This is a genomic window from Myroides profundi, from assembly GCF_000833025.1.
Lineage (GTDB): Bacteria > Bacteroidota > Bacteroidia > Flavobacteriales > Flavobacteriaceae > Flavobacterium > Flavobacterium profundi_A.
In genome coordinates this window covers 2768226-2998911 of the sequence record NZ_CP010817.1, presented here as the reverse complement: position 1 = coordinate 2998911, position 230686 = coordinate 2768226, and the positions used below count along the sequence as shown (strand labels likewise).

Sequence of the window (230686 nt, the reverse complement as noted above, 5' to 3'; positions counted from 1 at the left end):
ATAACCGCAATTTCATAGGTTACAATAGCTTGTTCATATTTTTTAGTTTGGTCTAATCTTAATTTGGCTAGCATTAATAATTTTTTAAAATATAATTGTTAAAAATAATACAATAACAAAGATAATTAATTATTTATCCATCTACTTTAAATTCTAAGTTTATAATAATGTATTTAAAAACATAATAATCAAAAATATGTTATATTTACTTTTAGAATCAAACGATTCCAATCATAGTTCAAAACTTTCCGAATAAGGTGCTCACTCCAATCCGAAAAAGTGAACATCCCTATTTATAAAGCATACGGCATAAAAGAGGCTAACCCTCTTTCTCCGCAAAGAAAACCGATAACGAGAGTTATCGGTTTTTTTATTTTGTAAAAGGAACGGAAAGCTCGCTTTGTGGATACTTTTTGGAAATAAAAAAAGCACAATGCCTTTATTACTTTATAATCTACTTTAAGAGTATTTGAGCATAACCATAATACTGTTTCACATTATTAGCAGATCGTTGTGCCTTTAATAGGTTTTATAAGACTTATAGAGTTGTTTTGCTATTCGTAGTAATATAATTTGGCAAGTAATTTATTTATAAAAAATAATTATATTAGTAGCAAATTAAACGAAATGCACATATAGGTGCTATTTTGCGAAACTACATCGTGTTTTGTTTCGTGAAAAAACAATGTTGTAGTCAATTTCGAGAGAATAACAACTCGACTAATTATACAGATTGTTTAAAGAATTTTAAAAAAAATAAGTAATGGATATTGAATTAACTTCTACCCCAAAAAAAGAAGACTTAGAAGCTATTAGTGAGGGGATTAAAAGCTATAATCAAAATTATCTTCCAGATAATGTAGTATTTGAAAATGATATAAGATTTGCAGTTTTTGCAAAAGATAAAAAAGGAAAAGTTGTAGGAGGTATCAGAGCTTGTGCTTTTTGGAATTACTGTATCATTGAACTCCTATGGCTTTCTGAAGAAACTCGAGGATTAGGAATCGGTAGAAAGCTAATGAAAGCTGCTGAAGAATTCGCTTTAGATAAGGGATTTAGATATATGAGAACCGAAACATTAAGCTTTCAAGCTCGCCCATTTTATGAAAAACTTGGATACAGAGTTTTTGGTGAATTGGCTGATTATCCAAAAGGCCATACTACTTACTGTTTAGTAAAGGAACTTAAATAGTTGGGTTAACGATAGAAACTGCCCACAACAAACATATTAGCGTCAGGCGGGGCGAAGTACTTCGTTTGACGTTTTTTGATATATTTGAACTTTCAGCTTCGTATTAAGTTTAGTGCTAAAAATCCCGCCCGAACGGCAATATGCAAACCGTTAGTAAATTTTTTAAAATAACTTTGAATAACATTCTATAATTTTATTGCTTATTACTCCACGCTTTGAAAAACTTAACTGTTTTAGGATTTTCAACAAAAAACTAATTTACATTTTCTAATTGATTTGTTAATTGGTCTTTTTTATTATTTAAAATCTCATATTCCGTTTTTCAATAGTATTCTTAACAGCCATATACATCGAAAAGCCTGTTGTCAAAACTAAGAAGATATTCAATACTATCAAGTACAACAATCCTTTAGAGCTAGCCGCTTTATGAGCCCTTAAAAGCCCTCATTTCTAATCTCTATCTAACCTTATTCTTATACCCATTTTCTTATAAGCACACTCCTCCCTTTTACGTTAAAATTTAAACATAGATACTTAACAAACTACATTATCTTTTCCATTTTAGAAGTTATCGTTCTAAAACACTTGCAGTCTTAAAATGATAACACAATATTGATTAATAATTAACAACCAAAGCTTCGCAGGAAACGAATATTCTCTGGTTTTCTCAGTATATTTGAGTGAAACATAAAAAAGAATATTATCATGAGCACAATGAAAGCAGCACGCTGGTATGCAGCCAAAGATATTAGAGTAGAACAAACAGAAATCCCTACTCCAGCTAAAGGACAGGTAAAAGTAGCAGTTCAATATGCAGGTATCTGTGGATCAGACTTACACGAATATGTACACGGGCCTCAATTAATTCCATTAGACAAACCTTATCCATTAAATGGTCATCAAGGTGTAACTACTTTAGGACATGAGTTCTCAGGTATCGTTGAAGAATTAGGAGAAGGTGTAAAAAATATTAAAGTAGGGGATCGTGTAGTAATTGAGCCTATCTATAAAAACTTCGATAGCCCATTCGTAGCTTCTGGAGAATACAACTTAGGAGAACACTTAGGTTTCATCGGATTAGCAGGTAATGGAGGATTTGCTAAATACGTAGTGGTAGAAGATTATATGATTCACAAAATTCCTGATACGATGTCTTTTGAACAAGGTGCTTTAGTAGAGCCTGCTGCAGTAGCTGTATACTCAGTACTACAGAGTGGTCTAAAAGTAGGACAGACAGTATTAGTATCTGGTGCAGGACCTATCGGGCTACTATGTGCTCAAGCAGCTTTAGCAGCTGGTGCGTCTACTGTGATCGTTACAGATGTGGCAGAGAAACGCTTAGAGAAAGCAAAAGAAATCGGAGCTACTCATGTATTCAATGCTATGGAAGCTGATCTTCCTGCTAAGATTAAAGCCTTGACTGGTGGTCTAGGAGTTAATGTATTCTTAGACTGTGCTGGTGTACAAGCTTCTTATAATACAGGTATTGCTTCTACTCGTAATGGAGGTACTGCTGTATTAGTTGCTTTATTCGGAAAACCAGTTCAACACGATGCTTTAGATCAAGTATTAAGAGAGATTACTGTAAAAGGGGTTATCGCTTATAGAAATATCTTCCCAGAAGTAATTAACTTAATCGACTCTGGTCGTATGGAGGTAGAAAAACTAGTGACAAATAAAATTGGTTTAGATGAGATTGTAACAAATGGTTTTGAAGCCTTAGTAAGCAATCCAGAACAAGTTAAAATTCTTATTGATATCAATAGATAGTTTTTAGTTTACAGTGAACAGTTTACAGTCTTGTCTACGGTATGAGGTGATATGTACTATGGTTACTGTATTATTAAATAGATTCCTTTATCCCTATAATTGTAGATAATTCTTTAATAAAAACAAAAGCCATTACTTAAAAACAAGTAATGGCTTTTATTTTGGTTTATAGTGGACAGTGTGACATCCATAATAATACGTCTATATTTTGATGTAGACGGGGCACATAGCATGCATAAAATGTCATAGTAAACCTCATAATCCAAAATTCGTAATTAATGAGTGTTGCAAGCAACATTTTTATTTCTTTTATTAATGCCTGAAAGGCAAGCCTCGTAATTCGTAATTCAAAATTCGTAATTTCTTAGTGGCTTATTTCACTTTCTTAATCACCTCTCCTAGCATATGTCTGATCTCTTGGAACATTGCCTTAGTATCTGGTTCTCCTAGGTCTTCTGGTTTAAATTCTTCTGTAGCGATACTACTCGCATATTCCCATATTTCTAATACATCATATGCTTTAATGCGATAAGGCTCATAAAAGGTATTGTCTGAGTGTAGTTCTAACGTCTCATCATCTATGCGATACACGCGTTTATACACCACTCCTTCATTCGCTGTAATGATGATATATGTATGTCCGTTTCGGATATAATCTAGACGCTCGATATAACTACCAATGATAAAAGAACCTTCCTGATGTGGAGGCATAGAGTCCCCTTCTATAGGAAAGGCTCTATACTTCCCTTCTTTTAGGAATGGAAGAGAGATCTGATCTAGGTTCTGAATAAACTCTGGATCTGCATACCCTGTCAAATATCCTGCTCTTGCTTTATGAGGAATAATCTCAATAAAGTTATTGCCATGAGGATCTACCATAATAGGCAATAGAATACGGTTGTCCTCAAGCTTTAGTAAATCTTGCATAGGAACCTTGCGCAAATCAACAGAAATCATCAAGTCTACACTGACATGAAAGAAACGAGAAATACGCAATAATACTTCTAAAGGTGGCTCAGAGGCTCCCTCTTCATACTTTGAATAACGTGCACGAGTTATCATTAACTCATCTGCTACTTTCTGCTGAGACATGATCTTCTGAGCACGTAGATACCTTATATTATCTGATAAAAACGACATTTGCTATTATTTATAGCATCAAATATACATATTATTGCTAATATAGATAGTAATTTCGTGAAAGATTTTTTAATTATTTCTATTATGGAAAGGGCGATTGCACATTTAGATTTAGATACTTTCTTTGTGTCTTGTGAGCGTTTAGTAGATTCTTCTCTAAATGGGCTACCTGTCATTATCGGTGGAGGAGATCGCGGAGTCGTCTCTAGTTGTTCTTATGAAGCAAGGCAATTCGGGGTGAGGTCTGCCATGCCTATTCGTATGGCTACTCGTCTATGTCCACAAGCCATCGTCCGAAAAGGAGATATGCAGTTATACTCTAAGATGTCTCATCTCGTTACGGATATTATTACAGAGAAGGCCCCCGTTATGGAAAAGGCGAGTATAGATGAGTTCTACCTAGATCTAACAGGAATGGACAAATTCTTTGGGTCAGCACTTTGGATTAAAGAATTGACACAAACGATACAACACGAATCTGGATTACCTCTAAGTTATGCTTTATCTATTAATAAAACGGTCTCTAAAATAGGGACAGGAGAGGCTAAGCCTAAAGGGGCTCTCAATATTACAGCGCCTGAGGTACAGCCCTTTCTCAATCCGTTGTCTATTCGCAAAATCCCTATGTTAGGAGAAGTTAGCTATACGCTACTTTCTCGCATTGGTATTCGGAATATACAGACATTATCTGAAATGCCACATCAAATACTCCATAAGTTATTGGGTAAAAATGGTATAGACTTATGGAAAAAAGCTAATGGTATTGACCTTACTCCTGTAGAACCCTATAGAGAGCGAAAGTCTATTTCGTCTGAACACACTTTTGACCAAGATACCATAGACATCCCTATGCTCAAATCTATCTTTACAGGTATGGTGGAGAAGCTGGCTTATCAGTTGCGTTCTGAAGAATGGCTTACTTCTATCATTACTGTCAAAATACGCTATACGAACTTTGATACAGAAACTAAACAAACTCGGATAGCTTATACATCAGCAGATCATACACTTATTAAACTAGTACATGAGTTATTTGATAAAGTATTTCAAAGAAGAATGCGCCTTCGCCTTATAGGTGTTCAGTTTAGCGGATTGGTACGAGGGACATATCAAATGAACTTATTCGAAGATACAGAAGAGATGATGGCGCTCTATCAGGCAATGGATAGAATGAAGAAACGCTATGGTGTAGATGCTGTAGTAAGGTGTTCTGGTGCTTTCTTGAAAATGAAGAAAGAGTGAAGCCCCTTTTGGGAATTAAGAATTAGAAATTAGGAATTAAGAATTAGGAATTTTTGGCTACGCCATTTAGTATGCATATCACATTCTGGACAACGTAACCGTAATGTATATCACGTTCTGTCGACATCCAACCGTAGGGACGTATTACATACGTCTGACAACGTAACCACAATATATATCACGTTCTATCAGCACACAATCGTAGGGACGTATATTAAGAATTAGGAATTTTTGGCTACGTCATTTAGTATGTATATCACGTTCTATCAGCACACAACCGTAGGGACGATTATTAGGAATTAGGAATGTTGGCTTCGCTATAATGTATTTAGATGATATGATAGACTAAACGGTTTCACGACATCCCAAAATCACAACATCCCAAAATCACAAAAAAACAAAAATGCTCTTAAACTGTCATTCATATTATAGCTTGCGTTATGGGACTATTCCTATACAGCGTCTTGTACAACTAGGTAAGCAATATCATATTAGTACAATGGCGCTGACTGATATCAATAATCTAAGTGGTGTATATGAGTTTATTACAGCTTGTAAAGAGGCAGCTATCAAACCAATAGTAGGGACTGAAATCAGAACTGAGGATGTATTACACTATATTCTCATTGCTAAAAACCAAGAAGGCTTTAGTGAAATAGGTCAGTTCTTGACGGATATAAATGAAGGGATTATTACAGTATCGTCTATTGCTCCAGACTTTCAAAACTGTTTTGTGATTTATCCATTCTCAACTGTGGTTCCTACTCTAAAAGAATGGGAATATATCGGAGTACAAAATAATCAACTTTCTCTACTCTATGCAGAGAAGTGGAGATCATTAATGGATAAGCTAGTTGTTCTTCATACAGTCAATCACTTGAATGAAGAAGAATATAAACTACACTGTATCCTACGTGCAATAGATAAGAATACTCTACTCTCTAAATTAACGGAGAAAGACTGCGCTTCTCCTCAAGATAGTTTTAAATCTGAAGAACAAATCATAGCAGATTTTAAAGACTATCCTGAGCTGATAGAGAACACTCAAAGACTAATGAGTGAGTGCAATTATTCTTTTTCTTTTAAAGTTCCTAGAAATAAAAAACACTATACTGAAGATAAGGTTAGTGACTTGAATTTATTAAAACAACTAGCCTATGAAGGGATGGTCAAAATATATGGAGAAGATCATACTTTTGCCCAAGAACGATTAGCTAAAGAACTCAGTGTAATAGACCAACTTAACTTTGAGGGGTATTTTCTGATTACCTGGGACATTATTCAGTATAGCAATAGTCAAGGCTATATGCATATCGGGCGGGGTAGTGGTGCCAATAGTATAGTGGGCTATTGTCTTGGCATTACTAATGTATGTCCTTTAGAGTTAGACTTGTACTTCGAGCGCTTTTTAAATCAGAATAGAAAGTCTCCTCCTGATTTTGATATTGATTGGTCTTGGAATCAACGGGATGATATCCTTCAATACATCTTTACGCGATATGGAAAAGAGCACGTGGCGTTCTGTGGTGCAGTATCTACTTTTAAATATCGCTCTATTATTAGAGAAATAGGGAAAGTGTACGGGCTATCTAAGAGCGAATTAGACACGCTAACGCGTAATCCTATAGAAGATCATGAAGCGAACAGTATCGTGCTTCTAATCCATCAATATGGTCAACTGTTAGAAGGTTTTCCTAATCAGCGTACAATGCATGCTTGTGGTATTTTGATTTCGGAGGATCCTATTACTCGCTATACTGCATTAGACTTTCCACCTAAGGGATTTCCTGTGGTACAGTTTGATATGCATACTGCTGAAGATATTGGTTTTGATAAATTTGATATCCTTAGCCAACGAGGCATAGGTCATATAGATGAAGCTACTAAACTCATTCTTCAGAATCAAGGAATAGAAGTTGATATTCGAAATATTGCTTTATCTAAAGATGAAGAGCTGTGTAACCAACAGTTAAAAATAGGTAATACGATTGGCTGTTTTTATATAGAAAGCCCTGCTATGCGTGGATTATTAAGAAGATTACAATGTGATAATTACAAAATACTAGTAGCAGCTTCTTCTATTATACGCCCTGGGGTAGCACAGAGTGGGATGATGCAAGAATATATCTATCGCCATAACCACCCTAATCAATTTGAATACTTTCATCCTGTATTTAAAGAACAATTAGGCGAAACCTATGGCATCATGGTCTATCAAGAAGATGTGATCAAAATAGCGTTACACTACGGCGGACTACCTGCGGCTGATGGAGATATTCTGCGCAGGGCGATGAGTGGTAAAAGCCGTTCTCTAGCAGGGTTACAGGCTGTGAAAGATAGGTTCTTCGAGCATTGTGATCTTAAAGGACATCCTAGAGCACTTAGTGAAGAAATATACAGGCAGATAGAGTCATTCGCAGGGTATTCTTTTTGTAAAGCCCACTCTGCTTCTTATGCCATAGAGAGTTATCAAAGTCTATATCTTAAAACCTATTACCCATTAGAATTTATCACTGCGGTTATCAATAATGAAGGAGGGTTCTATCGCACAGAAGTTTATATACACGAAGCAGCGATGTCAGGTGCTCATGTATTGCCTCCTTGTATTAACTCTAGTGAATTACAAACTACTTTAATAGGTAAAGAGCTATTCTTAGGGTTAAAACTTATAGAGGGATTAAATATAGAGTTGCTTAAAGCTATTTTAAAAGAGAGAAAAGTCAGTGGTAGATATGAATCTCTCTATGACTTTATACAGCGTATTTCTATAGCGATGGACTCTTTACAGAAGTTAATATTCATCGGTGCTTTTCAATCCTTTGGCAAACAAAAGAATGAGTTATTGATTCAGGCAAAACTACTGTTGAGTAAAAAGGAGCCAACTCCTACACTTACTTTATTACAAGAACCTATACAGGAATACACCTTTCCGACCTTAACGCGCTCTGTATATGAAGACGCATTTGATGAGTTAGAGTTGTTGGGCTTTCCTATTTCTTGTATGCCTTTTGATTTATTAAAAACGAAGTTTAGAGGAGATGTAATGGTCTGTGACTTACTACACCATCATAAGAAAACAGTAAGAATGCTCGGTTACTTAATTGCTCGTAAGCACGTACCTACTTCTAAAGGGAGTATGTACTTCGGTACTTGGATAGACGCAAATGGACATTATTTTGACACTGTACACTTCCCTGATAGTTTAGAGGAATATCCTTTCGTAGGGGGTGGTTGTTATTTGTTATTAGGAACGGTGGAGGTAGAATATCACTTTCCCAATGTACAGATTCTAAAAATGGCAAGATTGCCTTTTATGACTGACCCTCGTTATCACTATGAGGATGAACACCATCAGACTACAGCATCAAAGGTAAAAGAAGATGTGAGTCTTACTCATCGCCAGCCTTATCCTAAAGCGTCTGAAATTAATCTACCGCGTCATAGAATGAAGTTTAAATAAGAAAAGCCTTGATACAAGATATATACCAAGGCTTTCATTGTATATATTAGCTAAATTAGTCTCTAGCTATCTCTATCTTTACTCTCTTATTTTTAAGTCTTGTATCTACTAGTGCAGTCAGTAGAGCCTTAACTTTCTTTGTATTCACTGCTACGAAAGCCTGTGTATCTCGTACATCTATCACTCCTATATCCTCTTTGGTCAAGCCTCCTGTCTTGATTAAATAACCTACTATATCCCCTTTGTTGATTTTATCTTTTTTACCAGCACTGATATAGATTGTTTTAAAATCTGTTTTATTGTCGATAGTATAGCTTCCATCAAGGTCTTCTATCGGCATATCAGGGTTGATGAATTCAATATTTTCCTCTTTGGTGATCATCACATAAGCTTTACCTGACGCCTTCATACGTGCAGTACGTCCATTTCTATGAATAAAAGCATCTTCTTTCTGTGGTATCTGGTAGTGAATCACATGACCAATCTCAGGAATATCAAGTCCTCTAGCAGCTAAGTCTGTTGCGATAAGGATATGTGCACTCTTATTTCTAAACTTCATGATAGCACGTTCTCTATCTTCTTGTAACATTCCTCCGTGAAAAGCACTGTTAGCAACTCCTTTTTTAGTCAATGTCTCACTAATACGAGCTACAGCATCACGGTGATTACAGAAGATAAGAATAGTGTCCTTACCTATCTTACCGATAAGCTTAATCACAGTCTCTAACTTCTCTTCTGCAGTAGAAATAACTTGACTAAAAGTTAGGTCTGGTATTACTTCTGTTTTCTTTAAGAAATGAATACGCTCAGGATCTACTATACCAGTAAACTCAGGAATCTTCTTTAAAGCAGTAGCTGATGTAAGCATTCTGAAAGAGATATTATCAAACGAATTGATGATATAATCCATATCAGTCTGGAAGCCCATCTCTAGAGCTTTATCAAACTCATCTACTACATAGCTAGTCACGGTCTCTGTGTTAAAAGAAAACTCTTCTATGTGAAAAGCCACTCGACCTGGTGTACCTACTAATACTGCTGGTGGTGTGCTAAAATTCTTTATTTCTGTTTTAGTAGAATGCCCTCCATAACAAGAGTTAATCTTAAAAGGTGTTCCCATCTTCTTAAATACAGTCTCTATCTGTAGAGCAAGTTCTCTAGTCGGCACTAGTATAACTGCCTGTACTCCTCTGATAGCAGGGTCTAATCGTTCTAACAAAGGCATTAAGAATGCAACGGTCTTACCTGATCCTGTAGGGGAAAGAAGGATAATATTTGGGTTCTTCTGAGCTGCACTAAATGCTTTGGTTTGCATTTCATTTAATGCCTCAATATTTAAGTTTTTAAGTATCTCTGCTTTATTCATGGAGCAAAGGTAGTTTTAAAAATTTTAGAATCCACTACACCACTAAAGAGAAAAACATAAACTATATAAAGAACTTTAGCAATGACTTCAGCATTACTACTGTTTCGACAAACTTGTAAAGCAAGCTACCTCTACTGATTATAGATTTAGGTTATAGTAATATGCTTATTTATATTCATAAAAAAGCCCCAAAAAGTTAAACACTTTTTTGGGGCATATATTTATTTGAAAAAGGTTAACTATTTAGAATTTAAATAATTAATTGCTTCATTTAAAACTCTATCTACAAAAGTAGGTGAAGTCATTTGTGCTACTTCACTATCTGTTGGAGGAGTTACATAAATATTTGGTTTTACACCGACTCCTTCTACTACCACACCTTCAGCATCTTTCATAGCTAATAATGGCATATAGAATGTTAATTTACCTCCTGCAATCTCGTCTCTAGTACCTCCATTGAAATCATCTACAGCACCTAATCCTGCTGTTGCTCCAGCGCTATAGTCTCCTATACTCACTACATGATTTCCTTGTGACTTCAGCATTAGTGTAGTAATCTCAGACATACTTGCACTACCTTTATCTGTTAAAACAGCAATAGGAATATTAGCTGGAATTCCAAAATTATGTGGTTTAGTCTTAGCCTCTACCCATGGAGTATAATTAAATCTACCATTCCCTTCTCTTGTTCTTTGGTAAGCAAATACAGCATTTTTAGTAATAAAACGATCTGAAATGAAACGTGCATCTACAACAGCTCCACCACCATTAGAACGTAAATCTATTATTATTTTCTTAATTTCTCCAGTATGTAATGGGTTTAAGAACTTCTGATAAAACTCTCCTCTAGTTAAAACTTGAGTTAAAGCACCTGTTAATTCAGGGAAATTATATCCATATTTAACGTGGTTATCAAAAAGGCCAACAAATAAATTTATATAGTCTGCTGTCTCTGCATTATACAAAGCTCCGTATGGAGTGATTGTAGTATATTTAGGTAAAGCATTATATGCTCTTAACGCATTCTGAGCTGATAACATAAATTCATTACTCACGACTTCAGTCTGATTAAACTTAGTCACTTCTTCCATGAATGCTTTATACGCTTTAGAATCAGAATATGTATTATAATCTTTTAATATATTAAAAGTTACATTTTTAATAGCATTACGCATATTAGCATTTTTAATACCCTTTAATTCTTTAGAAGCTTCTAAGATACTTTCTGTCAATAACAATGCATTTCCTTTTCCAGGATTTAAATAATTATTCGCTAATGTAATCTTCAAATTATTAGTTACTGCAAATTGACTAAAAGACAAATAATAGATATCTGGATTAGTATTTAGATTACCTGCAAGGATACCAAATGTACCTGCAATAGATTTAAAAGCATCACTATTCACTCTATCTTCCATATAGCCATACTTCTGTGCAAATGGATATACATTAGGAATTTCTTCATCTAGCATTCCTCCATAAAAGGTAGCGGTTCTAATAATATTTTTACTAGTGGCAGGAAATTGAATCTTTACAGAAAAATGGCGATCAATTAATGGGTGCATAATCTCTTTGAAGTACTGAGAAGCAGTTAAGTAATCCTCATGTATTTGGCCATCATCCTCATTAGGTCTACCATAAGTTTGTAGAGCGGCGAATTTAGGATAATATGTCTTATATATCCCATCCCAGTCTAAACCTCCTTGTTCCTTTTGCTCATAGAAATAATTATACTGCTGATCCATTGTTTTCCAAAAAACTTCAAATAAATCGGCATAAGATTTTACATCCTCTGCAGTAAATCTTCTCGGATCAGTAATTGTGATATCATCAGCAGAACAAGAGTTCAAAACTGTTAGAGAAGATAGTGATAATATAGATAAACCAAGTATTGTTATTTTATGTTTTACTCTTTTCATCGTGTGTAATTTTATTAAAATTTATAAGCAGCTCCTATAGAAATCATGTGCGAATCTCTAGTATTCTTTTTGTTCCCTGGACTATCGTATTTATAAGTCTCTGTAAGACCATAAAGATAATTATAGCCTAGGTAGACGTCTATTTTATCTATCGCATAACCAACTTGAACCTGCCCTTGTAATCCCATTGATAACCTGCGTAACTGATTTTCATTCTTCTTAAAATCATAGTTTTCAGAAACTGTTGTATAATTAAATGAACCATCAGGCTGTAACTCAGAAAAAACAGGATACTGTCCTTTAGTTTTCATTTTTGCCCAATATTCGGTATAGATACCTCCTGCAGCTTTAACCCAAACCCCATTCGTATTATATGGATTGTTAATTAAGTATCCACCAACTAATAAGGGGACTGATATAAAATCATTACTATACTTAGAATACCATCCTTCGCGACTACCTGTTCTTTCAAATTCGTAATTTCTTTGCAAATATGAAACTCCTGTAGAGACAAATATATTCTTCCATACGGCCATTTCTGCAGAAATATTAACCCCAAAACCTCCACGAGAATTATACTTAGAGTCTACTAGATTCGAAATATTAGCATTTAATGAAGTGTTAGTATACCCTAAATCAACTCCTACTTTGAATCGGTTTTCTTTTTGTTCAGTTTGCGCATGGAGACTCATGCTAAACATTGAGAGAAAGATAGCTGTTAGGCTACCTAATTTTGTTGAAATCATAATTTATTATTTATTTAGTTGCTCTAAAATAGATAAAAATAGCAGGTATTTAAAATAATTTTAACTTAATGAAAAATGTCTAAAAAGAATATAATTATAAAAAGTAAAATAATAATTATAAAAATGGTAATTTTATAACATATTATATGAGTTATATAAATATAATGTCTATTCGTATTATATATTGTAAAAATTATATTTTTAGTAAAATCTTTGAATTGTTATATAAAAAATAATATTATGCTAATATTAGTAAAGCAAAGAATCACGTCCTATTGCTTTACGTGTGAGATCCTTCCTTCATCAGGATGATATAGTTAATGGTTAGTATTTCCCGTCAATATGTTATTCTGAGCCTGTGAAGAATCTCATTTTGTTTTTTTTGTAGGTAATAATCGTATGTAATTTATTGATGTTGTATTATTTAATTCTTTAAAAGAAAATGTTAAAGGTTATAATAGGAGTAGTATTAATGGATATCATACTTATTAATCTGAATTTGATTAATAACTAGTTGTTTACAATTACTTAAAAAATAAAAATAAACAATTGAATATCAGAATATAAAAACAATATACTAATTCATAAACTAAGGCTAGTTTTGTATTGATTTGCTAGGGGATTGCTTGAGGGTTTCTTGCACCTTTCTTCGACAAAGACACCTCCTGGGCAAGAAAAGCCCTAGAAATCTCCTAGGAATCCCCTAAGAAGTGCAAGCTAAGTGTTTTGTTTCTTATTTCGTATATTCATAATATCAGTCTAAGATAGTATCAAGATGGGCTAATGTATACAGTTTTTTTAATTGCACGGAGGTCATAAATAAGAGGATATATTCTCATTACAGATGCTATTAACAGTTAGTATTTCCGCTCTCTATGTCCTTCTGAGCTTGCGAAGAATCTCATTCTATGCGTTTGTGGAACTACTAGTGAGATGCTTCCTATCGTCAGCATGACATACTTTATGGGCAATCGATGGGATGTATGTACTCACTGTCCTACCAATAAGTATATGAGGATAGTACCTCGAATAGTAAATCGCGCTAACAAAATAACAAAATATTATATCTATAGGTTATTATAAATGCAGTACTTTGTACCCTTGTTAATAATTAAACTAAATAGATGAGTTTAGCTGCTGTGCTATGGGATGCCAATCCCGAAATGATTAAAATAGGTGCTGTACCTGTGCGTTATTATGGAGTTCTTTTTGCCTTGGGGATTATCCTAGGGTATAAGATAGTGAGTTGTGTCTTTCAGAAAGAGCGAATCCCACAGGCATATCTAGACAAGCTGTTACTATATATTATCGTAGGGACAGTACTAGGAGCTAGATTAGGACACTGTTTGTTTTATGAGTTTGACTACTATATGCAGCACCCCTTAGAGATCATTATCCCTTTTGCTAAGGTCGATGGAGTGTATGATTATGTAGGGTTTATGGGGTTAGCCAGTCATGGAGGAGCTATCGGAGTACTGCTAGCGATCTATCTATACTGTCGTAAGTATAAGATAGGAGCATTCTGGATTTTGGATAGAATAGCCTTAGGAGTACCGATAGCAGGAGCATTTATTCGCTTTGGAAACTTTATGAATTCAGAGATCTATGGCAAGCCGACGAGTGGGAGCTGGGGAGTTATCTTTGCTCATGATGATATGATTCCACGTCACCCTACTCAGCTATACGAAGCCTTTGGGTATATATTGACAGGAGTGATCTTGTGGTTTTTATACCGCAGTCAGAAGGCAAGGAATAATGGAGTGATCTTTTCTTATTTTTTAATTCTGATGTTCCTGACTAGATTTGTGTTAGAGTTCTTTAAAGAGAATCAGGTAGCCTTCGAACAAGATATGATGTTGAATATGGGGCAGTGGTTAAGTGTTCCGTTTATATTAATAGGAGTATTGATGTTAGTGTTTCAGGATAAGCTGAGAGGGATAAGTCATTATGACGCTCGTGCTCTGATAGGGACAACGATAAAATAATAAGGAATAAGAAGTATATAGATCATGGGCGAATTTGTAGAAGAAGTACATGCTTACTGGAGATCTCAGATGGTACAGGGAAGTATTATTCATCTAGATGAGGTGTTTACATTAGTGTCTAATCCAGCCTTAGATGAGCTGTATAAAGTCATGATTTTAGAAATGACGAATAAGCATACCATGGCTGTAGTCACTCCGATGGTAGCAGAAGCATTAAAGCTAAGAGAATTAGAGGAGTACTCTATCCATACTCTTAGAGAGGCGATCTCTACCTGTAAGTTAGAATTGCACTCACCAGATTATATTTATTATCTATTAGATAATAAAGTCCCACAGCTTAGTGATATCAAAGATGGTATAGTGATCAGAGCCTTGTCTATAGAAACGGATAAAGAGGCGTTTAGACAATTCGAATCTGTGTGTTCAGAAGAAGATCTCGATGGAGCTTATGTTTCTTTAAAGCATTGGATCGTATATGGCGCCTTCGATGGAGATCGGCTAGTAGGCGCTGTGAGTGTGTATCCATGGGAAGAGACTAAGCTAGCAGATATAGGAGTGATAACGGATGATGCCTATAGAGGTAGGGGGATCGCGACATGTTTAGTTCAGGCTATTTGTCTAGAGGTGATCGATAGAGGGCATGTACCTCAGTATAGATGCCAGACAGATAATGATACTTCTATAGCTTTAGCTAAGGCAATAGGTTTCACCCTATTCGGACAATGGGAAGCCATAGTCGCAGATGAAGAATAAGTAGATAATATATAGGAGAATAAGAATCCCTCAGTAGCGTGTGTTATTGAGGGATTTTTTTGTGGTATAGTGATTCGAATTAGTTGGTTTTTAGCAGGAGGAAGTAATTTATTTATTATTAGGAATATCTGGTATTTTATTGCATTAAAATAGTAGTTCTTTTTTGATTACTGAGATAATTTTGGTTTGAAGGAGAATGTAGGTGTGTTTTTTTAGAGTAAAAGATTATGAGGTATTAATTATTTTGTCTTTTATTGTTAAATGTGTTAATATTTTTATTAGTTTTATTATTTGTTAAGATAATTTATAGTTGTTATTAGTTGTTTTTAACTATTTTTGTTTGTGAAAATATTGTGAAATAAAAAGAATACTATGAAAAAGAAATTACTATTTGTAGGTGTAGCATTTATGGCACTGAGTACAATGCAAGCTCAAGAGGGCATAGGTATTGGTAAATCTATCATACCAGATGGGGCAGCAGTGTTAGATGTAGGATCAGATACTAAAGGTGTTTTAATCCCACGTGTTTTTCTAACAGGTGAGAAAGATATTACTACTATTAAAGGGGGGATATATCCTGAGAGTTTATTAGTGTACCACAAGGCAAAACTTCCAACAGATGTATTGAAATCTGGATTCTATTTTTGGGATGGAACACTTTGGAGAGCTTTGATGTCTAAATCGAGTGAGCATTTATCTGAAACATTAACAAAATTAGCCGTTAAACAAGAGGCAGGAGAAACTGTTTTAGTGTATAAAGCAGAGGATGGAAAAGATACTGAAATAAAAATATCTAAAGAATTACAGTCAAGTACAAATTTTGAGACTTGGGTTAAAGACTTAGTTACTAGTGCAGCAACTAAAGTTAAGGTTGAAGGAGGAACAGGAATTAAAGTTGATGAGGCACCTCCAGTAAATGGACTAATTACATATACAATTAATGCTGACCCTTCAGGTATTACTTTAGGAGGAGATGTGTCAGGAAAGGCGGATAGTACAAGTGTAGATAAGATTAAAGGAGTAGAAGTAACTAAAGCAAATCCTGCAACAGATAAAGACCTTGCACTTGTTTATGATGGAATTAAATGGGCTCCAGGAAAACCTAAAGTAGATGGAGATGATATCACTGATAAGAAAGAACTGAAGGTATTAGATGGTATTAGTATTACTAATGGGACAGCTTCTGTGTTGAATGATGTTACTATTGGTATAGGTAATAATAGTGTTATGCCTATTAAAATATCAACTGAAGATAAAGCTAATCAAGTTTTAGTTACAAGCGATGATGGAAAAAAAGTAGAATGGGTACCTCAAAGTAAGATCACGCCAACAAAAGCTGATTTAATTACTGATGGTATTATCGTGGTAGGGGATGCTACAACAGGAACTCAGCTAGCCACAGGAGCACTTCTTGAAGGAGTAAATTTGTCGATTAAAAAAGAATCTATTGATAATGATAAGATAGCACCTAGTACTCTTACAATAGATAAATTAGCTACTGTTATTGAGAAAAAGAATATGCATTTAGTAACAGATATAAATGGTAAACCACAATGGGAAACTTTGAAAAGTAACGATATAAAAATTACTACTAAACCAATAGCGACCAATGAAACTGTTGAGGGGCAAAGAGTTTATACTGTTAGAATTATAAATGGAGAAGTAGAAACTCCTCCAGGGACAAGCTTAACGTATAATTCAGAAATAAAGGCTATTCCATTGAGTAATATAGATTATTTATTAACAGCTCATATTTATGATAGTAGTAATAAATTATTAATTAATGGTGTAACTGATGTAACTAATAGTAAAAATACATCTGTTAAATTCCGTTTTGGTAGTGGTAATTTTTATAACACTTTGCCAGTGGCTAAAAATTATATTGTTGTACTAAAATATGTATCTACAGAAATAGTTACTCCTTAAATATATAAGTAAGAGAAATAAAAAAAAGCAATAAGAAGAATTCTTCTTATTGCTTTTTTTATTTAGAAACAAATAGCAGGTAAGGGTTTAAAACAAATAATAGGATTTCATTTATCTCTATATGCATACCATTTATGGTATGATTTTTGGCTTTTTAATAGTAGATCTTTTTAAGATTTGATTAATCGTTAATATACCTAATCTGTGCTGTATCTATATTGATATTTGCTAAAATTAATACGATATGGGTATAAAAGTTTTAAAAATCAAATATTTTTAAAACTAAAAATTAGAAGTAGCTAAACGAAAGTTGATAGTTAAATTTTAATATTTAATAAATTAATAAAAGAAGTATTCTATAAACAGTGTAATTGTTGTTAATTATTAAAATTGAATCTTGTAACGATTGTGAAAACGACATTTAATTGCTGTAAAAATTGTTAATAATTGAGTACTTTTAGGCTAGTATATAATAAAGAGATATGAAAAAAAGGGTAATTACTATTGGAGTTTTAATGATGAGTGGATTAGCTTTTTCACAAGTTGGTATTGGAATTAGAGCACCACACAAATCAGCATTATTAGAGTTAAAAGCAGATGCAGGAGAATATAGAGGAGTATTGATTCCGCGTATTCCTTTAAAAGACTTAACCGATAAATCACTTATAAACAAAGGAGATGTAGCGACTAGCTTATTGGTGTTTAATACAACAGAGAATAATGTTGTTACCCCAGGGTTTTACTATTGGAAAGGAAAAGAATGGGTTAGATTAGTAAATAATCAGGACGTTATTGATAATATAGACAATTTTCCTCGAAATAAAGTATTAGGTGTTAAAGGAGATGACTTAGTATTAGAAGATACTAAAGGACATGAGGTAAAGACTCCTATCAAAGAATTGAATATCATTACCACTATTAAGGAAGGTGCAAATGGTATATATACGTATACGAATGAGGCAGGTGTAGCACAGGTTATCAACGTTACAGGTAGTGTTATTAATAATATTACAGAGATACTGAAAGACGAACAAGTCGTTAATGAGATATATAATAGTGTCGCAACTAAGGGAAAATTAGTTAAAGGAGATGAGGCTATTACTATTGTTGGTGGTGAGAAAGCGGCTTTGACGGAAATGAGTGTATCTCTAAGGGATAAAGGTGTTTCTTCTGCTAAGATTAGACCAGGAATAGATAAGCAAATTTTAGTGACTAAGAATGGAGAAGCTAAATGGGTCTCTGTGACAGACGAGATTATTCAAGATCTTATCAATAAGAAAGAAAAGGTTACTATACTTGAGAATCATCACAATGGTACATTTACCTATTACAACGAAAAAGGAGTTGATGAACAAGGTAATGTGATTAAGGATAAAGGAATTTACTTTGATGCAAATACCTTAAGAATAGAAGAGAGAAAAGATGTAAAAGAAAAAGGAATTTATGACTTCTATGATGGATTAACTTCTGTTAAGGCTCCTTTAATGACGATTAGTACACGTGCTAATGCTATTATTTTTGATAATACAACTAATATCGTAGAGGGAGATAATCTACAAGAGGTAATTGATAATATTTTACATAAAATAGAAGTTGCTCAAGGAAAACCTGCTTCTGTAAAAGGAAGTGGAATCTTGATTAACAATCAGGCAGAATTAGCTGGAGCAGTATTAAAAGAAATGCTGTTAACTATAGCAGATGGTGCTATCAGTACAGATAAGTTGGTAGACGGTGCAGTAACTTCGTATAAACTAAGAGATGGAGCCGTTATTACTGAGAAATTAGGTAATAAAGCAGTGACAACAGCTAAAATAGCTCCAGGTGCTGAAAAACAGATCTTGGTAACTAAAAGCGGGAAAGCGGAGTGGGTAACTGCAACAGATGAAGTGATTAAAGATATAGTGTCTACACATGAGGCGATAACAGTTGTCGTAAATAATGATAATGGTACTTATAGTTATTACAATGAAAAAGGAGTAGATGTTAACGGACAGCCTATTGAAGGAAAAGGGATGTTAATCGATGCGAATACTTTAACTATTAAGGACAATGGCAAGGGAGAATATATATTCAATGATGGAGAGAAACATTTAGCAACTATTGATATTCAAAAGACTGTAATTAACAATATTACGGGTATTCTGAATGATGGTGATGTACAGAATGAAATCTATAATACAGTAGCTGCGAAAGGACAAAAATTAGAAGCAGAGGATATGTCTATCCATATCGATGGTGGAGATAAAGCTGTTCTTACTAATGCGAAAATATCTGTAGCGAATCAAGGAATCACAACAGCGAAGATAAAGCCAGGAGCAGATAAGTATTTGTTAGTTACTAAAGGAGATGAAGTACAGTGGGTTCCAGCTTCAGATTCAATTATTGGAGAGGTAATAGATAGTAAGGAGACGGTTACATTACTAACGGTTAATCCTAATGGAACGTTTACGTATCAAAATGAGAAGAATATCAAAGAGGGAACAGCAGGTGTTGAATTTGATGCAAACACGCTAAAATAGAAGAGAAAAAGGGAGAAAAAGGAGTTTATATCTTTTATGATGGAAAAACAACTGTATCGGCACCTTTAATGACTATTGATGTAGTAGGTACTGTGATTGAGAATATCAAAGAAATATTAAATGATACTACAGTTCAAAACGATATTTATGCTACAGTAGCAGCACAAGGAAAAGCAGTGACTTCTCCTAAAGGATCTATTGAATTAGTAGGGGGTGATAAAGCAGTATTACATGCAATGCAATTAGATATTGCTAAAGATGGAGTGAGTACTGAAATGATTCAGAACAAGGCTGTAACACCTGCTAAATTAGCTCCAGGGGCTAAAGTAGGACAGCTATTAGTGACGAATGTAAATAAGGAGGCACAGTGGGTAGATGCAACAGATGAAGTGATTAAAGATTTCTTAAAAGGGAATCAGGCAATAACTGAATTAGTAGATTTAAAGAATGGTAAGTTTACGTACTTTAATGAAGGTGATTATGACACTAATGGTGTGCGTAAACCTGAAGCTAAGGGGATTACATTTGATGCCAATACATTGACAATAGTTGAAGTTATAGGTGCTAATGGCAAAGGTAGTGGTGTATATAACTTCTTTGATAAAACAAGTGATGCTAAACCAATAGGTACTATAAATGTAGCAGCTAATGTAATAGATAATATTACAGAGATATTAAGTAGAGAAGAGGTTAAGACTGAAATCTTTAATACAGTAGCTTCAAAAGGTAAAAAGGTAGAGAGTACGGATGGCTCTATGTCCATTACAGGAGGAGAACGAGCTGCATTAAGTCACTTGACTATTAATATTAAAGAAGGTGGAGTGACTACTTCTAAGATTAGTTCTGGAGAAGCTGCTCAAGGAACTGTGTTAACTGCTGATGGTGATGGGAAAGTTGACTTCAAAACACCAACAGAATCTGTAGCGCCTGCTATGCAAGGAAACTTGGTAGGAGAGGATACAGTAATTAATATTGATGGAGGAACAGATGTTCTTTTTGGGGCAGATGGCAAAGAAACGAAGATATCTATTAATACAGGAGGAATTACAAGTAAGCATATCCAGAATGAGACGATCATCAATGATGATATTGCTAATAAAACAATTCAAGCAGGTAAACTTGATGCAACAGGAGCAACGCCTGGAGCAGTGGCGACTGTGAATGTAGATGGCTCAGTTGCATACCAATCACTTTCGACTACTAATATTACCAATAAAGGAGAGCTTAAAGTAAAAGACGGTATTACAGTAGATGATGGAGAAGGAAAAGTATTTGCGGATGTATCTTTAGGTTTAGCTGATGGCCAAGTAGCACCAACAAAACTTACTCCTGGTGCAGATAAGTATCTTTTAGTAACCAAAGGAGGAAAGGCAGAATGGGTAGAAGCAAAAGATGAGATTATAAAAGAGGCAGTTAATAGTAATGAAACCATAACTGTATTAATAAATATAGGTAAAGGAATTTATACTTACTTTAATGAAGAGGCTGTTAAGAATAATACTGCAGGTGTAAATATCGATGTAAACTCATTATCTATTGATAGTAGTAAACCGGGGGTGTATGTATTTAAAGATTTGTCTTCAGATAATCCATTGGCTACTATCGATATCGAAAGCGATGTAATTAATTCTATTGTAACTATTCTTGGCGACATTAATGTAAAGGCTGAGGTATATAAAATAGTAGCAGCACAAGGAAAAGCAATTACTTCTACTGATGGATCATTAAATATTCCTATTGGAAATCAAGCTGGATTAGCTGATTTAAATATTGAGATTGCTAAGGATGGGGTTAAAGCAGATCATATTGCTAATGGACAAGTAACAGCAGCTAAATTGGTAGCTGATGGAGTTACTCAAGAAGGTTTTGTAGCAACAGTGAATACGGATGGTACAGTAAGTTATAAATCATTGACAAGTACGGAAGTATCTGGTAAAGCAGCAGCATTAAAGACTGATAAGATTATTCAAGTAGATGGGGGTGATACTAAGGCTGGAGTATTATTCTCTGAAGCAACTTTAAGTATTAGAGATGGAGGAATCGGAACAGATCAGTTGGCTGATGAATCGGTAACAAATCAAAAAATAAAGAATTTATCTGTTACTGCAGATAAGATTTCTTCAAAAGGAATTGAAGCTAAAAGTGTTTTAATTAGTGGTTCTGAAGACAATGTTTTTTGGGGTGAATTAAAAGATATTGTTACTAATACAGCAGGTAATTTAACAACAGATGGTATTATTACTTTAACTAAAGGAACTGGTATTAATACATTACTAGCAGATGCTGAGTTAAGTATTGCAGACAAAAGTATTACGAAAGCAAAATTGAGTTCAGAAGACGATACCAATATTGGTACTAATATTGTAAAAGACAGAATATTGGTAACAGATGGGCATGGAGGTTTCGATTATGCGAGTAAAGAAGCAGTTTTACAAGGAGGAAAAGATTTATTGGTAGGTAATGCACTTGAAATTACGCAAGGTAATGGAGAAAAGGCAGTTTTAGTAGAAACTAATATTAATGTAAAAGACAAAGGAATTACACCTGTTAAGATATCTTCTATTGGAGCAGATAAAAATACAGTGTTAACTGCAGATGGACAAGGGAATGTGGCTTATAAAAAAATAAGTGAAAGCGCCTTTGAAGGATCGGAAGCAAATTTGACATCAGATGGTTCGTTAGCTATTCCTTTAGACAATAAAGCAGTCTTAAAAGAAACAAAAATTGGTATTGCAGAAAAAGGGGTTCAAACAGATCATATTGCTGATGAGAATGTTACTGTTGCTAAATTAAAAGGTGGAGCTGCTAAACAGTTATTAATTACAAATGATGGTGGTAAGGCACAATGGGTTGATGGAACAGATACGATCATCAAAGATATTGTTACTGCTTATGAAAGAGTAACAGTATTAACAGATAAGCAGGATGGTACATTTACTTATCAAAATGAGACTGATATAGCGAATGGTACTCCAGGTATCCGATTTAATGCAAATACATTGACTATTACAGATAATGGAAAAGGGAAATATGTATTTACAGATAAATCTGGAAATGGAGATTTAGCTATTATTGATATTCAAGCTACTGTTATCAATAATATTACTGAGTTATTAAAAGATATAAATGTAAAAGAAGAGATTTATAATGTAGTAGCAAGTCTAGGTAAGAAAGTTTCTGAAGGAGATGCTATCGCCATTACAGGTGGGGATAAGGCTGCTTTATCAGAAATGACAATTGGATTGAAAGATGGTGGAGTAACTACTGCTAAGATTTCTTCTATAGGCGCAGATAAAAATGCTGTGTTAACCGCTGATGGTCAAGGAAAAGTTGCTTATGTGAAACTTAATGAAACAGCTTTTTCTGGAAAAGGAGCTGAGTTAAAATCGGATGGATCATTAAATATTCCTGCTGGAAATCAAGCAGTATTAAAAGAGACTACAATAGATATTGCAGATAAAGGAGTTCAAACTCAACATATAGCTCCTAAGGCAGTAACAGTAGATAAAATAGGAACAAATGAACCAGAAGGGAAGGTACTGACATCTAATGGTGAAGGTGGAGCTGCGTTTAAAACGTTAAAAGAAGTAGTTGGACAACAAGGTAAGGCTATAAAAGGGGATTTAGCTATTCATGTAGATGGAGGAACACAAGCAGCACTTACTGAGGTAACACTTAGTCTTAATAACTCAAGTATTACTAATGAGAAGTTAGCAACTAATGCAGTATCAGGAGATAAGATTCAAAATCAGACCATTACTGCTACTAAAATGGTTGGGGAACAATTAAGAACAATCTTAATAACGGATGCTGTAGGTAATGTACGATGGGCAGATGCAAATGAGAATGTGATTAAAGATATCGTTAAACATACAGAGTCAATAACTTTATTAAGAGATAATAAAGACGGTACATTTACTTATTTTAATGAGGATCAAGTAGATAATAAAGGAAATGTTGTTTCAGGGGCAAAAGGAGTAACTTTTGATGCGAATACATTAACTGTAGATACAACTACACCTGGTGTGTATGTATTGAAAGATAAGTCTACAAAAGAGAATTTAGCTATCATTGATACACGTGCAAGTCATATCATCTTTGAAGGAGATAATATCGAGTACAATAATGTAGAGGAAGCTATTGTATCTATCACAAAGAAAATAGAACAATTAGAAAAAGTAGAAATACAGAAAGCTCCTTTATCAGGTAAGGGGATTTTAATGGATGGTAAAGCGAGTGTAGCTGATGTTGTCTTTAAAGCTGTAGAGTTGAGTATTGCTGATAATGCGATTACTACGTCTAAGCTTGTAGATGAGAATGTAACTACTCAGAAAATAAAAGGAGGAAATGCAAAACAACTTTTAGTTACTAATATTGAAGGTAAAACAGAGTGGGTAGATGCTTCAAGTGATATCATTAAAGATATTGTACAGACACAAGAAAGAGTGACTATTCTGGAAGATAATCAAGATGGTACATTTACTTATTTTAGTGAGAAAGATGTAGATAAAGATGGAAATAAAATAGGAGCTGGTGTTAAGTTTGATGCCAATACCTTAAAAATAGAAGTAGCAGGTAAAGGGAAGTATGATTTCTATGATAAATCACAGGACGCTCCTTTAGCAACTATTGATGTTGCTCATGATGTTATTGAAAATATTTTAGAGATTCTTAGGGATGTAAAAGTTAAGGAAGAGATTTATAATGTGGTAGCGGCTCAAGGTAAAAAAGTATCTACTGATGATGCTATTGAGGTAGTAGGTGGGGATCAAGCTGCATTACATGAAATGACAATTTCTCTTAAAAATGGAGGAGTTACTACTGAAAAGATAAAAGATCACGCTGTTACAGAGGATAAGTTATTCGCTGGTACTGATAAGAAAGATTTTGTGCCAATAGTACAAGCTGATGGTACAGTAAAATACGAACCTATGTCTGCTGTAGTAACAGGACAGATGTTAACACTCGATTCTTCTTTAACAGCTACAGGGGATACTTCAAAAGTGTTATTAGAGGCATTAGATTTAAAAGTAAGTAGTCAAGGAATAGGAAATGAACATCTTCAAAGCTTGTCTGTGACATCAGATAAGATCAGTTCTAAGAAAGGAGATATAATTGCAGAAAAAGGAGACATTCTTGCTGCAGATGGATCAGGTAATGCAGCTTTCTATTCTTCAAATGAGATTGTTAATTCTGCAACTCAGAGAGATTTAGAAGGAGAAACAGGAGTTATTCTGGTAAGTGGTGGTGAGAATGTTCTATTTGGAAAGGATACTCAAAAAACAACTATTCAAATCAATAAAGGAGGAATCAAAGGTGGAGACCAAGGACATATTGCTGCTGGAACTATTCAAGATTCAAATATTGCTGGTAAGAGTATTACTATAGGTAAATTGAACGCAGAAAAAGCAAATGAAGGTACAGTAGCTACTGTTGGTAAAAATGGTACAGTAAGTTATCAGCCTATAACGACTTCTGCTTTAGCTAATAAAGGAACAGTAAGTGTAACAGACGGTATTACTGTCTCTGAAAATGGTGTAGAGAAGGTATTAGCAGACTTTAGTATTGGTATTGCTGATACGTCTATTTCAGTTAGTAAGTTAGACGGTGGTGGTGCTGTAGCAGGTAGTGTTGCAACAGTAGGAGCGAATGGACAGTCAGTATCTTATAAACCTATTTCTACTACAACATTAGCAAATAAAGGTACTTTATCTACAGATGGTGTAATCGTGGTAGATAATGGAGTAGATAAGTTATTAGCTGATACAAAAATAAGCATAGCTGATGGAGGTATTACTAATACACAATTAGCAGAAAAAGCAGTAATGGCTAACAATATTTCTTCCGAAGGAATAGGAGAGAAATATGTATTAGTCAGTGGAAAAGATGGTGAGGTAGTATGGGGTGAATTAGGTGATATAGTAACGAATACTGCTGGTAATTTGACTACAGATGATATTCTTGAAATTACTAAAGGAGATGGAGTTAATTCTCTATTAGCAGATGTTACATTGGGGATAAAAAACAATAGTATAACAAAAGATAAATTGAGTTCTATTGAAAATCAAAAACCTGTAGATATTGATTATATTTTAGTAACAGATGGAAAAGGTGGGTTTGATTATGTAGAAAAAGAAGCAGTACAAGCTGGAGGAGTTGATCTTAATATTGGAACAGCTCTTGAATTTACCAATGGAACGACAGGTAAAAATGCTGTGTTAGCACCAACTTCAATTGATGTTAAGTCTGGAGGAATCTCAACAGATAAATTAGCAGGAGGTTCAGTAACAGTAGAAAAAATATCTTCTGGTACTGCAGCTGTGAATACAGTATTAACTTCGGTAGGAGAAGGGAAAGTAGCTTACGTAAAACTTAGTGAGACTGCTTTTGAAGGAAAAGGAGCTGAGTTAAAAACGAATGGATCTATTAAGATAGATAAAGAAGGTAATAAGGCTTTATTAGAAGAAACAAGAATAGAAATAGCTAAGGATGGAGTTCAAACAGATCATATTAAAGAAAAATCAGTAACTCCAGCTAAAATAAATTCAGTTAATGGTAAGAATAACTTTGCAGAAGGAACATTCTTAGCAGCAGATGGAAAAGGAGCAACAACATATCAAACGCTAGACAAAATAGCGTCTACACAGGGGAAAGCTGTTACTTCAGGAGATAATTCCATTGCTGTAACAACTGGTAATAAAGCTGCTTTACAGAATTTAGATATTGTTATTGCAAAAGATGGAGTGAAATCTGACCATATCGGAGCAAGACAGGTAACTGTAGATAAAATAGGTTCAAGTGAATTAGGAGCAGGACTATTATTAGCTACTGATGGTCAAGGAGGAGCAGAGTTTAAAGATGTAGGAGAGGCAATGTCAGAGGTTGGAAAATCTTTAGCAGGTGGAACAGGGATTACAATTACTGGAGCAGGAAAAGAGCATGCTTTATTAGGAGATGCAACAGTGAATATTGCTGAGAAAGGCGTTGGAGAATTACAATTAGCTGATGGAGCAGTTACAACAGCTAAAATAGCAGCAAAGAATGTAACTTCGGATAAATTAAGCTCTAAAGAAAAAGATAAAGTAGTTGACCCAGGAATGGTGTTGACAGCTGATGGAAAAGGAGGAGTATCATTTCAATTACCAGCAGGAGCTATTACAACAGGTGAGTTAAAAGGATCTGGTTCTATTAATGTAAATAATGGAAATGGTGCCTTGTTACACGATGCTGACATTACAGTTAAAGCAGACGGAATTAACACAACCCATTTAGCTGATGGTGCTGTTACTAATGCAAAGATTGCGGATGGTACAATTACGACAAGTAAAATCGGTAAAGAAGCAATTAAAAATGGACAGATTGCTGCTAATGCTGTAGGTAGAAAAGAGATATATCCAAGTAATATTGATGAAGAGCATATGACTAATAATTCGATTGCTACTAGAGCAATTATTAATAATGCTGTAATAACATCTAAAATAGCAGATTATGCAATAACAGAGGCAAAACTGAAAAGTGATGCAGTAACAGTAGGTAAAATTAAAGATGGAGCAGTAACAATAACAAAAATAAATCCTGAAAGTGCAACTCTAGGGCATGTGTTAACTGTTGCTTCAGGAGGAAAAGTAGAATTTAAAGCTCCTACTGGACAGAATATAACGAAGGCAAATCTAACAGGAGTTGGGCCAATAGAAGTAACAGGTGGAAAAGATGCTGTATTAAATGGAGCAAGTATCGATATCAAGAGTAAATCGATTAAATCAACTCATATTGATGATAAAGCAGTGACCTATGGTAAAGTAGGTAAAGATGTTGTAGGATTTGATGAATTAAGAGGGGATGCAGTATATGGAGCTGTTATAAAAGATAAGGGGGTTGAGGTTGAAAAATTAACCTCATTAGATTATCATAATAATCAAGCTCCTGAAGGACATGTGCTAACGTCTGATGGTAATGGAGGAGTAGAATGGAAAGAAGGAGGAAGTGCTAGTAAAGTAGCAATGCCTAAATTCTTTTATGCACCATCCTTTTACATTACTGTAGAACCAGGAGAAGAAAAAACAATTGATGCGTATGAGTATTATAAAGAACAATTTGGAAGACCAAAAGCAGTGAACTCAAATGCACAAAATACCTTATTACCTGTTTTAGATTATAAAGAGTTAGACTATTATGTACTTTATTATGATGAAGAGGTGTTTGAAAGTGTAGAAATTAGTGATTATGGTGATTTAACGTATAAAGTGAAGAGAGATGCAGAGATAAGTACAAATACGTATTTTAATATTGTATTTGCTGTTAGAGAGTAATAAAGCTTTAAAAGGCCTATTTTATCTAAAGGTAAAATAGGCTTTTATATAATTTTAATAATTAGTATGAGAAGATGAATAATAAGATAGCAATAATAATAGCGTGTTTATTAACAAGTTTTACTTGGGCACAACAAGCAAGAACTTTTCCTTATTTTTTAGACTTAACAGGGACTGAAAAACCAGATGAGATTACTGAGTATTTTGGTGATGGTATATTTGAGAAATCAGAACGTTATTCAAAAGATGGTTTAGCGTTAACTTTCAAAACTTCTGATGGGAAAACACAAGAATTCAGTGGTTTTGCTTTAGATGCTATTCCGTTTACTTCTGAATTTGGTATTATAGTAGAGTTTACTTACGCAATGATTGATGGAGAAAAGTATATTGGAAGATATGGAGATGGTATGACTATGTTCTTATACGACAGCACTAAAGATTTTGAGATTGGAGGACATGGAGCTAGCTTAGGATATACATATAGAAATATTATTGATGGTAATTATACTCCAGGATTGAACGGTGGATATTTAGCTGTTGGATTGGATGTGTATGGAGATTTTAAAGCAAGGTCAGTTGCGGCTTATGAAAAAAAAGAAGGAATTGCTAAGTATGATTGGCCTGAGTCTGGAAGCCATGTTACTGTTCGTGGAGGCCAGTTTGGAAATGATAGATATAAAGGGTATCCCGTATTATATACAATAAATGCTAACTATAAAGCCAACACAAATAGAGCAAAGCTAAAATACGATACAGGAGAATATGACTATCATGATGAACAATTTTTTACAAAATTTGAAATGTATACTGGATTTGATAGTAGAGGGAATATTAATTATAACAAAGTTAAAGTCATTGTTTATCCAGAGGAAAATAAGAAAGGGAGTTATGTAGAAGTATGGGTTACAGAGTATATAAATGAAGGAAGAGTTGTAGAACGTTTTTTCTATCCTAACGAGTTTAAAACAAAAGATCAGGAGGGGAACCTATATGATTTTAAGACTAAAATACCTAATAACTTTAAGATAGGCTTTGCAGCAGCTACCGGAGGTGCTTATGAGAAACATTTAGTTAAAAATGTTAGAGTGAGTCTTCCTTTTGAGCCAGAGATGATAGACTTATTGAAAAATATGTGTGTAGGAGGTACTAAAGGGAAAACAGTTCATTTTGATCCTTATTCTGAGTCAACATTTTATTCAGGCCCAGTTATAGATCCATTTAGAGGAAATGATGAAGAAATGATAGACTTTAATAGTTTTCGATTTGAAAATGAAGATGGTTATGCTTTAAATTCGAATAATAATTTTAAGTATACAGACAATGGTGTTGGCGTATGGGAGTATGATTCATCTAAGGGAAAGGTAACTTTTACAGCTACGGAGAACTTAGAGAAAGGAGAATATTCTATTTACTTTTCTGCAAAGGGGTTTAGTAATGGAACTTATGGACCAGGACCATTTGGAGAGGAAGCTTATCGTTCTCGACCTACAAAGTTAACTGTTAAAGTGGATGGGTGTAATATATTTTTTAATCCTAATCAACCAATTAAAGTAAGAGTTAAATAAAAGGTTTACAATATTTAAAAAAAGGGAAACTAAGTTCTAGTTTCCCTTTTTTTATGATTTTTTGAGAGCAATATAGATGTTGTTTTATTTGAATTTTTAAAATTAATGATGTTGTGTATTTTTTATGGTTTTAAGGTGATTTTCTATTGTAAAGTTAGTGCAAATAATAAGTAATTATGTAATAGTTGATTTCATATATTATAATTGAGAATTTATTTATGGTATGGTTTTTGTTTTTTTCGCTCATTGAATTACAGAATAGTATAAAATAACAAATATTTACAACTGTAATTTTAGATTGCTAATAATTCCATTATCAATGGTATAGATAAATTAAAAGTTATGAAAAAAAAGGTAATTACAATTGGAATGTTAATGATGGCGGGGGTCGTATTTTCTCAAGTTGGAATTGGGATAAAAGCACCACATAAATCTGCATTATTAGAGTTAAAAGCTTCTGAGGGGGAGTATAGAGGAGTATTAATACCTCGTATTCCATTGAAAGATTTAACAGATGTTTCTCAGATTAATAGAGGAGATGTAGCTACTAGTTTATTAGTGTTTAATACAACTACAAATAATGTTTTAAGCAATGGCTTTTATTATTGGAGTGGGGTAAAATGGGTGAGATTAATAAATAATCAAGATATAATAGATAATATAGATACTTTCCCTAGAAATAAAGTTTTAGAAGTCAGAGGTGATGTATTAGTCTTAGAAGATACTAAAGGACTAAAAGTGGATACTCCTATTCAGGATTTAAATATTATTACTACAATTAAAGAAGGAGAGAATGGTACTTATGTCTATAAGAATGAAGCAGGAGAAGAGAGTGTAATTAATATTACAGGAAGTGTAATTGAAAATATTACTGAGATTTTAAATAATACAGAGGTAAAAGAAGAAATATATAATACTGTAGCAGCGCAAGGTAAAGCTATTACTGCTAAAGATAATTCTATAACTTTAGTAGGTGGTAATAAAGCTGTTTTAGAAGAAACACAAATTGCTGTTACTGATGGAGGAATAACAACAGCAAAAATAGCTGCAGGAGGTAAGAAGCAAATCTTAATCACTAACGCAAAAGGAGAAGTAGTATGGGTAGATGCAACAGATGAGGTAATTATAGATGCAGTAAAGAACAATGAGACAGTAACAGTATTATTAGATAAAGGCAACGGAACTTTTGAGTACTATAATGAAAAAGCAATAGACGCAAAGGGTAATTTAATCGCAGATGGTAACCTAATTGCAGATAAAGCAGTAAAGTTTAATGCTAACACTTTAAGCATTGTAGAGAGAAAAGGCAAAGAGAAAGGAATTTATGATTTCTTTGATGGAGAGCATAAAAACACGCCTTTAATGACGATCAGTACTCGTGCTAATTCTATCTATTTTGATAACAGTTCTACTACTATCGAAGGAGATAATCTACAAGAGGTAATCGAGAATATTATTACTAAAATAGAGGTAGCTCAAGGTACTCCATCTTCTATTAAAGGAGGAACAGAGATCTTGATCAATGGAGAGACAGAATTAGCAGATGCAGTGTTAAAAGATATGACTTTAAGTATTGCACCAGGAGCTATTACAACAGAAAAGATAGAAGCAGGTGGTAAGAAACAAATTCTAATCACGAATGCAAAAGGAGAAGTAGTATGGGTAGACGCAACTGATGAGGTAATTATCGATGCAGTAAAGAATAACGAGACAGTAACGGTATTATTAGATAAAGGCAACGGAACCTTTGAGTACTATAACGAAAAAGCAATAGATGCTAAAGGTAACCTAATTGCAGATAAAGCAGTAAAGTTTAATGCTAACACTTTAAGCATTGTAGAGAGAAAAGGCAAAGAGAAAGGAATTTATGATTTCTTTGATGGAGAGCATAAAAACACGCCTTTAATGACGATCAGTACTCGTGCTAATTCTATCTATTTTGATAACAGTTCTACTACTATCGAAGGAGATAATCTACAAGAGGTAATCGAGAATATTATCACTAAAATAGAGGTAGCTCAAGGTACTCCATCTTCTATTAAAGGAGGAACAGAGATCTTGATCAATGGAGAGACAGAATTAGCAGATGCAGTGTTAAAAGATATGACTTTAAGTATTGCACCAGGCGCTATTACAACAGAAAAGATAGAAGCAGGAGGTAAGAAGCAAATCTTAATCACTAACGCAAAAGGAGAAGTAGTATGGGTAGACGCAACTGATGAGGTAATTATAGATGCAGTAAAGAACAATGAGACAGTAACAGTATTATTAGATAAAGGCAACGGAACTTTTGAGTACTATAATGAAAAAGCAATAGACGCAAAGGGTAACCTAATTGCAGATAAAGCAGTAAAGTTTAATGCCAATACACTAAGCATTGTAGAGAGAGAAGGAAAAGAGAAAGGTGTTTATGATTTCTTTGATGGAGAGCATAAAGACACGCCTTTAATGACAATCAGTACTCGTGCGAACTCTATCTATTTTGACAACAGTTCTACTACTATTGAAGGAGAAAATCTACAAGAGGTAATCGAGAATATTATCACTAAAATAGAGGTAGCTCAAGGTACTCCATCTTCTATTAAAGGAGGAACAGAGATCTTGATCTATGGAGAGACAGAATTAGCAGATGCAGTGTTAAAAGATATGACTTTAAGTATTGCACCAGGAGCTATTACAACAGAAAAGATAGAAGCAGGTGGTAAGAAACAAATTCTAATCACGAATGCAAAAGGAGAGGTAGTATGGGTAGATGCAAGTGACGAGGTAATTATCGATGCAGTAAAAAATAACGAGACAGTAACGGTATTATTAGATAAAGGCAATGGAACTTTTGAGTACTATAACGAAAAAGCAATAGACACTAAAGGTAATTTAATCGCAGATAAAGCAGTAAAGTTTAATGCCAATACACTAAGCATTGTAGAGAGAGAAGGAAAAGAAAAAGGTATTTATGATTTCTTTGATGGGGAGCATAAAGAGACTCCTTTAATGACAATCAGTACTCGTGCGAACTCTATCTACTTTGACAACAGTTCTACTACTATCGAAGGAGATAATTTACAAGAGGTAATCGAGAATATTATCACTAAAATAGAGGTAGCTCAAGGTACTCCATCTTCTATTAAAGGAGGAACAGAGATCTTGATCAATGGAGAGACAGAATTAGCAGATGCAGTGTTAAAAGATATGACTTTAAGTATTGCACCAGGAGCTATTACAACAGAAAAGATAGAAGCGGGTGGTAAGAAACAAATTCTAATTACGAATGCGAAAGGAGAAGTAGTATGGGTAGATGCTAGTGATGAGGTAATTATCGATGCAGTAAAGCATAACGAGACAGTAACAGTATTAGTAGATCACAATAATGGTAAGTTATCTTACTACAATGAGAAAGCAATAGACGCTAAGGGTAATCTGATTGAAGAAAATGCAATGACATTTGATTCAAATACCTTAAAGATCGTAGCCCAAACAGATGGTACTTATGCGTTCTATGATGGAAGGAGTAAAACTGAACCAGTAGGTATTGTTGATGTGCCAGCAAGTGTAATTACTAATATTGAAGAGATATTAAATGATGAGAGTGTAGTTAATGTTATATATGATAAAGTAGCAGCAAAAGGAAAAGAAGTTACTTCTGTAGATGGTTCTATTCAAATAGATAATGGAGGTCAAGCTACCTTGAATGCAATGCAAATTTCTATTGCAGAAGGAGGAGTTACACCAAATAAGATTCAAGCAGGAAGTAAGAAACAAATCCTAATCACTAATGCAGAAGGAAAAGTAGAATGGGTAGAAGCAAATGAAGAAGTAATCAAAGAAGTAGTTCAGAATAACGAAAGAATTACACGTTTAGAAGCTAAGCCTGATGGTACTTTTATGTACTATAACGAATTAGCGGTTAATGAAAAAGGAGAGATTATAGGAGAGGGTGTTGAGTTTGATGCTAATACATTATCAATTGAAGAAAGTACAAGTACACCAGGTATTTATACTTTCTCTGATAAAAAAGGAGTTATAAAAGACTTAGATATTCGTGCAAGTAATATCATTATAGATGATACTACTATCGGTTCAGGAAATGATAATGTACAAGATATCTTAGAAAGTATTTATGAAATAATCAATAATATTGATAGTCAAAAAAGAGATTTAAAAGGAAAAGGTATCTTAGTTAATGGAGGAAAAATTGTTGAGAAAGCTCTTTTAGCGGAAGTAGAGTTATCTATTGATGATAAGGCAATTACAACAGCTAAATTAGATACAAAAGCTGTGACAAATGCTAAAGTAGCTGATCATGCTATTACAGAAAATAAGCTATGGGCTGGAGAAGGTAGAGAGAAACAAGTAGCTGTAGTACAAGCAGATGGTTCTGTTAAATTTCAAGAGCTTAATGCTGTCGTTACAGGAAAAATGTTATCTGTAGATAATTCTTTACTTGTTGGAGGTGATGCTTCAAACGCATTGTTACAAGCAGTAGATATTAAAGTAAATGACTTAGGTATTGTAACCAAGCATATAGATCACAATGCTGTTACTGCTGATAAAATTGGTTCAGAAGATGCTGTGTCTAATGCAGTTCTAACAGCTAATGGCTCAGGAGGAAGTGCTTTTAAACCTATATCTTCAGTTGTTGATACTGCAATGCAAGGAGATATCCAAGGAGACGATGCTATTGAGGTAATTGGTGGAGAGAATATTATTTTTGGAGATGATAAGAAGATAGCAACGATCAATTTAAAAGAAAGAGGAGTAAAAGGTGGTCATATTGCAACAAAAACAATTATTGATGAAAATATTGCTGATACAACAATTACAGCAACTAAATTAAATGGTGGAACAAATAATGTGAATGCTGTTGCAACTGTTATTGATAATAAAGGAACAGTGGCTTATCAACCGTTAAAAGGTGATGCTATCTCAGATAAAGCAGCTTTAAAGACTGATGGTATTATTACTATAGGAGGAGTTAATTTACAAGAGGGAACTTTATTAAAAGAAGCTACTTTAAGTATTGCTCCAAAAGGGATTAATACTGCTCAAATTGCTGACAATGCAGTTGAGAATTTACAGATAGCAGACTTAGCAGTTTCTTCTGATAAAATTACTTCTGGAACAGTAGGGACAGGTAGAGTATTATTAAGTGATGTAGCTGGAAAAACGAAGTGGGGAGAGTTATCTGATATTACTACCCAATTAGCAGGTGATTTAACAACAGATGAGATTATCAAATTGACTTCTCAAGATGGAGATGGAGAGAAAGCTCTGCTAAAAGATGTGAAATTGAGTGTAAATGATAATAGTATTACAAAGTCTAAGTTAAGTTCTGTAGAAGAAGGGACTAATATAGATGAAGATATGTTGTTAGTTGCTGATGGACATGGAGGGTTTAAATACATTAAAAAAGAAACTGTTTCTATCGAAACAGAAGATTTAACATTAGGTAGTGCTCTAACTTTTATTAATAAAAGTACAGGTAAAGATGCAGTGTTAGTAAATACTTCTATTGATGTAAATGAAGGAGGAATTAGTACAGGAAAATTAGCTGATGCAGCTGTAACTATAGACAAAATAACTTCTGGTACAGCTAAAGAAAATACAGTACTAACAGCAAATGGTAGTGGTAAAGTAGAATATAAAAAACTTGCAGATAGTGTCTTTGAGGGGCAAGGGAAAGATCTAAAAGGAGATAATTCAATTACTGTTACAGATAATAATCAAGCTTTGTTAAACGATGCTACAATTAGTATTGCGGATTCTGGAGTACAAACAAAACATATTACAGGAAGAGCAGTTACAGCAGATAAGATAGGTGCTGAGGGTACAAGTAATGGTTTAGTCTTGGTAACTAAAGATGGGGGAGCAGAATTCTCTCCTATATCGGATGCTATTGCTGGAGCTGGAAAAGAAATTAAAGGAGGTAGTGCTATTGAGGTGACGAAAGGAAATAAAGCAGCTTTGCAAGATGTAAGTATTGACGTTGCTAATCTTGGGATTACAAATGCTAAAATAGCAGAAAGAACAATCCAAGCGTCTAAATTTGATGCAAAGGGTAATGCTGCTGGAACAGTATTAACTTCTTTAGGAGATGGTGAAGCGAAGTATGTGCCACTTAATCAATATGCTAAGCCATTAAAAGGTGATTCATCAATTGAAATTTCAACAGATAAAGGGGTATTATTAGCAGATGCTACTATTAAAGTAAAAGATTCAGGAATTGATACAAAACATTTAGGAGCAAAAGTTGTAACAACTGAAAAAATATCTTCTAAAGTAGGTAATGGAGTTGCAGATAAACAACAAATCTTAATGGCTGATGGAGAAGGAGGAGTTTATTTTGGAACTTCAGAGAATGTAGTAACTAAAGGGAATATTAATGAAGGAACTACAATCAGCGCTACTAAAGGAGCTACAGGAGCAGTATTACAAGATGTAACTCTTGAGGTAAAAGGATTGTCTATTGATACAAAACATATTAGAGATAATGCAATATCTCCTGCTAAAATTAACGATAAGGCAGTAACTGAAGATAAGATAGATACTAATGCAGTAACTTCAAGTAAAATTGCTAATAATGCAGTTACTACAGACAAAATGAAATCTAATAATGGCTCTGTCAATGCTTTAAAAGGTAATGTTTTAACAGCTCAAGGTGATGGAACTGTTAAGTATAGTAAAATGTCAGACAATGGTCAATTTCTTAAGACAGATGGATCTGGACCGATATCGATTAAGACAGCAGATCATGGAAGAATTGTTTTAGAAGAGACAACGATTAATATCAAAGAGAAAGGGATTCTTGAAAAATACCTTGCGGATTCTGCAGTAACCAACAACAAAATAAAAGATGGAGCGGTTACAACTAATAAAATGAGTGCTGGAAATGCTACAATTGGTCATGTACTAACAGTAGAAAAAGACGGTAAAGTAGCTTTTAAAGCTTCAGATGTTTCTAAAGGGAATATTAAAGAGAGTGAGACTATAAAAGCCAATAATGGAACAAATGCTGTTTTAAAGGATGTGACACTTGAAGTAATTGGTGGTTCTATTGATACGAAGCATATTGCAGATTATGCAGTAACACATAAAGAAATAGGTGATAACGCTATACACGGAAGAGTAATTGCAAATCAAGGTATTGACGAAAGTAAGATTGATGCAGATAATGCAAAATCAGGACAGGTTTTAATGGCAAAATCAGATGGGTCTGCCTATTGGGGAGATGTTAAAGCAGAGACAGAGATTTCTACCGGTGATTTCTTAAGAAGTAATACAATTGAAGCAGAAGATGGATCTGATGCTTTACTTAAGGATGTAAAACTTGAAATAAAACTTGGATCTATTGAAACAAAGTATATAGCAGATAATGCGGTAGGTACAGGCGAATTGAAAGATGATGCAGTTGGCTATAGCCAATTAAAGGAAAGTGCAGTACATGGAGATGTAATTAAAGGCAAAGGGGTTGATGAAACAAAGATTAATTCAGAAGGTGCAGAACAAGGAGATGTGTTAGTAGCTGATGGTCAAGGTGGAGCTGAATGGAAAAAAGTTTCAGGAGGTAGTGAAGGTGTAGATAAAGCATCGATGCCTAAGTTCTTTTACTTACCAGCCATCTATGTCGATATTGTTTCAGGGGCGAAGGGAATTACTAGAGATATTCATGCAGATTATGCAGATCAGTTTGGAAAACCTATGGTGTCTAGTCTTGGTGGAAATAAATCAACATTACCTATTTTGGGATATGGAGATTTTAATTACTATGTAACTTATTATGATACAGAAGTTTTTTATGATGTCAAAGTGACTATAAATGGTGATTTAGAGTATTCAGTGAGAGCTGGTGCTAAACCAACAGGAAGAACATTCTTTAATATTGTTTTAGAAGTGAAATAATAATGAGTATCCCTAAGAAGATTATTACTTCTTAGGGATTCAAAAAAAAGACGTATGAAAAAGTATTATTATTTAATGATAGCGTGTTTTAGTTTATTGACTTTACAAGCACAAGTATATGAATATCCTTTAACAGGTACTGAAAAACCCTCTGGAATTGTAGAAGAATGGGACAGAGGAGGAAGTGCTCCTTCTGGAAGTGAACGTTATACTACAGAAGGAATCGTATTAAGTCATGATAGGGTAGGGTATAGTGGTTTTGCTATTGATGATTTAGAAATTGATTTAAGAAAAGGAACAAAGATAGAGTTTGAGTATGCAATGAGTTCTATTTTAGGAACAGGCTATGGTGCCGGAGGAGGAATGACTTTCTTTTTATTTGATGCAGAGAAGAAATTTAAATTAGGATATGGGAGAAGTGCATTAGGGTATGCTTATAATGAATCAAATTCTACAGCAAGGTTATCTGGATTAGCAGGAGGATATTTAGGAATTGGTTTTGACCTTAGTGGAGGGTTTAAAGGAACTGGAGCAATGAGAGCATACGAAATGCGTGAAGGGATTTCTAATAAAAGATATGAAGAAGTAGGAGTTACACCTAATGTTTTTGGAAATTATTATGACAGTCATATTACTTTAAGAGGAGCTATACAAGGAAATACAGGTTTTAGAGGAAATCCAGTGCTGTATTCACAATATTATGGGTATTATTTTCCTGATCCTAATGAAACTACTACTGCTTTGTTAGATTATAATACAGGAGCATATAAATTTGAAAGGGCAAATAATTCACCTTATTTTAATATTGCTAACGGAGGAAATTCTAGTAATCCAAATTTTCAAAAGATTATTGTAGAATTAGTTCCAGAGGAAGATGAGTCTGCAATGTATGTTACAGTTAAGGCTAAAGAAGGAAATAATGAAGTAGTATTAATTGATAATTTTTATTATAAACACAATTTTAAAACGTACGCAATCGATGGATATGATTTTTCAGGTGAATTAAAAGAGTATGAGTATGATTTTAATACAAGAATCCCTAATAAAGTTAAAATTGGTTTTGTTGGGTTATCTATTGATTTTGCTCAACAAAAAACAATTATTAGAAATGTAAAAGTATCACCAATAGATGACAATGGAGGAGGAGATGAAGGAGTTGACCTAGAAGATGAATATGAAGAAATTTGTATAAGTAAGAATTTAAGTAGTGAAGGAGCCGTTGCTTTTATTGATATTTTAGAGGATACTGATTATAATGTTGATTGGAGTAGCTTTATGTTTGTAGATGTGGATGGTAATAAGAAAGGAGACGATTATTATAGCGATTATTATGCAAAATGGGAGTATGATAGATATGATAAACAAGTAAAAATGACTGTTCAGTTTGATTTTTATAAACCCGAAGAAAATCTAGAAATTTATTACTCTGTTTTAGTTGATGGTGTTCGATCAAAACCAGCTATGATAAGAGTTAGAAGTATTGAATGTGGAGCTATAGCTAATCCTCAGATTAATACTAAAAGTGATCATTAATAATGGTTTATATACAAATAGAATATAGAAAAGGAGGCTTATAGCTTCCTTTTTTATTAATAAGAATATGCTTATTAGACGTGTTTTGAGTCTGTTTTCGACCTTTATGCTAGGCATTTATAGTCTGATAACTTTAAAGAAGTTATTTGCCGAATAAAGTGATGTGGAATATTGATGAAAATACTGCAATATATTCTAAAAAAATGCCAATAATCTTTTCGATAAAAGCCTTTGAAACCTCCTGAATTATCAAATCTGTAAAAGTGCATATTAACAGCTAATTGGCTTAAAAAAACGCCTTTTATGTATTGATTTTTTTGTCTTGTAAATTATATTTGTATACTTTTTATTTGTTAATGTATGGGTGATTTTGAATTAAATCCATTTTATGAGTTAATAATAGACGATTTAGTGAATCGTAAATACTCAGTAGTTGACTGTTTTTTTTCGGAAGAAGAGATTAACTTATTAAGAGCAAATTTGCTTTTAAAACAAGACTTACACAGTTTTAAAAAAGCAGCTATAGGGCAGGCAAGCAGTGAACAGATAATAGAAGAAGTTAGAGGTGACTCTATCTTATGGTTAGATGAGAAAGAACCTGACGAAGTAGAGCAAATGTATTTTAATAAAGTGAATCACTTCTTAGAATATGTAAACAGAACTTGCTATTTAGGTATTCAAGAAGGAGAGTTTCATTATGCATGCTATCCTCCAGGTACTTGTTATAAGCGTCACTTAGATATTTTTCAGTCAGATAGCCGTAGAACTTTATCTGTAGTATTATATCTTAATGATCAAGAATGGACTCCTGCTTATGGAGGAGAATTAGCACTTTACCTACAGGACGAACATGGGAATGAAAGAGAAGAGATTGTACATGCCTTACCAGGGCGTCTTGTCGTATTTGATAGTAAGAGTATAGAACACGAGGTGAAGATGGTTAATCATACTCGTTATAGCATTACAGGATGGTTAAAGACTAGATAAGTAAAAAGCCTTTATATGTTTTATCATATAAAGGCTTTTTCAATTTATAGAAAATAATGAGTAAACTATTCTACTGCTGTATTTAATTTTTTCTCTTGTTTATCTTTGACTAACTTCCATGAGTATAGAGTGATAAGTGGAACGATAATCCAGAATAAATCAATAAGAAGGATATCAGAATAACCTTTAGCCCAACTTACCCATATCCAGTTACCTGTCATCACACCGTTAAAGATAGGAATAGTAAGACCAATAATACTTCCGACTAATAAACAGTCTCTATTGGTTTTATAAATATTCTTTCTGATGCTTAATAAGATTGTGATAGCTAACCAAGTCCAGAAATAGAAAGAGTAGATAAAGTTTTGTCCACCTGTAGGGTTTAACTTTACAGCTATAAAAGCTAATGCTGTTACAGGATACATAGATAAGCAGATAGCCATATAGATATTTGCTAACCAGAAGTTAAACTTGCGTTTGTGTTCAGGAACATTCTTTTTATCTCTAGCCACTAGCCAGATAAGTACACCAGATATAATGACTACACATCCAGCTATTCCTACTAAGAAGTAAACGATACGAGTCGCTAAACCTCCGAAAGAGCCAAAGTGAAGTAGATAAACTAAGTTAGAGAATATATAACTATATCCAGGGTTTTCATTAGGATTACTTATCTCTTCTACTTCTCCTGAGTGAATGTGATATTTTATTTCTCCACGACTATTTAACTGTTTCTCATTATGAGCTCTACCACTTATGGCCACAGTCATACTTTCATCCCCATAATTAAGTATAGAGATATTAGAGATATAGGGATCATCCCATTTTTCTACTGTTTGAAGAATATAGGCGTTTAGATCTATTTCTTTATCTATAGCTTTATGTTGATATACGATTTCTTGAGCTCCTCTATCTTGTGTAGTATCACTGCTAAATTTGTCTGCATCACCACCATATCCTAATGCAATGATAGTTGCTGCGACTATTCGATAGTTTAATAAGAAATAAGCTCCTGTGATAGCAAAGATTAATTGGAATGGGAAGGTAATAACACCTAATGCTGTATGTAAGTCAGTCCATACCGTTTTTAGTTTTTCCCAAGGTCTAAATACATAGAAATTAGAAACTATTTTTTGCCAATGTACAAGTAATCCTGTAATAAGTGCAAAAATATAAATGAAAGAAACTAATCCTGCTACAAAGTAACCAAATGGAGAGATATGGATATTAACTAAACCATTTAATTGTGCTAAAAAGTGAAGTCTATATAAGAATTCTCCTAAAGAATAAGATTCTTCATAAGCGTGTTTTTCTTGTGTAGCAGTGTCGTATAATCCGAAATCACGTTCTTTCGCTTTAGGTAATAAGGTGTCTTGTGAAGTGGAGATATTATAGCTCATGACTCTACTTCTATCATTCATACGGAAATATATATTTCTACCCTGTAATCCTATTTGATTATCTAGAGAATCTAATAATACATTGTAATTGATAGATTGAACAGCTATTTTTTCTTGTGGTTTATTACTTTGCCAATTCGCTATTTCATTTTTAAAGAAAGAGAAAGAACCTGCGAAGAAGATAATGTATAGTAATACCGTAATAATAATTCCACTTATCGTATGTAGGTGGAAGTATTTATTGTAATTTCTAATATTCATAATAGTGGTGCGTCTTGTGTTTAGGTATGTATTGGAGCGATTAAATAAGGTGAATAAAAAACCAGTGTTAACACGATATAGGCTAACCATATTTTATATCCGTTGCCAATGATAAAGGCCATAATGAATAAGATAGTCCATAATACATATCCTGTGACGAACATCGTTGTATAAATAGGATGAGAAGGGAAAAAGTACATTAAAAACATGTGAAACGTTGTACTTACTAAGAATCCTCCGAATAGACCTGCAGTTATTTTCAGTATACGTTGTATAACCGAACTTTCTAAATGCTTTTTATTTGCGGGCATAATTAAAATATTAGTAGTTCCAGAAATAATCCTAACCCTATAAAACTAACGATGTGTTTAGTCTTAAATGATAGCATAGGATATAATGTTAGAATAGCAGAACCAATGAACATTAAGAAGATAAAGAACGTTAAACTACCTACTCCTAATCCTTCATAAATAGACTCTGTTATTAAGGCTATTATTAATAGTGAGTAAGCAATGATCTTCGACAGTTTAGTATTTGACCTAATCCATGTAGTTAATGTACATTTCTTCTCATATTTCACTTTCTGAGAAGTGTTATATAGCATAAAGAATGCAAATGCTGTAATTGAAAATAATAGGGTATGCATTTTATTTAGATTGAGTATAAACAAATGTATAACATATTTTATGGTTTCCAATAACAAAATATTAAACTTTTTAATAAGTTAATATTGTGTTGTTTTTTGTTGTTTTTCAGTGTATTGTGGTTTTTTGAATACGTATAATGAGAATAGAAAAGACTAACTGTATATACAATTAGTCTTTGATTCTGTTATAATTAACACTTATTAAATGGTCTGAGTCTAAATTATTTTGTTTTGATGACACCATTTCGGTATAAGTTTAAAGCTTCTTGGAGAATATCTATTATAGCATGAATAGGTAAGTCAGCATTAGCATCTATATTTAATACTTTCATGCGTTTTCTACTTCCAATCTCTAATAAAGGATGTTCTATACGCATTCCTTCTACTACTAATAGATAAGGTGTTTTGGGTTCTTTAGTCAAAGCGAGAAAACAGAACATACGATTCTTATAACTAAAACAAGGAGTTCCCCACTTAATAGATTCAGTGATATGCTCATCTAACGATAAGATAATATCTCTCAATGCCTGTAAGCAGCTGCGATTAGGTTCTTCTTGTCTTAAATAGTAATGTTCTGTCTCTTTCATAATTGTTATTTTATAGCTACATATATACTTACTTCAGCATCTTGTGGATTCATGGCTTTCTCATCGTATATTTCAAAATCAGCTGTATATTTTCTATCCCATTGTTGATCCCATATTTTTAACCATTCATTAATGACTAGTCCTTTTGTTAAGTCTCCAACAGCAGTGACTTTATTATAAGTACTTGCTTCTATAGTATGTCCTGTCATACCTTCAGGTATATCAGATAGATCAGATACTTCACAGCCGATGATTGTGGTATACGGCATTGTATAGTCCCCTTCATAATTCGTATACATAGAGTAGACAGCAGTACATACTTTATTAGGTATGCGGTTTAGTACATCTTCTTTCCAAAAGTGCTCCCATAGCAAGGGAATATCTTGAGCTGATTTATTTTGTTCATTGGTAGTGCGTACTTCTATTCCGATGATGTGGAATTTCTTTAACGTTACTTGATTCATATCCATGTCTTATTTAAGATTGTGTAGCAAAAGTAGATACCACTTATGACATAGGTATGTCAGGGGTAGTCTCATTCGGATAATATTTTTCTCTACATGCCTTTAAATATTGCTCCATCGTTATTTGATGAGGTTCGAATGTCTGTAAGGTATCTCTTAAATGTTGAATACAATCTAATCTAAAAGCTCTAAAGTCTTGTCTCAATCTACAGTAGGCTATTAATATCCAGTTGTCCTGTGTAGTATAGATAGCGAAGGGTTCTATGTCTCGTTGACTCCTTTGATTCTCTAGTGAAAGATAGTCGATAGCGAGTACTTGATGATTTACGATGGCAGATTGTATCTGTATCAGATAATCACTCGTCTGTGCTTTATCAGGATTATCCCTTACGATTATTCTTTGAGAGAGTAGATCAGCTTTGTCTTTTTGATTGTAGCGCAGTACAGCCTTAAGCTTCAGAATTGCATTTTGATATTGTTTGATTAGAGAAGCATCTTTATTCTTTAATATCAGTTGCTCAGCAGTGATAAGCGCATTCGCCTCTTCTTGTGTAAACATAACAGGAGGTAGAGCATAACCCTCTACTAAGGAGTACCCTTTTCCTTCTTCAGTGAATATAGGAATCCCTGATTGTTCTAATGTTCTGATATCTCTATATACCGTACGTATACTTACATTGTGTTTTTCTGCTATCTCAGTAGCAGTCACGATACGCTTAGATTGTAACTGAGTCACGATAGCTGTTAATCGGTTTAGACGAGGTTTACTTTCTGACATATTGATATAGAGGTTAAAGAGAATTATTTGACAAAGATACATTCTTGTCACTTGCTTTGCGTTAATGGAGATAAGTATATTTACAACTTCTAAATATTCGCACTATGGCTCAACCAGTAGGACTTCTATCTAAAATAAAAATAATAGATACTAATTATAAAGCATTCTTTAAGACTAAAGCTATCACAGTGATTAGTGAAGAAATGTATGACTGCGTCCACTATAATTATCAAGACCAATATTTTTATCAATACAACAAAAAGAAAGAAGAATTACTGTGTTTAGCATTCTATAACCACGGCAACAGAGAAACATTAACAGGTAGCTTTTATCAAAGTATCAAAGAGGTAGCCTCATTAGCTTTAGACCACAGTTTTATTGCTTTGACCTTAGATGCGTTTAATTGGACTGAGGTAGATACTTATGAAGTTTTAGAAGAAAATGTTTGGAATATTAAGCAAATAACTAAAGAAGAATTAACTACAGTACAGTCTATTGCACTGACTTGTTCAGAGCAGTTTGACCAACCTTTTGTAGAGAAATTATTCAACTCTAAAATAGTGGATAGCAATGTAGTGAAGAAAGTCAGTGCACTACAAGAGAAATATAGGTTAGCCAACCTAACTACCTTCGCTAAAGAGGCTACCCCTCTGCGACCTATTCATCTTTTCGGCAATTATTATTATAATGGCAAGGTGGTGTTTAGTTGTAAAGAGGGAGGGATAGTGTACCCTCAGATTGATTTAGCTACTTTTAAACCTACAGTATATGGAGCAGCAGATGCAGAACACGTATTATTTCACGATAAGTGTATCAAGACCAATCCTAAGAAGTTTAAAAGAGTAGCGAAGTATGAGACGGTCTATTATTTATCTGAAGAAGGCGTATTGGATGAGAAGGGCGTATGGATAGAGGACAGTGATGCAACTACTTTTAAGTTAAAAGAAGACTACCTAGCAGAAGATAGTATTAATCTGTACTATTGGGGCAATGTAGTTTCTAAATCTTCTTTTTCGACTTACAGAGTGGAGAGTTATCCCTATCAGACTGACTTTTTGATCACAGATACAGCAGTGTATTATAGTCAATATAAGCTAGAAGTGGATGCTCAGAGTTTTCGTTTTTTAAAGCGGTTAGAAGGTCTGGCTTATTATTATACTGGTTTTGTAGGAGAGGATAAAGAAGGGCTGTTTGTGTATTTGATAGAAGAGAATAAAGGTCAAGTTATTCGTTCAGCAGGATTGTCTATTGATCAGTTGTTACAACTATTTCAAGATAAGTATGGCAATAAATACTGGCGAATGGAAGAAGATGAACGTATCTGCCTAGAGAAACCAAGTGCTACATATTATAAGGAGTTTGCTAAAAAGTGTAAGACTCCATGGGTATTTTATCAAATAAAGGAATTGCGTGATTATGCTAAATTGATTGTTCAGAAATATGAGGATAAGAAGGACAAGGAAGAATTAATTCCGTTTTGGAAGATCTACAGTCTAGTAGAACCTTATTTGTGGATAGAAGCAGATAGTTATAAATATGTGACCCTGATGTATTGTATAGAAGGAAAACAAGAACATGCATTAGATACTCTGAGAAAAGCCATTATGTATGGGGCATTTGATGTGATGGAGTTCTTTGACCATCCTTTATTAAGCACTATCCAAGAGCATGAGTACTTTTTAGAATTAAAGGAATATGCTACACAGAATAAGCCGATAGGTTATAAAATCCCAATGCAATTAGAAATTCTAGAGAAACTCTTAGCACTTCCTCAGTCGATGTATACAGATGGGACGATACTGTGGAAGTATCACTTATACGATAATGTCGATATAGAAGAAGCTATGCGTGAGCATCCACAGTTGATAGATTACTATACGCGTTATATCACTTTAAATACAGAAATGTTTAATCGATTCTTTAAGCGTCATAATCTGATAGATATGGATTATACTCCTTATGAAGAATATCACTGTATGCCGATAGAAGCTTCTATCATTATGCTTAAGTATTATATGCGTATGGCTGATATACCATCGGGCAGTGTAGCTTATTTTATCCCACAATTAATACAACGCATGGATAAGATAAAAGAGAGAATTAATCGATTAGAAGGAGAAGAGTATACTCACTACCAAATAGTATATAATAATAATGAAGTCGTGAAAATCACGGAGCATTGGATGTAATAAAGCGAGGTAGAGATAATGTATGCTATGCAGTTCTTTTTATAGCAATAAATGATAATTGAAGGAGTATGAAGTACTAATTGACTTATAGAGAATCAAGATAATTTTTTAAAGCTTCTACTCCTACAATTTTTGTAGCATTCCCTTTTTTTATTTCTTCTAAAGATTCTTTTATCATTAAATCCATTTCAGGTGTTACCTGTAAATCGTCAATAGAAATAGGAGTAAGTATGTAAGCTTTATTACTTCCTCTTTTAATAATTACTTTTTCTCCTTTATCTGCTAAATCAAAGTAATCTTTCTGTTTTTCTCTAAAGTCTCTCGCTGTGATATGTAATACTGACATGTTTTTGTAGATTTAATTAGTGTACATTAATGTGTACACAAGTATACAATAATTAATTTGTATATCGTTTGTTATCAGTGTGTTTTGTTTTTTTAATGAGTAAAACATTAAATTATAAAAGAAAATAAGGGCTATCATTATTGATAGCCCTTCGTTATTTATTAAAGTATCTCATACTTTCCAGCAGAAGTTAATATCTTTTGTACTTCTTCTTTTGTCACTTCAGGAGTTTTAACCTCTATACTATGTGTATCAAGAGTGACTGTAGCTTCTATATTAGGGTGCTTTTTTAGTTCCTCTTGAATCTTTCCGACACAACTACTGCATCCCATTCCTTTAATTTGATATACTGTTGCCATTTCTTTTTTGTTTAATAATTTATATTACAAATGTAGGATAGTGTGCCATTATCGCTGTTATACGATTTTAAGTAGTTGTTGTATAATTTTTTGAAGAGTAAGATGAAGTCTTTTTTTCATCGAGGTGATGATTCGTATTCTTTGTTTATAAAGAAATAAAGGAATCCTTTTTTTTTGTTTTTACGTCTTTTTTGTCTTTAAATCAAGGAAAATAAACTTTTAAAATCTGTTTTTTTTCTAAATCAGGAGGATATAAGTCTATGTAGGGGATTATTTAAAAAAAATAGAGATACTTTTTTTAAATAGGTTTTATTGTAATATGTTGATATTTAACTTATTGTTTGTTTTTGACTTTTTTTTAACCAATTTAGATATTGCCTTAACCCCAGTAAAATAGGGCATTTGACTAGAATCCCTCGACAATTCATGGACAATACCTCGTAAATAGTGGAGCAAAGAAGATGTTTGTCGAACAATGCTTCTTCTATTCTCCATGTATTCTCCTTCTAATAATGTACATGCTAAAATAAAGAAGGGTATAGTACATACGAGTGAATATGTCTATGAAAAAGAGTCATTATAATTAGGGATGAGTAGATAATATTTAAGAAATTATCTCCGATGGGGATTAGAAGAGGTATTCTATTTATAGAAAATAAGCAGTAAAACAGAACTCAATATGCTCATCCATAAAGGTGATAAGTCCTGCTTACTGCTTAGTTAAAGATTTGTCTAACGAAGAAATATTATCTGTACGATTACGGATTATGATATTTTACTAAAAGCGTCTTCACACTGTAATACCATGGTGTCTATAATAGGTAACTTAATATCAAGTGAATTAAATACTAAAGGCAATTCTGTACAACCTAGAATCACTCCTTCTACAGAGGAATAATCTTCTATTAATGTCATAAAGAATGAACGCATCTCTTCTGTGATGGTTCCTGTAGCGAGTATAGATTGGAATTGACCTATTTGGGCTATTTCTTCAGCGTTAGGAATGATGACTTCTATCCCTGCTTGCTGTAAAGGCGATTTAAAATAATCATCTTCCATCGTGAAGGGAGTACCTAGCAGAAGTACCTTCTTCATATTATGCGTTAGAATATGATTTTTGGTCAGTTCTATACTGTGTGAGATTGGAATATTAGTTAGTATTTCCTGTTTGATCTCATCATAGGCTTTGTGTAAGGTGTTATTTGCTATCAAGAAACAATCTGGTTGTAGTGATAGTAGAACTTCGATTTCGTGTTTTAAGATGTTAGGTACTTCATCCCATTGATTAGCGTATCTAGTTTTGATATTGTGATAATCTATGCTGTATAAGAGGATAGGGCATGAGTGATATCCACCCCACTTTTCATTAGCCATTTTGTTTAATAGCGTGTAGTATAACGCTGTAGAAGGGTATGCTGTACCACCTAGTATGCCTATTCGTTTCATTGAGTTTGTTTTTTAGTTTTATGGATTGACTTTGTCTAAAAAAGACAGTCAAATATAGGTATAAGTCCGATTTTATCTCTGTGTAAATAGTATAAAATCCCCATATTATTTCATTAATTTTGTTGTTCTGGGTAGGAGGAGATGTTGAGAGAGGATTACTTCTATGATAAAAAAGGTTTTATATGTTTGACTTTAGATTAAAGGTGTTTTATACAGTAGCGAAGAGAGGGAGCTTCACGAAGGCTTCTAAGGAATTGTTGATTTCTCAGCCTGCTGTGACGAAGCATATCCAAGAGATAGAGGCTAACTATCAGACTAAACTTTTTGTACGTGACGGGATGAAGATACACTTGACAGAAGCAGGTGAACTACTCTATACGTATGCAGAAGAGATATTCTCTATCTATCGCAATCTTGAGTTCGATATACACGCACTGAATGCTAAGATGGACGGAAGCCTAAGAGTAGGAGCGAGCACTACTATATCACAGTATGTATTACCTCCTCTGTTAGCAGAGTTTAGAAAGAAGGTAAACGATCTGCATCTAGACGTAGTATCTGATAATACAAATGCCATCGAGAATCTTCTGCTGAACAAAACAATAGATGTAGGTCTAGTAGAAGGGTATTCTAAAAATCCTCAGATAAAGTATATTGACTTTATAAAAGACGAAATCGTCTTGGTGTGTAGTAGTAATAATGAATTAGCTAAAAGAGGAAGTATTAAACCTCAAGAGCTAAAGGAATTGTCTTTTTTATTAAGAGAAACGGGATCTGGAACACTAGATGTCGTGGATACTACACTTAAAGAGATCGGTATAACTTTAAGTGATTTGACTAATGAGATGAACTTCTCTAGTACAGAGAGTATTAAGATGTATTTAATGCACTCAGATAGTGTTGCATTCTTATCTGTACATGCTATTCTAAAAGAGTTGAGGTATAACGAGTTGAGCATTGTAGATATAGAGGGATTAGATATCAGTAGAACTTTCTCTTTAATACAGCGTCAAGGACAAGAAAGTGCTTTGGTAGAACTGTTCATTCGCTTTGTGCAGAATCATAACTTAAAGTTATAGGTTATAACAATTATGTATTTTCTTTTCCTTAGTGTATAAAGGAAATTTGTATCTGTAAATAATGATACAAATGACAACAGAAAATAACACTCGTGAGACAATAGGTAAAGTGCTTCTAGTAGGACTCGCTTTGCTTAGTTTATTTCCATTTATTTCATCCGCAGTAGCACTTGTGATAGGGATAGTATATGCACAGTTATTCGAGAACCCGTATGCAAAACAGACTAAGAAGGCAACAGGGCTATTGTTAAAAGTAGCTGTGATAGGGCTTGGTTTTGGTATGAATGTGTATAGTGCAATATCTGCAGGTAAGGATGGTTTTATACTTACTATCTTCTCTATCTTTTTAACTTTAGCACTAGGATTCTTATTAGGGAAAGTGTTGAAAATAGACAAAAAAATATCGTATTTGGTTTCTTCAGGTACTGCGATCTGTGGAGGTAGTGCTATCGCTGCGGTTTCTCCTGTTATTAAAGCAGATGAGAAACAAATATCAGTAGCTTTAGGAATCGTGTTTATCTTAAACTCTGTAGCTTTAATTATATTTCCTCCTATAGGACATGCCTTAGGACTAAGTCAAGTAGATTTTGGGCTATGGTCTGCTATTGCGATACACGATACGAGTTCGGTAGTAGGAGCTGCGGCTAAGTATGGTGACCAAGCTCTAGAAGTAGCGACTACTGTGAAACTAGCTCGTGCATTATGGGTGATCCCTGTAGCGTTCTTATCTATGGTATTCTTTAAAAATAAAGGAGGTAAAGTGAAGTTGCCTTACTTTATCGGGTTATTCGTACTAGCAATGTTAGCGAACTCTTATATCCCAGCAGTGCAGAGTATAGGACCATATATTGTAGAAGCTTCTAAAGCAGCATTGACCTTGACCTTATTCTTAATCGGTACATCGTTATCTTATCGCACCGTGAAATCTGTTGGTTTTAAACCTCTATTAGAAGGAGTAGGACTGTGGATATTTATCTCTGTGACTTCACTGCTATACATTATGTATGTGAATTAGGTAGCATAGAATATTTTAGATTAAGAAAGAAGACATAATTGTATTATGTCTTTTTTTATTTGTTTAATTAAGTTAATAATGAATATAAATTATTAATTTTGGTTAAAATTTAAAATATTATATATGAAAAAGATTGTTGCTCTATTAAGTGTTTGCTTATTCTTAGCAGTGGGATGTAAGGATAACAAAGAAGTAGGTGCTGAGAATGTCAGCAGTATGGAACAAGCTAATATGATTATCGAGTATACGAATAGTGCAGTCGATTATATGAATAAAGCGAATTCTAAGATTAGTTCGAACGAAAGTAACTTCGATAAATTACTGAAGATTGCAGACAAGAAAAAAGTGAAGTCTTATGAGATTCCACTTGATGTATCATTAGCTGATTATAATTTTAATGCAAACAAAGATGATAAAGATAAAATCATCCAACCTCCAAGTGTACTTTCTGTTGAGGAACAAGAATTCTTCAAAGAAAAAGTAGCTTCTTATAGAGATAGTTATAACAAACTTAGAGGTGAAGCACTAACTTATATTAAGTATTTGAAAAATGAGGATTATAAAGATGATAATTGGGCTAAAGCACAGGAGTATGCAGATAATATAGAGAAGTACTATAATGAGTGTATGGAGACACGTCCTTTAATCTCTGAAAAAATAGATGTTGTGACAGAGCGCGCAGAAGAGATTATCTTAGCAGATTCACCTATTAAAGATGCAATCATGACTGTAAAAGGAGACTTAAAATTAGTACAGGAGTTGGTAAATACTTTTATGTTCATGGTGATGAAGGTGGTAAAAAAGAGGAACTTGAAAAACTGTATGCAGAGTTAGAAAGCAATTTAGAAAAACATAAAGATATGTATACAGAAGAACTAGAGAAAGAAGGTAGTTTAAGATCTTATCAATCGTTTTATAGTTCAGTTAGCAATAAATTAGGTGATGTACGAAAAGTATTGAGAAAGGTGAGAGAGGGGAAAAAACTAGATAAAAGAGATTATGATTCTTTAAGCTCATTTAGTAATACTGCAGTAGGTAGCTACAATAGTTTTATCTAAGAGAAAATATATTTAATGAAAACGAGGAACTGATTAGCTCCTCGTTTTTTGGTTTTTATTATACTTGAATAACTCCTAAGTTAAACGGTTTTTCGATAGGAGCGTGGTTTGCAGCTTCGATACCCATAGAGATCCACTTACGCGTATCTAACGGATCGATAATAGCATCTGTCCATAGACGAGCTGCTGCGTAATAAGGCGAAACTTGATTATCGTATTTCGCTTTTATCTTATTGAATAATTCTTCTTCTTGTTCTTTAGTTAGTTCTTCCCCTTTTGCTTTAAGAGACGAAGCTTCTATTTGTAATAATACTTTAGCAGCCTGAGCACCTCCCATTACAGCAAGCTCAGCACTAGGCCATGCAAAGATAAGTCTAGGGTCATATGCTTTACCACACATCGCATAGTTACCTGCTCCATATGAGTTTCCTACTACTACAGTGAATTTAGGTACTACAGAGTTAGATACAGCATTAACCATCTTAGCACCATCTTTAATAATTCCTCCGTGCTCAGATTTAGATCCTACCATAAACCCTGTTACATCTTGTAAGAATACTAGTGGTATTTTCTTTTGATTACAGTTTGCTATAAAACGAGTGGCTTTATCTGCAGAGTCAGAGTATATTACTCCTCCGAATTGCATTTCGCCTTTTTTAGTCTTTACTACTTTGCGTTGGTTCGCTACGATACCTACAGCCCATCCATCGATACGAGCATATCCAGTGATGATCGATTGTCCATACCCTTCTTTGTACTCTTCGAATTCTGAGTTATCTACTAGACGTTTGATAATCTCCATCATATCATACTGCTCATTACGAGCCTTTGGTAAGATACCGTAGATGTCTTCTTGAGCTAAAGCAGGTTTGACAGCTTTGATACGGTTGTATCCTGCTTTGTCAAAGTCTCCTATTTTATCAATGATATTTTTGATTGTGTCAAGAGCATCTTTGTCATCTTTAGCTTTATAATCAGTAACACCTGATATTTCGCAGTGTGTAGTTGCTCCTCCTAATGTTTCGTTGTCAATGCTCTCTCCGATAGCTGCTTTTACTAAATAGCTACCTGCTAAGAAGATACTTCCTGTCTTGTCTACGATAAGTGCTTCATCACTCATAATAGGAAGGTAAGCACCACCGGCTACACAGCTACCCATAACAGCTGCTATTTGTGTAATTCCCATACTACTCATGACAGCATTATTTCTGAATATACGTCCGAAGTGTTCTTTATCAGGGAAGATTTCGTCTTGTAGAGGTAGATAAACACCTGCACTGTCTACTAGGTAGATGATAGGTAGTTTATTCTCTATTGCTATTTCTTGGGCTCTTAGATTCTTTTTTCCTGTAATCGGGAACCAAGCACCTGCTTTTACAGTAGCGTCATTTGCTACTACGATACACTGTTTTCCTTTTACATAACCTATTTTAACCACTACACCTCCAGAAGGACATCCTCCATGCTCTTCATACATCCTGTCTCCTGCGAAGGCACCGATCTCTATACTGTTGGTCTTATCATCTAGTAAATAGTCGATACGTTCTCTAGCAGTCATTTTGCCTTGCTCGTGTAGTTTAGCTATTCTTTTTTCGCCACCACCTTGTTTTACTTTTACTAGTTTTCTTTTTAAATCAGAAAGCAAAAGCTTATTGTGGTCTTCGTTTTTATTGAAGTTTATATCCATAGTTTGTTGGGTTGATTCACTGTTGTCTGTGGTTTAGTACAAGTTATATTTAGAGAGTAAATAGTGTACTAATCCTTGATCGTTTTCGCTAAAATACAAAATATACTAGAATTTTGGCTATCCAAAAATGAGGAGATGTGATTTTTAAAGTCCCGTATATTTCCTTTTGTTCATTTTATTAGCATTTATAATGAAAGTTGTTGAAGAATAAGAAGACTTGGACTCAGAAGAATAGCTAGAGAATGTGTAGAATTTAGTGATTTAAAAAAGTGTTGGTGTCTATAGTTACTATAGAGTTATAATAATAGAATATGGGCTGTAAAAAAAGCTGTAAAATAAAGATTAGGTATATTGGATATAGCAGTATTGACTTTTAAAATGAAGTATTGAGAATGGCGAATATCCAGATAAAGTGATGTGGATAGGGGATAAATTGTAATTAATAGGGGGAATTGTCATCACTAAATAAGAATATGAGGTAGAAAGTGTATTTTTATTACATAACATTAAATTAATATAGGGAAATAGGTTTATATTTGTAATTCAAATAGTTATGTTTTTATCGTAAAGTAATAGTATTAATAAAGTCGTAAAAATTAACGTTAAGGAAACATTGAGCTAACTTAAAAGGTTTACTTTTGCGCCCGATTATTATCATTTATAAGATGTCATTAAACAATATTTTTCAGTTTTTAGTGCCTAAGGATAAAGTGTTTTATCCATTATTTGAAAAGGCAGCAGGTAAGATTAAGAAAATTTCAGAAACTTTAAATGAAGCAGTAAATGCTCCAGCTAAAGAAAGGGATCAGTTATTAAAGAATGTAGAAGTATTAAAACAAGAGATAGAAGCAATCGCTCAGACTACACGTGTAGAACTTGGAAAAAACTTCATCACGCCTTTTGACCGTGAGGATATTCACAACTTGATTACAGCTGTAGATGATATAGCGGATCACTTATCTGATGCTGCATCTCGTATGAGACTGTATCAAATTGATAAAGTAACAAAACCTTTACGCAAATTAACTGAGGCTAATTTAGAAGCTTGTAGTGAAGTAGCTAAGGGGCTTTTAATTTTAAAAGACAATAAAAACTTTACAGCATTAGCAGAAATTAGTAAAAATATCTCTCGTCTAGAACGTAAAGCAGATAAAGTATTTGATAAAGCAGTAGCTGATATTTTCGAAAATGAAACTAATGCTATTGAGATTATTAAATATAAGGAGGTAATGATGGCTCTAGAAACAGCAACAGATAGTTGTAAAGACGTTGCTAATGTACTTGAGACGATTACAGTAAAATACGCTTAATTAATCAGAAACATTATTTATGGATTTTTTCTTAGGAATGTTTACTAATCAAGCTGGTATTATGCTGATCATCATCATCATATTAGCATTAGGGTTTGATTATATTAACGGTTTTCACGATGCAGCAAACTCAATTGCGACTATTGTGACTACAAAGGTGTTGACACCATTCCAAGCTGTATTATGGGCAGCAGCATTTAACTTTGCTGCTTATTTTATCTCTCTTTATATTATTGGAGAGTTTAAAATTGGTAATACGATAGCCAAGTCAGTGAATGAAAACTTTATTAGTTTAGAAGTGATATTCGCTGGATTAGTAGCTGCTATTATTTGGAACTTATTGACTTGGAAGTTGGGTATTCCTTCTTCTTCTTCACATACTTTAATTGGAGGGTTTATTGGAGCAGCAGTAGCTCACGCAGGTGGTTTTGCGCCTGGAGGAGAGGATGTTATTGTGTATTCTAAAGTGATCCCAATTTTCTTATTTATCTTCGGAGCTCCGTTTCTAGGTATGATATTAGCCTATTTTATAACAGTAGGTATTATGTGGATCTGTAGAAATGGTAATTCTCACAAATGTGATACATGGTTTAAACGTCTTCAGTTAGTGTCTTCTGCAATGTTCTCTTTAGGACATGGTGGTAACGACGCTCAGAAAGTAATGGGTATTATCGGTGCAGCTGTTATCTTTTATCATGTTAATATAGATATGGACGAAGCTTATCTAGTGGATGGAGTAGATACATTTAAAGTATTCGTAGAGCACTGGTGGTGGGTTCCGTTAGCATCATTTATATTCATTGGATTAGGTACTTTATCTGGTGGGTGGAAGATTGTGAAAACGATGGGATCTAAAATTACGAAAGTAACTCCATTAGAAGGGGTGGCTGCTGAGACTGCAGGGGCTGTTGCATTATATGTGACTGAGCACTTAGGTATTCCAGTATCGACTACACATACGATCACAGGTTCTATCATCGGGGTAGGAGTTACTAAACGTATCTCTGCTGTTAGATGGGGAGTGACTATTAATCTATTATGGGCTTGGGTATTGACTATACCTGTATCAGCTATTATAGCGATGGTAGTTTATTATTTGATTACATTCTTTATGTAAGCGTATAGTTTAAAAGATATATAGAGTGGTACAGCAATGTACCACTTTTTTTATTCCTCTTCTTTTTGTCCCATCATCATTAGATATGCTTTTAAGAAGTTGTCAATCTCTCCATTCATTACAGAATCTACATCAGTAGTTTCGAATTGTGTACGGACATCTTTAACTAGTTTATAAGGATGCATCACGTAGTTACGGATTTGTGATCCCCATTCTATTTTCTTCTTATTTGCTTCTATTTCATCACGCATTGCTTGTTTCTTCTTAAGCTCAATTTCATATAATTGAGACTTTAAAAGTTGCATTGCTTTCGTTTTGTTGTCTAACTGAGAACGCGTTTCAGAGTTCTCAATAATAATACCAGTAGGGTGGTGACGTAATCGTACTGCTGTCTCTACTTTATTAACGTTCTGTCCACCTGCACCACTAGATCGCATAGTCTCCCAAGAGATATCTGATGGGCTAATTTCGATTTCGATAGTATCATCTGCTAATGGATAAACATAAACAGATACGAATGAGGTATGACGCTTAGCATTACTGTCAAATGGTGAGATACGCACTAAACGGTGAACTCCGTTTTCGCCTTTTAAGTATCCGAACGCAAACTCTCCATCGAACTCTAAGGTTACTGTTTTTACACCAGCAACTTCCCCTTCTTGGTAGTTTAGCTCTTTTACATTAACGCCGTTCTTCTCTCCCCACATGATGTACATACGCATCAGCATAGCTGCCCAATCGCAACTCTCTGTACCTCCTGCACCTGCCGTAATCTGTAGTACAGCACTCATATTATCTCCTTCGTCAGAAAGCATGTTTTTAAACTCTAGTTCTTCTATGATCTGAAGAGTTTTTTCATACTGTTCTACTACTTCTTCTTCTGTGTATTCACCTTCTGCATAGAATTCTAATAGGATCTTTAATTCCTCTAAATTAGACATAGCAGATTCATAGCCCTCGACCCATTTCTTTTTGGATTTAAGCGCTTTAACGATAACTTCTGCTTCTTTAGGATTATTCCAAAAGTCAGGAGCAAAAGTTTTTTCTTCCTCGTTTGTTATTTCGATAAGCTTCTTATCGATGTCAAAGATACCTCCTTAACGCACCAAGGCGATCAATAATATCCTTCTGTTGTTCTGTGGTTACCATAATTTTTAATACTTTTATAGCACAAAAATACTTATTCCTATCAATTTATGGAAATTAATTTAATCAGTGATACAATCACTAAGCCTACACCTGAAATGTTGAATTACATGATGAAAGCAAGGGTAGGAGATGATGTTTACAAGCAAGATGGAAGTACTAATGAATTAGAAATTGCTGTTGCTGAGTTGTTTGGGATGGAAGCAGCCCTTTTTTTTCCTTCAGGAACAATGGCAAATCAAGTCGCTATAAAATTGCATACTCAACCTGGAGATCATTTAATCTGTGATAAAAGTTCTCATATTAGTATGTTTGAAGGAGGAGGAATAGCAGTACACAGTGGTGTGAGTTGTGCTTTGATAGATGGAGATAGAGGACGTATTACAGCAGAACAAGTCTTAGAAAACTATAATGACCCAAATAATATTCACTTACCAATAACTAAATTAGTATGTATAGAAAATACAACTAATCTAGGCGGTGGAGCTTGTTATGAGCTAAGTGAGATAGAGCGCATTCGAGAGGTGTGTAATGAAAAAGGATTAAAGATGCACTTAGATGGAGCGAGATTGTGGAATGCATTGGTAGCTAAATCACAACATCCAAGTCAGTTCGGTGCTATATTTAATACGATATCAGTGTGTTTCTCTAAAGGACTAGGTGCGCCTGTGGGATCTGTGTTGTTAGGATCGAAAGAAGATATCAAAAAAGCTATTCGCCTGCGTAAATTGATGGGTGGAGGGATGCGTCAGATAGGATATTTAACTTCAGCTGCTTTATTCGCGTTAAAAAACAATGTTGGTCGTTTGCAAAGAGATCATTTTAGAGCGAAGCAAATAGAGATGGTTTTAAACAAGAAAATATGGGTTAAGGAGGTTTTACCTGTTCAGACTAATATCGTCGTTTTTAGACTGCAAGAAATAGCTCAAAACAGAACATTTATAGATAAATTAAAACAAAAGAATATATCTATAAGTGATATGGGAGGTGGATGGCTTCGTATGGTGACTCATTTAGATTATCGCGAAGTAATGCATGAATATGTAATAGAAGCTCTTACTAAACTAGAATTGTAGAGATGGAGTCAAGACGGTGTAAATCGTTTATTTAGTAATATTTATGTTTTTAGATCAAGGAAATTGACTTACCTTTGTTTAGAATTAAATTAAATAATGGAAAAATTAAAACAACGTTGGGGTATTACATCAAATTGGCAAATGGGTGTAATCTTATTAGTTTTTGCAATTACAGGTTCTACAGCAGCTTATATATCGAAACCTATTTTAACTAGCATAGGGTTAGACAGAGCTACAACTAACCCGTTTATATATTGGGTTCTGTATATTGTGCTAATTCTACCTGTTTATAAAGTTATTTTGATTTGTGTGGGTACTATATTTGGACAACATCGTTTTTTTTGGAACTTCGTGATGAAAATGCTGAGAAGAATGGGGTTTGGTTCTTTGGTTCCGAAAGATAAATAAGAAGTTTACCAATTATTATATTTATAAAAAAAAGCTGAAAGTATCTAAAATACTTTCAGCTTTTTTTGTTCTATTTAGTTCTTGTGAATGATAAAGATACAAGGTCTTTTATGTAAGTCTTCTTTTGTGTTTTTCCATTGAGACGCTGGTTTAGTCTGTATAAACTCTGTCTCTAATGTGATATCGCAAGCTACGCAGATAAGGGTGTTAGGATTTAATATCTGTACCATATCTTGTAACAGTTGATTATTTCTATATGGAGTTTCTATAAATAATTGTGATTGGTTTTTCTCTTGAGAAGTTCTCTCTAAAGCTTTAAGAGCACTCTTTTTATCACTTTTATCTATCGGTAGGTATCCATTGAAGGCAAAGCTCTGTCCGTTCATTCCTGAAGCCATAACGGATAATAGGATAGAAGAGGGTCCCACTAAAGGAGTTACTTTAATATTTCTTTTATGAGCTAGGTCTACGATAACTGCTCCAGGGTCAGCGACACCAGGACAACCTGCTTCACTCATTACACCAACGCTTTTTCCTTCTAATAAAGGTTTGATATATTCTTTATATTCACTTACTTCAGTGTGTTTATTCAAAGGAAATAGGATAAGCTCTGATTGTTTCTTTTCAGGGCAAATACTTTTAATAAAACGTCTTGCTGTTTTTTCATTTTCAACTATGAATATGTCAAGCATTTCGATAGCACGTTTCACAGTTTGTGGCAAAACGTCCATAGGATTTGTAGTGTCTCCTAGAGTGATAGGGATTAGGTATAGTGTACCTGTAGGTATATTATTTGTCATTTGTTAAATTTCTCTCAAATAGGGTACAAAGGTAAAGATAAAGTATAGTACAAAAAAGAAAAGGAAGAAAATGACTTTCTTCCTTTTACTTACATATATCTAAGATTTTAAATCTTTGGCTATTACATTACAAACTTCATCTAAAAGATGAAAAACATGTTCAAAACCATCATCTCCTCCAAAATAAGGATCAGGTACTTCTAGGTTTTGACCTGGTGTGTTTTCATTAAGAATTAACTTTATTTTATTTTTAGCTTCTTGACTAGGTGCTAATTTAATTACATTTTCGTAATTAGATTTGTCCATCACATAGATGCGATCAAAATTAGTAAAGTCACTTACTTTAAACTGTCTTGCTCGTTGTGTAGTTAAATCAATATTGTATTTTTTGGCAACAGCTATTGATCGTTTGTCTGGTTGGCTGCCTATATGCCAATCTCCAGTACCAGCTGAATCAACAAAAAAACTTTCTTTAGAAAGCTTTGATTGTAATATTCCTTCTGCTAAAGGCGAACGGCAAATATTGCCTAAACAAACCATCAATACTTTTGTCATTACATACTGAATTTAATATTTATATCATCGTGGAATTTCTTAAACTCCTTATCCGTTTCTAATAAATTATCCACAGTTTTGCAAGCGTGTAATACCGTAGCGTGATCTCTATCTCCTATTTGTGAACCAATAGAAGCTAAAGAAGCTTTAGTGTATTTTTTAGCAAAGAACATCGCTAGTTGTCTAGCTTGAACTATGTTTCTTTTTCTCGTCTTAGAACGTAATGTTTCTGTATCCATTTGGAAATAATCAGAAACAATTTTTTGAATATAATCGATAGAGATTTCTCTCTTCACACTCTTCACAAATTTCTCAACAACTTGTCTTGCTAAGTCAATTGTTACTTCACGCTTATTAAATGAAGATTGAGCGATTAATGAAATGATAGCTCCTTCTAATTCTCTAATATTAGAATTTACATTTTTAGCTACATATTCGATTATTTCTTTTGGCATATCTACTCCATCACGGAATAATATTCCTTCAACAATTTTTACTCTTGTTTCAAAATCTGGGTGTGATATCTCTGCAGATAATCCCCATTTAAAACGAGATAAAAGACGTTGTTCGATATCTTGAATATCTACTGGTGCTTTATCAGAAGTAAGAATTACTTGTTTACCATTTTGGTGTAAATGGTTGAAGATATGGAAAAACACATCTTGTGTACCTGATTTACCTGATAAGAATTGAATATCATCGACGATAAGTACATCTATTAATTGATAGAAGTAGATAAAGTCATTACGTGTATTCTTACGTACAGAGTCGATATACTGTTGAGTAAAGACTTCTGCAGAAATGTACAAGACAGTTTTTTCTGGATAAAGATCTTTAATTTCAACACCGATAGCGTGTGCTAAGTGAGTCTTTCCTAGTCCAACTCCTCCAAAAATAAGAAGTGGGTTAAAAGAAGTACCACCTGGTTTATTCGCAACAGCCATACCGGCAGAACGTGCCAATCTATTTGAATCACCTTCTAAGAAGTTATCAAATGAATAGTTTGAATTTAACTGAGATTCGATTTTTACGTTTCTGATTCCAGGAATTACAAAAGGGTTTTTTAATTCTGGATTCTTGTTTTGAATAGGTACATCTAACTCTTGAGGTTTTACGGGACCTCTTTGTGTACTTGGTAATTGTTCTGTATAAGGTTGTTTGTTTCCAGAAGGAGTTTCCATCTGAATCTTATACAATAACTTTGCTTCAGCTCCTAACTGTTTTGTTAGGGCTACTTTTAGGATTTTTACATAGTGTTCTTCCAACCACTCGTAAAAAAACTTACTAGGCACCTGAATATAAAGAGCATTCTCTGTAAGCTCAATAGCCTTAATAGGCATGAACCATGTCTTGAATGCTTGTTCTTGGATGTTATCCTTTATGAATTCAAGACAATTATTCCATACAGATTCTGCTGTCTTAATTGTATTATCGTGCATTTTAGGTTAGAATTATAAAAACAGTTACTACTTTTGAGGGATTTTCAAGGGGAGAAAATGACCTCTTATTTCAGTGGCAAATATGTGAACAATTTTTGGGATAAAAAAACCTTTTTGTCATTGCAAAGTATAAAATAATTTGTTAAGTATAAGAAAAAAAATAACTCACAAGTTTATTAGAAAGATTATGAAATATTTTGATTATAAGGTTCGCGTACGTTATGCGGAGACAGATAAAATGGGCGTTGTATATCATGGTAATTATGCACAATACTTTGAAATTGGGAGAGTTGAGTGGCTGAGGAACTTAGGTATATCGTATAAAAAAATGGAGGAGCTAGGGGTAATGCTACCTGTGGTGTCTTTGACAATGAATTATAAGAAATCGGCTTTCTATGATGACGATTTAACCATACGTACGATCTTTAAAAAACTGAGTTCGGTGAAGATAGAATTTGATTATGAACTATATAACGAAAAAGGGGATTTATTGACAACAGGTAATTCCGTTTTAGTGTTTGTGAATATGGAAACGGGAAGACCAATGGCTGCACCAGATTATGTTGTTAATAAAATTAATGCAATACAAGAATAGTGTTGATTATTTCGTTGTATAAAACGGATTATTCGATCTCTTTGTTTTATTATTCGATGTTTTAAAAGGTAAAAAAGACAAATTGCGTACAAGAATACTTAAAACAAATATTTATATTTACACAAAAGATTATAAATTATGAAACCAGTATATTGGCTGATGAGCCTAGGTACACTTTTATCAATAGGAACGTATGCACAAGAACCAAAATTATTAGATGGTCGTGTACGTTTATATGATGGAAACGTAGTGCCTGTTACTATTGAAAATAAAAGAAGTAAAGAAGTGACTAAAGCTGATGGGCGTGGTTATTTTATCATGGATGCAGCTATTGGAGATACTATTCGTTTTTCTGATAAAAAGTTAGCCTCTGTTAATTATATTATTGGCAAAGAAGATTTGAAAGCGAGTAGATTCAATGTACTAATGACTAAGAAGGGGCAGTCCTTAGATGAAATTATCATTGTTCGCAAAGATTTTGGTGATGACTTTTTTGAAGGAGTACCTAATAAAAATCTTACAGCGGCAGAGAAACGTTATAAAAAGAACAATACTGTTTTTTCTTCAACATCGAACTATGGAATGGGAATTAGTTTAGATGCTTTAGTTAATATGTTATCTGGGCAAAAGAAAAGAGATAAACAAGCGATTCTATATGAGAAATTAGATATTAAAGTACAGCAGTTTTTAGAGGATTATACTAGAGAAGAACTGTTAGAGGACTTTAAAATACCTCAAGAGCGTTTAGAGGCTTTTCTTTACTATGTAGTAGCTCAGCCTAGTTTTGAAAGAATGAAAGTAGAACGTACAGAAGGTTTTAAACTTTATTTAGCTCAAGAATATATTGACTTTTTAGGTTTTATGGATTTAGAAGAATAATGGTTCTATTGAAGAATTATAGATAATAATAAAAGAGAAACTGAGTAATAATATGCTATTATTCAGTTTTTTTATTGGCTATAAGTATAAAGTTAGAGATGTCAAATAAAGTATTTGTACTATAAGCTTTGCGTCCTTGGAAGACAAATAACCACTTTTTCCATTTAGGCCATTGCGCATCTAATTGATAGTTGAACAACTTTGCATTGAGTAGACCATGTGTACTTCTTGGATATACCTTGATAGTGGTAGTGTCTGATTTTCTTTTAGAAGTATATTGTTGATACAGTTGTGCATTTTTATCAGCAGGTACATTAAGGTCATCACTTCCCCATAAGGCTAATAGAGGACCTTGCATATTTTGTAAATCAACAGAAGCATCTGCTTTGAAATTTCTAGCAATGAATAAGAATCTATCTTTTTCTATTTCTGATTCTTTAATTGTACAATCATTAAAATCAGTGAATAGTTTATAGTCCGCTTGCTGTATGGAATCTGCTTTCTGTTTTATTTCTTGTTCTGAGTATCCTTCTTCTTTTAGGCGTTTCGTTGTGTAGTAATAACCTTGATCCATCCAATTAACAGCTCCTCCGATGATAACAGAGAAGGCAGGCTTAGTAAGGATAGCTGCTTTTGGGATAACCCAGCCTCCTTGAGAGAAACCTAGATATCCAATTCTATTAGGAGAGACCCCTTTATCGTTTACTAGAAAGTCAAACGCATCTTTAGCTTCTACAGCTCTGTCTGTGATTGATTGATTTAACCAATTTCCTTTACTTTTATCAACTCCTTTTTTATCCCAAGTAAACACTGCAATACCTTGGTCAACTAGATGATGTATTAAAGGAAGGTAGCCTGAGTTAGAGGTTTTGTTTTGTGGTCCATCTCCATGAATAAATATAGCTACAGGAGCAGTTTTGAAAAACTCTTTTTTAGGAAGAAATAAAGTTGCAGACAGTTCTTCTCCTTGTGAAGTAAAGATTACTTCCTTTTGTTTAATCGTTGTATCATCAAAATCTTGACTTCCTAAAAAGAAAAAATAAAGAAAAATAACAAGAAAGATAGAGAAGATTGTCGCAAGTATTTTCCAACGCATAGTTATATTTTTACTCAAATATAAGCAGGTACACGAATAGAAAAACAATATATTTAACTCAACAGTATTTTTTCAGTGCTGAAACTACAAAAAAAGAGAAAAGCTAATTGTATCTAAGATAGATCATTGAATCAAGATAAGGAATAAAGCTAGTATGCTTCATCCGTTTCTTCGACAACTTTTACTTCATAAAATGGAACAAAGGCAGCTAGCGCTTGTTCATATTCATTTTTGCGTATAGATAACTCTATTTCACAACTCATTTCCATTTTTTGACTTAGAATGTTTAAGTCTTTTTCTTTGATTACACGCATGACATTGTTCATGTCTTTGTATTCAAAGCGAACTTTAAACTTCTTATCAATGGTTTTCTCTATAATGTCCGCTTCTTCCATGGCCATCTGCGCTGCTGCACGATAGGCAGTGATAAGTCCTCCTACGCCCAGCTTTATACCACCGAAATAACGAACCACTACGATTAGAATATCTGTGACATCATAAGATTGTATTTGTCCATAGATAGGCGCACCAGCAGTATTACTAGGTTCTCCATCATCATTAGCACGATAGTATACCTGTTCTGCTCCAAGTTGAAAAGCATAGCACCAGTGACGTGCATTATAATGCTCTTTCTTGATGCGATCGATGATCTCTTTTACTTCTTCTTCACGTTGAATAGGAAAAGCATAGCCAAAAAACTTACTATTCTTTTCTTTGTACAATACTTCTTCTGTTGGTCTACTTATTGTTTTATATGAATCTAATGCTTCTGCCATTATTTGCGATATACTTTTCTTAATTCGTTGTCTAAAATACGATGTTTTACTACTTTATCAAATCCTGAAAGATGAGGAGCAGGGATGCCTTCTACTATTGGTGTATTTCCAATAAAAACTCTTGCCTCATCCCATAACTCTGCATCAATAAAATGCTGAAGTGTATGAGAACCGCCTTCTACTACAACAGACATAATCTGATGTCTGTATAAAATATCAAGAATCTGTGGTACTAGAGGTTGATTAAAATCTGCATACTCATAGATTAGATTATCAGTAGAGAGTAAGTCTTGTTTAGCCGTTATACAGATCGTTTTGACACTATTATCTTTAATGCTAAAGGAATTATCTATTTTGCCAACTCTATCAATGAATACACGGATAGGGCTTTTGCCGTACCAATCTCTTGTAGTAAGAGAAGGATTATCACTAAGAACTGTCTGTGTACCTACTAAGAAAGCCATTTCTTCACTTCTCCATTGATGTACTAATTGTTTAGAATAGGTATTTGATATCCAGAAAGGTCTATTAGTAGTTCTTTGTATAGGAGCGATAAAGTGATCTATAGACTCAGCCCATTTTAAGATAATATAAGGGCGCTTTTGATTGTGAAATGTAAAAAAGCGCTTGTTACTCTCTTGGCATTCTTTTTCTAACACACCTACTATTACTTCTATTCCTGCATCACGCATTTTTTGGATTCCTCTACCACATACTTTTGCAAAGGGATCTACAGTACCGATAACGACTTTAGGTATCTTCTTTTCGATTACCAAGTCACAGCACGGAGGAGTCTTACCAAAGTGACTACATGGCTCTAGACTGACGTATAAAGTACTCTCTTTTAGTAGTTCTTGATTCTGAACAGATGCTATTGCATTAGGCTCAGCATGAGGACCTCCATAAGGAGAAGTGAAGCCTTCTCCGATAATGCGATTGTTGTGTACTACCACAGCTCCTACAGAAGGATTAGGCATAGCAGCATAAGTTCCTTGTAGTGCTAACTGAATACAGCGAGAAATATATAATTCGTGTCTTTCCAAAATTGATAATAATGTATCTTTGAACAAAATTAAACTAAAACATTTGTTTTTTAAAGAATACTATGCAGATAAAGTACTACCAATCCTGTTTTAAAGAGAGTTTAACTCCTGTTTATGATGCTGTGGAAGCGGAGCAATTATTTTTGATTGCTTTGGAAGAAATAGAAGGGAAGACTAGAATTGATCTAGTCATGAATCCAACGATGCAGACAGATAAGGTAGCAGTATGGGAATCTGTATTAGAAGAATTAAAACAAGAAAAACCAATTCAATATATCTTTGGGCAAGCCTATTTTTATGGATTGATCTTTAAAGTAAATGAATTTACTCTTATTCCGAGAGCAGAAACAGAAGAATTAGTAGAATGGATAATAAATAGTGTCAATCCATCTAAACCTGTTAGGATATTAGACATCGGAACAGGAAGTGGCTGTATAGGGATAACATTAGCAAATGAATTACCTCTAGCTAGAGTTACTTTAATGGATGTTTCTGACAAGGCTTTAGAAGTAGCGAAACAGAATGCAGTAAGTAATGGAGTGGCTGTAGAAACGGTATTACAAGATGTATTACAACTAGAAAATTTGAAGAGTCAGTACGATATTATCGTATCTAATCCTCCTTATGTACGCAACTTAGAAAAAGTAGAAATAAAAAAGAATGTATTAGATTATGAACCTCATTTAGCTCTATTCGTAGAAGATAATGATCCACTGATATTCTATAGAAAAATAGCTCATCTAGCTAATAACAACTTACAAACAGGAGGTATGTTATTCTATGAAATTAATCAATATCTAGGAGAGGAGACTAAAACATTGTTTGAATCCCTTGATTTCACAGCTGTAGAGTTAAGAAAAGATATGGTAGGAAATGATAGAATGATTAAAGCTATTAAGCGATAAGTGAGTAGAGTAATTCGTCATAGAGATAAATGTTTTTTCCTGCAGTAGTAGCTGAATTTATAGAATATTCTATTTCTAGCAACAATACATCACGGGTATTGCACGCAATTCTGATGATTTTATAGCATAGAATCAATTTAATAACGATATATAAATGAATAAAGGCTATCACTAGGATAGCCTTTATTTGTTATAATTAGCTTAATGAGAGTGCCCTCCGCCTCCTTCGTTTTTGATCAAGTGGCTTTGGATATAATAAGCACCAGATAGCACTATCTGACTGTCTTTAGGAATATCTTGTAAGACTGTTACCTGTGAGTACCCTAATTCTGATACTCCCGTTTTGACTTCGATTCTTTGGAAGTGATATGACATACCACTCTCTTCTTTATGAGCTTCTTCAAGAATGAAAATAAACTCACGTCCATCTGCTTTGACAATCGCGTCATTAGGTAGAGCGTCAACTGTTTTCTCTCCGATATGTACTAATGCATTTACATAAAGTCCAGGTATCAGAGTCTCAGGCACATTGTCAATATTAGCATGTACAATTACGGTTTTAGTGCCAGGTTCAAAAGATTTATTGATACTAAAGATAGTAGCAGTTACCTCTGAATTATTGATATTAGTAAAGTTAAAAGAAACCTTTTGTCCTATTTTGATAAAAGGCATATCTTTTTCATACACTAATAAATCTAGGTGAATTCTAGAGTTATCTACAATAGTAAAAAGAGATTGTCCTGCCATAACATTAGTACCTATTTTGACTGGTATAGTAGCTATATTACCAGAGATAGGAGATACTATTCTCAGCGATTTAGAAATAGATCCAGGAGCTGTATTAACTAAACTTAGTCTATTGCTTAAAGATTGATATCTTGCGCGTTCAATATTTAAGTCTGATTTAGTCTTCTGAAAGGTCTTTTCAGAGTTGACATTTTCTGCTCTTAGAGTTTGCTGACGTTTATACTCTAGCTCTAAATATTCTAATGTGTTTTTAGAAACGAGGTATTCCTCTTGCAGCTGAATATACTCAGGACTATCTATAGTTGCTATTGTTTGCCCTTTTTTTACATAGTCTCCTAAATTCACATTGATATTTGTGATTGTACCACTTAAAAAAGAAGATACATCAGCCTGACTTTGCGCAGGAAGCTCAGTATTACCATTAACTCGAATGACATCACTTAAGTTTTTTTGTTGTATTTGTCCAAGCTGAATGTTAGAAGCAGTGTATTGAGCTTGGTTAAGCTCTACCTCTTTATTAGCAGATTCTTCTTTCGCTTCTGTTTTTGTAGTACTCTCCGTTTTTTCGTTTTCGTGATCATGGCCAGAATGGTCTTCTTCAGCATTCTTACAACTAAAGAATAGAATACTTGTAGCTATTGATAAAAATATAATCGACTTTTTCATTTCTCTGATATTATTGGTTTACTAAATAATGTAGGGTATTGTGACTTAGGTTATACTGTAGAATCGCATCTAAGTAATTCATCTGAATTGCTAGTGCTGTTTCTACGGATTGAATGTATTCTACATAAGAGATATCCCCATTATTATAAGATTTCTTAGCGTGGTCTTTGATAAGAGCAGCATTCTTTAAAGCATTTTCTTGATAGTAATCGATTACTTTCTCTTGTGCTTTGATAATGTCAAATTGTTGTTGGACATTTTCTTCTAACTGTTTGTGCAGGTATTCTTTTTGCAATGTAGCTTGTTGTATTTCATACTTCATCGCTTTTACCTTAGCATTTTGACTGCTAAAGAAGATAGGTATAGAAATTCCAACTGTATAACTCGGTACACGCAATTCTTTCCCATAAGTGATAGGTAGTCCATTACTCCCTGTTACAGTTCCTGAATCAGATTTTATATTATAACCTAATGAGAAATCAGGTAAGAAGTTTGCCTTCTCTAGTTTTCTATTTGCTTCTATTGTTTCTATCTCTTTTTCTGCTAGTTGAATAGTATTGTTTAAACTCAAATCAAAGTCAGCGTCTGCCTCATGTTTGTCATACACAATATCCGTGTTCATAGGGATAAAATCTTCCTCTAAGTTTAAAAGAGCTTTAAGTTTAGAAGTTTCGTTGTCTATCCCTGTTTTATTTTGTGTGATAAGTACTCTTAACTCTTGTTCTTTAGCAGAAGCTACATTACTTTCCATGAGTGTTGTTTCACCTGTTTCATAGCGAAGCTTAGCTGATTTAGAAAAATCCTTTAATAAGTCTGCTTGTTCTTTGAGTAGTACTTCTTTTGAAAGTGCATATAATAAGTTTTCCCAAGCTTGTCTTACAGCATACTCCGTAACATTAACAGCTCCTTGTTGTTGGATAACAGCGGTCTCGTAAGCCTTATTTAGAACAGACTTTTTCTTTCCATAGGTAAATGGCGAGAAAGATTGAGAAATAGACAAGGTAATGTCCTTTTTCTCTTTAGTATCTAAATACCCAAAACCTGTTGATATATCTGTTTTAGCTAGATCAAAGTATGTTCCTATCATTTGCTTTTGAGCAATTGTATTATACTCTGCCGCTTTTATTCCTTTATTATTTGCTACGCTTAGTTCTAAAGCCTCTTGTAATGTAAGCTTTTTGGCTTCTTGTGCTTGTGTACCTATTCCCATCAGTAATAATAGAGTAGAGACCACTATAGCTTTATTTTTTTTGCCTATTCCCAATCCTTTTTCTTCATAGTAATAGATAATAGGCAAGACGATTAACGTTAAGATAGTTGCAGAGATTAACCCTCCGATAACTACTGTAGCTAGGGGTTTTTGTACTTCTGCTCCAGCACTAGTACTTAGTGCCATTGGTAAGAAACCTAGAGAAGCTACAGCTGCTGTAAGTAATACAGGGCGTAGACGTATTTTAGTTCCTTCTATAATTCTTTCATATAAATCCATACCTTCTTTTTTAAGTGAGTTAAACTGACCGATTAGTACGATACCATTTAATACAGCGACTCCGAAAAGTGCGATAAACCCAACTCCTGCTGAGATACTAAAAGGCATATCTCTAAGCCATAATGCAGCTACTCCACCGATAGCAGAAAGAGGAATAGCAGTAAAGATCATCAAGGACTGTTTTACTGATTTAAAAGTAAAGTATAGCAACACAAATATTAATGCTAAAGCTACAGGTACAGCTACCATTAATCGGTTTGTTGCTTCCACTAAGTTTTCAAATTGTCCTCCATAAGTGATAAAGTATCCATCAGGCATATCTAGTTTTTTATCTAAGATGGCTTGAATGTCATTTACCACACTTTTTACATCTCGTTCACGAACATTAAATCCTAATACAATACGTCTTTTACCATCTTCTCTACTGATCTGCTGAGGACCGTCTTCAAAGTCGATATTAGCGATTTGTCCTAATGGAATCTGTTGCCCATTCGCTAATGGGATAAACATATTTCTTAGGTTTTCAATATCTTGTCTAGAATTGCTCTCTAAGCGTACGACTAGGTCAAATCTTTTTTCTCCTTCATAAACTACTCCTGCAGTTTCTCCTGCAAAACCAGCTCTTACGACTTGACTGATTTCAGATATCGTAAGCCCATATAGCGCAAGTTTATCTTGATTATACTTAATCGATATCTGTGGTAATCCGCTTACTCTTTCTAGTTTAGTACTAGCTACGCCAGGTACACCTGAGATTAGACCACTTATTTCATCTCCTATACTCGCTAGGCGATCTAGATCATCTCCAAACACTTTAATCGCTACATCACTTCTTACTCCAGTCATTAGTTCATTAAAACGCATTTGGATAGGTTGAGAGAACTCTGTCGTTACTCCCGGTATTTCTTCTAAGGCTTCTTCCATTAGTGAGATAAGTTCCTCTTTGGTTTTAGCTGATGTCCATTCTTTTTTCTCTTTTAAAATAATAATCATATCGGCAGCTTCCATAGGCATAGGATCCGTTGGAATCTCCGCACTACCTATTTTTGAGATGACCATTTTCACCTCAGGGAAGCGCTCCATTAGAATCTGTTCTGCTTTAGTCGTAGTCTCTATTTCTTGGGATAGCGAACTACCAGAAGAGATAATAATATGTGTAGCTAAATCCCCTTCGTCTAGAGTAGGAATAAACTCACCTCCCATACGACCAAAGACAAATAAAGCAATGGCAAATAATCCAAAAGCAATAGCTAGAACGATTCTTTTTATTTTAAAAGCACCTTCTAATAGAGGTTTATACCAACTATATAGTTTGTCAATAATCTTATCACTAAAGTTTGGTTTTTCTTTTCCTGCTTTCTTCGATAAGAATAACGAAGAGGCCATAGGTACATAAGTAAGCGAAAGAATGAAAGCTCCTAGAATAGCAAATGACACCGTCATCGCCATAGGGCCAAACATTTTTCCTTCGATGCCTGTTAAAGCTAGAATAGGCAAGTACACGATTAGGATAATAATTTCTCCAAACGAAGCACTTGTTCTTATTTTAGACGAAGCAGTATATACTTCAGTGTTCATTTCGTCTTGGGTGAGCACTCTATTTTTACCTGCATGGAGTCGATGTACTATGGCTTCTACAATAATAACAGCTCCATCGACTATTAATCCGAAATCAATCGCTCCTAAACTCATTAAGTTACCACTTACACCGAATAACTTCATCATAGAGATAGCGAATAATAAGGCTAGAGGTATTACAGAAGCAACGATTAGGCCTGCTCTCCAGTTTCCTAAAAGCAATACTAGTACAAATACGACAATCAGAGCACCTTCGATAAGGTTAGTTTGAATGGTACTAACTGTTTTGTCGATTAATTTAGTTCTATCTATAAAAGGTTCTATTGCTACCCCTTCAGGCAGTGTTTTTTCTATTTGAGTGATTCTTTCTTTTACCGCTTTGACCACTTCTTGTGTATTGGCATCTTTCAGCATCATCACCATACCACTCACATCTTCACCTTTTCCATCTTTAGTCACAGCACCATATCGAATACTGCTCCCGATGCGTACTTCTGCTACATCGCGTACTAATACAGGAGTACCGTTGTTAGACTTCACTACGATTCGCTCTATGTCTTCTATGCTTTTTACCATTCCTACACTTCGGATGAAGTAAGCATAAGGTTTTTTGTCAATATAAGCCCCTCCAGTATTCTCGTTATTGGCTTCTAGTGCGTTAAATATCTCAAGGATAGAGGTGTTCATACTGTTAAGCAAGTCAGGTTTTACTGCTATTTCGTATTGCTTTAATTGACCTCCTAGGGTGTTTACTTCAGCCACTCCTTTTACACCTACCAGTTGCGGTTTGATAATCCAGTCTTGTATAGTACGTAGATCCATACTATTGTATCTTTCTTCATAGCCATCTTTAGGGTAGACTACATATTGGTATATTTCGCCTAGTCCTGTACTCACAGGAGCTAGCTCCGGTGTTCCTACTCCTTTAGGAATGACTTCTTCAGCAGTTTTTAGTTTTTCTGATATTTGATTACGAGCCCAGTATATATCTGTATCTTCTGTAAATACTACAGTGATCACACTTAGTCCAAACCTACTGATAGAGCGAAGTTCCTTTATATTAGGAATAGGCTTTACAGCCTGCTCGATAGGATAGGTGATGAATTGTTCCACTTCTTGTGTTGCTAGTGTAGGAGAACTAGTGATAATTTGAACTTGATTATTGGTTATATCAGGTTGAGTATCCATTGGTAAATTAAGTAGAGAATAAGTCCCAAGCGTGATTAACCCTAGAACAAATAGTCCAATAATAAACTTGTTGCGGATACTAAAATGTATGATTTTATCTAACATAGTAGTAATAGTCTTAAAAATGATTTGTGATGTGTTGTATGGGCTAAGTAACGCGCCATAACAAGAGTTAACTTTATGATTCTATAAGCCTGTATAGGATAACTACAATCTTGTTCTCTGTTAGAATATGCCTACAGAAATAAGTAGCTCTAAAGGTTCATTGAACAATATTATAGCTCAATGAATAGATAGAAATAAAAAGTTAAAAGGGTATTAAGCAACTATCTTAGGTGGTTGCCAAATAGGGTACTCCATTCTAATCACAGCATCTTTGTGATATGAAGGGATTTTGTGGTTGTGTTTTACAGAAGAAAGGTCTATTACATTAATGACTTCTGCCACAGTTAAAGAAACTGCACAACAAGAACAACTACACAATGGAGAGCACACATCTAAGTGGTCTATATCAGAGTCAGCCTGTTGTAAAGAAGTTAAGTGTATAGATTCTGTACTTTGAGTAATATTCAAATCAACATAACTATCCGCACAAGGATAGAAACTTATCGCTAGAAAAACTAACGAAAGAAATAAGTTTAATATGTTGTTGAATTGTTTCATAAGGCAAATATAGTAGAAAGAGATGAGATGATAAAACATAGACTATGTCTTTGCAACAGTGTTGCATAGCCAAATATGAAAAACAATAGACTCGTACTATTGTTTTTTATAGTACAATAGATCTTGTTCTTATGAGATCCTTGTGTTATTCAGACTCGTATTTGTTATATTTTCTTCACTCATAGGGATTTAACATAAGTTTTTAAGTGTTTCATTTTCAATTAAGTAAATTAGTAGGGACTTAAAAAAATATAATTATGAGTACACAGATAAAATCAAGTATTAAGACAATCAACCCAACTACGGGAAAAGAAGAAAAAGTATATCCAGTGATGTCACCTGAAGAAATAGATAGAATCTTAGCTAAAGCGGATAAGACCTTTCTGACATGGGGCAAGACTACGATAAAAGAAAGAGCAGCTATTATTCATAAAGTAGCAGAAACTTTCAGAGCACGTAAGGAAGAGCTAGGAGCTTTAATCACTCGTGAGATGGGTAAACTACACAGTGAAGGAATAGGAGAAGTGCTATTATGTGCGGATATCTTTGACTTCTATGCTACTAATGCAGAAACCTTATTAGCAGATGAAAAGATAAAAACGCCTCATGGAGAAGCATTTATCAGTAAAGAACCCATAGGTACTATTCTTAGTGTACAGCCATGGAACTTCCCATTCTATCAGATTACTCGTTCTGCTGCTCCTAATCTTATGGCAGGGAATACGATGGTGTTAAAACATGCTTCTAATATTCCTCAGTGTGCAGAGATTATGGAGGTGATTTTTAAAGAATGTGGTCTACCTGATGGGGTATACACTAATCTATTTGTACCAGGAACATCTATAGAAGCAATTATCGGTGATCCTAGAGTGAAAGCTGTAGCATTTACAGGAAGTGAGCCAGCAGGATCAAGTGTAGCTGCCGCAGCAGGTAAATATATTAAGAAAACGACACTAGAGTTAGGAGGTAGTGATGCTTTCGTCGTACTAGATGATGCAGATCTTAAGAAAGCAATTAAGGGTGCTGTAGAAGGTCGACTATGGAATGCTGGTCAAGTATGTGTATCGCCTAAACGTCTTATAGTAGATAAGAAATTAGCTAAGGCGTTTATTGAGGGAGTAACTGAACAAGTAAAGCAAACAAAAGTAGGGGATCCTATGTCAGCTGATACTCAGTTAGCACCTCTAAGTAGTGAGAAAGCTAGAGAAGATGTATTAAAACAAGTGAAGAAAGCTGTAGAACAAGGCGCTAAGTTAGTCTATGGCGGGAATAAACTAGGCAGAGAGGGATGGTTTATGGAACCAACTATTCTAACAGGTATCAAAAAAGGGATGGATGCCTATAGCGAAGAAATCTTCGGTCCTGTATTCATGATTTATGAAGTAGAGAACGAGGCAGAGGCTATCGCATTAGCTAATGATACAGATTATGGATTAGGCGGTAGTGTATTCACAGAGAATAAAGAAAGAGGAGTGAAGGTCGCTCGTCAGATTGCTACCGGAATGGTGTATATCAACCATGTGACAGGTATCTCACCAGAATTACCTTTTGGTGGTACGAAGAAGTCAGGGTATGGTAGAGAACAAGCGAAATACGGTATCCATGAATTCGTCAATGAGAAATTGATCAGAGTAACTGATATAGATAAAGCTTATTAGTAGTAATAAGTACTTTTAATTGTTTAAGTGGAGGGTGTTCTTTATAGAACATCCTCTTTTTGTTTTTATATTCATTGGTTAATGAATTTTATATGACAAAGAATGTTCTGTAGAGGCACAATACGTTGTGTCTAACGTGTAGTGTGTATATAAGTAATGTTCTGTAGAGACGCAATACATTGCGTCTACTGTATAGTATGTCCATCAACTTCTGTAGAGAGGTACAATACATTGTATCTAACGTGTAGTGTGTATATAAGTAATGTTCTGTAGAGACGCAATACATTGCGTCTACCGTATAGTATGTCCATCAACTTGTTCTGTAGAGGTGAGTATTGTGTCTAAAAACCCTGTATTTAAATAAATTCCATAGTAATAGGAATGCTTTTTGTAGACATAAATTAAACCTAAAAAGATAATGGATAAAAACAATAAAATATATAGAAGCCCTTCTAATAGGGCTCAATGGTGGGATTACAGTAATAATGGTACTTATTTTATTACGATATGTACGAAAAATAGAATTAATTACTTTGGAACAATTCTACAAGGAGAAACAATCTTAAACTCATTAGGACAAAGCGTCCTAAGATGTTGGAATGATATTCCTATTTATCATCCTTATGTTATTCTTGATACCTTTATTATAATGCCTAATCATATACATGGTATTCTACATATCAACAACATCAACACATTTGATAACAACTGTGCACTAAAAAAAGAATGTAAAGTTACTTCTAGCAGTTTAGGCTCTATAGTAAGAGGATTTAAAGTAGGAGTTAAAAAAGAAGCTTACAGACTAAATATTCCTTTTTTCTGGCAACCAAGATATCATGATCATATTATACGAACCGCTGAATCTTATATAAAGATTGCTAATTATATTATAATGAACCCAATAACTTGGGAACAAGATAAATTCTATAATGATCTATAAAAAATGTTGGCGACCATACTGGGTGTTAGACGCAAAGTATTGCGTCTCTACCTTATATCATTCGTGTAATTATCCCTCATTTTCTTTGTTATTTCAATAATGTATCGTAATATTGCGATGTATTAAATGGACAGATTATGGGAATTACAAAAGCAGAATTGTTTAGCGAGAAAAAGAATCGATTAGCGAGTATGTTTAAAGTATTAGCGCATCCAGCTAGATTAGCTATTCTTCAATACATCATTAATCAGAAAGCCTGTATCTGTAATGACTTAGTAGAAGAATTAGGTCTTGCACAAGCAACTATATCTCAACATCTGAAAGAGTTAAAAAACAGTGGTCTTATTAAGGGAAGTATAGAAGGGAAGTCTGTCTGTTATTGTATAGATGATAATGTATGGAATGAATTTGCTCAAGAATTTGGGTTATTCTTTGCACAATCTATTCAAAACAACGAATGCTGCTAAGGCATTTTTTTAAACTAACGTATCGTAATATTACGATATATTAATGAGTATTAAAATTTAGAAATATGAAATTATCAGAAGTAAAACAAGTGTTAGCAACCATGCAAGACGTGGTATTTAAATTAGAAGACGGTAATAGTGTGCCCTCGCATTTTCATATTACAGAAGTAGGTCAGATTGATAAAAACTTTATTGACTGTGGAGGTACTGTACGAAAAGAGCAGAAAGTGAGTTTCCAGTTGTGGTTAGCAGATGATTACGATCATCAACTGAAAGCTGAGAAGCTATTGCAGATTATTAATTTGTCTGAGCGTTTATTACAGATTCAAGATGCTGAAGTAGAGGTAGAATACCAACAGGCTACTATAGGTAAGTATAATCTTGGTTTTGATACAACTAATAAGCACTTTGTATTACAAAATACCTTGACAGCGTGTTTAGCAGAAGATGCATGTGGTATACCTGTATCTAAACCTAAAGTAGCTCTGTCTTCTTTAAAAGTAGAATCTTGTTGTTCACCTAGTAGCGGTTGTTGTTCGGATGAGAAATAAAAGGATGAAATTTTTAGATCGCTACCTTACCCTTTGGATATTTTTGGCCATGATATTAGGTGTTGGCGTCGGTTATTTCTTTCCCCGCATTCAAGATCTTATGGCATCGGTGTCTATTGGGAGTACGAATATCCCTCTAGCGATAGGGTTGATTGTGATGATGTATCCTCCATTAGCTAAGGTGGATTATAACTTATTACCAAAAGTGTTTGAAGATAAAAAGGCATTGACTTCATCCTTACTACTGAATTGGGTGATTGGCCCTGTTCTTATGTTTGTGTTGGCTATTATTTTCTTGAGGGATCAACCTGACTATATGATAGGAGTGATTCTAATCGGATTGGCTAGATGTATAGCGATGGTTTTGGTTTGGAATGATTTGGCAAAAGGAAATAAAGAATATGCTGCTATGTTAGTAGCTCTGAATAGTGTATTTCAAGTACTTTTTTACAGTGTATATGTATGGCTTTTTATTAATGTACTACCTGCCAAATTAGGTTTGGCTGCTTATGATGTACATATAGAGATAAGTGAAGTGATACAGAGTGTCTTGATTTACTTAGGAATTCCATTTTTAGCAGGCTTCTTAAGTCGAAAATACTTGGTGAAATACAAAGGAGAGCAGTGGTATAATCACAGGTTTATTCCACGTATATCACCTTTTACCTTGTATGCTTTATTGTTTACGATACTGTTGATGTTCTCTTTTAAAGGACAGCAAGTTGTAGAATTACCGATGGAAGTGATACAAGTAGGTATTCCTTTAGTCATTTATTTTGTATTGATGTTTGTCATCAGTTTTTGGCTGAACTATCGTATGAAATTACCTTATGATCACAATGCTGCTATCGCTTTCACTGCTTCTGGAAACAACTTTGAATTAGCTATTGCCATTGCTATTGCAGTCTTTGGAATACATTCTCCCCAAGCATTTGTGGGAGTGATAGGACCTTTGGTAGAAGTACCTGTTTTAATTGCTCTAGTGAGATTAAGCTTGTATTGGCAAAAGAAATATTATCAAAAATAAATATAGATAGAGACGTAGTTCACCACAGAACTGCGTCTTTTTGTTATAGTATCTATTCGAGAAAACTACCTGTACTTTTTTTGTTTTCTCTCTTCTTTTTACTGTTTTTTAATGGTAAATAGCTTTTTTTACCCTTCTTTTTTTAGTTAAAGCAGTTATTTTGACCTTTATACGACCAATATTTTAAAAAAAGCTATCATTTTTTTTGCATGGTGTTTTGTGTTAAGTTGTTGATTATCATTATTTTGTTTGTTTTTAGCTGTTTTTTGTACTTTACTCATACCTGCTTTAACCCTAGTAAATACGAGGCATGTAGCAAAATCCTTGGACAATTCATGGACAATACCTAGAGAATGGTGGAGGAAAGAGATGGTTAGTCGAAGGATGCTCCTTTTATTATCCAGCTATTGTTCTTGAATTAGCTTTTGTGATTCTATTGTAGTAGGATAGAATTGTATAGAGAAATAGTCATGAAGATGTGTCAGGATGTGTTTAGAAAAATAGAATAATACTAGAACTATTGAATGTGTGCTTATAATGAACTATAGGTTTAATTATGTTATTCAGACCTTATAATTCTTTAGAGTAAGCTATTTGTTTGATTAATAGTATAACTTTTTGATTATTAAGGGGGTGTTTTTTATTATCTTGTAACTTACTAAACATACCTATACTATATTATGAAAAAAGCATATTTGCTAGTACTGATATTCCTTACATCAATGTATTTGTTTGCTCAAGAAAATGCACCTTTAATCACGGGAAAAGTTAATATTTCTATTAAAGAGGGAACCTTTGAATGTGACTTGACTTTATCAGATATTCCGCAGTTAAAGAACTATTATATTCGTTTAAACTCAGGCATGAATCCTTTACACTTTAGAAGTAAGGAACCAAATGACTTTTTAATTTATGCAGATAAATCAGTTACAGATTCAACTTCAACAGGGGAAACATTAGCTTACTATTTTGCAGATAATACTAAGAGTGGCAAGTTTCTACCTAAATCTTTGCAGATAAGATATGTAGGTAAATTTCCTGTAGCTACTGATACTATTGAGAATTATAGTAGAGAGGATTGGAGAGGGAATATAGCTTTTAATAATTATTCTGTTAGAGCAGACGGGAATCAATCTGGTTGGTATCCTGTTTTATATGATATAGATAAGGATGTGGTTTATGATAGGGTAAAATATGATATTGAATTAATATGTAAGGACTGTACTACGCTTTATGTTAATGGAAATATACCTGTGAATGGCCAAGCTCATCGATTTAAAAGTGATGTGCCTCAAGAATTAGCTATTTTTAGTGGAGATTATAAATATTTAAAAGTTGATAATACCTATTTATTAAATCCCGATATTGCTGAAAGTCAAATAAAAGAATTCGGCCATTTGATAGAATCATTTAAAAAATATTATACTACTAATATCGGTATTCCATTTGAACAAGAAACGGTATTTATAAATACTACACCTACTTCTAAGAATGATGCTTGGATGTTTGTAGCTTATCCTAGTATATATACTATTGGTTGGGGAGATAATGGATTGAAAAGTATTTTTAACCCTAAGATACAGAATTGGTTTAGACCTTTTATTGCGCATGAGTTAGGGCATTATTATTTTGGGACCTATAAGGTGTTTAATGCAGAGTTAGGAGATATGATGAGTGAAGGATTTGCAGAATATCTATCTTGGCAATTAACTAAGGATGTTTTAGGTAAGGATGTTTATAAAGGGATAGTATCTAGAAAGATAGAAGCATTAGATAAGTTTAAAGAGGTTGTTATTCCGTTTGGTAAAATAAAGTCTCAAGAAGAGTATTTAGATAGGGAGCTGTATGTGTATTCCTATGCACCTTTGTTATTTGAGGCGATACGAAAAGAAATCGGAGATAAACAGATGTGGAGTTGGTTAAGAAATATTCTTATGACAAAGACTGATTTTACAAACTACGATTTTCTGTGTTCTACATTAAAGGACACAATTAAGGATGATAAGAAGTTTGAAGAAATTAAAACAAAGTATTTTGAAGGGAAAAACTCTATAAATAATGCTGTTGATGTAATAAAAAAAGAGTTGTAATTCTAAAATTATACTAATGGTCTCTGTATATCCTTAAAATACACCATCTCAGTAGATGATTTGTAAATTGGAATTATTATTTTTAGCTTTCTTAAAATAGAAAGAGTAAACTGATCATGGATACAAATAATAACTATATAGAGATCAATAAAAAAACTTGGAATGAGAAGGTGGCTTTGCACGTAGATTCTGAGTTCTATAATATGAAAGATTTTTTGGCAGGGGAGACTTCTCTAAATGAGATAGAGTTAAACTTGTTAGGAGATGTTAGAGGGAAGAAGATTCTTCATTTACAATGTCACTTTGGACAAGATACGCTTTCGTTAGCTAGAATGGGAGCAGATGTAACAGGTGTAGATCTGTCTGATAAAGCTGTAGAAAAGGGGAGTGAACTAGCTCAACAGTTAGGACTAGATGCTCGATTTATTTGTAGTGATGTGTATAAATTACCAGAGGTGTTAGAAGAGCAGTTTGATATCGTATATACCAGTTATGGAGTGATAGGTTGGTTACCAGATATGAATAAATGGGCTGAGGTAGTTTCTAAGTTTGTCAAACCAGGAGGTAAGTTTGTTTTTGTAGAGTTTCATCCTTTAATTTGGATGTATGACTACGATTTTACTAAGATAGAGTACTCTTATTTTAATATAGAGCCTATCGTAGAGACAGAGACAGGTACCTACGCAGATAAGACTGCTGATGCTGAGTTTGGTAGTGTAAGTTGGAATCACAGTATCGCTGATGTTGTGCAGGGATTGGTTAATAATCAATTGCAAATAAATACCTTCGAAGAACATAACTATTCTCCTTACCCTTGTTTTAATCAGGTGGTAGAGATAGCACCTAAGAAGTATCAGATTAAACCTTTTGGGGATAAAGCTCCTTTAGTATATGCTATCGTAGCAAGGAAGTAAGTATGACACGGATTATATATATGAGATAATAGAGTATAATCCGTGCCTATAGTTGAGTCTATATATAGCGTATATTATAGTGTAAAGTAAATAGGATGTGGAGTGTAAATCTATATCCATAGTGAGGTGGTAATGTGTTTGTTTTTTTTGGATTAGGATATTTTGAGTAAATTTGCCTTACTACATTAAGGTTATCTTCTATCTTAATGACTTCATTTTTAGAAAAGTGTGTAGGTACTACTACAGTGATTGCTTTTCGTTTTTCCTAAGAATACAAGTATCAGTAAAAACAGTTTTGCTCTTGTTGAGGTTATCAATAAGAGTGAGTAATACCATATTATATACATGAACATACCACGATTCTATATATTTACAGGAGGCCCAGGTAGCGGAAAAACGACGTTACTTCATGCCTTAGAAGTTCAAGGATATACCGTAATGCCTGAAGTGGGGAGGGCTATTATCCAGCGCGAACAAGCTTTGGGTAGTGATGTACTGCCTTGGGAGAATAAACAATTATTTTGTGAAGCGATGTTGTCTCAGTCTATTTATGATTATGAACATTGTATAACGGATGAGGTTATATTATGGGACAGAGGGATACTCGATAGCATAGGCTATGCCGTATTAGAAGGATTAGATATAAGTGAGGCACAGCATAGTATCGCCTCCAGTCTTCCCTATATGCCAACTGTCTTTATCTTACCTCCATGGGAAGAAATATATACGCAAGACAAAGAGCGCAAACAGGATATGGAGGTAGCTAGGGCAACTTATGAGACAATGAAAACAACGTATCAACGATATGGTTATAATCTAATAGAGGTACCTAAAGGGACAGTAGATGAACGCGTAACCTTCGTAATGAATCAATTAAAGAAAGAAGAAAATGAAAGAAATAATAGAGACTGATAGAGTGATAATTCGCCCTTTAGAAGAAGGAGATGTAGAGGGAATATTGGCTTTAGACGGAGATATCCGAGTGTTAGAGTTCTTAGGTAAGAAACCGATAGGGACTAAAGAAGAGGCGCTAGGTGTAATCAGATTTATTCGTCAGCAATACGAAGACTTCGGCATCGGAAGATGGGCTGTGATAGAGAAAGAAACGAATACTTTTATCGGGTGGACAGGATTTAAGTATTTAAAAGACGGACCTAGTGGAGTGGCAGAATACTTAGATTTAGGATACCGCTTTATCTACGAGGCATGGGGTAAGGGATATGCTACTGAGGCTGCAGAAGCATGCTTAGTATATGCAGACAAATATTTGACAACATTACCAATACATGCTAGTTCTGAAGTAGGGAATGACGGCTCTAGACATGTGTTAGAAAAAGTAGGTTTTAAAGTAGTCGATACATTTTTAGATGAAGGTGTGCCAAATTTTTGGTATATTAGACTTAAGAAATAAAAGGCTATAACGAAGGAACGCTATGAATATGTTAATTAGATTATTCGAGCAATATGGGTATTTATCACCAATGTGTAAAGAGGCTTTGGAGAAAAATACTCAGATATTTTATAAGAGAAAAGGGGAGTACTTACTAAAAAAAGGACAACTGTCAGGTAGTCTTTATGTTTTAGAAGAAGGCTTTGTGCGTGGATTCTATATGCATAATGATCAAGAGATAGATGTATGGTTTGCTTTTGAACAAACGATCATGGGATCTACTTATCAGATGTATAAGAGCAAGGCTTCTCTTGAGTTTATACAATGTATGGAAGACTGTGTGGTACATGCGATTCCAAACCAAGTTATATTTCGCTTTTTTAAAGAATATCCTGAGTTGAACTTGATTTTAAGACGCTCTACAGAAGATTATTGTTTACAGTTAGAAGATAGAGCTTTTCAACTACAGACCATGTCTGCTACAGAGCGATACCACAGATTATTAAAAGATCTAGGGAGTGATGTGAATAGAATTCCTTTAGGAAATATCGCATCTTATCTAGGGATCTCCCAAGAAACACTGAGCAGAATCAGAAGAATTTGACATATATCAAAAAAGTAGCCCTCTGTTGAGGGCTATTTTTGTGGCGTAAATAAATGATATATGAAGAATTTTATCTTTTTAGCAGTAGCTATTGTGTGTGAAGTAATAGGTACTAGTGCTTTAAAAGCATCAGAACAATTTTCTAAATTAGGAGCTAGTGTATTGACAGTATTGATGTATGCGGCTGCATTTTATTGTTTAAGTCAGACTCTTCGCACTATTCCCGTAGGGATAGCGTATGCGATATGGTCAGGAGTAGGTATCGTTTTAGTAACTTTGATAGCGATAGTACTGTATAACCAAAAACCAGATGTACCTGCTGTATTAGGGCTGGGATTGATTATAGCGGGGGTAGTTGTAATCAATGTATTCTCTAAAATGAGTGCACATTAAATAACAGATAGAAAAATGAGTGATATTAATTTTAAAGAGCTGAGTTATCTACGAGAAGGAAACAAGGTACAACAGCGAATAGCTGAGGTACTAGAACAAGGATTAGTAATGGATAAGTTACGTAAGTTTGATCCAGTATTAATCGGTACTTTTCCGATAGATATTGCCGTTGAAGGGAGTGATTTAGATATTGCTTGTTGTTATCAGAATAAAGAGGAGTTTATACAAACCGTACAACTTTCGTTTTCGTTTATAGAAGACTATACTTTGACAGAAGCGGAGATAGGAGGTATACCTACTGTAGTAGTCAACTTTACGTTAGAAGAATTTCCGGTAGAGTTGTTCGCTCAACCTAGACCTATAGAAGAACAAAATGGTTATAGACATATGCTCATTGAATATGCCATCTTAAACGAGAAAGGTGATAGCTTCAAGCAAGAAGTAATAAAGCTGAAAAAAGCAGGGATAAAAACGGAGCCTGCTTTTGCACAGTTATTAGGGTTAACCGGCAATCCTTATGATAGCTTATTAGTTTATGGTAATAAGGAGTTAGATAGATATGAATAAAGGAATTGTGGGGTTGATTTATTAGTATATAGTACCTTTTTAAACATAAAATTACCCACTATAGGTACTAACACTTATAGTGGGTAATCGTTAACAAACATCTCATGTAAACATCTTAGACAACTAATAATAAAGATGTTCTAGTAACTAAACAATACTTGAGAAAGTAATAAGAATGTGTTAGAAAGCGTATTGTTTAGAGAAGTCTTTACCATCTCCTGATAAAGTTAGTTCTTCATTAACCAATACTTTTCCTCCTTTTTCTATTTTATAGTTGATTGGTAAACTCTCTCCATAGTTAATAATTTGTACACTATTAGCAAAAGCGTTGATAGGCTCAGTAGTTTCGATTACATACGTTTTAGTACCAGCACCGAAGTCGTTCTTCGCTAGACTAATAGCAGACTCACCTGTTCTAACTTTACCGTTTACTTTCCATACATCTGTCTTTCCGCTAAGTGTTCCTCCTGCATAAGTTAGAGAAACAAAATCATTCTCACCAACATTAGTTAAGGATACTGTGACTTTGTAAGTATTCTTTTCTAAAGCTGGACTGTCAGTGCTATTATCATCACTACTACAAGCTGTAGTAGCTAAGCCTAATGTTAAAACGGCTAATACACTTAAAAAAGCAGTTTTTAATTTTGAGTTTTTCATGTTTTTTGTTTTGTTTTATATGTGAGTTACAAATATCAGTAGATTGGCTTTTTATGACAATCACAGAATACCATGAATCTGTTTCTAATGGTTTACCATTAATTTTTGAATAGTAAATGATGAATGTGTTTTTATTGTGATATTTGTACTTTAATACATGATTCTATGTTGAAAAATCTTTATCTACTTGTTTCCTTTACTTTATTCATTTCTTTTAGTTATGGTCAGCAGCTATTACCTTTAGATGAAGAAGGTTACTTCAGAGAAATAAATGAACAAATCAAGACTAGTAAGAGTGAAAAAAATCGTTTAGAGCATTATTTGCTTTTAGCAGAGTTTTATGCTCCTACAGATAGTGTGAACAGTAAGGAAGCGCTGACTAAGGTATTGTCTTCGCCTCATAAGCATTTGTTATCTAAAGGCGTGATAGCGTATTATCAAGGGATTTATGAGACTAATCAAGGGAGTAAAAGCAAAGCGAAACAATATTATGAAGAGGCGATTAAAGAGCTGAAGGAGGATAAGGAAAATGTAGATGTTTTAATTCGAAGTTGGTATAACTACGCATATGTGCAAGTAGAGGATAAAGGGTATGAAGTCTTACTAAAAATGCTGACAGAGAAGTGTATTCCATTAAGTGAAAAGGCAGGAAATAAGTTATATTTAGCTTATGCTAATACGCAAGTAGGGTTGACCTTTATGTCAGTGGGACAATTTGATAAAGCAGAAGAGTACCACTTTAAAGCTTTAGAGGTATTAAAAGAATTGCCTGAAGAGGGAACTATTCACTTGATTACTTATTTTAATTTAGTGAGTAATTATTGTTATCAGGCTAATAGCACTGCAGCTAAGATCTATTTAGATAAAGCTACTCAACTGTTAGAACAATACCCTAATTCGAGACAGTATCCCAATTATTATTATCAATTAGCAATGTATCACACCACTAGACAGGAATATAAACCTGCTCTAGTGAGTTTAAATAAAGGAATAGAACTCTCTAAGCAAATGAAGCAACCTAAGCTTACTCAAATGCTTTATTTCCGCGTTTATAATGTGTATTTGATGCAGAGTGATTACGAGGGAGCTAAACTTATCTTAGAGCAGATCTTAAAGGATAATATCTTGAGTAAAGAAGCTGTTAATCGCAAAATAACTTTTACGCAGTTAGCAGCCGTTAATGAGGTGTTAGGCGATTATAAAGAAGCTTATCAATGGATGAAAAAATCAAGTGTATTAGGAGATAGCCTTCAACAACAAAAGCTGTTGGAAAAGATGAACGAATTAGAGATTATACACGATACTCATGATAAGGAGCAGACAATTAACCAATTAATACAAGAAAAGAAGGAAGATGCTTTGATTGCTAAAAATAGAAATATGCGTATGTTGTTTTTAGTAATAGGGCTAGTACTAAGTGTAATCATAGCCATATTAGCTTTTCGAAATTATAAAAATCAACAAAAGCTAAATCAACAGATCAGCATAAGCCATCAACAAGATTTGATAAACTTAGAGAATAAGCGAAAATACGAAGCTTCTCAGGCTGTATTAAAAGGGGAAGAACAAGAAAGACAACGCATTGCTCAAGATCTACACGATAGCATGGGAGGAATGTTAGCGAATATAAGGATGTCTATTTCTTCTACAGAGACAAGTGAGTCTAGTGGACTATTAGCTAAAATAGATAAGTCTATCATAGAAATGAGGAGGATATCTAGAAACCTAATGCCTGAGACACTAAAGAATTTAGGATTAGAAATTGCTTTAAAAGAATTGTGTGAATCTATGACGTATGAAAAAATGAGTATTCAGTTCGAAGCATTTACTATCAGTACCACTATTCCTTTTCAGACACAATTAGTTTTGTATCGCATAGCACAGGAAGGATTAAGTAATATAATTAAATATGCTCAAGCAGATAATGTGATTGTACAGATTAGTCAAAACGAAGACTTATTGACTCTGACAATAGAGGATGATGGAGTAGGATTTGACACTACCAAGGTAGTATATGGATTAGGGATTAAAAATATGGAAAGCAGAGTACAGTTAATTAATGGAACATTAAGTATAGACTCTCAAAAAGGACAAGGAACAACGATAAATGTAGAATGTAATGTGTAATAAGGATATAATCACGTTAGCGATAGTAGATGATCATCCAATGATATTAGAAGGCTTAAAATCATTGTTCCAAGTAGATGAGAAATATCAATTATTCTTTTTCAGTAGTGGAGAAGCAATAGTAGATTTTGTACAGAAGAATAAAGTAGATGTGGTATTACTAGATATAGTACTCAACGATGGCAGTGGATTAGATTTCTGTAAGGTGATTAAACAGAAATCCCCTAATATTGTTATTATAGGAATAAGCAATCAGGAAGAGAGAAGTATTATCTTTCGATTTTTAGAGAATGGAGGTAATGGATATATTCTGAAGAATGCTGACGCTAAAGAAATAGTCGAATGTGTAGAAAGAGCTATTAATGGAGAGTTAGCATTGAGTAAGAAAGTACAAGAGATTATGTTGACTCAATTATCTAATCCTGTAGAATTGCCTCGACTGACTAAAAGAGAACAGCAGGTACTACAAGCTATATCTAATGGATTGACTTCTGCAGAAATAGCGGATAAACTGTTTATTTCGATAATTACTGTGGAGACGCATAGGCGAAATCTACTACAGAAATTTAAAGCAAAGAATATGTTTGAACTTGTAAAAATAGCTACAGAGAATAAGTTAATCTGATTTATTCTCCGTAGCGGTTGTTTATTGAGTTAGTTAAGTTTGCTATTTTATAAGCCTATTTTTCCTTCTATCCAGAAAGGCTGTGTAATGATATTGTTAGAAGAGACTCCTTTTGCTCGTAGTGCCTTTCTAAACTTCTGAATACTCTTTCCATTACCCATTAGGTAGAATTGCCCATGAACTAGTTTATTCCAACGGTAAGTATCTATAGATTCTAAATAATCTACTGCAGGGTATACTTCTTTATCATCTGATTTCTCAATATATTCCATATGAGGTAGATGGTCATTGGCATAAGGGATAGAATGATCACTTAACTCAAGTAGACCTTCTAGTTTATGGTTATTCTTTTTCATTTCTTCTTGTAATGCCTGACAGAAGCCAATACAAGTATCGTCTCCATAGAAGAAATGGTAATAGGTGTTCTCATCATAGATATTTAGACCTCTAGGTAAACTAGAAGTGAGTTCAGTACCTACTGTTATATTCTTGAAAAAAGTAGTGCCAGGGCCTTTCGCTTTTTGATGAAATATTACATCAAAGTACCCTTCTTCTTTATTAAAAATGCTAGGAGTGTAATTGCGATATTCTGTGTCTGATATTTGCATTAATATGGCTTGTCCTATTTCATATTTAGAATTAGAAAGGTCAGCTTCAAAACGTATTCTCAATAAGCCATTAGCTAGCTGTTCTTTTTGTGTAACTACTACAGTAACAAACATCTTACTCCATGCAGTCTTTACTATTGTACCTATTAGTTTTGGAATCTTTGGCATTTTCTTCTCTTTTAGTTTTAAGCAAAATTCATTAAAAAGAAGGAATAGGATGTAAAACTAAAATAGGAGAAGATTGGATAAAAGAGGGGAAAGTGTAGAATTAAGAATTAGGAGTTATGTACATCTCTAAATTTAGTTGACTGCTCCCTGTTTTATGTTCTCTTTTTCCTTATAAAAAAAGAGCTTAATTCACAGTATAGAATTAAGCTCTTACAGTATCTCTAAATTGTAGAGGAGTCTGGTAGGTTAGTTTTTTAAACATACGAGAAAAGTACGTATGGTCTTCAAAGCCTAGGTTAAAGGCAATTTCTTTAACAGGTTTGTTGGTGTAATACAGTAAGCGTTTCGCTTCATCTAGTATTGATTTCTTTAACCAATAGCTAACTGTTTGTCCTGTGGTTTTCTTTACACAGTCATTTAGATGTGCTGTTGTAATACTTAATTCATTAGCAAAATAAGAAGGTAGGTTCAGATGTGTCTGGTGTGTGATTAGGCGTTTAAAGTTGCTTGTAATCACTGTTGGTTGTGACTGAGTCCCTAACTCTTTGCTTTGCAAGTTATGTGTTGTTTGAGAACAAATACTATATAGTGCAGTGGAGAATAACCCATTAATGATCTGCATCTTATGTTGGCTATCTGTAGCCGTGTGCTTCTTCATTAATTCAAAAGTAGTAGCAAGCATTTGCATCTCCTCTTCATCTATGTTTAGAAGTTGTTGACTCTCTGGTAGAGTGTATAACAAGTCATTGATATCATTAGGTATTCTATACTCTTGTATACCTAAAAGATAGCCAGTGAAGTCATCGCTAATATATCTAACATTGTGTATTTGATAAGGTTTGACAATAAGTATGTTATTGCGTAAAGCAGTGAATGTCTCCATTTCACAGTCCATTCTCATCTCTCCATTAGTTACAATAGAAATCACATAGTAATCATCTCTATGGGTGTGGTTAATAATAGACTTTTTATGCTCTATATGCGTATGATCTTTTACATAAATACCACCTAAGGCTTTAGGAGACTGGCTATATGTGATAATATCATTAGTTTGAGTCATTATATTGTTATTTAATAGACCACAAATATACTATAATTATTTAGAACCTATTTAAATAGAGTGTAAATACTTTCGTAAAGAGGTGTGAAATAAGGCAATATGCACAAGTTCTCTAATGAAAAAAGGGCATAAACTAGTACTAGTTTATGCCCTTTAAGAATATTATAGAGTGCTATTAATTAGCAGCATTTACGATAGCGACAAAGTCATCAGCTACAAGAGCAGCTCCACCGATAAGACCACCGTCTACATCAGGTTTAGAGAAGATTTCTTGAGCATTGCTAGGTTTAACACTTCCTCCATAAAGAATAGAAGTATTCTCCGCAACAGATTTATCATACTTTCTATCAATTTCTTGACGGATAAAAGCATGTATTTCTTGTGCTTGCTCTGGAGTAGCTGTCATTCCCGTACCAATAGCCCAAACAGGTTCATAAGCAATAACGATATTGCTCCACTGCTCTTTAGTAAGGTGGAATAATCCGTCTCTTAATTGGTTAAAGATAACGTTTAAGAACTGTTTGCTTTCTCTATCTTTTAGTTCTTCTCCTATACAGTAGATAACACGCATATTATGACGTAATGCAGTATTTACTTTATCAGCTAGTACAGCATCAGTTTCATTAAAGTAATGTCTTCTTTCAGAGTGTCCAATGATTACAGTCTCTACACCAATGCTAGTAAGCATTTGAGCAGATATTTCACCTGTGAATGCTCCACCTTCAGCTTGATGCATATTTTGTGCAGCTACTTGTACATTAGTTCCTTCTAAATGTGCTACAGCACTAGCAAGGTTTACAAAAGTAGGAGCTACAATTACTTCAACTTCTTTCCCTGAAGGTAATTTTTCAATTAACTCGTCTAATAGAGTATGCGTTTCAGAATATGTCTTATGCATCTTCCAGTTACCAGCAACGATTGAATGTCTCATATTATTGAATTTTTTTAAGTAAGTCTTTTATTTGATCGAAGTTCTTTTCAGTAGCATTGTATAGTGCTATTTTTCCTTCTTTATCTACTACGATATAGCGAGGAATCCAGTTTAAATCTAGTGATTTACCAAAGTCTCCTTTCATTCCTTTTCCTTCTTTAGAGTAGTAGTGAAGTCCTTCAATACCATATTTTTCAATTGCTTCTTTCCAAGATTCTTCTGTTTTATCAAGAGAAAGATTAACGAATGCTACATTCGTAAACTCTGCTTTAATCTCTTTCATAGTAGGAACCGCTTTGATACAATCAGGACACCAAGCAGCCCATACATCTATAAGGATAGCTTTTCCTTTTTGTTGATCAAGGATTTGTTGAAGTGTAATTGACTTCCCATCTAATTCAGCAAAGTCTTGTTCTAATGCTCTAGAAGCAAATGCAGTTGTATCTTTTACTTGTTCTACTTCTGGTGTAGCAGAAGTCTCCTCTTGTAATGTAGTTGAGATTTCTTCTGTAGTTGTTTCTGCTTTTTCTTTACAAGAAGTAAATACTGCAGCAGCTAGTGCTAATGTTATGAATATTTTTTTCATTGATTCTATTTCTGTTTTATTGTTTTAATTTAACTTGATTCTAGGGTCTAAATAAGCATATATCAAATCTACTAAAATAGTAATGATTACGAAAGAAGAAGAGATAATAAGTACTGCGCCCATAATCACAGGTAAGTCTAGTGTATTCAGTGCATCTACTATTTCTTTACCTAGGCCATTCCACCCAAAGATATATTCTACAAAGACTGCTCCTGCCAGCATTGAGGCAAACCATCCTGATAATGCTGTAACTACAGGATTCAGGGAGTTCTTTAAAGCGTGTTTATAGATAATCTGTGTAGTGCTTAATCCCTTAGCCTTGGCTGTGCGTATATAATCTTGATTAAGTACTTCTAATAGGGTATTTCTCATTAACTGAATTACAACAGCTAAAGGTCTAATACCAAGTACAACAGAAGGTAATATAGCATTCTTTAGCACTAAATGTCTTCCTTCTCCGAAGTCATCAACCTCATAGAGACTTCCAATCATCGGTAGTCCAGTATAACTATGCAGTACATACCCAAATATCCAAGCAAATAAAATAGCACTGAAGAACGAAGGGATACTCATCCCAAAAGTACTTATAATAGCTATTGTTTTGTCTAGCCACGTGTTTTTAAATAGAGCAGAAATAACACCTAGTAGTACACCAATACCCAGGGCAATGCTAATAGCTAATGTTGCTAATAGAATAGTGTTTGGCAAGGTTTCTCCTAATATGGAACTTACTTTCTTACCGCTTTTTTGGAAGCTTTCTCTTAAGTATGGTGTCTTCAACATCAAGTTGTATTGTCCTGTGCTAAATAGGACTGTACCATTGTATTTCTGATCTGTATTAAAACTGTAGTCTCCTTCTGTTTTACTATGTACAGAGATAGGAGATAAGTCATTTAAGTAAAGCAGATATTGCTTTCCTTTAGGTTGATCAAAACCATACTTTTTTTTGATAGCTAATAGTTGTTCTGAGTTTTCATTTTGGTCAAGCATCATTCTAGCCGGATCTCCAGGGAGGATATTAAACAGAAAGAAGACAACAGTAACTACACCAAATAAGGTGAAGAATGCGTATAATAATTTCTTTAAAAAATAACTTAACAAGGTCGTGTAGGCTTATTTTAAGTTTACAGATTCTCTGTCATTCCAATGTTTCTTCTCTACAATAACACCATTTTCTATTACTACAATACTTGGGTTACCACGCTCTATCGTTTTTAGTGTAGTACCATCACATGTATAGTAGTCAAAAGGAAGTTTGTATTTACTAACTACAGATTCTATTAAGTCTTGATTCGAAGCAGTCATACCCGCTACTACATATCCTTTAACAATAGCTTTATTAGCAAAGTCTTTCATCGCTTCTAACCCTTTTTCATCAGCTCTAGTAAGGTCATAAGAAATAAGCATTACTAATTTAGGTTCTGCCATCATCATAGATAGGTGATCAATACCATCTCTATCCATAGTCAAATCATGAATAGGAGGTTGGTATCCTTCAGAGATAAGTTTCTCTTCTCTTCTAAGGTATTTAGCACCTTCGGGTAATTTAGTTAACTCTTTGTCAGAGAACTTGCGCTCTTCACCATTTACATCGTAATAAAATGTTATTTCATAGACTGCTTTTGGAGCATCTTCAGGAATCTCCATTCCTTTTACGATATCAGTACCTACTTTATATACTCTGAAGTCTTTTAAAGGTAAATGGTTCAATACCCAATACCCCATAAAACTACATAGTACTGAAGACAGAATCATTATAATATTGTTAATCTTACCAGAGAAGATAGGTTTTATTACTTGATTATATTTCATGATAATAAGAATCAAGATAAGTAATATAATATCCTTTGTGAAAGATCCCCAAGGTGTTAATGGAACAGCATCCCCAAAACATCCACAATCTGTTACTTTGTTAAAGAATGCAGAGTAGAAGGTAAGGAATGTGAAGAATACAATCATTAAGAACAGTAAAAGAATTGTCAATTTTCGCATATACCCTATTAATAGAGCAACTCCTAATAGTACCTCAGCAATCACAAGAGTCACTGCCAATCCTACGGCATAAGGAGCTAGGAAAGGAATATTTAATACAGCTTCAGAGAAGTATTCTTCTAGCTTATATGAGAACCCCATAGGGTCATTTAGTTTCACTAATCCAGAAAGGATAAATAGTATTCCTACAAATATTCGAGATAATTGAGCAATTATTTTCATAGTTATTTGATTGTATTAGAACAGTGATTTATTGGTTTGGCAAGTCTAAGTGTATCAATGCGAATACAGAATAGTTTAGCATATCTTGATAGTTAGCAGCTATTCCTTCTGATACAATAGTTTTCCCTTTGTTATCTTCAATTTGTTTTACACGCAATAGTTTTTGTAAGATAAGGTCTGTCAATGAACTAACTCTTAAATCACGCCAAGCTTCTCCATAGTCATGGTTTTTATCTTCCATTAATTGTTTTGTCTCAGCTACTTTTTTATCGTACAAAGCAATTGCTTCTTCAGTAGATAAGTCAGGTTGATTCGCAACTCCTATCTCTAAATTGATAAGTGCCATCACACAATAATTGATAATACCAATGAACTCAGGGATTTCTCCTTCATCTACTTTTCTAACCTCATTCTCTTGAATACTTCTAAGGCGTTGTGCTTTTATAAATATTTGATCAGTCAATGAAGGCATTCTAAGGATTCTCCATGCGCATCCATAGTCTTTCATTTTCTTGGTATATAAATCTCTGCATATCGCAATTACTTGATCAAATTGAGTAGAAGTCGTATTCATTTGGATTATATTTGTGTAATATTTTTTCAAAAATACTAATAATACTAACCCTTTGAAAGAGGTAGAAGTATTTTAGCTGTTTTTAATTATATAAAACTACATAAAAAAGTAACGCATTACACACAATGACAATAAATTGTAAAGGAGAATTGATTGATTTAAGTTCTCCAAAAATAATGGGAATATTAAATATCACTCCTAATTCTTTTTTTGATGGAGGAAAGTATAAGTCTGATCTAGCTTTTTTAAACCATGCAGAGCAGATGATAAAGCAAGGTGCTGACTTTATCGATGTGGGAGCGTATTCTAGTAAACCTAGTGCAGAGTATGTCAGTGAAGAAGAAGAGATAGAACGTATCGTACCTATTGTAGAGTTACTTCAAAAAGAGTTCCCGACTATGCACCTTTCTATTGATACCTTTAGAGCAGGTGTGGCTAGAGCTACCATGGCTGCAGGAGCATCTATTATAAATGATATTGCTGCAGGGCATTTAGACGAGCAGATGTTGGCTACTGTAGGGGAGTTACAAGTGCCTTATATTATGATGCACATGAGAGGAACTCCACAGACGATGCAGACGATGACTTCGTATAATGACTTAGTAAAAGAAGTGAAAATATACTTCTCAGAGCGAGTAGCAAAAGCAAGAGAATATAAGATTAACGATATCATACTAGATCCAGGCTTTGGCTTTGCTAAAACATTGGAACAAAATTATGAGCTGATGAGTAAAATGGAGTTGTTATCTTCTTTTGAATTGCCTATTTTAGTAGGTATATCTAGGAAGTCTATGATCTATAAGTTATTTGATATTACTCCTCAAGAGGCATTAAACGGAACGACAGTATTAAATACAGTAGCTTTACAAAAAGGAGCTCATATCTTAAGAGTTCACGATGTGAAAGAGGCTGTACAAACAAGAGAAATAATAAAACAATTGAGTATATGAAAAAAGTGCTACTATTAATACCTGCTTTACTATTATTAGTGAGCTGTAATAAGAAAGAAATGCAATTAAGTAGAGCTTCTTTTATTGTTGAAGAAGGAATAGACGATCATTCACCTATTTACTTTGAAACAGGAGAAGAAGGAAAGAGCTTTAATTTAAATGACGCCAACAGAATTGCTGGTACGAACTATATTGTTTCTGTTCAGCGTGATTTGAATGCTAAAGAAGTATTACAAGAGATAAAGAGAATTAAAGATCACAAATATGCAGAAGACAATATGCATAGAGATGAGAAGGGAGTATATCTAAGTTATGCTGATACACTACACAAGCATCTTTCTCTTTTTCCAATTAAAGACTTAGACTTTGGTTTCGTAGGACCTACTTCTCTAGATAAAGTAGTATATCTAAAAGATGCTAATAACTTCTTAGTAGAAGGTAAGTCAGTGACTAAAGACCAATTAATAGAGGCTATAAAAGATAAAGATAGTCTACAACTAGGAGTGAATAAAGACGTAACATACGAAACTTATTTACAGACCCGTATTTTCTTTGTAGAAAAAGAAGTAGTAGACAAGTTTTTAAAGACAGATTTAATTTATTAGTCGAATCGTGAAACTGTAAAATCGTGAAACCGTTTTTTTGTGAAACTGTCCACTGTAAACCGATTAACTGAAAATGTTAACCGTAAACTGTTCACTGATTACTGTAAACTGTTCACCGTTTACCGTAAACTAAAAACCTACTCGTGATGATAAGGTTCATTGCGCAGGATAGTGAATCCTCTATAAATCTGTTCGATAATAAATAAACGAATCATCTGATGGGAAAATGTCATTCTAGAAAGTGATATTTTCCCTTTTGCATTTTTATACACGTCCTCTGAGAAACCATAAGGCCCTCCGATAACGAATACTAAGGTCTTGATACCAGAGTTCATCTTTTTTTGTAGCTCATCAGCGAAGCCAATGCTAGTAAACTCTTTTCCTTTATCATCTAGTAAGATTAGCTGATCAGTAGGGCCTATCTTAGATAAGATTAGTTCCCCCTCTTTTTGTTTCTGCTGATCTTCAGACATATTCTTCGCATTCTTGATATCAGGAATTACCTCTAGGTCAAACTTTACATAAAAAGACAATCTCTTCATATATTCATCCATTAACGTTTGTAATGGTTTACTGTCTGTCTTTCCTATTGCAAGTAATTTGATATTCATCTGTCTGATTTATTTTTTGCAAAAGTAGTTTTTTTATAGAAAATAGCACACTGTCTAAGGTGTATTTATAGCCAATGTAATACTAGGTTGCAGATGTACAACGCAATTTTAGTGATTAATGCGATCATAGTAAGGTGTGTTTAAGTTAGTTGGTGTCGTTGAATGGAATGGTGTATCTCTTTGCGCATAAAGGGTATAAATACAAAAAGAGAGATATAAACCCACAGTATTAATAAGGTTATCAAAAAGGAGGTTAGAATAAGAAAACTAATCGATGAAATATAGTTTTGTAATAGATTAATCAGATTAAAAGAAGGAGCTATAACTAGTATTACAGGGCCTCCAAGAGCCATAGTAGCCACTCTAGTTAAATACCACTTCTTATTGCTTTCTTTATTGATCTGTTTGAGTTCTATCTGCCATCTGATTCCCATACCTATAAAGCCTAAAAGAAGTATAAAAGATGTGATTATAAATATTTCTAAATAGTAATTAGGCAGAGTTAAACCAATAGCGAAACTCAATAAAAATATAGCTAGTGAAACAATTATTTTAGGAATGGTGAAGAAACTTAATAAGACTTTATACATCTGTTTTAAGTAACTATTCGTTGCCAATTTTATTTTAGAGTCTACTACATCACTAAACCCAAATACCCCAAACTTCTTAAACTCTCTGTCTAACACTGTTTCAAAAGTAAGTGAACCATCCTCTCTCCATTGAGACTCTATTCCATTAGCTAAGTGATCGACTAGCTCCAGTTCGATATCATAATATTCTACATAGTGCTTCTTTACGAAAGTGTGTAGAGCTTGTATTTGGTCAGTAGATAGTGTTGTCATAACAGTAGTTATAGGGTGTTAAACTTCTTGATAGTAGCTTCTTTTTCTAGTTTGAGCTTAGGAGATATAACATTGTATGTGATGTATATCCAGAGTCCTACGAATAAGATAAGTACACTTGATAACACAATAGACTTATCAGCTATAAATCTTCCAAAATAATACGTGATGTATAGAGCAGATAAAGGAAATGCTATTACAGATAATCTTATTCTATCCATAAACCACTTCTTTTGAGTCGCTTTATGAAGCTTTTTAATTTGAGCCGCCTCTACGATAAAATAAATAAAAACAAGAGGCATTAGACTCCATATAATCACAGATATTATATCTCTATTCTCAAACATAGTTGATAGATAACTAAGTGATGTATATATGATATAAAAGAGTGCACTCGTTAAGAGTAATTTAGGCCAATGCAGGAAGCGCAGAACTTCTTTTAGAATAATGCCAAGATAAAAATACGTAAGACTATTCTCCTTCTTCTCAATGATTGTACTAAACCCAAATATCCCAAACTTCTTAAACTCTCTGTCTAACGCTGTTTCAAAAGGAAGTGAACCATCCTCTCTCCATTGAGATTCTATTCCATTGGCTAAGTGATCGACTAGCTCCAGTTCGATATCATAGTATTCTACATAGTGCTTCTTTACGAAAGTGTGTAGAGCTTGTATTTGGTCAGTAGTAAGTGTTTTCATAAGTGTCTAGTTAATAGTTTTTAATATTCTATCTCTTTCATTTTGGTAGGTTGGCTTGATGATATTAAGACCTACATAGATACTAAGTATAGTTAAGGTTAAACCCGAAGCCATTAATAAACAATCCCCTATAGAGTCATAAGTAGTAGGTAGGTTAAAGAGCCTTTTACCCTGCATAATGATATTAAAGAAGATTGTATTTGAGAGTAACGAAAAACTCATAACAGATGAATAAGTACTGTCTAATAGTAGTTTTGCCTTCACTTTTTTGCGTAACAATAAATCTTTTGCATAGCTATAAAAGAATACAATAACTGGGCTCATTATAAATATCATTGTTAAGAATTTAAATTCTTGACCTATCCAATGAAGTAATGCTGTAATTAGTAATACTATAGCTAAAACTGTAACTATTAAAGGAAATGTGAAAAACTCTTTTAAAGATTTAAAAAACATATGTTTATATTCTCTGAACTTTTGTTTTTCTCTACTTTCTTGAATAGATAAGAATTTATAAGAACCAAAGTTTTCATATTCTTTAGCTAATAGATATTCTAAGTTATTATTGTCACCTTCAGACCATTTCTCTTCTATAGAAGAAGCTAGATGATCAGTAAGTTCTTCTATTATTTCGTAATACTTCACATCTTTACTGATGATAAAATCTTTTATCTCTTTTATTTGATCAATAGTAAGTGTTTTCATAATTACAATATTTTAGATGAAACACTGTTGTATTCTTGGTTGTGTTTTAAGGTCAAATACATAGCTATACTCGATAAGAATATAGCTAGTAGTAAGAATATTAGGTTTAAGTAAACTATCGAAAAAGTACTCGTGAAACTATAATATAAAGCTACCATGCCATCTAAAACAAATAAACTAAACCAAGCAACGCCTTTGATATGTTCGGTGTAGTAATCCAGTTTAAAGTTCGCGTAATGATTCTTTTTATACTTGAGGTAACCCATTACTAACATAGGAAAAGCTGTGATAGCTAAAGCAAGTCCTAAGATGAATAATTGATCTTTGATAAAGACATGAATTATAGAGGTAGTGAATACAGCCAAAATAAATAGTAATCCAATGCTTTGCATGTCTTTTACAATTAATGGACTGACTATAAATCTAGGCGTTTTGTTGATTACCCAATTAGAAGGCTTTAATTGACTATGCCATTTAGCTATTGTTATTTTACTAGCCTCGTGAAAATAAGGACCTTCATTCATCAGCTCTTCTATCTCACAAGAAATATGATCTAGTACCTCATCACGAGTATCTTGATACTTGATATTGTATTGAGTGATTAAGGTCCCTTCTATATGTTTTATTTGGTCAGTAGTAAGTGTTGTCATAATAGTGTTGATTTAATAGTTAAGAGGTGCTTAATTCACCTTTTTTTATCAAGTTTCTGAATAAATAGATATGATACCAAGTAATTGTAAAGTGATACATAACAACAGAATCTATACTACTATAATTTAATTGTAGTAAGTTATCTAAAAAGGTCATTAGAACAAATAAGAGAACACTTACACTGATCTCCATAACCAATAATCGTTTGTATATATCTAAGTAGTACCCCTTTAGTCTTTTAGTGTTGTAAAGAGAGATTGTAGCTACTGTTATCGTAATTGTTAGTATTGACACAAAAGCTGTAACAGCACTTATTTTCTGTATGCTAAAAAAAACAGTAAGTCCAATTGATACAAAGAAAGTTAAGAGATATACAGTCCAATTAGGCTGTGTTACAAGTTTAACTATTGGACGAGATATAAACTTTGGGATACCTTTATAGACTCCAAAATGTTCTAGTAATAGTTTTGAATGCCAATTTTTAAATACTAATTCCATAGCGTTTTCATATTCATTTCCCTCATTCATCAGCTCTTCTATCTCACAAGCAATATGATCTAACACCTCATCACGAGTATCTTGATACTTGATATTGTATTGAGTGATTAAGGTCTCTTCTATATGTTTTATTTGGTCAGTAGATAGTGTTGTCATACTCTTGATGGATTATGTTTTACTTTAAGAGCTTCTCTGAAATAATATATTTGAGTAAATGTTGCTAATAGTGGTAATGGTAAAATTTTATAGGTAACATCACCACTTAGAAATAAGATATAATAGAATAAACATATTCCTCCATATGATAATGCTTCACGTTTTAACAAGCTTATTCTATATCCTTTGTTTTTATAATTATTAAGATATACGAAACCTCCTAATAGTACGCCTAAAAGACTAAGAGTAGAAACTAGTACATCAGCTAGATTATATTGAGAGATGCTATTCTTAAATAAATATGGAATACTAATTCCTAATGTGATAATAACAGCAAAGCTTAAAAAATCACTCCAAAACCATTGTTTAGCTATGAATCTAGGGATATTGTTATATCTAATCCATAAATGAGGACTCAAATCTTTATGCCATTTATTAAATGTCTTTTTAAAAGCAATCTCATAGCCAAAATCCTCATTCATCAGTTCTTCTATCTCACAAGCAATGTGATCCAATACCTCATCACGAGTATCTTGATACTTGATATTGTATTGAGTGATTAAGAACTCTTCTATTTCTTTTATTTGGTTAGTAGATAGTGTTTTCATGGTATAGACAATTAATTAGATCACTTTAGATTGCGATAGTTCATTCTTTTTTTTAAGTATCATAGGTCTCAGTTTATTGAGAATGATGAAAGGGATAATCAACAAGAGTGTAAATAGAATACTTTTAGGTACCCAGATAAAAGCGCTGTTTGAATAGATAAACTGTTGAGAAGTTTTACTAAAACAAAGAATTATCATAGGTATTAAAGAGAAATAGGTTAACTGTTTTACTAGTAAATAGTACGCATTAGAAATATATCTTTTTGTATTTCCCAGATAAGGTAATTTACAACTACTATCACTTTCTATCATGATAACTAGATTAAAAGTTACAATCGTAGCTAAATAACCAACATTAAACATTCTGTCTATAAAATACCATTTACTTGAAATATTAAACAGTAGAAGCGAACCAATAAAAATAGCTAGTAGATAGAATACTTTATAAGTTACAAAGTACTCTTTTATACCTAAACCGATGATACGCAAGTACTCATATATTTGAGCTTTATTCATCTGAGTTTGTACTTTGCTTAATCCTTTAATCCCGAATTTATTAATCTCTATAGCTAATGCCTCTTCAAAAGTTATTTGAGTATTAGATTCACTCCATTGTTGCTCAATACTATTAGCGATATGGTCTGTCAGTTCTTCTATTACCTCTATGTATTCAACCTTGTGGTTGATTAGTTCTTGTCTAATTTTATCTAGTTCTAGTGGTTGTAGTGTTTTCATAGCCTTTTCTTTTTTAGTTTTTTATCAGCTTCAAGCTTTCTCTGTAGATCAATACAGTATTTATGAACGTATAGATTGCTATTAATCCTATTATCAGAGTACCAAAGTCGGTGTTAGGTTTACTAATATATCTAGATAGCTCATATACAGTAAGCCCCATAAATACTAAGACATTAATACTTTGTTTTTTAGATAAGGTCTTTAAATAAAAGCTTCTATAATTCTGTGTCTTTTTTAAGAATCTAAACATATTAAAAGATAACAAGACAGTAATCCCTAATAGCACTACAGCAAACAGAAGTAAGTCATACCTAGTCCAATATGAGATACTGAAGTAGAATACACCAAATAACGCTGTCAGGGCTCCAGCTATTTTCCATCTAGCACTCTCTTTTTCTGTCCACGAATTAGAGATAAAAGAAGGGATATCATTGTATTTAGAACTTAGATTAGGCCTTAACATAGGTCGCCATTTATTAAATACTAATATGAATGCATTATCAAAGTCAAGGTTATGTTGATTCATTTCATATTCTATTTCACATATAATATGATCAGTCACTTCTGCTATAATATCTTCATATTGAATATTATATTCATTTATCTCACATTCTATTTGTTTTATTTCTAGGTTACTTAATGTTTTCATAGCATTTTCTTTTTTTAAGCAATCTGTGTTCGTTGTTGTTTACTATTCTCCATAGATAACAGTATAATATTGATACAGTGGTATAGAACAATTAATGAGAGTAAGTTAAAATTCTCTACATGAAAGTCATTAACCCTAAAAGACTCAATTTTTATTCTTAATACAAAAGTGGATACTAGTAGTATTCCTCCAGATACCATCGCTTTTAGAATCAAATAAGAAGCTCTATAGTGCTGTCTCTTTCTATTCTTAATAAGTAGAAAAACAGATAATACAAGACCTATCAAACTAATTGTAAAAAAGCTAGTAGTGTATGTAATATTATCCAATTTTAGAATGAATAGGTTTATTACGGCAAATAGAGAGGTGATAACACCTGCTATTCTCCATCTGTTATCATCTCTACGATACCACGTATTAGAGATAAAAGAAGGGACGTGTCTATACTTAAAGTCTTTTCTAGGAGTCAGCATAGGATGCCATTTATCAAATACTTGTATAAAAGCTTGTTCAAACTCGTATCCTGTATGATATAGCTCTTCTATTTCACAGAAGATATGGTCTGTCAATTCTTCTTTAAGATTGGCATAACGCACATTATATCTTGCTATCTCAGCGATAATTAGCTGTTGTTGATTTATAGTAAGTTTTTTCATTGTGTTTTGTCTTTGGTGGTTGCCAATTATGTCAATTTTAGGTTGACAATGTTCTGCATATTGCGGATAAAGCTTTCTAGCTCTTCCATTTTAGAAGTAGTTTCTTTTACTCCAGATTCTGTGAGCTTATAGTACTTACGTACTCGTCCATCTACACGCTCTAGTTCTACATCTAAGTATCCATCAGCTTCTAGCTTGTGAAGGGCAGGATAGAGAGCACCTTCTGTCAAGCTCATTTCTCCTTCGGTTACTTCTTTTACCTTTTGTGTAATTTCATACCCATACATTCTCCCATTCTGATCGAGTAGTTTCATGATGATGGCATTGAGACTTCCTTTATAAAGTTGTTGTTGCTTTTTCATACTTAAGATTCTTATGTATAGCAAAAGTATAAAAATATCTGATACCTCCAAATCTTAGGTATATACTTTTTGGATACTTTTTGTTTTTTAGTGTGTATATGTTTGTTTAGTGTAAGTAATTGTTCTGTTTGTTTGATAATTTTGAATAGTGTTAATAAAATAAAACTATGGAAGAGAATAAGAATATTATCATTGGGCCTAAAGACGGTAAGAAAGGAGAGTACTATTTAGATTTATTTACATTCTTAAAACAAAAAGGAATGTTAGGTCATAAATATTTAATCTTAGTGATTTGTCCTTTAACAGGCGAAAAACTTAAGTATAAAGAGATACACTTCAGAAGAGAGTTTATTAATCGTGTATCAGAGCATTTGCATCAGTTAGATTTTGAAACTGTTTCTAAGATTCCTACAGAGCCAGATAATTGCGCATTTAGATTATCATTGCGATATACACCATCAGGTAGCGTATTCGGATTTCAGATTATAGAAGCGAGAACAGGTTTTGGAGGAGGATATTTTGGAATGACACCAGCGGTTGTCTTGTTAGAAGAAGAGGGCAAAAGAGCTGTTGAATTATTAAAGCCAATTTTAAAGTAAATAAACTAAAGGTTAGCTAGTAGCTAGCCTTTTTTATCGTTAGGTAACTTAGGTTACACTATATCTGTTGGGGAGATAATACCTTTACTCTTTTAAACAACAATGGACTATGTTTGGTTTTATAAATAAGTTATTAGGATTAGATAAGGGCGAGTTACTATTCGCTTATATTCAGGAAGGAGCTATGCTGGTAGATGTACGTACAGTGGGAGAGTTTAAAAGTGGTTCTGTACCTGGCGCTCTGAATATTCCATTAGATACATTGGGATCACAGTTGCATAAATTACCTAAAGAAAATAAGATTGTCGTATTCTGTAGAAGTGGAATGCGTAGTGGTCAAGCGAAGCGTATACTAGAGCAGAAAGGATACACACAAGTGATCAATGGTGGAACATGGACTAAAGTCGCTAATGTAAAAGGAAGATAAGCATGAAAGAGTTTTGGGATGAGCGATATAAAGAACAAGAATATGCTTACGGGATAGCGCCTAATGCCTATCTAGAAGAAGTACTCAAGTCTAGTCGTGACAAGGAGGTTATATTAATGGCAGCTGAGGGAGAGGGGAGGAATGCGGTATATGCAGCGCAAAAAGGATGGAGTGTAAAAGCCTTTGATCAAAGTATAGAAGCTAGAAATAAAGCACTTCAATTAGCTAAACAATACCGTATAGAGATTGACTATCTTGTCAGTGATGTTGAATCGTTATCTTACGAATTAGCATCAGTGGATGCAGTTGCGTTGATTTATGCTCATTTTCCAGAGAGTATAAGGAGAACCTATCATAGACAGTTAGGAAGTTATGTCAAAGCAGGCGGAACATTAATATTAGAAGCCTTTGCTAAAGAGCATATCTATAACCAAAAAGAGAATCCCAATGTAGGAGGACCTAGTAATCCTATGATGCTGTATAGTCTAGAAGAATTAAAAGAGGATTTCTGCGATTTCGAATTTATCAATATAGAAGAGGTAGATATAGAGCTGTCAGAAGGTCTATATCACAGAGGAATAGCGAAAGTAATCAGAGGGATAGCGAAGAAGAAATAAGACATAAAAGAATATATATAAGCCTTGAAGCACTAGCTTCAAGGCTTTTTTTGTTGCAACAGGATAGTGAATATAGATAGGGTGATACAGAGGTAAAAGAAAAAAGAAAAGTGTTTTTTCAATCTCTAATAAGCAAAATACCAATAATATCAAGATTTAATGATTATGAAATAAGAGTCTTTCATCAAAGGAGAATACATGGAGTATAAAAGGAGCATTGTTGGACAAAGCTTGCTTCAGCTCCACCATTCTCGGGTTATTGTCCATGTATTGTCGAAGGATTTGCATTGAAGCCTCTATTTTACTAGGGTTATAGCATGATTGTATTTTTATGTATTTACTAATTGTTTTTGTAATGTATTGTTATTAAGTATGTTGTGTTTTTTGGGGAATAAAAAAAAGAGTTTATGTTTTTTGTTTTTTTGCTCAAAAAACGGATAAATACTCTTTTTAGAGAAAAAAAGTTGAGTAGAAGTTTAAAATAATAACTTTATCAATTGAATAATTAGTGAAATAGTAAAAAAGTAACGCTGTTTTTTTGCAGAGAAGAAAATCAAATTGTTGTTAAAAAGACTTTACAATTGAATTAATTAGTCACCTTTGTATACCATTAAAAAGAATAAAATAAGATGAGAAGAATAAGTATTGTTGCTGTATTATTAGTTGGAATAGCATTTGTCTCTTGTAAGAAAGAGAAGAAGATAGAAGCCATAGAACCTTTAGAAGAGGTAATAGAATTTCAGGAGCCTAAAGCTGATGCTGTAGGATCAGATATTGTATTAGGAGTAAGTAATTTTTTAAAGAATGCGTTTCTGACAGAAGCAGATTTAAAAGTGATGACAGATACAGATCGTCAGTTTAAGCTGTATGCTATTGATCTAAATGGAGATGGTAAGAAAGAAATCTTTGTAAGTCTTACAGGTACTTATTTCTGTGGATCAGGTGGGTGTACTACCTTGCTACTTGGGTCTGATTATAAGTTAATCACGAAGTTTACAGTGATGCAAGGAGCTATTTTTGTAGAGCCTACTGTAGAGAATGATTGGAAAGTCTTAACTGTAAAATCAGATGGAGAATGGAAATCACTAGTATATGCTAATGGTACATATCCTTCTAATCCATCTGTAGTAGAGAAAGCGAAGTATGATGCACCGAGTGGACATGCTGAGGTGGTCTTCGATCAAGAGCAGAAGTTAGATGTATATGAGTTTTAGTCATTAAAATAATTTATAACCGCGGATGGATTAATTCTATTCGCGGTTTATTTTTTTATTGCTGTTAGGGATATTGATAAATAAACCAATAGCAACTATGACATCCACTATATTCCAAATACTACGACCAAGAGCGACTTTTAAAAAAGGCTGGAACAGTAGCGCTAGTACAATAAAGATAAACATCTCCGTTTTTTCTTCTCTATAATAAGATTTGTATGCAAAGTAACTAAATCCTATACAGGCCACAAAACGGACGAATTGATAGAATCCATAAGGCAACTTTAAAAGACACATTAAGAGTAAAACTGCAATAGTGATTTTGATAGCTTTTTCCATGAGTATAACAGGTGTTAAATATAGTATTAAGGTACGAAATATAATCACTCATTAGTTGTCTTAAATCACTATTATATACTAGTTATAGATGTTCAATTTCAAAGTATTGTAGAAGGGCTTTATAGTCATCTTGAGCGGATAGACAAGTGTCTAGTAAATACTCTTTAATAGTTGGCCATTCTTGTAAACCTCGGTAATAAAACATCTTGATGTCATCCTCGATAATAAAAGGGACAATATTATTAGCAAGGCATTCTTTAAACATAATGAGACGACCGATACGCCCATTGCCATCTTGGAATGGATGGATAATCTCGAATTGGTAGTGAAAGTCTATAATATCTTCGATTGTTTTGTTTTTTATAAGGTGATATGTAGTCAATAGATCTTTCATTTTATCAGCTACTTCTTTTGGTGGACAAGTTTTATTGCCTCCTACTTCATTCGGTAGTTTTTTATAATCACCTACATTAAACCAATCTTTTTGAGCATCAGATGTACCTGTTTTGAGGATATAGTGAAGCTCTTTAATCATAGAAGCAGTAAGTTTAGACTTTGCCTTATCTATGATAAGATTGACACAGTTAAAGTGGTTTGTTGTCTCTATAATATCATCTATATTGATGCTGTCTTTGGTCGCTCCGATGGTATTGGTTTCAAATATATAACGGGTTTGATCATGTGTTAGTTTACTTCCCTCTATTCTATTCGAATTATACGTTAGGTCTATTTGCGTACGGTGGTATATCCCGCCTTTTAGCTTCATATCCTTTTGCTCTTTTAAGTGGTTTAAAAGAGGATTGTCACTATACTTCTTATTTTGATTTTTTTCAGGTAGTGTAGCATCTATGGGTATATTCCATGTTTTACCAAGTATAAAAGCTCCTTGGATTTTGCCCAAAGCACAGTAGTTTCTGACTGTTCTTTCAGAAACATTCCATTTTTTAGAGAAGTCACTAACTGATATATAATCCATAAATGTATTGTAATATTTGCCGTTATCGGCAAGAATGGAATACAAATATAAATTTAAACTTGCCGATATCGGCAAGTTTTTAAAATAATTTATCTATTTAGATAGTTTTTTGCCGATAACGGCAAGTAGAAGAACGCTGTGTGAGTATTATTGAAGTGTCAATATGTTTGATTTGCTATAGAATATAGCCAGTTATAGCTACTTACCTTTTTGTTAAAAGTCTTATCTTTCCTCTTTGAAAAAGAAAGAGATTATGACTGTAAAGCAAGTGAATATACAGATCAAACAAATAAATAGACTAAGTGTTGAGGTAGAGGGATTTACGATAGTGATAGTAGTACCTACAGATGCTGTCACAGTAAGCAAGTTTCTTAAAGCCGTAGTGACACAGCAGGTAGAACAACATATACATAAGTTCAAACAGCGCAATATCATAGAGCAGTTAACTGCTACACAAGAAGCCTTAGATCATATTCTATTCACTAGTAAACTTCGCTTTACTTCTCCTGAGAAATATAGAGACATAGATATAGCAGAAGAGGTACAGCGTGTGATACAGGCGTATGAAGATCAGTTGTTCTTATTGTTTTATGGAGAGCGAGAGTTGCTGTCATTAGAAGAGGTCATTGTATTAAATGATACTGATGCCTTTGTATTTATTCCCCTTAATTTTTTAAAAGCTAGTTTTTAAACAGATCCCAATGAATAATAATATTGTAACTATACTAAGAGACTATCAAGTAGAGAACCGTACTTATGCAGAGATGCATGAGGAGCTGTATGCGATGGTGTATAAAGAAGAGTTTGCAGGTGTAAAGTTAGAACCACATATCGCTGTGTTAGGACTACATTTTACTGGCAATAGTAATGATCCAGAAGATTCTATTTATAGCCCTAAGGTATTTACGCGTTATGATGAGACTTTTGTAGAGATGTTAGCTAGTAATTCTGTTGGGATGTGGAGAGAAGCAGAGTATTATGCTTTATTGGTGTACTTTTTTGGAGAGAAGCTAGCGCCTTGGGTACAGGAATTATTAGATCGAGTGGATGAGTATATCTTAGGAGGGCAATATGATATAAAGGAAGCGACGTGGCATAATGCAGAGCATACTTTCTTAAAACAGTGTAATGTTATTTCAGGGCTATTATATGGTATATCGCTCTATGATAATCATAACTATGATTCCTATAGTATAGAGTTGCCACTTCATAAGCAGGTGGAGTATAGTATGTACCTCTCGCTACCTAACTATCTTCCTTATGTATGGGCAGTAGCTTTAGATAGTGGAGAAGAGCAGTTAATCGAGGTAGTCGATACCATCTGTGATGGGGATAATGAGCATGGACGATGGACACCTTCTTTTTTATTGATGTTAATGGCTTCAAAACAATCAAAGTATTGGGAGAAAGTAAAAGATATATTGGTAAACGCTGGTCGTGAAGAGGGAATTAGACAAGATATTACGAGGTTATTATCACATGTACAGGTAGCTAACTTAAAGTATTTTTTAGAAGTTATTCTCTCTCATAACTTGGTGCGTTATGAAGCAGTGCGTACAGAGTTAGCATACCACTTTAGAAGTCATGTAGAGGATGACAAACAAGATAATGTAAAGCGACTATGTGAGTTGATGCTCTATGCTATAAATCACTATGAGTATTTTGACGAGAAAGAATTATCTGTGTTTAATGAAAAAGAGTTTTATGCATTGATGCATTGTTATCTATGGGTATACAGAGAGATGGCGTTTGGCTTTGTTGAGAGTGCATTTGAGGAAGTAGAGCGCAAGTTTCAGCTTGTAATATTAGAGTTCTTATCAAACTTTAATGAATATACGGTTGAGTCTGTCCTATTTAATAAAATATTAGAAAGTAGAGATCAAGAGTTTATCGCTATGCTGCTAAATCGAATAAACCAATATTTGGAAGGCAGTAGAGCTTCAAGGTATTTTATCCAACAAGAAAATTATGATGAGGTATATCAAGTGTTTTATGACTTATACGAACAGTATAAAGATGGTAAGTCTCTTATCGTGAAGAGTAGTGTTAGACCAGATTATTACAGAAGCTTTGAGTTAAATAAAGAAGAGTTATTGACTTCACTGTTGTATTTGACAGAGGAGTCATCAGAGAAGGCGAGACTGTTTATAGACAAGCGAAATACCTTTACTACAGAGTTTAAAGAAGAGTTATTAAACGTATTGTTGTTTGGAGGTAAAGAGTATGGGCTTCAGGGATACGGATATAGTTTTACAGGAGAGATACAGCCTACTTATGAAGTACAAAATGAGTTAGCTTTCGCTTATTTAAAAGAGCGCAAAGAAACAATAGCCTTTGGCTGTATGCGCTTTTTAGCAATCGCTACTTTATCAAGTAAAGATGAAGAAGAAATAGTAGCATACTTTAAAGGGAAGTTTAAAAAAACACAACAGCACTTTATCCATCTATTGATCTCTAGACAAGATGATTTTAAGGATAGACTATTAGAACAGTTAATACGAAGCGAGAATGTGAATCAGCGCTTAGCAGCAATGGAAGGGTTAGTAGTACTAGCTCAGAGAGATGACATACACCATCAACTAGGTAATTGGCTTGCACAGTTAGATGATCTAAGTATTCAGTATACGAAAGAGGAAGAAGAATACTTAGTACTCTTGCGTGACTTTGGGCGTCAAGGAAAAGAAGGACAGGACACAGATATAGCATTATACGATGCTACTGTGGTGAGTGCTGTCACATTGCCTTCAGTGGAAGAGAATACTTTATTTAGCCAGCGCATTGCACATAATTGGGGACTTTCTAAGAAATGGGAAGAGGTAGTAAGAGAGTTAGATAGCCTAGAGTATCTGATGAAACAATATACTACGTATGAATATGAACATTTTAATTATGGAAAAGCAGAGAAGGTACTCTTAGGAACACATTTCACGAAGATGCATGGTTATTCAGGTGATGATGAATGGACAGCAGAACAACACTTCCAAGATTACCCATTGTATGAAGTATGGAATCAGTGGTTTATGGATAGTAAGTTAGATGTTTTAGACTTATTCTTACTGCATTGTGCTACTTCAGAAACAGACGTTCCTGAATTGATAAAACCATTATTAGATAGGAAGTTGCCTTATTTCTATAATGAACTCTCAGCTAAATATGATAACTATTGGTATGCGATGGGAATAGTCTTTTCTTGTTTAACCTATCAATATCCATTTAAAGAAAAAACGTCCTATTGCTTAGATGGTTTAAAAACAATATACAATAGTATTACTCAAGAAGTATTAGATTTAGAGATACGCACTTCTGTTTATGGAGAGGAATATATCTATACATGGGTAGATTATACAGATCTATCTTGGTATGCTGAGTTTATACCTATAGAGGACTTAACAGAAGAACAGTGTTTAGCATATTTCAGGCTATTGCGTTGGCGTCAATTGAATTGTAATAAAGTAGATGATAGTTATTATCTGTTACCTTTTGAATTGATGGCTTTTGCCTATGAAAAGAATGAAATCACGCGAGACGAGTTTATACAGTATCTAGTTGACATAGATAATAGAAAGTCTTATTTCAGTTCAATGTTATCTCCTTTGACAAAGCGATTTATAACCGATAAAGTACAGCAAGTCTTAGTTGAGTTTAAAGCGTATTATTTACAACAGGTTATGGATAGGGATAACCCTACAACGAAGGTATTTGATATTGTCTTTGACTTTCAGGAGATAGAAGGAATGCAGTATTTCTTTGGATTATTGCATAAAATTAAGCATACTGGGATATCTAAAGAAAGTATTTACTATTATGCAGAGATGCAAATCACGATTAAGGAATTAGGACAAATCTATAGTAAACTTATTCGTAGAACGACACCTCTAAGTACTGATACGCAAGAGATGTTTAATGCTCAAGTAACAGAGATAAATTTCAATGCAGCACATTGGATCGAAGTAGCTGTAGCATGTCCGCAGTGGATAAAGTACATCACGACTTATTTAGATTGGCAAGGGTTAGAGTCAGCGATATGGTGGCTGTTCGCTCATTTGCTAGATAACCAACAAGAAGAGGAGCAAAACAAGATACAAAAACAAATACAACGCTATTCTGCTATAGCGTTAGAGGAGTTTGAAGGAGGTGTAGTAGATATAGATTGGTTCTTTAGTTTTTATCACATACTAGGAGAAGAACGTTGGCAGATGCTTTATGATTCAACTAAGTTTATGGCAGTAGAGGGACATACTCGTGTGAAGCTGTATGCAGATGTACTGTTAGGCAAGGTGTCTATGAAAGACTTGAAAACGAGGGTTATCTCTAAACGCGATAGAAATTATGTACGTGCATGTGGGTTGTTCCCCTTATCTGAGACAGATAGAGAAGGAGATTTGATGGATCGATATGAGTTATTAGAACAGTTTAAGAAAGGTTCTAAGAAGTATGGAGCTATGCGCCAAGAGAATGATTTAAAGATCTATAACGTAGCCATGCAGAACATCGCTAGAGCAGCAGGGTATACTGATGCAGTGCGCTTTCAATGGTCTATGGAGAGTGTACAAGTGCAGTCTATTCTAGAGAACTATAAGGAATTAGTATTGGATGAGTATACATTCTCTTTGACTGTATCTGATGAGGGAAAAGTAGAGATGACGGTGAAGAGTAAAGGGGATAAGCCCTTAAAAGCAATACCTGCTAAACTAAAGAAAAATGAGCAAATCATAGATCTAGTAGAACGTCAGAAGGCACTGAAAGAACAGTATAGTCGCTCTCGTCTGAACTTAGAGCAGGCAATGCTGAGACAAGATGTGTTCTCTTATACAGAGATGCAGAAGTTGTTACTACATCCGATTATCAAGCACCACTTGGCTAAGTTAGTCTTTAAAAGTGGTGAGGTTTACGGTTTATTTGTAGAGGGAGTATTTACCACTATAGATGGGGTGGTAATGGATGTACAAGGAAAGGAAGAGTTCGTGATAGCGCACTGTTATGATTTATATCAAAGTGGGCAGTGGGTAAATATACAAGCTTATTTGTTTGACAAACAGGTAGAACAACCTTTTAAGCAAGTGTTTAGAGAGTTGTACTTACACAACGAAGCAGAGGAAACAAATATCGGTAGCTCTAATCGTTATACAGGATATCAGGTCAAAGACAAACAGACTTTAGGGCTGTTTAAGACAAGAAACTGGCAGTATGAATACTATGCGAATTACAGCAAACTGTATTTTGAAGAGGATATTCGCGTTGAGGTCTATATTGACTATTCAGGAGGAAGTAATGCAGAGTATGGGGACTATGTTAGCTTAGAGCATATCTTATTCACTAAAGGTTCTTCAGATGAAGTGATTGCCCTAACAGAGGTTAATCCTATTGTCTTCAGTGAGGTCATGAGAGACCTTGACTTGGTGGTAAGTGTTGCTTATGTTGGAGGAGTAGATCCTGAGACAAGTCTATCTACGGTACAGATGCGTATGGCTGTTGTGAGAGAAACAGCAAGATTATTGAAACTAACAAATATCGAGTACAAAGAACGTCATCTTGTGATCACAGGGACTAAGGGTACCTATAGCTTGCATGTCGGTAGTGGTGTGATTCACTTGATACCTGGTACACATCTATACATAGAACCTGTACATACACAGGATAGAGGGAAGTTGTTTTTACCCTTTGTAGATGATGACCCTAAGACCACAGAGATCGTGTCTAAAGCTTTAATTTTAGCTAGGGATGCGAGTATTAGAGATACAGGGATATTAAGTCAGATAGAGTAAGAATGAAACAAGTATATATTTCGTGTAGTTTCTCAATGCAAAAGGAACTGAAAGAAGTTATTGATACAATAAAGAAAGCAGTAGAAGCAGTTGATTACACTCCTTTTGTGTTTATTGAACAGTACACTTTTGATATAACACAAGAGAAAGAGATGATGATACAGGCACTGAAGGATATTGATCAGAGTTGTTGTTTGTTTGCAGAGACTACAGATAAGGGAATAGGCATAGGTATAGAAGCAGGATATGCTAAAGCACAAGGCAGACCTATAGTTTATCTACGTCAGGCTGATGCATCACATTCTACTACGATGTCTGGTATGGCTGATTATCACATTCTCTATCACAACACAGAGGATTTAGGTAGACAAGTAAAAAAAGTGTTACCTCAAATACAGGTAGAGGTAGAGTTAAGAAAGTATATCTTAGATCTAGTAAGTGAAGAAAAACAGACTTTTACAAAAGAAGTATTAGCTTACTTAAAAGAATACAAGTTAAAAGGTGGGAAGAAAGAAAGAGTGATAGCAATACTAACTGATTTAGGAAATATATATGATATAGTTCCTCAGTGGAGAGATAAGATAGAGGATATATTAGATATGGTAACGGGGTTTTGTTCCTCTGAGTGGAGAGTTTGGGATAAAAACGATTAGATTAGAAAAATGAAACAAGCAATTTTAGATAGAATACAAGCACTAGGAGGAGATATTAGTCAAGTAAAAGGGAAGTCATTAGCAGAAGATTTGATGGCGATTACATTCGATACTGTACTATACCAACGACCAGAAGATACACCTTGGGCAGATGAAGAGGATCAAGAGCCTATCTATGGTTTAGGAGAGTATCTAGATGAGCATCAAGAGTTGATTCAGTCAGATAGACAGGCATTTATAGATAAGATGATAGCTCATTACTATGTACATACAGAAGAAGGGAGAGGGCAGATGTTTTGGACAGCAACTCCTTTTACACCCTATAAGGAAGGAACGGATGATTATGAAGAGTGGAGTAGTGATTTTATGGATGAGGATTTTGTTAATCTAAGCGAGATAGAGAAAGTAGTAGGTACAAAATATCCAAGCATGATACAGCTATTCTATAGTTATGGTTTCCCTGATCATTATTATATTTGTATAGACGATCTTAATCAAGAGAATCCTACATTATTCGGTACAGATCATGAGGAGTTCTTTAGAGAAGTGACTAATGAAGGAAGTTTAGAGGCATTTATGAATACGTTTATGACTCCACAGGAATTGATTAGTATAGTAGATAAAGCATTAAACAAACAATAGATATGATATTAACAGCACAAGATTTTAAAACATCAGAATATGATGAAGAAACATTAGAGATGGATTATACTTTAGGAGAAGAAGTAATTAATCTTTCTATTTATAATGGTGATGATGAGTTAGAAGAGATTCTAAAAGATGTCAATAAGGTAGTAGTTCAGTTAGAGAAATACAATGCTGAAGGAAAAGATATTATTGTAGATGAGCTGTATGATGTGTATAGTGAAAAGAACGAAGGATTGTCTGAAGAGCAGTTTAGAGATGAGTTAGGACTGTTGTCACTGTATTTTACTGGAGATGGTGAAGTAGAGTTTAATTATGAAGGCGGAGCATATTTCGGAGATCATATTCTATCTATTGAGATGGCTGATGGAGAGTTTGAATCTCATGTAGCGATGAATGGATAAGTAAGTATTAAATTAGATATGTAAGGCTTGAGAATTAATTCTCAAGCCTTTTTTATATGGTAGTGTCCCACTTTATACGACCATAAGTGAGTATATAAGTTCAACTGAGGTCATTATAATCACAATTAAAATAAGATGGATAGAAGTATACTAGATTTGCTGATGAGTAGAAAAAGAGTATATGCTCAAAACGATCTTTGAAATAGTGTTATAGTGGAGATAAATATGTTACTTTGTGTTCTGACAATAAAAGTATTATGAAAGTAGTAGAAGTAATCAAATCAATAATTACAAAAGATAAAAATAGAGCAATGCAATTACCTGTTCGTGAGTTAGAACAAGAGAGTAAAGGGCACTATGTAGCTTTTGTAGATGATGGAGAGCAGAGTTATGATGTACAGTTGTTTATTCAGGCTGCTAAGATTACTGCGTTTACTTGTGATTGTCCTAATGGAGAAACACTTTGCCTCCATAAAGTAGCGGTATTGCTAGCTATGGAAGAGAGTAGGGGAGGAATGAAAAAGAAATCCACTACTATAGGAACGAAGACTAAAAAGAAAAAGCTAACTGAGACAGAAGAAGTAATGCTTCGTGTAGATAAGGAAGCTATCACAGGATGGTTGTCAGAAGTCTTTAAAAAGAATAAACCTTTAGAACAGCTATTTTTACTTACTTTTTCTACTGATGAAACACAATACACCACAGATCAGGTAAGAGAGATTATGGAACAGACGATAAAGTCTGTTGCAGGACGTAGAAAAACATTAGAAGGAGCGAATGTAAAGAAGCTAATGGACTTGATGAGTATTGCTTTAGAACCTGTGAATCATTATGTGACTGTCAGTATTAATAAACCAATCACATTGGATATCTTTTCGACTGTGATTGAAACAATGACAGACTTTCAGAATCGTATCAGAACGTATAGTAAGAAGATTGATTTGTTCTATGATGAGTATATACATTGGCTGGCATTGACCATTAATAATGTACAAGTTAAATCAGTGTGGGAAGAGGTGATTAAGAATATTGTTTATAAGACTTTCGAACACTTTGTAAACAAGAAGATAGAGGGTAAGACCTATTATAATTTCTTAGTAAAAGAGGTCTACCACTCTGCTAACAAAGAACAACAAAAGTATATCGCAGATGAGCTAGTAGTATACATACTTTCTATGCCTGTCAAGCGTCAATTGATGGACTTTGAATATGTGCTTTTCTTAAAAGAGGTGGCGCTAGACCAAGATGTATATGATAAAGTACAACAGTTCTTTTCAATAGATATTTATAAGAATTAGCACCTGCTCTAACAACTAGATAAAAACTACTCGATTTGTGAGCATATATCAGACAAAGTTGTTACCTTGGGAGGATCAAACCAACAATACCATGTTTAATACAGATACTTATAAAAGAAGAAGAGAAGTTCTTCAACAAAATATTCAAGTAAAGGGAATCTTATTGTTTTTAGGAAATATAGAGAATCCAATCAACTTTGCAGACAATGCTTCACATTTCAGACAGGATAGTACGTTTTTGTACTACTTCGGTATTCAACAACCACATTTAGCAGCTATCATTGATTTAGATGAGCACAAGACAATCGTATTTGGAGATGAGATGTCTATGGATGCTATTGTATGGATGGGGCGCCAGGAGACTTTAAAAGAAAAATGTGAGAAAGCAGGTGTAGTAGAGACAAGACCTTATGCTGATTTAGCTATTTATTTAGCGACTGCGATGAGCGTGAAAAGAAATATTCACTACTTACCTCCTTACCAATCATTCAACAAGATTTTATTAAGTGAGTTACTACATATTTCTATAGTGGACTTTAAACCATCTGTGCCGATGATTCAAGCTATCGTAGCACAACGAGAAATCAAAGAAGCTCAAGAAATAACACAGATAGAAGAAGCACTAAAAGTATCTAATCAGATGCACTTACTTGCGATGCGTATGGCTAAGCCAGGTGTGAAGGAGTATGAAATAGTTAGTGCTATTCAGAATGTGGCAGGGAGTCATAACTGTGAGTTAGCTTATAACTCTATTGTGACAATCAACGGAGGGATCTTACACAATCATTATAAAATGAATACGTTACAATCAGGTAAGTTATTGTTAAATGACTCTGGTTGTGAGACGCCAATGGGGTACGCATCTGACTTGACGCGTACGTATCCTGTAGATAAGACTTTTACACCAGAACAACGCGATCTTTACAATGTAGTTCTTAACTCATTTGAAGGAGCTAAGGCAGAGCTTAAAGCTGGAGTGAAGTATAAAAATGTACACCTAAAAGCATGTGAGATATTAGCAGAAGGATTAATCGACTTAGGCTTTATGAAAGGAAATGCACAAGATGCAGTTGCTAATCATGCACATACGATGTTCTTCCAATGTGGATTAGGGCATATGATGGGACTTGATGTACACGATATGGAAGATTTAGGAGAACAGTATGTAGGATATACAGCAGAAGAACCTAAGGATACGAAGCAGTTTGGTATTAAATCATTGCGCTTAGGAAAAGAGCTAAAAGCAGGACATGTATTAACTGTAGAGCCAGGTATTTACTTTATTCCAGAGCTAATCGAGATGTGGGAGGCAGAAAAGAAATATACAGAGTTTATAAACTATGACAAAGTAAAACAGTTTGCTCACTTTGGAGGTATCCGTATTGAGGACAATTTCTTGATTAAAGACAATGGTTATCAATATTTAGGACCAGAGTTAATCAGAACTGTTGCAGAGATAGAAGATTATAAATCTAATTACTAAGAAGCTATTTTTATATTTAATATGAAGCCGATAAGTACTAATGAACTTATCGGCTTTTTATATAGAAGTATAAATGTTTAATAAATGTACACATGGGGATGTTAGATAAAACAAATGGTAGTATAGTTTTAGAAGAATTTAATTGTAGACTGTATAAGGGAATGCAGTTAGAAGAATTAAAACAAACGGACTATTACAAGGCTAAATATGATAGCTTTAGAGATGTTAATACAGGATATTTCTGGTATGGTTTTAATCATTTTGATTGGGAAGGGTATCAAGTTCGGATTAGTATTTGCTTCTTTGGTGATAGCTTAGAGAGTATGTATATATACACTAGCGATGACAGAGATGCTAAGACTTGGGATGATTGGTCAGAAAAGAAAGAAATGGAAGTCTTCGAACGCAATAATTCTTTTATGCGTAAACTGTCAGGAGAGAAAGGAAAGAAAAAGAACTCACCTTATCCTCAGTGGAGTATAGCTTTTGAGTGGGGGACTTTATGGTCTGTGTATGATCCTAGAAGTGCAAGTAGTATATCAGGTCTGTCTTATAAAAAGTAGATTGTTTTTTTATAATTAATTGAAAAAAAGATTGGTGATATGATAAATATAAGTCGTAGTTCAAAATAATTATATATTAATAATGTCTGATTTGTGTAATAATGTCAATGGTTATTGCGTTAATACTATGCATACATAGTATTTTAAACCAACCTAATCCTAACGCCATGCATTACTACCAATTACACGATCAACTCAAAAAGCTTTTTAATACAGAAGATGACTATATAAAAAGTGAAGAACTAGGTATTGAATTCTTTAAATACGATTTTGAATCTACACAAGCAGCTAATGTACTATGTGGTTCAGATAAATTGTATTGTGATGAACATCATGAGAGTTTTGAAGATACTTTTTGTAAGCTGATTACAGACACAGATCACCTATTAGATATTTCTGATTATAGTGTAGAGGAGAATAAGAAGTTTAAGATTATTGTTTTAAAGACATTAGAGCAAGAGGTTTCAGAAGAGACAATAGTCATGTTTCACGGCTTAAATGAGAAGAAGTGGGATAAGTATCTACCTTGGGCGTATGAGTTAGCAAAACGTACTAAAAAAGCCGTAGTTTTGTTTCCTATAAGCTTTCACATGGATAGAGCACCTCTTGAATGGTCTGATCGAAAACTGATGTTTGAGGTGGCTCAGAAGAGAGCGATGCATTGGCAGGAGAATTCAGATACGAGCTATGTCAATGCGGCATTGAGTACACGTATGGAGGCTAATCCACAACGTATGTTTTGGTCTGGATTACAGACATATTACGATTTTATACAATGGGAGACTCAACTAAGAGAAGGTAAGTTCTCGAGTCTTTCTAAAACAGCTTCTATTGATTTGTTTGGATATTCTATAGGCTCGTTTTTATCTATTATTATTCTGATGGCGAATCCTAATGGCATATTGAACAATGCTAAGTTAGTGTGCTTCTGTGGAGGAATGACTATTGATCGTATGTTCCCTGTATCGAAGTATATTATGGATGGGAAGGCAACTATTATGATGCAGAAAGTCTTTGCTCAATTACTGACAACTAAGTTTATAGCAGAACCTCGCCTAAATCACTATCAATGTAAAGAGTTACACCCAGGGGAGAGCTGGTTTAAAACAATGCTTCGTTACAATCATCACCAAGAAGAAAGAGAAGAACGCTTAAAAGAATTAGAGAATCAAATCTACTCTGTCAACCTTAAAAATGATGAGGTAGCCCCTGCTGTAGAAGCTTTAAATATGCTAAAAGGACCGTATAGAGATGTGCCTATTGGAGTGGATATTTTAGACTATCCTTTCTCCTATAGTCATATGGTTCCTTTCCCTTTAACAATCAAGAATGCAGAAGAAGTGGATACTCATTTTAATCTGACAATGGCTAAAATGGCTAATTTTTACTTGTAGTTGTTAATAGGTTAAAAGGCTTGCTATCATTAAGTTTGCAAGCTGTTTTAAATAGACAGTATTTGAAAAGTATAAGAAATAAATAAAAATAATTAACCAAGTGTATTAAAATTATATATACATTTGACCTATCAAATAAACAAAAAAGACATGTATCCAAGTCAATTACATCATCATCATCATTCTACTTGTACTCTTACGAGCTGGTAATGATATGGTGTATTTGAATCAAAAATATCTAATTATCCCGTTTGAGTAAATCAGACGGGATTTTTTGTTTTTAAGCGTATTGCTATTTGATACTTCCTATCGGTTTACTCGAACTTTTTAATCAAAAAATAACATGAGTAAATTAAAAATTGCAATCCAAAAAAGTGGACGTCTTAGTGAGAAATCCCTAGAATTATTAAAAGAATGCGGCATTAAGTTTCCTAATGGTGGAGGTAAACTAATTGCCGAAAGTAAGAACTTCCCTATCGAAGTACTGTTCTTGCGTGATGATGATGTTACGAAATATGTAGAACAGCAAGTAGCTGATATCGGTATCGTAGGAGAGAATGTGTACTTAGAGGCTAATCTCCCTGTCAAGGTGTTAGAATATTTAGGCTTTGGTAGTTGTAGATTGAGTTTAGCTGTATCTAAAGAAGTTGACTATACTGGCATTACTTACTTTGAAGGCAAAAAGATAGCGACTTCTTATCCCTTTATCTTAGAAAAATACTTAAAACAACAAGGCGTGAATGCTTCTATAGAGTTTATCTCAGGAAGTGTGGAAATAGCGCCTAGCATTGGTCTTGCTAATGGGGTATGTGATATCGTGAGTAGTGGTTCTACACTGATGTCTAATGGACTTAAAGAAGTAGACAAGGTGCTAGACAGCCAAGCAGTCTTAATTAGCAACCAAGCTTTAGGAAAGGAGAAACAAGTCTTATTAGATAAACTCTTGTTTAGAATTAAATCTGTTTTAAATGCTAAGGAACGCAAGTATATTTTATTAAATGCTCCTAATGATAAGTTAGAACAGATCATCTCTATACTACCAGGGATGAAGAGTCCTACTGTCTTACCCTTAGCAGATGATGGTTGGAGTAGCCTACACTCTGTTATCCAAGAAGACCAATTCTGGGATATCATCGACGAGTTAAAAGCCTTAGGAGCAGAGGGAATTCTAGTAGCTCCAATAGAAAAAATGATTTACTAAAACGAGAAGTTATGATAACAGTATATAAACCTGCAAGAGAAGAATGGATAGGGGTAACAAAACGCCCTATTATCACGACAGAAAGTCTAAATGAGAGTATCAGTACAGTACTTAAACAAGTCAAAGAAAGAGGAGATCAGGCTGTTCAGAATTATGCTTCATTATTTGATGGAGTACAGTTAACAGACTTCAGGGTAAGTAGACAGGAGATAGAAGAAGCTGCTACTTTAGTCAATCAGGATATCAAAGATGCTATAGCTATAGCAGCATCAAATATCAGAACGTTTCACCAGTCTCAATTATCTACAGAAGATAAAGTAGAGACTATAGAAGGAGTGAGTTGCTGGAGAAAGAGTGTAGGAATAGAGAAAGTAGGACTTTATATACCAGGTGGTACAGCTCCGTTGTTTTCCACCTTGTTAATGCTAACTATTCCTGCTCAATTAGCAGGTTGTAAAGAATTGGTATTGTGTACACCGTGTAACAAACAAGGCAAAGTAAATGAGGTAGTTCTTTATGCTGCGCAATACCTAGGGATAGAGACTATATTTAAGATTGGTGGAGCACAAGCTATTGCGGCAATGGCGTATGGTACAGAGACAGTGCCTCAAGTATATAAGATATTTGGCCCTGGTAATCAATATGTAACTAAGGCTAAAGAGTTAGTACAGGCACAAGGCATAGCTATCGATATGCCAGCAGGACCAAGTGAGGTCTTAGTCATCGCAGATCAAGAGGCTGATGTAGATTATATAGCAGCAGATCTATTATCACAGGCGGAGCACGGAACAGATAGTCAAGTAGTCTTTGTGACCACAACAAAACAGAAGATAAGTGAAGTAGCTGAGGCATTGGAGAAACAACTAGAGGAACTACCTCGTAAAGACTTAGCAAAACAGACACTGAACAATAGCTTGATGATAGAATTATCGACTATAGAAGAATGTATTGCTTTTAGTAATGCTTATGCGCCTGAACACTTAATCTTAAATATAGAGAATGCCGAGAAGTATATAGACTTAGTAATCAATGCAGGTTCTGTATTCTTAGGAGCTTATTCTTGTGAGAGCGCTGGTGATTATGCAAGTGGTACTAATCACACTCTACCTACGAATGGCTATGCGAAGAGCTATAGTGGGGTATCAGTAGACAGCTTTGTAAAGAAGATTACTTTTCAAAAGCTAACAAAACAAGGGTTAAAAAACATAGGTAAAACAATCGAAGTAATGGCAGAGGCAGAAGAGTTAATTGCTCACAAAAATGCTGTTAGTATTCGCCTTAAAAAACTAAGCAATGAGTAATAATAAAATAAATATAAACGAATTAGTTCGCCCTAATATTAAGGCTTTATCTCCTTATGCAAGTGCTAAAGATGAGTATAAAGGGGAAAAAGGAATATTCTTAGATGCGAATGAGAATCCATTCGGAACAGTTAACCGATACCCTGATCCATATCAATTAGCATTAAAGCAAGTTATCAGTAAAGTAAAAGGAGGAAAGCCTAATCAGCTGTTTTTAGGGAATGGAAGTGATGAAGCTATTGATCTAGTGTATCGCATCTTTTGTCAGCCTAATAAGGATAAGGCTATCGTATTTACGCCTACTTATGCGATGTATGAAGTTTATGCAGATGTTAATGCGGTAGAGTTAATACCTCTTCCTCTTAATGATGCATTTGATTTAGAACCAGCGGTAGTAGAGCCTTATTTAGAAGACCCTACCGTGAAGCTGATGTTTATCTGTTCACCTAATAATCCTACGGGTAATCTATTAGATAGAAACAGTATCACAGCGTTATTAACTAGATTTAAAGGGATAGTCATTATAGACGAAGCTTATATAGACTTTAGCAATGAGCCTTCTTGGCTAGAGGAGTTAGCGAAGTATAATAATCTAATCGTTTTACAGACTCTTTCTAAGGGATGGGGAATGGCAGGACTTCGCATCGGTATGGCATGGATGAGTGAGGAGTTAGTCTCTTATTTTAACAAGGTGAAATCTCCTTATAATCTAAGTAGTGTAACACAAGAAGAAGCTATAAAGCAACTACAAGATACAGCAGGATTTCAACAAAGAATAAAGCTACTTATCGAGGAAAGAGAGAAACTCATCCAAGAGTTGAAGCAACTTTCTATTGTGAAGAGAGTATGTCCCTCACAGACTAATTATCTATTAGTTGAATTTGGTAATGCGGATAAGGTATATGAAGCCTTGATTAATAAGCAAATTATCGTGAGAAATAGAAGTAAAGTTGTAGAGAATACTTTGCGTATTTCGATAGGTACATCAGAGGAAAATAATCAATTAATAACTGCATTAAAAACAATAGATCGTGAGTAAGAAAGTATTATTTATAGATAGAGACGGAACTATTATTAAAGAACCTGAAGACTTTCAGATTGATAGTTTTGAGAAGTTAGTATTCTTACCTAAGGCTATTTCTAGTTTGTCTAAGATAGCTAGAGAGTTAGATTACACTTTAGTTTTAGTTAGTAATCAAGATGGTCTAGGAACTGCTTCATTTCCAGAAGATACCTTTTGGCCTGTGCAGAACTTTATATTGGACACACTAGCAGGAGAGGGAGTGACATTTACGGATATTTATGTAGATGACTCTTTTGACTACGAAAATAAACCTACGCGTAAACCAGGATTAGGAATGTTAGGCAAGTATGTCTATGGAGACTATGATTTAGCGAACTCTTATGTCTTAGGAGATAGAGTAACGGATATACAGTTAGCAGAGAATTTAGGAAGCAAAGTTATTTATATCAATGAGGTTGAAGATGACCGTGCTAAATTGAGCACAATGGATTGGGAGGAGATCTATCAGTTCTTAAAGCAACAACCCCGTATAGGTAAAGAATACAGAAAGACCAATGAGACTACGATTGATATAGAAGTGAATCTAGACAGTGCTAAAGACTGTGTTATCGAGACAGGTTTAGGATTCTTTGATCATATGTTAGAACAAGTCAATAGACATGGTAATATAGGTCTAAAAATAAAGGTCAAAGGTGACTTACAAGTAGATGAACACCACACGATAGAAGATACAGCTATTGCATTAGGTACTGCTTTTAAACGAGCACTAGGTAATAAAAAGGGAATAGAGAGATATGGCTTCTTACTACCGATGGATGAGTGTCTCGCTCAGGTAGCTATAGACTTCGGAGGGAGAGCATGGCTGATGTGGGACGCGGAGTTTAAGAGAGAGAAAGTAGGTGATATGCCGACAGAGATGTTCTATCACTTTTTCAAATCCTTTGCTGATGCAGCGAGTTGTAATCTGAATATAAAGGTAGAAGGTGACAATGAGCACCACAAGATAGAGTCTATCTTTAAAGCCTTTGCTAAAGCAATAAAGATGGCAGTAAGCAAAACGGAGAATTACAATATACCAAGTACTAAAGGCATACTATGATCGCAATCTTAAAATATAATGCAGGTAATGTACAGTCTGTACAGAATGCTATAGAACGACTAGGGTATCAGACGATAGTCACAGATGATGTAGCGATACTTACCTCTGCGGATAAAGTGATCTTTCCAGGAGTAGGAGAGGCTTCTTCTGCGATGAGGTACTTAGTAGATAAAGGGTTAGATAAGGTTATTATAGGTTTAAAACAGCCTGTACTGGGGATATGTTTAGGAATGCAGCTGTTGTGTCACTCTAGTGAAGAAGGAGATGTAGCAGGATTAGGTGTTTTTGACAATAAAGTAAAGCTTTTTCCTGCCACAGATATTGTCCCTCATATGGGATGGAATAATTGTGATATGATAGATGAAGAGACCTTGTTTAAAGGGATTGAAGAGCTAGATGATTTCTACTTTGTACACAGTTATTATGCTACTTTATCTAAGGATACTATTGCTGTTAATAATTATATTGTGCCTTTTTCGGCTGCCTTAGCTAAAGGTAATTTTTATGCAGTACAGTTTCACCCAGAGAAGTCAGGTAAAGTTGGGGAACTATTATTAAAGAATTTTTTAGAATTATGAGAATCATACCAGCTATAGATATAATAGGAGGACAGTGTGTTCGACTATCAAAAGGAGATTATAATACCTCTAAAGTGTATAATACAAGCCCAGTAGAAGTAGCGAAGCAGTTTGAAGATGCAGGAATTAAGTATCTACACGTAGTGGATTTAGATGGTGCTAAGTCGAGTCAAATAATGAATGCCAAGGTATTAGAAGAGATAGCTACTCAGACTAATCTACAGATAGATTTCGGTGGAGGTATTAAGAATGACTCAGATATCATTACTGCCTTTAATAGTGGAGCTAAGCAAGTGACTGTAGGTAGTATAGCAGCAACTAAGCCAGAGTTATTCTTAACATGGTTAGAGCGATATGGAAGTGAGCAGATTATATTAGGAGCAGATTGTAAACAGCGCAAGATTATGACACAAGGATGGTTAGACTCTGCTGATACAGATGTGTTAGAGTTTATCCAATCATATGAACAGAGAGGTGTATCTTATACCATAGTCACTGATATAGAAAAAGATGGAATGTTAAACGGACCTGCTATTGAGTTGTATAAAGAGATTATAACGAATACTGAGGTAAAATTGATCGCTAGTGGAGGGTTAACTACGGTAGCAGAATTATACAAGCTAAAGGAGATAGGTTGTGAAGGAGTGATCATCGGCAAAGCGATCTATGAAGGAAGAATAACATTAAAAGAATTGAGTGAATTATGCTAAAGAAGAGAGTAATAGCATGTATGGATATTCAGAATGGCGAGGTAGTCAAAGGGGTTAACTTCCTAGATATACAGCGAGCTGGTAATCCTATAGCCTTGGCAAAGCGCTATGTAGTAGAAGGAGCAGACGAATTAGTCTTTCTGGATATCACAGCTACGATAGAGAATAGGAAGACATTGATTGGTTTGGTTAATGAGATTGCAAGTCAGATTAATATCCCTTTTACCGTAGGTGGTGGGATTAGTACTAGAGAACAAGCAATAGATTTAGTGAGAGCAGGCGCAGATAAAGTAAGTGTTAATTCAGCTGCTATCAAGAGACCTGAGCTAATACAGGAGATTGCCCAGGCATTGGGGAGTCAATGTGCAGTGGTAGCCATAGATACAAAGTACGAAGAGGGTGAATGGTGGGTATACAGTGCAGGTGGACGTATCAAGACCGAGCTAAAGACTATAGATTGGGCTAAGCAAGTAGCTAGTTTAGGGGCAGGTGAGATACTACTGACCTCAATGAATAATGACGGTACGAAAGCAGGCTTTGCACTGGATATTACAGCTGAGATAGCTAAAACGGTAAATATACCTGTGATAGCATCTGGTGGAGCTGGGGCTGTAGAACATTTCTCACAAGTGTTTACTCAGACGCAGGCTACAGGTGCGTTAGCAGCTAGTATATTTCACTATGGAGAGGTAAGTATACCAGAGTTAAAGCAAGTATTAAAAACAAATAATATAAGTGTAAGATGAAACTAGATATAGATTTTAATAAAGGCAACGGGTTAGTACCTGTGATTATTCAAGATAAGGATTCGATGCAGGTATTGATGCAAGGTTATATGAATGAAGAAGCCTATCAACAGACGATTACAGAAGGTAAAGTAACGTTCTATAGTCGTACTAAAAATAGACTCTGGACTAAAGGAGAAACTTCAGGTAATTATTTACTAGTAAAAGAGATTTTGACTGACTGTGATAGAGACTGTCTATTGATAAAAGTAAAAGCTATAGGGGCTACATGCCATACAGGAAGTACTTCTTGTTTTGGAGAGATTGGTGATAAAGGTTTTGTTTACACCTTAGAGAATATTATCAGTGAGCGTATTGATAACAATGTGGAATCATCATATACCAACCAACTATTTAAGAGAGGAATCAATAAAGTTGCTCAAAAAGTAGGAGAAGAAGCAGTGGAGTTAGTTATCGAAGCTAAAGATGATAACGATACTCTCTTTAAGAATGAAGCAGCAGACTTATTATATCACTATCTTATTTTATTAAAAGCGAAAGGTTTCGTCCTAAGTGATATAGAATCAGTTTTGAAAGAAAGACATCTTAAATAACTATCCCTATATTTTGTGAGATATAGTATTGCTGTAAAATTCTGATATTTCTGTTTAGTAAAAAATATTTTCTAAATATGCGAATTTTGATAAGGTATATGTCAAAATAATACAGACTTGCTCATAAATAGCAAGTCTGTTTTTGTTTAATTTATCTTGATTTGGTGTTTCTTTCTGAACGACAACTTAGTAAGAGGTCAATAAGTTCGTGTTCAATCCGTTATTTTACATGAATTAACGGAGTCAGTACGGACTCATAACGGACTCACTACGGACTCACCCCAACTTTAAGTGCTGCATTAGTAATAGAAAAGTAATACAAGTATGCTACCAATCTTTTAATGCAAATACCTGTGAACGTGAGTTTACATTTAACTTCAGATATATATTACTAATATGATATTTAGTAGTACTTATCGTTATACTAAGTTCATGTGCTATCTCTTTATTAGTCAGTCCATCCCAGATGAGGTAGAGTACATCTACTTCTCTCTCAGTTAGTTTATAATTGTTCTTTAAATGATAAGACAAGTCTCCCTGATGATCTTTAAGTGTAATAGTATCAGGTTGTTTTAGAGTTTGTGTATTCTTTTCATGAACTAGCAGTTTATGGTAATTCTTCAGCATTAATACATATTGAAACATAAAAACACGGTTGCGTACATTATGTTTTTGGTTTTTTCTGACTAGCACATAGTTATTGATAATACTCAACACGATAATCGCTGATACATATAGCTTTAAGTTTGGCATAGCATGATTCTGAATAGTGATAGGATCATCTATTTCTAGATTGATAAAGCTCAGTCCTAACAGAATACACAATGATATTAAAAAAGCTACATAAAGATAGTATTGCTTTCTGTGTTTTAAATTCCTTTTAGTTAATTGTACAAAAATAAAGAATACTAAAACAGTAATGTCCAATACTACTGAATGTTTGCCTCCATATAGATAGCTAGAGAAGTATAATACAATGGCTATGATAGAGGTAAGTGAATATAACTTTAATTCATTCTTATACATGAATCTCTTCGTACCAAATGGGTAGTATGTCGAGAATAACATTCCTACAAAAATGATAGATGATGAGATAATAGTTGCTTTTAAAAAAGATTCAACTGCTTGTAAATGAATATGAAATAGGTTTAGGATATCACCTGTTATAAAACAAAGTGTAATAAGTAACTGTATAGATAAATAACTAATCCATTTTCGTTCTTTAAAGATTTGGTAGATAATAAAACTAGCTATTAACCCTAAGAAAGCCATACCATAGAATATACCTGATACAAAATAGTTGATAGGTAGGTCTATATAGGCTGTCATTTCATGGTGTAGATGTAGACTACTGGAATTGTTGATACTAATAGTACCTTGAAAGAGAGATAGTTGACCCAATCCAATATTCTGAAGTATTGTTGGAGCTATCTTAAATAGGGTATATGAGGTATAGGTGAGTACTATATCCTTTATATTAATGAATAAAGTAAATAGCCAAGTTATAAGGACATAACTCAGTATTACCGATATAGGAACCAATCCTATATGGGTATATTGTTGTTTTTTTTTCGAATCCATTTTAATTTTTTAACAATAAATAATCAATACCATAGATTAGAGTACGAGGGGATAGCTGCTGTCTTAGCCCAAAACAGTAGACATCTGTACTTTTCTATAATAGCAATTTTTGACTTTGATAGTGAGAAAGTCTATATCATTAGTACTAGTTAAGGATTGAGTGGCGAATAATACTAGAGTAATACTAATGATACGGGATATGTTATATGTATTTTAGTACTTAAAAGACATATTGATCTCTAGATCTTCTTTTCTGTAATTGTTAAATATTTTAGAAGTATAGCTTCTAATAGGTGGTGTGATGTATTTGATTTTGAATACATCTAAGAGAATTGATTTTGGTGTAACCTCTTTGTTTTTAGGTTGTTGTTGTTCTTTTCTCATGTTTATTGTTGTTTTGTTTTGACTAAGCAATATAGAGTGAAAAGCTGTAATATGTACTATAATAAAGTATAGTTCTTTGTTAAATAATTACCCTACTTATCTGTTTAAGACATTTGTGAATTAGTGCGTTATGCGAATAGAGAAAGGTTTTATAAGAGTAATGACATTTATTAACAGTTAGACTAAGGCTGTTGTTAAAAATGAGCTGTAGTTCTGATATCTTAAATATAGACTAGGCTAGGAAAGTATTAATTTTTATTAGTGTTTTAATCATCTAGTTTCATCTGGTTTTATAACATATTATTCTGTAAAAATTATTAAAGTAATAGTCAAGTTCTAACTACTAGAGGAGCGTTGATTGCACTATTTATCTAGATTATTATAAAAATCATATATCGTATTATCGATTCTATTTTATGCTTTTTTAGGTTTTAAGATTCTTTTATATATAGCGTAACCTAGACTATTTTGACACTATTTTACATTTTTCAAAATCGCAATGTATCATTCGCATTATTGATGTTTCACATTTTGTAGTGTAGCAAATGATGGGTAAATACTGTTTTTTAGAATGGTTAAAATTAGTAGAGTACTAGTCCTAATTTAAGTTTTTAAAGTGCTGTTATTTAGTTGTTTGTTGTTTTTGGAACCTGTTTTTTAAACTTTTTAAAAGTGTCTATTTAAGATTATTAACAACCGTATTGGGCTTCTATTTATGATAAAAACCATGCTTAAGTATAGGCACAACCTCTCGTGCAGTGACTAATTTTGTTTTTGAATTTGGGAAGAGATATAGTTCCAGTGAATCTAGATAATATTAGCAGTTTTGATTTTGTGGGGACAATGGAGAACTGTTACACTCCCTCAATATGTTTTAATAGTACATTCAGTTGAGGGAGTTTTTTTAGAGGAATGGAGATAGTGCTAGATTTCTAAACAAATTCCCTTACTAACGAATTATTATAAATCTGATTCCTTAGGTTTTCCTATGGATGACAGAAGAAGTTTATTAGCAAAAACGATTTGAATACTTGGTATTAGTTGATAAAAATAGATAGCATAAGTAGCATCGGTTATTTCGCTCTAATTAAGAACTCACATTTAGTACTGCGAAAGTAGTAGAGAGCGAGATAGTGATTTACTAGTTGTAAATTTTATTAACTGTAGCCTAATATCTAGTTAGTCGTTTTGTGCCTGTGGATGCAACGAGCATAGAACTGTGTTTCGATGTAGTACATAGGAATTAGTAATTATCGAGTAGATAAGTTCTAAGTTTCACTGTGGAGTGGAAGTGGAGCTTAATAAATTAATCTTTATCATTTATGGAAAAAGTAAGTATGGGAATTAGAAAGAAGTAAGTATAAAAGGTTTTGAAACTAGGTTTTGAAAACTTCGCCACGAAGTGGTGTTAAGATGAGACTTATAGAGTAAGTAAATCTTTTATTCGATAGTAATTGTTCTTCGCGAATTCAGTTCTTCGTTTAATTGTTATTCCACAACTCACAATAGCTGGAATACATTACATGACAACTCACAATAGTCATGTATGATGTTTTTTTACTCCCGTATTTTTAATCTTACATCCTCTTCAATGTAATGATTATGATCTGTGCTCTAAACTCACAATAGGAGTCTGGTCATAATAATATTTTATAAAACACAATTAACAAACAACAAATGAAACAAAAAACTACTTTTTCTCTATGGAAGAGGTTACTGCTTTTGCTCGTCCTGTTCGTTCCTTTAGTACAGTCTTATGGGCAAACCCGTGTAGACGCTAAATTAGGAGATTATGACGACACAGATCTTGGTATTCTAGGTGGTAATAAACCAGTAGTGGAGAATCCTGAAAATGTGAATCAATTTGATAATAAATATGCTCGTCTAAAGGCTTCACCAGGTTTAGCTGTTACTTTGGGAGCTTATACTTCATATATAGAATTAAGATTTCCTACGATGTTAAAAGCTAAACAGACTTCTTATATCCGTCTTAAACCAGATGGTAAATTATTAGAAGGATTGTTAGGAGGGAATCTTGGAGAAGCTTTAACAAAACTTCTTGGAGGTGTTTTAACTGGTAATCAAGAATTTGATTTAAGTGTAGGAGCTGGTAATACTCCAATTCTTTCAGGAAGTAGTATGACTAAATTTAATACTATAGATGGGATTGTTAATGTGGTAAGAGATAATAGTAACAATTACTACTTGTCGATTACTCCAGATAAGGCGTATGACCGTATAAAGTTAACAAATAGAACAGGTGGCCTATTAGGTATAGGGGTTGTTAAGAATTTAGATGTATTTCATGCTTTTACTTATGATGATCAAGGTGCTAACTGTGGAAGACCTGTAGTTACTTCTTTTGATGGAGGAGGAATAAATCTGAAAGTATTAGATTTCAAAGATCAAAATTTAGGTCACGCTATAGATAGTGATCCTAATACATTTTCACTTGTATCACCAGGAGCTTTATTAGGTGTTAATGTAGGAGGATCAATGTCTCAGATATTCTATTTTCCTACTATATCAGACGAGAAAGCTACTGTTAATATTAGATTAGCTGTAGGAAGCTCAGGTGTATTAGATTTAAACCTATTAGGTGGAGTAGAGGTAGTAGGTTATAATGGTAAGAGCCAAGTATATCAAAAGTCATTATCAGGAGGTTTGGTTTCTGATTTGAATTTATTAAACTTAATTAAGTCTGGTAAAACAGTTGATATTACTGTTGCACCTGGTAAGGCATTTGATCGTTTAGAAGTTCGTCTTAAAGCACCTGTAGGTGTTGATTTATTAGGAAGTTCTGTTCGTATTTATGATGTAGAGCGTTTTGATGGTATTACTTGTAAGAATCCTTTAATTACTATTCCTGATGCAACAGCTCAACCTTTTGAAGTAGCTTCATGTTCTACTAAATTAGGAGTTTTTGAGAACGTAGACTTTCCATATAATACAGTTGATGGTAATAATGAAACATATGCTTCATTAGTAGCAAATAATGGAAGTTTACTTGTTTCTTCTCCTCAAAGTGGGAGAATACAAATGAAATATGATAGTGCTTTACCTGCTAATAAAACATCTTATATCCGTATTGATGCAGAAAAAGGTATGCTAAATGCATTGTTAGGCGGTACATTAGGAGATTTGATTGCTAATGTAGGTGGATTAGTGTTAGGTAATCATATTTTTACTGTAGAAGCATATAATGCTGCTGGTACCTCTGTTTTAAAAAGTTCAAGTTCAAATCACTTTGAAGGAACTTCAAATGGTGCAGTTAAGCTAGTACAAGATAATATTGGAAGATATTACTTAGCAGTAACTCCAAACCAGACTTATCAAAGTATTACAGTATCAAATAGTGTAAGTAGTTTATTGCCTACAGGAGAGATTCGTACACTGAAAGTGTATAATATGTGTACTGATATAGGTACAGATTTATGTTACCCTGCTCAGTTTACTTCTTACAGTCAACAAGGAATTAACTTAAGCCTTTTAGACTTAGGAAAAGCTGGAGTTAAGAATCCTTATCATGCGATTAGTGGTAACTCATCTAATTACTCTGAAATTAGTACAGGGCTAGTTGCTATAGCTGGTTTAGTAAAACAAACAGTATATTTTAACCAACCTTCTCAAGTAGGAGATGAATTAAAAGTAAGATTACAGTTAGATCCTAGTTCTACCTTATCAGTTCAATTATTAGGAAACTATAAAGTAGTTACTTATTTAGGAAGTGAACAGAAAGAATCGTTTACACTTCAACAAGGTTTAATTAATAACTTGAATCTATTAGATTTATTCAAATCAGGAGGAGTACAAACATTGACTTTTGATACAAAACAAGTTTTTGATAGAGTAGAATTACAAGTAGGTAATTTAGTGAATGTAGCTTTAACTCCTTCTATTCGTTTGTATGATGTAAAACGAGTGAGTTCTACTTGTCCTGAAATTACTACAGTATCACCATTCATAAAGCCTGTATGTGCTACTACAGTATTGAGTGCTTCTAATGCAGATGATATAGATAATATATTCAGTGATAACTTTGATGCATATGCTACTATAAATTCAGGAGCTGGTATTTTATTAGGTTTAGGAAATAAGCATTCTGGCCATATTGAGTTAGGGTACGCTAAAGAAGTACCTGCTAATACTACATCTTATGTTCGTATAGATTTTGATGAGAAATTATTGAACGCTTTATTAGGAGGTAGCTTAGGTAATGTAGTAAATGGATTACTAAATGGACTTATTTTAGGAGATCACTTCTTCGAAGTTGAAGTTAAGAATGCTGCTAAAGCTGTTATTCTTGATGGTAAAAGTAATGTGAGTAATAATGCAGCTAAAGGTGCAGGTACTATCAGAATTGTAAAAGATAGTTTAGGTCGTACTTATTTAGCGATTACTCCTACCGTTCCTTATCAATCAGTACGTATTACGGATAAAACGAATAGTGCTTTAGGTCTGTTAGCTCAACCTAATAGTATGAATGTATATAGTATGTGTTATGAAAGTGATACTAACTCTTGTGTACCTTCATTTGCTACTTCTTATGAGTATAGTGGTTTAGCTCTTGATGTTAAAGATTTATCAGGAGGAGGAGTTAAAAATCCTGAGCGTGCTATTGATAACAATACTACAAATTATTCTGAAATATCTTCAGGAACATTAAATATTGCAGGTGCAGTTAGACAATATATCTATTTTAATAGTGATGCAAAAGCAGGCGAAGAAACCTTGATTAAGTTTAAAACACAAGGTGGTCAAGTAAATGTAGACTTAATAGGTGCTTTAGAGATTAAAGCTTATAAAGGAGAGAAAGAAGTAGATGCGTTATCAAGTACAAATGGATTAATCAATGGAATCAATGTTCTTGATTTGTTAACTACAGGTCAAATGGTAGAACTTCCTTTTAGACCAAAGGCAGCTTATGACCGTATTTCTATAGGGATGAAATCATTAGTAGGAGTAAACGTAGGAGCAAGTATACATCTATACGATGTAGCACGTACTTGTAGAGTAGTTAATCCTAATCAATCTTTAGTTTCTTGGAAATCATATAAAGTTAATAATGATGCTACAATCAATACTGTAAAAGGTGGAGAAGTAGTAGAATATACTATCCATGTACGTAATGAAGGAACTACTCCAATAGAAGATTTTATTGTAAAAGATAAAATGCCTAAAGGTGTAAAATATAAATCAAGTGTTGCAGGTGTCTTAACAGAAGATGAAGTTGTATTTGCTCATAAAGGAGCTTTAGCTCCTGGTGCAACAGTTACTTTTACTTTTGCAGTAGATGTAAATGCTGACTTATCTGGTATAGTTGAGATTAAAAATATCGCTTATGTAGGTGAAGCAGGACAAGAAGCAGGTAAGGAAATATTCTATCCTTCTTATCCTCCAGTAGATAATACTAACCCTACACAACCTGACGGAACAAAGGCTCCGGGGACTGTGATTAAGGTAGAGAGCGTTTGTTCTTTAACTAAAGCAGTGATTACGTCAACAGTCGCAAATGGAAATATTTGTGAAGGAGCTGACCTTGTGTTAGATGCAGATGTTATAGCTGATACTTACCAATGGTATTTAGATGGAGTAGCTATCACTACAGGAGATCCAAGTAATAAGTTAGGAATAGAAAAAACTTTAAAAACATCTACACCTGGTAATTATACTGTAGTATATACTAAGGATGCATGTGTTTCTTCAGTTTCAGATAGTTTCATAGTATCTACTATGGCAGCTCCAGTTATTACTATTCATGGCGAAACATTCTTTACAGTAGTAAAAGGAGAACAAATTGTATGGCCAAATATTACAGTAGACGAAGGAACATTGACGTATGCTAATGAAAGCAATACAGCAATACCAAGTTTACCAGTATCTCTTGATACTGTAGGGCAAACATCATTTATCATTACAGCAACAAATGCTAATGGATGTACTTCATCAGAGGTAATAACAGTAACTGTATTAGATAATTCAGATTGTCCTCCTGCAATTCAACGTGTGTATGCTACAGAAAGTACTTCTTGGGGATCTATTATTACAGGTGGAGTTACAGCTAAAGAAAATGCCATTGATAATGATCCTACAACACATTCAAGAATTGTAACAGGATTAGGTTTATTAGGAATAGGTACAACTTGGCAGAATATTTATTTTGATCATGTAGTACCAAAAGGAACTCCAGTTACTATCAAATTAGGGAAAGAATACAGTGGATTAGTATTAGCAGGAGGTCTATCAGTACAAGGATTAGATGCAAAAGGAAATACGATAGGAACTTTAAAACCAGTAGCAGGTGGACTATTAGATTTATTGTCTGCTGATAATGTGAATGAGTTCACTTTTGTTCCTTCAAATTCTAAAGGAGCTCAAGATTATAAAGGAGTTCGTATTAGCCAGGGGTCTTTGGTAGGGGTAGCACAAATTGCTAAAGTGTATAGTGTTTTCTATACAAAATTAGGAAGTGTTCATTGTGATGCTGTAACAACAGATATCCATAAGAACATAGCTGATGTTTATCACGGAGTTGGAGATATAGGTTTAGGAGTTGCAAGTAGTGTATCTGGTGTATACAATCCTTGGAGAGCTGTGGATAATGATCCTGATTCTTATGCTACTATCTCAAGAGTTTTAGGCGTTGCAAATCAAGCGCATATGACAGTGGTATTTAAACAACAGACTATGCCTACAGATGAATTACATATTATTACCGAAATACCAGGTAACCCTGTATTAAGTTTAGAATTAATAAAAGGGTATAAAGTACAACGCTATTTAGGAAGTAAAAAAGTAGGACCTGAAATAGAAGGAAGTAAAACAAACTTTATAGACTTGAAGTTGTTGGGTATTAATTACAAGAACAAGTATAAGTTTATAGTTCAGGCTTTTGATGAACCATATGATCGTGTAAAAATAACTTACACCACATTAGTAAGTGTAATCGGAGACTTTGTAAATATATATGATGTGAACATTGTACCAAAAGTAGACCCTGGTTATGAGGTAGGTAAAGAGTATTTAGATATGTGCTTTGGAGGAGTACTTCATTTATCAAGAATTGATGCATGTACAGAGTATGAGGTATTTAAATCAAGAGAAGCTATAATTCCTTTAGTTAAAACAGGCTCTACAAGTTTTAAATTACCTAATGACTTAGAAATAGTTGAGTTTGAAGAAGAAGAAAATGGAGTAACTAAAAAGGTAACCTACCATGTAGTTTATGTACAGGTTTACAGAAATGGATGTGAAGCTGGAGCCAGAGTACCAGTTTACTTAGACATGAAAAACTGTTCAGTTAAATCAAACCTGAACATCACACACAAAATCAAATAATTAGAAACAACAATATTTATATATAAAAAGACATGAAAAAAATCACATTATTAGCGGTATTATTAGGAACAACATATTTCGCAAACGCACAAGTAGGGATCGGTACGCCAGACCCTGCTACTTCTGCAGAATTAGACATCGTAGCTAAAGCAGGAAATAAAGGTATCTTGATTCCTCGTGTTGCATTAAAGAATACAACAGAATTCCAAATGGCTGGTAAGGTTGCTGAGAGCACTAGCTTATTAGTGTTTAATAAAACAGAAGTAAAGGATTTAGTACCTACAGGTTTTTACTACTGGGATGGTGCTAAATGGAATAGAATAGTTGGTAAAGAAGAGTTAGATACTGTAATTAAGAATTTAGGTGATAATATCACGAATATCACTACTAAATTAGAAGGTGACGTTAAGAATCTTCAAGCAGTAGTGAATTACATATTACCGTCTAACCCTGATAATAAGGATGATAAAGGAAATCCAGTAGTTACTGAAAAGCATACAACGATTGTTTATAATCCTGAGACTAAAGAAATGTTCTATGTGACTTATGATAATGGAAAGTATACGACTAAGCAGATTGACATCACTAAGATGGTACAAGGAGTAGAAACTAATACTTTCTTTAAAGAGATTAAGGAAAATGGTAAAATAACTGGTTATGTGTACTTCAACGAAAAAACAATCGTAGAAGCTATTGGTACAGAAACTGATTCAGCTAAAATTAAGGAGATCTTAGATAAGTTAGATAAAAGCACTAAAGGAGCTATCGAGATTGACGTTAAAGGAACTGTAGTAAACAACTTCAAAGAAATCTTAGAATCACCTACTACAATCACTGTAACTACAAAAGACGGAGACAAAACTTTCACAACTGTAGAAGAGTATTTACAATACATCTCTCAGTCTGCTGATGGTAATGTAATCTATAAAAACTTAGGAGATGATAAAAATCCTAACTGGGTATTCCAATACTATGATAAAGCTACAGAAGAGTATAAGACGATTAGTTTACGTGATCTAGTAGCAGGTACAGAGACTAAGACTTTTGTGAGAAAAACTGAAGTAAACGGTAAAGTAACAGGATTTGTTTATTTCTCAGAACAAACAATCATTGATTGGTTAGCTAAAGATGAAAAAAACACAATTGACAATATCCCTAACAATGCTGATGGGGCTGTAACTGTTGACGTTAAAGGAACTGTAGTAAACAACATCCAAGAGATCTTAAAATCTACAACTTCTATTACAGAAGGAGGAAAAACTTTTACAACTGTAGAAGAGTATTTACAATACATCTCTCAGTCTGCTGATGGTAATGTAATCTATAAAAACATTGGTACTGATGTAGCTCCTAACTGGGTATTCCAATACTATGATAAAGTTACAGAAGAGTATAAGACAATCAGCTTGCGTGATCTAGTAGCAGGTACAGAGACTAAGACTTTTGTGAGAAAAACTGAAGTAAACGGTAAAGTAACAGGATTTGTTTATTTCTCAGAACAAACAATCATTGATTGGTTAGCTAAAGATGAAAAAAACACAATTGACAATATCCCTAACAATGCTGATGGGGCTGTAACTGTTGACGTTAAAGGAACTGTAGTAAACAACATCCAAGAGATCTTAAAATCTACAACTTCTATTACAGAAGGAGGAAAAACTTTCACAACTGTAGAAGAGTATTTACAGTACATCTCTCAGTCTGCTGATGGTAACGTTATTTATAAAAACTTAGGAGATGATAAAAATCCTAACTGGGTATTCCAATACTACGACAAAGCTAATGGAAAATATGAGACTATTGTTTTACGTGATCTAGTAGCAGAGACTGAGTCTAAAACAACTATTGTTACTTATGAAAATAAACAATATTACTTATCTGAAGCATACATTGTAGGAGGAGGAGAATTAGATGTGACTAAATGGACTGCTGTTCCAGCAGGAGCTATTCATGTAGATGTAGTAGGTGGGGTTATTAATAATATCGAAGAGATCTTAACGACTAAAGGAAATATCACTATCCAAGTAGGAGGAAAAGATATGAACTTTACATCTGTAGAAGAGTACTTACAGTACATCACTCAGTTCTCAGAAGGTAATGTTATCTATACGCAGATAGAAGATCCTAAAGACCCTTCTAAAAAAGTATGGGTATTACAGTACTGGGACAATACTGCAAATGAGTACAAAACTATCAACCTAACTGATCTTGTTGCTTCAGTAGAAACTAAGACTAATATTCTTAGAGCAGAAGCTACAGCAGATAAGACATTATCTATCTATGAAGCTGTAGTAGCACCAGTACAAGCTAATGTTAAGAAAGGAGAAATCTTCTATAAGTATAATAATGAAGATAAAGGTGAGCAATTCATCAATATGACGGCTGATATCATCTCTTCTATTAACAATAATGAAGAAGTGAAGAATGCATTGACTAATGTGTTAAACCAAGGTGGTAACGTGTACTTCGGTGATCATGATAATGATGCAGCTACAGATGATGTATTCTATACAATGGTCGTGAACGCTGATGGGAGTGTTAGTAAAGATGAAATTAAAATTCCAGCTTCGGTTATCAAAAAAGTAATTGAAAACAGTATAAATGAGTTTAAAACACTTTTAGGAGATAATATCACAAACGAAGGAGATATCGTATTCACAGGGAATATCTATAATGGACGACAAGTATTATTAGCTAAAGGAAGTACTAAAGCAAATGGAGAATCTGCTAGAACTGAAGGAGTAACATTAGCGAATGCGACAGGTGATAACGCTATCAATGGTGTGTTATCTATCAAAGTACTAAAAGCAGGTGTAGTAGTTACTGAATCTACAAAAGATGTGGTAGTAAATGACACTAAGATTGACTTTAATATCGGTGTAGGAAATATCTATACAGCTTTACCAGCAGATACTTACGAAGTAGTAGTAGAGTACTTAGGTAAAGAGGTGAAATAATTTAGAAAACAACAAACAACAATTAATTCTTTTCAGAAAGGGAGAGGCTAAAGCCAACTCACAATAACGGCCTCTCCCTTTTATTAAATCAAACTCACATTATGAAAAAAATATATTTAAGTATAGCCATATCATTTCTTGCAACAGCTGGTTTTGCTCAGACTAAGATCGGTGTTGTTGGTAAATCTAATCCAGATGTAAACACGAATGCTATCTTAGAATTAGAAGCAGAGAATAAAGGGCTTCTTTTACCTCGTGTTGCGTTAACTGAAACTACGAAAGCAAATCCTTTAAACGCACATGTTGAAGGGATGACGGTGTATAATACAGCTACTGTAGCGGATGTTGTACCAGGGTTTTACTATAACGATGGTTCGAAATGGCAACAGATGGTAACAACAGATAATAAAGCTGTGAAATTCTTCTATATGCCTACGATCACTTTTGATACGAGTGTTCTTGGAGATGGTACAAAAGAACTATACGAAGAGTATAAAAAGCAGTTCACAATGACAAGCGGAAATGCAGTAAAGAGTACTAGCGCACCTGCTGTTATTCCTCATTTTCCAGCTGCAACTGATTTATACTATTATGTTACAGACTTTGATCCTGCTGTGTTTTCAGATATCGTTATAGATGATAATGGAGTTATGACTTACAAGATTATTGGTAATGGCACTCCTACCTCTATCATGAATATCGTATTCTCTGTAAAATAACTAACTAGTAAAAGTGATTCACTATGGTTAAGAAAAGAACACTCTTAGTAGTTTCTGGCTTGTGCTCTATAGCTACTATGGCACAGACAGTAAACAAGGGAGGGCTATATGTAAGCCCAGAAGGGATAATGTCTACACATTATGCCTTAGAGAATACAGATGAGGCAGACTTTAAAAATAACGGTACGTTATATGTCTATAATGATATTATAAACAACGGTGCTTTCTTTGATTATAAAGGAAAACTAGCACAAGGAACTACTATTTTTAAAAGTGATAAACAACAGACTGTATCAGGTAACAGTATCAGTAAGTTTAACAATGTAGTGCTAAATAACACAGCAGATAATATTGCATTTAATGTTATTAATGATGTGGTAGTACAGGGCAAAGTGGACTTCCAAGACGGTATTGTCAATGTAGATGAGAAAGATGGATCATTTACATTCTTAAAAGACGCAACAGCAGTCAATGCAAGTGATAATAGCCATATCCAAGGAACTGTAGATAAGGAAGGAAACAACGAATTTGTATTCCCTATTGGAGATAAGAAGTATTATCGAAACGCTACGATTACAGCGCCTAAAGAAGAGAAAGACATTTTCGTAGGGAAGTATAACTTAGATGATAAGAACTTCTTTACTTCTCATAAGCATAAGTCTGGTATAGTAGAGTTAGTAAACGAAAGAGAGTATTGGCTAGTAGACCGTAACTCTAATGCGAAGAGCGATGTTATCTTGACATTAGGCTGGCATGCAGATACTACTCCAGCAGAGTTATTAAAGACTCCAGAGAAGAACTTACGTATTCTTCGTTGGGATGCTAAGGATCAGCTTTGGGTAGATGAGGGAGGTATCGTAGATGTCGATAATAAGACAGTGACTACACCTACATCTGTACGTGGATACGGATTCTTTACATTAGGTACTGTGAATACAGATTTGATATTAGATGGAGACGTAGTGATCTATAATCTAGTAACGCCTAATGGAGATGGAGAGAATGATTTCTTCTTAATTGATAATATTAATCGTTTCCCTAATAATAAAGTTGAGATCTATAACCGTTGGGGAGTGAAGGTTTATGAGACTTCTAATTATGACAGTAATAATAACGTATTCAGAGGGTATTCTGACGGACGTGTTACAGTTAACTCTGGAGAGAAACTACCTACAGGAACTTATTATTATGTGATTAGCTATGAATACAGAAATGCTAGCGAAGCACGTACAATTAGAAAATCAGGGTATCTACATTTAGACAACAACTAAGATTTTACGAATGACAATTAATAGAACAATAAGAAATATAAGTGTGTGTATGTTAACCTTGTTAGGAGCACAACAAATGCAAGCACAACAAGATCCACAGTACACACAGTATATGTATAATACCTCTAATATTAACCCTGCTTATGCAGGTACTAGAGGTAACCTAAGTATTTTCGGTAATTACCGTACGCAGTGGGTTGGTTTAGATGGAGCACCTAAGACAGCTAATCTGTCTGTGAGTACACCTCTAGGAGATTCTGGATTAGGATTAGGGGTGAATTATATGAATGATCGTATAGGAGCGATGGATGAGAATAATATCTCTGTAGACCTATCGTATGCTATCGATGTGAATCAAGACTATAAATTAGCATTTGGTTTAAAAGCTACGGCTAACTTACTGAATGTAGATTATACTCGTCTTAATATCTATAGTGGAAAAGACCCTGTAGCGATGACGAATATAGATAATCAATTCTCACCTAATATAGGGGCAGGTCTGTATCTATATTCTGAGAAATCATATTTAGGGTTGTCTGTACCTAACTTTTTGACTACAGATCGCTACGATGATAACGAGGTGACGACGATGCGTCAGAAAGCGCACTTCTACTTAATGGGAGGATATGTGTTTGAACTAAATCCTAGTTTGAAGTTTAAACCAGCTTTCTTAGCGAAGGCCGTTTCTGGGGCACCATTGCAGATGGATCTGACAGCTAACTTCTTAATTATAGACAAGTTTACTGTAGGAGCAGCATATCGTTGGGATGCATCAGTTAGTGCATTAGCAGGATTCCAAGTGAATGATAATTTATTCGTTGGATATTCTTATGATGCAGATACGACTAAGTTAGCGAATTACAACTCTGGATCTCATGAGATATTCCTAAGATTCGATTTGTTTAATAATCGCACTCGTATGAATACACCAAGATTCTTTTAACGAAAACTATAAAGTATGAAAAAGAAGGTTATTAAGTTTTTCTCAATAGCCTCTTTTTTCTTAATAACGGTAGGGGCAGTAGCTCAGACTAGTAAGGAGAAAAAAGCGGATAAGAGCTTCGACTACTATGAGTATGTCAATGCAATCGAAATCTATGAGAAAATTATAAATAAAGGGTACAAAAGTGTTAATACACTTACTAAGTTAGCAGATGCTTATTACTTTAAAGGTGAGCTAAAGACTGCTCATAAGTGGTACGAAGAGTTATTTATTTTTGCAGAACAAGGAGGACATAAACTACCATCAGAGTACTACTATAGATATGCGCAGACGTTGCGTTCTATAGAAGATTATAAAAAGGCAGATGAGTATGTAAGTCGCTTTGCCGAATTAGAGAAGAGTGACAGTAGAGGTATATTATTCGAAGAAAAGAAAGATACTTACTTAAAGGAGATTAATGCCATGATACAGCGTTATGATCTGAAAGTACTGCCTATTAATAGTGTGTATTCTGACTATGGATCGAGTATCTTAGGAGACCAATTAGTCTTTGCTTCTGCTAGAGAAACAGAGCATGGAGGTAGAGTACATAAGTGGACTAATGAAGCATTTACTACTCTATACAGTACGGTGATTAGTAAAGACGGTAGTTTTAGCGAGCCTGAACCTTTGGATAAGTTTGGAAATGCAAAGGTCAATGTAGCATCAGCTATCTTTACTAAAGATGGTAAGACGATGTACTTCACGAGTAATAACTTTAAGAAGAAAAAGAAAGTTCACAATGAAGATTATTACATCTTACTAAAGTTATATAAATCTACTTTAAACGAAGATGGTGTATGGACAGAAGCTGTAGAGTTACCATTTAACTCAGATAATTTTAATACTGCTCATCCTGCTTTATCCCCAGATGAGAGATGGTTATACTTTGCTTCTGATAGAAGTGGTACACTAGGAGAGTCTGATATCTATAGGGTCTTTATAGAAGAAGATGGAAGTTATGGTACCCCTGAGAACTTAGGGGCTAGAATTAATACAGAAGGGCGTGAGACATTCCCTTTTATCTCTAAGGATAACTATCTATATTTCTCATCAGATGGACGTCCAGGTCTAGGAGGGTTAGACGTATATATGGCTAAGCTAAATGTGGATAATACCTTCGGTAAGGTAGTGAGTGTAGGAGCTCCTATTAACAGTCCTTCAGATGACTTTGCATTCTATATCAATGATAAAAACAGAAAAGGATTTATCAGCTCTAATCGTGAGGGAGGAGTAGGAAGTGATGATATTTATTTCTTCCAAGTAGTAGACTGTAAGCAACAGATAGAAGGGAAAGTGTTCAATACGAGTACAAAAGAACCGATAGCGAATGCCACAGTAGTATTATATGATAATGCGTATAAAGAACTAGCTACGATCACTACAGATGCGAAGGGATATTATCTTACAGAAGCTTTAGACTGTAATTATAAGTTTAGATTAAAGGCTAGTGCAGATAAGTTCTTGACAGCAGAAGTATCTACAGTATTAGGAAGAGAGTTTAATGTATCTAAGACGGTAGATATAGGACTAGATCCTATAGTTGAAAAAATAGAGAAAGACGATGATTTATTTAAGAAATTGAAGTTAGATCCTATCTATTTTGACTTTGATAAAGCGACTATTCGTCCTGATGCAGCAGTAGAGCTAGCGAAGGTAGTAGAAGTGCTTAATATGTATCCAAAACTGAAGATAGATGTGCGTTCGCATACAGATAGTAGAGGTAATGATGCTTATAATATGAAGTTGTCTGACCGAAGAGCTAAATCAACGATAGCTTGGATGGTAAAACAAGGAATAGAAGAAGATCGTATCACGGGTAAAGGGTATGGAGAATCACAGTTAGTTAATAAATGTGCTAATAAAGTACCATGTACTATTAAAGAGCATCAAGAAAATAGAAGAAGTGAGTTTATTATTCTGAATATAGAATAACACTGTTTCGGTTAGTAATTTTAAAAAAGCCAGTTTGTGATGACAGACTGGCTTTTTACTTTTTTAGTAGAGTGTCATAGAACGGACAGAGAGGAGTGATTCTATAGCTCTATTAGAGTGAGGTTGTTTTGTAATTCTATTCTTCAGTACTCTCCCTTCAATACCGCTACAAGATCTCTTCAATACTTCTTCAAGAAAACAGGCTTGAACTAGAGCAATCTTGGCGTATTGTTGAAGAAGTGTTGAAGGAATTAAGATAAAGGCTTGTATATACTAGGATAGAGAGGTATTCGTGTATTATCTATTTTTGAAGTTTTTTTTAGTTAATGTGTTTGTAATTAGACGTTTATGTTTTTTAGAGGCTTTTTTTAAAGAAAAAAAACACTATACTTTTTCTTCAAAATGAAGTGTAAATGGATAGTACAGAGGATAAATATCAATAAAAGAGGGTATAAAACGTCTTTTACAGTAGGTAAATACGTCATTAACTCAATAAAAATGAGAAAAGAGATAAGAATTATTCACAACAGAATAAAATAGGAATGTTTTTAAGGTTAGGAGATAGGGTGAGAATTATCTCATATACTATTTCAACAAAAAAACCACCTGTTTAGAGGTGGTTTTCATATAGATAATAGATTGATTATTTTTCTATTGTTTGGTATACTTTAAGAGCTTGTTTTAAGATCTCAGCTGAGCGGATTAAGTCTTCTTTTTTAAGAACATAAGCCATACGAGCTTCGTTTAATCCTACACCTGGTGTAGAGTAGAATCCTGCAGCAGGAGCGATCATTACAGTCTCTCCATTTAGATCATACTCTTCTAATAACCATTTAGCGAAGTTATCAGCATTTTTAATAGGGAACTTAGCTACACAGTAGAAAGAACCATGTGGCATAGTCACTTGTACACCTTCTATCTGTTGAAGCGCAGTGATGAATACATCTCTTCTCTCTTTGTACTCCGTGATTACTTCATCGAAGTAAGATTTAGGAGTATCTAGAGCAGCCTCAGCAGCGATTTGTTCAAAAGTAGGAGGAGATAGACGCGCTTGAGCAAATTTCATTGCTGCAGCCATAAGATCTTTGTTTTTAGAAACGATACATCCTATACGAGCACCACACATGCTGTAACGCTTAGATACAGAGTCAATCATGATCGCGTGATTCGCTAATTCTGGGATGCTCATCACAGAGATATGTTTATATCCATCATAAGCGAACTCTCTATATACTTCATCAGCGATTAAGAATAGATCATGTTTAACTACTAGGTCTGTTAACTGTTTCATCTCTTGTTCTGAATATAAGTAACCAGTAGGGTTACCAGGGTTACAGATTAAGATCGCTTTAGTCTTAGGAGTGATTAGTTTTTCGAATTCTGATATAGCAGGTAATGCAAATCCATCATTGATAGAAGACATCACAGGTACGATGTTTACTCCATTAGAAGTAGAGAATCCATTATAGTTAGCATAGAATGGCTCAGGGATGATGATTTCGTCACCTTGGTCCATTGTACTTCCTAAAGCGAATAATAATGCTTCAGATCCACCAGTAGTAACGATAATATCTGCTACATCTACATTAAGATTTTGGTCTTGATAGTGTTTAGCTAACTTTATTCTATAACTTTCGATTCCTGCAGAGTGGCTATATTCTAATACTTCGAAGTTAGCTTCTTTTACAGCTTTAAGAGCTCCTTCAGGTGTTTTAATATCAGGTTGTCCTATATTTAAGTGGTATACATGGTGTCCTTTTTGCTTTGCTACCTCTGCAAAAGGGACTAATTTTCTGATAGGTGATTCAGGCATTTGAAGCCCTTTGTTTGAAATCTTTGGCATAGTTTTGAAATTTAAATAAACATAGTAACTCTCTAAATCAATATTGGATTAGAAATCAATAATCCTCTAGAATATTACTATCGCAAATGTAACTTATTTTATGCAAAAATTTGCAACAAATTGATTACTAAATATTAAGTTAAATATACTGAATTACTGGCCTTTTTGGTTATTTTTGTTGCACTATTAAAACAACATATTAACAACTCATGGATAAAAAAATAATATCTTTTTTTTCTTCGACACGGTTAATGGCGGTTCTTTTTATAGTTTATGCTGTAGCATTAGCTCTAGGAACCTTCATCGAAGATCGTTATAACACAACTACTGCCCGTATTTTAATATATAATACTAAATGGTTCGAGTTTATTATGTTTGTTTTCTTGATTAACTTTATAGGAAATATTAAGAAATACAGACTACTGAGCAAGGAGAAGTGGGCGACATTACTACTGCATGCGGCTTTTATTTTGATTTTATTAGGAGCTTTCATTACTCGTTATATTAGTTTCGAGGGGATGATGCCTATTAGAGAAGGGGAGACGGCAGATAGTATTTTTTCTGATAAAACTTTCCTTACTGTTATGACTGATGGTGAGTATGAAGGGGAACAACGTAGACGTACGTATGAGAGACCAATACTATTCTCTCCTGTAACGAATAACCACTTTAAAGTAAAAGAAGACTTTAATGGTATCGATTACGAGATAGAGTACAAAGATTTTATCATGGGAGCTACTGAGGCAATAGCAGAAGATCCTAATGGAAAAATGTTCTTAAAATTAGTAGAGTCTGGTGATGGTGATCGTCATGAACATTTCTTAGAAGAAGGAAAAGTAGTGAGTATCCACAATGTATTGTTCTCATTGAATAAACCTACTGATGGAGCAATCAATATCACAAAAGAAGGGGATGAGTTCTTTTTAGATACACCTTTTGGAGGGACATATATGGTGATGGCAACACAGGCGACAGGTGATGTAGTAGCTGGTACAAAAGCTCCTCTGAACTTTAGATCATTATATAATATGGCAGGAACACAGTTCGTTATTCCAGAAATGCCTATTAAAGGAAAGATGGTTCTAGAGTCTGATGGTGACTTTAAGAATAAAAGAAATACTGATGCTTTAGTCCTTACTGTTCGTTCTCAAGGTAAAGAGGAGGAAGTAACGTTAATGGGTAAAGCGGGAAGAATGGGAGAACCTCAGTCATTTAAATTAGGTGACTTAGAGTTTACGATGATGTATGGTAGTAAAGTGTATACTACACCATTCCAAATCAAGTTAAATAAATTCATCGCTGAGAAATATCCTGGTACAGAGAGTAGCTATGCTTCATTCGAAAGTCAGGTGACTGTATTAGACGGTGCAGAGAACTTCGATGCACGTATCTATATGAACAATATTTTAGATTATAAAGGTTACCGATTCTTCCAGGCAGAGTTCGATAGAGATGAGAAAGGAACTATCTTATCTGTGAACCATGACTTCTGGGGAACTTGGATTACGTATATAGGGTACTTCTTACTATATGTAGGATTAATAGTAATCTTATTTGATAAGAATACAAGATTTGGAGATTTGAAACGAAAATTAGATAAAGTTAGAGAGAAGAAAGCTTCTATACTTACGATGTTGTTTTTGTTCTTATCAGTAGGAGCATTCGCACAACATAATCATGAGACCCCTACACGTCCTAACCAGGTAGTGATAGACTCACTGATTAAGAGTACTGCTGTAGATAAAGAACATGCAGCAAGATTCGGAGAATTGGTTATTCAGGACTTTGGTGGTCGTATGAAACCAGTGAATACTTTTGCTTCAGAATTATTGCGTAAGGTATATAAAGGAGAAAACTATAAAGGATTAAATCCTGATCAGGTATTCCTATCGATGACTCAGTTTACGGTAGCTCAACAATTACAAGGAGCGCCTAACTACTGGTATTATGCAGAACTGATAAAATTACCTAGAGGGAATGATAAGATATTAGAGGCATTAAAGTTACCTAAAGACGCAAAGTATGCTGCGTTTATTGATTTCTTTGATGAAGATGGTAATTATAGATTGGCAAAAGTAGTAGAAGATGCTAATCACTCTGCAGTTAAAAATCAGTTTGAGAAAGACTATTTAGACTTAGATTCTAAGATGGCATTATTGAATGCTGCATTCACTACACGTAGCCTTACGATATTCCCTATACCGGGTCACGATAATGATAAATGGGTATCTCCATTAGAATTAAACGAGGCTGGTCTTAAAGGAATGGACTCTACATTTACGAAGAGCATATTACCTAGAATGTATGTACCGGCTTTATTTGAGGCAAAACAATCAGGTGATTATGCAAAGGCGGATGAATTCTTACAGAGTATTAAAACGTATCAGAATGCTTATGGTAAAACTGTAATTCCTTCTGAGAAAAAGATACAATTCGAGATTCAATATAATAAGTATGATATATTTAAGACACTATATAGTTACTATATGTTAGCTGCTGTGTTCTTATTCATCTTCATTATATCAGAGATATTAAAACCAAGACGTATTAATAAGACAATGATTAAAATCGGTAGCTGGGCTACAGTCTTATTATTCGGTATCCATACATTAGGATTAGCTGTGAGATGGTATGTATCAGGGCACGCTCCATGGAGTGATGCGTATGAGTCAGTTATCTATGTGGCATGGGCCACTACATTGTTTGGATTGCTTTTTGGACGTAAGTCTGAGTTAACGATAGCATCAACAGCATTCGTAGCTGCGATAGTGTTATGGGGAGCACATCTAAACTTTATGGATCCAGCGATTGGTAACTTACAACCAGTATTGAATTCATATTGGCTGATTATCCACGTAGCAGTTATCGTAGGTAGTTATGGTCCATTCACACTAGGTATGATATTAGGAGTCGTGACTTTATTCTTAATGATTCTTACGAATGATAAGAATAAGAAGAAAATGGATCTTAATATTAAAGAGTTAACTTATATTAATGAGATGACATTAACGGTAGGTCTAGTTCTATTAACTATTGGTAACTTCTTAGGAGGTCAATGGGCTAATGAGAGCTGGGGACGTTACTGGGGATGGGATCCTAAAGAGACATGGGCATTAATTAGTATTATGATCTATGCTTTTGTGATCCATGCTAGACTAGTGCCAGCTATGCGAGGTACATGGTTATATAATGTATTCAGTGTAGTAGCGTATTACTCTATTATGATGACTTACTTCGGTGTGAACTTTTACTTAAGTGGATTACACTCTTATGCATCAGGAGATAAAGTGATCACACCTACTGCTGTATGGTGGTCATTAGGATTTGTGATAGTATTAAGTGTCTTCTCTTATATTAAATATAAAAAATACTTGAAGAAATAGTATTCTCTAAGTAGGCTATAATCAAAAGCCCAGCTTCTTTTTAGAAGCTGGGCTTTTTTTGTTTTTATATCTGATTCAAGATTAGAATTACGATATAAAAGGCAAAACTCTTATTTGCATTACATATTATAGAGCTATAATTAACTATATTATGATTAGTTTCTTTATTTTAGAAAAATTAGTGTTTTAATTTTCTTAAAAAAATATAATTTTATGTTTAATGTTGTTTTTAAAGGTGAAATCTTTGAAATGTTTAGTTTTGTTTTGTGTTTTATATACATCTTTTTTGAGTAAAATTTAAATATATACACAAAAACACCGCTTGTTGTAGTATTTTTTTTAAATAAGGTTAAATTGTCTGAGTAATAATTAAATTTTAACATTTGATGTTTGTTAAGTCGTTTTTTTTATAACTTTGTAGTACAAACTGTTTAAGATTTTAGGTTAAAGCTTATTGTCTATATAGGATGTTATGATTTGATTAACGATTTGGGGAAAATGTGATCACTTCAGATTAATTAGTAAAATATTTAAATAAATTTTTTTAAACATGAAAAAGAAAATTACTACTCTGTTTTTGTTAGCTCTAGGAGCTAGTATGTATGCGCAGACTCCGGATCCTATTGGTATGGGGGTTGGTACAGCATTAGTACCTAATAAAAGTGCAATATTAGATATTGCTGCGAGTAAGAAAGGGGTCTTGATTCCTAGAGTTGCTTTAAATGATGTTAAAGTATTTGGTTTAGAAGGGGATTCTAAAACTGAAAGTATGTTGGTTTACAATAATACAGGAACTTTAGCTAAAGGGTTTTATTATTGGACTAATAATACTACTACTCCTACAGAAAGTAAATGGGAGTTAATTACTTCAGAATCTGTATTAAATGAGAAAATCACTGAAGTTAAGAAGTATGTTAAGGATGAGATAACTAAGATTACTGGTGCTGCTGGTGATTTAAGTTATTTGGTAGCATTTAAACCTGATGCAACAGGTAGTTCTACTGGAACATTCTCTTATTTGGTACCTAGTGCTCCAGATGCGGATGGTAACATTACGTATTCTAAGACAGAAATTACTTTAAAGGATTTAGTTCTTATGAGTGAGACAAAAACTTATATGAGAACTGAAATGCATGATATTAAAGATCCAAAAGATGCAACTAAAACTATAAACGTAGTTAAGGCATATTGGTATTTTAATGAAGAAGCTGTAAATAATTGGTTGAAAGTAGATGGTAATGATATAAAGGATATTTTAGATCCTGTTAAAGGTATCGCGTTAGATACCAATCTAGCAGGAGTGTTTAAAATTGACGTAATCGATGCTGTTAATAATAACTGGTCTGATTTATTTGAAAAAAATAAAGAATATATCAAAGAGTTCTTAAAAACAACTCCAGGAAATGTCTTTGTTAAAGAAGTAGAGGTTCCTGGTAAACCTGGTGAAAAAACTATAGAAGTTTATTATGTTGATAAAGATGGTAAAGAACAAGTACTTGATATAAACGCATTAGAGACAAAAACTAGAATTACTAGAGGAGCAGTAGGTGCAGATGGTAAAGTGGCTAAGTATGAAGAAGCTATTTTGGTAGAACCAACTACCCCAGAAGCAATTAAAAAAGCAGAAGGTCAAGTAATCTTTAGATATGCAGGAGAGGAGAAAGGCAAATATGACTACTTAAACATTACTGCTGAGGTTAAAACTGCTCTTACACATGAGAGTGTTAAAGAAGAGCTTATTAAATACCTTTCTCAAGGAGGAAGTGTTTATTATGGTGAGCTTGTAGATGGAGATGGTAAAAAAGTCTTGTACAGAATTGAAATAGATGCAACTACAGGAAAAGAAACTAGAGTGCCAATTGATATTAGTGAAAATATTATTCATGAAATCAATACAAATGAAAAAGTAGTAGAGAAAATCAAAGAGAAAACAAAAGAAATTATTAAAACTGGTGAATCAACTGAAACAGGTGAGGTAATAGGTGAGTTTAAAGTTTTCAAAACGATAGTGTCAGCTACAGTTAACCCAGGTAAAACATCTGATAATGTAGATGTTGAATATAATACTCAGTTTAATAAAGATATCGAGTTAACTAAATTTAGTAGATTATTAAACGTAGAAATTTTAGATGATAAAGGTCAAGTTGTATTGAATACAGTTACTGATGTAAAAGTAGTAACTAGCGATTTAGATAAATCAACTATCACGTTTAGATTTGGTGTTGGTAAAATGTATGCTCCATTAGCAGCTAATAAATCTTATGATGTAATCTTGAAGTATATTTCTAACGAGAAATTTACACCAAAACCTTAATTAGTTATTTAATTTTAATAAGAAATTACAATGAAAAAAAGTATATATACAGCATTAGCATTAGTATTATGTTTAGGGGCTTTTGCACAAGATAAACCAGGAGTAGGTATCAATAAGAAAAAGGTTGATAAGAGTGCTATCTTAGATGTAGCAGCTACAAATAAAGGGGTTTTGATTCCTCGTATTGCTATTAATGATATTAATGTTTTTGGATTAGATGGAGATTCTAAAACAGAAAGTATGTTGGTTTTTAATGCAACAGGTACAGTAGCAAAAGGGTTTTATTATTGGACTACTATTACTTATGTAGATAATGGTGTTCAAAAAACTAAGCAACAATGGGAGTTAATTACTTCAGAATCTGTATTAAATGAGAAAATCACTGAAGTTAAGAAGTATGTTAAGGATGAGATAACTAAGATTACTGGTGCTGCTGGTGATTTAAGTTATTTGGTAGCATTTAAACCTGATGCAACAGGTAGTTCTACTGGAACATTCTCTTATTTGGTACCTAGTGCTCCAGATGCGGATGGTAACATTACGTATTCTAAGACAGAAATTACTTTAAAGGATTTAGTTCTTATGAGTGAGACAAAAACTTATATGAGAACTGAAATGCATGATATTAAAGATCCAAAAGATGCAACTAAAACTATAAACGTAGTTAAGGCATATTGGTATTTTAATGAACAAGCAGTAAGTACTTGGTTGAAAGTAGATGGTAATGATATAAAAGATATTTTAGATCCAGTTAAAGGTATTGCGTTAGATACTAATATAGCAGGAGTGTTTAAAATTGACGTAATCGATGCTGTTAATAATAACTGGTCTGATTTATTTGAAAAAAATAAAGAATATATCAAAGAGTTCTTAAAAACAACTCCAGGAAATGTCTTTGTTAAAGAAGTAGAGGTTCCTGGTAAACCTGGTGAAAAAACTATAGAAGTTTATTATGTTGATAAAGATGGTAAAGAACAAGTACTTGATATAAACGCATTAGAGACAAAAACTAGAATTACTAGAGGAGCAGTAGGTGCAGATGGTAAAGTGGCTAAGTATGAAGAAGCTATTTTAGTAGAACCAACTACCCCAGAAGCAATTAAAAAAGCAGAAGGTCAAGTAATCTTTAGATATGCAGGAGAGGAGAAAGGTAAATATGACTACTTAAACATTACTGCTGAGGTTAAAACTGCTCTTACACATGAGAGTGTTAAAGAAGAGCTTACTAAATATCTTTCTCAAGGAGGAAGTGTTTATTATGGTGAGCTTGTAGATGGAGATGGTAAAAAAGTCTTGTACAGAATTGAAATAGATGCAACTACAGGAAAAGAAACTAGAGTGCCAATTGATATTAGTGAAAATATTATTCATGAAATCAATACAAATGAAAAAGTAGTAGAGAAAATCAAAGAGAAAACAAAAGTTGTAGTTAATAATGAAACTAATGTACCTACAGGTGAAGTAATTAATGGATATGTTGTATATAAAGCTACAGCTGAGATTAATGTAAATCATTCAGATGGTTATGATTCTGAATTAGCGATTAATACTTATGTACTTACTAAACCTATGAAGTATGTAATTGACGAAGCTACTAATAAAGGTTCTTGGGTTGAGAATAAAGCTGATAAATTTGGTAGATTACTTAAGGCATCAGTGTTAGACAAAACAGGACAAGTATTATTCACTACTGTTACAGATGTAACTACACATGGTGATAATAAATTTAGATTTGCTTTCGGTGTTGGAAACAGTTATTATCCATTAGTAAATGGAGATTATGAGGTTGTTTTTGAATACCTAGGGGCTACAAAACAACAATAATTAAAAATTAAGCACTATGAGAAAGTATTTAATAACATGTGCTGCTCTATTTGGTATGTCCTATATAGGACATGCCCAAGTAGGGATTGGTACACTAAGTCCTTCTGAGAGTACTGTCTTAGACATGCACGCTAAGGATAGAGGGGTGCTTTTTCCAAGAGTTCATTTAACAAGTTTAAATGAATTAGATCCAGTAGTTGGAAAAAAAGGAGACTTAAAGATTAAAGGATTAATTGTATTTAATATTAATCCTAATTTACAAGATAAAGATCTTGCTGGAAAATCTGAGGGGTTTTATGTGTGGTCTGGTACATCTTGGGATAGATTAACAACACGAAGTGAAATTTTAAAGCTAATTGGAGATAACAATAATAGTCAATCTCTAGAAGATATTTGGGCGGTCATTAATCAGCTTATTAATCAAACTAAACCTGGAGAATCTTTGAAAGGAACTTCTGTGGTATTGTATGATTTTGATAAAGAGCAATTTTATACATTAGTTAAAGATGATAAAGGTAACGTTGTTAGTTCTGAGGTTGTTGACTTGACGAATGTAATCCAAAAAGCAGAAACTAAATCTTCTATTAATAGAGGGGAAGTTATGGTTGATGGGCAAAAACCAGAATTAGTTAAATCCTTAAATTATGACCAGACTAAGTTGAAGAAAGGTCAGATTTTCTATGAATATTTAGGAGAAGAGAGAGATAAAGATGGGAAACAAATTCCTTTTTATCTTGATATAACAGGAGATGTTAAGAAAGCCATTACTAATAATCAAGAGGTACAACAAATTTTTGAAGAGACAGTAAATAAGTTTTTGACAGAAGGAGGTAATGTGTTTTTTGGTGATCATGATGATGATAATAGTACTGATGAAGTTCTTTATACATTTGTAATGAATCCGACTACAGGGAAAAGAGAGAAAAAGATTATTAATTTAGCTGAGACTATTCGTGAGATTTTCAAGCATGAAGTTGTTACGACTGAGATTCGTGAAGCTCTTGGTTATAATATTACGGAAAAGGCAGTTAGTACAGGTAATAAAGTAAATGGAAAGATGATTTACATTTACTCAGGTTTAACTTCAGTAGAAGATTTTAATGCTGAAACAAGTGGAGTTGCATTACCTGTAGAATACAACAGTAAAGCAATCGATGTTTTTGAGATTCAGTTGTATAATAAACTGGGGTATTTAGAAAAAACGGGTATTACTGACGTTGAAGTAAAGGGTGGTAAAATTGATTTTTCTCTTGGGTCAGGAGGTTTGTATACTTCATTGCCTAAAGGAGATTATAAAGTAGTAGTACAATTTGTAGTTAAATAATACCCTATAAAAATATAGAGTAGTAAAAGCCTTTAGAAAGTATAAAGGCTTTCTCTTTTTTTTTAAAACAAAAAGGTCTTAAGATTATTTCTTAAGACCTTTTATGTTATTTAACTTGGTAAGTACCTATTGGTGTTGTGTAGTTTTTATAGATGAAGTCTACTCTACCATTACCTGCATCTTTAGGAATTTCAAAGTGTACTTCTGTTGGTGTTACTTTGAAAATATATGCAGGAATTGGTGTGTCAGATTCTCCTGGTTGTAACGCGCGTGTTCCTTTTTCAGCATTTGTTTTTTTACTTGGTAATTTTTTAGTAAAATTGATTGTGTATTCTCCAGCTTTACTTTCATCAAAACCTTTTCCTTTTAAAATAGCTGTATCACCAGGTTGTTTATTTGAGAAATCAACATTGTTTATTTGCTCTGGATATCCTGTAGGTTTTGGGTCATTCTTACTATTGTCATCGCTAGAACAGCTTACAACGCTCAAAGAGATTGAGGTAACAAGGAATAAAAAAAGTTTTTTCATAAAATTGATTAGTTAATTGTTTAGAACTCTAAAGTAGTATCTTTTTTTATTCTAACAAATTATTGTGCTTTTTTTATTAGTTCATTTAGTATTGAATTAAGCCCTTCTGAGGCTGTGTTTTTTAGTACTGTTAATTCGCAAGGAGTATGTTGAACTAATGCAGGGTTAGTGTCTATATAATAGGCTTGAGCATCTGATCTAGCGTAAGATATTAGTGAGGCTGCAGGATACACTTGCATAGATGTTCCTATGATGATGATGATATCTGCTGCTTCTACTAAAGGAATAGCTTTTTCTAGTTCAGGAACCATTTCTCCAAACCAAACTATATGAGGCCTTAAGGAGTGGCCGAATTCGTTAGAATCATCTGTTAAGAGATCTTTTGACCAAGGGTATATTAGTTTTTCATTCTGTTCGCTACGCACTTTTAATAGTTCTCCATGTAAATGAATAATATTATTAGATCCTGCACGCTCATGAAGATCATCTACATTCTGAGTGATGATACTTACATTGTAGTATTGTTCTAATTGAGCTAGAATATAGTGAGCTTTATTGGGTTGACAACTTAAGAGTTGGCGTCTGCGATTATTATAAAATTGCAAGACTAATTCTTTGTTTTGTTGCCACCCTTGAGGTGAAGCTACCTGCATAACATCATGCCCTTCCCATAATCCATCAGCATCTCGGAATGTTTTAATACCACTTTCTGCACTCATTCCTGCGCCTGAAAGGACGACTAATTTTTTTTCCATAATATTCTTACCTTTGCAATTGTCTTAAAAATAAATATATAATGAATATTTCAAATAAGCTATTTCAGGACGTTGATTATTTAGAATACTTAGAGACTTTCTTGACTGAAAATAGAGTAGAACGTTTTAAAGAAGTTTTAAAAGATCGTACAAATCATTTTACTGTTGTAGCTGAAGATGTATACCAATTACATAATACGAGTGCTGTAATGCGTAGTTGTGAGGTTTTTGGTGTACAAGACTTGCATGTTATAGAACAAAAATTTGGAAAGCGTATAGATAAAGAAATAGCGTTAGGTGCTGAGAAGTGGGTAGACATTCATCGTTATGCTTCTATACCTACAGCCATTGAAGATATCAGAAAAAAAGGCTATCAGATTGTGGCAACTACTCCTCATGTAGAAGCGAATCATTTAGAAGACTTTGATATTAGTAAGCCTTCTGCTATATTTTTTGGTACAGAAAAAAATGGGCTGTCTCCTGAAATCATAGAACAGGCAGATGCTTATATTAAAATACCGATGGTCGGTTTTACAGAAAGTTTGAATATATCAGTATCAGCTGCAATTATTATTCAGAATCTAACTACGAGAGTAAGAAACTCAGATGTGGATTGGAGGTTAAAAGAAGAAGAAATACTTGCAAAAAGAATTGATTGGGCTAGAAAGTCTATTAAAGATATTGATTTTGTAACTGAACGTTACTTAGAATCTAAGCAATAATATAAAACAAAAAACTCCTTCAATTGAAGGAGTTTTTTGTTTTATATAGGTGTTGGTTTTATTTAAGTACTAGGATTGCTCTTCTTACGTAGTTTCATATTGATGAACTCTACAGCTAAGGAGAATGCAATAGCAAAATATAAATAACCTTTTGGTACAGCTCCTATTTCTTGCCCAGCCAATACAGCATGTGAGATGTGCATACTCTCTGTAGTAAGCATGAATCCAATTAATATTAAGAATGAAAGTGCAAGAATCTGAATAGAAGGGTTCTTATTAACAAAGTTACCTACAGGTATAGCAAACAACATCATCACTCCAACAGAAACAATAACTGCAGCAATCATAATATATAGAGCTCCTTGTAAGCCATTGGTCATACCTACAGCTGTTAGAATACTATCAACAGAGAATATAATATCAATCATTAAGATCTGCATGATAATGTTACCAAATGATTTAGTAGCTATTTTTTTTGCATTAGGGGCTTCATCTATAGGATGATGGTCATGGACATGAGCTACCTTTTCATGTATCTCTTTGGTCGATTTATAAATCAAGAAGATTCCTCCTCCTAATAAGATTAATGCTTGACCATTGAAGTCTGCGCTAAACCAACTCCAATTGATACTAAATAAAGGTTTTTTCATAGCGATAAGCCATGTAACACCAAACAATAATCCAATACGCATAAACATGGCTAAAAACAGCCCTATTTTTGTTGCTTTTTTGCGTTGTTCTTCAGGTAGTTTACCTGTGACGATTGAGATGAAGATAACATTGTCTATTCCTAAAACAATTTCTAAGAATGTCAATGTAATAAATGCTACTATAGCATCTGCAGTTAAAAATACTTCCATAGTATTTAGTTGTGGATTAGATTATAAATCAGCTATTTTTTTAATAGTTCCTCTTTCTCTTCTTGCATCTCCTACATACCCGTATTCAAAAGTACATAGATCTCCGTCCGTAGTAATTATCTTAATGCTAACAGGCTTTTTATCAGCCATAGTCTTAGGATTAAGTTTCTCTAAGATAAACTCGCAATCGTTTACCCAACGTATAGCAGCACTATCTGTTTTACCTTCGAATGTTTCTATTTCTAATTCTTCAGTTCTAATGAAAGTAGAAACTTTCTTTTCTCCATTAATTTCAGCAGTAAATTCGAATTTACCTGTTTTAAATTTAGCACAATTTCTTTCTTGATTATAACAAGAGGCTAATAAAAATAAAAAAGGTAAAAAGTAAAGTAGTTTAGTTTTCATGTTTTTAATTTCCAAAAAGTGATTTTATAATAGTTTGTAATCCTTTAAAAAATAATAGCATAGAAGTTAAGCATATTAAACATCCTAAAATAAGTATAGGATAGAAAAAAGGATGAGCTTGATTTTTTAAAGAACTATGGATAACGATAGGGCCTAAAAACATAAGGGGTAAAGTAATCATTAAGTATTTTACACCTTTGCTCAACAGTTTTCGATCAGTTTGTGGTTCTTCCATTATTTAGTTGATTTAAAACTTTCTATTGCTAAGCGGACATTCTGATATTGGTCTAAAAGTCCTTTAGCAATAGTATAGTCTATATTTAATTCATTTATAATCATTTGTATTCCTCTTTCTTGTAGTTTAGCATTAGTCATTTTCATATCGACCATTTTATTGCCTTTTACTCGACCAATTTGTATCATACTACTAGTTGAGATCATATTAAGAATAAGTTTCTGAGCAGTACCAGCTTTCATACGAGAGCTACCTGTTACAAATTCAGGTCCTACGATTACCTCTATAGGATAATCAGCTACTTCAGCAAGAGGACTTTGAGGATTACAAGTTATACAACTTGTTGTGATTTTATTTTTTTGGCATTGTTCTAATGCTTTAATAACATAGGGAGTAGTACCAGATGCGGCGATACCAATGACAATATCTTTTGAATTGACATTGTACTGTTGTAAATCTAACCAACCTTGTAAAGGATTGTCTTCTGCATTTTCTACAGCATGTCTAATGGCGTGATCTCCTCCAGCGATGATTCCTATAACTAAATCAGGTGATACTCCATAAGTAGGAGGGCATTCTGAAGCATCTAGGATTCCTAATCGTCCTGAAGTACCTGCTCCAATGTAGAATAGTCTTCCTCCATTGTTTAATTTAGAAACAACTTGTGTTACTGTCTTTTCTATTTGAGGAATTGCTTTTTCTACAGCTAAGGGAACAGAAAGATCTTCTTGATTGATATTAGACAATAATTCTTGGATAGACATCTTGTCTAGATTATCATAATTAGAAGATTGTTCTGTAATTTTTATAAAACTCACTTTTGAATAGTTTTTAAAAAAGTATGAACACAAAAGTAAGCAAAATAGTTTACTAACCCTTATTTATGTAGTAGAGGAACGATATAATTTTATGCCAAAAAAGCGGATTATCAAAGAGAGAAATTTTCTTTAAAATTATATTTATTCTTTTATTAAGCTAGGTAAGTATTTCTTTACTAAAGAATAAGGAGTTATTTAATGTCATTAGTTCTAAAATGATAAAATAATACTAGTAAATAATTTTTTGTGTTGTGAGAAATGAATTACTTTTGCAGAGAGTAAACTGCCTTATCGCTACTTTCAGTAATGAAAATAGAGGAAAGTCTGGACACCATAGGGAGGCATAATGGGTAACGCCCATCCTTGGTTTGCCAAGAGGACAAGTGCAACAGAAAGTATGTACAGGTAATGCTGTAGTGAAACCAGGTAAACTCTATGCGGTGAAATGTCATGTATATTTAGCGTTTGAGGGTGCCCGCCCGATGCTTTAGGGGTAGGCAGATAGAGCTATCGAGTAATTGATAGCCGGGATAAATGATAAGGGGGTACTTCGGTACTTACAGAATCCGGCTTATAGGTTTACTCTTTATTTTTAGTATCTATTAGGTACTAAAAAAGGACTATTATCTAAGATAATAGTCCTTTTTTTATATGTTAGTATGAGATTTATTCATCATCGTCTTCATCCTCCTCATCTTCTAGCTCGTATTCAAAGAAGGTAAATACAGAACCACCATAGTTTTTTTCGAAAGAGAAATGTTCTAAATGATCCATTTTAGTAAACTTAGAGTGTTCTATAACAACCATACCTTGCTCATCAACAAGTCCTTTCTCAAAAATATCCTTTAGTATTTTCTCAAATTGTTCTTGGGTAAAATCATAAGGAGGGTCGGCAAAAACGATATCATAAGAAGCCTGATGCTTCTCTATAAATTTAAATACGTCAGACTTTAGTGGGATAATATTAAGGTCTAGTTCTTTTGCTGTTTTCTTTATAAAGTTAACGCAACCCATATCACCATCCACACTTACGATAGATTCAGCTCCTCTAGAAGCAAATTCATAACTGATGTTTCCTGTACCTGCGAATAGGTCTAATATGGTTAGTTCACTAAAATTAAAGTGATTATTTAGAATATTAAATAGAGATTCTTTACTCATATCCGTTGTAGGGCGGACAGGTAGATTTTTAGGGGGCGAAATACGTCTTCCTTTTAGTTTTCCTGATATAATTCTCATGAATGGAATAAAATGTAATATTGTTTAGGTACTTGATGATGTAATAAAAGATCATCACTAATAAAAAAATTATTATCTACTACATTGACTTCTCGAATGTAGATGTATGCTTGTTCATAATATGAGTCATCCGTATCTACTCTTCCCATCAAATAGAGTGGGTTTGACTCTGTATTTAATTCTAATTGTTCATAAGTAAACAAGATGTAATAAATAAAGTCTTGCGCTGTCTGATATTGAAATGAATTAAAGAATATCAATTCACCATTGCAAACTATTACTAATTCAAAGTGATCCTTTTGTAAAAAAGCATAAACTTCTTTTTGAGTATTTTTACTTGACTTTTTAAGTAAAATCTCTACTAGTAATGTATTAATGTTGTGATAAGTAAAGCTTCCAAATTTATCAATTAAATAATTATTGATATTGACATAAGGAACATACACATTATTAAGCGAATTACTTTCTAACTCATCATAGGCAAAGAAATCTGTTGAGAATACTTTGGTTGAATATTGAAGGTAATGCCCCATAGAATCTTCATTGAAGAGTTCTCTCGGAATAAAAGTATTAAGTGTATTATCATGTAGTACAATTACTTCATCGTATCTATCTGTTAATTCTATATGCTTTTGAAAAATTTTATCTAACTGTTCCTCTATAGATTTAGTTTGAGAAATAGCTTCAGATGCAAAGTGAATAATCTCATGTGCTAATTTGTCTTTAATAGCAAAAGAGAATTTATTTAAAGAAACTTGTATTAAAAGTTTATGGTAATTCTTTGACATCGTGAGTTTAAAATATGAATTTCGAATATAGGCAAAATTACACTTTTTTATTGCAATCTTCTAGTCAAGGGATAAAAAGCTTAGTATCTTTGGCATACAATAGATAAAAAAGAATATACAACTATGATAGGTCAACAGTTTTATAAACTACTCCGTCAGAAATTTCCTTATGATTTAACGTTAAAGCAAGACATTTTTCTTCAGAAGATTGCTGATTTTGTTACAAATGACACACAAGATGAATTGTTTGTATTAAAAGGATATGCGGGTACTGGTAAAACTACATTGTTGTCTACCGTAGTTAATGAGTTGAGAAGCGTTAATAAGTTCTCTGTGATGCTTGCGCCTACTGGACGTGCGGCTAAGGTAATTAGTAATTATTCTAATCGATCTGCTTTTACCATTCATAAGAATATTTATTATCCTAAACCTAGTAAGGCAGGTGGCGTGTTTCAATACACGATGCGTCATAATAGAAATCGAAATACGATATTTATAGTAGATGAGGCTTCTATGATAGGAGATGCTAGTGCAGGAGATACCTCAATGTATCCACATGGATCACTGTTAGATGACTTAGTGTATTATGTGTATTCAGGGTTTAATTGTAAGTTGATATTGATAGGAGATACAGCACAGCTGCCTCCTGTAGGAATGAATATCAGCCCTGCATTAGATATAGATCAGCTAGGTTTTCATTATAATATGGATATTCAGCATATAGAATTAGATGAAGTAATGCGTCAAGAAGGAGATTCAGGGATCTTATATAATGCCACAGAATTGCGTTTAGCTATTGGATCTTATTTTGCGGATACCTTTCAGTTCCAATTACAAGGTTTTAAAGATATAGTACGTTTAGTAGATGGATACGATATTCAGGATGCGATATACTCTTCGTATTCTAATAGTGGGCCAGAAGAGACTACTTTTATAGTTCGGTCAAATAAGAGAGCGAATGCGTATAATCAACAGATCAGAGCTCGTATTTTAGATAAGGACAGTGAGATATCTGCAGGAGATTTATTGATGGTTGTGAAGAATAATTATTTTTGGCTTAAAGATTCAACTGTTACAGACTTTATCGCCAATGGGGATATCATAGAGGTACTTCAGATTTATAGAACAGTAGAGTTGTATGGGTTTAGATATGCTTCTGTACGAATTAGAATGATTGATTATCCTGATATGACTCCTTTTGATACCATGATATTTTTAGATACTCTGACTAGTGAGTCGCCCGCTCTTACGTATGATCAAATGAATAAACTGTATAATGAGGTTTTATTAGATTATGAAGACGAAATAACCAAGTATCGAAAAATGCAGAAGTTAAAAGAAAACGAGTACTTTAATGCTCTGCAAGTTAAGTTTTCGTACGCTATTACTTGTCATAAATCTCAAGGTGGACAATGGGAAACAGTATTTATTGAGCAGCCTTATTTGCCTGACGGTATAACCGAAGATTATGTAAAGTGGTTATATACAGCGATGACTCGTGCTAAGGATAAATTGTACCTAATAGGTTTTCAAGATGAATATTTTCTTCAAGACTAATAGAGTACTAGTGTAGTATCACACAATTATTATTAACTTCAGTTCGATTAGCAAAAAAACATGTATTAATGTATAATGACATTACTTTAAAGTGATATCTATAGGTGTCAATAGGTTAATGTAAAACAGGCATTAAAATCTTGAAAACTAATACACGAGTTTTGACTTCGATTACTATTTCTGAATTAGATAATAGTGTTCGGCTTGCACTTTTTAGGGGATTACTAGGAGTTTTCTTGGGCTTTCCTTGCCCAGAAGGTGTCTTTCTCGAAGAAAGGTGCAAGAAACCTGCAAGCAATCCTCTAGGAAGTTAGTACAAAATTATCTTTAGTCGATTAAAACATACTGAGTAGAAATAGATTTCTTATGTAATTGTAAAAAACTAATTATTAATCGAACTCAGGTTATTAACAACAACATAGTATATTTGAAAAATAAAAATATTAGAATGAAAGTTATAGCAGTAATACCAGCTCGATACGCATCTACGCGTTTTCCAGCAAAGCTAATGGAGGATTTGGCAGGGAAAACTATTATCCGTCGTACTTATGAAGCAACATTAGCAACAGGGCTTTTTGACAATGTATTTGTGGCTACAGACTCAGATTTGATTTATAATGAGATTATTAATCATGGAGGAAAGGCTGTAATGAGTATCAAAGAACATGAGAGTGGAAGTGATCGTATAGCTGAAGCTGTTAAAGATATAGAAGCAGATATCGTTATTAATGTACAAGGGGATGAGCCTTTCGTTAGTAAAGAGAATCTAGAAAAGTTGATTGATATATTTCAGAGAGATGAGGCCAAGCAAGTAGATTTGGCTTCTTTGATGACACCAATTAATGAATGGAGTATAATAGAGAATCCTAATAATGTAAAGGTTGTCGTAGATGATACTAATACTGCATTATACTTTTCTCGTTCTGTAATTCCTTATCCTAGAGATAAGGAGGTGAACGTACAGTACTATCAACATATAGGAGTATATGCTTTTAGAAAAGAAGCTTTGCTTGAGTTTACAACTTTGCCAATGAAGTTTTTAGAAGCTTCTGAGAAGTTAGAACAGTTGAGATACTTAGAGTATGGAAAACGTATTAAAATGGCAGAAACAAAGCATTTAGGTATAGGTATTGATACTCCAGAGGATTTAGAAAGAGCTAAAAAAATCATAGCTGATAATCCAGAATTAAGATAAAAAAAAGAGGCTTTAAAATAATTTTATTTTAAAGCCTCTTTTTTTTATATAGTAGAATTGGTTATTTCTTCTTTGTTTTCTGTTTCAGTATTTACTTCTTGAGTATTGTTACTGTTTGTATAATTTTGATAAACAGGAGTAGGGATAGGAACTTCTTTTCTCTCAATAGGAACTTTGATTATAGTCTCCCATTCTGCTGCTAATCTAGAGTCAATAACAGACTTCTTAAGCAGTAAGATAATAGGTTCATCAGGTAGAATGTTTAATTCTTTATCACTAATTTCTGTTCTAGTCTTACGCATTGCTTCTGGTAAGAATGTGTAATAACCGATTAGTGTTGATTCAAAATAACTCTGTTTATCAAGAGTGTCTATTTTATACTTTTCTTCTTCATTTAGATATATATTACCTTTAATAGGTAAGGCAAATCTATATGTAAGTGTGCTTTGCGTTTTTGAGTTATTTAGTATTAAATAGGGATCTCCTGCTATTTCTATTTGGTTAGTAGAACAGAATTCAGATAAGTCCTTATTTAAGGCTAATAAGTCTTCATTTAATGTGCCTATAGAAGAAGAAGCTTCTAGGTATAGGTATTCAATACTAGGAGTTGATTTGACTGCATCTAGTTTTACTTCATATTCTTTATACTGTTTAATAAAGTAAACAATGAAAGCATCAATATTTTTGTTAAGACTATTAGTTGCTACTTGGTTAGGTGATCCTTTAAAAAAAGAAGTAAACTTTGTTTGCAGGTCTAAAGTCCCATTAAAAGTAAAAGTGATTTGTGTTTTATTTTGTTGACCTTTTAATCTCCAAATAATATTTGATATTTTATTATCATTTAAGATGTCTTGAGATAAGCTATCGTATGGATGGCTATATTCTGCTCTTATTGTATAAGACCCTAAATTTTCTAGTTCTATTTGGTATGTTCCATTATTAGATTTTTGAGACTTCATCCAGTCTGTCCAGTTATCTAAATCGTTGACATAATTATAGACTATTTCCTTCGGCGCATCCACAGTGAATGTCCTTTCTACTTTGTATTCTGGACTTTGAGTAAGTATAAATACAAATAAGGATACTAATGGTAGTAGTAGTAAAAGAGAGAAATACTTTAGAATTTTCATAACAGATAAAAGCTATATTAATTTACTTCAAAAAGTTTTTTAAAATAAATAAAGAACCTATAAATGATAAAAAGGCAACTAATACCCATAGTCTATTTTTATAATAGATACGGTGTAGTTTTATATCTTTTCTATACATGATAATCATGACAATAGTAAAAGCGATAATGAAAAATATAGCAAACTTAAGTTGTCCTGGTGTAAACATAATTATTTTTTAGCAAAAATAGTCAAAAGAGTTAGATTGTAGATAAAAAAAACGGCAGAATTACTGCCGTTTTTTGATAGGGTAAAAGTACCTTTAGATTAGATTTTTTCTGTCCATCCAAAAGTATCTTCAATATTCTTTTGTTGAATTCCTTGAAGAGCTGTTTTTAATTGAATTGCAAATGAATTCTCATCTGCTACTTCTGGTAATCCATAATAGTTATCTTGGAAAGCAAATCCTTCGATTTGACCTACTGTAACTGCTGTACCTGCTCCGAAGATTTCTTTTAATTCTCCTTTAGCATGTGCATCAAGTAAATCTTGAACAACGATAGATTTTACTTCTACATTGATTCCTTTACTCTTAGCGATGTCTAATAAACTTTTTCTAGTTACACCATCTAAGATTCTTTCGCTAGTAGGAGCTGTGATTAAAGTATCTCCAATTCTGAAGAATACGTTCATAGTACCAGCTTCTTCTAATTTAGTGTGAGTAGCATCATCAGTCCAGATTACTTGTTGGTATCCAGCTTCCTGAGCTAATTTAGTTGGGTAGAATTGTCCAGCATAGTTACCAGAACATTTAGTGTAACCAACACCACCATTAGCAGCACGGCTATAGTGTTCAGCGATTTGAACTTTTACTTTTCCTGAGTAGTAAGTACGCGCAGGAGAACAAATGATGCAGAACATAAATTCGCTAGATGGTCCAGCTACTACACCTTCGTGAGTTCCGATCATGAAAGGACGGATATATAATGCATTTCCTTGTCCTTGTTTAACCCAATCTCTATCAAGGTTGATTAACGCTTTTAATCCATCTACGAATCTCTCTTCGTCGATATGTGGCATAGCCATACGCTCAGCAGATTTGTTGAAACGAGCCCAGTTCTCACGTGGACGGAATAACCATACATCTTCATTTGCATCTTTGTATGCTTTCATTCCTTCAAAGATAGCTTGTCCATAGTGGAACACATTTGTTGAAGGAGCAAAAGACATTGGTCCGTAAGGTTTGATTTCTACTTGTCCCCATTTACCATCTTTGTAGTGGCAAACTAGCATATGGTCAGTAAATACAGAACCGAACTTCAGGTTATCGAAGTCAACTGATGCTATTTTTGATTTTTCTACTTTCTCAATAGAAAAAAGGTTGTTTGTTTCTAAACTCATTTCTTATAATGTTTTTTTAATTGTCTGTTTACTTATGCTTGCAATGTATTAAAAAAGCAACACATTACAAAATTATCAAAAAAAGTACTCAAAAATAGTTTCTTGTTGAACTTTATCTAAAATGCTGTGATAAATATTGTTTAATCGAAATTATTTACTGAAATTATAATAATCCATGAAAGATGTTTAGATAAACTAATTCTTTTTGATTTATTTTTTTGACTTAATTTTGGTCTACTGAATACTTAAATTTTTTATCATGATTAGAATCGTTGCTTCTTTAAGCATAATGGCTTTCATTTTGACAGGGTGTAAAAATGAAAAAGAGGCTAACTCTACTATTGCGGATGTACAGAAGACATACGAATATTTTGGAGATAGCATAGTGATGGCAGATGTTCTTTCTAAAGAAGCTATGCTTAAGAAATATCAAGAATTAAAAGAAGGGGATACGATTAAAGTACAATTCGAAACAACTATTAATGATGTATGTCAGAAGAAAGGTTGTTGGATGAATGTAGAGTTACCAGGAGAAAAGAAAGGATTTGTACGTTTTACAGATTATGGTTTTTTTGCTCCTATGAATGCCGCTGGACATGAAGTTGTAGTAGATGGTAGAGCGTTTATATCTGTAGTATCTGTAGATGAATTAAAACATTATGCTAAAGATGCTGGTAAGTCTGAAGAAGAAATAGCTGCTATCACAGAACCTAAAGTTACTTATGCTTTTACAGCAGATGGTATTGCTATTAATAAAAATAAGTAATAGAAGGTGAGAAGTAAATCAATATTGTGTCTTGTTTTATTAGTATTCTCAGTTTTGTTATCTTGTAAAAAAGAAACTAAACAAATAGAAGATAATAAAGAATCTGTGACGAAAGATACAACTGCTTTTAAGATGTATAATATGGCTCCGATGGCCTCTCTTATGGAAGAGATGTATGCTCAAGGGGTGTTTTTAAAGGCTGAGATAGAACAAGGAAAGAAAGAATTAGGAGCTTTGCCTGATAAACATAGAGATATACTTACTGCTAAGATGACAGATCCTAGTGATAGAGATATGTTTTTTACTGAACAGGCAGAGCAGTATTTAAAGTTAGAGCAGATTCTCTATCAAGACAATGAAGGTGATAAAGTACAACAGTTTAATGAGATGATAAACTCATGTTTAACATGTCATCAAAAGAAATGTGGAGGGCCTATTCCTAGGATTAAAAAATTATTGATACAGTGAAAAGAAAAATAGTGACAACCTCAGATGGCTCTACATCTATTGAAATTGAAGAATGGGGAGAAACGTACCATTCTATTCATGGCGCGATTCAAGAGGCAAGACATGTCTATATAGAAAGAGGTTTTGATAAGATAGATAAAACTACTGTTAAAGTATTAGAAATGGGGTTTGGTACAGGACTAAATGCTTTTTTAACGCTAGTAGAGGCTAGAAGAAAGGGTAAAATAGTAGAGTATCATAGTATTGAAGCTTTTCCAGTGACAGAACAAGAAGGCGCAGCATTGGATTTTAGTGCTTTATATGACAGAGATGGAGATGATATCTTGTTTAAACAGATACATCAGTGTACTTGGGATGTTTCTCATGAGGTTACAGCAGAGTTTACGTTGCATAAGATCCATAGTACCTTTGAAGAAGCAGTAGTCAATCAGTCTTATTTTGATGTTATTTATTTTGATGTTTTTGGATATCAGTTTCAACCAGATTTATGGTCTGTAGAAATATTCCAAAAGGTTTATGACGCACTAGGTGATACAGGTGTTATAGCTACTTATGCATGCAGAGGACCAATTAAAAGAGCAATGAAAGCAGTTGGTTTTGTGATAGAGAAGGTACCTGGGCCACCTGGTAAAAGGGAGATGTTAGTCGGGTATAAAGGATAATCTACTTCCATAAAATGACAAAGAAGGAAAATATACTGTCAATTATATATTTATTTAATCATGAATAATATTAGTTATTTATTCGATTTTAGATTAACACTAATGTGCTTTTTTAGGTTTTTTGTGGTTATTTTTTTGTTATTCTAGTATTAATTTTATGTAATTAAATATCTTTTAAGGTTAAGCTTTGTATTATGTTTTTTGTTTTAACAGAAAGTGTGTAAGTTTGTTCATAGAAAAAGAAAAAAATTGTAGTTATGAACAAACGAATGATGTTAGAGTACACTACTCATGTACTTAAGAATGTCAGTTTTGATTCTGCATTGTTCTTTAAAGAATTAGAAAAAGCAATGCACACATTATTACCTTATGATGTAGAACAATTAATGATTTGGGTTAATGAGTTTTTAAGCGAACAACCTAATCTTAAAGCAGAACTGTCTTTATTAGACAGTGAAATAATAGAAGAGCTTGCCTATGCATAGGGCAAGCTTTTTTTGTTTATACTAGAATTAAGTACTTAAAAACGACTCATTGATTATTTAATTTATATTTTTACCGAACTAGAAAATTATACAGAATGAAAAAAGTAGTTTTATTAGCCATAATGTCTTTAGGAATATTAGTTTCTTGTAAGGATAAAAATGTAGAACAAGGAGAGAATAGTACTGTAGAGCATAATGATGTGCCTGAAGTAACTGAAATAGATGCTTCTGAAGAGGTGAAGGTATTATATGTAGCTTCTAAACTGGATGAGTGTGCAGGTATTGCTCCTAAAAAATGTATGATGGTCAAAGAAGAAGAGGACGCGCCTTGGGAGCTAATGTATCAGGAGATAGAAGGATTTAATTATGAAGAGGGGTATGAGTATAAAATAGAGGTGAAGCGAGTAGATATAGCTAACCCTCCTGCTGATGCGCCATCGTTTAGATATGTTTTAGTGACTGAAATCTCAAAAGAAAAAAAAGCATAACGCTATGGAAGATATCGTTTTAATGGATGATCGCGTCATTCTTAAACCACTAGAAGCATATAATTATAATGATTTAGTAGGGTTTGCAACTAACGAACCTGAAATATGGAAATATGCTACTGTAGGGGTAGAAGGAGCTGAAGGAATGAAAAAGTATATTAGCCAAGCGATTGAAGATAGAAATAATGGTAAAGCGTATCCTTTTATTGTTTTTGATAAAAAAACAGAAGAGTATGTTGGCTCTACGCGATTTTATAATATTGATCACAAGAATAAAACGTTATTAATAGGGTATACGTGGTATAGTAAACTTGCTCAAGGGACAGGAGTGAATAAGCACTGTAAGTATATGATGTTTAAATATGCTTTTGAAGTTATGGGGATGGAAAGAGTAGAGTTTAGAGTAGATAATACGAATGAGAGAAGTAAAGTAGCTGTTCAGAGTATAGGTTGTACGTTAGAAGGGGTATTGAGAAGTGAAATTATTATCCACAGCGGTAGACGTAGAGATACTGCTATATTTAGCATACTAAAAGAAGAATGGTTTAGTCATGCTAAAAAGGAGCTAGAAGCAAAATTATAAGAACAAAAAAGACGATTTAACCAAATCGTCTTTTTTATTATATTTTATCAATAACCTTACGGCGTTCTGCTCCTGTAGTTTTAAAGTGAGTAGGAGTTAGCCCTGTTACCTTTTTAAACTGTTTGCTTAAGTGAGCTACACTGCTATAATTTAATTGATAGGTTATTTCTTTTAGGCTTAACTCATCGTATACTAGAAGTTCTTTTACTTTCTCTATTTTTAATTGGATAAAGTATTGCTCTATTGTAGTAGATTCTAATTGAGAAAATAACAGGCTTAGAGCGTGATAATCCATTTGCATTTTATCTGCTATATAAGCAGATAGTGGTACTTGTAGATTAGCATTGTGTTTTTGTACTAATTCTATCAAGACAGTTTTTACTTTATCTACTGTTTTACTTTTTTGATTGTCTAGGAGTTCAAAACCTATCTTTTGTAATTTCGCTTCTACTTCTTTTAGCTGAGAAGAGTTTAAGTCTTCTTGTATTTCTATTTCTCCTAGTTCTATTTTAGTAGGGGTGTATTTTGCTTCTGTTAGTAGATTGTCTACTGCCATTTTACACCTTTCACAGACCATGTTTTTTATATATAATTTCATCTGAAATATCCATTTAGAAACTCAAAGATACTAAATCACATTTGAACAAAATATATAGGAAGAATATAGTTTGGAGCCCAAAGCGTTATTTTTAACTTTTAGTATTTAGTTGGTTTTATAGTAAATAATCATTGTTTTGCTATTTTTTTGATATAATTAGTATTACTCAAAGTGAGAATCAATATGTTTCTTCACACTTAGATAATTCGGTGGTATAGTAGTGTATAGCTCTGTTTTCAATAGTTGTATTTGTTACCTTTACTCATGATGATTAACTATTAAGTAACAATATGAAAATTTTTAACGCAGCACAAATACAAGCATTAGATAAGGAGACAGTATCTAATCAATATATATCTTCATTTAAACTTATGGAGAGAGCAACGACTAAAGTCTTTGAGAAGTTGCAAACTAGATATAAGTTATACCAAACATCCTTTGTTATTTTTTGTGGAACAGGAAATAATGGTGGAGATGGACTAACACTAGCTAGATTATTAAAAGAAGGAGGAGCTATGGTGAAGGTTTTCTTGGTGCAAACTAAGAAATATAGTCCTGATAATGCTCAGAATCAAGATCTATTAGAAGATAGAGATATCAATGTAGAAAAGTTTAATACGAAGAGTAAATTAAAAGTAAAGAAAGATGATGTTATCGTAGATGCGTTATTTGGTATAGGATTACATAGTCCTTTAGATGAAGAGTGGCGTCCTATTTTTGACTTTTTAAACGAAACACCTTGTCTAGAGAGAGTTTCTATAGATATGCCTTCTGGGTTATTAGCAGATGTGACAACACCAATAGAAGCTATTGTATTTAAGGCTGATGTAGTATATACGTTTCAATTGCCAAAAACAGCTTTATTACTATCTGACGCTAAAGAATATGTCAAAGAACTAGAAATATTAGATATAGGATTAGATTTAGATTATATAGAGAGTACTAAGTCGGATGCTTATTTTGTTGAACAAGAGAAGGTGAGAAACTTAGTGAAATCAGGAACTAAGTTTAGTAGTAAGGATGACTTTGGTAGAGTAATACTAATCGGAGGAAGTAAAGGAAAGATAGGAGCGATGACTTTAGCAAGTAAGGCTGCTATGAACACAGGAAGTGGAATAGTAACGACTTATGTACCAAATTGTGGATATACTATTTTACAGACAGCGATACCTGAAGTCATGTGTGATACATGTGCTGGAGAAGACTATATAAAAGTATTTCCATCTGTAGAACATTATGATGCAGTAGGAGTAGGATGTGGTTTAGGATTACATAAAGATACAGCTACTGCTTTAGTTACTTTTTTAAAAGATAATAAGGATAAGAAATTAGTAATAGATGCTGATGCTCTTAATATTATTAGTGAGCAGAAGTGTTTAGATAAAGTACCAGTAGAGAGTATTTTAACTCCACATGAAAAAGAACTGAAAAGACTTATCGGTGAGTGGGATAATGACTTTGATAAGATTGATAAAGTAAAGCAGTTGGCTAAAAAGCACAATGTCATCTTTGTATTAAAAGGAGCTCATACAATAACAATAGCACCAGACGAAACAATCTATTTTAACTCATCAGGTAACTGGGGAATGGCTACTGCTGGAGTAGGAGATACTTTGACAGGTATGATAACCTCTTTACTTGGACAAGGTTATACTAGTAAAGAAGCTGCTATAGTAGGAGTTTATTTACACGGATTAGCGGGAGATATAGCTATTGAGAATATCCACCCTCATAGTTTAGTTGCTTCAGATTTAGGTAAAAATATTAGTTCTGCTTATAATCAAATTGCATTATAAACAGCGAATATAAAAATGTAAGGCTACCTCTAAGAGGGTAGCCTTATTTTATTTGTTTAGCTTAGAATAGATCACTGTATCTAAAAATTGACCATCAAAGAACCAGTTTTCTTTTAAATGCCCTTCTTTGATAAAACCGCATTTTTCAAGTACTTTCATAGAACCAATATTCTCTGGATCTAAAAGTGCCTCTATAGAATGTAGTTTCATCGTAGAGAAGCCATAATGGACAATAGCTTGAAGAGCTTCAGTTATATAACCTTTTCCATTAAATTTGGGCAAAGACATATATCCCGTCTCTGCTCTATAATGCTCCAATTTCATACGATAAAACCCAATGGTACCGATCATTGTACCTTCTTCTTTTAGCGTGATTGCCCAATTAACACATTCTTTAGCTGCCATCCTTTCATCTATAGAATGGATATATTGTTTTATCTCTTCTTCTGACTGTGTAATGGGTATAGGGATATACTTCATCACTTCTGGGTCTGTACGCATGGTGTACATCGTATTTAAGTCATTTATGTCTAAACGTCTGAGAATAAGTCTCTCTGTTTCTAGTATAGGAAATATGGTTAAGTCTATATTTAGCATGTTTTCTTGAATTGGTTTAAAAACAAATCTAAATAAAATATGGCATAGACTTGTTGTCTATGCCATATTATATCATTTTTAATAAGTAGATCTATTTAGTTACTTCATCTATTAAGTAGAAGATAGATTTAAAGTTTACGCCTCCATATTCTGTTAGTCCTATTTCACACGTACGACTGGTAGAGAATGCATCCTTCGCATCAGTAGGTATTTGTTCTTTTAAGTGTCTATTACCATGTTTGTTTAATTCAGGGAACGTAAACCCTCTATCTCCTGCAAAGCCACAGCAGTTGCTATCAATATAGTTTACTTTCTCAGCACACAGCTTAGTCAATTCAAGTAACTTGCCTTCTAATCCTATTTTCTTAACAGAGCATACAGGGAATACACTGATTTCTTTTCTTGGGCTCTTAACAGGTAATATAGGCATCACATAATCTAACATAAATTCGATTGGATCGTACATTTTTAGCTTACCACCTTTATGAGCTTCATAGAAGGTATAAAAGCAAGGGCTCATGTCAAATAATACAGGGTATCTACCATCCTCAGTAGCTTTTAATAAAGCAAGTTCTAATTCTGATGATTTAGTATATCCTTCTTCTTTCATTCCTTTACTGCTAAATGGCATTCCGCAGCACATATTATTTACGTTTTCTGGGTATATAATGGTATATCCAGCACGTTTAAGTAGTTCTACTGTTTTAGCTGTTAAATCCATATCAGATTTAGGATAGTCATTAGATTTACCCATTGTTCTATTAATGCACGAAGGGAAGTAAACTACTTTTCTATCCTGTCCAGGATTAACGATAGGTTCTGTTATTTTATGCTTATTGCCTTTAGGCATGGCTACATTCCATTGTGGTATTTTATTACCAGACATCTTACGCATACCACTTGACACACTAGTCATAATCTTATTCCCTAAGATATTTTGGAATACCCCAACGGTGTTTAATGCCTTACGCCCCATGGCAGTAACGCGTTCCATATTTTCTACAAAATACTCAGCATTTTTTCTGTCTTTCTCAGTAATAGCGCTATGACGAATGTCTTTAATGTATTTACCAGTATCTATTTTTACAGGACATGCTAAGGCACATAGTCCATCTGTAGCACATGTTTCATCAGCATAGTAATGAGCACTATTTACTAAGTTCTCTAACTCTTCTGTATCTTTCCCTATAGCTTGTAGTCTTGCTATTTCTCTACCTACCACGATACGTTGTCTTGGTGATAGTGTCAGCCCTTCTGATACACAGTGTGATTCACAGAATCCACATTCTATACATTTATCTACTATTTCGTTGGTAGCAGGAGAAGCTTTGAAGTTCTCTAAATGAACATGAGGATTAACATTGATAATTACACCTGGGTTCACTAAGTTATGTGGGTCAAAGATTGCTTTGACTTTTAGCATAATGTCATAAGCTTGTTTACCCCATTCTTTCTCTACGAAAGGAGCCATATTTCGCCCTGTTCCATGTTCAGCTTTTAATGAACCATCAAATTTATCTACTACTATTTCTACCAGTCCATCCATTAATCGAGCATATCTGTCTATTTCTTCTTGAGTAGAGAAATCTTGTGAGAATACTAAGTGTAAGTTTCCTTCTAAGGCATGCCCAAATAGTACTGCATCATGGTATTGTAGTTCTGCAAACAGATCTTTCATAGCGATGCAAGCATCTGCCAATTTCTCTACAGGAAAGGCAACATCTTCAATGATACAAGTAGTCCCTGTCTTTCTCAATGCTCCTGTAGTAGGTAACAGACCATTTCTTGCTTTCCAATTGAATGCGTATTGTTGAGGCTCTGAAGTGAACTCAAAAGGCTTATAAGTAGGAGTAGAAGCGATAGCCTCTCTGATTTGTTGTTGTTTAGTTGACATTTCCACTTCATTCTCCGCTTGTGCTTCTACCAGTAAGATACATGCTGTCTCTGGTAATGTCTTAAAGTATTCTGGTGCAAGAGCCTCGTCTTCGATAGATTTAATACTATTTCTATCTAATAATTCTACCGCGGCTACAGGACTTTTCTTTAAAAAAGGTACTGCTTGGCAGGCTTTTTCTATGGTTTCAAAAATCATTAATGTACACGCTTTGTGTTTATAATTAATGACTGTGTTATACGTAATATCAGAGATAAAGGCTAATGTCCCTTCAGACCCTATCATAATATGTTTAATGATTTCATAAGGATCGTGATAGTCTATAAACGCATTAAGGCTATATCCTGTGGTATTTTTGATTTTAAACTTGCGCTCTATTCGATCGTATAATGTGCGATCTGTGTGAATAGCATCCCTTAGACGCTCTATTTCTTTGATGATTTCAGAGTGTTTTACTACAAACTCTTTTTTGCTCTCTTCGCTTGCTGTATCTAAGACAGTTCCATCATAAAGAACAATCTTAATATCTGCAATTGTATTATAAGAGTTTTGTGAGGTACCACAGCACATTCCACTAGCGTTATTCGCAGCAATACCACCTATCATTGCAGCATTGATAGAACCTGGGTCTGGGCCTATCTTGCGACCATAAGGAGCTAGGATAATATTAGCTCTTCCTCCAATAATCCCAGGCTGAAACTTCGCTTGAAGCCCATTGTTTAAAATCTCGTATTTCTTCCATTGATGGGTAGCTACCATCAAGATAGAATCAGTTACTGCTTGTCCAGATAGACTTGTTCCTGCTGCTCGGTACGTCACGGCTACATTATGCCTTGTAGCAGTCTGTAGAGTAGCTACAGCTTCTTGATGATTGTGTACTTGAACAACTATTTTAGGAACTAGTTTATAAAAACTAGCATCAGTACCATACGCTAATAGTTGAATCGGATTAGTGATAATTCTATCAGAATCTATGTGATTAGCTAGTTCTTCTTTGAACTTTTGGTATTGTAATGGTAACATACTTTTTATTTTTTAATAGGCTACAATTTACAAAACATCTAAAAAAGATAAGAGAGAAGAGCTTTGTTTATATTGGGTTTAAATAAGATGTGGTAGTTAGAGGTATGGTGATGAATAATGTTTAAATTATAATGTTTCGAGATTGCTTGGGGTTTTCTTGAGGTATTCTTGCACCTTTCTTCGAGAAAAATGCCTTCTGGGCTAGGAAAGCCCAAGGAATCCCCTAGAAAACCTCAAGAAAGTGCAAGGAGAATAAGGTTAGGTTTATATAGAAAGGGTAGTGTAGATCTATAAGAAGGTTGTTCGTCTAAGTTGTTTTATCATAATTTGTTAAGTGCGTAAAAAACTATTTTAAGGAGATTCTAAAAAACAAAAAAAGACCACTATGAAATACAAGGTTTAAATACTACCTTTGCACGAAATTTAGACACACAACAACACAAAGTCATTTAGTATGTATAAAAGCATTATTAAGCCTATATTTTTTAGGTTTGACCCAGAGAAAGTGCATCATTTTACCTTCGGTGCTCTTAAATTCGTGAATAGTATTCCTGGTGTATCCGCACTTATTCGCGCCAATTGTCAAGTAAATGACCCTAGATTAGAGAGAGAAGTATTTGGATTAAAATTTAAGAATCCAGTAGGTCTTGCAGCAGGACTTGATAAAGATGCTAAGTTATACAGTGAATTAGAAAACTTTGGTTTTGGTTTTATAGAAATCGGGACTCTTACTCCAAAAGGACAACCTGGAAATCCTAAAAAGAGATTATTCCGTCTAAAAGAAGACAATGGTCTTATCAATAGGATGGGATTTAATAACGGAGGGATAGAAGAGGCTATTGAGCGTCTAAAGAAGAATAAAGGAACACTGATAGGAGGAAATATTGGGAAGAATAAAGTGACTCCTAATGAACAAGCAAATGAAGATTATGAAATCTGTTTCGAAGCGTTGTTTCCTTATGTAGATTATTTCGTAGTGAATGTGAGTTCACCTAATACACCTAATTTACGTGCATTACAGGATAAAGAACCGCTGAAAGCTCTACTTCATGGCTTACAAGTTAAAAATAATCAGAAAGAGGCTCCTAAGCCTATTTTATTGAAGATAGCACCAGACTTAACAGATGACCAGTTATTAGATATTATAGAGATTGTTACAGAAACAAAAATAGCTGGAGTAATCGCTACGAACACTACTATCGATCGCAGTAATCTGAAGTCTATTCATCAGCAAGAAACAGGAGGACTAAGTGGAAAACCTCTGACGAAGAGAAGTACTGAGGTTATTCGATTCTTATCTGAGAAGAGTAATAAAGCATTTCCTATCATCGGTGTGGGAGGTATACATTCTGCAGAAGATGCGATAGAAAAACTGGAGGCAGGAGCGAGCTTGATTCAGCTTTATACTGGCTTTATATATGAAGGACCAGGCTTGATTAAAAAGATTAATAAAGCCATATTATCTAAATACTAGAATTAATTATGTCAACAGAAGTATTATATACTTTTTTTATAACTTGTTTTTTATTGATTATTACTCCAGGACCGGATATTCTATATGTGGTTTCGCAGAGCATTACCAGAGGACGTAAGTATGGATATGCAGTAGTGGTAGGACAAGTAGGAGGATTATTATTCCATTTATCATTATTTGCTTTTGGGATTTCTGCCTTAATTACACAATCTGAATTACTGTTTAAAGGTGTTAAGTTATTCGGAGCCTTATATCTATTCTGGTTGTCTTATAAAGTATTTCAGGAAGAGAATGTAATCGTCATCGATGAATCTAGTTCAGGACAGAACGATAAGACTTTTATGGGATTTGTAAGAAAAGGATTGCTGATGAATGTCCTAAACCCAAAGGTGATGATGTTCTTTCTAGCTTTGTTTCCTGGGTTTATTACAGAAAGTGCGGGGAGTGTGCAGAAACAAGTTTTTGTACTAGGTACAGTGTTTATTACAGAAGCAGTAGTCATTTTCTTTATCATCTGTACTATAGCAGCTAAGCTGACAGATTATATGAAAGATAATAAATATGTCAACATATTTTTAAAGTGGCTTCAAATCATCGTTTTTAGTGGATTAGCAGTTTTCCTACTAGTAAGCTAAGAAGAAAATAATAGTGAAAAAGGTTCTGAGGATAACATCTTTAGAACCTTTTTTTGTTTTTATGAACTCTATGTGTCAGATAATCAATAGAATGTTGTTCTTAGATAATGAGTAAATAAAATAAAGAAAATCACATTGTAAAATTGTGGCTTTTCATTTATATTTGGATTATATGAAACCAGCAGTAAAAATTATAGAATGTCCTCGTGATGCTATGCAAGGCATTAAGATGTTTATCCCAACAGAAAAAAAGGCACAATATATACAGTCTCTTTTAAGAGTGGGGTTTGATACCATAGATTTTGGTAGTTTTGTTTCTCCTAAGGCTATTCCTCAGATGCAGGATACGGCCGAGTTATTAGCTCAGTTAGACTTGAGTAAGACAGAGAGCAAGCTATTAGCTATTATCGCAAACACGAGAGGTGCAGAACAAGCTGCTGAGCATAAAGAAATCCAGTATTTAGGATTCCCTTTTTCTATATCAGAGAACTTCCAGATGCGTAATACACATAAGACCATTGCAGAATCTATCGTTACTTTAGATGAGATATTGAATATCGCTACTAAGGCGGATAAAGAGGTTGTAGCTTATTTATCTATGGGATTTGGTAATCCTTATGGAGATCCGTGGGATGTGGATATTGTAGGAGATTGGACTGAAAAGCTGTCAAAGATGGGAGTGAAGATTCTTTCATTATCGGATACGGTAGGAAGTTCTACACCAGAAGTGATAGATTACTTATTTAGTAATTTGATTCCAGCTTATCCTAATATTGAGTTTGGAGCACATCTACACACTACTCCTGATAGTTGGTTTGAGAAGATTGATGCGGCCTATAAGGCTGGATGTCTACGTTATGATGGTGCAATAAAAGGATATGGGGGATGTCCAATGGCAAAAGATGATTTGACTGGAAATATGCCAACAGAGAAGATGTTGAGCTACTTTACAGCAAATAAGGTAGATACGAACTTGAGTGCTATGTCATTTGAAAGCTCATACAATGAAGCTTTAAAAATATTTAATTTTTTTCATTAAAGTTTTTTATTAAGTAGAAAAATAGTAAATTTGCGTGCAATTCAACGACATTGCACATGAAAGCACACACAACTAAAATCATCGGTCAAGGACTTACTTACGATGATGTATTACTAGTTCCAAACTATTCAGAAATACTTCCAAGAGAAGTTAGTTTAAAATCAAAATTTTCTAGAAACATTACTTTGAACGTTCCTGTAGTATCTGCTGCGATGGATACTGTAACGGAAAGTGAAATGGCTATTGCTATGGCTCGTGAAGGAGGAATCGGAGTGATTCACAAGAACATGACTGCTGAAGAGCAAGCAAAAGAAGTAAGAAAGGTAAAAAGAGCTGAGTCAGGTATGATCATAGACCCAGTAACTCTTCCTCTTACAGCTACTGTAGGTGATGCGAAAAAGGCAATGGCTGAATTCGGAATCGGAGGTATTCCAATTGTTGATGACAATGGGCTTCTTAAAGGGATCATTACAAATAGAGATATGCGCTTCGAGAAACAAAACGATCGTGCTATCACAGAGGTAATGACTAAAGATAATCTAGTAACTGCTGCTGAGGGTACTACTTTAGATCAAGCAGAAGAAATTCTTCAAGAGAAAAAAATCGAAAAATTACCAGTAGTTAATGCTGATAATAAACTAGTTGGTTTAATCACTTTTAGAGATATCACTAAACTTACTTTAAAACCAAATGCTAATAAGGACAAGTTCGGTAGACTACGTGTTGCAGCTGCTTTAGGAGTAACTGCTGATGCTGTAGATAGAGCTAAATTATTAGTACAAGCTGGTGTAGATGCATTAATTATAGATACTGCGCATGGTCACTCTCAAGGTGTAGTAGGGGTATTAAAAGCGGTAAAAACTGCTTTCCCTGAAATCGATGTAGTAGTAGGTAATATCGCTACTCCAGAGGCTGCTTTATTCTTAGTAGAGAATGGTGCTGATGCTGTTAAAGTAGGTATCGGACCTGGGTCTATCTGTACTACACGTGTAGTGGCAGGTGTTGGGTTCCCACAGTTCTCAGCTATTATGGAAGTAGCAGCTGCTCTAAAGGGAACAGGTGTACCAGTAATCGGTGATGGAGGTCTTCGTTATACAGGAGATATCCCTAAAGCATTAGGAGCAGGAGCAGACTGTGTAATGCTAGGATCAATGCTAGCAGGTACTAAGGAATCTCCAGGTGAAACTATTATCTTCGAAGGAAGAAAGTTCAAAGCTTACCGCGGAATGGGATCTGTAGCTGCAATGAAACAAGGTTCTAAAGATCGTTACTTCCAAGATGTAGAAGATGATGTGAAAAAACTTGTACCTGAAGGAATCGAAGGTAGAGTGCCTTATAAAGGAGAACTTAGTGAGAGTATGTTACAGTTCATAGGAGGTCTTAGAGCAGGTATGGGATACTGTGGTGCTAAAGATATCCCTACATTACAAGAAGTAGCTAGATTCGTTCAGTTAACAGCTTCTGGTATTGGAGAGAGTCACCCTCACAATATTACGATTACTAAATCTGCACCTAACTATTCTAGATAATAATTAGTTTACAGTTGATGGTTTACTGTTAACAGTAGAAATAATATAAAACAAAAGGCTATTTCGTAAGAAATAGCCTTTTGTTGTTTTATCTAAGTTCTGTTTACTTCATGGAGTAAGCGCAGTTTCATAATTCTTAATTAAAAATTATGCTTTTACAGCATCAACTAAACGTCTGATTTTAATATTTAATACAACATAAGTAAGAGATACAAATGGTGAAATAATATTAAAGAATGCGTAAGGAGCATAAGTCATGGTATCAATACCTAATACTCCTGAGTGATAAGCTCCACAAGTATTCCATGGAATTAGTACTGAGGTCACTGTTCCTGAATCTTCTAGAGTTCTACTTAAGTTCTCAGGTGCAAGTCCTTTTTCTTTGTATGCTTTTCCAAACATTTTACCAGGGATTACTAATGATAGGTATTGCTCTGAAGCAGTTAAGTTTACCACTATACAGCTTGCCATTGTACTTGCGAATAGTCCAAAAACAGATTTAGCTATACTTAGTAATGTTTGTGTTATTTTCTTTAAAGCCCCAATAGCTTCCATTGCTCCTCCAAAGAACATTGCACAGATAATTAACCATACTGTGTTTAACATACTTTTCATTCCTCCAGCTTCGAATAAGCTATTTAAGCTTTCCATAGGAGATAGAATAGCAATATCTGTAGTGATGGCATTCATAATTCCTTTATAAGCTGTAACAGGTGTTAATGTTGTTCCCTCTCCTACAAAAGCTACTATATCAGGCTGGAAGAATAGGGAAAATACTGCTCCTAGTAAGGTTCCTAGAAGTAAAGCAAGGATTGGTTTCATCTTTTTTAATATTGCTCCAATTACAATCACAGGTACTAAGAATAACCAAGGTGTAATATTGAATGTTTGGTCAATGGCTTGTAATGAAGCAGACATATCTATTGTGTCTGGTACATTAAGATTAAAACTGATGATGATAAATATAATTAGTGTTACTACATAGGTAGGTATGGTGGTGAACATCATGTACCTTATATGAGTAAATAAATCTGTGCCAGCCATAGCAGAAGCTAAATTAGTAGTGTCTGATAGGGGAGATAGTTTATCTCCAAAGTATGCTCCTGAGATCACTGCACCTCCGATTAGTGCAAGGTCTATCCCCATCGCATTACCTATACCTACTAGTGCAATACCTACAGTAGCTGATGTGGTCCAAGAACTACCTGTCGCTAAAGAGATAATGGAACAGATAATCACTGTTGCAGGTAAGAATATATGAGGTTCTAGAATCTGTAAACCATAGTAAATCATCGTAGGTATAATACCACTCAATAACCAAGTTCCTGATAAGGCTCCTACTAATAAAAGAATATAGATAGCTCTGGTAGTCTCTCTAACGTTCTTAGTGATTTTTTTAATAATATCTTCGTAATCGACTTTATTGTATAGACCTATTCCGATCGCGATAAGTCCACCTATTAATAGAACGAATTGGTTAGAACCAGCTAAGGCAGCACTACCATAAACGAATACATTGGTACCTAATAACGCGATTAATACGATCATAGGTATTAAGGATTGTAATAAGGTTACTTTTCTAGGTTTAACTTTAGATTCAATATTCATGATTGTTTTTATGTTGTTTGTAAAGAGTTTGAAGATACATAAAAATCAATAGAATTTAATATCTGTACAATATTATTTAGAATAAAACTACATATTGCCGTTTTATTGCTAATCTTTCAAAGTGCTCCTTTTATATGAGAAGTGTTTATAATGAATATGTTGTCATAAAAAAGCCTCATAAATTAATTATGAGGCTTAGTTATATTTATTTTTTAGGTTCTTCATCTCTTGGAGGTCCTATTTTTGTATAATTTATTTGAACAAGTTCTAACTGTCCATTGATACTTATTTTAGTAACTAAAGAGAGTTCGTTTTGTTCTACCTTAACAATTTGTCTTTTGTCGTTAGTATTTTCAAAAACAATAAAATCATCAGAAACATTACCTAACTTTACTGTAGGCTTTATCTCTTTACTATAATATTGAACCAATTTGGCTGATTCATATTGATCTGTGAAAACCTCTAGCTCTTCATTTTTATTAAAGGTGCCGATTTCAGTATATTTAACTGTACTGCCATCTTTTAGTTTGATAGTAGTGGATTCCCACTTTCCAAAATAAGTCTTTACTGTGATTCCACTGTCATTACTACAACTAGTGAATAGAAATGTAGTTAAAAGGAAACAACTGATAGATAATAGTTTTTTCATTAGTTTCTGATGGTTTGTTATTTGTGCGGAAATATATGAAAAAAATGCACAATCTTTGGAGTTCTAACAAAAAAACCTTGTAACTATTTAGTTACAAGGTTTTGTATATTTCCTTAAAAAGGATAGATTACTTTAATCTTTTATAAGTTACTGTAATAGGTAAAGTCGCTCCTCTCATAGTATAGTAATATGTCAAAGATAGTGTAGTAGCGGTAGCACTATTAATAGTTCTAGAAGTATAGCTTTGATCTACAAATGTAATTACCCCATTTTGAACCACACCTAGCGTTGTTTTAGGAGTTTCACTGTTTTTAAAAAATTCAGTTAAAGTAGCTGTTTTTTCAGTAAGAATTAATTCGTCAGCTTGACTTACTGCATTTTCACCCGGCATATCTGTAAAATCATGTTCCATTGGGGTAGGAGCACCAGGGATGGTATAAGATAATTTATCTGCAATCCATGTACCTTCATATTGTTCTTTATTACGCTTAGGAGCATTATCATCGCTAGAACATGCTGTGAAAGATAGAGTAGCACTTACGAAAAGTACTAAAGCCATTAATTTTTTCATTGATATTAAGTTGTTAGTTTTTTTGTTATTATTTAAAACCTTTTACGCTTTTGTCGTAGATTTTATCTTTGTCTTCTTTAGAAAGATCTTTTCTGTATTGGAATAATGCCGCTTCCCAATCTCCATAACCTGTATTTGGTAAAACAATAAATTTCTTACCAAATTGTTCTCTATTATTTTTTACATTTTCGATTCTCTCTTCTTGAGTCTTTTTATCCCAAAGTGTAGAGAAATCAGATAAGTTATCTCCTAAAAGCATTACGATTTCATGAGTTTCGCTTAGTTTTTGGCGTCTTGTTTCTTTACTAGACTCAGCAGTTCTAACGATAACGTGTGTATCATCTGCATAAGGATAGTTATACTTTACCAAGTTTTTCATAGTACCTGGTTTGTCATTCTGGTTTCTATTTGTGATATAGAATACTTCTACACCTTTAGACTTAGCATAGTTAAAGAACTCTAAACTTCCTAATAGAGGAAGAGCTTCTCCTTTAGAAGTCCATTCTGTCCAAGTTGCTTGGTCATAAGATTTACCTTCTCTAGCCATTTGTACAGCATAAGGAGAGTTGTCTAAGAATGTCTCATCGATGTCAGTAACAATAGCAAGAGGCTTATTGTGTTGTTCTGTAAGAATACGATCTAGTTGTAATGTAGCAATATTGAAAGCTTGAGCAGCTAAAGCTTGATATTCAGCAGCATTTTGTTGGAATACAGCTGAGTATAATTTCCCATTTACTTCAATGTTGTTTAAGGCGTTTTCTGAAGATGTAGTTGTTCCTTGTGGTACTGACTTACATGCAGTTAAAGCTGTAAAAGCTAAAGCTGTTATTAGAAAAGATCTTTTAAGCATGTGATTTATTATTTTCTGTTACGAGTACAAAAGTACAATAATAATCTGGAAGAGTGCTACAGTTACTACAATACAGCTTAGTCAGGGATATTTAAAAAATGTTAAAAACAGAAGGGATAAAAAATAAAAAAGGGAGTTTATGATTAAACTCCCTTCGTATATAGTGTATTATAAATGCTATTTTATTTCAGCTGCTTTTTCATCAAACAATTCAGAAACAGACCAATATCTTTCGCCTGTATCATAGTTGAATGTTAGGATAGTAGCTCCTTTTTCTATTGTTGGTAATTTCTTAGCAATAGCAGCTAATGATGTACCTGTAGAGATACCTGCTAAAATACCTTCTTGACTAGCAATTTTATTGGTATAGGCGTAAGCCTCTTCTTTGCCAATCGTGATAATACCATCAAAGATATCTGTATTTACTACTTTAGGTATAAATCCAGCACCAATACCTTGTAATGGGTGTGGACCAGGTTTTCCTCCACTTAGTACTGGAGAATTCTCAGGTTCTACAGCAAATACTTTTAAGTTAGGAAATACTTTTTTTAACTCTTCTGCTACTCCAGTGATATGTCCACCTGTTCCTACTCCAGTGATTAGATAATCAATACCTTCAGGGAAGTCATTGATAATTTCTTGAGCAGTAGTTTTACGGTGTATTTCAGGGTTTGCTAAGTTGTTAAATTGTTGAGGAACCCATGCATTCTCCATTTCTTCTGCTAATTCAGTTGCTTTAGATACAGATCCTGATGTTCCAAGTTCTTTAGGAGTAAGTACAAATTTAGCTCCATAAGCAGCCATAAGTTTTCTGCGTTCAATACTCATCGACTCAGGCATGACTAAGATTAACTTATATCCTTTGACAGCACAAGCCATTGCTAAACCAACTCCAGTATTACCAGAAGTAGGCTCTATAATAGTAGTATCTTTGTTTATTATTCCTTTTGCTTCAGCATCCTCGATCATTGCTAAAGCAATACGATCTTTTAAACTTCCACCTGGGTTTTGTTTTTCTAGTTTGATCCAAACATTAATATCATTCGGAAACAATTTATTTATTTTAATATGAGGAGTATTTCCAATTGCCTCAAGTACATTATTTATTTTCATGATTCTTAGATTTTTTGTTTAATTAAATTATGAAATTTATTGGTTCAGGATAATTTTCTTGATCTTTAGAATAACTTTTACTTTTGCTATACATAATAGAGTTTGGTTTCACACTTTTGGTTAACCATACATTACCACCTATAACAGTATCATGACCTATAACAGTATCTCCGCCTAATATAGTAGCTCCAGAATAAATAATAACATTATCTTCTATATAAGGGTGTCTTCTCGTATTAGCTTTATCTTTAGATACAGAAATAGCTCCTAGAGTAACTCCTTGATATATTTTTACGTTTTGCCCAATAACACAAGTTTCTCCTATCACGATACCCGTTCCATGGTCTATACAGAAATGAGATCCAATGGTAGCAGCAGGGTGAATATCAATACCTGTTTTACTATGTGCATGTTCTGTCCATATTCTTGGTAATAATACTACTTTCTGTGTATGTAGTTGATGTGCAAAACGATAAATAGCGATGGCATAGAATCCTGGGTAAGCTATATATACTTCTTGAAGACAAGTTGCCGCAGGGTCATTCTCTAATATAGCTTGTGCATCTGTTTTAAGCGTAAAGAAAATATGCGGTAAAGCATCAAAAAAGTCATTAGCTATTCTCTGAGATTTATCTACATCATTATTAATTTTAAATACAATAGAAAGTAATTCTAGCTTTAGAGTAGACAAACGGATATTGATAGCTTCTTCTGATAGGTATTTCTTATCTTCTAATTGGAATAGAAAGTGAAATAATGTATCAGTGAATTTTTCAATTCTTTGTTTGTCTAAGAAAGATTGTGAACTTTCATTTTGTGTCAGTATTTCTCTAACGAAATCGTTTTGCATGAATAAACGTAATTTGAATTAAAGTAATTAGAGTATGTTTATAAGAGGAATATCCTTTAAATAAATATAACTAATAGTGATATTTGATAATGATTAAATGTAACTAAATACATTATTATGTAAATGTAAGAATTGTAAAATGAAGGTAGAAGAGTGTTTAACAAAACTTTCGATTTATTTATGAAATGTATTTATAGTAGCTTATCTATAAGTCATATAGTGGCAAAGTATCTATTTAGGATAATAGTTGTTAAAAACAAATATTAGCCCTTTTTACTATACAATATTATTTTATCTTTGTTAAAGAATTACAAAGGCGAAGTAATTCAATCAGTTATGTGTTTTGTTTCTGAAATAGATTTTTTATTTTAATTTCTTTTGAGCTGGCTACTTAAAAAGGGATTTGGTTTTGTTGTTTTGTTGTTCTATTTCAAAATTTGTGAAACAAAAAAAATACATACTTAAAATAAAAAGGGTTCCTTATAAAGGAACCCTTTTTTATTCTAATAACAGTGACTTTAGGTTGATGCGATATGCTTTAAGTAATTCAGCTTTAACGAGGTAACCTAGGTACTTTTTGTTTTCCTGTACTAATACGAATTCTAAGTTGTTAGTTTCTAAAGTCTGCATAATTATTTTAGAAGAATCGTTTTTAGATACAATTATAGGTGTTTCTATTAAATCTTTGATAGGTGTGAATTTGGTTTGAAACTCACTGAATATAATAGGTCTTACACTATCTAGATTAATAATACCTATGATTTTTTGCTCATTATCTAGTATAGGAATAAACGTTTGTTTTGTATTTGCAAAAACATCAACAACAGCAGCAGTAGTATGTTGTAAGGTTAATGTTTTGATGTCATTCTTGATATAATCACTTGCTATAATAGTTGATAATATATTAGAATCTTTGTCAGAAGTGAACACCATCCCTGTTGTAGCAATAGACTTAATATCCATAGAGTATTTTTCCATATGCTTAGAAATTGCAAAACTAATAGATGATACGATTAATAGAGGTACCATTAATCCATATCCTCCTGTTATTTCTGCAATTAAGAAAATACCTGTCAAAGGAGCATGAAACAATCCACTGATTACAGCTGCCATTCCTACTACGGTAAAGTTCTGAACAGGAATTTCTTTTATTCCTAATAGTTGTAACAGTTTGGCTAATGTAAAACCAAGATAAGAACCTACAAATAGAGAAGGAGCGAAGTTACCTCCATTCCCTCCACTTCCCATTGTTAATCCTACAGCATAAGTTTTTACTAAGGCAGCTCCTCCTACGAAGAGTAATAATACCCACTGTTTATTAGAAAAATCAGCTAATAAAGTATTATTTAGAATAGACTGAGGTGTATCACTAGTTAGTATTTTAATGCTTTCGTATCCTTCACCAAAAAGCGTTGGGAACAGAAAAATTAGAACTGCTAACATAGAAGCGCCTATTAATGCTTTTTTATAAGCACCAAACTTCATACTTGATATATAGTGTTCTGTCTTACGAAACATTCTAGCATGGTATACACAAAAGAAACCTGATAGAATACCTAATAAGATATAATAAGCCGTATTACCTGTATCAAAAACCAATTGGTTTTTAAAAGAAAGTAATATGTCTTCTTTTATAATTAGATTAGTTACAATAGTACCTGTAGCAGCAGAAATCATAATAGGTATAAAAGCAGATACAGAAACATCAACTAAAATAATCTCTATGGCAAATAGAACACCAGCTATCGGTGCATTAAAAGCTGCTGATACTCCTGCCGCAACACCACAACCCAATAATAGTATTCGATCTTTATAATTAAGCTTATAGTTCTGAGCATAATTAGAACCAAAGGCAGCTCCTGTAATGGCAATTGGAGATTCAAGACCTAGCGAACCTCCCATACCTACAGTCAAGGAACTCGTAATTATCTGTGAGTACATCTGCTTACGTGGCATAATACCAGACTTCTTAGCTACAGCAATCATAATTTGATAAGTACCTTTTTCGATAGATCCATTTAGAAATTTCCTAACGATAAATACGGTAAGTAAGATACCTATAATAGGTAAAATACTGTTCATATAAGGTAGATGAGATATATTATCTATATACGTAGCAAATTTAAATACATTGTGAGCAAAGTATTTAAGAATGGTAACAGCTATAGCAGATGAGGCTCCTACTAAGACACAAGAGAAGTATAAAAACTGTCTATTACTTAAGATAGACTTCAGGAAGAATAGTATTCCTTCAGCATACTTAAATACTTGACCAGCGTAGTACTTTATTTTCTGTGGATTTATAATTTTCATATTGCAAAAATAATGTAAAAGAAAACCCTTTTGGTAATAATTATCTAGTTTTGTTATTCGTAATAATAGAAAGTTATAAGATAAGATATTATTTTAATAAGTAACGCTCTGTTTTTCTAAAATCAATTAAATGTTCTTGTAATTCTATAAAGAAAGTAGAGAAATGCTCTTCGAATATTTCATAATGTTCCGCTAGTTCAGTCGTTGCAAAGGACATTTTAGAGATTCCTTTTGTTCTACGATCCATTTGTGTTAGTATATATTTTAGTCCTTCTATAGAACGATATTTTACAAGCCAATTCTCTTCAATCATGATGTGTAAGAAGTTTTGAACTTTAACAGGTAGGACAGTAAAGTTCTCTTGTAATTCGGTATAGAAACGTTGAGCATATTCTTCTAATGAGATAGAACTGTATTGATTCCAATTTTTCGCTAGAAAGTGATCATAATACATATCTATTAGAACCGCGGCGTAATGGTTGTATTGGGGGACTATAAGCTTTTTACTTTTTCGCCAGATTTCATGAGCATCTGTATAAGTATCTATTTCTCGATGTAAGATTACACCTTGTTGAATTTTAGTAGGATAGTTTAAATAGTCTTTTCCTCGAATACTATCTGCTACAAAGTTTCCTATTTTAAGTAAAGTGTCATCTCCAGAGAGGTATATATGGGCTAAGAAGTTCATAATCTCATTTTGACTATAAAAATACGGTATTTTACAAAATTGTTCAGGCTGTCCCACCTATAATTCTATATCTTTGTGTTAATAAAAAATATGTAATTATGACATTGATTAAATCTATATCTGGTATACGTGGTACTATAGGAGGAAAAGTAGGGGATAATCTTACTCCAATTGATGCAGTGAAATTTGCATCAGCTTATGGAACATTCCTTAAAAACAATTCAAATAAAGAAAGTTTAAAAGTGGTAATAGGTAGAGATGCTCGTATCTCAGGACCTATGATTCATAATTTGGTAGTAAATACTTTAGTTGGGTTAGGTATTCATGTAATAGACTTAGGTTTATCTACTACGCCTACTGTAGAGATAGCTGTTCCATTAGAGCAGGCAGATGGAGGTATTATCTTAACCGCTTCTCATAACCCAAAACAGTGGAATGCTCTAAAGTTATTGAACAGTAAAGGAGAATTTCTAAGTGGTGCTGAAGGGCAAATCATTTTAGAAATTGCTGAGAAAGATGCATTTGATTTTGCAGATGTAGATAGTTTAGGGACTATAGAACATAAAGATAACTATATGGACATCCATATAGAGGAGATATTAAAACTAAAGTTAGTAGATGTAGAAGCTATTAAGAAACGTAAGTTTAAAGTAGTAGTAGATGCTGTTAACTCATCTGGAGGAATTATTATTCCTGCTTTATTGAGAAAGTTAGGGGTAGAGGTAGTAGAGCTTTATTGTGATCCAACAGGACACTTCCCTCATAATCCAGAACCTCTAAAAGAGCACCTAGGTGATATCTGCGCCTTAGTGAAAAAAGAGAATGCAGACTTCGGTGTAGTAGTTGATCCAGATGTTGATCGTTTAGCTTTTATTTCTAATGATGGCGAAATGTTTGGAGAAGAGTACACTTTAGTAGCTGTAGCAGATTATGTATTAAGTAAAACACCTGGTAACACAGTATCTAATTTATCATCATCACGTGCATTAAGAGATATTACTCAGAAACATGGAGGTACTTATAATGCATCAGCTGTAGGAGAAGTAAATGTAGTAGAAATGATGAAGGCTACTAATGCAATAATCGGAGGAGAAGGTAATGGAGGTATCATTTATCCAGAGACACATTACGGACGTGATTCTATCGTAGGTGTAGCTTTATTCTTAACACATTTATCTAATTTAGATATGACTGTAGCAGAGCTTAGAGCTTCATACCCTCAGTATTATATGAGTAAGAATAAGATAGAACTTACGCCTAAGTTAAATGTAGATATGATCTTAGAACAGATTGCTGAGAATTATAAAAATCAAGAAGTATCTACAGTTGATGGTGTGAAGATAGACTTCCCTTCGTCATGGGTACATTTAAGAAAGTCTAATACAGAGCCGATTATTCGTATATATACAGAAGCTGGAACACAAGAAGCTGCAGACAGTTTAGCTTTGCGTATGATAGACGAGTTAAAAGTGATTGCTGGAATATAACTATAGAATTATAACAAATAATAAAGGGAACCAAATCGGTTCCCTTTATTTGTAATATAAGTATTCATTGAATTCTGCATAGTAGTATACTGAATACAGAATCACTTACCTAGCGCATGAACAAAGGTATCACACCTCTGTAATAAAACTATACGGAAATCCTCATTCCGATATAAAAGATGTTTACAAATTATATTTTCTAAAGATACCTTCTTGGAAGGGAGTCCATAAGCAAGCTTTCATCTTAGCTTTTTTTAGACCAGAATTAGCCCAAGTATTACAAGTGTATAAGAAGCTGTACTTTCCTTCTCCTTCATAAAAAGAATCATTTAATCCGTATGCTTTATCTGTTTTGATATTGATTACATTGTTATCTGTATCTCGTTTAAATGAAGATAAGATGTAGTCGATGAGTATCTGATACTGTTGTTTGGATAATTTTACCTCTCTTGTATTTTCGTCTAGTTCTATATTAGACAAGTAAGTAGAGTGTATTGCAGTAGTTCCTAACCCAAAGGCAGCATTGATAGCGATACCTAGTTTTACACTATCCCAATCCTCTACGTCTAAAAAGAATCCTTTATCTCCCCAACCTAATGCGATATAAGCGAAGTTTCTACGTTGTCCTTTTGTATGTTCGAATTTTAGCTCTTTACTCCAATCAATTAAATCTGATTTGACAGGAAATACGAAGTCTGTATGCATACCATTAGTGGTAAGGTACATGGTGAATTCTTGAGGTTCTTCTTGTACTTCATTTACAGTAATATTAGAAAGTCCTCTTGCAGCTAAAAAGTAAATAATAACACATATCCCTAAAGTAGATATTGAGATTAAGATTATTTTAATTAATAATTTTATATATTTCATAAAAAAATAAGATACTTGTATTGTGCTAATGTAGTAATTTACAATGATACAAACGATGTGGACTTACTTTTATTGTAAATAAAAAATCCTTTCTAATTAGAAAGGATTTGATGATATTACTATTTGATATTAGCAGGTTTTTTGCCTCTGTGTTTCCATCGTTTATGTGTCCAGAAGTAGTAAGAAGGTGCTTCTATAATTTGCTTCTCTAATTCACCTAAGAATCGATGAGTCAATTCATAATTAGGAACATCCTCTAGTGCTTCTCCTTCTTTTAATAAAGGAACAAAAGTTGTTTTATAATGTCCTCTTTTAACATATTCTACTTTTAGATACATAGGTACCATATCGAATTTCTTACACAGTGCTTCTCCTCCTGTAAATACAGGAACTTCTATCCCCATAAAGTCTTGCCAACAATTGGCTTTACTCACCATAGGAGATTGATCACTAATAAAAGCGTAAACACCGTGGTTTTTACTCACTTCATTTTGTCTGATTACTTTGATAGTTTCCTTCATTTCGACAAGAACAGTGTTAAATCGAGAACGAATCTTTTTGATTAACTGATCGAAATAAGGATTACCTATTTTCTTATAGACAGCATAACCTTGGAATTGAATAAAACGATCTAAGATGATGATCCACTCCCAGTTAGCATAATGCGCACAGAATAGCATAACACTTTTACCTTGTTTCTCTACTTCTAATACAGTGTCTAGGTTAGTAAAGGTAAATCTCTTCTTTAGTTCTTCTTCTGAGATAGTAAATGTTTTGATCATTTCTAAGAAGATATCACATAAATGTCTAAAGGATTCTTTCTCTACTTTTTTAACCTCCTTTTCAGAGAGGTGAGGCATAGTCATTCTAATATTCTCTCTCACTGTTTTCTTTCTATATCCGACAACTTTATATAACAATACATAGAAGATATCAGAGATAAAGTAAAATATAGGGAAAGGCATCTTAGAGATTAGCCATATTATAGGGTAAACAATTATATATATAAGGAAATTCATTCTGTTTGATTTTGTGCAAAGATAGTTTAATACCATAATCTAACACAAATTTAATAGGCGAGTAGCGAACAATTCTTTATTTTTAACCAAATATTTTTATATGGATATATCTACGATTACCCTAATCCTTTTAGGGTTAAATGGACTTGTTACTTATAAGGGGTTAAATGATTTTAGTTTTTTTAATAAGTATTGCTTTGATATTAATCAAATTAATAGAGGAGAGCGCTATCGCTTTATAACATCAGGTTTCTTACATGTTGACTGGATGCATTTTGCATTTAATATGTTAACCTTGTATTTTTTTGCAGATATTATTATCCATGTTTCAGGAGTATTATACTTCTTGATAGTCTATATTGCAAGTTTATTAGTGGGAAATATATTGACTTATCAGTTTTATAAAAACCAACCTCATTATAGAGCAGTAGGTGCATCAGGAGCTATTATGGGAGTATTATATGCTTCTATTATGCTTAATCCTTCTATGAGTTTGTATATGTTTTTTATACCGATTCCAATCCCTGCTTATATGTTCGCAGTGGGGTATTTACTGTATTCACTTTATGGAATGAAGAAGAATAATGATGGTATTGGCCATACAGCACATATTGGAGGAGCATTAGCAGGTTTAATATTGATTGTATTAAAGTACCCTATCTTGATCCAAACAGAATTTAAATTAATAGCAATACTATTAATCCCTGTATTGATTTTAGTAGGAATGTACAGAAGCAAAAGGATTCAATAGACTTTTTTTGGCAATTATTTATGACCTTGGTACTATTTACAGTATGTTTTTTAGATACATTTGTAATATAACAAAGCAAAAAGAAAGTCACAGATGAAAAAAATGTCAATTATGTTCGCGTCATTATTAATGACAACAACAGCTATCGTAGCTCAAAATAACAACGGTGTAATTGTACCTCAGATTCAAGTAAATGGAGTAGGAAAGGTAAATGTTACACCAGATAAAGTAGTAATCAGAGTAGGAGTAGAGAATAAAGCCGAAGTGGCTGCAGATGCTAAAAAAGCAAATGATAAAGCTATTGCAACTATCATTAAGTACATAAAATCAATGAAAATAGAGGATAAAGACATGCAAACAGAACGCGTGAGCCTTTATAAATCTAGAGACTATGAAGAGAAGAAAGATTACTTCTCAGCATCTCAGACTTTATCTATTACATTGACAGATATCTCTAAATATGAGAAGTTAATGGTAGGCCTTACAGAGTCTGGAGTGAATAGAATCGATGGAGTAGACTTCCAGTCTTCTAAGACAGCAATGTATGAAGCAGAAGCTCGTACACTAGCAGTAAAAGAAGCAAAACAAAAAGCTACTGATTATGCAAATGCATTAGGGCAAAAAGTAGGTAAAGCTATTTTAGTATCTGATAGCAGTGCATCTACACCTATTATCGTTAGACCAATGACAATGATGAAAGCATCAGCAGATTTTGGAGAACAAACTATCGCATTAGGAGAACTAGAAGTAGTATCTAATGTGTCTATTAGTTTTACGTTAGAATAGTAAGTTTTTTATTTATAATTAGAAAGGGCTGTCAGATATCTGGCAGCCCTTTTCTCTTTTCTTATTTTACGTAGTCAAACTCTAGTTCAACCTCTTGTTTTTTAGCAATTCTTTCCGCTTGTAGTGCTCTTAGTTCTACGCGCTTTATTTTACCACTAATGGTCTTCGGTAGCTCTGTCACAAACTCTATCTTACGTGGCATCTTATAAGGTGCTAGATGTTCACGAGAGTATTTAAATAACTCTTGTGCTAAAGTTGCAGATGCTTTAGTATGGTCATTTAAGATAATAAATGCTTTTACTTCAAATCCTTTTACTGGATGAGGACTCGCTACTACAGCAGATTCTACTACATCATGGTGTTCTAATAGTACACTTTCTACTTCGAATGGACCGATGCGGTAATCAGAAGCTTTGATCACATCGTCATCTCTACCGATAAACCAGATATAACCATCTTCATCTTTATACGCCTTGTCACCAGTGTAGTATAATCCATGTTTAAATACTTCACTCTGTTTTACTTTGTCGTATAAGTACTCTTTGAATATTCCGTTGAGCTGTCCTGTACCTGTTCTTACACAGATATTCCCTTCCTCATTGATAGCGACCTCTTTTCCATCATCATCTGCAATGACAATATCGTATAAGAAAGTAGGTTTACCCATAGAACCATATTTTAGCTTAGCATTAGGGTAATTAGCGATCATACAAGTACTCTCTGTTTGACCAAAACCATCTCTAACGACTAATCCTGTTCCTTCTTTCCACTCTTCAATGATTTCAGGATTTAGAGGTTCACCAGCTGCTACACATTTTTTTAGGCTAAAGTTGTATTTCTTTAGATCCTCTTGTATGAAGAAACGCAGCACAGTAGGAGGAGCACATAGGGATGTTACCTCGTGTTTCTCTATCATTTCTAGTGTTTTAGCTGCATTGAAGCGCTCTTTCGTAGCAAAAGCAAATATAGTAGCTCCTACATTCCAAGGAGCGAATAAACTACTCCAAGCAAATTTAGCCCACCCAGGTTGTGAGATATTATAGTGAATATCATTGCGCGTAAGTCCTATCCAAGAGGTAGTAGTAAGGTGTCCTAGAGGTTGACTTAACTGAGTATGGCATACTATCTTAGGCATTCCTGTAGTACCAGAGGTAAAGAACATAAATAGCGTGTCATCAGGTTTAGTCATTTCACCTTTTGCCTCTTTGCTCTGTTCATCTAGTACCGTTAGTGGGTACCATCCCTCTCTTTGTCCATCTACGATAATCTTTACAGGGATCACTATACCAGACTCTTTTTCAGCCTGATCTATCTTTTCTACATTATCACTATCTGCTAATATTACTTTAGGAGCTATCTTTTGGAATCTGTATACTAGATCTTTTACACCTAGTATACTTGCAGCTGGAGATAATCGATATCCAGCTTTTATTGTTGCTAAATGTGTTACCCAGTTAATGCGTTGTAGCATCATTTGTGTTAGAATCACATCATCTTTTTGAATCCCTTTAGAACGCAAAAAGTTAATCAATTGATTATACCTGTCATGTAAGGTCTGAAAGGTGTAGTGATGAGTCACCTCTCCATCTGTCCATAATAGGGCAGTCTTCTCAGGTGTCTCTTTTACGTGTATATCTTCATACACTTCTTGTACCCAGTTAAAGTACTCTGGCTTTTCGATTTTTAGATCATGTAAGGCATCGTAATTCTGATCGATGAGTAATTCACCGATTTGTTTATACAAATCTTTCATTCTTTATTAAATTAGTTTTTGGTAGGGGTAATTTACAGAATTAAGATGTATATAAAAATAAAATAATCAATTATGAATAGACAAAGTGCTTGTTTTTAGTGATTTTAATTAACTAAAATGCAATAAAAAGTAGTGCAATATGATAATTAAATAATTTAAATTCGCTCAGTAGAGTTGTTTTTTAACTATTATTAATAAGAGTTGTTTATCACTTTAAAAATGATAAAAATGAATTTATACTAGTTGATTTGTATTTTAATTGAAATTAATCAACTAGGTATGTATATTTTTTGAAGTAACTCTTCGTATTCCTTTTCTACTTCACTAGAAGATGTAATTCCTCCACCACTTTTATACACTAGTTGATTAGCTTGCTGCTCTATAAAGCGAATCATCACAGCACTATCAACGCTTTCACCATCATAGATACCACATACTCCAGTATAGTAATTGCGGTCGTATTGTTCTGCTTTGGCTATTATATTTACTGTACTTTCTTTAGGAGATCCAGTGATAGAGCCTGCGGGTAGTAGTTTGCTAAATATAGTTCCTATCTCCTTGTGCCAATTAGGAGATAGTTCACCTGCTATCTCAGAACTCATCTGTAAAATAGCCCCTTTAGATGTCTCTAGTTTATCTAGGTATCTAAAGCGGTTTACTCTCACTTTTTTAGAAACGATATTTAAATCATTTCGGATTAAATCAACAATCGTATAATGCTCTGCCGTCTCTTTTTTATCATTTAAGAGAAGTTCACTAGCATTGGGAATATCCGCTTTAATAGTTCCTTTCATAGGATAGGAGTATATCGCATTATCTTTAATCTGAACGAATATCTCAGGAGAGAAACATGTGAACTGATCTGTTACCAGTAGTTTATACTTTGCCTTAGCAGTGTGATACACATCTTCTAAGGTATACGCAGAAGATAGAGGCGTAGCCACAGTTAGATTAATAAGGTATGTATTTCCTAATTGTAACTCTTTTTTGACGATATCAAACTTCTCTTGATATTGCTCAAAGCTAAGAGGTTTTGCTTCTATTCTTAGATTAGAGATACGCTCTTTTGGGTGCGTATTGCTTATCCCATTAAAGTTGTATTTGATTTGTTCTTGATCGATATCTTTTAACGGTTGGATGATACAATCTTTTCCATCATAGCTAATGATAAAAAGGAAAGGAATTCTCTGTGATCCCAATGAGTTCATTAGAGAGATAGTTGTATCTTTGAGCACCATATTTAATCAAGTTTAAAGGTTCAAAAGTACAAAATAGTTTATGAGTGAAATCAAACAAATTGTTATAATAGATAATCATGACTCGTTTACTTATAATTTGGTTCAACTCTTTGATGAGAACGAACATTGTAATATTACAGTAATTCCTCATGATGAGGTTATTTTAGAATCTTTGGATAAGTTTGATATGCTTGTTTTATCTCCAGGACCAGATGTCCCTCGTAGCTACCCTATCTTGTTTCGAATATTAGATAGATATAAAGCAGATAAACCGATCTTAGGTGTTTGTCTAGGGCATCAGACTATCGGAGAGTACTTCGGAGCTACATTAGAGAATCTATCTTATGTCTATCACGGGCAGTCTACTACCTTACATTACAGAACAGAAGATATTTTATTTGCTACTATAGATACCCCTATTTCAGTAGGGTTATATCATTCATGGGCTTTATCGACTACTGATTTTCCAGAAGAGCTAGAGATAGTAGCGCTTAGCGATGAAGGGGTTATCATGTCTATTCGCCACAGAGTGTATAATATTAAGGGAGTACAGTTTCACCCTGAATCTTATATTACCTCTCATGGTAGAGAAATCATAAATAATTGGGTTTAATCCCTGTAATGATTAAATTATTTATTGTGTTTTGCTTGTAATAGCGTTTTTTTATCAATCATTATAGAGTTTGTCTATCAAATTTTGCAGTATAAATAATATAAAAATTATCTATCTAATAATAGTATAGCTATAAAAATTATATATTAATAAAGAAAGAGATAGGGAAATGTATAATTGATATAACTACTGTTTTTTCATCATTTTAAAGCCTATTTAGGATAAAAAATATCTATATAATTCATTAAATAAATGAGAATAGATACTCTAATTTTGCACTGTGAAAAAGAAATTATTAATTACTAAATGATTTAGAATACAATGCAAGCAGGAGTAATAAAAGATGAAAGAACACGCAAATATTTGCCATGGCTAGGAGCTCTAGCTATCTTTATGCAAGCACTAGATGCTACAATTTTAAACACAGGATTACCCTCTATAGCGAAGAGCTTAGGAGAGTCACCCTTAGGGATGCAGAGTATCATTGTGTCCTATACATTGACAGTCGCTTTGTTGATTCCATTGAGTGGATGGTTAGCAGACCGATTTGGTACGAAGAGAATATTTATCCTAGCAGTAGGGCTATTTACGTTAGGTTCTGTATTCTGTTCTATGTCAGCTACCTTAGATCAGCTAGTTCTAGCACGTATATTTCAGGCTGTTGGAGGAGCGATGATGGTACCTGTAGCTCGATTAACTTTAATTTATGCTTATCCTAAAAACCAGTTGTTAAAGGTGATTAACTTTATCACCATACCTGGACTGATAGGACCTATGTTAGGACCTGCAGTAGGAGGTTTTTTAGTAGAGAAGTTGTCTTGGCATTGGATATTCCTTATTAACGTACCAGTAGGAGTGATAGCTGTACTCTTTGCTAGAAAGATCATCCCTAATTTTACCAATACGGTAGGGCGTTTTGACCTTCTGGGATGGGTGTTGTTTAGTGGAGGACTGACTACCTTAACTTTAGTAATAGAGAAATGGAATAGCCCTACAATATCATCAGTACAATTAATTACACTATTTTTTGTAGCGATGCTGATGGGAGTAGCTTATGTATTCTATGCTAGAATGACAAAAGAACCTTTGATTAAATTGAGCTTATTTAAGATTACCACGCTTCGTTTAGGGTTGATAGGTAACTTAATTACACGTTTCGGAATTGGGGGAATGCCATTGATGATTCCTTTATTATTACAAGTAGGATATGGATACTCAGCGATGTACGCAGGGATGATGATGATTCCACAAGCCTTGTCTAACTTGGTCTCTCGTAACTTCGTAGTACCTATTGTGAGACGTTTTGGATACAGAAGTACGTTGATTACCAACACAGTACTGACAGGGTTGTTAATCAGCTGTTTCTTCTTTATAATGCCTACTACACCTTATTGGGTAATTATCTTACTGATGATCGGTAACGGTGCATTTAACGCGATACAGTTTACCTCTATGAATACTATTTCTTTAGCCGATTTAGACCAAGATACGTCTAGTGAAGGAAACAGTCTACTATCTGTGACACAGCAGTTAGCAGTAAGTTTAGGAATATCTTTATCAGCGATGGTGTTGATGTTGTTTCAGAACAGTCAGATTGCAGAATCAGGTGACAAGATAGGTGTGTTTAGATATACTTTCTTAGTTATGGGATTGATTACGGTACTGTCTAGTTTAGTATTTACTAATCTGAGTAAAGATGCAGGATCAAGTATGTCTGGAGCGCGCTCGTATAAAAAAGAATAAAAGCATTGTCTCTGTTTTAAAAAATAGTTACTTTTCTTTAAAAATAAGTAGAGATGGAGATAAGAAAGATGGAAATCAACGATGCTGATGTAGTTGCTAATCTTTTAGAACAAATGGGGTATCCTAATACTTTAGGTTTTTTGCCCCATAGAATAGCAGAAATGAATAATTGTGAACGAGAGGCGCTTTTAGTAGTAGAGGACGAGGGACAAGTCATTGCCTTTATCTCAGTACACTTTATTCCTCAGATAGCCTTAGAAGGTGATTTTGCAAGGATAAGTTATTTTGCAGTAGATCAGAATATCAGGAGTAAGGGTGTAGGGAGATTAGTAGAAGAACACGTAACAGCTCTAGCGAAAAGCAGAGGGTGTGATAGAATAGAACTCCACAGCCATAGTAGAAGGACAGACGCACATCGCTTCTATTTCAGACAGGGGTACGAGGATGTACCTAAGTATCTAGTCAAGTATTTAAACCCAGATTCACATTAGTCAAATACTATAAAGCAATTCTACTTCATATCTCTTTCATTAGTTCTTAAACCATATTATAGTATGCTTTACTAACTAATTCAGAGCTATTTTGTATAATTACTTTTCGTTTAGATGTCTATCGCGAATCTAAGTTAAAGTAGAACTTCAGTCTTAGAGGAATAGATCAGAAAATATATATTATGAAGCAGTAGTAGACTTTGGTGTACTACTGCTTTTTTATGCACTCTAGTTTTGTATTCTTTAAAAATTGCTTCTTGTTTTTTTCTTTTTGAGGAGAAAATAGCCTCTTAAAACATCGTTTTTATAGTTTTTAGATTTCTTTTTTTCAGTTTAAAGGTGAAATAAGCGATATATCCCTGTTTTTATAAAAAATAAGGAGTATTTTTTTTTGGATTGAAATACTATTAATTAATTGATAATGAGTTTGTTGTTTAGTTTTGTGTTCTTTTTAGCACTTATCTACAATAGCTCTCAACCCTAGTGTTTATAGGGATTATAAGGAAATCCTTCGACAATACATGGACAATACCTCGATAATGGTGGAGCAGAGCAGGGGTTAGTCCAACAAATGTCCTTTTATACTCCACTTACTGTTCTTGTATTCCATGTTATGATGAAATCTGAAAAAGATAGGAATAGAAGCTCCTTGAATACACTTATTTCATCCTATTCTGATTTAAACACACTTCTAGCAAATGCTTTTAAAAGAAAGAGAAAGATAGAAATGTAAAATTGAGGATTCTGCAATTGCTCTTTTAAGGGTTTGATAGGTAGAAAAAGTAATCTTCGGGAGAGGAATTACTTCTTTTTAGACTAAATTCTCAATATGAACTATTAATAGAAAAATACAGTTTAGTGTATAAAAGAAGAGGAAAAGAGACTTATTTAGGTTTATTACAACTTTTATAGAAAGCTATTTATTCCATTTACTAGACTTTTTAGAATATATATAATATATACTTAAATTTAGTAAATAAGAGGGTTTCGTGGTTTTATCTGTTTATAAATTATGAATAATATAATAGATTTCTTTTTTAGGGATCTGAAATGAATATAATGATTTTTACTACTGTTTAGTTGTGTTTATTTGAAAGAATACATAGAGAATATGGTGTATTGTTATTTGTTGTGCTAATTAAATTTGTTAAAAAGAGCATTGTGGTATGGAATTTGATTTTTTGTTAAAAGAGTAGCATGTTCTTTAGAAGTATTAGTACTATTTATAATGATTATATACTTTATTATAACTTATTATTTTTTTAAGGAACGTTATTTATGTTAAAAATATTTGATAATTTTAAATACAAGTTCACATTGATTGTGATATTATATTGATGTACGTTAATGTGTATAGGTAGTGAGCAAAACCAAATGAGGGCTGATATATGTCATCTTTGAAATAACACTAAAATTATACTTTTAACATATAAATAAAGAAAACAATTAGAGTCTGTTTAAAATTAGAATATAAAACTGTTTATAGGATATTTTTGAGTGTATCAAGACATTTTACTCTTATAGAATCTATATATCTAAAAGAAGTAAAAACGAAAAAATACTCCATAATGAATAGAAGTAAAATATAGTACTGATTTTCTACATAGGCTTTTAGTAACAATAATAAGGATTCATTAATTATTAAAAACAAAGTACAAAGATGAACACACTCTCACGCAAGATTGTAATGGCCGCGACAGGATTATTTCTTTGCTTTTTCCTATTAATTCACTTTTTAGGAAATACACAGTTATTTTTAGAGCCAGAACACGCAAGACTTAGCTTTAATGCGTACTCGCATTTTCTAACCGGAAATCCATTGGTAAAAATGGTTTCTTATGTTTTATATGCTTCTATTATAGGACATGCCATCTATGCTTTAATTATTACTTCTAAGAACAAGGCTTCAGGAGGTACATACAAAAAAGATAATAGAGGTAGAGCTAGTAAATGGTACAGCAGAAATATGGGAGTACTAGGGACAATAGTTTTAATCTTTATTGTTCTGCATTTTCAAAACTTTTGGTATGTGTATAAGTTTGGAGAAATAGGCATCGATGCTAATGGAAACAAAGATTTATACGCAGTAGTAGTTACAGCATTCCAAGAGCTGTGGTTAGTAGTGGTATATGTTATCGCGATGGTAGCATTGTGTTATCACTTGATCCACGGAATTACGAGTGGAGTAAGAACGTTAGGTTTATTTCACCCAAAGTTTGTACGTTGGGTTAATATCTTCGGAGTTGCTTATTCAGTAATTATCTGTGTTGGATTTGCTGCAATGCCAATTTTTATTTACATCACTAATCTTAAAAACTAGCTATGAAATTAGATGCAAAAATACCTCAGGGGCCATTAGAAGAAAAATGGTTTAACTATAAAAAAACTGCTCGTCTGGTAAACCCTGCGAATAGAAAAAAACTTGATGTAATCGTTATCGGAACAGGATTAGCAGGAAGTTCATTAGCCGCTTCTCTAGGAGAGATGGGATATAATGTAAAAGCTTTTTGTTTTCAAGATACACCTCGTCGTGCGCACTCTGTAGCTGCACAAGGAGGGGTGAACGCTGCAAAAAATTATAAAAACGACGGTGACAGTGTGTACCGTATGTTCGTAGATACATTAAAAGGAGGAGACTTTAGAGCGCGTGAAGCGAACGTATATCGTCTAGCAGAATGTTCTCTTAACTTGATCGACCAAGCGGTAGCTCAGGGGGTTCCTTTCGGTAGAGAATACGGAGGATACTTAAACAATAGATCATTCGGAGGGGTACAGGTAAGTAGAACCTTCTATGCAAGAGGTCAAACGGGACAACAATTATTATTAGGTACTTACCAAGCGCTAATGCGCCAAGTGGATAAGAAAACAGTACAACTATACTCTTCTCATGAGATGTTAGATATCGTGGTGATCGATGGTAAAGCAAGAGGGGTAGTAGTGCGTAACTTAGAGACTGGTGAGATAGAGAAACACTCAGCACATGCTGTAGTATTAGCAACAGGAGGTTTCGGTAAGATTTATTACCTATCTACTTTAGCGATGGGATGTAATGGATCTGCTATCTGGAGAGCACATAAAAAAGGAGCGTATTTCGCTTCTCCTAGCTGGACTCAGATTCACCCAACTTCATTACCTCAGTCTGGAGATTACCAATCTAAACTAACATTAATGTCAGAATCACTGCGTAATGATGGACGTATATGGGTACCTAAAAAAGCAGATGATACAAGAGAGGCTAACGATATTCCAGAGGATGAAAGAGATTACTACTTAGAGCGTCGTTATCCTGCATTCGGAAACTTAGCACCTCGTGATATTTCATCTCGTGCAGCTAAGGAGCGTATCGATGCTGGACATGGTGTAGGACCATTAAAGAATGCGGTATACTTAGATTTCTCTAAAGCAATCAAAGAGCAAGGACAACCAAAAATCGCTGAGAAGTATGGAAACTTATTCCGTATGTATGAGAAGATCACAGGTATCAATGCGTATAAAGAACCAATGAAGATATCTCCTGCAGCTCACTTCTCTATGGGAGGACTATGGGTAGATTATGAGTTAATGACTACTATTCCTGGATTATTTGCATTAGGAGAAGCGAACTTCGCTGATCACGGAGCAAATAGATTAGGAGCGAACTCATTACTTCAGGCTTCTGTAGATGGATACTTTATCGCACCTTATACGATCGCTAACTATCTAGCAGATCAGATTAGAGTAGGTAAGATCTCTACAGATCATCCAGAGTTCGACAAAGTGGTGACTGAGAATAAAGAAAAAATAGACCAATTATTAAATATAAAAGGGGATAAGTCAGTGGACTACTACCACAAAAAATTAGGTAAGTTATTATATGATTACTGTGGTCTAGCTAGAACAGCTGAAGGGTTAACTTATGCAATCGAAGAGATTAAGAAGTTAAGAGATGAATTTTATAAAAACGTTCATGTTCCAGGAGAGAATGATACAATGAATGCTGAATTAGAAAAAGCAGGACGTGTAGCAGATTATCTAGAGATCGGTGTGTTAATGTGTTACGATGCATTGACTAGAAACGAGTCTTGTGGAGCACACTTTAGAGAAGAGTACCAGACAGAGGAAGGGGAGGCTGCACGTAATGATGCTGAGTTCCAATACATCTCTGCATGGGAGTGGCCAGGGTCATTAGATAAAGAGCCTATCTTGAATAAAGAGGAGTTAAAATTCGAATTCGTACAACCAACTATCCGTAGTTATAAATAATTAAAAAAGTCTATGAAACTGCATTTAAAAATTTGGAGACAAAAAAATCGTAAAACACAAGGAAAACTTGTTGATTATACGTTAGAAAATGTGAATCCACATATGTCTTTCTTGGAGATGTTGGATACATTAAACGAACAATTAATTGTAAATAAAGAAGAACCAGTAGAGTTCGACCATGACTGTAGAGAAGGTATCTGTGGACAATGTGGTGTAGTAATCAATGGAAATCCTCATGGACCATTAGAGAATACAACGACATGTCAGTTACACATGCGTGAGTTCAGAGATGGTGAGACGGTATTAATAGAGCCTTTTAGAGCAAAGGGATTCCCTGTGAAGAAGGACCTAAAAGTGGACAGAAGTGCCTTTGACCGAATTATCTCTGCTGGAGGATATGTGTCTGTAAATACAGGACAGGCTCCAGAAGCTAACACAATTCCTGTATCACATGAGACAGCAGAAGCCGCTTTTGACTCTGCGGCATGTATCGGATGTGGAGCATGTGTGGCTACTTGTAAGAATGGTAGTGCTGCTCTATTCACATCAGCTAAGATTACTCAACTAGCGCTGTTACCTCAATCTCAAGAGGAGCGAAAAGAAAGAGCATTGAGAATGATCTCGCAGATGGATGCAGAAGATTTCGGACACTGTTCTAATACAGAAGCGTGTGAAGTAGAATGCCCACAAGGTATTTCTGTACTTAACATTGCACGTATGAACTACGAGTACAATCGTGCTAGCTTTTTAAAGTTTAAGAAATAACAAATAAAAAATAAGCCTATGAGCACTCTCACACTCTATAATAGCTTAAAATTTAAAATAATAGTAGGAGCAGGATTATTCTGCTCCACTATTTCATTCGCACAAGAAGTCAAGACAGATACAATCAAAGTCTTCGAAGACAAGGTTATTATCAATCCTGAACCGCAGAAATATCCTAAGTTTAAAGTAGGAGGAGTATTCCAGACTCGATACTTAGATAACTTTAAAAAAGGTGTGGATATAGATGGACTACATCACTCAGAAACACCGGAAAAGACAAGTTATGCTAACAATTCTTTTGATATCAAGAGAATGCGTGTTTCTATGAATGCGAAGATTACTGAAAACTTAGAAGTAACAGCTCTTGTTAATTTTGCGGACTTTAAGAATAAAGACGTAAGTACACGAGTTTTAGAAAATGCGTATGCTAAGTATACGGTTAACCGTTACTTTCAGATTACAGTAGGACAGTTTAGACCTCTATTCGGATTAGAAGAGACGTATGCAGTAGATATTGTGAAGTCAATAGATTACTCTAATTCTTACTATCTATTTGGTAACAATGGGTGGATGAGCTTCCAGGTAGGTGCTGCTATTACAGGTAGTGTAGACTTGGGTAAAGTGCCAATGAGTTACGGGTTCTCTGTGACGAATGGTAATGGAAAGAATAAGACGGATAGTGATGATGGTAAGCATTACTCAAGTAGACTTTTATTTAACCTGAATAAGAAGCATGATTTTAATGTAGGTATTAGTGGAGGTATAGGTGAGGTGCAAAAAGAAAATGTATATGCAGTAGGAGTAGAGGCAGCAGCTAAGTTTCCTATTGGGGATCGTTGGTGTTTTGATTTTCAAACAGAGGCTAAGCAAGGAACTAATCACGATGCGTTCTTTAAGTTGGCAGCTGATAAGCGCTTAGGTAAATTAGATGATTATGTAATGAAGAGTTTCTATGTGCTACCAAACATTCGTTATGAAGTAGGTAGAAAGCACTTCCAGGCTATAGAGTTTGCATGTCGTTATGAATACCTTGATGCGGAATCACAGTTAAATTCTAATGCACGTCAGACATTGACACCTATGTTTAGTTTAGAGTTCCTTAAAAATTATGGAGCGAGAATCCAAGTGGGGATGCAAATAGACAACTTTAAAGAAAATATAAAAGATTCGAAAACTTATAATTCTAATCTAGCATTTATCCAATTACAATGTAGATTCTAATTGTACCACAAAGACGTATAAGTGATGAAAGAAGTAAATCTTAAGAATCTTGCGATTACAGCTGTAATCGGGATTGCACTATGGTTTTGTCCAATTCCAGAAGGAGTAACTCCAGATGCCTGGCATTTATTTGCCATATTCGTAAGTACCATTTTAGGTATTATCCTAAAAGCAGCACCAATGGGAACAATGTGTATGTTAGCAGTAGGTCTAACAGCATTCTTTCAATTGTTAGCACCTGGAGATCCAGGTAAGTCAATAGCACTGAGTTTAAGTGGTTTTGGAGATAAAGTAATCTGGTTAATTGGTATCTCTTTCTTTATTGCAAGAGGTTTTATCAAAACAGGATTAGGGAATAGAATTGCGTTTTTATTTATTCGTGCCTTTGGAAAAAGTACATTAGGGTTGGCTTATGGTTTAGGACTAGCAGATTTAGTATTAGCACCTGCTATTCCTAGTAATACTGCACGTGGAGGAGGAATCATCTATCCTATCATGAAGTCTATGGCTATGAACTTTGGTTCTGATGCAACTAAACCAGAAACACATAAGAAGTTAGGTTCTTTCTTGACATTGAATTGTTATTATATGAACTTGATCGCATCATCTATGTTCTTAACAGGTACAGCGAGTAACCCAATGTGTCAGAAGTTCGCTGCTGATATGGGAATTAATATCTCATGGATGTCATGGGCAGCTGCAGGTTTTGTACCTGGGTTAGTTGCTTTTATTTTGACTCCAATAGTATTGTATAAGATCTTCCCACCAGAACTTAAGAAAACAGGAGATGCACCTAAAGTGGCTGCTGAAAAATTAAGAGAAATGGGTAAGTTATCTATATCAGAGATCTTGATGTTAATGACTTTCGTTATTCTGTTAGCACTTTGGATTACTGGAGACTTATTTAGTATCGATGCGACTACTACTGCGTTTATTGGTTTAGCGATCTTACTGTTGACATCTGTGTTGACATGGGACGATGTAAAAGCAGAAAAAGGAGCTTGGGATACTATTGTATGGTTCGCTGTATTAGTGATGATGGCGAGTTCATTGAATAAACTTGGTTTCATTGGATGGTTCAGTGATTTAGTAAAAGGTAAAATGGGTGATATGGATTGGCATTATGCTTTCCCTATTATTGTGATTGTTTACTTCTTTAGTCACTACATCTTCGCGAGTGCAACTGCTCACGTAGCTGCTATGTATGCAGCCTTATTAGGAGTAGGGGTATCGTTAGGAGTACCACCTGTATTATTAGCGATGATGTTAGGTTTTATGGGATCTATCTACGGAACATTAACACACTATGGACATGGTCCTGCACCTGTATTCTTCGGAAGTGGATATGTGGAACTAAAATCTTGGTGGACTTATGGTCTAATCATCGGAGTAATGTTACTCGCTATTTATTTAGTAGTAGGTACGAGTTGGATGAGTTTAATAGGAGCTTTTTAATAAGTAGTTTATAATTTGATTATGTAGGGCTAAGTATTCTTTTATATCTTTCGGGAATAAAAGAATACTTAGCCCTTTTTTTGATAATACGAAGGTAATCAGTGGTTAAATAAGAAAAACGATGAGAAAAGCAGAAGTAGTAGTAGTTTGGTTTAGACGTGATTTAAGACTAGAAGACAATGTCGCCTTCTATCATGCAGTACAGAGTGGATATCCTATTCTGCCTCTATTTATCTTTGATAAAGATATTTTAGAGCAGTTTAGTCAGGTAGAAGATAGACGAGTACAGTATATTCATGAACATATTGTGAAGATAAACGACGAGCTGAAGAAGTATAATTCAGGTATACTATGTTATCACAGTACGGTATCTCAAGTATTCGAACAATTAACAGATAACTATTTAATAAAGGCTGTTTATAGCAATGAAGATTATGAGCCTCAAGCTATTCAAAGAGATCGAGAGGTAGCTTCTTTTCTTCAACGAAAGAATATTCCTTTTTATCAGTATAAAGATCACGTCATTTTTAGAGGTGGGGAAATCTTAAAACAAGATGGAACTGCATACCAAGTATATACTCCTTATGCTAAAAAATGGAGATCATTACTGACAGAGAACCATTTGTTTGATTATTCTGTAGGATTAGAAAAGGCGTTGTTTCATCATTTTCAAAGTGATATTATTTCTCTAGAACAGCTAGGGTATCGTTCTTCTGAAAATAGGAAGATAACGAATGAGATAGATTTAGCTATCATTTCAACGTATGATCAGTATCGTGATTATCCAGGTATAAAAGGAACTAGTCTATTAGGTACAGCATTGCGCTTCGGTACTATATCTATTAGAAAATGTGTACGTATTGCTTTAAAAGAAAATGATGTATGGCTATCAGAATTGATTTGGAGAGAGTTCTTTAGTCAAATCATGTACTTATATCCAACAGTAGAAAAGCATTGTTTTAAGTCCAAATATGAGGGTATAAAATACCGCAATAATGAAGAAGACTTCTTGGCATGGTGTGAAGGTAATACAGGTTATCCGTTGGTGGATGCTGGGATGAGAGAATTAAATGCTACAGGATTTATGCATAATAGAGTGCGTATGGTAGTTGCTAGTTTTTTAGTGAAGCATTTATTGATTGATTGGCGTTGGGGAGAAGCTTATTTCGCTCAACAGTTACTAGATTATGACTTAGCCTCTAATAACGGGAATTGGCAATGGGTAGCAGGCTGTGGATGTGATGCTGCACCCTATTTTAGAATATTTAATCCAACAGAGCAGGCAAAGAAGTTCGATAAAGACGGAAGCTATATGGACAAATGGGTTCCTGAGTGGAGAGAACTCTATTATAGACAACCAATAGTTGAACATAAGTTTGCTAGAGAAAGAGCTTTAGAAGTATTTAAGGAGGGATTAAAAGAATATTAGTATATTTTGGTTGTAATGTATAAAATATTAATAAAAGGATTAACGAGTTCAATGCGGATGATAATTTTTTATACTTTTAGCTTTTCTTAGAATCAGGAAGTGTAATGTTTAAAAAATACATTTTATATTGCTTATTAATCCCTTTTTTTCTTAGTTGTACTAAAAAAGGGGAGAGACAGTTAGATGTACAAAAACATAATTTGCACGCTGGGAAAGTAGAAAAAATGTATTATAATAATACAATTAATTACTCAGAAACTGATCGTCTAGTTAAACGACTATTGCTATTAGGTAATGCTTATTATTATAGACCAAGTACATTAGCTAATAAAGATGATATCTATAAGGAAAAGAACAAGTTAACTTATGCGTATCTTAATGCCTTAAAGAATCAAGATAGTGTATCTCTAGCCAATACTTATTTTGACTTAGGAGAACATTATCAATATACTACTGTATCTGATAGTAGTTATTACTATTACAATAAATCAGCACAATATTACAAGAGTATAAAGGATATTAAGAACCTTCAAAAGACTTATTTATACTTTAGTATATTACTTTCTAGTAGAGGGGTTTTCTTAGAAGCTCAATTACAGTTGTTACAAGCAATAGCGTTAAATGGAGATAATGTAGATAAACATACTTTATACAGTCAAGCATTCATATTAGGAGTGATAGAATTAGGCTTAGAAAGAAATGATAAGGCTATAACTATGCTAAATAAAGCTGATGAGTATTTGGGGGCAGAAGAATTAAAAAACTTCTATTCACAGGAACAAATACTCATGAATAAGATTTCTATTAAAAATAACCTCTCTCGTGCGTACATAGAAAAAGGGAATTATGATCAAGCAGAGCAAATTATTCAAGAAGCTTTTAAACATTTAGTACTATTAGAGAATAAGGATAAAGAGTCTTTTTATTCTATGTTATTGCACACTAATGCTTCTCTTCAATTAAAAAATAAGAAATACGACTCTGCGATAAGTTATGTGGTCGAGGCAATGAATCACAGTCTAGCGATAGATAATCTACATGCCTATAATCTAAACAAAATATTATATGCCGAATATAAGTTAGAAAGAGATGAGCTCACGCATGGAATTCAGTTACTAGAAGAAGTGTTATCTTCTGCTGCTCAATATGATGATTTAAGAATACAGAAGAAAGCGTTAGAGTTACTGATGATGTATGATAAACTTGATTCTAAAACTAACTTTTCTTATTATCAGTATATCAATGAATTGATTAATAACGATATTAATACGATCAGAAGCAAGTTCGCACGATTACAATATGAATCAGACTCTCTTATAAGATCAAATCAGATATTAAAAGATCAAAATAACCTTATTACTTATGCAAGTATAGCTTTGTTTTTTAGTTTTATAGGAATATTGTGTATTGTCTTTTATAGAAGTAAAGCTAAAGAAATAGCTCTTGTTCAGATGTATCAGAAGGATACTGAGAAGTATTATGACTCTATTATTCATATTCAGAATAGTATAACAAGAGCACAAGAATTAGAACGAAAGAAATTTGCTAAGGAATTGCATGATGGTGTTTTAAATAAGCTATTTGTTACACGGTTTTCTCTTTTACAGTTAGAAAACGATAATCTAGAAACTATTAAAGAGTCTTTAGTTAAGGAGGTACAAGAGGTAGAGCGATTTATTAGAAATAGTTCTCATGCATTATACAATGAAGAGAAATTCTTAATTAGCAATTTTGGACAACTTTTAGAGGAATTAGTCTATATGCAAAATAGAAATGTTAGTACAGTCTTTGATTGTAAAATAGATTCTAAAATAGAACTAGAGAAGCTAAGTCATAAGATCAAGGTGAATATTTATCGAGTGCTTCAGGAAGCATTTCAGAATGTTCAGAAATATGCTGAAGCGAGAGAGTGCAGGCTAATAGTGGAGTATTTATCAAATGACTATTTCCGAATCGAGGTAGTAGACAATGGAAAGGGATTTAATGTAAAATCTGCTAAACGCGGATTGGGAATTAAAAATATGGAAGATAGACTACGTGTTTTGAATTCAAAGCTTATTCTTAAGAGTAAGAAAGGAGCTGGTACTTCTATATCCTTTACAATACGCAATAATTAAGGGTTATACCTTATATATCATCCAAATATTAGGTTCTATATACTCACCTTTATTTAGCTCTACATTTACCTTAAGGGTACTTAATCCCATAGGTAATATATATTCTCCAGTTGATTGGAAAGTATATCCTGTCCATTTTTCCCATTGTAGTATAGTCCCTTCAATATGAAATGAAGAGGAGCATACACCTTGAATTACAGCTCCATTGATTACATGTTTTCTAACCTCAACATCATATGGTAGCCCTGAATTATTAATCCATTGTGAATAATTGGTTGTATCTTGAAGAGGGTAATGTTGTTTCATTTTAGGCCTAATCGGGCTGATAATATTTTGATATTTCTTTTGAGTAGCTATCTGTTTTAGATTACTCATAATATAGTGGTGTATCTCATTTTCGGGATAAGACTTATTCGTAAAAATAGATAGACAACACCATGTATTCGGTTTTAAAATGCGTTCGTGATCAGCAAAGGATTTCTCTAATGCCCATCTCCATCCTCCTGCAGGAAGTTTAGCAAACTCTGTTTTAGTTAAGTGTAAAGGAATACAATGGATGGTAGCAACGAGGTTGTTGTCTTCTAGTACTATGAATTGATCAGTAGAAAATACTGTAAACATACTATTCCAATATTTGTTTCTTATGCTATCTGCATTTAAGTATGCTGGGAAAGTATCTAGTTCTGTAATCTTTTGTATTAAGTTATCTTTCTGAACTGAGTTTAATTGATCAAAACATATAAAGCTAAATTCTGCTGTATTCATTGTGTGTAGAAAATTACCATTTGCTATGAGTTAGAAAGATACTGCATTTACTGAGATAAATATATTTTTCTTGAGATTATTATTAACTATTTTATAATCAGAATATAAACTATTTTAATCTAAAAAATTGTATTTTTAGGTATAGAAGTGGCTTGGAATTTGAGTGTAATGTATAAATATAGGTATTGAGTATATTTATGTTTTTAATTTAAATAATAGATTTTATCAATAGTTGTATTGAGTCAAAGTATGCTGAAATCTAGTTATCAGTGGATTATAGCTGTAAGTTTGTAAAAGAAAAAGAGAGATAAACGACAAAAATAATAATTATGAAAGAACAAAAATTGACAACAGCTTCAGGTAGACCTTATGTAGATCATGAGGATTCATTAACAGCAGGTGCTAGAGGTCCTGTATTACTAGAAGATTATATTTTACATGAAAAGTTAGCTCACTTTAATAGAGAGCGTATTCCAGAGCGTATTGTGCATGCTAAAGGTTCAGGAGCTTATGGAACATTTACAGTAACAAATGATATCACGAAATATACTAAAGCTAAATTATTTAGTGAAGTAGGAAAACAAACAGATGTTTTTGTTAGATTCTCTACTGTAGGTGGAGAGAAAGGGTCTGCTGACTCAGAACGTGATCCACGTGGTTTTGCAGTGAAGTTCTATACAGAAGATGGTAACTGGGATTTAGTAGGTAACAATACACCAGTATTCTTTATTAAAGATGCTAAGAAATTCCCTGACTTTATCCATACTCAAAAAAGACACCCAGGTACTAACCTAAAATCACCTACTATGGTATGGGATTTCTGGTCATTAAACCCTGAGAGTTTACACCAAGTATTGATCTTAATGTCTGATAGAGGTACTCCATTTGGATTTAGACATATGAATGGATATGGTAGCCATACCTTCTCTATGATCAATAGTGAGAATGAAAGAGTATTCGTGAAGTTCCACTTTAAAACAGCTCAAGGAATTAAAAACCTTACAGGGCCAGAGGCAGACCAAATGAGAGCGACAGATATGGACTATGCACAACGTGATCTATATGAAAATATCTCAAATGGTAATTTCCCTAAATGGAACTTAAAGATCCAAGTAATGACTGAACAACAAGCTAAAGAAGCAGTTGTTAATCCATTTGATGTAACGAAAGTATGGCCACATGGTGATTATCCACTAATCGATGTAGGTGTATTAGAGTTGAATAAAATGCCTAAAAACTACTTCCAAGATGTAGAACAAGCAGCTTTTGCGCCAACACATATTGTAGACGGTATTGGATTCTCTCCAGATAAGATGTTACAAGGACGTATCTTATCTTATCCAGATGCACAACGTTATAGATTAGGGACAAACTATGAGCAAATCCCTGTGAACCGTTGCCCATTTATGACTAATAATTATCAAAGAGATGGTTATATGAGAGTAGATGGTAATGGAGATGATGCACCAAACTACTTCCCAAATAGCTTTGATAATATTACAGTAGACCAAAGTTATAGAGAACCAGCTCAAGAGCTGAATAGTGTTATCGCAGATAGATATGATAGAAATGGTGAAGGAGAGAATGATCACTTCAGTCAACCAGGAAAATTATATGAGATCATGACTGCAGAGGAGAAAACGAATACTGTTGCTAATATTGTTGCAGCAATGGGCGGTGTAGACGGACCTAAGCGTGATGAGATTATCGGAAGACAGTTATGTCACTGGTTTAGAGCTAATGTTGAATTAGGTACTAGAATTGCTCAAGGACTTAACTTCGATATCAGTAAACATATGAATTCATAATAGTTATCTATATATTTTAAAAGATCCCATTGCTTCTAGCATTTGGGGTCTTTTTTTGTTTTTACTATTGTCTATTGAATAGAGTAGTAAAATGGTATTCTAGATTATTATACCTATTTTTGTTAGTAACCTTAATTCAATATTTATGCGTCACTATACTTTAGTCAAGATAATACTTGTATCAACTTTATTTGTAGGATGTTCTTATCAAACTTATCAGCCTATTTCTTTTTCTGATTTAGATAAAAATAAGAATGTAACAGAAGGTAAAAAAGGTTATATGGTACAGTTAGCCCCTGATGAAAAGCTTGTGTTAGATCAAAAAACTCAAGTAGAAACAGAGGTGGGTAAGTTCTTTGTACCTACAAGTGAGCGACCAGTATTTCCTATTGTTTCTAATGGTGATACTGTATATCGATCGAATAGACATATCGAGTTTAAGAAGGTTCATAACTTTCGTGATATGGGAGGGATTAGAAATAAAGATGGAAAGCAGATTATATGGGGACATTTTTTTAGAAGTGGACACTTATCTAAATTAAAGAAAAAAGAATATGCTGAACTTGATAACCTAAATGTAAAAACAGTTATAGACTTACGTACAGATAAAGAAATAACGAAGAAACCAGATAGGGTACCAGAAGGCATAGAATATAAGAATGTACAAGTGTATGACGACTCTGAGGATATGTTCTCTAAGACTAAAAAGGAGGTGCTTAAAGGAAGAGTAACTCCTGTACAATCTGATAGTCTAGTGATGGAGTTTTATAAACTGTATATGACAGAGAATCCACAGTTAGTCAGAGGGATAATGGATGATGTTTTTGAATCTAAAGAAGCAGTATTATTTCATTGTTCTGCAGGTAAAGACAGAACAGGTATGATAGGAGCTATGATACTCAGCATTCTAGAGGTAGATAGAGAAACGATCGTTTCTGAATATATGTTGTCTAATAATTATAGAGTAAGTGAAGTAGAGGGAAGAATGAAGCTTGCTAAAGTAGGTAAAGTGATCTTTCCGAAGATTAACTATCAAGTCATAGAGAATTTCTCTTGGATTAAGCCTATTTATATTGAAGCAATGTTTCAAGGAATAGAGGAGAAGTACGGATCTGTTGATCATTATATTGAACAAGGCTTAAAAATAAGTAAAGAGAAGCGAGCTGAATATATTCAGAAATTTACCTATTAGTTATTTTGTGTTCGTTTTCAATTGTTTTAATTTAGAGAAATTAAAAGTTAGAATATATGTATAGAGTTATATTTACTATTGTAACCTGCTTCAGTGCTTTACTTATGTCAGCACAGGAGATGTCTTTTAGCCAAAAGATAGGCCAGTTAATGGAATTAGTAACAGAAGAGCAGGTTGATAATAGTCAAGTAAGAGAAATATTAAAGACCTTAGCTATTGCTCCAAAAGAAATGAAAGAAGGAGCTATGGATTACAGTATATATGATAATTTTGAAGGAGATACGTTGTATTATATTCCATATAAGACAGCAGAAGAATCTCGTTTTTCTGTTGAGAAACTAAGACAGGGAGATAAGTTGTTTTATACACTTCAGTTTTTAATGCAAAGTACCTATACTAAAGATAAACAAGGCAATGTAGTGTTTGTAGATCCTACGTATTTATATAATACAACAATAGAAGAACTACAACCTTATTGTACTACTCCGATGAAGTATAAAAATGGTAAAGGAAATAGTCCTAAGTCTCCATTGTTAAGCTGTGTTTATACCAATCCTAAGAGCAAAAGAAAACTAATGTATTGGGTAGTATGTGAAAATAAAATAGGCGATACAAAAGGAAATACAGTAAAAGAAATCAAGATTCAAAGTCAAGAACTTTGGAGATAAACTATAAATACAAATTAGAGATATGCTATTATCTAATGTAAGTAGAGGAGACGCCTTAATGGTCGCAATTAAGTTATTGATTATATCATCTGTAGCAAGCTTGAACTGTTTGCTTATTCAGCACAATATATATACTAAAGCGAATCTAGGAGTACAGTATATCAATAAGGACCTAGTAAGATTTGAAACTATAAATTTCATCGTAACGATATTGAATATTGTAGCAGGTGCCTTTTTTCTTATTGTATTTATTGTATGGTTTTATAGAGCTTATGTGAATATGCAGTCTTTAGACACTCGTCTTCATGATTCTAAATATTGGGTAGTCTTTGGATGGTTAATACCTGTTTTTAATCTAGTGATGCCGTATCGTTTATTAAACAAGATGACGATCAGTGCGGTATCGTATATACATAAGAATACGACTACGAGATTGCAGAAGTTTAGGTCTTATTGGATTTTATTGATTTGGATTAGTTTCTTATTGATCTATTTGTTGCGTATATATCAGTATAGTATGGCTACGAGAATAGATGTTATGTATATTATCGAACTAGGGATAATCATTAATGCACTATCGTTACTTACTTTATTTGTGTTTGCTTCTTATTTTAATTTCTATAGAAAGATGGAAGCCTTAATCTATAAACTAGAACATGAAAACAAAGAAGATAATGCTAATTGTATTGAATTGGTAAGAGAATAATACACAAACCTAAAACTGTTTTTATGTCAGGGAAACAAGTTTTTTTACAATTCGTCCATGGTATCAGTGCTCCCTATCTAGATAAGGGGTTTATAGCTACTCAGAAAGGTCTAGTGCTCAAACAAAAGCTAGAGGACACAGGCTTTGAATTGGTGTTGAAGTTCCATGCGACTCAGAGTGATGTAAAGGCCAGTGTACAGCTATCATGCCTCATTATGGTATTATCAGAACAGCTAAAAGAGTGGAGGTTACAAAAGTATAGAAGTAGAGATCTAGCAGTAGACACTGTCTTTATATCCTATCTTCATGATATTATCCCTGTGATGTCTAATAAGTTTAGTTGGGAAATTACCCCAAAGAATATCGACGAACAAATAGTAGTTTTCAGAGAACTTTTAGTGAGTTATGTCAATCCTATATTTGAACAATTTAGAAATAAAGACTCATTGATCGCTTATACGATAGAACAAGGATGGAGATTTAATGTAAATATGTCTCCTAAACAGTTTGTCTATCCTATTGATTTTATGACCTGTTTTGCTTCTTATGAAGAGAACTGTTTAGGCTTTAACAACTTTATAAAGCAAGAAGGGCTAACAGGACAGGCTAAGCGCATCTATAAAGAAATGAGCTCTCCTAAGTATAAAGGATATATTAGCAGTGATGCAATAGAAGATAAATTATTCCAACTCGCTTATATGCATAAGATTCCGATTTGGTAATGAATCATTATATAAAGACAAGAGCGAAATGTACACCTACATTTCGCTCTTGTCTTTTATATTGAACTTATATTATCTAGTTAGTACCTACTCTTTTATAAGTAAAATCTTGATTATTTTTTTCTAAAACAATGATATTCTCATTAGTCGCTTTTATTGTAAAGTGTAGTGTGTCCTTATTAGAAAGAACTAAAAGCTCGTGATTCTGTACCCACCAGTTTTTATATTCATTATTAACCATATTCACAGATGTAGCGTCTCCATTCTCTTTTAAAGAAAAACTTTTAGGCTTTTTTTCATTAAAAGGAGAGAACTCTGTCCAATCACCAATAACTGCTTTACTCAATACCTTTTCTTGTTCTGACATCTCAGGAAGCTTAAAACTCTCTTCCTTTTTACATCTCATGAACGTAACTGCGCATAATGTTATAAAAATACAAGTCTTAAATGTTTTCATTTTAAATGTTAAAAATTGAGGATAATAAACAAATATAGTAATAATAATTAAATGTTGATTATTTAATTAACATGAATTGAATTCTATTTAGAAGATTTTAGTGTATGTATAGAACGATATAGAATATCTAGGTTTACTTCCATCTCATCTTTTGTTAAGTGCCCGAATCCTAATCTCATACCTGTTAGTTTTCTATCTTGATAGAGTAGCGTTTTAGGCAGGTAAAGGTTATTCTTAGCGCATTGTTTATGGAGTTGCATTAGGTTGATGGGTATATTCCATTCTGTCCAGATAGCTAATCCACCAGCAGGTACTGTAAAATGAATATCATCATTAAAAAACTGTTGTAATAACTCAGCGAACGAGTCCCGTCTTTCTTTATATATTTTAGAAGCTTTTTTTAGATATCTAAAGATTTCGCCTTCTTCTATTAATTCATTTAATACCTGTTCCATGATGATGTCTCCTCTAGGATCTAATAATCTTAGAAACTTCTGCATTTCTATTAGGACACTTTCTGGTGCTACAATAAACCCATGCTCAAAAGTGGGCGCTAATGATTTGCCAAATGACCCAATGTATACTACCATGCCATCTGAGTCTACACTCGCTAGTGGTAATACAGGGCTTTTATCATAATGAAAATCATAATCATAGTCATCTTCTAGGATGATAAAGCCATACTTACGTGCTAAGTTAAGTAGTTTTACTCTGCGCTGTGCACTTAAGGTTACAGTAGTAGGGTAGTGGTGATGAGGTGTTAGATACAGCATACGGATAGTATGTGATTTACACATTTCTTCTACCGCTTGTACATCTATGCCCTGCTCATCTACAGGTACCGTTAATACATGAGCTCCAGTTTCTTGAAATGTCATATTACTAGAGTAGTAGCTCAGCTTAGCTACGATCACTTTATCACCAGGAGAGAGTAATACCCTACAGGCTATATAGATACTCATTTCAGTATTACGTGTGATCAGTATATTATTCTTACTGATATGTAGTCCTCTAGATAAGTTTAGATAATTAGCCATATTGTTTTTGAATGGGTAGTTATCCTCACTTTTTATATTGTATAGTTTTTTTCGATTGCTTTTTCTTTTGAGGTTAGCGCTATAGAAAGAAGAGAGTTGACCTAGTTGACTAATTCTAGTATCTGTTGTCCCATCGTTAAACATATAGTCACAGTGGTTTGTCTCATAAGGAGAATCTAGTATATTATTGACTTGAAAAGAGTATCCAGGTTTAGTAGGATATTGTTGGATATTTTGATAATCGATATCTGTATTGGTCTTAGGTCGAATAGATTTTTTACTTAGTACAAAACACCCTTTGTTAGGGATCATTTCTATCCATCCTTGTGTTGCTATTTCTTCAAATGCTGCGATTACTGTATTTCTATTTACAGATAGTAATGTTGCTATCGTTCTAGTCCCAGGTAGTTTAGTTCCCTCAGGGATAAAGTTGCGTTGTATAGCATTGCTAAATTGATTTGCTATCTGCATATACACTGCAGTAGTAGAGTTTCTATCTATTTTTATAAAACTCTGATAAGGTATTTTAGCCGGACTAGCCATGATGAATAATATTAAGTGTAATCTAATCCAGCAATATACATTTTTTAGCATATAGTAGTATCCTTTTATAACCAATATTTTTGAGAATATTGGCATTTAGTTTTTTGTGTCGTATTTTATATTTATATAATTTAGGGCTTTATTTTATAGCTATGAATGTATCGATACTTCAGATGGTTAGTGTAGTAAGTTATTCTAACGCATATTTAAATGATCGTTTACCAGAGATTTCTAATCAAGGAGAGAAGATCTCTATGTATTGTAATAAAGTGTTATTTCATATTCCTGTAGTAGGAGATAAGAATCAATATACAACTCAAGCACCTATAGACTGGTTTATTTCTTTAAAATTCAGAGGAGTGAAGCAAGTGAAGTTATTCTATCAATCTTTTGCTAAACCTAATACCCCTGAGTATATGACAGCAGGCTTTGTAGGAGGTGGAGGAGTATGGATGGTAGAGACTGTCTTAGAAGATCGATCAGAATTTTGGTATAGCAAGTGGGAAGTCAATGAAGATAAGCGTCAGCTAGGGGCAGATAGAGTGTGGGATGTGATTTATAGACTTGCTCCTATCCATGAGTTGGCTAGTACTAAATATGATGTGACGGTACAGAGTATCGCCCTTGCGTCTGTATTAGAAGAACTAGTAACCTTCTGTAAGCAAGAAGAGTTGTCTAATTGGGAAGCGATATTCTCAGGAGCGAAGAGCGTATTGGAGAATAAGAAACCATCATCTGCTGCGTATCTAAAAGATATGATCGTAGAAGGCGGATATACAGATGAGGCATTAGCCTTAATGGAGGCAGCGGATAGAGCCTATGTATTTGGCGGTATGGGGTCATGGAATGATGTAGGTCAACTGAGTGACGATGCTCAAGAGCAGAAATACAAAGAATTATCAGCACAATTATATGCTGTTTTAAACCAAAGTATTCTAGCATTCACTAACTCTTGATACTAATGCAACTAAACCTCAACGATTATAAAATCGCTATATTAAAAATAAATGAGAATTTTATTTTCATTTGATAAAAAATAATAAAATTATATTATCCACCTTTGCACGCTTAAAATTTTAGAACAAATGAACTGGATAATTTTAATTATTGGTGGATTATTTGAAGTAGGTTTTACTTTTTGCTTAGGTAAAGCTAAGGGAGCTACAGGAACAGAAGCAGTAGGATGGTATGCCGCTTTTTTGATAGCCTTAGTTTGTAGTATGGCAGCTCTTGTAAAGGCGACACAATCCTTACCACTAGGAACAGCTTATGCAGTATGGACTGGTATAGGTGCTGTAGGAACAGTATTAGTAGGAATATTTGTATTTAAAGATCCTGCTACTTTTTGGAGGATGTTTTTTATCGCTACTTTGATAGGGTCTATTATTGGACTTAAAGTAGTAGCTGCATCATAAGTAGTAATAAAGACTATTTTTTAGAATCTATTATAGATAAATTAAAAAAGGGACTATCAAGCGATAGTCCCTTTTTCATTGATAAAAAGTAGTTGATTGTGTTGTTAATAGTAGTAATTATAGATTAAGACCTTCTAACCTTTGATTGTCTTACCCTAAAAGTAATAAAGCTTTTTAGAATACAAAACAGGAGTGTTTGTTAAGCTTCATTATAAAATGATATTGTTTGAAATGTGATATGTTTTGTTGTAGATAAAGCTTTTTTTATCGTTTTTATATTGCTGTAAAAAGCGTTTCTTTGTTTTTTATTTTTGAGTAATGAATATGCAGGAGCAGTATTTTGAAGTTTTTATAGCACATTTAAGACAGACTATTACACTAGATGAACAGGCTGTACATAAAGTATTAGACAGTTTAGAAATAGTGAAGTTAAAGAGAAAGGAGTTTCTACTTACACCAGGACAACCTTCTAAATATATGCGTTTTATAGCAGAGGGTAGTGCTAGATGTTATTATCTAGACGAGAATAGCCAAGAGCATACTTTACAGATTGGTATTGAGAATTGGTGGATTAATGATCTGTATAGTTATCTAACGCAGAAAGACTCTCAGATGTATATTCAGGCTATCGAATCAGCTGTGGTCTTACAGATTAGTCAGGCTAATTTAGAGCGACTGTATTTAGATGTTCCTGAGATATCTACTTTCTTCAGAATTAAGATCCAGAACGCTTATGTAGCACTACAGGAGCGTATGTTAGAGAATCTCAGTACAGAGGTGTACTCTCGTTATCAGAAGTTTATAAAGGAGTATAGAGATATAGAGCAACGTGTACCTCAGTATATCATTGCTTCTTACTTAGGTGTTACCCCTGAGTTTTTAAGCTATTTAAAGAAAAAGCACTTATAATAGATCAGTTTTTTTACCGTATAGGTGTTTCTTAAGTTATCTTAAGAAGCACGTTGTCTCGAGCTAATACATTTGTCCTATATAAATAATGATAGAAGACAAATGAGATTAGCTTTTTTTTATGCAGTTGTTATAATGTTTTTTGGGCAAGGTGTTTTAGCTCAGAAATTTTCATATAATCCAGAAGGAATGGTAGGGCACCGTTCTTATTTTTACACCCATACATTTAATTATCAGATAAGTGATAAGGTAAAACTTCAGAACCTTATTCTATTCGATACAGAATATGATAATGATAAGCACAATATTCTATTTATGCGTAATACGCTAGCTTATCAATTTTCAAAACATTTTAGTTTAAACACTTCAGTAGGTATTAAGAATCCAGGCAAGTTTGCCAGTATGTTGTTACAATATCAGGTATCAGGTAAGGAGGTATTATTCTCTTATGCTGTAGGGACAACTTACCAAGCGGGTTTTACACTAGAACAATCCTTATTATTTGAATACAGCCCTCAGTTAACTGATAAGGTGAAAGGACTATTCAGAGTATCTGCAGTGGGTAATGTGAATGCAGAAGAATATACCAGAGGATTCCAACATATCAGATTAGGGGTGAAGTATGAGGAATATAGCTTCGGTGTAGCAGTCAACCTAGAACAGTTTAATAATTCATGGAAACACCTAGAAAACGTTGGTGTTTTTGCAAAAATAAATCTTTAAAATACAATAGAAATGAACAAGAATCAAGACATCGGTTTATTAATTACACGTATTAGTATTGGCTTTCCAATGTTGTTATACGGAATAGGAAAATTATTTAATGGTATTTCGTTTATCCAAAGTGTGTTAATGGATAAAGGGCTTCCTGCCTTTTTCGGATACGGAGTCTATGTAGGAGAAGTGATAGCCCCTCTTCTGATTTTAATAGGATATAGAACACGATTAGCCAGTTTAGTATTTGCAATTAATTGTATTACGGCTATGTTATTAGTACAGAGCTCAGATATCTTTAGCTTGAATGATAACGGTGGATGGAAGGTAGAGTTATTAGGTATCTATGCCTTAGTTGCTGTTGGGTTATTCTTTACAGGAGGAGGTAAGTTAGCCTTGTCATCTGAGCATAAATGGGATTAAATAGAAGGGATAGAGTAGGTATCAATTTTATTCTAAAAAGAACATTATCATTATAGAGGTAATAAAATACTCTAGAATACTATCTGTGATAAAAATAGTATTACCCCTTGTCAATACTCAAGTTTAGTGAACTAATTGATGAGGTATAGTGTAGAATTATGAATAAAAAATCATTCTATTCGTTCAAATTTCTTTTTTGGCACAGCATTTGTTATTGTATAGATGTAGTATACAATTTCATAGTTATTTTTTTTTGAGCGATGTTAACGTAGTTAATTAACATCAGATAAGTAATAAAGATTTTATTATTTAGGTTTTGTTTATAAAGCATAAGTTTATTGAGTTGACTTATGCTTTATTTTTTTTATACACCATTAATGAGTGTAGTGCCTTAATCATGGTGTAGGATGCTAGGAGATTCCTTGGGGGTTTCTAGGAGTATTCTTGCTGAAAAACGTGCTTTGGGCTAGTAAACTCGAAGAAAACCCCTAGCAAACCTCAAGAAACTCGAAGAGAATATAAGGAGGAAGTCTACTTATAAGAAAGGGGAACTGTTATAAACGTTAAAAAAGTGTTTTCAACTTTACAGTATTCTATAGAATCAGTATCTTTAAAGAGAAGAGTTTTGGGAGATAAATGAAGTGGTTCTTAATCTATATTAACTAGTAATGAATAGAACTTCTATACTTTTACACTAGAACAATTAAGTATTCATCAATTAAATAATCATATTATGTCAAACGTAGATTTAGTTATAGAGGAACGTGCAGCGAGTATTGGTAATTTCTTAGTAGGTAGATTATTACCTTTTAGACAAAAGAGAACCGTAGGACCATTTTCTTTTATAGATCATATGGGACCTATATCCGTAGCAGAACACGATAATTTAGATGTAGATCCACATCCTCACATAGGTTTATCTACATTGACTTATCTATTCGAAGGACAGATCATGCATAGAGATAGTGTGGGAAGCGTAGAGCGTATCACACCAGGTGCGGTAAACTGGATGACAGCAGGTAGAGGTGTAGTACATTCTGAGCGCATGCCAGAAGATATACGTACGACTACACCAGATGCTATTCTACACGGGTTACAGATTTGGATAGCATTGCCTAAAGAACTAGAAGATATGGAACCTTCTTTTGTGCATATCGAAGCAAAAGATTTGCCTAGTTGGGAAGAGGATGGTGTGTCGTATAAACTGATAGCAGGAGAAGCATTAGGAAGAAAATCACCTGTGCCTGTATATAGCCCATTGTATTATATCGAAATCAAATCTACAGAACATAAAAAGATCAATATCGGAAGTGGACTATTCGGAGAGGCAGCGATGTATATCTTAGAAGGAGGAGTGAAGAGTGGTGAGCATGAGTACGAACCTAAGAATATCTTGATCTCTAATGATAGTACGCTATGTGAGTTCGAAATGAAGCCTAATACTACAGTCTATATCTTCGGAGGGGAACCTCTACCAGAAGAGCGCTATATACTGTGGAACTTCGTGTCTCATGATACTGATAAACTAGAGAAAGCAAAACAAGACTGGATCAATCAGAACTATGAGGTATTTCCTTTAATTGAAGGGGATAGTGATAGTTATGTACCATTTCCAGAAGGGATGAAATCATTTAAAAATAAGAAGTAATATGGACGTGACAGTAAAAGCCGTTTTAGGTACTGAATTATATTATACAGAGGTTACAGCTGGTAGTAATGTATTGATTACTGATGAGCCTGCTGATCTAGGTGGACAGAATAAAGGGTTTAGCCCATTTGAAGTATTAGCTACTTCACTAGCGAGCTGTACAGCTGCTACACTGAGAATGTATATGGATAGAAAGAAGTGGGAAGCTGAGAAGATCGTGGTGGAAATAGAGATGACTAGAGATACTACAGGGACAAAGACTATTTTTAATAGAAAGGTGTCTTTCGAAGGTGCATCATTAGATGCTGATATGAAGAAGAGATTAGCGATTATCGCTGATAAATGTCCTGTACATAAGGTATTGACAGGAGAAGTGACTATAAATACAGAATTAGCGGTTTAGAGAACGAGAAACAGGGAACAGAAAACCGATAAGGAGTATTAAGAAAAAGAAAAGCATTAACCAATAAAAAAAATATATTATGGAAATAAAACATGAAGCTCAAGAGACAAAAGGCGCTTTCGTCGCTTATATAGACGGACAGCGCGCTGGAGATATGACTTATTCTGTAGCAGGTACAGATAAGATTATTATAGATCATACGGGAGTTGAAGAAGCATTTAATGGTAAAGGAGTAGGAAAGGCTATATTACTTGAAGGTGTAATCCCTTATGTAAGAGAAAAGAATTTAAAGGTATTGCCGTTATGTCCTTTTGCAGCAGCTATGTTTAAAAAGATGCATGCTGAGATAGGAGACGTATTAGTATAATTAAGAATTAAGTTTTTTCTTCTAGACAAGATGTACTTAGTGGTTATTGTGTGATTGTCACGGATTATAAATCCGCGCCATCGGTATTATAACACTATGTATAGGCAATTCTGATAACTGATAACTGTCCACGGTAAACTAAATAAGTTTTGTGTGTTATACAAGTATGTCTATATTGTTTTTGCTACCTTTGCACAGAATTAAACGCTTTAAATCTTATGAACGAAAAAACATCTTTTGGGTTAATATCTACAATAGAAGTACCTTATGCATTAAGCGTAAAGGGGAGCTGTTGGAATAAAGAGGGACTGTTAATCGCAAATTATATTTATTCGAATGAAGGAGATACTAATACTTATGAGTTAGTATATACTATCATTGATAAAGAAGGGAATACAAAAGAGGAGAAAGAGACTAGGGGAGTATTACCTACTTTATTTTTAAGCCCTACTAAGGATAACTTTGTTTCTTTAGTAAGTGGAGAGGAAGAAGAGATGACTTCTTATGCTATATTTGATAAGAGTGTAAAAGGATTTAAAGGAAGCAAGTCATTTGATGGACGCTTTGTAGGATGTACAGCAGACCATTCTATTTTCTATAATGTAGATATCTGGAGCGAAAAAGCGGCAGATGTAATGAACGTTATAGCATTTAAAGAGGGTGTGCTAGTGGATGAAAAGAAAGTAGCTATTCCTTTTCCTAAAGATAATAAGATCTGTGTACGAAATGGAGAGATTCATATCATTACAGAGGTAGAGGATGGATGGCTTCACCGTCAGATAGATGAGAATGGGGAGGAACTGAGAAGAAGATTACTAGAGTTTGATTTTCCTTTTGTACACGAAGCGTTAACCTTGTCATTTGATGAGAAATCATATTTGTTATGTGAGGAGAATGGTGAGATAGGTATCGTAGAGATAGATGCAGATGGAGAAGGGATGTATGGTGACCTATTTAATATCGGTGATGAGTTCTTCGGTACTTGGCATCCACAACGCGTAAGTGATGATACTAATGCAGTACAATTCACGACTGAGTTTGGAAATGGGTGGTTAGTGATTAAGAATGATGAACTAGTAGAACTGTTCTATAACAAGAATAAAAAAGGATATCAAAACTTATTGACTAAGGAAGTGTTGTCTATTGATAATAACGATTTAGTATTATCAGGGATAAGTCCTATCACTGATGGTAAGATAGGCTTAGTATTCTATCCTCGTAAACAACGCAAAGAGACGTATAACAAAGCTTTCGTTTTGCAACACGAGATATAGTTTAATTAAGAATTAAGAATTAAGAATTAAGAATTAAGAATTAAGAATTTTCTGACTTAATGTACTTGATTTAAAGATATAATAAAGGTCACTAGCTTCTGTTAGTGACCTTTATTGTTTTTGTGTTTATTTGCTATTGAGCGGGCATGTATTTATTGATAAACTTCACTAGTTCATCATTCTTCCATACGATTGCTTGAGTGTGTCCAGCACCTTCTACTAAGATAATCTCTACACTAGGAGAACCTAGGTCTTGTAAGCCTTTTACCATTCCCTGAGTCACGATAGCAGGTACATTAGTATCCGCTTGTCCTTGGATGACTAAGATAGGTTTGTCTATTTTCTTGGTTCCTGGTTGACTATCTTGTAAGAACTTTTGGATGATAGGGTCATTCTTAAACTTCTCATTATTAAGACCAGGGTAAGTCATTACCTTATTACTAGGATCTTCATTCATATACTTAATGATGTCAGCCATAAACGCTTGACGTACTCCATCTAGACAGTCTCCATTATCTCCATTACTTCCTTCAGCTAGTTTAGCAAAGCCTTTAGCTCTATCTTCGAATATCGCAGTATAGTCATAAGACGGAGTTTCTGCTTTAATACCTACTCCTGCTAGAGCAGCATAAGCTAATAGCGTAGCATAAGATGTAACAGAACTTCTCTTTTCTAAAGGTATAGGAGTAGGGCTAGCATTTTCCATAGCTTCTATTTTTGCAAGAGCTACTGGAGCTACTTCTAGAATGATTTTTCCTAAACTAGAGGCAGGTGCACCAGCTACAGCTCCTTTATAAGTAGTATCACTATTTGCTAACTCAGCTATACCTAGAGAAGCTTGACCACCTTGAGATTGTCCAGCAGACATCCAATCTCCGTTAAAATCGTTAGTGTATTTATCTTTTACAGCTTTGATAGCATAAGTAGCAGATAGGGCTTCACTCTTTAGGTGTAAGTAAGGATGTATACCAGGGGTACCTAGTCCTTCATAATCAGGAGCTACGATCACATATCCTTGAGCTAATAAGGCTTTAGCAGTTACTTTAAAGTTCTCTCCTAATGGATTATTACTAGGTGCACAAGCATCTGCTACTCCTACTGTACCGTGAGCCCATACCACGATGCGGTAACCATCTTTTGGTTTAGGTGTTTTGGGATACATGATAAGAGCAGTAGCACTTTGACTCTTTCCGTTTAGATAAGGCATATTATAAGTCATTATTTTAATAGACCCTGCTTCATCCAGTTTATCTAGACTATAGTCCTTCTCAGAGATAAAGTGTTCTTCTTGTGGTTTGTTTCCGTTGTCATCATTCTTGTTACAAGCTGTTAATGATGTGAATATAAAGGCAGAGCACAGAATCGTACTCACTAAAAAACTTCTTTTTTTCATAATAGTTCACGGGTTTAAAAATTCGATATGTTTTAGTTATAGAACTAAATATAGAAAATAGTTTTTTATTGACAATAAAGGGCAGTGTGTTAAAATCTAACAATGATAGTAATTACAATATATTTAAAGATTTGAATTATATATGATATGGTATAAAAGTTAAATTGACGTTTTGTTGCAATAAAAGAAGAGATAGAGAGTTATTTTAGATAAAATCTATATTATGAACAGAAGTATATTGATACTATTATTAGGGACTATTCTGTTAGGTAGTTGTAACACAGCTAAGAAAGAAAGTACAGAGAATGAAATAGAATTAAGTGATGTAGATAAACAACAGGAGGTAAAATATGAGTTGGCTAAGGGGTATTTTGTAAAAAATACAGTGGAGAATGATAAAGTAGAAAGTCTTCGTATTACTTCACAAGATCACTTTGAGTCTTACTTTGGTACTGCAGCTACAATGGGAGAGCAGGGAGTACCAACGCCTATTGATTTTAAAAGATCATTTGTCTTAGCTTTAGTAGGTCAGCCTACAGATAAAGATACTTCTTTTGAAATAAAGGAATTAGTAGCGAAAGGAGATGTGTTAGAGTTGTCTTATACAATTAAACAAAGTCAAGAAAATAGAAGCTTTACAATACATCCATGTATTATCTTAGTGGTGGATAAAACGAATGAGAAAGATGTTCGTTTTATAGCTAAATAAAGAGTAAACTGTTTCTACGCATGACAATAGAAGTAATAAAAAAAGAAGAGATCACAACTAGTGTTTGGTCAGGAGGTAAGACAAATGAGTATGTGATATATCCTCGAGATGCTCAATATGCAGATAAGGATTTTATATTTAGAATAAGCAGTGCTACTATAGAAGCAGTTCCTTCTGAGTTTACCCGTTTTAATGGATATAGGAGATATCTGTCTATGCTAGAAGGGGATTTTAAGCTATATAGACAAGGGAAAGAGGAATATTATACTACTCATACTCTTTTCTCTTTTGGTTCTGAAGAAGACATTACCTCTTATTCCTTAGGTAAAGATTTTAATCTAATGTTACATCAATCTATAAAGGATGAAGTAGTACAGATTAGTTCTGGTGGGGTGAGTACTAATGCTGTGTACCTATTTATATTCGCCTTAGTAGATAGTATTGCAGTGGTTAATGATGTGTGTTATTCAATGCAACAATATGATTGTTTATTAATCATTAATGAAGAGTCTGATGATATATCTCTTACTTTAGATCAGAAAGCTATTATAGGATATTGGTAAATAAAGAGCACTAAAATAATAGATTAATATTTGTCTAATATTAATATTATATAGTATAAAGGTTAAAAATTTTGATTTGTTTCTTTATTAGTGTGATTTTAATAATTTAGTTATAATTACTTAAGATTTGGATTACAATACAGTGTATTATATATAGTAACTTGGATTAAGATAACATTAAACTGAGTTGTATATGGAAATGTCTTATATCGTAGTGCCTTTAGTGGACTGTAATGAGAATGCTTTTAATCAAGAATTGAGTAAGTTATTTCCTTTTAGTAATATTGTTAGTGTGGTATGCCATCAGAAACAATTCCTAGTTGTATATAGAGATATCGATACTCTAGTCAATGGGGCAAAGGAAGTAAAAGAGGTATTCGCGTATGACAATGGGATAGAATCCTTCAGTAGAAGACATCCCTATCTAGATATAGCTGTTTTGCAAGTATTAGGAGAAGAAAAGAATTGTTTTTATGATGGATTTATCATGAAAAACAAGAAGAAAATAAAAGAACACAGTGGGATGCACAATGCTTATATCCCGATACTTCAGTATTTCATGCCTGATTATGATGGGAGTGATTTAAGTATCTTTTCAAGTAATTTTTAAAATCGTTATTACCAATAGTATTATCGTTTAAGATACCTTTTTATGGCGATATAATTATGTGGTTAAATTCACTTTCTTTGTAGTAGGAAAAAGAAAATTATGAATGTACAGATAGAGAGAATAAAAGATAAGCTTAGTACGATTAAGGATTTTGATCAGGAATATCAAGTTTTTGGAGCAAGTTCACATCAATATGGAATAGGAGAAGTAGTACGTCACACAGATATAAAACACTTTGAACAAGAGTATAATTTAGAGTTGCCAGAGGCTTATGTCGCTTTTCTTACTCAGGTAGGAAATGGAACTAATCAAGAAGATGCTTATGGGAGTAGTGCTGCAGGACCTTATTATGGTATATATCCTTTAGGGACCAATCTAATCGATGTATTTGTAGAGGATATTAAGAAGTCTATAGCACAAGCGTGTATTTTAGATCCTAAAATGACCAAGGAGGAATGGGAAGCATTAACTCTTGCTTTACAAGAAGACGATTTGTCTGATGAGGACTACTATGAGATTCAGAACAAGTTGTTTAGTGGTTTATTAGCCATCGGTACTCAAGGATGTGCTATCACGACCTGCCTTGTGATGAATGGGGAGCATCGCGGAAGAATAGTATATATAAATGAAGATTATCAACCAAGCTTCGCTTATGAAGCGCACTTCCTAGACTGGTATGAGCGATGGTTAGATGAGATTATATCAGGAGAATTAGTAAGTAAAGACGCTGGATGGTTTGGATATGCTAGAGGTGGAAGCAGTGAATTACTCTGGGAGTCATTTAAGACTATTGAAGATAAAGAGGAGAAATTAGAATATCTAGTTGGTCTAATACGAAAGAAAGAGATTAGTGAAGCTATTCTTCAAGAGATAGAATATGTTCTTTCTGAGAAGTGTGACGATGATATAAGGAGTTCTCTTACGATGATTTTGGCAAAAGTAGCGTTTACAAGAGCCATTCCTTTTATTAAAGAACTAATAGGTCAAAACCTTCTTGTCTCTTTAAAAATAATACATTGGTATGCAGAGGATAAGGCGTATTGGCTGCCGTTCATTACTCCATTAAGCGATACCATCGATGAGGAGGAGACTTTTCGTTTTTATACCTATGTCGTGTCAAAAGCAACAGATGATTACGGTGATTATATATTAGCAGGACTTCAATCTGCTAATCAGGCCATACGTGCAACAGCTATCTATACGCTAGGAGAAGCCAAGAACAAGAAGGACTATCTAAATCAGTTTATCAAATGTTTACATGACGATGATGAGAGAGTCGTTTTATATGCTTTACAAGGGTTAAAGGAAGTAAACGATGAGAGATTGTTGTCGTGCTATAAAGTGGTGTATAAGAAGTATAAGGATAGTGAAGAAGAAAATTATATTATAGTGAACTTAGAGCATAGACTTAAAGAGTTAGGACTAAGTTTGGAAGAATTAGAAAGATAATGGACGAGAATAGAAAGAAAAGTATAGGTAAATTTTTAAGTCTAGTGCTTAGACATGAGCCTAGTAAAATAGGAATACAATTAGATGAGAATGGATGGGCTGATGTAGAGGAGTTAATCAGTAAATGTAGTAAACATAGAGTATCGTTTACCAAGAAAGAGCTTGACGAAATCGTAGAGACTAACAATAAGAAGAGATATGCCTATAGTACTGATGGTACTAAGATAAGAGCTAATCAAGGACACTCTATAGCTGTTGACTTAGAGTTCGCTCCTCAAGAGCCACCACAGTTTTTATATCATGGTACAGCAGATCGTTTCTTGAATAGCATAGAGAAAGAGGGGATTAAGAAGATGAGTAGACAACATGTACACTTAAGCCAAGATAAAGAGACTGCTATCAATGTAGGTTCTCGTCATGGTAGAGTAGTAGTGCTTACTATCTTAGCGCATAAGATGTATGAAGAAGGAATAGTATTTTACCAATCTGCTAATGGGGTATGGCTAACGGATTATATCGATCCGAAGTATATCTCTAAATAAAGAGCATTAAAATTGTGTTAATGCTTGGCTATACTTGTTTTGATTACTTGAATATGTAAAAGAGATAAGTATTTTTGCACAGTAGGTTATTAGAGTTTAAGTAGTCTATTTGATTAAAATATAAAACACTTATTATGGAAAAAGAGAACCCGATTTTTTATGCAAAAGGAGATGACCCTATCTTAATAGAGGCATATAAGAAAGCTCAAGATACCTTCAAATACTTTTGGAGAGAGTTGTCTTGGGAATATAGAAGAATAGTACCTGCTTTTGATATGGCAAGTGTTAAAGTGGCTTTTACACAAGAGGTAGAAGGTGAAGAAGAGCCTGTAGTAGAGCATATGTGGATAGGTGATGTAGACTTCGATGGAGATATTATCTATGGAGAGTTATTAAATCAACCTAATATGCTTACGAATATAGAAGAAGGAGAGCAAATAGGGGTAACTCTGGATCAAATCAGTGACTGGATGTTTATTAGTCAAGGTAAAGCTTTTGGAGGTTTTACTGTGCAGGCTATGCGTTCTGTGATGACTGAAGAAGAGAGAAAAGAGCACGATGACGCTTGGGGATTAGAGTTCGGAGATTTTAATGATGTGGTTTATGTTTATGAACAAAAAGAACATCCTGAGAACCT

The 230686-nt window shown here is 33.8% G+C and carries 198 protein-coding genes and 1 other RNA gene (2 of these 199 only partly in view); 120 read left to right on the top strand and 79 right to left on the bottom strand.

The genetic code is table 11. The annotated features are described in order from the left end of the window. Nucleotides 1–74 carry the beginning of an ABC-three component system protein gene (locus MPR_RS13170; protein ID WP_041893261.1) on the bottom strand. It extends 1834 nt beyond the left edge of the window, so the window shows 74 of its 1908 coding nt (coding positions 1–74); it begins with the start codon at nucleotides 72–74; its stop codon lies beyond the left edge, outside the window. Between the two features lie 689 nt (nucleotides 75–763). Between MPR_RS13170 and MPR_RS13165 the strand changes: the two genes are divergently transcribed. Beyond that, on the top strand, nucleotides 764–1192 hold the full coding sequence (locus MPR_RS13165) for a GNAT family N-acetyltransferase (protein WP_041893259.1): 429 nt from the start codon (nucleotides 764–766) through the stop codon (nucleotides 1190–1192). A 705-nt stretch (nucleotides 1193–1897) separates the two neighbouring features. Then, a complete protein-coding gene (locus MPR_RS13160) occupies nucleotides 1898–2962 on the top strand; it encodes a 2,3-butanediol dehydrogenase (RefSeq protein WP_006264282.1) in 1065 nt (354 codons plus the stop codon). Between the two features lie 372 nt (nucleotides 2963–3334). On the opposite strand, the gene MPR_RS13155 is transcribed toward MPR_RS13160, so the two are convergent. After that, nucleotides 3335–4102 carry an XRE family transcriptional regulator gene (locus MPR_RS13155; RefSeq protein ID WP_006258618.1) on the bottom strand — a complete coding sequence of 256 codons (768 nt, stop codon included), beginning with the start codon at nucleotides 4100–4102 and terminating at the stop codon, nucleotides 3335–3337. Between the two features lie 84 nt (nucleotides 4103–4186). Between MPR_RS13155 and dinB the strand changes: the two genes are divergently transcribed. Continuing rightward, nucleotides 4187–5344, top strand: a complete 1158-nt coding sequence (gene dinB, locus MPR_RS13150; RefSeq protein ID WP_437438159.1) for a DNA polymerase IV — start codon at nucleotides 4187–4189, stop codon at nucleotides 5342–5344. Nucleotides 5345–5747: 403 nt separating this feature from the next. Beyond that, nucleotides 5748–8804 carry a DNA polymerase III subunit alpha gene (locus tag MPR_RS13145; protein WP_041893250.1) on the top strand — a complete coding sequence of 1019 codons (3057 nt, stop codon included), beginning with the start codon at nucleotides 5748–5750 and terminating at the stop codon, nucleotides 8802–8804. A 55-nt stretch (nucleotides 8805–8859) separates the two neighbouring features. Here MPR_RS13145 and MPR_RS13140 read toward each other — a convergent pair whose 3' ends face one another. The 3 genes from MPR_RS13140 to MPR_RS13130 all read right to left on the bottom strand — a co-directional run bounded on the left by MPR_RS13140 (nucleotide 8860) and on the right by MPR_RS13130 (nucleotide 12835). Further along, on the bottom strand, nucleotides 8860–10170 hold the full coding sequence (locus MPR_RS13140) for a DEAD/DEAH box helicase (protein WP_041893247.1): 1311 nt from the start codon (nucleotides 10168–10170) through the stop codon (nucleotides 8860–8862). 239 nt (nucleotides 10171–10409) lie between these two features. After that, complete coding sequence (locus MPR_RS13135; protein WP_041893245.1) at nucleotides 10410–12089, bottom strand: S41 family peptidase; 1680 nt, start codon at nucleotides 12087–12089, stop codon at nucleotides 10410–10412. Between the two features lie 14 nt (nucleotides 12090–12103). After that, nucleotides 12104–12835, bottom strand: coding sequence for an outer membrane beta-barrel protein (locus tag MPR_RS13130; protein ID WP_041893243.1), 732 nt, complete (start codon nucleotides 12833–12835; stop codon nucleotides 12104–12106). A gap of 1124 nt (nucleotides 12836–13959) precedes the next feature. Between MPR_RS13130 and lgt the strand changes: the two genes are divergently transcribed. The 9 genes from lgt (at nucleotide 13960) to MPR_RS13080 (ending at nucleotide 40308) form a co-directional block, all read left to right on the top strand. Beyond that, a complete protein-coding gene (lgt, locus tag MPR_RS13125; protein ID WP_041893241.1) occupies nucleotides 13960–14820 on the top strand; it encodes a prolipoprotein diacylglyceryl transferase in 861 nt (286 codons plus the stop codon). Between the two features lie 24 nt (nucleotides 14821–14844). After that, nucleotides 14845–15573, top strand: coding sequence for a GNAT family N-acetyltransferase (locus MPR_RS13120; RefSeq protein WP_041893239.1), 729 nt, complete (start codon nucleotides 14845–14847; stop codon nucleotides 15571–15573). A 372-nt stretch (nucleotides 15574–15945) separates the two neighbouring features. Continuing rightward, nucleotides 15946–17499 carry a phage tail-like protein gene (locus MPR_RS13115; protein ID WP_041893237.1) on the top strand — a complete coding sequence of 518 codons (1554 nt, stop codon included), beginning with the start codon at nucleotides 15946–15948 and terminating at the stop codon, nucleotides 17497–17499. Between the two features lie 482 nt (nucleotides 17500–17981). Beyond that, on the top strand, nucleotides 17982–20018 hold the full coding sequence (locus tag MPR_RS18950; protein WP_235280448.1) for a phage tail-like protein: 2037 nt from the start codon (nucleotides 17982–17984) through the stop codon (nucleotides 20016–20018). Nucleotides 20019–20086: 68 nt separating this feature from the next. Beyond that, complete coding sequence (locus MPR_RS13105; RefSeq protein WP_041893235.1) at nucleotides 20087–28327, top strand: hypothetical protein; 8241 nt, start codon at nucleotides 20087–20089, stop codon at nucleotides 28325–28327. Nucleotides 28328–28401: 74 nt separating this feature from the next. After that, nucleotides 28402–29892, top strand: coding sequence for an L-type lectin family protein (locus tag MPR_RS13100; RefSeq protein WP_041893234.1), 1491 nt, complete (start codon nucleotides 28402–28404; stop codon nucleotides 29890–29892). 342 nt (nucleotides 29893–30234) lie between these two features. Beyond that, nucleotides 30235–37788: a phage tail-like protein gene (locus tag MPR_RS18425; RefSeq protein ID WP_082027833.1), complete on the top strand. Its 7554-nt coding sequence runs from the start codon at nucleotides 30235–30237 to the stop codon at nucleotides 37786–37788. Between the two features lie 54 nt (nucleotides 37789–37842). Then, complete coding sequence (locus MPR_RS13085; RefSeq protein ID WP_041893233.1) at nucleotides 37843–39321, top strand: hypothetical protein; 1479 nt, start codon at nucleotides 37843–37845, stop codon at nucleotides 39319–39321. A gap of 360 nt (nucleotides 39322–39681) precedes the next feature. Next, entirely contained in the window at nucleotides 39682–40308 is a 627-nt protein-coding gene (locus MPR_RS13080) for a 2OG-Fe(II) oxygenase (RefSeq protein WP_041893231.1), read from the top strand. 65 nt (nucleotides 40309–40373) lie between these two features. Here the strand turns inward: MPR_RS13080 and MPR_RS13075 are convergent, their stop codons facing one another. The 6 genes from MPR_RS13075 to MPR_RS13055 all read right to left on the bottom strand — a co-directional run bounded on the left by MPR_RS13075 (nucleotide 40374) and on the right by MPR_RS13055 (nucleotide 44444). Further along, nucleotides 40374–41969 carry a PepSY-associated TM helix domain-containing protein gene (locus tag MPR_RS13075; protein ID WP_041895514.1) on the bottom strand — a complete coding sequence of 532 codons (1596 nt, stop codon included), beginning with the start codon at nucleotides 41967–41969 and terminating at the stop codon, nucleotides 40374–40376. A gap of 20 nt (nucleotides 41970–41989) precedes the next feature. Beyond that, nucleotides 41990–42280, bottom strand: coding sequence for a hypothetical protein (locus MPR_RS18360; protein WP_006264268.1), 291 nt, complete (start codon nucleotides 42278–42280; stop codon nucleotides 41990–41992). A 2-nt stretch (nucleotides 42281–42282) separates the two neighbouring features. Beyond that, complete coding sequence (locus tag MPR_RS13070; RefSeq protein WP_235280447.1) at nucleotides 42283–42615, bottom strand: hypothetical protein; 333 nt, start codon at nucleotides 42613–42615, stop codon at nucleotides 42283–42285. 221 nt (nucleotides 42616–42836) lie between these two features. Beyond that, nucleotides 42837–43202: a DUF1801 domain-containing protein gene (locus MPR_RS13065; RefSeq protein WP_041893230.1), complete on the bottom strand. Its 366-nt coding sequence runs from the start codon at nucleotides 43200–43202 to the stop codon at nucleotides 42837–42839. A gap of 5 nt (nucleotides 43203–43207) precedes the next feature. Further along, the gene (locus tag MPR_RS13060; RefSeq protein ID WP_041895510.1) at nucleotides 43208–43666 is read right to left on the bottom strand and encodes a GyrI-like domain-containing protein; all 459 of its coding nucleotides are present in this window, start codon (nucleotides 43664–43666) and stop codon (nucleotides 43208–43210) included. Nucleotides 43667–43709: 43 nt separating this feature from the next. Continuing rightward, nucleotides 43710–44444: a helix-turn-helix transcriptional regulator gene (locus MPR_RS13055; RefSeq protein ID WP_041893228.1), complete on the bottom strand. Its 735-nt coding sequence runs from the start codon at nucleotides 44442–44444 to the stop codon at nucleotides 43710–43712. 104 nt (nucleotides 44445–44548) lie between these two features. Here MPR_RS13055 and MPR_RS13050 point away from each other — a divergent pair, with 104 nt between their 5' ends. Next, nucleotides 44549–46633 (top strand): hypothetical protein, encoded by a 2085-nt coding sequence (locus MPR_RS13050; protein ID WP_041893226.1) that lies wholly within the window; start codon nucleotides 44549–44551, stop codon nucleotides 46631–46633. An 85-nt stretch (nucleotides 46634–46718) separates the two neighbouring features. On the opposite strand, the gene MPR_RS13045 is transcribed toward MPR_RS13050, so the two are convergent. The 3 genes from MPR_RS13045 to MPR_RS13035 form a co-directional block, all read right to left on the bottom strand. Continuing rightward, on the bottom strand, nucleotides 46719–46979 hold the full coding sequence (locus MPR_RS13045; RefSeq protein ID WP_052472746.1) for a hypothetical protein: 261 nt from the start codon (nucleotides 46977–46979) through the stop codon (nucleotides 46719–46721). Between the two features lie 161 nt (nucleotides 46980–47140). Beyond that, the gene (locus MPR_RS13040; protein WP_006264260.1) at nucleotides 47141–47338 is read right to left on the bottom strand and encodes a heavy-metal-associated domain-containing protein; all 198 of its coding nucleotides are present in this window, start codon (nucleotides 47336–47338) and stop codon (nucleotides 47141–47143) included. Nucleotides 47339–48103: 765 nt separating this feature from the next. Beyond that, complete coding sequence (locus MPR_RS13035; protein ID WP_041893225.1) at nucleotides 48104–48784, bottom strand: aspartate/glutamate racemase family protein; 681 nt, start codon at nucleotides 48782–48784, stop codon at nucleotides 48104–48106. A gap of 182 nt (nucleotides 48785–48966) precedes the next feature. Here MPR_RS13035 and MPR_RS13030 point away from each other — a divergent pair, with 182 nt between their 5' ends. From MPR_RS13030 to MPR_RS13015, 4 genes are all read left to right on the top strand, one after another. Beyond that, a complete protein-coding gene (locus MPR_RS13030) occupies nucleotides 48967–49863 on the top strand; it encodes a LysR family transcriptional regulator (RefSeq protein WP_006264258.1) in 897 nt (298 codons plus the stop codon). Between the two features lie 70 nt (nucleotides 49864–49933). After that, the gene (locus MPR_RS13025; RefSeq protein WP_006265845.1) at nucleotides 49934–50878 is read left to right on the top strand and encodes a YeiH family protein; all 945 of its coding nucleotides are present in this window, start codon (nucleotides 49934–49936) and stop codon (nucleotides 50876–50878) included. Nucleotides 50879–51001: 123 nt separating this feature from the next. After that, a complete protein-coding gene (locus MPR_RS13020) occupies nucleotides 51002–51712 on the top strand; it encodes a hypothetical protein (protein ID WP_041893224.1) in 711 nt (236 codons plus the stop codon). A gap of 26 nt (nucleotides 51713–51738) precedes the next feature. After that, nucleotides 51739–51936, top strand: a complete 198-nt coding sequence (locus tag MPR_RS13015) for a hypothetical protein (protein ID WP_041893223.1) — start codon at nucleotides 51739–51741, stop codon at nucleotides 51934–51936. A gap of 58 nt (nucleotides 51937–51994) precedes the next feature. Here MPR_RS13015 and MPR_RS13010 read toward each other — a convergent pair whose 3' ends face one another. Further along, nucleotides 51995–53623: an acyl-CoA carboxylase subunit beta gene (locus MPR_RS13010; RefSeq protein WP_041893221.1), complete on the bottom strand. Its 1629-nt coding sequence runs from the start codon at nucleotides 53621–53623 to the stop codon at nucleotides 51995–51997. A gap of 665 nt (nucleotides 53624–54288) precedes the next feature. Here MPR_RS13010 and MPR_RS13005 point away from each other — a divergent pair. Together MPR_RS13005 and MPR_RS13000 are read left to right on the top strand one after the other, a co-directional pair. Further along, nucleotides 54289–54933 carry a DUF47 domain-containing protein gene (locus MPR_RS13005; RefSeq protein WP_036473948.1) on the top strand — a complete coding sequence of 215 codons (645 nt, stop codon included), beginning with the start codon at nucleotides 54289–54291 and terminating at the stop codon, nucleotides 54931–54933. 19 nt (nucleotides 54934–54952) lie between these two features. After that, nucleotides 54953–56050 carry an inorganic phosphate transporter gene (locus MPR_RS13000; protein WP_041893220.1) on the top strand — a complete coding sequence of 366 codons (1098 nt, stop codon included), beginning with the start codon at nucleotides 54953–54955 and terminating at the stop codon, nucleotides 56048–56050. A 50-nt stretch (nucleotides 56051–56100) separates the two neighbouring features. On the opposite strand, the gene prfB is transcribed toward MPR_RS13000, so the two are convergent. Further along, a protein-coding gene (prfB, locus tag MPR_RS12995; protein ID WP_115660748.1) for a peptide chain release factor 2 occupies nucleotides 56101–57199 on the bottom strand; the annotation gives its coding sequence in 2 pieces (ribosomal slippage) (nucleotides 56101–57135 and nucleotides 57137–57199; 1098 coding nt in all). A gap of 47 nt (nucleotides 57200–57246) precedes the next feature. Here prfB and MPR_RS12990 point away from each other — a divergent pair. Further along, nucleotides 57247–58272 carry a threonine aldolase family protein gene (locus tag MPR_RS12990; protein WP_041893218.1) on the top strand — a complete coding sequence of 342 codons (1026 nt, stop codon included), beginning with the start codon at nucleotides 57247–57249 and terminating at the stop codon, nucleotides 58270–58272. 96 nt (nucleotides 58273–58368) lie between these two features. Beyond that, complete coding sequence (locus MPR_RS12985; RefSeq protein WP_006258589.1) at nucleotides 58369–58680, top strand: DUF6787 family protein; 312 nt, start codon at nucleotides 58369–58371, stop codon at nucleotides 58678–58680. A 74-nt stretch (nucleotides 58681–58754) separates the two neighbouring features. Here the strand turns inward: MPR_RS12985 and MPR_RS12980 are convergent, their stop codons facing one another. The 3 genes from MPR_RS12980 to dnaA form a co-directional block, all read right to left on the bottom strand. Beyond that, the gene (locus MPR_RS12980; RefSeq protein ID WP_025125701.1) at nucleotides 58755–59480 is read right to left on the bottom strand and encodes an SAM-dependent methyltransferase; all 726 of its coding nucleotides are present in this window, start codon (nucleotides 59478–59480) and stop codon (nucleotides 58755–58757) included. Nucleotides 59481–59579: 99 nt separating this feature from the next. Then, complete coding sequence (locus MPR_RS12975; protein ID WP_041893217.1) at nucleotides 59580–60035, bottom strand: low molecular weight protein-tyrosine-phosphatase; 456 nt, start codon at nucleotides 60033–60035, stop codon at nucleotides 59580–59582. Further along, entirely contained in the window at nucleotides 60035–61474 is a 1440-nt protein-coding gene (gene dnaA / locus MPR_RS12970; protein ID WP_006258586.1) for a chromosomal replication initiator protein DnaA, read from the bottom strand. The genes MPR_RS12975 and dnaA overlap by 1 nt, the downstream gene beginning before the upstream one ends. Before the next feature lie 187 nt (nucleotides 61475–61661). Between dnaA and MPR_RS12965 the strand changes: the two genes are divergently transcribed. Together MPR_RS12965 and MPR_RS12960 are read left to right on the top strand one after the other, a co-directional pair. Next, on the top strand, nucleotides 61662–62069 hold the full coding sequence (locus MPR_RS12965) for an acyl-CoA thioesterase (RefSeq protein ID WP_041895503.1): 408 nt from the start codon (nucleotides 61662–61664) through the stop codon (nucleotides 62067–62069). A 138-nt stretch (nucleotides 62070–62207) separates the two neighbouring features. Further along, nucleotides 62208–62948, top strand: coding sequence for a hypothetical protein (locus tag MPR_RS12960; protein ID WP_041893216.1), 741 nt, complete (start codon nucleotides 62208–62210; stop codon nucleotides 62946–62948). A gap of 58 nt (nucleotides 62949–63006) precedes the next feature. On the opposite strand, the gene MPR_RS12955 is transcribed toward MPR_RS12960, so the two are convergent. The 3 genes from MPR_RS12955 to ribD all read right to left on the bottom strand — a co-directional run bounded on the left by MPR_RS12955 (nucleotide 63007) and on the right by ribD (nucleotide 65890). Then, nucleotides 63007–64044, bottom strand: a complete 1038-nt coding sequence (locus MPR_RS12955) for an alpha/beta hydrolase family protein (RefSeq protein WP_041893214.1) — start codon at nucleotides 64042–64044, stop codon at nucleotides 63007–63009. A 149-nt stretch (nucleotides 64045–64193) separates the two neighbouring features. Continuing rightward, complete coding sequence (locus tag MPR_RS12950) at nucleotides 64194–64820, bottom strand: IMPACT family protein (protein WP_041893213.1); 627 nt, start codon at nucleotides 64818–64820, stop codon at nucleotides 64194–64196. Beyond that, complete coding sequence (gene ribD, locus MPR_RS12945; protein ID WP_041893211.1) at nucleotides 64820–65890, bottom strand: bifunctional diaminohydroxyphosphoribosylaminopyrimidine deaminase/5-amino-6-(5-phosphoribosylamino)uracil reductase RibD; 1071 nt, start codon at nucleotides 65888–65890, stop codon at nucleotides 64820–64822. Before ribD ends, MPR_RS12950 begins: the two co-directional genes overlap by 1 nt. 35 nt (nucleotides 65891–65925) lie before the next feature. Here ribD and prmC point away from each other — a divergent pair, with 35 nt between their 5' ends. Next, a complete protein-coding gene (gene prmC / locus MPR_RS12940) occupies nucleotides 65926–66768 on the top strand; it encodes a peptide chain release factor N(5)-glutamine methyltransferase (protein ID WP_041893210.1) in 843 nt (280 codons plus the stop codon). A gap of 201 nt (nucleotides 66769–66969) precedes the next feature. On the opposite strand, the gene MPR_RS12935 is transcribed toward prmC, so the two are convergent. The 3 genes from MPR_RS12935 to MPR_RS12925 all read right to left on the bottom strand — a co-directional run bounded on the left by MPR_RS12935 (nucleotide 66970) and on the right by MPR_RS12925 (nucleotide 73099). Next, a complete protein-coding gene (locus MPR_RS12935; RefSeq protein WP_041893208.1) occupies nucleotides 66970–68181 on the bottom strand; it encodes an efflux RND transporter periplasmic adaptor subunit in 1212 nt (403 codons plus the stop codon). Nucleotides 68182–68191: 10 nt separating this feature from the next. Then, the gene (locus tag MPR_RS12930; protein WP_041893206.1) at nucleotides 68192–72541 is read right to left on the bottom strand and encodes a CusA/CzcA family heavy metal efflux RND transporter; all 4350 of its coding nucleotides are present in this window, start codon (nucleotides 72539–72541) and stop codon (nucleotides 68192–68194) included. 213 nt (nucleotides 72542–72754) lie between these two features. Then, nucleotides 72755–73099, bottom strand: a complete 345-nt coding sequence (locus tag MPR_RS12925; protein ID WP_006258575.1) for a DUF6660 family protein — start codon at nucleotides 73097–73099, stop codon at nucleotides 72755–72757. Between the two features lie 257 nt (nucleotides 73100–73356). Between MPR_RS12925 and MPR_RS12920 the strand changes: the two genes are divergently transcribed. The 12 genes from MPR_RS12920 (at nucleotide 73357) to MPR_RS12865 (ending at nucleotide 83700) form a co-directional block, all read left to right on the top strand. Beyond that, nucleotides 73357–74757 (top strand): NAD-dependent succinate-semialdehyde dehydrogenase, encoded by a 1401-nt coding sequence (locus MPR_RS12920; protein WP_041893204.1) that lies wholly within the window; start codon nucleotides 73357–73359, stop codon nucleotides 74755–74757. A gap of 418 nt (nucleotides 74758–75175) precedes the next feature. Then, on the top strand, nucleotides 75176–75697 hold the full coding sequence (locus tag MPR_RS12915; protein ID WP_041893203.1) for a transposase: 522 nt from the start codon (nucleotides 75176–75178) through the stop codon (nucleotides 75695–75697). 137 nt (nucleotides 75698–75834) lie between these two features. After that, nucleotides 75835–76164: an ArsR/SmtB family transcription factor gene (locus MPR_RS12910; protein WP_041893201.1), complete on the top strand. Its 330-nt coding sequence runs from the start codon at nucleotides 75835–75837 to the stop codon at nucleotides 76162–76164. A gap of 65 nt (nucleotides 76165–76229) precedes the next feature. Next, nucleotides 76230–76715: a DUF6428 family protein gene (locus tag MPR_RS12905; RefSeq protein ID WP_041893199.1), complete on the top strand. Its 486-nt coding sequence runs from the start codon at nucleotides 76230–76232 to the stop codon at nucleotides 76713–76715. Nucleotides 76716–76719: 4 nt separating this feature from the next. Continuing rightward, complete coding sequence (arsB, locus tag MPR_RS12900) at nucleotides 76720–77742, top strand: ACR3 family arsenite efflux transporter (RefSeq protein ID WP_041895500.1); 1023 nt, start codon at nucleotides 76720–76722, stop codon at nucleotides 77740–77742. A 680-nt stretch (nucleotides 77743–78422) separates the two neighbouring features. After that, nucleotides 78423–79832, top strand: a complete 1410-nt coding sequence (locus MPR_RS12895) for a M1 aminopeptidase family protein (RefSeq protein WP_041893198.1) — start codon at nucleotides 78423–78425, stop codon at nucleotides 79830–79832. Between the two features lie 116 nt (nucleotides 79833–79948). Beyond that, nucleotides 79949–80746: a class I SAM-dependent methyltransferase gene (locus MPR_RS12890; protein WP_041893197.1), complete on the top strand. Its 798-nt coding sequence runs from the start codon at nucleotides 79949–79951 to the stop codon at nucleotides 80744–80746. Between the two features lie 345 nt (nucleotides 80747–81091). Beyond that, the gene (locus MPR_RS12885; RefSeq protein ID WP_041893196.1) at nucleotides 81092–81658 is read left to right on the top strand and encodes an AAA family ATPase; all 567 of its coding nucleotides are present in this window, start codon (nucleotides 81092–81094) and stop codon (nucleotides 81656–81658) included. After that, nucleotides 81636–82157, top strand: a complete 522-nt coding sequence (locus MPR_RS12880) for a GNAT family N-acetyltransferase (protein ID WP_041893194.1) — start codon at nucleotides 81636–81638, stop codon at nucleotides 82155–82157. The genes MPR_RS12885 and MPR_RS12880 overlap by 23 nt, the downstream gene beginning before the upstream one ends. Before the next feature lie 22 nt (nucleotides 82158–82179). Further along, a complete protein-coding gene (locus tag MPR_RS12875) occupies nucleotides 82180–82740 on the top strand; it encodes a Crp/Fnr family transcriptional regulator (RefSeq protein ID WP_006258565.1) in 561 nt (186 codons plus the stop codon). 60 nt (nucleotides 82741–82800) lie between these two features. After that, entirely contained in the window at nucleotides 82801–83133 is a 333-nt protein-coding gene (locus MPR_RS12870; protein ID WP_006258563.1) for a DMT family transporter, read from the top strand. 15 nt (nucleotides 83134–83148) lie between these two features. Beyond that, nucleotides 83149–83700 carry a DUF4269 domain-containing protein gene (locus MPR_RS12865; protein WP_041893192.1) on the top strand — a complete coding sequence of 184 codons (552 nt, stop codon included), beginning with the start codon at nucleotides 83149–83151 and terminating at the stop codon, nucleotides 83698–83700. Nucleotides 83701–83880: 180 nt separating this feature from the next. On the opposite strand, the gene MPR_RS12860 is transcribed toward MPR_RS12865, so the two are convergent. Continuing rightward, nucleotides 83881–84357: a hypothetical protein gene (locus MPR_RS12860; RefSeq protein WP_041893190.1), complete on the bottom strand. Its 477-nt coding sequence runs from the start codon at nucleotides 84355–84357 to the stop codon at nucleotides 83881–83883. A 165-nt stretch (nucleotides 84358–84522) separates the two neighbouring features. Between MPR_RS12860 and MPR_RS12855 the strand changes: the two genes are divergently transcribed. Together MPR_RS12855 and MPR_RS12850 are read left to right on the top strand one after the other, a co-directional pair. After that, complete coding sequence (locus tag MPR_RS12855; RefSeq protein WP_041893189.1) at nucleotides 84523–86484, top strand: tetratricopeptide repeat-containing sensor histidine kinase; 1962 nt, start codon at nucleotides 84523–84525, stop codon at nucleotides 86482–86484. Further along, nucleotides 86477–87109 (top strand): response regulator, encoded by a 633-nt coding sequence (locus MPR_RS12850; protein WP_041893187.1) that lies wholly within the window; start codon nucleotides 86477–86479, stop codon nucleotides 87107–87109. The genes MPR_RS12855 and MPR_RS12850 overlap by 8 nt, the downstream gene beginning before the upstream one ends. 47 nt (nucleotides 87110–87156) lie before the next feature. On the opposite strand, the gene MPR_RS12845 is transcribed toward MPR_RS12850, so the two are convergent. From MPR_RS12845 to MPR_RS12815, 7 genes are all read right to left on the bottom strand, one after another. Beyond that, nucleotides 87157–87885, bottom strand: a complete 729-nt coding sequence (locus MPR_RS12845) for an FAD-binding oxidoreductase (protein WP_041893185.1) — start codon at nucleotides 87883–87885, stop codon at nucleotides 87157–87159. Between the two features lie 202 nt (nucleotides 87886–88087). Beyond that, nucleotides 88088–88945 carry an AraC family transcriptional regulator gene (locus tag MPR_RS12840; RefSeq protein WP_041893184.1) on the bottom strand — a complete coding sequence of 286 codons (858 nt, stop codon included), beginning with the start codon at nucleotides 88943–88945 and terminating at the stop codon, nucleotides 88088–88090. Between the two features lie 175 nt (nucleotides 88946–89120). Next, complete coding sequence (tpiA, locus tag MPR_RS12835) at nucleotides 89121–89876, bottom strand: triose-phosphate isomerase (RefSeq protein ID WP_041893182.1); 756 nt, start codon at nucleotides 89874–89876, stop codon at nucleotides 89121–89123. Between the two features lies 1 nt (nucleotide 89877). Further along, nucleotides 89878–90462 (bottom strand): TlpA family protein disulfide reductase, encoded by a 585-nt coding sequence (locus MPR_RS12830; RefSeq protein WP_006258552.1) that lies wholly within the window; start codon nucleotides 90460–90462, stop codon nucleotides 89878–89880. Between the two features lie 24 nt (nucleotides 90463–90486). Beyond that, nucleotides 90487–91563, bottom strand: a complete 1077-nt coding sequence (locus MPR_RS12825) for an ABC transporter permease (protein ID WP_041893181.1) — start codon at nucleotides 91561–91563, stop codon at nucleotides 90487–90489. A 12-nt stretch (nucleotides 91564–91575) separates the two neighbouring features. After that, nucleotides 91576–92676 (bottom strand): BT_3928 family protein, encoded by a 1101-nt coding sequence (locus tag MPR_RS12820; protein WP_041893179.1) that lies wholly within the window; start codon nucleotides 92674–92676, stop codon nucleotides 91576–91578. A gap of 28 nt (nucleotides 92677–92704) precedes the next feature. Continuing rightward, entirely contained in the window at nucleotides 92705–93250 is a 546-nt protein-coding gene (locus MPR_RS12815; protein WP_041893178.1) for a DUF1599 domain-containing protein, read from the bottom strand. Between the two features lie 125 nt (nucleotides 93251–93375). Between MPR_RS12815 and folP the strand changes: the two genes are divergently transcribed. Further along, nucleotides 93376–94200 (top strand): dihydropteroate synthase, encoded by an 825-nt coding sequence (gene folP, locus MPR_RS12810; protein ID WP_041893176.1) that lies wholly within the window; start codon nucleotides 93376–93378, stop codon nucleotides 94198–94200. Beyond that, nucleotides 94197–94805 carry a hypothetical protein gene (locus MPR_RS12805; protein WP_025124730.1) on the top strand — a complete coding sequence of 203 codons (609 nt, stop codon included), beginning with the start codon at nucleotides 94197–94199 and terminating at the stop codon, nucleotides 94803–94805. Before folP ends, MPR_RS12805 begins: the two co-directional genes overlap by 4 nt. A 137-nt stretch (nucleotides 94806–94942) precedes the next feature. On the opposite strand, the gene rlmH is transcribed toward MPR_RS12805, so the two are convergent. The 11 genes from rlmH to MPR_RS12750 all read right to left on the bottom strand — a co-directional run bounded on the left by rlmH (nucleotide 94943) and on the right by MPR_RS12750 (nucleotide 101976). Further along, nucleotides 94943–95416 carry a 23S rRNA (pseudouridine(1915)-N(3))-methyltransferase RlmH gene (gene rlmH, locus MPR_RS12800; protein ID WP_006265824.1) on the bottom strand — a complete coding sequence of 158 codons (474 nt, stop codon included), beginning with the start codon at nucleotides 95414–95416 and terminating at the stop codon, nucleotides 94943–94945. A gap of 140 nt (nucleotides 95417–95556) precedes the next feature. Then, a complete protein-coding gene (locus tag MPR_RS12795; RefSeq protein WP_041893175.1) occupies nucleotides 95557–96258 on the bottom strand; it encodes a hypothetical protein in 702 nt (233 codons plus the stop codon). A gap of 8 nt (nucleotides 96259–96266) precedes the next feature. Beyond that, a complete protein-coding gene (locus MPR_RS12790; RefSeq protein ID WP_041893174.1) occupies nucleotides 96267–96956 on the bottom strand; it encodes a hypothetical protein in 690 nt (229 codons plus the stop codon). Nucleotides 96957–96962: 6 nt separating this feature from the next. Further along, nucleotides 96963–97661, bottom strand: coding sequence for a hypothetical protein (locus tag MPR_RS12785; protein ID WP_041893172.1), 699 nt, complete (start codon nucleotides 97659–97661; stop codon nucleotides 96963–96965). A gap of 2 nt (nucleotides 97662–97663) precedes the next feature. Beyond that, complete coding sequence (locus MPR_RS12780; RefSeq protein ID WP_041893171.1) at nucleotides 97664–98311, bottom strand: hypothetical protein; 648 nt, start codon at nucleotides 98309–98311, stop codon at nucleotides 97664–97666. 19 nt (nucleotides 98312–98330) lie between these two features. Beyond that, nucleotides 98331–98966 (bottom strand): hypothetical protein, encoded by a 636-nt coding sequence (locus tag MPR_RS12775; RefSeq protein ID WP_041893169.1) that lies wholly within the window; start codon nucleotides 98964–98966, stop codon nucleotides 98331–98333. After that, nucleotides 98963–99574, bottom strand: coding sequence for a hypothetical protein (locus tag MPR_RS12770; protein WP_041893168.1), 612 nt, complete (start codon nucleotides 99572–99574; stop codon nucleotides 98963–98965). The genes MPR_RS12775 and MPR_RS12770 overlap by 4 nt, the downstream gene beginning before the upstream one ends. A gap of 15 nt (nucleotides 99575–99589) precedes the next feature. Next, the gene (locus tag MPR_RS12765) at nucleotides 99590–100309 is read right to left on the bottom strand and encodes a hypothetical protein (protein WP_041893167.1); all 720 of its coding nucleotides are present in this window, start codon (nucleotides 100307–100309) and stop codon (nucleotides 99590–99592) included. 13 nt (nucleotides 100310–100322) lie between these two features. Next, nucleotides 100323–100958, bottom strand: coding sequence for a hypothetical protein (locus MPR_RS12760; protein ID WP_041893166.1), 636 nt, complete (start codon nucleotides 100956–100958; stop codon nucleotides 100323–100325). Between the two features lie 14 nt (nucleotides 100959–100972). After that, nucleotides 100973–101614 (bottom strand): hypothetical protein, encoded by a 642-nt coding sequence (locus MPR_RS12755; protein WP_041893164.1) that lies wholly within the window; start codon nucleotides 101612–101614, stop codon nucleotides 100973–100975. 26 nt (nucleotides 101615–101640) lie between these two features. Then, nucleotides 101641–101976 (bottom strand): PadR family transcriptional regulator, encoded by a 336-nt coding sequence (locus MPR_RS12750; protein WP_006258534.1) that lies wholly within the window; start codon nucleotides 101974–101976, stop codon nucleotides 101641–101643. Nucleotides 101977–102143: 167 nt separating this feature from the next. Between MPR_RS12750 and MPR_RS12745 the strand changes: the two genes are divergently transcribed. From MPR_RS12745 to MPR_RS12730, 4 genes are all read left to right on the top strand, one after another. Beyond that, a complete protein-coding gene (locus MPR_RS12745; protein WP_041893163.1) occupies nucleotides 102144–102575 on the top strand; it encodes a hypothetical protein in 432 nt (143 codons plus the stop codon). A gap of 109 nt (nucleotides 102576–102684) precedes the next feature. Further along, on the top strand, nucleotides 102685–103002 hold the full coding sequence (locus tag MPR_RS12740) for a rhodanese-like domain-containing protein (RefSeq protein ID WP_041893161.1): 318 nt from the start codon (nucleotides 102685–102687) through the stop codon (nucleotides 103000–103002). Nucleotides 103003–103004: 2 nt separating this feature from the next. After that, the gene (locus MPR_RS12735; RefSeq protein WP_041893159.1) at nucleotides 103005–103619 is read left to right on the top strand and encodes a class I SAM-dependent methyltransferase; all 615 of its coding nucleotides are present in this window, start codon (nucleotides 103005–103007) and stop codon (nucleotides 103617–103619) included. 629 nt (nucleotides 103620–104248) lie between these two features. Continuing rightward, nucleotides 104249–104833 (top strand): hypothetical protein, encoded by a 585-nt coding sequence (locus MPR_RS12730; protein WP_041893158.1) that lies wholly within the window; start codon nucleotides 104249–104251, stop codon nucleotides 104831–104833. 36 nt (nucleotides 104834–104869) lie between these two features. Here MPR_RS12730 and MPR_RS12725 read toward each other — a convergent pair whose 3' ends face one another. Both MPR_RS12725 and MPR_RS12720 read right to left on the bottom strand, forming a co-directional pair. Further along, complete coding sequence (locus tag MPR_RS12725) at nucleotides 104870–105172, bottom strand: DUF6804 family protein (RefSeq protein ID WP_041893156.1); 303 nt, start codon at nucleotides 105170–105172, stop codon at nucleotides 104870–104872. A gap of 82 nt (nucleotides 105173–105254) precedes the next feature. Then, nucleotides 105255–106148 carry a Fic family protein gene (locus MPR_RS12720; RefSeq protein WP_041893155.1) on the bottom strand — a complete coding sequence of 298 codons (894 nt, stop codon included), beginning with the start codon at nucleotides 106146–106148 and terminating at the stop codon, nucleotides 105255–105257. Between the two features lie 253 nt (nucleotides 106149–106401). Between MPR_RS12720 and MPR_RS12715 the strand changes: the two genes are divergently transcribed. From MPR_RS12715 to hisIE, 17 genes are all read left to right on the top strand, one after another. After that, on the top strand, nucleotides 106402–106839 hold the full coding sequence (locus tag MPR_RS12715; RefSeq protein WP_041895498.1) for a hypothetical protein: 438 nt from the start codon (nucleotides 106402–106404) through the stop codon (nucleotides 106837–106839). Between the two features lie 10 nt (nucleotides 106840–106849). Continuing rightward, nucleotides 106850–111913: a DUF4132 domain-containing protein gene (locus MPR_RS12710; RefSeq protein ID WP_041893153.1), complete on the top strand. Its 5064-nt coding sequence runs from the start codon at nucleotides 106850–106852 to the stop codon at nucleotides 111911–111913. A 2-nt stretch (nucleotides 111914–111915) separates the two neighbouring features. Further along, a complete protein-coding gene (locus MPR_RS12705; protein ID WP_041893151.1) occupies nucleotides 111916–112566 on the top strand; it encodes a hypothetical protein in 651 nt (216 codons plus the stop codon). A gap of 9 nt (nucleotides 112567–112575) precedes the next feature. Continuing rightward, the gene (locus MPR_RS12700) at nucleotides 112576–113208 is read left to right on the top strand and encodes a hypothetical protein (protein WP_041893150.1); all 633 of its coding nucleotides are present in this window, start codon (nucleotides 112576–112578) and stop codon (nucleotides 113206–113208) included. A gap of 2 nt (nucleotides 113209–113210) precedes the next feature. Continuing rightward, complete coding sequence (locus MPR_RS12695) at nucleotides 113211–113615, top strand: DUF2262 domain-containing protein (RefSeq protein WP_041893149.1); 405 nt, start codon at nucleotides 113211–113213, stop codon at nucleotides 113613–113615. A gap of 257 nt (nucleotides 113616–113872) precedes the next feature. Continuing rightward, the gene (locus MPR_RS12690) at nucleotides 113873–114913 is read left to right on the top strand and encodes a hypothetical protein (RefSeq protein WP_041893147.1); all 1041 of its coding nucleotides are present in this window, start codon (nucleotides 113873–113875) and stop codon (nucleotides 114911–114913) included. 37 nt (nucleotides 114914–114950) lie between these two features. Further along, entirely contained in the window at nucleotides 114951–116396 is a 1446-nt protein-coding gene (locus MPR_RS12685; protein ID WP_041893146.1) for an aminopeptidase P family protein, read from the top strand. A gap of 92 nt (nucleotides 116397–116488) precedes the next feature. Then, nucleotides 116489–116959 carry a hypothetical protein gene (locus MPR_RS12680; RefSeq protein ID WP_041893143.1) on the top strand — a complete coding sequence of 157 codons (471 nt, stop codon included), beginning with the start codon at nucleotides 116489–116491 and terminating at the stop codon, nucleotides 116957–116959. 107 nt (nucleotides 116960–117066) lie between these two features. Continuing rightward, a complete protein-coding gene (locus MPR_RS12675) occupies nucleotides 117067–118353 on the top strand; it encodes a DUF6051 family protein (protein ID WP_041893141.1) in 1287 nt (428 codons plus the stop codon). Nucleotides 118354–118696: 343 nt separating this feature from the next. After that, a complete protein-coding gene (hisG, locus tag MPR_RS12670; RefSeq protein ID WP_041893140.1) occupies nucleotides 118697–119554 on the top strand; it encodes an ATP phosphoribosyltransferase in 858 nt (285 codons plus the stop codon). 11 nt (nucleotides 119555–119565) lie between these two features. Continuing rightward, a complete protein-coding gene (hisD, locus tag MPR_RS12665; protein ID WP_041893138.1) occupies nucleotides 119566–120855 on the top strand; it encodes a histidinol dehydrogenase in 1290 nt (429 codons plus the stop codon). Beyond that, nucleotides 120848–121894 carry a histidinol-phosphate transaminase gene (gene hisC / locus MPR_RS12660; protein WP_041893136.1) on the top strand — a complete coding sequence of 349 codons (1047 nt, stop codon included), beginning with the start codon at nucleotides 120848–120850 and terminating at the stop codon, nucleotides 121892–121894. Before hisD ends, hisC begins: the two co-directional genes overlap by 8 nt. Further along, a complete protein-coding gene (gene hisB, locus MPR_RS12655) occupies nucleotides 121887–122978 on the top strand; it encodes a bifunctional histidinol-phosphatase/imidazoleglycerol-phosphate dehydratase HisB (RefSeq protein ID WP_041893135.1) in 1092 nt (363 codons plus the stop codon). Before hisC ends, hisB begins: the two co-directional genes overlap by 8 nt. Then, on the top strand, nucleotides 122975–123556 hold the full coding sequence (gene hisH, locus MPR_RS12650) for an imidazole glycerol phosphate synthase subunit HisH (RefSeq protein WP_041893133.1): 582 nt from the start codon (nucleotides 122975–122977) through the stop codon (nucleotides 123554–123556). Before hisB ends, hisH begins: the two co-directional genes overlap by 4 nt. Next, nucleotides 123553–124266, top strand: a complete 714-nt coding sequence (hisA, locus tag MPR_RS12645; RefSeq protein ID WP_041893132.1) for a 1-(5-phosphoribosyl)-5-[(5-phosphoribosylamino)methylideneamino]imidazole-4-carboxamide isomerase — start codon at nucleotides 123553–123555, stop codon at nucleotides 124264–124266. The genes hisH and hisA overlap by 4 nt, the downstream gene beginning before the upstream one ends. Beyond that, on the top strand, nucleotides 124260–125012 hold the full coding sequence (hisF, locus tag MPR_RS12640; protein WP_041893130.1) for an imidazole glycerol phosphate synthase subunit HisF: 753 nt from the start codon (nucleotides 124260–124262) through the stop codon (nucleotides 125010–125012). The genes hisA and hisF overlap by 7 nt, the downstream gene beginning before the upstream one ends. Beyond that, nucleotides 125009–125605 (top strand): bifunctional phosphoribosyl-AMP cyclohydrolase/phosphoribosyl-ATP diphosphatase HisIE, encoded by a 597-nt coding sequence (gene hisIE / locus MPR_RS12635; RefSeq protein WP_041893129.1) that lies wholly within the window; start codon nucleotides 125009–125011, stop codon nucleotides 125603–125605. The genes hisF and hisIE overlap by 4 nt, the downstream gene beginning before the upstream one ends. 327 nt (nucleotides 125606–125932) lie before the next feature. Here the strand turns inward: hisIE and MPR_RS12630 are convergent, their stop codons facing one another. Further along, nucleotides 125933–127186, bottom strand: coding sequence for a helix-turn-helix domain-containing protein (locus MPR_RS12630; RefSeq protein WP_041893128.1), 1254 nt, complete (start codon nucleotides 127184–127186; stop codon nucleotides 125933–125935). Between the two features lie 213 nt (nucleotides 127187–127399). Beyond that, nucleotides 127400–127570, bottom strand: coding sequence for a hypothetical protein (locus MPR_RS18770; RefSeq protein WP_167541466.1), 171 nt, complete (start codon nucleotides 127568–127570; stop codon nucleotides 127400–127402). Between the two features lie 1677 nt (nucleotides 127571–129247). Here MPR_RS18770 and MPR_RS12625 point away from each other — a divergent pair. From MPR_RS12625 to MPR_RS12600, 6 genes are all read left to right on the top strand, one after another. Further along, a complete protein-coding gene (locus MPR_RS12625; protein WP_041893126.1) occupies nucleotides 129248–134908 on the top strand; it encodes a DUF11 domain-containing protein in 5661 nt (1886 codons plus the stop codon). A 32-nt stretch (nucleotides 134909–134940) separates the two neighbouring features. Continuing rightward, nucleotides 134941–137865, top strand: coding sequence for a phage tail-like protein (locus MPR_RS12620; protein WP_075038933.1), 2925 nt, complete (start codon nucleotides 134941–134943; stop codon nucleotides 137863–137865). A gap of 101 nt (nucleotides 137866–137966) precedes the next feature. Continuing rightward, complete coding sequence (locus tag MPR_RS12615) at nucleotides 137967–138584, top strand: phage tail-like protein (protein WP_041893125.1); 618 nt, start codon at nucleotides 137967–137969, stop codon at nucleotides 138582–138584. Between the two features lie 23 nt (nucleotides 138585–138607). After that, the gene (locus MPR_RS12610; RefSeq protein ID WP_041893124.1) at nucleotides 138608–139855 is read left to right on the top strand and encodes a T9SS type B sorting domain-containing protein; all 1248 of its coding nucleotides are present in this window, start codon (nucleotides 138608–138610) and stop codon (nucleotides 139853–139855) included. A gap of 10 nt (nucleotides 139856–139865) precedes the next feature. Then, nucleotides 139866–140798, top strand: a complete 933-nt coding sequence (locus MPR_RS12605; RefSeq protein WP_006265791.1) for a PorP/SprF family type IX secretion system membrane protein — start codon at nucleotides 139866–139868, stop codon at nucleotides 140796–140798. Between the two features lie 15 nt (nucleotides 140799–140813). Then, a complete protein-coding gene (locus MPR_RS12600; protein ID WP_041893123.1) occupies nucleotides 140814–142772 on the top strand; it encodes an OmpA family protein in 1959 nt (652 codons plus the stop codon). A gap of 643 nt (nucleotides 142773–143415) precedes the next feature. Here MPR_RS12600 and MPR_RS12595 read toward each other — a convergent pair. Beyond that, nucleotides 143416–144615, bottom strand: coding sequence for a pyridoxal phosphate-dependent aminotransferase (locus MPR_RS12595; RefSeq protein ID WP_006261728.1), 1200 nt, complete (start codon nucleotides 144613–144615; stop codon nucleotides 143416–143418). Nucleotides 144616–144824: 209 nt separating this feature from the next. Here MPR_RS12595 and MPR_RS12590 point away from each other — a divergent pair, with 209 nt between their 5' ends. The 4 genes from MPR_RS12590 to MPR_RS12575 all read left to right on the top strand — a co-directional run bounded on the left by MPR_RS12590 (nucleotide 144825) and on the right by MPR_RS12575 (nucleotide 153460). After that, nucleotides 144825–147998, top strand: a complete 3174-nt coding sequence (locus MPR_RS12590) for a cytochrome c biogenesis protein CcsA (protein ID WP_041893121.1) — start codon at nucleotides 144825–144827, stop codon at nucleotides 147996–147998. 550 nt (nucleotides 147999–148548) lie between these two features. Beyond that, nucleotides 148549–150312, top strand: a complete 1764-nt coding sequence (locus MPR_RS12585) for a phage tail-like protein (RefSeq protein WP_041893120.1) — start codon at nucleotides 148549–148551, stop codon at nucleotides 150310–150312. Between the two features lie 30 nt (nucleotides 150313–150342). Beyond that, nucleotides 150343–152136 (top strand): phage tail-like protein, encoded by a 1794-nt coding sequence (locus MPR_RS12580; protein WP_041893119.1) that lies wholly within the window; start codon nucleotides 150343–150345, stop codon nucleotides 152134–152136. A gap of 16 nt (nucleotides 152137–152152) precedes the next feature. Then, entirely contained in the window at nucleotides 152153–153460 is a 1308-nt protein-coding gene (locus tag MPR_RS12575; RefSeq protein ID WP_041893118.1) for a phage tail-like protein, read from the top strand. Nucleotides 153461–153566: 106 nt separating this feature from the next. Here MPR_RS12575 and MPR_RS12570 read toward each other — a convergent pair whose 3' ends face one another. Together MPR_RS12570 and MPR_RS12565 are read right to left on the bottom strand one after the other, a co-directional pair. After that, complete coding sequence (locus MPR_RS12570) at nucleotides 153567–153989, bottom strand: hypothetical protein (RefSeq protein WP_041893117.1); 423 nt, start codon at nucleotides 153987–153989, stop codon at nucleotides 153567–153569. Nucleotides 153990–154048: 59 nt separating this feature from the next. Continuing rightward, entirely contained in the window at nucleotides 154049–154744 is a 696-nt protein-coding gene (locus tag MPR_RS12565) for an SIR2 family NAD-dependent protein deacylase (RefSeq protein ID WP_041893116.1), read from the bottom strand. A 41-nt stretch (nucleotides 154745–154785) separates the two neighbouring features. On the opposite strand from MPR_RS12565, the gene MPR_RS12560 reads away from it, so the two are divergent. Continuing rightward, nucleotides 154786–155466 (top strand): TrmH family RNA methyltransferase, encoded by a 681-nt coding sequence (locus tag MPR_RS12560; RefSeq protein ID WP_006261716.1) that lies wholly within the window; start codon nucleotides 154786–154788, stop codon nucleotides 155464–155466. 62 nt (nucleotides 155467–155528) lie between these two features. Here the strand turns inward: MPR_RS12560 and MPR_RS12555 are convergent, their stop codons facing one another. From MPR_RS12555 to murQ, 4 genes are read right to left on the bottom strand one after another with little or no spacing between them, the layout of a single operon-like run. After that, nucleotides 155529–156326, bottom strand: a complete 798-nt coding sequence (locus MPR_RS12555; protein WP_041893114.1) for a TerC family protein — start codon at nucleotides 156324–156326, stop codon at nucleotides 155529–155531. A 21-nt stretch (nucleotides 156327–156347) separates the two neighbouring features. Further along, nucleotides 156348–156731 carry a hypothetical protein gene (locus tag MPR_RS12550; RefSeq protein ID WP_041893113.1) on the bottom strand — a complete coding sequence of 128 codons (384 nt, stop codon included), beginning with the start codon at nucleotides 156729–156731 and terminating at the stop codon, nucleotides 156348–156350. Between the two features lie 4 nt (nucleotides 156732–156735). Next, complete coding sequence (locus MPR_RS12545; protein WP_006258491.1) at nucleotides 156736–156966, bottom strand: DUF6095 family protein; 231 nt, start codon at nucleotides 156964–156966, stop codon at nucleotides 156736–156738. Then, entirely contained in the window at nucleotides 156966–157784 is an 819-nt protein-coding gene (gene murQ / locus MPR_RS12540; RefSeq protein WP_041893111.1) for an N-acetylmuramic acid 6-phosphate etherase, read from the bottom strand. Before murQ ends, MPR_RS12545 begins: the two co-directional genes overlap by 1 nt. A 275-nt stretch (nucleotides 157785–158059) precedes the next feature. Here murQ and rnpB point away from each other — a divergent pair. Continuing rightward, nucleotides 158060–158374, top strand: an RNA gene (gene rnpB, locus MPR_RS18235) — RNase P RNA component class A. Nucleotides 158375–158450: 76 nt separating this feature from the next. Here rnpB and MPR_RS12535 read toward each other — a convergent pair. Next, entirely contained in the window at nucleotides 158451–159023 is a 573-nt protein-coding gene (locus MPR_RS12535) for an RsmD family RNA methyltransferase (protein ID WP_041893110.1), read from the bottom strand. Beyond that, on the bottom strand, nucleotides 159020–159811 hold the full coding sequence (locus MPR_RS12530; protein WP_041893109.1) for a DUF3822 family protein: 792 nt from the start codon (nucleotides 159809–159811) through the stop codon (nucleotides 159020–159022). Before MPR_RS12530 ends, MPR_RS12535 begins: the two co-directional genes overlap by 4 nt. 123 nt (nucleotides 159812–159934) lie before the next feature. Here MPR_RS12530 and MPR_RS12525 point away from each other — a divergent pair, with 123 nt between their 5' ends. Then, on the top strand, nucleotides 159935–161368 hold the full coding sequence (locus MPR_RS12525; protein WP_041893107.1) for an ATP-dependent DNA helicase: 1434 nt from the start codon (nucleotides 159935–159937) through the stop codon (nucleotides 161366–161368). 448 nt (nucleotides 161369–161816) lie between these two features. Next, nucleotides 161817–162563, top strand: coding sequence for a 3-deoxy-manno-octulosonate cytidylyltransferase (gene kdsB, locus MPR_RS12520; protein WP_041893106.1), 747 nt, complete (start codon nucleotides 161817–161819; stop codon nucleotides 162561–162563). A gap of 44 nt (nucleotides 162564–162607) precedes the next feature. On the opposite strand, the gene MPR_RS12515 is transcribed toward kdsB, so the two are convergent. From MPR_RS12515 to MPR_RS12505, 3 genes are all read right to left on the bottom strand, one after another. After that, nucleotides 162608–163693 (bottom strand): SRPBCC family protein, encoded by a 1086-nt coding sequence (locus tag MPR_RS12515; protein ID WP_041893104.1) that lies wholly within the window; start codon nucleotides 163691–163693, stop codon nucleotides 162608–162610. 22 nt (nucleotides 163694–163715) lie between these two features. Then, the gene (locus tag MPR_RS12510) at nucleotides 163716–163901 is read right to left on the bottom strand and encodes a hypothetical protein (RefSeq protein ID WP_006258484.1); all 186 of its coding nucleotides are present in this window, start codon (nucleotides 163899–163901) and stop codon (nucleotides 163716–163718) included. Nucleotides 163902–163999: 98 nt separating this feature from the next. Continuing rightward, nucleotides 164000–165073 carry a branched-chain amino acid aminotransferase gene (locus tag MPR_RS12505; protein ID WP_041893102.1) on the bottom strand — a complete coding sequence of 358 codons (1074 nt, stop codon included), beginning with the start codon at nucleotides 165071–165073 and terminating at the stop codon, nucleotides 164000–164002. Between the two features lie 289 nt (nucleotides 165074–165362). On the opposite strand from MPR_RS12505, the gene MPR_RS12500 reads away from it, so the two are divergent. From MPR_RS12500 to MPR_RS12475, 6 genes are all read left to right on the top strand, one after another. Beyond that, a complete protein-coding gene (locus MPR_RS12500; RefSeq protein WP_041895492.1) occupies nucleotides 165363–165839 on the top strand; it encodes a DUF4920 domain-containing protein in 477 nt (158 codons plus the stop codon). 6 nt (nucleotides 165840–165845) lie between these two features. Beyond that, nucleotides 165846–166307 (top strand): hypothetical protein, encoded by a 462-nt coding sequence (locus MPR_RS12495; protein WP_225600368.1) that lies wholly within the window; start codon nucleotides 165846–165848, stop codon nucleotides 166305–166307. Beyond that, nucleotides 166304–166969 carry a tRNA (5-methylaminomethyl-2-thiouridine)(34)-methyltransferase MnmC2 gene (mnmC2, locus tag MPR_RS12490; RefSeq protein ID WP_041893101.1) on the top strand — a complete coding sequence of 222 codons (666 nt, stop codon included), beginning with the start codon at nucleotides 166304–166306 and terminating at the stop codon, nucleotides 166967–166969. The genes MPR_RS12495 and mnmC2 overlap by 4 nt, the downstream gene beginning before the upstream one ends. A gap of 257 nt (nucleotides 166970–167226) precedes the next feature. Next, on the top strand, nucleotides 167227–167454 hold the full coding sequence (locus tag MPR_RS12485) for a hypothetical protein (protein WP_041893099.1): 228 nt from the start codon (nucleotides 167227–167229) through the stop codon (nucleotides 167452–167454). Nucleotides 167455–167549: 95 nt separating this feature from the next. Continuing rightward, entirely contained in the window at nucleotides 167550–167942 is a 393-nt protein-coding gene (locus tag MPR_RS12480; RefSeq protein WP_041893098.1) for a DUF4377 domain-containing protein, read from the top strand. A gap of 4 nt (nucleotides 167943–167946) precedes the next feature. After that, nucleotides 167947–168525 carry a GNAT family N-acetyltransferase gene (locus MPR_RS12475; RefSeq protein ID WP_041893097.1) on the top strand — a complete coding sequence of 193 codons (579 nt, stop codon included), beginning with the start codon at nucleotides 167947–167949 and terminating at the stop codon, nucleotides 168523–168525. A 37-nt stretch (nucleotides 168526–168562) separates the two neighbouring features. Here the strand turns inward: MPR_RS12475 and MPR_RS12470 are convergent, their stop codons facing one another. Further along, nucleotides 168563–169123: a helix-turn-helix domain-containing protein gene (locus MPR_RS12470; protein ID WP_041893095.1), complete on the bottom strand. Its 561-nt coding sequence runs from the start codon at nucleotides 169121–169123 to the stop codon at nucleotides 168563–168565. A 290-nt stretch (nucleotides 169124–169413) separates the two neighbouring features. Here MPR_RS12470 and MPR_RS12465 point away from each other — a divergent pair, with 290 nt between their 5' ends. Further along, nucleotides 169414–170919 (top strand): bifunctional ADP-dependent NAD(P)H-hydrate dehydratase/NAD(P)H-hydrate epimerase, encoded by a 1506-nt coding sequence (locus MPR_RS12465; RefSeq protein ID WP_041893094.1) that lies wholly within the window; start codon nucleotides 169414–169416, stop codon nucleotides 170917–170919. Nucleotides 170920–170967: 48 nt separating this feature from the next. On the opposite strand, the gene MPR_RS12460 is transcribed toward MPR_RS12465, so the two are convergent. Both MPR_RS12460 and MPR_RS12455 read right to left on the bottom strand, forming a co-directional pair. Further along, the gene (locus tag MPR_RS12460) at nucleotides 170968–171516 is read right to left on the bottom strand and encodes a GNAT family N-acetyltransferase (protein WP_041893092.1); all 549 of its coding nucleotides are present in this window, start codon (nucleotides 171514–171516) and stop codon (nucleotides 170968–170970) included. Between the two features lie 91 nt (nucleotides 171517–171607). Next, entirely contained in the window at nucleotides 171608–174433 is a 2826-nt protein-coding gene (locus MPR_RS12455; protein ID WP_041893091.1) for an FAD-binding and (Fe-S)-binding domain-containing protein, read from the bottom strand. Nucleotides 174434–174887: 454 nt separating this feature from the next. Here MPR_RS12455 and MPR_RS12450 point away from each other — a divergent pair, with 454 nt between their 5' ends. The 4 genes from MPR_RS12450 to guaB all read left to right on the top strand — a co-directional run bounded on the left by MPR_RS12450 (nucleotide 174888) and on the right by guaB (nucleotide 179110). Further along, entirely contained in the window at nucleotides 174888–175907 is a 1020-nt protein-coding gene (locus MPR_RS12450) for a quinone-dependent dihydroorotate dehydrogenase (RefSeq protein WP_006258469.1), read from the top strand. Between the two features lie 8 nt (nucleotides 175908–175915). Then, a complete protein-coding gene (locus MPR_RS12445) occupies nucleotides 175916–176542 on the top strand; it encodes a LysE family translocator (protein ID WP_041893089.1) in 627 nt (208 codons plus the stop codon). Nucleotides 176543–176714: 172 nt separating this feature from the next. Continuing rightward, on the top strand, nucleotides 176715–177581 hold the full coding sequence (locus MPR_RS12440) for a hydroxymethylglutaryl-CoA lyase (RefSeq protein ID WP_041893088.1): 867 nt from the start codon (nucleotides 176715–176717) through the stop codon (nucleotides 177579–177581). 56 nt (nucleotides 177582–177637) lie between these two features. Further along, nucleotides 177638–179110, top strand: coding sequence for an IMP dehydrogenase (gene guaB, locus MPR_RS12435; RefSeq protein WP_006258466.1), 1473 nt, complete (start codon nucleotides 177638–177640; stop codon nucleotides 179108–179110). A 147-nt stretch (nucleotides 179111–179257) separates the two neighbouring features. On the opposite strand, the gene nhaC is transcribed toward guaB, so the two are convergent. The 8 genes from nhaC to MPR_RS12395 all read right to left on the bottom strand — a co-directional run bounded on the left by nhaC (nucleotide 179258) and on the right by MPR_RS12395 (nucleotide 187752). Then, nucleotides 179258–180718 (bottom strand): Na+/H+ antiporter NhaC, encoded by a 1461-nt coding sequence (gene nhaC, locus MPR_RS12430; protein ID WP_041893086.1) that lies wholly within the window; start codon nucleotides 180716–180718, stop codon nucleotides 179258–179260. A 205-nt stretch (nucleotides 180719–180923) separates the two neighbouring features. Beyond that, the gene (locus MPR_RS12425) at nucleotides 180924–181367 is read right to left on the bottom strand and encodes a hypothetical protein (protein ID WP_041893084.1); all 444 of its coding nucleotides are present in this window, start codon (nucleotides 181365–181367) and stop codon (nucleotides 180924–180926) included. Nucleotides 181368–181494: 127 nt separating this feature from the next. Beyond that, nucleotides 181495–181938 carry a hypothetical protein gene (locus MPR_RS12420; RefSeq protein WP_041893083.1) on the bottom strand — a complete coding sequence of 148 codons (444 nt, stop codon included), beginning with the start codon at nucleotides 181936–181938 and terminating at the stop codon, nucleotides 181495–181497. A 28-nt stretch (nucleotides 181939–181966) separates the two neighbouring features. Continuing rightward, nucleotides 181967–182788: a 5'-nucleotidase, lipoprotein e(P4) family gene (locus tag MPR_RS12415; protein ID WP_041893081.1), complete on the bottom strand. Its 822-nt coding sequence runs from the start codon at nucleotides 182786–182788 to the stop codon at nucleotides 181967–181969. A 177-nt stretch (nucleotides 182789–182965) separates the two neighbouring features. Then, complete coding sequence (cysK, locus tag MPR_RS12410; protein ID WP_041893079.1) at nucleotides 182966–183901, bottom strand: cysteine synthase A; 936 nt, start codon at nucleotides 183899–183901, stop codon at nucleotides 182966–182968. Between the two features lie 22 nt (nucleotides 183902–183923). Further along, entirely contained in the window at nucleotides 183924–184751 is an 828-nt protein-coding gene (locus MPR_RS12405; RefSeq protein WP_041893078.1) for a serine O-acetyltransferase, read from the bottom strand. Between the two features lie 498 nt (nucleotides 184752–185249). Beyond that, a complete protein-coding gene (locus MPR_RS12400; RefSeq protein WP_041893076.1) occupies nucleotides 185250–187064 on the bottom strand; it encodes a chloride channel protein in 1815 nt (604 codons plus the stop codon). An 88-nt stretch (nucleotides 187065–187152) separates the two neighbouring features. Further along, on the bottom strand, nucleotides 187153–187752 hold the full coding sequence (locus MPR_RS12395; RefSeq protein WP_041893075.1) for an acyl carrier protein phosphodiesterase: 600 nt from the start codon (nucleotides 187750–187752) through the stop codon (nucleotides 187153–187155). Between the two features lie 98 nt (nucleotides 187753–187850). Here MPR_RS12395 and glmM point away from each other — a divergent pair, with 98 nt between their 5' ends. Continuing rightward, nucleotides 187851–189239 carry a phosphoglucosamine mutase gene (glmM, locus tag MPR_RS12390; RefSeq protein ID WP_041893073.1) on the top strand — a complete coding sequence of 463 codons (1389 nt, stop codon included), beginning with the start codon at nucleotides 187851–187853 and terminating at the stop codon, nucleotides 189237–189239. A gap of 183 nt (nucleotides 189240–189422) precedes the next feature. On the opposite strand, the gene MPR_RS12385 is transcribed toward glmM, so the two are convergent. Both MPR_RS12385 and MPR_RS12380 read right to left on the bottom strand, forming a co-directional pair. Then, the gene (locus MPR_RS12385; RefSeq protein ID WP_041893070.1) at nucleotides 189423–190109 is read right to left on the bottom strand and encodes a TIGR02117 family protein; all 687 of its coding nucleotides are present in this window, start codon (nucleotides 190107–190109) and stop codon (nucleotides 189423–189425) included. A 119-nt stretch (nucleotides 190110–190228) separates the two neighbouring features. Beyond that, a complete protein-coding gene (locus MPR_RS12380; protein WP_041893067.1) occupies nucleotides 190229–191128 on the bottom strand; it encodes a lysophospholipid acyltransferase family protein in 900 nt (299 codons plus the stop codon). A 100-nt stretch (nucleotides 191129–191228) separates the two neighbouring features. On the opposite strand from MPR_RS12380, the gene MPR_RS12375 reads away from it, so the two are divergent. Together MPR_RS12375 and MPR_RS12370 are read left to right on the top strand one after the other, a co-directional pair. Beyond that, nucleotides 191229–191879 carry a rhomboid family intramembrane serine protease gene (locus MPR_RS12375; protein WP_041893065.1) on the top strand — a complete coding sequence of 217 codons (651 nt, stop codon included), beginning with the start codon at nucleotides 191229–191231 and terminating at the stop codon, nucleotides 191877–191879. Nucleotides 191880–191972: 93 nt separating this feature from the next. Beyond that, nucleotides 191973–192665 (top strand): SIMPL domain-containing protein, encoded by a 693-nt coding sequence (locus tag MPR_RS12370; RefSeq protein WP_041893061.1) that lies wholly within the window; start codon nucleotides 191973–191975, stop codon nucleotides 192663–192665. Nucleotides 192666–192726: 61 nt separating this feature from the next. Here the strand turns inward: MPR_RS12370 and MPR_RS12365 are convergent, their stop codons facing one another. Both MPR_RS12365 and MPR_RS12360 read right to left on the bottom strand, forming a co-directional pair. Continuing rightward, nucleotides 192727–194418: an acetate--CoA ligase gene (locus MPR_RS12365; RefSeq protein WP_041893058.1), complete on the bottom strand. Its 1692-nt coding sequence runs from the start codon at nucleotides 194416–194418 to the stop codon at nucleotides 192727–192729. A gap of 269 nt (nucleotides 194419–194687) precedes the next feature. Further along, nucleotides 194688–195656 carry an aminodeoxychorismate synthase component I gene (locus tag MPR_RS12360; RefSeq protein WP_041893054.1) on the bottom strand — a complete coding sequence of 323 codons (969 nt, stop codon included), beginning with the start codon at nucleotides 195654–195656 and terminating at the stop codon, nucleotides 194688–194690. 40 nt (nucleotides 195657–195696) lie between these two features. Here MPR_RS12360 and MPR_RS12355 point away from each other — a divergent pair, with 40 nt between their 5' ends. From MPR_RS12355 to MPR_RS12310, 10 genes are all read left to right on the top strand, one after another. Then, complete coding sequence (locus MPR_RS12355; protein WP_041893052.1) at nucleotides 195697–196269, top strand: anthranilate synthase component II; 573 nt, start codon at nucleotides 195697–195699, stop codon at nucleotides 196267–196269. Nucleotides 196270–196590: 321 nt separating this feature from the next. Further along, nucleotides 196591–198012, top strand: coding sequence for a multidrug transporter subunit MdtD (gene mdtD / locus MPR_RS12350; protein ID WP_041893049.1), 1422 nt, complete (start codon nucleotides 196591–196593; stop codon nucleotides 198010–198012). Nucleotides 198013–198065: 53 nt separating this feature from the next. Next, complete coding sequence (locus MPR_RS12345) at nucleotides 198066–198503, top strand: GNAT family N-acetyltransferase (protein WP_041893047.1); 438 nt, start codon at nucleotides 198066–198068, stop codon at nucleotides 198501–198503. A 1660-nt stretch (nucleotides 198504–200163) separates the two neighbouring features. Beyond that, the gene (locus tag MPR_RS12340; RefSeq protein WP_006258447.1) at nucleotides 200164–200823 is read left to right on the top strand and encodes a succinate dehydrogenase cytochrome b subunit; all 660 of its coding nucleotides are present in this window, start codon (nucleotides 200164–200166) and stop codon (nucleotides 200821–200823) included. 2 nt (nucleotides 200824–200825) lie between these two features. After that, nucleotides 200826–202745, top strand: a complete 1920-nt coding sequence (locus MPR_RS12335) for a fumarate reductase/succinate dehydrogenase flavoprotein subunit (protein WP_041893041.1) — start codon at nucleotides 200826–200828, stop codon at nucleotides 202743–202745. A 12-nt stretch (nucleotides 202746–202757) separates the two neighbouring features. Then, a complete protein-coding gene (locus tag MPR_RS12330; RefSeq protein WP_041893038.1) occupies nucleotides 202758–203510 on the top strand; it encodes a succinate dehydrogenase/fumarate reductase iron-sulfur subunit in 753 nt (250 codons plus the stop codon). 18 nt (nucleotides 203511–203528) lie between these two features. Beyond that, a complete protein-coding gene (locus MPR_RS12325; protein WP_041893036.1) occupies nucleotides 203529–204731 on the top strand; it encodes a porin in 1203 nt (400 codons plus the stop codon). A gap of 24 nt (nucleotides 204732–204755) precedes the next feature. Then, nucleotides 204756–206186, top strand: coding sequence for an anion permease (locus MPR_RS12320; protein WP_006258443.1), 1431 nt, complete (start codon nucleotides 204756–204758; stop codon nucleotides 206184–206186). A gap of 121 nt (nucleotides 206187–206307) precedes the next feature. Continuing rightward, nucleotides 206308–207615: a cryptochrome/photolyase family protein gene (locus tag MPR_RS12315; RefSeq protein WP_041893034.1), complete on the top strand. Its 1308-nt coding sequence runs from the start codon at nucleotides 206308–206310 to the stop codon at nucleotides 207613–207615. 224 nt (nucleotides 207616–207839) lie between these two features. Then, nucleotides 207840–209732 (top strand): tetratricopeptide repeat-containing sensor histidine kinase, encoded by a 1893-nt coding sequence (locus tag MPR_RS12310; RefSeq protein WP_235280446.1) that lies wholly within the window; start codon nucleotides 207840–207842, stop codon nucleotides 209730–209732. 3 nt (nucleotides 209733–209735) lie between these two features. On the opposite strand, the gene MPR_RS12305 is transcribed toward MPR_RS12310, so the two are convergent. Then, nucleotides 209736–210497, bottom strand: coding sequence for a hypothetical protein (locus MPR_RS12305; RefSeq protein ID WP_041893029.1), 762 nt, complete (start codon nucleotides 210495–210497; stop codon nucleotides 209736–209738). A 329-nt stretch (nucleotides 210498–210826) separates the two neighbouring features. On the opposite strand from MPR_RS12305, the gene MPR_RS12300 reads away from it, so the two are divergent. The 5 genes from MPR_RS12300 (at nucleotide 210827) to MPR_RS12280 (ending at nucleotide 215593) form a co-directional block, all read left to right on the top strand. Beyond that, a complete protein-coding gene (locus MPR_RS12300; protein WP_041893026.1) occupies nucleotides 210827–212305 on the top strand; it encodes a catalase in 1479 nt (492 codons plus the stop codon). Between the two features lie 145 nt (nucleotides 212306–212450). Further along, nucleotides 212451–213497, top strand: coding sequence for a tyrosine-protein phosphatase (locus MPR_RS12295; RefSeq protein ID WP_041893024.1), 1047 nt, complete (start codon nucleotides 212451–212453; stop codon nucleotides 213495–213497). 56 nt (nucleotides 213498–213553) lie between these two features. Then, nucleotides 213554–214165 carry a hypothetical protein gene (locus MPR_RS12290; RefSeq protein WP_041893021.1) on the top strand — a complete coding sequence of 204 codons (612 nt, stop codon included), beginning with the start codon at nucleotides 213554–213556 and terminating at the stop codon, nucleotides 214163–214165. Between the two features lie 22 nt (nucleotides 214166–214187). After that, nucleotides 214188–214871, top strand: a complete 684-nt coding sequence (locus MPR_RS12285) for a DUF4328 domain-containing protein (RefSeq protein WP_041893019.1) — start codon at nucleotides 214188–214190, stop codon at nucleotides 214869–214871. Nucleotides 214872–214894: 23 nt separating this feature from the next. Next, nucleotides 214895–215593 carry a hypothetical protein gene (locus tag MPR_RS12280; RefSeq protein WP_041893015.1) on the top strand — a complete coding sequence of 233 codons (699 nt, stop codon included), beginning with the start codon at nucleotides 214895–214897 and terminating at the stop codon, nucleotides 215591–215593. 76 nt (nucleotides 215594–215669) lie between these two features. Here MPR_RS12280 and MPR_RS12275 read toward each other — a convergent pair whose 3' ends face one another. Together MPR_RS12275 and MPR_RS12270 are read right to left on the bottom strand one after the other, a co-directional pair. Further along, complete coding sequence (locus MPR_RS12275; RefSeq protein WP_235280445.1) at nucleotides 215670–215999, bottom strand: lipocalin family protein; 330 nt, start codon at nucleotides 215997–215999, stop codon at nucleotides 215670–215672. Between the two features lie 134 nt (nucleotides 216000–216133). Beyond that, nucleotides 216134–217630 (bottom strand): aminotransferase-like domain-containing protein, encoded by a 1497-nt coding sequence (locus MPR_RS12270; RefSeq protein WP_041893010.1) that lies wholly within the window; start codon nucleotides 217628–217630, stop codon nucleotides 216134–216136. Nucleotides 217631–217782: 152 nt separating this feature from the next. On the opposite strand from MPR_RS12270, the gene MPR_RS12265 reads away from it, so the two are divergent. The 9 genes from MPR_RS12265 (at nucleotide 217783) to MPR_RS12225 (ending at nucleotide 224783) form a co-directional block, all read left to right on the top strand. Further along, nucleotides 217783–218586 carry a hypothetical protein gene (locus tag MPR_RS12265; RefSeq protein ID WP_041893008.1) on the top strand — a complete coding sequence of 268 codons (804 nt, stop codon included), beginning with the start codon at nucleotides 217783–217785 and terminating at the stop codon, nucleotides 218584–218586. A 129-nt stretch (nucleotides 218587–218715) separates the two neighbouring features. Continuing rightward, nucleotides 218716–219045: a DMT family transporter gene (locus MPR_RS12260; protein ID WP_041893005.1), complete on the top strand. Its 330-nt coding sequence runs from the start codon at nucleotides 218716–218718 to the stop codon at nucleotides 219043–219045. Between the two features lie 318 nt (nucleotides 219046–219363). After that, complete coding sequence (locus tag MPR_RS12255; RefSeq protein WP_041893002.1) at nucleotides 219364–219954, top strand: Crp/Fnr family transcriptional regulator; 591 nt, start codon at nucleotides 219364–219366, stop codon at nucleotides 219952–219954. 102 nt (nucleotides 219955–220056) lie between these two features. Further along, nucleotides 220057–220677 carry a hypothetical protein gene (locus MPR_RS12250; protein WP_041893000.1) on the top strand — a complete coding sequence of 207 codons (621 nt, stop codon included), beginning with the start codon at nucleotides 220057–220059 and terminating at the stop codon, nucleotides 220675–220677. Nucleotides 220678–220689: 12 nt separating this feature from the next. Then, on the top strand, nucleotides 220690–221091 hold the full coding sequence (locus MPR_RS12245; protein ID WP_041892998.1) for a DoxX family protein: 402 nt from the start codon (nucleotides 220690–220692) through the stop codon (nucleotides 221089–221091). Between the two features lie 733 nt (nucleotides 221092–221824). Continuing rightward, a complete protein-coding gene (locus tag MPR_RS12240) occupies nucleotides 221825–222739 on the top strand; it encodes a pirin family protein (RefSeq protein WP_006258426.1) in 915 nt (304 codons plus the stop codon). 1 nt (nucleotide 222740) lies between these two features. After that, nucleotides 222741–223142, top strand: a complete 402-nt coding sequence (locus tag MPR_RS12235; protein WP_041892995.1) for an OsmC family protein — start codon at nucleotides 222741–222743, stop codon at nucleotides 223140–223142. A gap of 79 nt (nucleotides 223143–223221) precedes the next feature. Beyond that, on the top strand, nucleotides 223222–223509 hold the full coding sequence (locus MPR_RS12230; protein WP_006258424.1) for a GNAT family N-acetyltransferase: 288 nt from the start codon (nucleotides 223222–223224) through the stop codon (nucleotides 223507–223509). Between the two features lie 218 nt (nucleotides 223510–223727). After that, the gene (locus MPR_RS12225; protein WP_041892991.1) at nucleotides 223728–224783 is read left to right on the top strand and encodes a hypothetical protein; all 1056 of its coding nucleotides are present in this window, start codon (nucleotides 223728–223730) and stop codon (nucleotides 224781–224783) included. Nucleotides 224784–224916: 133 nt separating this feature from the next. Here MPR_RS12225 and MPR_RS12220 read toward each other — a convergent pair whose 3' ends face one another. After that, nucleotides 224917–226176 carry an alpha/beta hydrolase family protein gene (locus tag MPR_RS12220; protein WP_041892988.1) on the bottom strand — a complete coding sequence of 420 codons (1260 nt, stop codon included), beginning with the start codon at nucleotides 226174–226176 and terminating at the stop codon, nucleotides 224917–224919. Nucleotides 226177–226399: 223 nt separating this feature from the next. On the opposite strand from MPR_RS12220, the gene MPR_RS12215 reads away from it, so the two are divergent. The 6 genes from MPR_RS12215 to MPR_RS12190 all read left to right on the top strand — a co-directional run. Next, the gene (locus MPR_RS12215; protein WP_041892985.1) at nucleotides 226400–226885 is read left to right on the top strand and encodes a hypothetical protein; all 486 of its coding nucleotides are present in this window, start codon (nucleotides 226400–226402) and stop codon (nucleotides 226883–226885) included. Between the two features lie 20 nt (nucleotides 226886–226905). Further along, complete coding sequence (locus MPR_RS12210) at nucleotides 226906–227448, top strand: HutD family protein (RefSeq protein WP_041892983.1); 543 nt, start codon at nucleotides 226906–226908, stop codon at nucleotides 227446–227448. Between the two features lie 193 nt (nucleotides 227449–227641). Next, nucleotides 227642–228058 (top strand): hypothetical protein, encoded by a 417-nt coding sequence (locus MPR_RS12205; protein WP_006261670.1) that lies wholly within the window; start codon nucleotides 227642–227644, stop codon nucleotides 228056–228058. Between the two features lie 99 nt (nucleotides 228059–228157). After that, the gene (locus tag MPR_RS12200; protein WP_041892979.1) at nucleotides 228158–229507 is read left to right on the top strand and encodes an SMI1/KNR4 family protein; all 1350 of its coding nucleotides are present in this window, start codon (nucleotides 228158–228160) and stop codon (nucleotides 229505–229507) included. Then, nucleotides 229507–230049 carry an RNA 2'-phosphotransferase gene (locus MPR_RS12195; protein WP_041892976.1) on the top strand — a complete coding sequence of 181 codons (543 nt, stop codon included), beginning with the start codon at nucleotides 229507–229509 and terminating at the stop codon, nucleotides 230047–230049. The genes MPR_RS12200 and MPR_RS12195 overlap by 1 nt, the downstream gene beginning before the upstream one ends. A gap of 134 nt (nucleotides 230050–230183) precedes the next feature. Continuing rightward, a protein-coding gene (locus MPR_RS12190) for a DUF2314 domain-containing protein (RefSeq protein WP_041892973.1) crosses the window boundary here: on the top strand, nucleotides 230184–230686 show its 5' portion. The gene runs 256 nt beyond the window's last position; the window shows 503 of its 759 coding nt (coding positions 1–503); the start codon lies at nucleotides 230184–230186; the stop codon falls past the right edge of the window.

Excerpts from the sequence above, each read along its gene's own strand:
- MPR_RS13120 (WP_041893239.1), top strand. The coding sequence starts at position 14,845 with ATGGGCGAATTTGTAGAAGAAGTACATGCTTACTGGAGATCTCAGATG.
- MPR_RS12705 (WP_041893151.1), top strand. The coding sequence starts at position 111,916 with ATGAAACAAGTATATATTTCGTGTAGTTTCTCAATGCAAAAGGAACTG.
- MPR_RS13045 (WP_052472746.1), bottom strand. The coding sequence starts at position 46,979 with ATGTCAGTATTACATATCACAGCGAGAGACTTTAGAGAAAAACAGAAA.
- MPR_RS12775 (WP_041893169.1), bottom strand. The coding sequence starts at position 98,966 with ATGACAACACTATCTACTGACCAAATAAAACATATAGAAGAGACCTTA.
- MPR_RS13100 (WP_041893234.1), top strand. The coding sequence starts at position 28,402 with ATGAATAATAAGATAGCAATAATAATAGCGTGTTTATTAACAAGTTTT.
- MPR_RS12210 (WP_041892983.1), top strand. The coding sequence starts at position 226,906 with ATGACAATAGAAGTAATAAAAAAAGAAGAGATCACAACTAGTGTTTGG.
- dnaA (WP_006258586.1), bottom strand. The coding sequence starts at position 61,474 with ATGCACGATAATACAATTAAGACAGCAGAATCTGTATGGAATAATTGT.
- MPR_RS12780 (WP_041893171.1), bottom strand. The coding sequence starts at position 98,311 with ATGACAACACTTACTACTGACCAAATAAAACATATAGAAGGGACCTTA.
- MPR_RS12695 (WP_041893149.1), top strand. The coding sequence starts at position 113,211 with ATGATATTAACAGCACAAGATTTTAAAACATCAGAATATGATGAAGAA.
- MPR_RS12510 (WP_006258484.1), bottom strand. The coding sequence starts at position 163,901 with ATGTTTACACCAGGACAACTTAAGTTTGCTATATTTTTCATTATCGCT.
- MPR_RS12445 (WP_041893089.1), top strand. The coding sequence starts at position 175,916 with ATGTCAACAGAAGTATTATATACTTTTTTTATAACTTGTTTTTTATTG.
- MPR_RS12385 (WP_041893070.1), bottom strand. The coding sequence starts at position 190,109 with ATGAAATATATAAAATTATTAATTAAAATAATCTTAATCTCAATATCT.
- MPR_RS12755 (WP_041893164.1), bottom strand. The coding sequence starts at position 101,614 with ATGAAAAAACTTACTATAAATCAACAACAGCTAATTATCGCTGAGATA.
- MPR_RS13105 (WP_041893235.1), top strand. The coding sequence starts at position 20,087 with ATGACTATTGATGTAGTAGGTACTGTGATTGAGAATATCAAAGAAATA.
- MPR_RS12770 (WP_041893168.1), bottom strand. The coding sequence starts at position 99,574 with ATGAAAACACTATCTACTAACCAAATAAAAGAAATAGAAGAGTTCTTA.
- MPR_RS12700 (WP_041893150.1), top strand. The coding sequence starts at position 112,576 with ATGAAACAAGCAATTTTAGATAGAATACAAGCACTAGGAGGAGATATT.
- hisF (WP_041893130.1), top strand. The coding sequence starts at position 124,260 with ATGCTAAAGAAGAGAGTAATAGCATGTATGGATATTCAGAATGGCGAG.
- MPR_RS12485 (WP_041893099.1), top strand. The coding sequence starts at position 167,227 with ATGAACAAACGAATGATGTTAGAGTACACTACTCATGTACTTAAGAAT.
- MPR_RS12200 (WP_041892979.1), top strand. The coding sequence starts at position 228,158 with ATGAATGTACAGATAGAGAGAATAAAAGATAAGCTTAGTACGATTAAG.
- MPR_RS12570 (WP_041893117.1), bottom strand. The coding sequence starts at position 153,989 with ATGAAAAAACTTTTTTTATTCCTTGTTACCTCAATCTCTTTGAGCGTT.
- MPR_RS12500 (WP_041895492.1), top strand. The coding sequence starts at position 165,363 with ATGGCTTTCATTTTGACAGGGTGTAAAAATGAAAAAGAGGCTAACTCT.
- rlmH (WP_006265824.1), bottom strand. The coding sequence starts at position 95,416 with ATGAATATCAAATTACTTGCAATAGGAAAGACAGACAGTAAACCATTA.
- MPR_RS13075 (WP_041895514.1), bottom strand. The coding sequence starts at position 41,969 with ATGAATATTAGAAATTACAATAAATACTTCCACCTACATACGATAAGT.
- MPR_RS12315 (WP_041893034.1), top strand. The coding sequence starts at position 206,308 with ATGAGAAAAGCAGAAGTAGTAGTAGTTTGGTTTAGACGTGATTTAAGA.
- MPR_RS12935 (WP_041893208.1), bottom strand. The coding sequence starts at position 68,181 with ATGAAAAAGTCGATTATATTTTTATCAATAGCTACAAGTATTCTATTC.
- MPR_RS12280 (WP_041893015.1), top strand. The coding sequence starts at position 214,895 with ATGTCAGGGAAACAAGTTTTTTTACAATTCGTCCATGGTATCAGTGCT.
- MPR_RS12455 (WP_041893091.1), bottom strand. The coding sequence starts at position 174,433 with ATGTTACCATTACAATACCAAAAGTTCAAAGAAGAACTAGCTAATCAC.
- MPR_RS12580 (WP_041893119.1), top strand. The coding sequence starts at position 150,343 with ATGAAAAAAAGTATATATACAGCATTAGCATTAGTATTATGTTTAGGG.
- MPR_RS12855 (WP_041893189.1), top strand. The coding sequence starts at position 84,523 with ATGTTGAAAAATCTTTATCTACTTGTTTCCTTTACTTTATTCATTTCT.
- MPR_RS12880 (WP_041893194.1), top strand. The coding sequence starts at position 81,636 with ATGAAAGAAATAATAGAGACTGATAGAGTGATAATTCGCCCTTTAGAA.
- MPR_RS12330 (WP_041893038.1), top strand. The coding sequence starts at position 202,758 with ATGAAACTGCATTTAAAAATTTGGAGACAAAAAAATCGTAAAACACAA.
- MPR_RS12985 (WP_006258589.1), top strand. The coding sequence starts at position 58,369 with ATGGAAAAATTAAAACAACGTTGGGGTATTACATCAAATTGGCAAATG.
- MPR_RS12470 (WP_041893095.1), bottom strand. The coding sequence starts at position 169,123 with ATGAAATTATATATAAAAAACATGGTCTGTGAAAGGTGTAAAATGGCA.
- MPR_RS18360 (WP_006264268.1), bottom strand. The coding sequence starts at position 42,280 with ATGCCCGCAAATAAAAAGCATTTAGAAAGTTCGGTTATACAACGTATA.
- MPR_RS12600 (WP_041893123.1), top strand. The coding sequence starts at position 140,814 with ATGAAAAAGAAGGTTATTAAGTTTTTCTCAATAGCCTCTTTTTTCTTA.
- MPR_RS12450 (WP_006258469.1), top strand. The coding sequence starts at position 174,888 with ATGTATAAAAGCATTATTAAGCCTATATTTTTTAGGTTTGACCCAGAG.
- nhaC (WP_041893086.1), bottom strand. The coding sequence starts at position 180,718 with ATGAATATTGAATCTAAAGTTAAACCTAGAAAAGTAACCTTATTACAA.
- MPR_RS13050 (WP_041893226.1), top strand. The coding sequence starts at position 44,549 with ATGGCTCAACCAGTAGGACTTCTATCTAAAATAAAAATAATAGATACT.
- MPR_RS12530 (WP_041893109.1), bottom strand. The coding sequence starts at position 159,811 with ATGTCAAAGAATTACCATAAACTTTTAATACAAGTTTCTTTAAATAAA.
- MPR_RS12795 (WP_041893175.1), bottom strand. The coding sequence starts at position 96,258 with ATGACAACACTATCTACTGACCAAATACAAGCTCTACACACTTTCGTA.
- MPR_RS12750 (WP_006258534.1), bottom strand. The coding sequence starts at position 101,976 with ATGAAAAAGCAACAACAACTTTATAAAGGAAGTCTCAATGCCATCATC.
- MPR_RS18950 (WP_235280448.1), top strand. The coding sequence starts at position 17,982 with ATGAAAAAAAGGGTAATTACTATTGGAGTTTTAATGATGAGTGGATTA.
- MPR_RS12630 (WP_041893128.1), bottom strand. The coding sequence starts at position 127,186 with ATGGATTCGAAAAAAAAACAACAATATACCCATATAGGATTGGTTCCT.
- MPR_RS13015 (WP_041893223.1), top strand. The coding sequence starts at position 51,739 with ATGTATACAGAAGAACTAGAGAAAGAAGGTAGTTTAAGATCTTATCAA.
- MPR_RS13025 (WP_006265845.1), top strand. The coding sequence starts at position 49,934 with ATGACAACAGAAAATAACACTCGTGAGACAATAGGTAAAGTGCTTCTA.
- MPR_RS13155 (WP_006258618.1), bottom strand. The coding sequence starts at position 4,102 with ATGTCGTTTTTATCAGATAATATAAGGTATCTACGTGCTCAGAAGATC.
- MPR_RS12820 (WP_041893179.1), bottom strand. The coding sequence starts at position 92,676 with ATGAAAATAATTGCTCAATTATCTCGAATATTTGTAGGAATACTATTT.
- MPR_RS13030 (WP_006264258.1), top strand. The coding sequence starts at position 48,967 with ATGTTTGACTTTAGATTAAAGGTGTTTTATACAGTAGCGAAGAGAGGG.
- dinB (WP_437438159.1), top strand. The coding sequence starts at position 4,187 with ATGGAAAGGGCGATTGCACATTTAGATTTAGATACTTTCTTTGTGTCT.
- MPR_RS12895 (WP_041893198.1), top strand. The coding sequence starts at position 78,423 with ATGAAAAAAGCATATTTGCTAGTACTGATATTCCTTACATCAATGTAT.
- MPR_RS12915 (WP_041893203.1), top strand. The coding sequence starts at position 75,176 with ATGGATAAAAACAATAAAATATATAGAAGCCCTTCTAATAGGGCTCAA.
- MPR_RS12805 (WP_025124730.1), top strand. The coding sequence starts at position 94,197 with ATGAAAAAAGTGCTACTATTAATACCTGCTTTACTATTATTAGTGAGC.
- MPR_RS13035 (WP_041893225.1), bottom strand. The coding sequence starts at position 48,784 with ATGAAACGAATAGGCATACTAGGTGGTACAGCATACCCTTCTACAGCG.
- MPR_RS13055 (WP_041893228.1), bottom strand. The coding sequence starts at position 44,444 with ATGTCAGAAAGTAAACCTCGTCTAAACCGATTAACAGCTATCGTGACT.
- hisD (WP_041893138.1), top strand. The coding sequence starts at position 119,566 with ATGATAACAGTATATAAACCTGCAAGAGAAGAATGGATAGGGGTAACA.
- MPR_RS12590 (WP_041893121.1), top strand. The coding sequence starts at position 144,825 with ATGGATAAAAAAATAATATCTTTTTTTTCTTCGACACGGTTAATGGCG.
- MPR_RS13085 (WP_041893233.1), top strand. The coding sequence starts at position 37,843 with ATGAAAAAGTATTATTATTTAATGATAGCGTGTTTTAGTTTATTGACT.
- MPR_RS12300 (WP_041893026.1), top strand. The coding sequence starts at position 210,827 with ATGAAAGAACAAAAATTGACAACAGCTTCAGGTAGACCTTATGTAGAT.
- MPR_RS13000 (WP_041893220.1), top strand. The coding sequence starts at position 54,953 with ATGGATTTTTTCTTAGGAATGTTTACTAATCAAGCTGGTATTATGCTG.
- MPR_RS13140 (WP_041893247.1), bottom strand. The coding sequence starts at position 10,170 with ATGAATAAAGCAGAGATACTTAAAAACTTAAATATTGAGGCATTAAAT.
- MPR_RS12585 (WP_041893120.1), top strand. The coding sequence starts at position 148,549 with ATGAAAAAGAAAATTACTACTCTGTTTTTGTTAGCTCTAGGAGCTAGT.
- MPR_RS12440 (WP_041893088.1), top strand. The coding sequence starts at position 176,715 with ATGAAACCAGCAGTAAAAATTATAGAATGTCCTCGTGATGCTATGCAA.
- MPR_RS12220 (WP_041892988.1), bottom strand. The coding sequence starts at position 226,176 with ATGAAAAAAAGAAGTTTTTTAGTGAGTACGATTCTGTGCTCTGCCTTT.
- MPR_RS13060 (WP_041895510.1), bottom strand. The coding sequence starts at position 43,666 with ATGAATCAAGTAACGTTAAAGAAATTCCACATCATCGGAATAGAAGTA.
- folP (WP_041893176.1), top strand. The coding sequence starts at position 93,376 with ATGACAATAAATTGTAAAGGAGAATTGATTGATTTAAGTTCTCCAAAA.
- MPR_RS12555 (WP_041893114.1), bottom strand. The coding sequence starts at position 156,326 with ATGGAAGTATTTTTAACTGCAGATGCTATAGTAGCATTTATTACATTG.
- MPR_RS12875 (WP_006258565.1), top strand. The coding sequence starts at position 82,180 with ATGAATATGTTAATTAGATTATTCGAGCAATATGGGTATTTATCACCA.
- MPR_RS12460 (WP_041893092.1), bottom strand. The coding sequence starts at position 171,516 with ATGCTAAATATAGACTTAACCATATTTCCTATACTAGAAACAGAGAGA.
- guaB (WP_006258466.1), top strand. The coding sequence starts at position 177,638 with ATGAAAGCACACACAACTAAAATCATCGGTCAAGGACTTACTTACGAT.
- MPR_RS12375 (WP_041893065.1), top strand. The coding sequence starts at position 191,229 with ATGGATATATCTACGATTACCCTAATCCTTTTAGGGTTAAATGGACTT.
- MPR_RS12735 (WP_041893159.1), top strand. The coding sequence starts at position 103,005 with ATGAAAGAGTTTTGGGATGAGCGATATAAAGAACAAGAATATGCTTAC.
- MPR_RS12870 (WP_006258563.1), top strand. The coding sequence starts at position 82,801 with ATGAAGAATTTTATCTTTTTAGCAGTAGCTATTGTGTGTGAAGTAATA.
- MPR_RS13065 (WP_041893230.1), bottom strand. The coding sequence starts at position 43,202 with ATGAAAGAGACAGAACATTACTATTTAAGACAAGAAGAACCTAATCGC.
- hisH (WP_041893133.1), top strand. The coding sequence starts at position 122,975 with ATGATCGCAATCTTAAAATATAATGCAGGTAATGTACAGTCTGTACAG.
- hisIE (WP_041893129.1), top strand. The coding sequence starts at position 125,009 with ATGAAACTAGATATAGATTTTAATAAAGGCAACGGGTTAGTACCTGTG.
- MPR_RS13080 (WP_041893231.1), top strand. The coding sequence starts at position 39,682 with ATGGGTGATTTTGAATTAAATCCATTTTATGAGTTAATAATAGACGAT.
- MPR_RS12245 (WP_041892998.1), top strand. The coding sequence starts at position 220,690 with ATGAACAAGAATCAAGACATCGGTTTATTAATTACACGTATTAGTATT.
- MPR_RS12840 (WP_041893184.1), bottom strand. The coding sequence starts at position 88,945 with ATGACTCAAACTAATGATATTATCACATATAGCCAGTCTCCTAAAGCC.
- MPR_RS13010 (WP_041893221.1), bottom strand. The coding sequence starts at position 53,623 with ATGGATATAAACTTCAATAAAAACGAAGACCACAATAAGCTTTTGCTT.
- MPR_RS12930 (WP_041893206.1), bottom strand. The coding sequence starts at position 72,541 with ATGTTAGATAAAATCATACATTTTAGTATCCGCAACAAGTTTATTATT.
- MPR_RS12610 (WP_041893124.1), top strand. The coding sequence starts at position 138,608 with ATGGTTAAGAAAAGAACACTCTTAGTAGTTTCTGGCTTGTGCTCTATA.
- MPR_RS12225 (WP_041892991.1), top strand. The coding sequence starts at position 223,728 with ATGAACGAAAAAACATCTTTTGGGTTAATATCTACAATAGAAGTACCT.
- MPR_RS12625 (WP_041893126.1), top strand. The coding sequence starts at position 129,248 with ATGAAACAAAAAACTACTTTTTCTCTATGGAAGAGGTTACTGCTTTTG.
- MPR_RS13145 (WP_041893250.1), top strand. The coding sequence starts at position 5,748 with ATGCTCTTAAACTGTCATTCATATTATAGCTTGCGTTATGGGACTATT.
- MPR_RS12845 (WP_041893185.1), bottom strand. The coding sequence starts at position 87,885 with ATGCCAAAGATTCCAAAACTAATAGGTACAATAGTAAAGACTGCATGG.
- MPR_RS12250 (WP_041893000.1), top strand. The coding sequence starts at position 220,057 with ATGAGATTAGCTTTTTTTTATGCAGTTGTTATAATGTTTTTTGGGCAA.
- cysK (WP_041893079.1), bottom strand. The coding sequence starts at position 183,901 with ATGAAAATAAATAATGTACTTGAGGCAATTGGAAATACTCCTCATATT.
- MPR_RS12325 (WP_041893036.1), top strand. The coding sequence starts at position 203,529 with ATGAGCACTCTCACACTCTATAATAGCTTAAAATTTAAAATAATAGTA.
- hisG (WP_041893140.1), top strand. The coding sequence starts at position 118,697 with ATGAGTAAATTAAAAATTGCAATCCAAAAAAGTGGACGTCTTAGTGAG.
- MPR_RS12980 (WP_025125701.1), bottom strand. The coding sequence starts at position 59,480 with ATGACAAATAATATACCTACAGGTACACTATACCTAATCCCTATCACT.
- MPR_RS12415 (WP_041893081.1), bottom strand. The coding sequence starts at position 182,788 with ATGCTTAAAAGATCTTTTCTAATAACAGCTTTAGCTTTTACAGCTTTA.
- MPR_RS12990 (WP_041893218.1), top strand. The coding sequence starts at position 57,247 with ATGGAAATTAATTTAATCAGTGATACAATCACTAAGCCTACACCTGAA.
- MPR_RS12690 (WP_041893147.1), top strand. The coding sequence starts at position 113,873 with ATGAAAGTAGTAGAAGTAATCAAATCAATAATTACAAAAGATAAAAAT.
- MPR_RS12505 (WP_041893102.1), bottom strand. The coding sequence starts at position 165,073 with ATGAGTTTAGAAACAAACAACCTTTTTTCTATTGAGAAAGTAGAAAAA.
- MPR_RS12745 (WP_041893163.1), top strand. The coding sequence starts at position 102,144 with ATGGAAGAGAATAAGAATATTATCATTGGGCCTAAAGACGGTAAGAAA.
- MPR_RS12720 (WP_041893155.1), bottom strand. The coding sequence starts at position 106,148 with ATGGATTATATATCAGTTAGTGACTTCTCTAAAAAATGGAATGTTTCT.
- MPR_RS12365 (WP_041893058.1), bottom strand. The coding sequence starts at position 194,418 with ATGAAAGATTTGTATAAACAAATCGGTGAATTACTCATCGATCAGAAT.
- MPR_RS12255 (WP_041893002.1), top strand. The coding sequence starts at position 219,364 with ATGAATATGCAGGAGCAGTATTTTGAAGTTTTTATAGCACATTTAAGA.
- MPR_RS12310 (WP_235280446.1), top strand. The coding sequence starts at position 207,840 with ATGTATTATAATAATACAATTAATTACTCAGAAACTGATCGTCTAGTT.
- MPR_RS12620 (WP_075038933.1), top strand. The coding sequence starts at position 134,941 with ATGAAAAAAATCACATTATTAGCGGTATTATTAGGAACAACATATTTC.
- hisC (WP_041893136.1), top strand. The coding sequence starts at position 120,848 with ATGAGTAATAATAAAATAAATATAAACGAATTAGTTCGCCCTAATATT.
- MPR_RS12680 (WP_041893143.1), top strand. The coding sequence starts at position 116,489 with ATGGGGATGTTAGATAAAACAAATGGTAGTATAGTTTTAGAAGAATTT.
- MPR_RS12890 (WP_041893197.1), top strand. The coding sequence starts at position 79,949 with ATGGATACAAATAATAACTATATAGAGATCAATAAAAAAACTTGGAAT.
- MPR_RS12475 (WP_041893097.1), top strand. The coding sequence starts at position 167,947 with ATGGAAGATATCGTTTTAATGGATGATCGCGTCATTCTTAAACCACTA.
- MPR_RS12595 (WP_006261728.1), bottom strand. The coding sequence starts at position 144,615 with ATGCCAAAGATTTCAAACAAAGGGCTTCAAATGCCTGAATCACCTATC.
- MPR_RS12340 (WP_006258447.1), top strand. The coding sequence starts at position 200,164 with ATGAACACACTCTCACGCAAGATTGTAATGGCCGCGACAGGATTATTT.
- MPR_RS12740 (WP_041893161.1), top strand. The coding sequence starts at position 102,685 with ATGTTTGGTTTTATAAATAAGTTATTAGGATTAGATAAGGGCGAGTTA.
- MPR_RS12785 (WP_041893172.1), bottom strand. The coding sequence starts at position 97,661 with ATGAAAACACTTACTATTGATCAAATAAAAGAGATAAAAGATTTTATC.
- MPR_RS12710 (WP_041893153.1), top strand. The coding sequence starts at position 106,850 with ATGAATAATAATATTGTAACTATACTAAGAGACTATCAAGTAGAGAAC.
- MPR_RS12535 (WP_041893110.1), bottom strand. The coding sequence starts at position 159,023 with ATGAGAATTATATCAGGAAAACTAAAAGGAAGACGTATTTCGCCCCCT.
- MPR_RS12345 (WP_041893047.1), top strand. The coding sequence starts at position 198,066 with ATGGAGATAAGAAAGATGGAAATCAACGATGCTGATGTAGTTGCTAAT.
- tpiA (WP_041893182.1), bottom strand. The coding sequence starts at position 89,876 with ATGAGACATTCAATCGTTGCTGGTAACTGGAAGATGCATAAGACATAT.
- MPR_RS13160 (WP_006264282.1), top strand. The coding sequence starts at position 1,898 with ATGAGCACAATGAAAGCAGCACGCTGGTATGCAGCCAAAGATATTAGA.
- MPR_RS12760 (WP_041893166.1), bottom strand. The coding sequence starts at position 100,958 with ATGAAAACATTAAGTAACCTAGAAATAAAACAAATAGAATGTGAGATA.
- MPR_RS12290 (WP_041893021.1), top strand. The coding sequence starts at position 213,554 with ATGTATAGAGTTATATTTACTATTGTAACCTGCTTCAGTGCTTTACTT.
- MPR_RS12860 (WP_041893190.1), bottom strand. The coding sequence starts at position 84,357 with ATGAAAAACTCAAAATTAAAAACTGCTTTTTTAAGTGTATTAGCCGTT.
- MPR_RS12355 (WP_041893052.1), top strand. The coding sequence starts at position 195,697 with ATGAGTGAAATCAAACAAATTGTTATAATAGATAATCATGACTCGTTT.
- prmC (WP_041893210.1), top strand. The coding sequence starts at position 65,926 with ATGCAGATAAAGTACTACCAATCCTGTTTTAAAGAGAGTTTAACTCCT.
- MPR_RS12405 (WP_041893078.1), bottom strand. The coding sequence starts at position 184,751 with ATGCAAAACGATTTCGTTAGAGAAATACTGACACAAAATGAAAGTTCA.
- MPR_RS12380 (WP_041893067.1), bottom strand. The coding sequence starts at position 191,128 with ATGAATTTCCTTATATATATAATTGTTTACCCTATAATATGGCTAATC.
- MPR_RS12565 (WP_041893116.1), bottom strand. The coding sequence starts at position 154,744 with ATGGAAAAAAAATTAGTCGTCCTTTCAGGCGCAGGAATGAGTGCAGAA.
- MPR_RS12235 (WP_041892995.1), top strand. The coding sequence starts at position 222,741 with ATGGACGTGACAGTAAAAGCCGTTTTAGGTACTGAATTATATTATACA.
- mdtD (WP_041893049.1), top strand. The coding sequence starts at position 196,591 with ATGCAAGCAGGAGTAATAAAAGATGAAAGAACACGCAAATATTTGCCA.
- hisA (WP_041893132.1), top strand. The coding sequence starts at position 123,553 with ATGAGAATCATACCAGCTATAGATATAATAGGAGGACAGTGTGTTCGA.
- MPR_RS12905 (WP_041893199.1), top strand. The coding sequence starts at position 76,230 with ATGAAATTATCAGAAGTAAAACAAGTGTTAGCAACCATGCAAGACGTG.
- MPR_RS12260 (WP_041893005.1), top strand. The coding sequence starts at position 218,716 with ATGAACTGGATAATTTTAATTATTGGTGGATTATTTGAAGTAGGTTTT.
- MPR_RS12230 (WP_006258424.1), top strand. The coding sequence starts at position 223,222 with ATGGAAATAAAACATGAAGCTCAAGAGACAAAAGGCGCTTTCGTCGCT.
- MPR_RS18770 (WP_167541466.1), bottom strand. The coding sequence starts at position 127,570 with ATGAGAAAAGAACAACAACAACCTAAAAACAAAGAGGTTACACCAAAA.
- lgt (WP_041893241.1), top strand. The coding sequence starts at position 13,960 with ATGAGTTTAGCTGCTGTGCTATGGGATGCCAATCCCGAAATGATTAAA.
- MPR_RS13165 (WP_041893259.1), top strand. The coding sequence starts at position 764 with ATGGATATTGAATTAACTTCTACCCCAAAAAAAGAAGACTTAGAAGCT.
- MPR_RS12515 (WP_041893104.1), bottom strand. The coding sequence starts at position 163,693 with ATGAAAATTCTAAAGTATTTCTCTCTTTTACTACTACTACCATTAGTA.
- MPR_RS13040 (WP_006264260.1), bottom strand. The coding sequence starts at position 47,338 with ATGGCAACAGTATATCAAATTAAAGGAATGGGATGCAGTAGTTGTGTC.
- arsB (WP_041895500.1), top strand. The coding sequence starts at position 76,720 with ATGAAATTTTTAGATCGCTACCTTACCCTTTGGATATTTTTGGCCATG.
- MPR_RS12335 (WP_041893041.1), top strand. The coding sequence starts at position 200,826 with ATGAAATTAGATGCAAAAATACCTCAGGGGCCATTAGAAGAAAAATGG.
- MPR_RS12850 (WP_041893187.1), top strand. The coding sequence starts at position 86,477 with ATGTGTAATAAGGATATAATCACGTTAGCGATAGTAGATGATCATCCA.
- MPR_RS12240 (WP_006258426.1), top strand. The coding sequence starts at position 221,825 with ATGTCAAACGTAGATTTAGTTATAGAGGAACGTGCAGCGAGTATTGGT.
- MPR_RS13005 (WP_036473948.1), top strand. The coding sequence starts at position 54,289 with ATGTCATTAAACAATATTTTTCAGTTTTTAGTGCCTAAGGATAAAGTG.
- MPR_RS12715 (WP_041895498.1), top strand. The coding sequence starts at position 106,402 with ATGACTGTAAAGCAAGTGAATATACAGATCAAACAAATAAATAGACTA.
- MPR_RS12815 (WP_041893178.1), bottom strand. The coding sequence starts at position 93,250 with ATGAATACGACTTCTACTCAATTTGATCAAGTAATTGCGATATGCAGA.
- MPR_RS12545 (WP_006258491.1), bottom strand. The coding sequence starts at position 156,966 with ATGGAAGAACCACAAACTGATCGAAAACTGTTGAGCAAAGGTGTAAAA.
- MPR_RS12960 (WP_041893216.1), top strand. The coding sequence starts at position 62,208 with ATGAAACCAGTATATTGGCTGATGAGCCTAGGTACACTTTTATCAATA.
- MPR_RS12920 (WP_041893204.1), top strand. The coding sequence starts at position 73,357 with ATGAGTACACAGATAAAATCAAGTATTAAGACAATCAACCCAACTACG.
- MPR_RS12730 (WP_041893158.1), top strand. The coding sequence starts at position 104,249 with ATGAGAAGAATAAGTATTGTTGCTGTATTATTAGTTGGAATAGCATTT.
- MPR_RS12285 (WP_041893019.1), top strand. The coding sequence starts at position 214,188 with ATGCTATTATCTAATGTAAGTAGAGGAGACGCCTTAATGGTCGCAATT.
- MPR_RS12275 (WP_235280445.1), bottom strand. The coding sequence starts at position 215,999 with ATGAGATGTAAAAAGGAAGAGAGTTTTAAGCTTCCTGAGATGTCAGAA.
- MPR_RS12615 (WP_041893125.1), top strand. The coding sequence starts at position 137,967 with ATGAAAAAAATATATTTAAGTATAGCCATATCATTTCTTGCAACAGCT.
- MPR_RS12910 (WP_041893201.1), top strand. The coding sequence starts at position 75,835 with ATGGGAATTACAAAAGCAGAATTGTTTAGCGAGAAAAAGAATCGATTA.
- MPR_RS12865 (WP_041893192.1), top strand. The coding sequence starts at position 83,149 with ATGAGTGATATTAATTTTAAAGAGCTGAGTTATCTACGAGAAGGAAAC.
- MPR_RS12575 (WP_041893118.1), top strand. The coding sequence starts at position 152,153 with ATGAGAAAGTATTTAATAACATGTGCTGCTCTATTTGGTATGTCCTAT.
- MPR_RS12370 (WP_041893061.1), top strand. The coding sequence starts at position 191,973 with ATGAAAAAAATGTCAATTATGTTCGCGTCATTATTAATGACAACAACA.
- MPR_RS12420 (WP_041893083.1), bottom strand. The coding sequence starts at position 181,938 with ATGAAAAAATTAATGGCTTTAGTACTTTTCGTAAGTGCTACTCTATCT.
- MPR_RS12955 (WP_041893214.1), bottom strand. The coding sequence starts at position 64,044 with ATGCGTTGGAAAATACTTGCGACAATCTTCTCTATCTTTCTTGTTATT.
- MPR_RS13135 (WP_041893245.1), bottom strand. The coding sequence starts at position 12,089 with ATGAAAAGAGTAAAACATAAAATAACAATACTTGGTTTATCTATATTA.
- MPR_RS12550 (WP_041893113.1), bottom strand. The coding sequence starts at position 156,731 with ATGAAAACTAAACTACTTTACTTTTTACCTTTTTTATTTTTATTAGCC.
- glmM (WP_041893073.1), top strand. The coding sequence starts at position 187,851 with ATGACATTGATTAAATCTATATCTGGTATACGTGGTACTATAGGAGGA.
- MPR_RS18425 (WP_082027833.1), top strand. The coding sequence starts at position 30,235 with ATGAAAAAAAAGGTAATTACAATTGGAATGTTAATGATGGCGGGGGTC.
- MPR_RS12950 (WP_041893213.1), bottom strand. The coding sequence starts at position 64,820 with ATGGCAGAAGCATTAGATTCATATAAAACAATAAGTAGACCAACAGAA.
- MPR_RS12605 (WP_006265791.1), top strand. The coding sequence starts at position 139,866 with ATGACAATTAATAGAACAATAAGAAATATAAGTGTGTGTATGTTAACC.
- MPR_RS12215 (WP_041892985.1), top strand. The coding sequence starts at position 226,400 with ATGAACAGAAGTATATTGATACTATTATTAGGGACTATTCTGTTAGGT.
- MPR_RS13115 (WP_041893237.1), top strand. The coding sequence starts at position 15,946 with ATGAAAAAGAAATTACTATTTGTAGGTGTAGCATTTATGGCACTGAGT.
- MPR_RS13020 (WP_041893224.1), top strand. The coding sequence starts at position 51,002 with ATGAAAAAGATTGTTGCTCTATTAAGTGTTTGCTTATTCTTAGCAGTG.
- MPR_RS12270 (WP_041893010.1), bottom strand. The coding sequence starts at position 217,630 with ATGGCTAGTCCGGCTAAAATACCTTATCAGAGTTTTATAAAAATAGAT.
- MPR_RS12885 (WP_041893196.1), top strand. The coding sequence starts at position 81,092 with ATGAACATACCACGATTCTATATATTTACAGGAGGCCCAGGTAGCGGA.
- MPR_RS12425 (WP_041893084.1), bottom strand. The coding sequence starts at position 181,367 with ATGAAAAAACTATTATCTATCAGTTGTTTCCTTTTAACTACATTTCTA.
- MPR_RS13130 (WP_041893243.1), bottom strand. The coding sequence starts at position 12,835 with ATGATTTCAACAAAATTAGGTAGCCTAACAGCTATCTTTCTCTCAATG.
- MPR_RS12725 (WP_041893156.1), bottom strand. The coding sequence starts at position 105,172 with ATGGAAAAAGCTATCAAAATCACTATTGCAGTTTTACTCTTAATGTGT.
- MPR_RS13070 (WP_235280447.1), bottom strand. The coding sequence starts at position 42,615 with ATGCATACCCTATTATTTTCAATTACAGCATTTGCATTCTTTATGCTA.
- MPR_RS12765 (WP_041893167.1), bottom strand. The coding sequence starts at position 100,309 with ATGAAAACACTACAACCACTAGAACTAGATAAAATTAGACAAGAACTA.
- MPR_RS12525 (WP_041893107.1), top strand. The coding sequence starts at position 159,935 with ATGATAGGTCAACAGTTTTATAAACTACTCCGTCAGAAATTTCCTTAT.
- MPR_RS12560 (WP_006261716.1), top strand. The coding sequence starts at position 154,786 with ATGAATATTTCAAATAAGCTATTTCAGGACGTTGATTATTTAGAATAC.
- kdsB (WP_041893106.1), top strand. The coding sequence starts at position 161,817 with ATGAAAGTTATAGCAGTAATACCAGCTCGATACGCATCTACGCGTTTT.
- MPR_RS12925 (WP_006258575.1), bottom strand. The coding sequence starts at position 73,099 with ATGAAACAATTCAACAACATATTAAACTTATTTCTTTCGTTAGTTTTT.
- MPR_RS12195 (WP_041892976.1), top strand. The coding sequence starts at position 229,507 with ATGGACGAGAATAGAAAGAAAAGTATAGGTAAATTTTTAAGTCTAGTG.
- MPR_RS12790 (WP_041893174.1), bottom strand. The coding sequence starts at position 96,956 with ATGAAAACACTTACTACTGACCAAATACAAGCTCTACACACTTTCGTA.
- MPR_RS12830 (WP_006258552.1), bottom strand. The coding sequence starts at position 90,462 with ATGAAAAAAATATTCATAACATTAGCACTAGCTGCTGCAGTATTTACT.
- MPR_RS12465 (WP_041893094.1), top strand. The coding sequence starts at position 169,414 with ATGAAAATTTTTAACGCAGCACAAATACAAGCATTAGATAAGGAGACA.
- MPR_RS12320 (WP_006258443.1), top strand. The coding sequence starts at position 204,756 with ATGAAAGAAGTAAATCTTAAGAATCTTGCGATTACAGCTGTAATCGGG.
- MPR_RS12400 (WP_041893076.1), bottom strand. The coding sequence starts at position 187,064 with ATGAAAATTATAAATCCACAGAAAATAAAGTACTACGCTGGTCAAGTA.
- MPR_RS12295 (WP_041893024.1), top strand. The coding sequence starts at position 212,451 with ATGCGTCACTATACTTTAGTCAAGATAATACTTGTATCAACTTTATTT.
- MPR_RS12675 (WP_041893141.1), top strand. The coding sequence starts at position 117,067 with ATGGTTATTGCGTTAATACTATGCATACATAGTATTTTAAACCAACCT.
- MPR_RS12965 (WP_041895503.1), top strand. The coding sequence starts at position 61,662 with ATGAAATATTTTGATTATAAGGTTCGCGTACGTTATGCGGAGACAGAT.
- MPR_RS12975 (WP_041893217.1), bottom strand. The coding sequence starts at position 60,035 with ATGACAAAAGTATTGATGGTTTGTTTAGGCAATATTTGCCGTTCGCCT.
- MPR_RS12480 (WP_041893098.1), top strand. The coding sequence starts at position 167,550 with ATGAAAAAAGTAGTTTTATTAGCCATAATGTCTTTAGGAATATTAGTT.
- MPR_RS12305 (WP_041893029.1), bottom strand. The coding sequence starts at position 210,497 with ATGAATACAGCAGAATTTAGCTTTATATGTTTTGATCAATTAAACTCA.
- MPR_RS12205 (WP_006261670.1), top strand. The coding sequence starts at position 227,642 with ATGGAAATGTCTTATATCGTAGTGCCTTTAGTGGACTGTAATGAGAAT.
- MPR_RS12360 (WP_041893054.1), bottom strand. The coding sequence starts at position 195,656 with ATGGTGCTCAAAGATACAACTATCTCTCTAATGAACTCATTGGGATCA.
- MPR_RS12395 (WP_041893075.1), bottom strand. The coding sequence starts at position 187,752 with ATGAACTTCTTAGCCCATATATACCTCTCTGGAGATGACACTTTACTT.
- MPR_RS12265 (WP_041893008.1), top strand. The coding sequence starts at position 217,783 with ATGAATGTATCGATACTTCAGATGGTTAGTGTAGTAAGTTATTCTAAC.